The sequence below is a fragment of the Pseudomonas sp. FGI182 genome (genome assembly GCF_000511325.1).
GTDB lineage: Bacteria > Pseudomonadota > Gammaproteobacteria > Pseudomonadales > Pseudomonadaceae > Aquipseudomonas > Aquipseudomonas putida_Z.
Genome location: NZ_CP007012.1, coordinates 920,557 through 1,149,334 on the forward strand (window position 1 = coordinate 920,557; position 228,778 = coordinate 1,149,334).

General features: G+C 63.7%; 211 protein-coding genes, 1 tRNA gene and 1 pseudogene (2 of these 213 running past the window's edge). 127 read left to right on the forward strand and 86 right to left on the reverse strand.

What is annotated here, in order from left to right; all coding sequences use genetic code 11:
- The 4 genes and pseudogenes from C163_RS27020 to C163_RS27025 all read left to right on the forward strand — a co-directional run.
- Positions 1-1,142 (forward strand): IS3 family transposase gene (locus C163_RS27020; protein WP_371257950.1). Its coding sequence is split into 2 segments (ribosomal slippage): positions 1-262 and positions 262-1,142, totalling 1,353 coding nucleotides; it begins 210 nt to the left of the window's first position; the frame shifts between segments, so codons are not numbered across the junction.
- Between the two features lie 388 nt (positions 1,143-1,530).
- The gene (locus C163_RS04155) at positions 1,531-2,094 is read left to right on the forward strand and encodes a GNAT family N-acetyltransferase (protein WP_025337752.1); all 564 of its coding nucleotides are present in this window, start codon (positions 1,531-1,533) and stop codon (positions 2,092-2,094) included.
- Positions 2,095-2,106: 12 nt separating this feature from the next.
- A complete protein-coding gene (locus C163_RS04160) occupies positions 2,107-2,646 on the forward strand; it encodes a hypothetical protein (RefSeq protein WP_025337753.1) in 540 nt (179 codons plus the stop codon).
- 31 nt (positions 2,647-2,677) lie between these two features.
- Positions 2,678-2,823 (forward strand): annotated as a pseudogene (locus tag C163_RS27025) (lysozyme inhibitor LprI family protein); the annotation flags it as partial.
- 170 nt (positions 2,824-2,993) lie between these two features.
- On the opposite strand, the gene mnmH reads toward C163_RS27025, so the two are convergent.
- Positions 2,994-4,106, reverse strand: coding sequence for a tRNA 2-selenouridine(34) synthase MnmH (gene mnmH, locus C163_RS04165; RefSeq protein ID WP_025337754.1), 1,113 nt, complete (start codon positions 4,104-4,106; stop codon positions 2,994-2,996).
- Positions 4,106-5,140, reverse strand: a complete 1,035-nt coding sequence (gene selD, locus C163_RS04170) for a selenide, water dikinase SelD (protein ID WP_025337755.1) — start codon at positions 5,138-5,140, stop codon at positions 4,106-4,108. Before selD ends, mnmH begins: the two co-directional genes overlap by 1 nt.
- Before the next feature lie 125 nt (positions 5,141-5,265).
- On the opposite strand from selD, the gene C163_RS04175 reads away from it, so the two are divergent.
- From C163_RS04175 to phnE, 4 genes are read left to right on the forward strand one after another with little or no spacing between them, the layout of a single operon-like run.
- Positions 5,266-6,120, forward strand: coding sequence for a putative selenate ABC transporter substrate-binding protein (locus tag C163_RS04175; protein ID WP_025337756.1), 855 nt, complete (start codon positions 5,266-5,268; stop codon positions 6,118-6,120).
- A gap of 20 nt (positions 6,121-6,140) precedes the next feature.
- Positions 6,141-6,935, forward strand: a complete 795-nt coding sequence (locus C163_RS04180) for a phosphonate ABC transporter ATP-binding protein (protein ID WP_025337757.1) — start codon at positions 6,141-6,143, stop codon at positions 6,933-6,935.
- A complete protein-coding gene (locus tag C163_RS04185) occupies positions 6,929-7,756 on the forward strand; it encodes an ABC transporter permease (protein ID WP_025337758.1) in 828 nt (275 codons plus the stop codon). The genes C163_RS04180 and C163_RS04185 overlap by 7 nt, the downstream gene beginning before the upstream one ends.
- A complete protein-coding gene (gene phnE, locus C163_RS04190) occupies positions 7,753-8,520 on the forward strand; it encodes a phosphonate ABC transporter, permease protein PhnE (protein WP_025337759.1) in 768 nt (255 codons plus the stop codon). Before C163_RS04185 ends, phnE begins: the two co-directional genes overlap by 4 nt.
- Positions 8,521-8,658: 138 nt before the next feature.
- On the opposite strand, the gene C163_RS04195 is transcribed toward phnE, so the two are convergent.
- The 3 genes from C163_RS04195 to C163_RS04205 all read right to left on the reverse strand — a co-directional run bounded on the left by C163_RS04195 (position 8,659) and on the right by C163_RS04205 (position 11,955).
- A complete protein-coding gene (locus tag C163_RS04195; protein WP_025337760.1) occupies positions 8,659-9,552 on the reverse strand; it encodes a bestrophin family protein in 894 nt (297 codons plus the stop codon).
- A gap of 201 nt (positions 9,553-9,753) precedes the next feature.
- On the reverse strand, positions 9,754-10,656 hold the full coding sequence (locus C163_RS04200; protein WP_025337761.1) for a transporter substrate-binding domain-containing protein: 903 nt from the start codon (positions 10,654-10,656) through the stop codon (positions 9,754-9,756).
- A 27-nt stretch (positions 10,657-10,683) separates the two neighbouring features.
- Positions 10,684-11,955, reverse strand: a complete 1,272-nt coding sequence (locus tag C163_RS04205; RefSeq protein ID WP_025337762.1) for a D-amino acid dehydrogenase — start codon at positions 11,953-11,955, stop codon at positions 10,684-10,686.
- Between the two features lie 107 nt (positions 11,956-12,062).
- On the opposite strand from C163_RS04205, the gene C163_RS04210 reads away from it, so the two are divergent.
- Positions 12,063-12,968 (forward strand): LysR family transcriptional regulator, encoded by a 906-nt coding sequence (locus tag C163_RS04210; protein WP_025337763.1) that lies wholly within the window; start codon positions 12,063-12,065, stop codon positions 12,966-12,968.
- A gap of 308 nt (positions 12,969-13,276) precedes the next feature.
- Here the strand turns inward: C163_RS04210 and C163_RS27445 are convergent, their stop codons facing one another.
- The 3 genes from C163_RS27445 to C163_RS04220 form a co-directional block, all read right to left on the reverse strand.
- Positions 13,277-13,402, reverse strand: a complete 126-nt coding sequence (locus tag C163_RS27445; protein WP_256220387.1) for a hypothetical protein — start codon at positions 13,400-13,402, stop codon at positions 13,277-13,279.
- Positions 13,389-13,946, reverse strand: coding sequence for a type IV toxin-antitoxin system AbiEi family antitoxin (gene abiEi / locus C163_RS04215; RefSeq protein ID WP_038408291.1), 558 nt, complete (start codon positions 13,944-13,946; stop codon positions 13,389-13,391). Before abiEi ends, C163_RS27445 begins: the two co-directional genes overlap by 14 nt.
- A 423-nt stretch (positions 13,947-14,369) precedes the next feature.
- Positions 14,370-14,454: transfer RNA gene (locus C163_RS04220), tRNA-Leu, on the reverse strand.
- Between the two features lie 107 nt (positions 14,455-14,561).
- Here C163_RS04220 and queA point away from each other — a divergent pair.
- From queA to C163_RS04250, 6 genes are all read left to right on the forward strand, one after another.
- A complete protein-coding gene (gene queA, locus C163_RS04225) occupies positions 14,562-15,611 on the forward strand; it encodes a tRNA preQ1(34) S-adenosylmethionine ribosyltransferase-isomerase QueA (RefSeq protein ID WP_025337765.1) in 1,050 nt (349 codons plus the stop codon).
- Positions 15,612-15,625: 14 nt separating this feature from the next.
- Positions 15,626-16,741, forward strand: coding sequence for a tRNA guanosine(34) transglycosylase Tgt (gene tgt, locus C163_RS04230; RefSeq protein ID WP_013971009.1), 1,116 nt, complete (start codon positions 15,626-15,628; stop codon positions 16,739-16,741).
- 42 nt (positions 16,742-16,783) lie between these two features.
- Positions 16,784-17,119 carry a preprotein translocase subunit YajC gene (yajC, locus tag C163_RS04235; protein WP_003259111.1) on the forward strand — a complete coding sequence of 112 codons (336 nt, stop codon included), beginning with the start codon at positions 16,784-16,786 and terminating at the stop codon, positions 17,117-17,119.
- Between the two features lie 63 nt (positions 17,120-17,182).
- Entirely contained in the window at positions 17,183-19,045 is a 1,863-nt protein-coding gene (gene secD / locus C163_RS04240; protein WP_025337767.1) for a protein translocase subunit SecD, read from the forward strand.
- A 10-nt stretch (positions 19,046-19,055) separates the two neighbouring features.
- Positions 19,056-19,964 (forward strand): protein translocase subunit SecF, encoded by a 909-nt coding sequence (secF, locus tag C163_RS04245; protein WP_025337768.1) that lies wholly within the window; start codon positions 19,056-19,058, stop codon positions 19,962-19,964.
- Between the two features lie 119 nt (positions 19,965-20,083).
- Positions 20,084-20,626 carry a glycine zipper 2TM domain-containing protein gene (locus C163_RS04250; protein WP_013971012.1) on the forward strand — a complete coding sequence of 181 codons (543 nt, stop codon included), beginning with the start codon at positions 20,084-20,086 and terminating at the stop codon, positions 20,624-20,626.
- Positions 20,627-20,846: 220 nt separating this feature from the next.
- Here C163_RS04250 and suhB read toward each other — a convergent pair whose 3' ends face one another.
- A complete protein-coding gene (suhB, locus tag C163_RS04255; protein WP_025337769.1) occupies positions 20,847-21,665 on the reverse strand; it encodes an inositol-phosphate phosphatase in 819 nt (272 codons plus the stop codon).
- Positions 21,666-21,816: 151 nt separating this feature from the next.
- Between suhB and trmJ the strand changes: the two genes are divergently transcribed.
- The 21 genes from trmJ (at position 21,817) to C163_RS04360 (ending at position 40,558) form a co-directional block, all read left to right on the forward strand.
- Positions 21,817-22,572, forward strand: coding sequence for a tRNA (cytosine(32)/uridine(32)-2'-O)-methyltransferase TrmJ (gene trmJ / locus C163_RS04260; RefSeq protein ID WP_025337770.1), 756 nt, complete (start codon positions 21,817-21,819; stop codon positions 22,570-22,572).
- Between the two features lie 3 nt (positions 22,573-22,575).
- Positions 22,576-23,361 carry a serine O-acetyltransferase gene (cysE, locus tag C163_RS04265; protein WP_025337771.1) on the forward strand — a complete coding sequence of 262 codons (786 nt, stop codon included), beginning with the start codon at positions 22,576-22,578 and terminating at the stop codon, positions 23,359-23,361.
- A 179-nt stretch (positions 23,362-23,540) separates the two neighbouring features.
- Positions 23,541-24,032 (forward strand): Fe-S cluster assembly transcriptional regulator IscR, encoded by a 492-nt coding sequence (gene iscR, locus C163_RS04270; RefSeq protein ID WP_008092572.1) that lies wholly within the window; start codon positions 23,541-23,543, stop codon positions 24,030-24,032.
- 46 nt (positions 24,033-24,078) lie between these two features.
- Positions 24,079-25,293, forward strand: coding sequence for an IscS subfamily cysteine desulfurase (locus tag C163_RS04275; RefSeq protein WP_013971017.1), 1,215 nt, complete (start codon positions 24,079-24,081; stop codon positions 25,291-25,293).
- A 46-nt stretch (positions 25,294-25,339) separates the two neighbouring features.
- Positions 25,340-25,726 carry a Fe-S cluster assembly scaffold IscU gene (gene iscU / locus C163_RS04280; protein ID WP_003248539.1) on the forward strand — a complete coding sequence of 129 codons (387 nt, stop codon included), beginning with the start codon at positions 25,340-25,342 and terminating at the stop codon, positions 25,724-25,726.
- 28 nt (positions 25,727-25,754) lie between these two features.
- A complete protein-coding gene (gene iscA / locus C163_RS04285) occupies positions 25,755-26,078 on the forward strand; it encodes an iron-sulfur cluster assembly protein IscA (RefSeq protein ID WP_003257854.1) in 324 nt (107 codons plus the stop codon).
- An 8-nt stretch (positions 26,079-26,086) separates the two neighbouring features.
- Positions 26,087-26,608 (forward strand): co-chaperone HscB, encoded by a 522-nt coding sequence (hscB, locus tag C163_RS04290; RefSeq protein ID WP_015269012.1) that lies wholly within the window; start codon positions 26,087-26,089, stop codon positions 26,606-26,608.
- Between the two features lie 42 nt (positions 26,609-26,650).
- The gene (gene hscA, locus C163_RS04295; RefSeq protein WP_025337772.1) at positions 26,651-28,513 is read left to right on the forward strand and encodes a Fe-S protein assembly chaperone HscA; all 1,863 of its coding nucleotides are present in this window, start codon (positions 26,651-26,653) and stop codon (positions 28,511-28,513) included.
- Positions 28,514-28,516: 3 nt separating this feature from the next.
- Positions 28,517-28,858 (forward strand): ISC system 2Fe-2S type ferredoxin, encoded by a 342-nt coding sequence (gene fdx, locus C163_RS04300; RefSeq protein ID WP_025337773.1) that lies wholly within the window; start codon positions 28,517-28,519, stop codon positions 28,856-28,858.
- A gap of 10 nt (positions 28,859-28,868) precedes the next feature.
- Positions 28,869-29,069 carry a Fe-S cluster assembly protein IscX gene (gene iscX, locus C163_RS04305; protein ID WP_025337774.1) on the forward strand — a complete coding sequence of 67 codons (201 nt, stop codon included), beginning with the start codon at positions 28,869-28,871 and terminating at the stop codon, positions 29,067-29,069.
- An 88-nt stretch (positions 29,070-29,157) separates the two neighbouring features.
- On the forward strand, positions 29,158-29,583 hold the full coding sequence (gene ndk / locus C163_RS04310; protein WP_011532343.1) for a nucleoside-diphosphate kinase: 426 nt from the start codon (positions 29,158-29,160) through the stop codon (positions 29,581-29,583).
- Positions 29,584-29,611: 28 nt separating this feature from the next.
- Positions 29,612-30,757, forward strand: a complete 1,146-nt coding sequence (gene rlmN / locus C163_RS04315) for a 23S rRNA (adenine(2503)-C(2))-methyltransferase RlmN (protein ID WP_025337775.1) — start codon at positions 29,612-29,614, stop codon at positions 30,755-30,757.
- A 14-nt stretch (positions 30,758-30,771) separates the two neighbouring features.
- Complete coding sequence (gene pilW / locus C163_RS04320; RefSeq protein ID WP_025337776.1) at positions 30,772-31,533, forward strand: type IV pilus biogenesis/stability protein PilW; 762 nt, start codon at positions 30,772-30,774, stop codon at positions 31,531-31,533.
- A complete protein-coding gene (locus C163_RS04325) occupies positions 31,530-32,591 on the forward strand; it encodes a RodZ domain-containing protein (protein ID WP_025337777.1) in 1,062 nt (353 codons plus the stop codon). The genes pilW and C163_RS04325 overlap by 4 nt, the downstream gene beginning before the upstream one ends.
- A 2-nt stretch (positions 32,592-32,593) precedes the next feature.
- Positions 32,594-33,703 (forward strand): flavodoxin-dependent (E)-4-hydroxy-3-methylbut-2-enyl-diphosphate synthase, encoded by a 1,110-nt coding sequence (ispG, locus tag C163_RS04330; RefSeq protein ID WP_003257869.1) that lies wholly within the window; start codon positions 32,594-32,596, stop codon positions 33,701-33,703.
- 25 nt (positions 33,704-33,728) lie between these two features.
- Positions 33,729-35,018 (forward strand): histidine--tRNA ligase, encoded by a 1,290-nt coding sequence (gene hisS, locus C163_RS04335; RefSeq protein WP_025337778.1) that lies wholly within the window; start codon positions 33,729-33,731, stop codon positions 35,016-35,018.
- Between the two features lie 39 nt (positions 35,019-35,057).
- A complete protein-coding gene (locus C163_RS04340; protein ID WP_015269019.1) occupies positions 35,058-35,696 on the forward strand; it encodes a tetratricopeptide repeat protein in 639 nt (212 codons plus the stop codon).
- Positions 35,697-36,839: an outer membrane protein assembly factor BamB gene (bamB, locus tag C163_RS04345; RefSeq protein ID WP_025337779.1), complete on the forward strand. Its 1,143-nt coding sequence runs from the start codon at positions 35,697-35,699 to the stop codon at positions 36,837-36,839.
- 117 nt (positions 36,840-36,956) lie between these two features.
- The gene (gene der / locus C163_RS04350; RefSeq protein ID WP_025337780.1) at positions 36,957-38,420 is read left to right on the forward strand and encodes a ribosome biogenesis GTPase Der; all 1,464 of its coding nucleotides are present in this window, start codon (positions 36,957-36,959) and stop codon (positions 38,418-38,420) included.
- A gap of 210 nt (positions 38,421-38,630) precedes the next feature.
- Entirely contained in the window at positions 38,631-39,779 is a 1,149-nt protein-coding gene (locus C163_RS04355) for a pyridoxal phosphate-dependent aminotransferase (protein WP_025337781.1), read from the forward strand.
- Positions 39,767-40,558: an amidohydrolase gene (locus C163_RS04360; protein ID WP_025337782.1), complete on the forward strand. Its 792-nt coding sequence runs from the start codon at positions 39,767-39,769 to the stop codon at positions 40,556-40,558. The genes C163_RS04355 and C163_RS04360 overlap by 13 nt, the downstream gene beginning before the upstream one ends.
- A gap of 176 nt (positions 40,559-40,734) precedes the next feature.
- On the opposite strand, the gene C163_RS04365 is transcribed toward C163_RS04360, so the two are convergent.
- Together C163_RS04365 and C163_RS04370 are read right to left on the reverse strand one after the other, a co-directional pair.
- Positions 40,735-43,290 (reverse strand): sulfite reductase flavoprotein subunit alpha, encoded by a 2,556-nt coding sequence (locus C163_RS04365; protein WP_025337783.1) that lies wholly within the window; start codon positions 43,288-43,290, stop codon positions 40,735-40,737.
- A 262-nt stretch (positions 43,291-43,552) separates the two neighbouring features.
- The gene (locus C163_RS04370; protein ID WP_025337784.1) at positions 43,553-45,826 is read right to left on the reverse strand and encodes a TonB-dependent siderophore receptor; all 2,274 of its coding nucleotides are present in this window, start codon (positions 45,824-45,826) and stop codon (positions 43,553-43,555) included.
- Between the two features lie 222 nt (positions 45,827-46,048).
- Here C163_RS04370 and C163_RS04375 point away from each other — a divergent pair, with 222 nt between their 5' ends.
- On the forward strand, positions 46,049-46,729 hold the full coding sequence (locus tag C163_RS04375; RefSeq protein WP_025337785.1) for a Fe2+-dependent dioxygenase: 681 nt from the start codon (positions 46,049-46,051) through the stop codon (positions 46,727-46,729).
- A gap of 3 nt (positions 46,730-46,732) precedes the next feature.
- Entirely contained in the window at positions 46,733-47,482 is a 750-nt protein-coding gene (locus C163_RS04380) for a tetratricopeptide repeat protein (protein ID WP_025337786.1), read from the forward strand.
- Between the two features lie 183 nt (positions 47,483-47,665).
- Here the strand turns inward: C163_RS04380 and C163_RS04385 are convergent, their stop codons facing one another.
- Positions 47,666-48,829 (reverse strand): type III PLP-dependent enzyme, encoded by a 1,164-nt coding sequence (locus C163_RS04385; RefSeq protein ID WP_025337787.1) that lies wholly within the window; start codon positions 48,827-48,829, stop codon positions 47,666-47,668.
- Positions 48,830-49,323: 494 nt separating this feature from the next.
- Here C163_RS04385 and C163_RS04390 point away from each other — a divergent pair, with 494 nt between their 5' ends.
- The 3 genes from C163_RS04390 (at position 49,324) to C163_RS04400 (ending at position 53,342) form a co-directional block, all read left to right on the forward strand.
- Positions 49,324-49,821: a sigma-70 family RNA polymerase sigma factor gene (locus C163_RS04390; protein WP_025337788.1), complete on the forward strand. Its 498-nt coding sequence runs from the start codon at positions 49,324-49,326 to the stop codon at positions 49,819-49,821.
- Between the two features lie 20 nt (positions 49,822-49,841).
- Positions 49,842-50,804, forward strand: coding sequence for a FecR family protein (locus tag C163_RS04395; protein ID WP_025337789.1), 963 nt, complete (start codon positions 49,842-49,844; stop codon positions 50,802-50,804).
- A 108-nt stretch (positions 50,805-50,912) separates the two neighbouring features.
- The gene (locus C163_RS04400; RefSeq protein ID WP_025337790.1) at positions 50,913-53,342 is read left to right on the forward strand and encodes a TonB-dependent siderophore receptor; all 2,430 of its coding nucleotides are present in this window, start codon (positions 50,913-50,915) and stop codon (positions 53,340-53,342) included.
- A 253-nt stretch (positions 53,343-53,595) separates the two neighbouring features.
- Here the strand turns inward: C163_RS04400 and C163_RS04405 are convergent, their stop codons facing one another.
- Genes C163_RS04405 through C163_RS04420 form a run of 4 tightly spaced genes read right to left on the reverse strand, consistent with a single transcriptional unit; the run spans position 53,596 to position 57,041 of the window.
- Complete coding sequence (locus C163_RS04405; RefSeq protein ID WP_025337791.1) at positions 53,596-54,753, reverse strand: betaine/proline/choline family ABC transporter ATP-binding protein; 1,158 nt, start codon at positions 54,751-54,753, stop codon at positions 53,596-53,598.
- On the reverse strand, positions 54,750-55,403 hold the full coding sequence (locus tag C163_RS04410) for an ABC transporter permease (RefSeq protein ID WP_025337792.1): 654 nt from the start codon (positions 55,401-55,403) through the stop codon (positions 54,750-54,752). Before C163_RS04410 ends, C163_RS04405 begins: the two co-directional genes overlap by 4 nt.
- Entirely contained in the window at positions 55,400-56,314 is a 915-nt protein-coding gene (locus C163_RS04415) for a glycine betaine ABC transporter substrate-binding protein (protein WP_025337793.1), read from the reverse strand. The genes C163_RS04410 and C163_RS04415 overlap by 4 nt, the downstream gene beginning before the upstream one ends.
- Positions 56,315-56,327: 13 nt before the next feature.
- On the reverse strand, positions 56,328-57,041 hold the full coding sequence (locus C163_RS04420) for an ABC transporter permease (protein ID WP_025337794.1): 714 nt from the start codon (positions 57,039-57,041) through the stop codon (positions 56,328-56,330).
- Positions 57,042-57,599: 558 nt separating this feature from the next.
- Here C163_RS04420 and C163_RS04425 point away from each other — a divergent pair.
- Entirely contained in the window at positions 57,600-59,183 is a 1,584-nt protein-coding gene (locus C163_RS04425) for a peptide chain release factor 3 (protein ID WP_003257876.1), read from the forward strand.
- A 117-nt stretch (positions 59,184-59,300) separates the two neighbouring features.
- Here the strand turns inward: C163_RS04425 and C163_RS04430 are convergent, their stop codons facing one another.
- From C163_RS04430 to C163_RS04490, 13 genes are all read right to left on the reverse strand, one after another.
- The gene (locus tag C163_RS04430) at positions 59,301-60,380 is read right to left on the reverse strand and encodes a polyamine ABC transporter substrate-binding protein (protein WP_025337795.1); all 1,080 of its coding nucleotides are present in this window, start codon (positions 60,378-60,380) and stop codon (positions 59,301-59,303) included.
- A gap of 52 nt (positions 60,381-60,432) precedes the next feature.
- Positions 60,433-60,774, reverse strand: coding sequence for a cupin domain-containing protein (locus tag C163_RS04435; RefSeq protein WP_025337796.1), 342 nt, complete (start codon positions 60,772-60,774; stop codon positions 60,433-60,435).
- A gap of 32 nt (positions 60,775-60,806) precedes the next feature.
- Complete coding sequence (locus C163_RS04440; RefSeq protein ID WP_025337797.1) at positions 60,807-62,213, reverse strand: FAD-binding oxidoreductase; 1,407 nt, start codon at positions 62,211-62,213, stop codon at positions 60,807-60,809.
- Positions 62,214-62,274: 61 nt separating this feature from the next.
- Positions 62,275-63,084 carry a nuclear transport factor 2 family protein gene (locus C163_RS04445; protein WP_025337798.1) on the reverse strand — a complete coding sequence of 270 codons (810 nt, stop codon included), beginning with the start codon at positions 63,082-63,084 and terminating at the stop codon, positions 62,275-62,277.
- Between the two features lie 371 nt (positions 63,085-63,455).
- On the reverse strand, positions 63,456-64,424 hold the full coding sequence (locus C163_RS04450) for a peptide ABC transporter ATP-binding protein (protein ID WP_024086321.1): 969 nt from the start codon (positions 64,422-64,424) through the stop codon (positions 63,456-63,458).
- On the reverse strand, positions 64,424-65,392 hold the full coding sequence (locus C163_RS04455) for an ABC transporter ATP-binding protein (RefSeq protein ID WP_003257886.1): 969 nt from the start codon (positions 65,390-65,392) through the stop codon (positions 64,424-64,426). Before C163_RS04455 ends, C163_RS04450 begins: the two co-directional genes overlap by 1 nt.
- Positions 65,393-65,402: 10 nt before the next feature.
- Complete coding sequence (locus tag C163_RS04460; protein ID WP_025337799.1) at positions 65,403-66,329, reverse strand: ABC transporter permease subunit; 927 nt, start codon at positions 66,327-66,329, stop codon at positions 65,403-65,405.
- 10 nt (positions 66,330-66,339) lie between these two features.
- Positions 66,340-67,350, reverse strand: coding sequence for an ABC transporter permease subunit (locus tag C163_RS04465; protein ID WP_025337800.1), 1,011 nt, complete (start codon positions 67,348-67,350; stop codon positions 66,340-66,342).
- 90 nt (positions 67,351-67,440) lie between these two features.
- Positions 67,441-69,051, reverse strand: a complete 1,611-nt coding sequence (locus tag C163_RS04470) for an ABC transporter substrate-binding protein (protein ID WP_025337801.1) — start codon at positions 69,049-69,051, stop codon at positions 67,441-67,443.
- 75 nt (positions 69,052-69,126) lie between these two features.
- A complete protein-coding gene (locus C163_RS04475) occupies positions 69,127-70,506 on the reverse strand; it encodes an OprD family porin (protein WP_025337802.1) in 1,380 nt (459 codons plus the stop codon).
- Positions 70,507-70,730: 224 nt separating this feature from the next.
- Entirely contained in the window at positions 70,731-72,323 is a 1,593-nt protein-coding gene (locus C163_RS04480; RefSeq protein ID WP_025337803.1) for an ABC transporter substrate-binding protein, read from the reverse strand.
- A gap of 146 nt (positions 72,324-72,469) precedes the next feature.
- Complete coding sequence (locus tag C163_RS04485; protein ID WP_025337804.1) at positions 72,470-74,095, reverse strand: ABC transporter substrate-binding protein; 1,626 nt, start codon at positions 74,093-74,095, stop codon at positions 72,470-72,472.
- A 385-nt stretch (positions 74,096-74,480) separates the two neighbouring features.
- Complete coding sequence (locus tag C163_RS04490) at positions 74,481-75,197, reverse strand: SIMPL domain-containing protein (protein WP_015269044.1); 717 nt, start codon at positions 75,195-75,197, stop codon at positions 74,481-74,483.
- A gap of 202 nt (positions 75,198-75,399) precedes the next feature.
- Between C163_RS04490 and C163_RS04495 the strand changes: the two genes are divergently transcribed.
- The 5 genes from C163_RS04495 (at position 75,400) to C163_RS04515 (ending at position 81,144) form a co-directional block, all read left to right on the forward strand.
- Positions 75,400-76,656, forward strand: a complete 1,257-nt coding sequence (locus C163_RS04495; RefSeq protein WP_025337805.1) for an ATP-binding protein — start codon at positions 75,400-75,402, stop codon at positions 76,654-76,656.
- Entirely contained in the window at positions 76,656-77,216 is a 561-nt protein-coding gene (locus tag C163_RS04500; protein WP_025337806.1) for a response regulator transcription factor, read from the forward strand. Before C163_RS04495 ends, C163_RS04500 begins: the two co-directional genes overlap by 1 nt.
- 159 nt (positions 77,217-77,375) lie before the next feature.
- Positions 77,376-78,407, forward strand: coding sequence for an IS110 family transposase (locus C163_RS04505; protein ID WP_025337750.1), 1,032 nt, complete (start codon positions 77,376-77,378; stop codon positions 78,405-78,407).
- A 377-nt stretch (positions 78,408-78,784) separates the two neighbouring features.
- Positions 78,785-79,726: an AEC family transporter gene (locus C163_RS04510; RefSeq protein WP_025337807.1), complete on the forward strand. Its 942-nt coding sequence runs from the start codon at positions 78,785-78,787 to the stop codon at positions 79,724-79,726.
- A gap of 56 nt (positions 79,727-79,782) precedes the next feature.
- On the forward strand, positions 79,783-81,144 hold the full coding sequence (locus C163_RS04515; protein ID WP_025337808.1) for an amino acid permease: 1,362 nt from the start codon (positions 79,783-79,785) through the stop codon (positions 81,142-81,144).
- Between the two features lie 314 nt (positions 81,145-81,458).
- Here C163_RS04515 and C163_RS04520 read toward each other — a convergent pair whose 3' ends face one another.
- The 5 genes from C163_RS04520 to gatC all read right to left on the reverse strand — a co-directional run bounded on the left by C163_RS04520 (position 81,459) and on the right by gatC (position 86,298).
- On the reverse strand, positions 81,459-82,502 hold the full coding sequence (locus C163_RS04520; protein ID WP_025337809.1) for a calcium/sodium antiporter: 1,044 nt from the start codon (positions 82,500-82,502) through the stop codon (positions 81,459-81,461).
- Positions 82,503-82,562: 60 nt separating this feature from the next.
- Complete coding sequence (locus C163_RS04525; RefSeq protein ID WP_025337810.1) at positions 82,563-82,943, reverse strand: septal ring lytic transglycosylase RlpA family protein; 381 nt, start codon at positions 82,941-82,943, stop codon at positions 82,563-82,565.
- 143 nt (positions 82,944-83,086) lie between these two features.
- A complete protein-coding gene (gene gatB / locus C163_RS04530) occupies positions 83,087-84,532 on the reverse strand; it encodes an Asp-tRNA(Asn)/Glu-tRNA(Gln) amidotransferase subunit GatB (RefSeq protein WP_013971062.1) in 1,446 nt (481 codons plus the stop codon).
- An 11-nt stretch (positions 84,533-84,543) separates the two neighbouring features.
- On the reverse strand, positions 84,544-85,995 hold the full coding sequence (gatA, locus tag C163_RS04535; RefSeq protein ID WP_025337811.1) for an Asp-tRNA(Asn)/Glu-tRNA(Gln) amidotransferase subunit GatA: 1,452 nt from the start codon (positions 85,993-85,995) through the stop codon (positions 84,544-84,546).
- Positions 85,996-86,010: 15 nt separating this feature from the next.
- The gene (gene gatC / locus C163_RS04540) at positions 86,011-86,298 is read right to left on the reverse strand and encodes an Asp-tRNA(Asn)/Glu-tRNA(Gln) amidotransferase subunit GatC (protein WP_003255165.1); all 288 of its coding nucleotides are present in this window, start codon (positions 86,296-86,298) and stop codon (positions 86,011-86,013) included.
- 205 nt (positions 86,299-86,503) lie between these two features.
- On the opposite strand from gatC, the gene mreB reads away from it, so the two are divergent.
- The 8 genes from mreB (at position 86,504) to tldD (ending at position 97,766) form a co-directional block, all read left to right on the forward strand.
- On the forward strand, positions 86,504-87,541 hold the full coding sequence (gene mreB, locus C163_RS04545) for a rod shape-determining protein MreB (RefSeq protein WP_003255163.1): 1,038 nt from the start codon (positions 86,504-86,506) through the stop codon (positions 87,539-87,541).
- Between the two features lie 225 nt (positions 87,542-87,766).
- Complete coding sequence (gene mreC, locus C163_RS04550) at positions 87,767-88,783, forward strand: rod shape-determining protein MreC (RefSeq protein ID WP_025337812.1); 1,017 nt, start codon at positions 87,767-87,769, stop codon at positions 88,781-88,783.
- Positions 88,783-89,271 carry a rod shape-determining protein MreD gene (mreD, locus tag C163_RS04555; protein ID WP_015269051.1) on the forward strand — a complete coding sequence of 163 codons (489 nt, stop codon included), beginning with the start codon at positions 88,783-88,785 and terminating at the stop codon, positions 89,269-89,271. The genes mreC and mreD overlap by 1 nt, the downstream gene beginning before the upstream one ends.
- A gap of 33 nt (positions 89,272-89,304) precedes the next feature.
- The gene (locus C163_RS04560) at positions 89,305-90,036 is read left to right on the forward strand and encodes a nucleoside triphosphate pyrophosphatase (protein ID WP_025337813.1); all 732 of its coding nucleotides are present in this window, start codon (positions 89,305-89,307) and stop codon (positions 90,034-90,036) included.
- A gap of 54 nt (positions 90,037-90,090) precedes the next feature.
- Complete coding sequence (gene rng, locus C163_RS04565) at positions 90,091-91,548, forward strand: ribonuclease G (protein ID WP_013971067.1); 1,458 nt, start codon at positions 90,091-90,093, stop codon at positions 91,546-91,548.
- Positions 91,549-91,630: 82 nt separating this feature from the next.
- Positions 91,631-95,464 carry a YhdP family protein gene (locus C163_RS04570; RefSeq protein WP_038407934.1) on the forward strand — a complete coding sequence of 1,278 codons (3,834 nt, stop codon included), beginning with the start codon at positions 91,631-91,633 and terminating at the stop codon, positions 95,462-95,464.
- Between the two features lie 8 nt (positions 95,465-95,472).
- Positions 95,473-96,324: a carbon-nitrogen hydrolase family protein gene (locus C163_RS04575; protein ID WP_025337815.1), complete on the forward strand. Its 852-nt coding sequence runs from the start codon at positions 95,473-95,475 to the stop codon at positions 96,322-96,324.
- 2 nt (positions 96,325-96,326) lie between these two features.
- Positions 96,327-97,766: a metalloprotease TldD gene (tldD, locus tag C163_RS04580; RefSeq protein WP_025337816.1), complete on the forward strand. Its 1,440-nt coding sequence runs from the start codon at positions 96,327-96,329 to the stop codon at positions 97,764-97,766.
- 129 nt (positions 97,767-97,895) lie between these two features.
- Here tldD and yjgA read toward each other — a convergent pair whose 3' ends face one another.
- Entirely contained in the window at positions 97,896-98,417 is a 522-nt protein-coding gene (gene yjgA, locus C163_RS04585) for a ribosome biogenesis factor YjgA (RefSeq protein ID WP_025337817.1), read from the reverse strand.
- A 108-nt stretch (positions 98,418-98,525) separates the two neighbouring features.
- Between yjgA and pmbA the strand changes: the two genes are divergently transcribed.
- The 5 genes from pmbA (at position 98,526) to C163_RS04610 (ending at position 103,476) form a co-directional block, all read left to right on the forward strand.
- Positions 98,526-99,872, forward strand: coding sequence for a metalloprotease PmbA (pmbA, locus tag C163_RS04590; protein WP_025337818.1), 1,347 nt, complete (start codon positions 98,526-98,528; stop codon positions 99,870-99,872).
- 241 nt (positions 99,873-100,113) lie between these two features.
- Positions 100,114-100,515, forward strand: coding sequence for a hypothetical protein (locus C163_RS04595; protein WP_025337819.1), 402 nt, complete (start codon positions 100,114-100,116; stop codon positions 100,513-100,515).
- The gene (locus C163_RS04600; protein ID WP_025337820.1) at positions 100,508-101,884 is read left to right on the forward strand and encodes a lyase family protein; all 1,377 of its coding nucleotides are present in this window, start codon (positions 100,508-100,510) and stop codon (positions 101,882-101,884) included. Before C163_RS04595 ends, C163_RS04600 begins: the two co-directional genes overlap by 8 nt.
- A gap of 75 nt (positions 101,885-101,959) precedes the next feature.
- Positions 101,960-102,571 (forward strand): superoxide dismutase, encoded by a 612-nt coding sequence (locus C163_RS04605; RefSeq protein WP_025337821.1) that lies wholly within the window; start codon positions 101,960-101,962, stop codon positions 102,569-102,571.
- 11 nt (positions 102,572-102,582) lie between these two features.
- On the forward strand, positions 102,583-103,476 hold the full coding sequence (locus tag C163_RS04610) for a ZIP family metal transporter (RefSeq protein WP_025337822.1): 894 nt from the start codon (positions 102,583-102,585) through the stop codon (positions 103,474-103,476).
- 157 nt (positions 103,477-103,633) lie between these two features.
- On the opposite strand, the gene C163_RS04615 is transcribed toward C163_RS04610, so the two are convergent.
- The 10 genes from C163_RS04615 to C163_RS04660 form a co-directional block, all read right to left on the reverse strand.
- The gene (locus C163_RS04615; protein WP_023660775.1) at positions 103,634-103,906 is read right to left on the reverse strand and encodes an HPr family phosphocarrier protein; all 273 of its coding nucleotides are present in this window, start codon (positions 103,904-103,906) and stop codon (positions 103,634-103,636) included.
- Between the two features lie 19 nt (positions 103,907-103,925).
- Positions 103,926-104,780, reverse strand: a complete 855-nt coding sequence (gene rapZ, locus C163_RS04620; protein ID WP_025337823.1) for an RNase adapter RapZ — start codon at positions 104,778-104,780, stop codon at positions 103,926-103,928.
- 2 nt (positions 104,781-104,782) lie between these two features.
- The gene (ptsN, locus tag C163_RS04625; RefSeq protein WP_015269060.1) at positions 104,783-105,247 is read right to left on the reverse strand and encodes a PTS IIA-like nitrogen regulatory protein PtsN; all 465 of its coding nucleotides are present in this window, start codon (positions 105,245-105,247) and stop codon (positions 104,783-104,785) included.
- A gap of 12 nt (positions 105,248-105,259) precedes the next feature.
- Positions 105,260-105,568, reverse strand: coding sequence for a ribosome hibernation-promoting factor, HPF/YfiA family (gene hpf / locus C163_RS04630; RefSeq protein WP_003255135.1), 309 nt, complete (start codon positions 105,566-105,568; stop codon positions 105,260-105,262).
- A gap of 79 nt (positions 105,569-105,647) precedes the next feature.
- On the reverse strand, positions 105,648-107,141 hold the full coding sequence (locus tag C163_RS04635) for an RNA polymerase factor sigma-54 (protein WP_015269061.1): 1,494 nt from the start codon (positions 107,139-107,141) through the stop codon (positions 105,648-105,650).
- A 175-nt stretch (positions 107,142-107,316) separates the two neighbouring features.
- Positions 107,317-108,042 carry an LPS export ABC transporter ATP-binding protein gene (gene lptB, locus C163_RS04640; protein ID WP_015269062.1) on the reverse strand — a complete coding sequence of 242 codons (726 nt, stop codon included), beginning with the start codon at positions 108,040-108,042 and terminating at the stop codon, positions 107,317-107,319.
- A complete protein-coding gene (lptA, locus tag C163_RS04645; protein ID WP_015269063.1) occupies positions 108,043-108,567 on the reverse strand; it encodes a lipopolysaccharide transport periplasmic protein LptA in 525 nt (174 codons plus the stop codon).
- Positions 108,554-109,126, reverse strand: coding sequence for an LPS export ABC transporter periplasmic protein LptC (gene lptC, locus C163_RS04650; RefSeq protein WP_025337824.1), 573 nt, complete (start codon positions 109,124-109,126; stop codon positions 108,554-108,556). The genes lptA and lptC overlap by 14 nt, the downstream gene beginning before the upstream one ends.
- A gap of 8 nt (positions 109,127-109,134) precedes the next feature.
- Positions 109,135-109,659, reverse strand: coding sequence for an HAD family hydrolase (locus C163_RS04655; protein ID WP_024086339.1), 525 nt, complete (start codon positions 109,657-109,659; stop codon positions 109,135-109,137).
- Between the two features lie 12 nt (positions 109,660-109,671).
- Positions 109,672-110,646 (reverse strand): SIS domain-containing protein, encoded by a 975-nt coding sequence (locus tag C163_RS04660; protein ID WP_003257920.1) that lies wholly within the window; start codon positions 110,644-110,646, stop codon positions 109,672-109,674.
- 248 nt (positions 110,647-110,894) lie between these two features.
- Between C163_RS04660 and C163_RS04665 the strand changes: the two genes are divergently transcribed.
- The 14 genes from C163_RS04665 (at position 110,895) to C163_RS04730 (ending at position 123,045) form a co-directional block, all read left to right on the forward strand.
- Positions 110,895-111,704, forward strand: coding sequence for an ATP-binding cassette domain-containing protein (locus C163_RS04665; protein ID WP_012270662.1), 810 nt, complete (start codon positions 110,895-110,897; stop codon positions 111,702-111,704).
- Positions 111,704-112,501: a lipid asymmetry maintenance ABC transporter permease subunit MlaE gene (mlaE, locus tag C163_RS04670; protein ID WP_025337825.1), complete on the forward strand. Its 798-nt coding sequence runs from the start codon at positions 111,704-111,706 to the stop codon at positions 112,499-112,501. Before C163_RS04665 ends, mlaE begins: the two co-directional genes overlap by 1 nt.
- Positions 112,501-112,986 (forward strand): outer membrane lipid asymmetry maintenance protein MlaD, encoded by a 486-nt coding sequence (gene mlaD, locus C163_RS04675; protein WP_003257921.1) that lies wholly within the window; start codon positions 112,501-112,503, stop codon positions 112,984-112,986. The genes mlaE and mlaD overlap by 1 nt, the downstream gene beginning before the upstream one ends.
- Before the next feature lie 9 nt (positions 112,987-112,995).
- Complete coding sequence (locus C163_RS04680) at positions 112,996-113,643, forward strand: phospholipid-binding protein MlaC (protein ID WP_025337826.1); 648 nt, start codon at positions 112,996-112,998, stop codon at positions 113,641-113,643.
- Positions 113,640-113,942 carry a lipid asymmetry maintenance protein MlaB gene (locus C163_RS04685; RefSeq protein WP_025337827.1) on the forward strand — a complete coding sequence of 101 codons (303 nt, stop codon included), beginning with the start codon at positions 113,640-113,642 and terminating at the stop codon, positions 113,940-113,942. The genes C163_RS04680 and C163_RS04685 overlap by 4 nt, the downstream gene beginning before the upstream one ends.
- A 117-nt stretch (positions 113,943-114,059) precedes the next feature.
- On the forward strand, positions 114,060-114,299 hold the full coding sequence (locus tag C163_RS04690; RefSeq protein WP_003255121.1) for a BolA family protein: 240 nt from the start codon (positions 114,060-114,062) through the stop codon (positions 114,297-114,299).
- 23 nt (positions 114,300-114,322) lie between these two features.
- The gene (gene murA, locus C163_RS04695; RefSeq protein ID WP_025337828.1) at positions 114,323-115,588 is read left to right on the forward strand and encodes a UDP-N-acetylglucosamine 1-carboxyvinyltransferase; all 1,266 of its coding nucleotides are present in this window, start codon (positions 114,323-114,325) and stop codon (positions 115,586-115,588) included.
- Between the two features lie 167 nt (positions 115,589-115,755).
- Entirely contained in the window at positions 115,756-116,391 is a 636-nt protein-coding gene (gene hisG / locus C163_RS04700; protein WP_003257924.1) for an ATP phosphoribosyltransferase, read from the forward strand.
- A gap of 134 nt (positions 116,392-116,525) precedes the next feature.
- Positions 116,526-117,851, forward strand: coding sequence for a histidinol dehydrogenase (hisD, locus tag C163_RS04705; RefSeq protein WP_025337829.1), 1,326 nt, complete (start codon positions 116,526-116,528; stop codon positions 117,849-117,851).
- Positions 117,852-117,853: 2 nt separating this feature from the next.
- Entirely contained in the window at positions 117,854-118,900 is a 1,047-nt protein-coding gene (gene hisC, locus C163_RS04710) for a histidinol-phosphate transaminase (protein WP_025337830.1), read from the forward strand.
- Between the two features lie 349 nt (positions 118,901-119,249).
- Entirely contained in the window at positions 119,250-120,200 is a 951-nt protein-coding gene (locus C163_RS04715; protein WP_025337292.1) for an IS110 family transposase, read from the forward strand.
- A 252-nt stretch (positions 120,201-120,452) separates the two neighbouring features.
- Positions 120,453-121,103 (forward strand): FadR/GntR family transcriptional regulator, encoded by a 651-nt coding sequence (locus C163_RS04720; protein WP_025337831.1) that lies wholly within the window; start codon positions 120,453-120,455, stop codon positions 121,101-121,103.
- A 13-nt stretch (positions 121,104-121,116) separates the two neighbouring features.
- Positions 121,117-122,397: an MFS transporter gene (locus C163_RS04725; RefSeq protein ID WP_025337832.1), complete on the forward strand. Its 1,281-nt coding sequence runs from the start codon at positions 121,117-121,119 to the stop codon at positions 122,395-122,397.
- Between the two features lie 162 nt (positions 122,398-122,559).
- A complete protein-coding gene (locus C163_RS04730; protein WP_025337833.1) occupies positions 122,560-123,045 on the forward strand; it encodes a nuclear transport factor 2 family protein in 486 nt (161 codons plus the stop codon).
- Here the strand turns inward: C163_RS04730 and C163_RS04735 are convergent.
- Positions 123,024-123,896 (reverse strand): hypothetical protein, encoded by an 873-nt coding sequence (locus C163_RS04735; RefSeq protein ID WP_025337834.1) that lies wholly within the window; start codon positions 123,894-123,896, stop codon positions 123,024-123,026. The two genes, C163_RS04730 and C163_RS04735, sit on opposite strands and share 22 nt — an antisense overlap.
- A 37-nt stretch (positions 123,897-123,933) precedes the next feature.
- On the opposite strand from C163_RS04735, the gene C163_RS04740 reads away from it, so the two are divergent.
- Positions 123,934-124,242, forward strand: coding sequence for a GIY-YIG nuclease family protein (locus C163_RS04740; RefSeq protein WP_137164766.1), 309 nt, complete (start codon positions 123,934-123,936; stop codon positions 124,240-124,242).
- A gap of 113 nt (positions 124,243-124,355) precedes the next feature.
- Here C163_RS04740 and yejK read toward each other — a convergent pair whose 3' ends face one another.
- On the reverse strand, positions 124,356-125,363 hold the full coding sequence (yejK, locus tag C163_RS04745; RefSeq protein ID WP_025337836.1) for a nucleoid-associated protein YejK: 1,008 nt from the start codon (positions 125,361-125,363) through the stop codon (positions 124,356-124,358).
- A gap of 370 nt (positions 125,364-125,733) precedes the next feature.
- Between yejK and C163_RS04750 the strand changes: the two genes are divergently transcribed.
- Positions 125,734-126,015: an HU family DNA-binding protein gene (locus C163_RS04750; RefSeq protein ID WP_003257928.1), complete on the forward strand. Its 282-nt coding sequence runs from the start codon at positions 125,734-125,736 to the stop codon at positions 126,013-126,015.
- Between the two features lie 50 nt (positions 126,016-126,065).
- Here C163_RS04750 and rlmF read toward each other — a convergent pair whose 3' ends face one another.
- The 5 genes from rlmF to C163_RS04775 form a co-directional block, all read right to left on the reverse strand.
- Positions 126,066-127,019, reverse strand: coding sequence for a 23S rRNA (adenine(1618)-N(6))-methyltransferase RlmF (gene rlmF, locus C163_RS04755; protein ID WP_025337837.1), 954 nt, complete (start codon positions 127,017-127,019; stop codon positions 126,066-126,068).
- A gap of 180 nt (positions 127,020-127,199) precedes the next feature.
- Entirely contained in the window at positions 127,200-130,046 is a 2,847-nt protein-coding gene (locus tag C163_RS04760; RefSeq protein ID WP_013971095.1) for a valine--tRNA ligase, read from the reverse strand.
- Between the two features lie 209 nt (positions 130,047-130,255).
- On the reverse strand, positions 130,256-130,621 hold the full coding sequence (locus tag C163_RS04765; RefSeq protein ID WP_013971096.1) for a hypothetical protein: 366 nt from the start codon (positions 130,619-130,621) through the stop codon (positions 130,256-130,258).
- Positions 130,622-130,626: 5 nt separating this feature from the next.
- Complete coding sequence (locus C163_RS04770; RefSeq protein WP_025337838.1) at positions 130,627-131,058, reverse strand: DNA polymerase III subunit chi; 432 nt, start codon at positions 131,056-131,058, stop codon at positions 130,627-130,629.
- Between the two features lie 49 nt (positions 131,059-131,107).
- The gene (locus tag C163_RS04775) at positions 131,108-132,601 is read right to left on the reverse strand and encodes a leucyl aminopeptidase (protein ID WP_025337839.1); all 1,494 of its coding nucleotides are present in this window, start codon (positions 132,599-132,601) and stop codon (positions 131,108-131,110) included.
- A gap of 301 nt (positions 132,602-132,902) precedes the next feature.
- Between C163_RS04775 and lptF the strand changes: the two genes are divergently transcribed.
- Positions 132,903-134,018: an LPS export ABC transporter permease LptF gene (gene lptF / locus C163_RS04785; protein ID WP_025337841.1), complete on the forward strand. Its 1,116-nt coding sequence runs from the start codon at positions 132,903-132,905 to the stop codon at positions 134,016-134,018.
- Positions 134,011-135,072 carry an LPS export ABC transporter permease LptG gene (gene lptG / locus C163_RS04790; RefSeq protein ID WP_025337842.1) on the forward strand — a complete coding sequence of 354 codons (1,062 nt, stop codon included), beginning with the start codon at positions 134,011-134,013 and terminating at the stop codon, positions 135,070-135,072. Before lptF ends, lptG begins: the two co-directional genes overlap by 8 nt.
- 182 nt (positions 135,073-135,254) lie before the next feature.
- Here lptG and C163_RS04795 read toward each other — a convergent pair whose 3' ends face one another.
- The 6 genes from C163_RS04795 to gcvH form a co-directional block, all read right to left on the reverse strand.
- Complete coding sequence (locus C163_RS04795; RefSeq protein ID WP_025337843.1) at positions 135,255-135,743, reverse strand: RDD family protein; 489 nt, start codon at positions 135,741-135,743, stop codon at positions 135,255-135,257.
- Between the two features lie 91 nt (positions 135,744-135,834).
- Positions 135,835-136,047: a cold-shock protein gene (locus tag C163_RS04800; protein ID WP_003257941.1), complete on the reverse strand. Its 213-nt coding sequence runs from the start codon at positions 136,045-136,047 to the stop codon at positions 135,835-135,837.
- Positions 136,048-136,403: 356 nt separating this feature from the next.
- Positions 136,404-137,525, reverse strand: coding sequence for a glycine cleavage system aminomethyltransferase GcvT (gene gcvT, locus C163_RS04805; protein ID WP_025337844.1), 1,122 nt, complete (start codon positions 137,523-137,525; stop codon positions 136,404-136,406).
- Between the two features lie 27 nt (positions 137,526-137,552).
- Complete coding sequence (locus tag C163_RS04810) at positions 137,553-138,929, reverse strand: L-serine ammonia-lyase (RefSeq protein ID WP_025337845.1); 1,377 nt, start codon at positions 138,927-138,929, stop codon at positions 137,553-137,555.
- Positions 138,930-139,081: 152 nt separating this feature from the next.
- The gene (gene gcvP, locus C163_RS04815) at positions 139,082-141,937 is read right to left on the reverse strand and encodes an aminomethyl-transferring glycine dehydrogenase (RefSeq protein ID WP_025337846.1); all 2,856 of its coding nucleotides are present in this window, start codon (positions 141,935-141,937) and stop codon (positions 139,082-139,084) included.
- 11 nt (positions 141,938-141,948) lie between these two features.
- On the reverse strand, positions 141,949-142,332 hold the full coding sequence (gene gcvH / locus C163_RS04820; RefSeq protein WP_003257943.1) for a glycine cleavage system protein GcvH: 384 nt from the start codon (positions 142,330-142,332) through the stop codon (positions 141,949-141,951).
- A gap of 473 nt (positions 142,333-142,805) precedes the next feature.
- On the opposite strand from gcvH, the gene C163_RS04825 reads away from it, so the two are divergent.
- From C163_RS04825 to C163_RS04840, 4 genes are all read left to right on the forward strand, one after another.
- A complete protein-coding gene (locus tag C163_RS04825; protein WP_025337847.1) occupies positions 142,806-144,863 on the forward strand; it encodes a carbon starvation CstA family protein in 2,058 nt (685 codons plus the stop codon).
- 13 nt (positions 144,864-144,876) lie between these two features.
- Complete coding sequence (locus tag C163_RS04830) at positions 144,877-145,080, forward strand: YbdD/YjiX family protein (protein ID WP_003257949.1); 204 nt, start codon at positions 144,877-144,879, stop codon at positions 145,078-145,080.
- A gap of 108 nt (positions 145,081-145,188) precedes the next feature.
- Positions 145,189-146,535 carry a cache domain-containing protein gene (locus C163_RS04835; RefSeq protein ID WP_025337848.1) on the forward strand — a complete coding sequence of 449 codons (1,347 nt, stop codon included), beginning with the start codon at positions 145,189-145,191 and terminating at the stop codon, positions 146,533-146,535.
- Between the two features lie 32 nt (positions 146,536-146,567).
- Positions 146,568-147,200, forward strand: coding sequence for a response regulator transcription factor (locus C163_RS04840; protein WP_025337849.1), 633 nt, complete (start codon positions 146,568-146,570; stop codon positions 147,198-147,200).
- Here the strand turns inward: C163_RS04840 and gltS are convergent.
- The 7 genes from gltS to arcD (C163_RS04875) form a co-directional block, all read right to left on the reverse strand.
- The gene (gltS, locus tag C163_RS04845) at positions 147,197-148,396 is read right to left on the reverse strand and encodes a sodium/glutamate symporter (protein WP_025337850.1); all 1,200 of its coding nucleotides are present in this window, start codon (positions 148,394-148,396) and stop codon (positions 147,197-147,199) included. The genes C163_RS04840 and gltS overlap by 4 nt on opposite strands.
- Positions 148,397-148,620: 224 nt before the next feature.
- Positions 148,621-150,129, reverse strand: coding sequence for a sigma-54-dependent transcriptional regulator (locus C163_RS04850; protein WP_025337851.1), 1,509 nt, complete (start codon positions 150,127-150,129; stop codon positions 148,621-148,623).
- 185 nt (positions 150,130-150,314) lie between these two features.
- Complete coding sequence (locus C163_RS04855) at positions 150,315-150,683, reverse strand: DUF5064 family protein (RefSeq protein ID WP_025337852.1); 369 nt, start codon at positions 150,681-150,683, stop codon at positions 150,315-150,317.
- Positions 150,684-150,738: 55 nt separating this feature from the next.
- A complete protein-coding gene (arcC, locus tag C163_RS04860) occupies positions 150,739-151,668 on the reverse strand; it encodes a carbamate kinase (protein ID WP_003257953.1) in 930 nt (309 codons plus the stop codon).
- 180 nt (positions 151,669-151,848) lie between these two features.
- A complete protein-coding gene (locus C163_RS04865) occupies positions 151,849-152,859 on the reverse strand; it encodes an ornithine carbamoyltransferase (RefSeq protein WP_025337853.1) in 1,011 nt (336 codons plus the stop codon).
- A gap of 69 nt (positions 152,860-152,928) precedes the next feature.
- Positions 152,929-154,182: an arginine deiminase gene (arcA, locus tag C163_RS04870; protein ID WP_025337854.1), complete on the reverse strand. Its 1,254-nt coding sequence runs from the start codon at positions 154,180-154,182 to the stop codon at positions 152,929-152,931.
- A 33-nt stretch (positions 154,183-154,215) separates the two neighbouring features.
- Positions 154,216-155,643 (reverse strand): arginine-ornithine antiporter, encoded by a 1,428-nt coding sequence (gene arcD, locus C163_RS04875; protein ID WP_025337855.1) that lies wholly within the window; start codon positions 155,641-155,643, stop codon positions 154,216-154,218.
- A gap of 435 nt (positions 155,644-156,078) precedes the next feature.
- Between arcD (C163_RS04875) and arcD (C163_RS04880) the strand changes: the two genes are divergently transcribed.
- On the forward strand, positions 156,079-157,506 hold the full coding sequence (gene arcD / locus C163_RS04880; RefSeq protein WP_025337856.1) for an arginine-ornithine antiporter: 1,428 nt from the start codon (positions 156,079-156,081) through the stop codon (positions 157,504-157,506).
- Here the strand turns inward: arcD (C163_RS04880) and C163_RS04885 are convergent.
- From C163_RS04885 to gap, 6 genes are all read right to left on the reverse strand, one after another.
- A complete protein-coding gene (locus C163_RS04885; RefSeq protein ID WP_025337857.1) occupies positions 157,486-157,902 on the reverse strand; it encodes a YbaN family protein in 417 nt (138 codons plus the stop codon). The genes arcD (C163_RS04880) and C163_RS04885 overlap by 21 nt on opposite strands.
- A 54-nt stretch (positions 157,903-157,956) precedes the next feature.
- Positions 157,957-158,550 (reverse strand): biliverdin-producing heme oxygenase, encoded by a 594-nt coding sequence (locus C163_RS04890; RefSeq protein WP_025337858.1) that lies wholly within the window; start codon positions 158,548-158,550, stop codon positions 157,957-157,959.
- A 201-nt stretch (positions 158,551-158,751) separates the two neighbouring features.
- Complete coding sequence (locus C163_RS04895) at positions 158,752-161,355, reverse strand: TonB-dependent receptor (protein WP_025337859.1); 2,604 nt, start codon at positions 161,353-161,355, stop codon at positions 158,752-158,754.
- A 267-nt stretch (positions 161,356-161,622) separates the two neighbouring features.
- Complete coding sequence (locus tag C163_RS04900) at positions 161,623-162,582, reverse strand: FecR domain-containing protein (RefSeq protein WP_025337860.1); 960 nt, start codon at positions 162,580-162,582, stop codon at positions 161,623-161,625.
- A 71-nt stretch (positions 162,583-162,653) separates the two neighbouring features.
- Positions 162,654-163,166 carry an RNA polymerase sigma factor gene (locus C163_RS04905; protein ID WP_025337861.1) on the reverse strand — a complete coding sequence of 171 codons (513 nt, stop codon included), beginning with the start codon at positions 163,164-163,166 and terminating at the stop codon, positions 162,654-162,656.
- Positions 163,167-163,411: 245 nt separating this feature from the next.
- Positions 163,412-164,413, reverse strand: coding sequence for a type I glyceraldehyde-3-phosphate dehydrogenase (gap, locus tag C163_RS04910; RefSeq protein WP_003257961.1), 1,002 nt, complete (start codon positions 164,411-164,413; stop codon positions 163,412-163,414).
- A 265-nt stretch (positions 164,414-164,678) separates the two neighbouring features.
- Here gap and edd point away from each other — a divergent pair, with 265 nt between their 5' ends.
- From edd to C163_RS04965, 11 genes are all read left to right on the forward strand, one after another.
- On the forward strand, positions 164,679-166,505 hold the full coding sequence (edd, locus tag C163_RS04915) for a phosphogluconate dehydratase (RefSeq protein WP_025337862.1): 1,827 nt from the start codon (positions 164,679-164,681) through the stop codon (positions 166,503-166,505).
- Positions 166,502-167,464: a glucokinase gene (locus C163_RS04920; protein WP_025337863.1), complete on the forward strand. Its 963-nt coding sequence runs from the start codon at positions 166,502-166,504 to the stop codon at positions 167,462-167,464. Before edd ends, C163_RS04920 begins: the two co-directional genes overlap by 4 nt.
- A gap of 168 nt (positions 167,465-167,632) precedes the next feature.
- Positions 167,633-168,358, forward strand: a complete 726-nt coding sequence (gene gltR, locus C163_RS04925; protein ID WP_025337864.1) for a two-component system response regulator GltR — start codon at positions 167,633-167,635, stop codon at positions 168,356-168,358.
- Positions 168,339-169,793 (forward strand): ATP-binding protein, encoded by a 1,455-nt coding sequence (locus tag C163_RS04930; RefSeq protein WP_025337865.1) that lies wholly within the window; start codon positions 168,339-168,341, stop codon positions 169,791-169,793. The genes gltR and C163_RS04930 overlap by 20 nt, the downstream gene beginning before the upstream one ends.
- A gap of 239 nt (positions 169,794-170,032) precedes the next feature.
- On the forward strand, positions 170,033-171,283 hold the full coding sequence (locus C163_RS04935; protein ID WP_025337866.1) for an AGE family epimerase/isomerase: 1,251 nt from the start codon (positions 170,033-170,035) through the stop codon (positions 171,281-171,283).
- A gap of 104 nt (positions 171,284-171,387) precedes the next feature.
- On the forward strand, positions 171,388-172,674 hold the full coding sequence (locus tag C163_RS04940) for an ABC transporter substrate-binding protein (RefSeq protein ID WP_025337867.1): 1,287 nt from the start codon (positions 171,388-171,390) through the stop codon (positions 172,672-172,674).
- 181 nt (positions 172,675-172,855) lie between these two features.
- Positions 172,856-173,764, forward strand: a complete 909-nt coding sequence (locus tag C163_RS04945) for a carbohydrate ABC transporter permease (protein WP_025337868.1) — start codon at positions 172,856-172,858, stop codon at positions 173,762-173,764.
- Positions 173,757-174,602 (forward strand): carbohydrate ABC transporter permease, encoded by an 846-nt coding sequence (locus C163_RS04950; protein WP_025337869.1) that lies wholly within the window; start codon positions 173,757-173,759, stop codon positions 174,600-174,602. The genes C163_RS04945 and C163_RS04950 overlap by 8 nt, the downstream gene beginning before the upstream one ends.
- A 3-nt stretch (positions 174,603-174,605) precedes the next feature.
- Positions 174,606-175,760: an ABC transporter ATP-binding protein gene (locus C163_RS04955; protein ID WP_025337870.1), complete on the forward strand. Its 1,155-nt coding sequence runs from the start codon at positions 174,606-174,608 to the stop codon at positions 175,758-175,760.
- 101 nt (positions 175,761-175,861) lie between these two features.
- Positions 175,862-177,154, forward strand: coding sequence for a carbohydrate porin (locus C163_RS04960; protein WP_238067667.1), 1,293 nt, complete (start codon positions 175,862-175,864; stop codon positions 177,152-177,154).
- A 116-nt stretch (positions 177,155-177,270) separates the two neighbouring features.
- The gene (locus C163_RS04965; protein ID WP_013971129.1) at positions 177,271-178,125 is read left to right on the forward strand and encodes a D-hexose-6-phosphate mutarotase; all 855 of its coding nucleotides are present in this window, start codon (positions 177,271-177,273) and stop codon (positions 178,123-178,125) included.
- Here C163_RS04965 and hexR read toward each other — a convergent pair.
- A complete protein-coding gene (hexR, locus tag C163_RS04970; protein WP_169774905.1) occupies positions 178,118-178,981 on the reverse strand; it encodes a DNA-binding transcriptional regulator HexR in 864 nt (287 codons plus the stop codon). The two genes, C163_RS04965 and hexR, sit on opposite strands and share 8 nt — an antisense overlap.
- 211 nt (positions 178,982-179,192) lie before the next feature.
- Between hexR and zwf the strand changes: the two genes are divergently transcribed.
- From zwf to C163_RS04985, 3 genes are read left to right on the forward strand one after another with little or no spacing between them, the layout of a single operon-like run.
- Positions 179,193-180,662, forward strand: a complete 1,470-nt coding sequence (gene zwf / locus C163_RS04975; protein ID WP_025337872.1) for a glucose-6-phosphate dehydrogenase — start codon at positions 179,193-179,195, stop codon at positions 180,660-180,662.
- Positions 180,649-181,362 carry a 6-phosphogluconolactonase gene (gene pgl / locus C163_RS04980; RefSeq protein ID WP_025337873.1) on the forward strand — a complete coding sequence of 238 codons (714 nt, stop codon included), beginning with the start codon at positions 180,649-180,651 and terminating at the stop codon, positions 181,360-181,362. The genes zwf and pgl overlap by 14 nt, the downstream gene beginning before the upstream one ends.
- Before the next feature lie 17 nt (positions 181,363-181,379).
- Entirely contained in the window at positions 181,380-182,060 is a 681-nt protein-coding gene (locus C163_RS04985; protein WP_025337874.1) for a bifunctional 4-hydroxy-2-oxoglutarate aldolase/2-dehydro-3-deoxy-phosphogluconate aldolase, read from the forward strand.
- A 237-nt stretch (positions 182,061-182,297) separates the two neighbouring features.
- On the opposite strand, the gene leuA is transcribed toward C163_RS04985, so the two are convergent.
- The 4 genes from leuA to C163_RS05005 all read right to left on the reverse strand — a co-directional run bounded on the left by leuA (position 182,298) and on the right by C163_RS05005 (position 187,629).
- Complete coding sequence (leuA, locus tag C163_RS04990) at positions 182,298-183,971, reverse strand: 2-isopropylmalate synthase (RefSeq protein WP_025337875.1); 1,674 nt, start codon at positions 183,969-183,971, stop codon at positions 182,298-182,300.
- 432 nt (positions 183,972-184,403) lie between these two features.
- A complete protein-coding gene (locus C163_RS04995) occupies positions 184,404-185,231 on the reverse strand; it encodes a M23 family metallopeptidase (RefSeq protein WP_025337876.1) in 828 nt (275 codons plus the stop codon).
- A gap of 3 nt (positions 185,232-185,234) precedes the next feature.
- Entirely contained in the window at positions 185,235-186,614 is a 1,380-nt protein-coding gene (gene xseA, locus C163_RS05000) for an exodeoxyribonuclease VII large subunit (RefSeq protein WP_038407944.1), read from the reverse strand.
- Between the two features lie 136 nt (positions 186,615-186,750).
- Positions 186,751-187,629 carry a LysR family transcriptional regulator gene (locus tag C163_RS05005; RefSeq protein ID WP_025337878.1) on the reverse strand — a complete coding sequence of 293 codons (879 nt, stop codon included), beginning with the start codon at positions 187,627-187,629 and terminating at the stop codon, positions 186,751-186,753.
- 97 nt (positions 187,630-187,726) lie between these two features.
- Here C163_RS05005 and C163_RS05010 point away from each other — a divergent pair, with 97 nt between their 5' ends.
- From C163_RS05010 to guaA, 4 genes are all read left to right on the forward strand, one after another.
- Positions 187,727-188,482: a sulfite exporter TauE/SafE family protein gene (locus tag C163_RS05010; RefSeq protein WP_025337879.1), complete on the forward strand. Its 756-nt coding sequence runs from the start codon at positions 187,727-187,729 to the stop codon at positions 188,480-188,482.
- Between the two features lie 51 nt (positions 188,483-188,533).
- The gene (locus C163_RS05015) at positions 188,534-189,091 is read left to right on the forward strand and encodes a hypothetical protein (protein ID WP_025337880.1); all 558 of its coding nucleotides are present in this window, start codon (positions 188,534-188,536) and stop codon (positions 189,089-189,091) included.
- 86 nt (positions 189,092-189,177) lie between these two features.
- Positions 189,178-190,647 carry an IMP dehydrogenase gene (guaB, locus tag C163_RS05020; RefSeq protein ID WP_013971138.1) on the forward strand — a complete coding sequence of 490 codons (1,470 nt, stop codon included), beginning with the start codon at positions 189,178-189,180 and terminating at the stop codon, positions 190,645-190,647.
- Between the two features lie 78 nt (positions 190,648-190,725).
- Positions 190,726-192,303, forward strand: coding sequence for a glutamine-hydrolyzing GMP synthase (gene guaA, locus C163_RS05025; RefSeq protein ID WP_013971139.1), 1,578 nt, complete (start codon positions 190,726-190,728; stop codon positions 192,301-192,303).
- A gap of 321 nt (positions 192,304-192,624) precedes the next feature.
- On the opposite strand, the gene C163_RS05030 is transcribed toward guaA, so the two are convergent.
- Entirely contained in the window at positions 192,625-193,677 is a 1,053-nt protein-coding gene (locus C163_RS05030; protein WP_256220388.1) for a type IV toxin-antitoxin system AbiEi family antitoxin, read from the reverse strand.
- A gap of 139 nt (positions 193,678-193,816) precedes the next feature.
- Positions 193,817-194,761, reverse strand: coding sequence for a helix-turn-helix transcriptional regulator (locus C163_RS05035; RefSeq protein ID WP_025337882.1), 945 nt, complete (start codon positions 194,759-194,761; stop codon positions 193,817-193,819).
- Positions 194,762-194,938: 177 nt separating this feature from the next.
- Here C163_RS05035 and C163_RS05040 point away from each other — a divergent pair, with 177 nt between their 5' ends.
- From C163_RS05040 to tadA, 6 genes are all read left to right on the forward strand, one after another.
- On the forward strand, positions 194,939-195,385 hold the full coding sequence (locus C163_RS05040; protein ID WP_025337883.1) for a hypothetical protein: 447 nt from the start codon (positions 194,939-194,941) through the stop codon (positions 195,383-195,385).
- Complete coding sequence (locus tag C163_RS05045) at positions 195,382-196,047, forward strand: hypothetical protein (protein ID WP_025337884.1); 666 nt, start codon at positions 195,382-195,384, stop codon at positions 196,045-196,047. The genes C163_RS05040 and C163_RS05045 overlap by 4 nt, the downstream gene beginning before the upstream one ends.
- Positions 196,007-196,705 carry a hypothetical protein gene (locus C163_RS05050; protein WP_038408294.1) on the forward strand — a complete coding sequence of 233 codons (699 nt, stop codon included), beginning with the start codon at positions 196,007-196,009 and terminating at the stop codon, positions 196,703-196,705. The genes C163_RS05045 and C163_RS05050 overlap by 41 nt, the downstream gene beginning before the upstream one ends.
- A gap of 31 nt (positions 196,706-196,736) precedes the next feature.
- On the forward strand, positions 196,737-198,209 hold the full coding sequence (locus C163_RS05055; protein WP_025337886.1) for a M48 family metallopeptidase: 1,473 nt from the start codon (positions 196,737-196,739) through the stop codon (positions 198,207-198,209).
- 89 nt (positions 198,210-198,298) lie between these two features.
- On the forward strand, positions 198,299-199,681 hold the full coding sequence (locus C163_RS05060; RefSeq protein WP_025337887.1) for a multicopper oxidase family protein: 1,383 nt from the start codon (positions 198,299-198,301) through the stop codon (positions 199,679-199,681).
- Positions 199,681-200,160: a tRNA adenosine(34) deaminase TadA gene (gene tadA, locus C163_RS05065; RefSeq protein WP_025337888.1), complete on the forward strand. Its 480-nt coding sequence runs from the start codon at positions 199,681-199,683 to the stop codon at positions 200,158-200,160. The genes C163_RS05060 and tadA overlap by 1 nt, the downstream gene beginning before the upstream one ends.
- Before the next feature lie 110 nt (positions 200,161-200,270).
- Here tadA and mltF read toward each other — a convergent pair whose 3' ends face one another.
- Complete coding sequence (gene mltF, locus C163_RS05070; protein WP_013971158.1) at positions 200,271-201,728, reverse strand: membrane-bound lytic murein transglycosylase MltF; 1,458 nt, start codon at positions 201,726-201,728, stop codon at positions 200,271-200,273.
- A 355-nt stretch (positions 201,729-202,083) separates the two neighbouring features.
- Here mltF and purL point away from each other — a divergent pair, with 355 nt between their 5' ends.
- On the forward strand, positions 202,084-205,983 hold the full coding sequence (gene purL / locus C163_RS05075; protein WP_025337889.1) for a phosphoribosylformylglycinamidine synthase: 3,900 nt from the start codon (positions 202,084-202,086) through the stop codon (positions 205,981-205,983).
- 3 nt (positions 205,984-205,986) lie between these two features.
- On the forward strand, positions 205,987-206,298 hold the full coding sequence (locus tag C163_RS05080) for a hypothetical protein (protein ID WP_015269114.1): 312 nt from the start codon (positions 205,987-205,989) through the stop codon (positions 206,296-206,298).
- Between the two features lie 103 nt (positions 206,299-206,401).
- On the opposite strand, the gene tatC is transcribed toward C163_RS05080, so the two are convergent.
- The 3 genes from tatC to tatA are packed head-to-tail and all read right to left on the reverse strand — an operon-like array spanning position 206,402 to position 207,698.
- Positions 206,402-207,163 (reverse strand): twin-arginine translocase subunit TatC, encoded by a 762-nt coding sequence (tatC, locus tag C163_RS05085; protein ID WP_025337890.1) that lies wholly within the window; start codon positions 207,161-207,163, stop codon positions 206,402-206,404.
- Positions 207,160-207,465: a Sec-independent protein translocase protein TatB gene (tatB, locus tag C163_RS05090; protein ID WP_025337891.1), complete on the reverse strand. Its 306-nt coding sequence runs from the start codon at positions 207,463-207,465 to the stop codon at positions 207,160-207,162. The genes tatC and tatB overlap by 4 nt, the downstream gene beginning before the upstream one ends.
- Entirely contained in the window at positions 207,465-207,698 is a 234-nt protein-coding gene (tatA, locus tag C163_RS05095; RefSeq protein WP_025337892.1) for a twin-arginine translocase TatA/TatE family subunit, read from the reverse strand. The genes tatB and tatA overlap by 1 nt, the downstream gene beginning before the upstream one ends.
- 145 nt (positions 207,699-207,843) lie before the next feature.
- On the opposite strand from tatA, the gene gspK reads away from it, so the two are divergent.
- Positions 207,844-208,809: a type II secretion system minor pseudopilin GspK gene (gene gspK, locus C163_RS05100; RefSeq protein ID WP_025337893.1), complete on the forward strand. Its 966-nt coding sequence runs from the start codon at positions 207,844-207,846 to the stop codon at positions 208,807-208,809.
- A gap of 319 nt (positions 208,810-209,128) precedes the next feature.
- Here the strand turns inward: gspK and C163_RS05105 are convergent, their stop codons facing one another.
- Complete coding sequence (locus C163_RS05105; protein WP_025337894.1) at positions 209,129-211,204, reverse strand: PhoX family phosphatase; 2,076 nt, start codon at positions 211,202-211,204, stop codon at positions 209,129-209,131.
- Positions 211,205-211,428: 224 nt separating this feature from the next.
- Here C163_RS05105 and C163_RS05110 point away from each other — a divergent pair, with 224 nt between their 5' ends.
- From C163_RS05110 to C163_RS05165, 12 genes are all read left to right on the forward strand, one after another.
- Positions 211,429-213,069: a hypothetical protein gene (locus tag C163_RS05110; protein ID WP_025337895.1), complete on the forward strand. Its 1,641-nt coding sequence runs from the start codon at positions 211,429-211,431 to the stop codon at positions 213,067-213,069.
- Positions 213,069-213,491, forward strand: coding sequence for a pilus assembly protein PilZ (locus C163_RS05115; RefSeq protein WP_038407947.1), 423 nt, complete (start codon positions 213,069-213,071; stop codon positions 213,489-213,491). The genes C163_RS05110 and C163_RS05115 overlap by 1 nt, the downstream gene beginning before the upstream one ends.
- A 3-nt stretch (positions 213,492-213,494) precedes the next feature.
- Entirely contained in the window at positions 213,495-215,258 is a 1,764-nt protein-coding gene (gspD, locus tag C163_RS05120) for a type II secretion system secretin GspD (protein WP_075043924.1), read from the forward strand.
- Positions 215,258-216,706, forward strand: a complete 1,449-nt coding sequence (locus C163_RS05125; protein ID WP_025337898.1) for a GspE/PulE family protein — start codon at positions 215,258-215,260, stop codon at positions 216,704-216,706. Before gspD ends, C163_RS05125 begins: the two co-directional genes overlap by 1 nt.
- 3 nt (positions 216,707-216,709) lie before the next feature.
- A complete protein-coding gene (gspF, locus tag C163_RS05130) occupies positions 216,710-217,912 on the forward strand; it encodes a type II secretion system inner membrane protein GspF (RefSeq protein WP_025337899.1) in 1,203 nt (400 codons plus the stop codon).
- A 17-nt stretch (positions 217,913-217,929) separates the two neighbouring features.
- Positions 217,930-218,364 carry a type II secretion system major pseudopilin GspG gene (gene gspG / locus C163_RS05135; protein WP_013971171.1) on the forward strand — a complete coding sequence of 145 codons (435 nt, stop codon included), beginning with the start codon at positions 217,930-217,932 and terminating at the stop codon, positions 218,362-218,364.
- A 3-nt stretch (positions 218,365-218,367) separates the two neighbouring features.
- Entirely contained in the window at positions 218,368-218,805 is a 438-nt protein-coding gene (gene gspH / locus C163_RS05140) for a type II secretion system minor pseudopilin GspH (protein WP_025337900.1), read from the forward strand.
- Positions 218,802-219,170: a type II secretion system protein GspI gene (locus C163_RS05145; protein WP_025337901.1), complete on the forward strand. Its 369-nt coding sequence runs from the start codon at positions 218,802-218,804 to the stop codon at positions 219,168-219,170. Before gspH ends, C163_RS05145 begins: the two co-directional genes overlap by 4 nt.
- A gap of 772 nt (positions 219,171-219,942) precedes the next feature.
- Complete coding sequence (locus tag C163_RS05150; RefSeq protein ID WP_025337902.1) at positions 219,943-220,614, forward strand: type II secretion system protein; 672 nt, start codon at positions 219,943-219,945, stop codon at positions 220,612-220,614.
- Positions 220,611-221,687, forward strand: coding sequence for a type II secretion system protein GspL (gspL, locus tag C163_RS05155; protein ID WP_025337903.1), 1,077 nt, complete (start codon positions 220,611-220,613; stop codon positions 221,685-221,687). Before C163_RS05150 ends, gspL begins: the two co-directional genes overlap by 4 nt.
- Positions 221,684-222,070, forward strand: a complete 387-nt coding sequence (gene gspM / locus C163_RS05160) for a type II secretion system protein GspM (protein WP_025337904.1) — start codon at positions 221,684-221,686, stop codon at positions 222,068-222,070. Before gspL ends, gspM begins: the two co-directional genes overlap by 4 nt.
- Positions 222,067-222,726 (forward strand): general secretion pathway protein GspN, encoded by a 660-nt coding sequence (locus C163_RS05165; protein WP_025337905.1) that lies wholly within the window; start codon positions 222,067-222,069, stop codon positions 222,724-222,726. The genes gspM and C163_RS05165 overlap by 4 nt, the downstream gene beginning before the upstream one ends.
- A 126-nt stretch (positions 222,727-222,852) precedes the next feature.
- Here C163_RS05165 and C163_RS05170 read toward each other — a convergent pair whose 3' ends face one another.
- A complete protein-coding gene (locus C163_RS05170) occupies positions 222,853-223,407 on the reverse strand; it encodes a murein L,D-transpeptidase family protein (RefSeq protein WP_025337906.1) in 555 nt (184 codons plus the stop codon).
- Between the two features lie 22 nt (positions 223,408-223,429).
- Positions 223,430-223,981: an NUDIX hydrolase gene (locus C163_RS05175; protein ID WP_025337907.1), complete on the reverse strand. Its 552-nt coding sequence runs from the start codon at positions 223,979-223,981 to the stop codon at positions 223,430-223,432.
- A gap of 125 nt (positions 223,982-224,106) precedes the next feature.
- Here C163_RS05175 and C163_RS05180 point away from each other — a divergent pair, with 125 nt between their 5' ends.
- The 5 genes from C163_RS05180 (at position 224,107) to purT (ending at position 227,402) form a co-directional block, all read left to right on the forward strand.
- Positions 224,107-224,706 (forward strand): CoA pyrophosphatase, encoded by a 600-nt coding sequence (locus C163_RS05180; protein WP_003252125.1) that lies wholly within the window; start codon positions 224,107-224,109, stop codon positions 224,704-224,706.
- Between the two features lie 44 nt (positions 224,707-224,750).
- A complete protein-coding gene (locus tag C163_RS05185) occupies positions 224,751-225,275 on the forward strand; it encodes a gamma carbonic anhydrase family protein (RefSeq protein WP_015269134.1) in 525 nt (174 codons plus the stop codon).
- On the forward strand, positions 225,268-225,468 hold the full coding sequence (locus C163_RS05190) for a DUF1289 domain-containing protein (RefSeq protein ID WP_025337908.1): 201 nt from the start codon (positions 225,268-225,270) through the stop codon (positions 225,466-225,468). Before C163_RS05185 ends, C163_RS05190 begins: the two co-directional genes overlap by 8 nt.
- Before the next feature lie 208 nt (positions 225,469-225,676).
- Complete coding sequence (locus C163_RS05195; RefSeq protein ID WP_003252131.1) at positions 225,677-226,144, forward strand: VUT family protein; 468 nt, start codon at positions 225,677-225,679, stop codon at positions 226,142-226,144.
- Between the two features lie 76 nt (positions 226,145-226,220).
- Complete coding sequence (gene purT / locus C163_RS05200; protein WP_025337909.1) at positions 226,221-227,402, forward strand: formate-dependent phosphoribosylglycinamide formyltransferase; 1,182 nt, start codon at positions 226,221-226,223, stop codon at positions 227,400-227,402.
- Between the two features lie 140 nt (positions 227,403-227,542).
- On the opposite strand, the gene C163_RS05205 is transcribed toward purT, so the two are convergent.
- On the reverse strand, positions 227,543-228,778 hold the 3' portion of the coding sequence (locus tag C163_RS05205) for an MFS transporter (protein ID WP_025337910.1). It continues 66 nt past the right edge of the window; only the last 1,236 of its 1,302 coding nucleotides appear in the window; its start codon lies beyond the right edge, outside the window; its stop codon occupies positions 227,543-227,545.

The following is a 228,778-nucleotide window of genomic DNA, read 5'->3' on the forward strand; positions in this document are numbered from 1 at the left end:
ATGCTTGAGCATCGCCTGTCCCTGCGCCAAACAGCGGCGCACTTTGACCTTGGACAGTCCTCACAGATAGGCATTTGGCTGCGGCAGCACTACAGTGGCAGTCCTGTAGCCACTCTCGCCAAACAAAGAAAATCAGCCGTGCCGAAGAAAATTAAGCCCATCAAGCCGACAGACACCAATGACGCAGAGAAATCTCGTGAGCAGTTGTTGAGCGAGCTCGAGTATCTGCGCATGGAGAATGATGTCCTAAAGGAGTTAAAGGCTCTGCGAGAGGAGAAGGAGCGAACACGGACGAAAAAGCCCTGATCGTCTGCAAATTCAGACATAAATATCCGCTGCCTGACCTCTTGCAGATGGTGGGGTTGCCACGCAGTACCTTTTATTACCAGGTCAAGTGCCAGCAAAAGCCGGACAGGCACGCCTCGCTCAAGGAGTTGGTGCAGCGTGTCTATCACGAGGAGAAAGGGCTGTATGGCTACCGCCGCATTGCCCTTGCCATCAGGAATCAGGGGACCTTGGTCAACAAGAAGGTCATTGAACGGTTGATGGCTGAGCTTGGTTTGCAGTCCGTTGTACGCCCGAAGAAGTATCGATCCTATCGCGGCATTGTCGGCAAGGTGGCCATGAATTTGCTTGAGCGTAATTTCGTCGCGCAACGCCCCAACCAGAAGTGGGTGACCGATGTCACTGAGTTCAAAGTGGCCCAACAAAAGCTCTACCTGTCGCCCGTGATGGACTTGTACAACGGTGAGATCATCGCCTATGAAACAGCTTGCCGGCCTACCTATGGCTTGGTCGGGAACATGCTGGAAAAGGCGCTCGATGGGTTGGGTGAAAAGCCCAAGCTAGTGATCCACTCAGACCAGGGATGGCATTACCAGCAGCCCCAATACCGCCATAAGCTCGCAGCGCGCGGTGTGAAGCAGAGCATGTCTCGCAAGGGCAATTGTCTGGATAATGCAGCGATGGAAAGCTTCTTCGGCACACTGAAGTCAGAGTTCTTCTACCTGAAGCGCTTTGAAAGCGTCGAACAGCTGAAGGCGGGCCTGGAAGAGTACATCCATTACTACAACCATGACCGCATCAGGCTGAAACTCAATGGCCTGAGCCCTGTCAGCTACAGGACTCAGGCCACTGGCTAAAACTGTCCAACTTTTCGGGGGCAGTCCATTTGTTGCAACGTGCCGAACCTGTCAGGCCATGGTTGCCAGCTCTTGGTGGGGTGACTGGATTTCTGAGTTGGCATTGCTGCCGCATCACCTGTCTCAAGCCCTGCACCCAGGCTGACAACGCCTCTTTCACAGGCATGGCCACGTTGCAACAAATGTGGGAGCGGGCTTGTCCCGCGAAGCGCCGCGCGGGCGGCGCTCGATTTCCGCACCACCACCAAACCCAAGGCAGGCACCTCTCAAATACAACCCCAAACCCAAGGCAGGCCCCCTCAAACACACCCCAAAACCCAAGACATGCCCCACCCACCCCACATGAAGTTAAACTGTCATCTCCTCAGCAATGGACAGGAGATCCGGCGTGACCCCACCCCGCAGTTTCCCCAGTGACCTCTGCCTCGACAGCCCGCGTCTGCAATTGCGCCCCATGCGCCATGCCGATGCCGCGCAATGGCTGGCGATCATGGCCGACCCCGAGGTCATGCGCTATTGGCACCATGCACCTTGGCAAAACCTGGCCGAAGCCGAAAGCGCCCTGGCCGCCGACCGCGAAGCCTATACCAATGGCGACCAGCTCAAGCTTGGCATGTACCGCCGTGACAACGGCGAACTGATCGGCATGGTCCAGCTGTTCAACATCGACGATGTATCCCGCCGTGGTGAAATCGGCTACTGCCTCGCCAGCGCGGTGCAGGGCAGGGGCTACATGGACGAAGCACTGACCTGCTTCATCGACTACCTTGCCCACACCCTGCACATGCGCCGCCTGGAAGGCGAGATAGACCCGCGCAACCAAGGTTCGGCACGCACGCTGGAGCGCCAGGGCTTCGTGCTGGAAGGCACATTGCGTGCGCGTTGGTGCGTTGCCGGCGAGTTGTCCGATTCGGGTATTTATGGCCTTCTGCTAGAGCCCCCGGTTGCATAGGAAGTAGATCTCTTGCCAGCTTTTTACCTGAGCGCCAGCCTGCTGCTGTACCTGCTCGCACTGTTCTTCGATGGCGCGCTGATGAGTGGCGACCGCCACATGCCGGCCCTGCAGATGCTGTTGTATGGGCCCTGGGGCATGCCCTTCGGTCTGTACCAGTGGTTTGCCAACCCGCTGCTGGCCCTGGCGGTCCTTGCTCATCGACGCTTTCGCCGGCTGGCATTGCTGGTCGGGCTGGTGGCTGTGTATCTGGCGGCCAGCAGCTTTGGAATTGACCGCCTGCCGGACAATCAGAGCTATGAATTTCATGACCTGACCGGTTTTGGTGCCGGTTTCTACCTGTGGCTGGCGGCGATGGTGGTGTTTTGCGTGGGCCAGGCCTGGCATTGCTGGAGGGCACGTAGCGCCGACGACATGCCGGGCTGGAGCTGGCTGGATGTGGTGTTGATCGCGGCGCTTGGCGTGGCGTTGTATGCGGCAACGCAGATGCCGTCGCTGCGCTTCGAACCGGGCAAGGTACTGATGCCGCCGGAACAGCCACAGACGCTGTGATACCCACAAGCAGGGTTTATGAGCAAGTATTTGGCTTGCCTACCGCGATGGCAATTGCGGGTTCCATGTGAGGCCAGTGGCGGGACCATGGCGCAGCTGGAAGGTGGGACCTGTGTGATGGACATGACCCGCGACCGGGTGGCGGAGCTGGAGCGGGTGCTCAGCCCTGGGCAGTGAGGTCATGTCAGGAATGACTGGCCCCCTTGTAGGAGCGGCCTTGTGTCGCGAAAGGGCCGCAACGCGGCCCCAGGATATCTGCATCACAGCAGAACTGCTGGGGCTGCTGCGCAGCCCTTTCGCGACACAAGGCCGCTCCTACAGGTATTGCACTGCTCTTGGGAGCAGCTTTAGCTGCGCGGTTCGCGCAGCGCCCGGGCCTTGAGGTACTCGCGCACTTCCACCGCATCCCCGGCAAACTCGATACGCTCTGCCTTCGCTGCACGCTGGTAGGCATACATCGGGTCGTAATACTCGCTCAGCAAGCTTTCGATGAAGACCCGGTGCAACTCCACCGAACCACTGCGCTGCTGCTCGTCCAGCGCCTGGCGCAGGATTTCCGACAGCCGCTGATGGCGCTCGCCGCCGAGGCGCTTGTGAATCCTGCCCATGCTCTGCAGAAGCGTTTCGGCAAACAGTCGAAGGCCATCCTCTTCACCATGCAGGCTGACGAACTCGGCGCTCAGGTCGATCACGTAGTCGCGCAGGATACGCTCCACGCGGTTGGCCAAACTGTCTTCCAGCCACACCAGCGGGTATTGCTGCATGCCCTGGTACAACTCCAGCGGTACGGTGCAGCTGCCCACGATTCGGCCTTCGTCTTCCAGCACGAACTGCTCGATACCCCGGGCGCGTTTTTTCAACACGTCTATGGCCAGTCTGTTCTCGAAGTCGATCTGCGCTGGCTGTGCAGTGGCGCGCTTGCCAAAGCTGGAACCGCGATGGTTGGCGTAGCCCTCCAGGTCCAGCTCGTTGTCCAGCAGGTGCAGCACGTCGGTCTTGCCGGTGCCGGTCAGGCCGCCCACGAGCACGAAATCACATTGCGCGACCGCCTGTTGGGTAGTCTCCAGCAGGAAGTGGCGCATGGCCTTGTAGCCGCCCTCGACGAGGGGGTAGTGGATGCCCTTCTCATCGCGCAGCACTTTCTGCACAAGATGCGAGCGCAGGCCGCCACGGAAGCAGTACAGGTAGCCTTCCGGGTGATCCTCGGCGAACTTTGCCCAGGCCTCCAGACGTGCCTGCTTGATCTCGCCGCTGACCAGCTTGTGGCCCAGAACGATGGCTTCAGCCTGGCCCTTCTGCTTGTAGCAGGTGCCGACCTTTTGCCGCTCCTGGTCATTCATCAGCGGCAGGTTTACGGCACCGGGGAAGGCGCCCTTGGCAAATTCGACAGGTGCACGCATGTCCATCATCGGCACGTCGTCGAGGAACAACTGGCGGAAGTCGGTGCAGTCGGGGCGCATCAGATCACCTCGACCGCGTGGCTCTGTCGCTCGACCAGCTTGCCGATCGGCGCCAGCTGCAGGCCCAGTTCGGCGGCCACCGCCAGGAACTCGGCTTCACCTTCCGGGGTAACCGCCACCAGGAGGCCACCGCTGGTCTGCGGGTCGCACAGCAGGTGCTTCTGTTCGTCGCTCAGGGCGCCGATCTTGTGGCCGTAGCTGTCAAAGTTGCGCAGGGTACCGCCGGGGATGCAGCCCTCGGCCAGGTAGTGGTCGACGCTGGGCAGGCGCGGGACGGCGGCATAGTCCAGATGTGCGGTAAGGCCACTGCCTTCGGCCAGTTCCACCAGGTGGCCGAGCAGGCCGAAACCGGTGACGTCGGTCATGGCCTTGACCCCGTCAAGCTTGCCGAAGCGGCTGCCGGGGGTATTGAGGGTGCACATCCAGTCGCGCGCCAGGCCCTGATCCTGGGTGCGCAGCTTGGCCTTTTTCTCGGCGGTGGTGAGGATGCCGATACCCAGCGGCTTGGTGAGGTACAGGTGGCAGCCTGCGCTGGCGGTGTCGTTGCGCTTGAGGTGACGCTTGCTGACCACGCCGGTGACGGCCAGGCCGAAGATCGGCTCGGGCGCGTCGATGGAGTGGCCACCGGCCAGCGGGATGCCGGCTTCGGCGCACACCGCTCGGCCACCGCGGATCACTTCGCGGGCCACTTCCGGCGGCAGCACGTTGACTGGCCAGCCGAGGATGGCAATGGCCATCAGCGGGTCGCCGCCCATGGCGTAGATGTCGCTGATGGCGTTGGTGGCGGCGATGCGGCCGAAGTCATACGGGTCATCGACGATCGGCATGAAGAAGTCGGTGGTCGAGACCACGCCGCGCTCGTCATCCAGCGCGTACACGGCAGCGTCGTCGCGCGAGGCGTTGCCCACCCACAGTTTCGGGTCCAGGGCCTGGGCGCCGCTTTCAGCGAGGATCACATCCAGCACCTTGGGGGATATCTTGCAGCCACAGCCGGCACCATGGCTGTACTGGGTCAGGCGAATCGGCTCGCTCATGTGCACCTCAGGAGGTCAATTTGATGCGCGATTGTAGCAAAGCTGGCCTTTGCGCCTGCGCCTCTTATAATTCCATCGTCGGCGCATAGGCCGGCCTTTCCCCGCTATTGAACCGGAGAACACCCATGCTCAAACGCCCTCTGGCGCTCGCCGCCGGCCTCGTGCTGTCTTGCTGTGCCGTTGTCGCCCAGGCTGCCGACACCCTGCGGGTCAGCGCCATCCCTGACGAAGCACCGACCGAACTGCAGCGCAAGTTCAAGCCTTTGGGCGAGTACCTGGCCAAGCAGCTGGGCATGGAGGTGAAGTTCGTGCCGGTGGCTGATTACCCGGCGGTAGTCGAATCGTTGGCTTCCAACCGCCTGGACCTGGCCTGGCTGGGGGGCTTCACTTTCGTGCAGGTGCACCTGAAGGACCCTGCCGCCACGCCGCTGGTGCAGCGTGAACAGGATGCGCAGTTCACTTCCAAGTTCATCACCGCCAACCCTGATGTGAAGAGCCTGGCCGACCTCAAGGGCAAGTCGTTTGCCTTCGGTTCCATCTCGTCTACCTCGGGCAGCCTGATGCCGCGTTACTTCATGCTCAAGCAGGACAACATCAAGCCTGAAGACTACTTCGGCCGCGTCGCCTACTCCGGCGCCCACGATGCCACCGTGGCCTGGGTGCAGGCCGGCAAGGTCGATGGCGGCGTGCTCAACGCCAGCGTGTGGCAGAAGCTGGTGGATGCCGGCAAGGTCGATACCGCCAAGGTGAAGGTGTTCGCCACCACCCCGACCTACTTCGACTACAACTGGACCGTGCGCGGCAACATGGACCCGGCGCTGAAAGAGAAGATCAAGAAGGCCTTCCTCGGCCTCGACCCGGCCAACCCGGAGCACAAGGCGATCCTCGACCTGCAGGCCGCCAGCCGCTTCATCGAGACCAAACCTGAGAACTACGTGGGCACCGAACAGGCAGCACGCGAGGCCGGCCTGCTCAAGTGACATCGACAGTGGCTTCCAACGTGGCTATTCATCTGCACGGGGCCGGGCTGCGCCATGGCCAGGTGCGTGCGCTTGATGCCGTGAGCCTGAGCATCGGCCAGGGCGAGCGCGTCGCCATCATCGGGCCTTCGGGCGCGGGCAAGTCCAGCTTGCTGCACCTGATGGCGACCGCCGTCCAGCCCAGCAGCGGGCGCCTGGAGCTGCTCGGCGAACAGCCCTGGGCGCTGTCCGCCAGAGCCCGCCAGCGCCTGCGTGCGCGGGTAGGCCTGGTGCACCAGGCACCGCCCTTGCCACCGCGCCAGCGGGTGGTGACGGCGGTGCTGGCCGGCCGCCTGGGGCAGTGGAGTGTGCTGCGCGGCCTGCTCAACCTGCTGTACCCCAGTGATGTGCCGGGGGCGCGCCAAGCCCTGGCCGAGCTGGGCCTGGCCGACAAACTGTTCGTGCAGTGCGGGCAATTGTCCGGTGGCCAGTTGCAGCGGGTGGGTATTGCCCGGGCGCTGTACCAGCGGCCGCAGGTGTTGCTGACTGACGAGCCGGTGTCGGCCATGGACCCGGTGCTGGCCGACCACAGCCTGGCCTTGCTCAACCGCCACGCCCAGGCCAATGGCGTGACCCTGGTGGCGAGCCTGCATGCCGTGGACCTGGCGCTGGCGCACTTCCCGCGGGTGATTGGTATCCGCGAAGGGCAGGTGGCGTTCGACTGCCCGGCGCAAGCGGTGACCGAGCAGTTGCTGGATGCGCTGTACGCCAACGAACAACTGGCTTCACCGCCAAGCCAGGGGCCGACCCTGACCGTGCAGATTCCGCGATGCTGAAGCTTGATGCCCGCGACCCGGCGCTGCTGCCGCGGTTGCTGCTGACCCTGCTGGCGGTGGCGGTGCTATGGCCTGGCATCCGGTTGAGCGAACTGAACCCCGGGGTGCTGCTGCAGGCAGAGAACCGCCAGCAGATCGCCAGTTTCACCAGTGCCTTCTGGCCACCGGCACACGATGCCGACTTCCTTTCGCTGCTGTATGAAGCCACCCTGCAGACCCTGGCCGTGGCCACGGCCGGCATCGCGTTGGCGTTGCTGCTGGCGGTCCCTGCCGGGTTGCTGGCCAGCCGTGCCCTGTCGCTGCGCGCAGCCTCCCGTGGCGGTCGCGCCGGGTTATGGTCGCGGTTGCTGCGCCTGCCGGTGCGCTGGTTGCTGATTTTCCTGCGCAGTGTGCCGGAAATCGTCTGGGCGTTGCTGTTCGTGCGGGCCGTGGGGCTGGGACCGACGGCGGGCGTACTGGCCATTGCCATCACCTACAGTGGCATGCTCGGCAAGGTCTATGCCGAGATCTTCGAGTCGGTCGACCAGCGCCCGGCCCATGCCTTGCTGCAGGCGGGTAGTGGCCGCCTGGCTGCGTTTTTCTACGGCATCCTGCCCAGTGCGGTGTCCGAAGTGGTGTCCTACACCGTGTACCGCTGGGAGTGCGCCGTACGCGCCTCGGTGGTGATGGGCTTTGTCGGTGCTGGCGGGCTGGGGCAGCAGATCGACCTGTCGATGCGCATGTTCGCGGGTGCGGAAGTGGCGAGCATGCTGCTGACGTTCCTGGTCCTCGTCATGCTGGCCGACCTGCTCAGCCGCTTCCTGCGCTGGAGGCTGGCATGAACCGGGTGATCAACTTGCTGGTGCTAGGCGCCATCGTTGCTGCTGTGATGGCCTCGTTCGCCTACCTGGAGCTGGACTTGCAGGCGCTGGTCGGCAACGGCGGGCTGGGGCAGATGGGCGAATATGCCGGGCGTTTCCTGCACCCGGACCTGTCTGCCGGGCACCTGCGCGCGGTTGCGCACGGGGCGCTGGAAACCCTGGCCATGTCGGGCTTGGGCACCTTGTTGGCCATGCTGCTGGGCATGCTGTTGGCGCTGCCGGCTGCTGGCCGGTTCGGTTGGCCGTTGCAGGCCTGCGCACGGCTGCTGCTGAATGCCCTGCGGGCCATCCCGGAACTGGTGTGGGCCGCGCTGACGGTGCTGGCAGCCGGGCTTGGGCCGAATGCCGGTACCCTGGCCTTGGCGCTGCATACCGCTGGCGTGCTGGGGCGGTTGTTTGCCGAAGCGCTGGAGAACGCACCGCTGGAGCCGGCGGCGGCCATCCGCTTGCAGGGCGGCAGCCAGGTAGCGGCATTCTGCTTTGGCACCTTGCCCAATCTGTGGCCGCAGTTGCTGGCTTATAGCCTGTATCGGTGGGAGAACAATATCCGCATGGCCAGCGTGCTGGGGTTTGTCGGTGCGGGTGGGTTGGGGCAGATGCTGTACACCACTTTGAGCCTGTTCCAGGAGGCCCAGGCCAGCACGGTGATCATGGGAATGCTGGTGCTGGTGTTACTGGTGGATGCGTTGAGTGATGTGTTGCGCCAGCGCTATGTGCGGGCCTGATGGATAGCTGGGGCCGCGTTGCGGCCCATCGCGACACAAGGCCGCTCCTACAGGCAAAGTGCCGCCTTTGATGCTTGCGCGGTCCCTTGTAGGAGAGGCCTTGTGTCGCGATGGGCTGCAACGCAGCTCCAAAATCCCTCAGGCGCCCACAACTCCGGCACACTGCGCCTCCCGCTGCATCGACTCCAGGTTCCGCTCGATCGTCTCGCAAATGCTGTCCATCTGGATCTGGTGTTCACTGAACCTGAACGGGCTCTGCAAGTCCGTCCCGATCCGCTCGATGGCCAGCAGCATGAAGCCCACCACCGTCGAAGCCAGCGGCGTGAACCAGCCCAGCGATTCCACCAGCCCCACCGGTACGATCAGGCAGAACAGGGTGATGAACAGCCGCGGAAAGTACACGTAAGGGTAGGGCAGCGGCGTATTGGCGATCCGTTCCATGCCACCTTGGGCATTGGACAGGTCCACCAGCGTCGACTCCAGCCTTGCCAGGCGAATGCTGTCCAGCCGCCCGGCCTGGTATTCCCGCGCCAGCAACGCAGCAGAACCGCTCAGGATGTCGTTGGCGAAATTGTTCGAACGGTTGCGCCGCTCGAATTCCGCAGGCGGGATGAACGCCATCAGTTCATCCGGGCAGCGCTCACCCTTCAAGTGTGCCGCCAGGCAGTTCACATAGGCGATATGCCGGCGCAGCAAGGTAGCCTTTATCGGGTTCAGGCCATCATCCGGGTCGTCGATCAGGGTCAGCGCCTGCCGCGCGAAGCTGCGTGAACTGTTCACCAACGCCCCCCACAATGTGCGCGCCTCCCACCAGCGGTTGTAGGCGCTGCTGTTGCGAAAGCTCACCAGCACCACCAGCGCCGAGCCCAGCAAGGTCAACGGGATCAGTGGCAGGGTGAACTTGCTGTTGAAGAACAGCATGAAATCGATGGTGACCAGCACATCCCAGATCAGCAGCCAGAACAGCGACCAGCCGATGTAGCCGACGGTCTTCACGACCAGGCGGTACTTGCGGGTGATGATGTCTTTCACGCGGGGTACCTCGAAACGCGGGTGATGCAGGATCGGACGTCGAGGGATGGGCATGGTTCGGTGTGGTTCGTCAGGGGTTGTTACCAGACGTGTTCACAGAAAGCCCGAGCGTGCGGCGCTAACCCAGTAGCGACGTCTGGCAGTGACGCTTGCAGGTCACTGCCGCCGTGATCCAATACGGAGGTGGACGCCGAGCAGAAACTATTGCACCGGATCACTCACCGGCTTGGCAAAGATGGCCTTGAGTTCGCTGGTCATCGGGAACTCCAGGTTCAGGCCTTTAGGCGGTATCGGCTGTTCGAACCAGCGCTGGTAGATCCCGTTGATTTCCCCTGATTTGTACAGTTCGCCCAGCGATGCATTCACCAGCGCGAGGAACTGCGGGTCATCCTTGCGCACCATGCAGCTGTAGATTTCCCGCGACTGCTCTTCCCCGACCACCACCCAGTTGTGCGGGTCGCGGGCCTTGGCGCGTTCGCCGTAAAGCAGCGCATCGTCCATGTAGAACGCCGCCGCCCGACCGGACTGCAACATCTGGAAGGCCTCACCGTGGTCCTTGGCGCTGATCACGTACATGTCCATCTTGTTATCGACGTTGTAGCTTTTCAGATAGCGTTCGTTGGTGGTGCCGGCGGTGGTCACCACATTCTTGCCGCGCAGGTCGGCGAAACTCTTGATCCCGCTGTCTTTGGCCGTCAGCAACTGGCCTTTGACATAGATGAACCCATAGGAAAACGCCACCTGTTTCTGGCGCTCTGCGGTGACGCCGGTCGAGCCGCACTCCAGATCAACGGTACCGTTCTGCACCAGCGGAATGCGGGTTTGCGATGTCACCAGGTTGTATTTCACCTTGAGCTGGGGCAATGCCAGCTTCTGCTGTACCCGCTCGACGATCTTGTTCGCCAGGTCTACCGAGTAGCCCATGGGTTGCCCCGAATGGTCGCCCACATAAGAGAACGGTACCGAAGCATCGCGATAGCCCAAGGTAATGCTGTTGGCTCTGGCAATCTTGCTCAGGGTAGGCCCCAGCGCTGCTTCGTCAGCATGGGCCTGGGTGCCTAGCAACAGGCCAAGGGTGCAGCCGATCAACGTGATTTTTCGCATTGTTATTCTCCGTTGTAGGTGAGGGGATCAGAGACATGCTGCAGTACGGTTATTTCCACCAGCCGCACGGGCGGTGAAACCCTGCAGGTCGATGGAGGGGCGGCGCTGGCCGATCAGTTCACTCAGCAGACGTGCGCTGGCGCAGGCCAGGGTAAAGCCCAGCGCACCATGGCCAAGGTTCAGCCACAGGTTGCGATACGCCGTTGCGCCCAGCAGCGGCACGCCGCTAGGCGTGGCCGGACGCATGCCGGCCCATTCGATGGCGTAGTCATAATTACCGGCATTGGCGAAGGTCTCGCGGGCCTGGCGCTTGAGCAAGGCTAGGCGCTTGGGGTCCAGCGACGGATCGAAACCGACAATGTCGACCATCGCCGCCACGCGCAACTGTTCACCGATCCGGGCGTAGACGATCTTGCGGTCGTAATCGGTGATGCTCAGGTCCGGCGCCCGGTGCTGGGCGCCAATCGGTACTGTCAGGCTATAACCCTTCAGCGGATACAGCGGCAGGTCGATGCCCGGCAGTGCCAGCAACGCACTGCGATGGCCGGCCGCAACGACCAAGTGCTCCACCGGCAGCACTTCGTTGTCCAGTTCAATCGCATTCACCACGCCATGCGCATGGCGAATTCCGGACACCGCCTGGCCCAGGCGGAACTTGCAGCGTCCCGACGCCTGCAGGCGCGCCGCCAGTTGCTGGCAAAAGCTGTGGCAATCGCCGACTTCTTCATCCGGGGTATAGATGGCGCCGACAAAGGGCGCCTCCGCCAGCGCTGGGTCCAGACGGGCACAGTCGGTTTGCGACAGCACCTGTTGTTGCTGGGGTGCGGCAAGGTTCTTGCGCGCATGCTCGAAGCTGCTGGCCTTGCGGAAGGTGACCAGCTTGCCGTTGCGTCGCCAGTTGAAACCACCCAGGCCGTCCTCCTCACGCCAGGCTTGCAAGGTCGACTGGCTCAGCAGTGCCAGGCGCAGCAGATGGCCGGCGTTGGCGCGGTTGACCGAGGAGCGGCAAGCCCCCAGGAATGCTGCCATCCAGCGCCACTGCGCACGATCGAAGCGCGGGCGCAATCGCAGCGGCGATTCACCGCGCAGCATCCAGCCAAGTGCCTGCAATGGCACACCGGCGTCGGCCAGGGGCGCCACGTAGCGATAGGACAGCTGGCCGCCGTTGGCGAAGCTGGTTTCACTGCCCAACGAATCGCGAGCCTCGATCAGCGTCACGTCAAAGCCGTCGCGTACCAGTGCGTAAGCGGTTGACAGGCCAATGACGCCACCGCCGATGATGCATACATGCTGAGCCATGTCAGTCCTTGTTCTTTGTTGGAACGAGGCTGAGGTTAGGGCCAGGTGACAGGTGGCGAAAAATGAATAAAGATCGCTGAGCCATAAACAAAGGTTATGGACTTGCCATGCGCCTTCGCCATATCGAGATTTTCCAGGCCATCCGCCAAACCGGCTCGGTCAGCGGTGCCGCACAGTTGCTGCACGTTTCCCAACCTGCCGTGACCAAGGTGCTGCAGCACGCCGAGCAGCAACTGGGCTTCCCGTTGTTCCTGCGGGTGCGCGGCAAGCTGCAGCCCACGCCCGAAGCGCTGGAACTGGAGCGTGAGGTCGACAAGGTTACGGAGAGCCTGCAAGGGGTGCGACGCCTGGCGCAAAGCCTGCGTCGCGCGCCAGGCCACAGCCTGCGGATCGGAGCGACCCCGGCACTGGCCCTGTCACTGCTGCCGCCGGCCATTCATGAGTGGACCCAGCGGTATCCGGACATCGCCTGCGAGCTGTCCAGCGCCCACAGTCGCGAACTGGTGCAGAACCTGTTGATGCGGGAGATCGATGTCGCCCTGACCTTGCAACAGCCAGATCACCCTGCGCTCAAGGCTCAGGCGCTGGCCAGCGGGGTTTTGGTGGCATTGGCACCGGCAGGTTATTGGTCGCTGGAAGATGAAGGCAAGCCGCTGCCGTTGGCGGCACTGGCCGGTGCGCCCATGATCGGGCTGTCCAGCGCCGACCCGCTGTCGGTGCGCCTCGAAAGCTACCTCAAGGCGGTGGAGCCGCCGCCGCGGGTGAGCATCGCGGTGCAAACCTATTCCCTGGCCAGGGCGATGGTCGAATCCGGTGCTGGGCTGGCGGTGATCGATCCCTTCACCGCACTTGGCGCGGCGCCTGGGGCGACCGCGATCAGGCCGCTGGCCCCGGCGCTGCCGATTACCTTGTATGCGGTGACCCGCACTGCCGAACCGTCACCGCATACATTGAGCGAGCTGCTGACGATTTTCAGCAGCCGTGCCCAAGGGCAGCTGGATCGCTGGCGCTGACCGGACGGGCAAAAAAACGACCATAAGGTCGGTTTTTCTGAAATATGTTCAGCGACATATAACGCCGAACCACCGTTTCTCTTGGTATCTCGACTCTGACACCTTGCACTCTGAACCTCCACTGTTCAAACCTAGCATGGGTAGAGGAATCCTGGTCCGCCTCGTTGCGTCTCGTCAAGGAAAACCAAAATCAAAACGAGTGCCTAGGATCGCTTACCCCCTCTCGGCGGCCCGCTTTTCATCTCAATAAAGTGCAAAGGGGGAGAGAGCCATTGAACACAGCCCCTGAATATGAATCTCCAGAAAATTCACATCAGGAATGTCAAGTCGCCTCCATCGCGATGCAGCAGTTCCTTTTCCACGACCACCTGCAACGGGGCCAGGTCGGGCGTGTTGGTGAGGGCCTGCTGGACGAGCTGGTCAAACAAGTTCATTGGCTATTTCCCAATCAATCAGGTCCAGGCTGCGCTTGGCGCGTTTCATGTCTGCGAGGGCAAGGGTAGGCTTGGCGCGCCACAGCCGGCAGCGCTCGTCATAGTCAACCTGGCCCTGAAGGTCGGTGGCCTTGCGCCTGGTGTGGATGAACTCAAGTGTGCCGAATGTTCCGCAACGTATGGTCTGAGTGCGTCCGGATGACATGAGGGTTAGCCAATTCAGGGGGACCTGCGAGATCACGCCGGCGTCGCTGAGGGCGGACTCCAGGCTGATGTAGTTCAGGTTGTTCGCTCGCAGGCGTGCGGCAGCGTGGTACAGGACCAGCCCTTGGTTGGGTTTGGCCGGGGTGTAGAGGTAAAGGCCACGGCAGAGTCGGATCAAGGTGCTGTCGTTGGCGGCACGGCTCAGTACGGTGCGGTAGGCACTGTCGGAGAGGTCTGGTAGCAGGGCCCGCATATCGGCGGGGGTGAACAGGTAGCGTTGCGCAGTAGCTAGCTGCTGCAGACCCCTATGGAGGCGACGTAAGGGTTGGAGATCGCGCATGGTGGTAGTTCTACAAAAAGTCACGGTTATTGAAATAAAGTGTAGAACCATAAATTGTTCGATGCACAGAAAGTTGCACATTGTGAAACTTTCTGTTGAGTCTTTAGTGATCTGCGCTCTAGTGATGGGGGTTACAGGATCGCCTGTCAAAGCCGGTCCTTGAAATGGCAACGACAGGCCGAGACTAGGATGCGATCCAGAGCACCGCAATGGCTTGGAAGGGGTAGGGAGTATGTTTGGGAAATGGACTACGGGGAGGAGGGGAAATCTTAAAGATTTGCTGCGGAATTGAGGTGATTGTCAGGACCTTGGGGGCGCTGGCGGGCCCTTCGCGACACAAGGCCGCTTCTACAGGGAGTGCCGCTGCTTGAGGAAATCGCAGGCACAAAAAAACCGACCATAAGGTCGGTTTTTTCCGGATCTTGGTGCCCCGAGGGAGACTCGAACTCCCACTCCTTTCGAAAACGGATTTTGAATCCGCCGCGTCTACCAATTCCGCCATCAGGGCATGTGGCGCGCAGTATAGAGAGCCACCGCTGGTCGGTCAATCGGCTTTCATGGTCAATTTTCACACATTGGGCTAAACTTCCCGGCCCTGCCGAACCGAACATCATCATGCGCGTCGCCGATTTTTCCTTCGAACTCCCCGATTCCCTGATCGCCCGCCACCCGCTGGCCGAGCGCCATGGCAGCCGTCTGCTGGTCCTCGATGGACCGAGCGGCGCGCTGGCGCACCGGCAATTCCCCGATCTGCTCGAGTACCTGCGCCCCGGCGACCTGATGGTGTTCAACAACACCCGGGTCATCCCGGCGCGGTTGTTCGGCCAGAAAGCTTCCGGCGGCAAGCTGGAAGTGCTGGTCGAGCGCGTACTCGACAGCCATCGGGTGCTGGCCCATGTGCGCGCCAGCAAGGCGCCCAAGGTAGGCGCGGTCATCCTCATCGATGGCGGCGGCGAGGCCGAAATGGTCGCGCGCCATGACACGCTGTTCGAGCTGCGCTTCACCGAAGAGGTGCTGCCGCTGCTCGACCGCGTCGGCCACATGCCGCTGCCGCCCTACATCGACCGCCCGGACGAGGGTGCTGACCGTGAGCGCTACCAGACTGTGTACGCCGAACGAGCCGGTGCAGTCGCCGCACCGACCGCAGGCTTGCACTTCGATGAGGCGTTGCTGGAGAAGATTGCCGCCAAGGGTGTAGAGCGTGCCTTCGTCACCTTGCACGTGGGCGCGGGCACCTTCCAGCCGGTGCGGGTCGACAAGATCGAAGACCACCACATGCATAAAGAGTGGCTTGAAGTGAGCCAGGAGGTGGTCGATGCCATCGAGGCTTGCCGCGCCCGTGGTGGCCGGGTAATCGCAGTCGGCACCACCAGCGTGCGTTCGCTGGAGAGCGCCGCGCGCGATGGCGTGCTCAAGGCCTTCAGCGGCGACACCGACATCTTCATCTACCCGGGCCGGCCGTTCCATGTGGTCGACGCGCTGGTCACCAATTTCCACCTGCCGGAGTCCACGCTGCTGATGCTGGTCTCGGCCTTCGCCGGCTACCCCGAGACCATGGCCGCCTACGCGGCGGCGGTCGAGCAGGGGTACCGCTTCTTCAGTTACGGTGATGCCATGTTCATCACCCGCAATCCGGCGCCACGCGGGCCCGAGGATCAAGCATGAGTCGCACCTGTCGAATGTCCTTCGAACTGCTGGCCACCGACGGCAAGGCCCGTCGTGGCCGCATCACCTTCCCACGCGGCACCGTGGAAACCCCGGCGTTCATGCCGGTGGGCACCTATGGCACGGTCAAGGGCATGCTGCCGCGCGACATCGAGGCCATCGGCGCCGAGATGATCCTGGGCAACACCTTCCACCTGTGGCTGCGCCCGGGCACCGAGGTGATCAAGAAGCACAACGGCCTGCACGACTTCATGCAGTGGAAAGGCCCGATCCTCACCGACTCCGGTGGCTTCCAGGTGTTCAGCCTGGGCGCCATGCGCAAGATCAAGGAAGAGGGCGTGACCTTCGCCTCGCCGGTCGATGGCGCCAAGGTGTTCATGGGCCCGGAAGAGTCGATGCAGGTGCAGCGTGACCTAGGCTCGGACGTGGTGATGATCTTCGACGAGTGCACCCCGTACCCGGCCGAGCACGATGTGGCGCGCGCGTCCATGGAGCTGTCGCTGCGCTGGGCCCAGCGCTCGAAGAACGCCCACGCCGACAACACCGCAGCGCTGTTCGGTATCGTCCAGGGTGGCATGTACCAGGACCTGCGCATGCGCTCGCTGGAAGGCCTGGAAAACATCGGCTTCGACGGCCTGGCCATCGGTGGCCTGTCGGTGGGCGAGCCCAAGCACGAAATGATCAAGGTGCTGGATTACCTGCCGGGCCAGATGCCTGCTGACAAACCTCGTTACCTTATGGGGGTAGGCAAACCGGAAGATCTCGTTGAGGGTGTGCGCCGCGGCGTCGACATGTTCGACTGCGTGATGCCGACGCGTAACGCGCGCAACGGTCATCTGTTCGTCGATACAGGGGTGATCAAGATCCGCAATGCGTTCCATCGCCACGATGATTCGCCGCTGGATCCGACCTGTGACTGCTACACCTGCACCAACTTCTCCCGCGCCTATCTCCATCACCTGGACAAGTGCGGCGAAATGCTGAGCAGCATGCTGAATACCATCCACAACTTGCGCCATTACCAGCGCTTGATGGCCGGTTTACGCGAGGCTATTCAACAGGGTAAATTGGCCGCCTTTGTCGACGCCTTCTACGCCAAGCGCGGGCTTCCTGTGCCGCCTTTGGACTGACTGTCCGCATCCATTATTAGAAAATTACATTAGGAGTGCCCAATGAGCTTCTTGATCCCCGCCGCATACGCGGACGCCGCAGCACCCGCCGCCGGCCCAGCCGGTACCGGCTTCGAGTGGATTTTCCTGGTCGGTTTCCTGGTCATCTTCTACCTGATGATCTGGCGCCCGCAGGCCAAGCGTGCAAAAGAGCAGAAGAACCTGCTGAGCAACTTGCAGAAGGGTGACGAAGTTGTCACCAATGGCGGCATCGCCGGCAAGATCGTCAAGGTTTCCGATGATTTCGTGGTACTGGAAGTTTCCGACAACGTCGAGCTGAAGTTCCAGAAGGGTGCCATCGCGGCCACCCTGCCAAAAGGTACGCTCAAGGCTATCTGAGTTACCGGTTTTTCTTTCCAGTCGGGGCGCGCAACGCGCCCCGCGTCTTGAACGGGCGGCGTGATGCTGAACAAATACCCTCTGTGGAAATATGCACTGATCGTGCTGGTACTGGTGGTCGGTTTCATTTATTCCGCTCCCAACCTCTACCCGGATGATCCGGCGGTACAGATCAGTGGTGCCAGCTCGGCGCTGCAGGTGAACCAGGCCGACCTCGACCGCGTCAGCAAGGCGCTGGGCGATGCCAAGATCGCCGTCAAGGGCGCTAGCCTGGGTGAGAAGGGCAGCGGGCTGATCCGCCTGACCAATCAGGAAGACCAGCTGCCAGCCAAGGATGTAGTGCGCAAGGCACTGGGCGATGATTACGTCGTGGCCCTGAACCTGGCCCAGACTACCCCGCAATGGCTGCGCAACCTGGGCGCAAGCCCGATGAAGCTGGGCCTGGACCTGTCCGGTGGTGTGCACTTCCTGCTGGAAGTGGACATGGACAAGGCCATGAACGCCCGCATGAAAGTCTACGAAGGCGAGGTCAAGACCTTGCTGCGCAAAGAGCGCGTCCGCTACCGCAGCCTGCCTCAGCAGGATGGCGGCATCATGCTGGGCTTCGCTGACGATGCCACCCGCGAACAGGCTCGTGCCCTGATCCGCAAGAATTTCAATGACTTCGACCTGACCACCACCGAGCGCAACGAGCTCGCCGTGCTGCGTCTGGCGCTGACCCAGGCGAAAGTCGCCGAAATCCGCGAATACTCGATCAAGCAGAACCTCACCACCGTCCGCAACCGGGTCAACGAGCTGGGTGTGGCCGAGCCGCTGGTACAGCGCCAGGGCGCCAACCGCATCGTGGTCGAGCTGCCAGGCGTGCAGGACACTGCCGAAGCCAAGCGTATCCTGGGTAAAACCGCCAACCTGGAGTTCCGCTTCGGTGCCGAGCCGGGCGCTTCCAAGGCCACTACCGAGGTGTTCGAGTTCCGTGAGGGCGGCCGTTCCGCCGCGGTCGAGCGCGGCCTGATCATCACCGGTGACCAGGTAACCGACGCCCAGGCCAGCTTCGACGAACAAGGTCGCCCGCAGGTGAACATCCGCCTGGATGGTCACGGTGGCGAGCTGATGACCCGCGCTACCCGCAGCAACGTCGGCCGCAGCATGGCGGTGATCTTCATCGAGCAGAAGCCGGTCACCCGCTACGTCAAGCAGACCGTCGACGGCGTCGAGAAGGACGTTGCCGTACAGAGCTTCCAGGAAGAGAAGAAGATCATCAGCCTGGCGACCATCCAGTCGCCGCTGGGCAGCCAGTTCCGCATCACCGGCCTGAACGGCCAGGGCGAATCGTCCGAACTGGCCCTGCTGCTGCGTGCCGGTGGCCTGGCTGCGCCGATGTACTTCGCTGAAGAACGTACCATCGGCCCAAGCCTGGGTGCCGACAACATCACCAAGGGTATCGATGCATCGCTGTGGGGCATGCTGTTCGTCTCGCTGTTCATCATCGCCATCTATCGCGCCTTCGGTGTGATCGCCACCATCGCCCTGGCGGGCAACATGGTCCTGCTGCTGGCGCTGATGTCGCTGCTGGGCGCGACCCTGACCCTGCCGGGTATTGCCGGTATCGTGTTGACCATGGGTATGGCGGTGGACGCCAACGTGCTGATCTTCTCGCGTATCCGCGAAGAGCTGAACGCCGGCATGTCGGTGCAGCGCGCCATTCATGAAGGCTTCAACCGCGCCTACACCGCGATCATCGACGCCAACCTGACCAGCCTGCTGGTCGGCGGCATCCTGTTCGCCATGGGTACCGGCCCGGTCAAGGGCTTTGCGGTGACCATGTCCCTCGGGATTTTCACCTCGATGTTCACCGCCGTCATGGTGACCCGTGCAATGGTCAACCTGACCTGCGGCGGGCGTGACATCAAGAAGCTGTGGGTTTGAGGGAGCTGCGATGAAAACCATCAACTTCATGGGCGTGCGCAATGTCGCGTTCGCCATTACCGTGCTCCTCACCGTGCTGGCGCTGTTCAGCTGGTGGCAGAAGGGCCTGAACTTCGGCCTGGACTTCACCGGCGGTACGCTGATCGAGCTGACCTACGAGCGCCCGGCCGACCTCAAGGCGGTGCGTGCCGAGCTGGTCAATTCCGGCTTCCACGAGGCGGTGGTGCAGAGCTTCGGCGCCACCACCGACCTGCTGGTGCGCATGCCGGGCGATGACCCGCAGCTGGGCAACAAGGTTGCTGAAGCCCTGCAGAAGGCCGGTGGCGACAACCCGGCCAAGGTCAAGCGTGTCGAGTTCGTAGGCCCGCAGGTGGGTGAGGAGCTGCGCGACCAGGGTGGCATGGGCATGCTCCTGGCACTAGGCGGCATCCTCATCTACCTGGCCTTCCGCTTCCAGTGGAAGTTCGCCGTGGGCGCGATCGTCTCGCTGATCCACGACGTGGTGGTGACCCTGGGTATCCTGTCGTTCTTCCAGATCACCTTCGACCTGACGGTGCTGGCGGCGGTACTGGCGATCATCGGCTACTCGCTGAACGACACCATCGTCGTGTTCGACCGGGTGCGCGAGAACTTCCGCGTCATGCGCAAGGCCTCGCTGATCGAGAACATCAACGTTTCCACTACCCAGACCCTGTTGCGGACCATCGCCACCTCGGTTTCGACCTTGCTGGCCATTGCCGCGCTGCTGTTCTTCGGTGGCGACAACCTGTTCGGCTTCTCGCTGGCCCTGTTCATCGGCGTCATGGCCGGTACCTATTCGTCGATCTATATCGCCAACGTGGTGCTGATCTGGCTGAACCTGAGCAGTGAAGACCTGATCCCGCCGGCCAAAACCGACGGTGTGGACGACCGTCCGTAAGGCGTGCTCCACGCCGTTTGGCGGCCAAAAAGGCGCGAGTGTTGAACTCGCGCCTTTTTTTTTACTCCAAGGCTGGGAGAAGGCGGGTCGGACCCGCGGGTTATGATCAGGAGGTTCATGTGAACAAATCAATGCTTGTGGGTGCGGTACTGGGTGCTGTCGGTGTGACTGCCGGAGGTGCTGTCGCGACCTACAGCTTGGTCAACAAGGGGCCTGAGTATGCGCAGGTCACCGACGTGCAACCGATCAAACAACAGGTAAAAACCCCCCGTGAGGTCTGCAAGGACGTCGCCGTGACGCGGCAGGCGCCGGTCAAGGACCAACACCAGATCGCAGGTACCGTGGTGGGCGCCATTGCCGGTGGCCTGCTGGGTAACCAGATTGGTGGTGGTAGCGGCAAGAAGATCGCCACCGTGGCCGGTGCGGTCGGTGGTGGTTATGCCGGTAACAAGGTGCAGGAAGGCATGCAGGAACGTGACACCTACACCACCACGCAAACCCGCTGCAATACGGTCAACGACATCAGTGAGAAAGTGGTGGGCTACAACGTGAAGTACACCATTGGCGACAAGGTGGGGCAGGTGAAGATGGATCACGAGCCCGGGTCGACCATTCCGCTGGACAAGAATGGCAAGCTGATCCTGAGCGAAGCAGGGCAGTAAGGCCCGGCGCGGTCTGCTCTTTGTAGGAGCGGCCTTGTGTCGCGAAAGGGGTGCGTAGCGCCCCCGGGATCTGTGACATATCAGAGATTGTCGGGGCTGCTTCGCACCCCTTTCGCGACACAAGGCCGCTCCTACAGGGATCGCGAAAGCCCTGGGATATGGTTACAGGCACAAAAAAAGCACCCTGAGGGGTGCTTTTTTGTTTGCCGGCAATCCGCGCTTAGCGCTTCATGTTCTCTGGCAGGTGCGGCTGGATAGCAGTCAGCACGGCCTTGAAGCACTTGATGTTGCCCGCAACGATATGGCCCTTGTCGAGGAAGTCGTGGCCACCGTTGAAGTCGCTCACCAGGCCGCCCGCTTCCTGGATCAGCAGCACGCCGGCAGCCATGTCCCATTCGGACAGGCCCGACTCCCAGAAGGCGTCGAAACGGCCGGCGGCCACGTAGGCCAGGTCCAGGCTGGCGGAGCCGGCGCGGCGGATGCCGGCGGTCTGGCCAGTCAGGGCGCGGAACATGCCCAGGTAGTTGTCCAGGTCAGCCATCTGGCTGTCACGGAACGGGAAGCCGGTACCCAGCAGGGCGCCTTCCAGGCTGGTGCGCGAGCTGACACGCAGGCGGCGACCGTTGAGCTGGGCGCCACGGCCACGGCTGGCGGTGAATTCTTCCTGGCGAACCGGGTCGACGATCACGGCGTGCTCAAGGCGGCCACGGTATTTGCAGGCGATGCTGACCGCGAAGTGCGGGATGCCACGCAGGAAGTTGGTGGTGCCATCCAGCGGGTCGATGATCCACAGGTAATCCTTGCCTTCTTCGCCGCTACCCGCATGCAGGCCTGTTTCCTCGCCCTGGATGGAGTGGTTCGGGTAGGCCTTGCGCAGGGCGTTGACGATGCTCTGCTCGGCGGCGCGATCGACTTCGGAGACGTAGTCCTTGGCCTCTTTCTCATCGACCTTGATGCTATCCAGGCGTTCGATGGAGCGGAAAATCAGTTCACTGGCGCTGCGAGCGGCGCGCAGGGCGATATTCAGCATAGGCTGCATGGGCGGGTCACCTGGAGATGTTAAAGAAGAAAGCCGATCATTCTAGCAGAAAACTTTGGCGGCAGAAGTGTCACATTTGCTTTCATGGCGTTACGTCTGTCGGTTCTGTAAGATCGAAGGCCCTGATTCCTGCATCTGTGAGCACAACACCTTGCTGCAAAATATTCGTGTTGTTCTGGTCAATACCAGCCACCCCGGCAACATCGGCGGCGCTGCACGTGCCATGAAAAACATGGGCTTGTCGCGTCTGGTGCTGGTGCAGCCGAAAGAGTTCCCCGCCGTGGATGCCAGCGCCCGAGCCTCGGGTGCCGACGATGTGCTGGACAACGCCCAGGTGGTCGACAGCCTCGAGCAGGCGCTGGTCGGCTGCAACCTGGTGATGGGCACCAGCGCCCGCGAGCGGAGCATCCCCTGGCCGCTGATCGGCCCGCGCGAGTGCGGGGCCAAGGCGGTGGAGCATGCCAACGGTGGCGAGGAAATCGCCCTGGTGTTCGGGCGTGAACACGCCGGCCTGACCAACGAAGAACTGCAGCGATGTCACTTCCACGTGCACATTCCCTCCAACCCCGACTTCAGCTCGCTGAACCTGGCCGCCGCTGTCCAGGTGCTCTCCTACGAGGTGCGCATGGCCTGGCTGGCCGCCGTTGCAGCGCCGGGCAAGGTCGAGAAGGTTGACGCCAGCGAGCTGGCGACCATGGACGAAATGGAGCTGTTCTACGACCACCTGGAAAAGACCCTGGTCGGTATCGGCTTTCTCGACCCCGAAAAGCCCAAGCACCTGATGCCGCGCCTGCGCCGGCTGTATGGGCGGGTGGCGGTCGAACGTTCGGAAATGAGCATTTTGCGCGGCATCCTCACCGAGACCCAGAAAGTGGTCCGGGGCGAGCCGCATAAACGGAAGGACTGACAGATGTTCGAACGCCTGCGTGAAGATATTCAAAGCGTATTCCACCGTGACCCGGCTGCACGCAACGCCTTCGAGGTGCTGACCTGCTACCCGGGCATGCACGCCATCTGGCTGCACCGCCTGGGCAATGCCCTGTGGAAGCGTGATTTCAAGTGGCTGGCCCGCCTGGTATCGAACTTCGGCCGCTGGCTGACCGGCATCGAGATCCACCCCGGCGCCACCATCGGCCGGCGCTTCTTCATCGATCACGGCATGGGCATCGTCATCGGCGAAACCGCCGAGATCGGCGACGATGTCACCCTTTACCAGGGCGTGACCCTGGGCGGCACCAGCTGGAACAAGGGCAAGCGCCACCCCACCCTGGAAAACGGCGTGGTGGTAGGGGCGGGGGCCAAGGTGCTGGGCCCGTTCACCGTCGGTGCCGGGGCCAAGATCGGTTCCAATGCGGTGGTGACCAAGGCAGTGCCGCCCGGCGCCACGGCGGTCGGCATCCCTGGGCGAATCATTGTCAAGAGCGAAGACAATGAGGTCGAGGCCAAGCGCAAGGCCATGGCCGAGAAGATCGGCTTCGATGCCTATGGTGTCAGTGGCGACATGCCCGACCCGGTGGCCCGTGCCATCGGCCAGATGCTCGACCACCTGCAGGCAGTCGACGAGCGGCTGGAGGGCATGTGCGGCGCCTTGACCAAGATGGGCAGCGATTACTGCGCCAAGGAACTGCCAGCCCTGCCGGAAGATGACTTCACGGAAGTTGCCCAGGTGGCTCAGCGCGACACTCAGTCGCATTGATTGCGCCGCGCTGAAATCATGGTGACATACGGGGCGTGTGCTCACGCCCCCTGTCTGCTACAATCGCGCCCGCCTCCCCGATGCAAACCCGACTAAAGCACTAGGTCTAATAGTTGACTTAAATGCTCGGGAATCGCATACTCGCTCACATCCTGTAACTCCCGTGGTACCCAATAGCCATGCGACTGACTACCAAAGGCCGATACGCCGTGACCGCCATGCTCGACCTGGCGTTGCACGCGCAGCATGGGCCGGTGTCTTTGGCCGACATTTCCGAGCGCCAGGGCATTTCCCTCTCTTATCTGGAACAGCTGTTCGCCAAGCTGCGCCGCAGCAGCCTGGTCTCCAGCGTGCGTGGTCCAGGCGGTGGCTACCAGCTGTCGCGGGGCATGGAAACCATCCAGGTGGCCCAGGTCATCGATGCGGTCAACGAATCGGTCGATGCCACCCGTTGCCAGGGCCTCGGGGACTGCCATGCCGGTGACACCTGCCTGACCCACCACCTGTGGTGCGACCTCAGCCAGCAGATCCATGAATTCCTCAGCGGTATAAGCCTGGCTGACCTCGTCATGCGCCGTGAGGTGCAGGAAGTCGCCCAGCGCCAGGACCTGCGTCGTGTCGCAGGCCGAACCGCCCAGCTGGACAAGATTGAGACGTCCGCCGTCGATTGATCCCACCGGGACGACGAGCGACGCCACCGCCTGATAGGAGAGACAAATGAAGTTGCCGATCTACCTCGATTACTCCGCGACCACTCCGGTCGACCCACGCGTGGCCCAGAAGATGGCCGACTGCCTGCTGGTCGACGGGAACTTCGGTAACCCGGCTTCGCGCTCCCACGTCTTTGGCTGGAAAGCCGAGGAAGCGGTCGAGAACGGTCGTCGCCAGGTTGCCGAACTGATCAACGCCGATCCGCGCGAAATCGTCTGGACCAGCGGTGCCACCGAGTCCGACAACCTCGCACTCAAGGGCGTCGCGCACTTCTATCAGACCAAGGGCAAGCACATCATCACCTCCAAGATCGAGCACAAGGCGGTCCTGGACACCGCTCGCCAGCTGGAGCGTGAAGGTTTCGAAGTCACCTACCTCGAGCCAGGCGAAGACGGCATCGTCACCCCGGCCATGGTCGAGGCGGCGCTGCGCGACGACACCATCCTGGTTTCGCTGATGCACGTGAACAACGAAGTCGGCTCGATCAACGATATCGCTGCCATCGGTGAACTGACCCGCTCGCGCGGCGTGCTGTTCCACGTTGACGCCGCGCAGTCGGCCGGCAAGGTCGAAATCGACCTGCAAAAGCTGAAGGTCGACCTGATGTCGTTCTCGGCGCATAAGGTCTACGGCCCGAAAGGCATCGGCGCGCTGTACGTCAGCCGCAAGCCGCGCGTACGCCTGGAAGCCATCATTCACGGCGGTGGCCATGAGCGCGGCATGCGTTCGGGCACCCTGCCGACCCACCAGATCGTCGGCATGGGCGAAGCCTTCGCCATCGCCAAGCAGGAAATGGCCGCGGAAAACGTACGCATCAAGGCCCTGAGCGACCGCTTCTTCAAGCAGGTCTCGGACCTCGAAGAACTGTACGTCAACGGCAGCAAGACTGCCCGCGTACCACACAACCTGAACCTGAGCTTCAACTACGTCGAAGGCGAATCGCTGCTGATGTCGCTGAAGGACATCGCCGTATCGTCCGGTTCGGCCTGCACCTCCGCGTCGCTCGAGCCGTCCTACGTATTGCGCGCCCTGGGCCGCAACGACGAGCTGGCGCACAGCTCGATCCGCTTCTCCTTCGGCCGCTTCACCACCGAAGAAGAAGTCGACTACGCCGCGCAGAAAGTCTGCGAGGCGGTGAACAAACTGCGTGAGCTGTCGCCGCTGTGGGACATGTACAAAGACGGCGTTGACATCTCCAAGATCGAGTGGGCCGCCCACTAAGCAGTCGCCGGCAAGAGCGGCTCCCTGATGAGGAAGGAATTGCACCATGGCATACAGTGAAAAGGTCATCGACCACTACGAAAACCCGCGCAACGTCGGCAAGATGAACGCCGAAGACCCGGACGTCGGTACCGGCATGGTCGGCGCGCCGGCCTGCGGTGACGTGATGCGCCTGCAGATCAAGGTCAACGAGCAGGGCGTGATCGAAGACGCCAAGTTCAAGACCTACGGCTGCGGTTCGGCCATCGCTTCCAGCTCCCTCGCCACCGAGTGGATGAAGGGCAAGACCCTGGACGAAGCCGAAACCATCAAGAACACCCAGCTGGCTGAAGAACTGGCGTTGCCGCCGGTCAAGATCCACTGCTCGGTACTCGCCGAAGATGCCATCAAGGCAGCCGTACGCGATTACAAGCAGAAGAAAGGCTTGATCTAAGTCGCCTGTTGCGAGGTAAGGAGTCCTGATGGCTATCAGCATGACAGAAGCCGCCGCCAACCACGTGCGGCGTTCCCTGGAAGGGCGCGGCAAGGGCGAAGGCATTCGCCTGGGCGTGCGCACCACCGGTTGCTCGGGCCTGGCCTACGTGCTGGAGTTCGTCGACGAGCTGGCGGACGAAGACCAGGTGTTCGAGAACCATGGCGTCAAGGTGATCATCGATCCCAAGAGCCTGGTCTACCTCGATGGCACCGAACTGGACTTCGTCAAGGAAGGGTTGAACGAAGGCTTCAAGTTCAACAACCCCAACGTGCGCGGTGAGTGTGGCTGCGGCGAAAGCTTCAACGTTTGAGGCTGGCTGTGGGTACTCCTTGTCATTTCGCATTGTTTGACCTCCAGCCAAGCTTCCGCCTGGATCTCGACAAGCTGGCCACTCGCTATCGCGAGCTGGCCCGCGAAGTCCATCCCGACCGCTTTGCCGACGCCTCCGAGCGCGAGCAGCGCGTGGCGCTGGAAAAGTCCGCGGCCCTCAACGACGCCTACCAGACACTGCGCAGTGCGCCGCGTCGCGCCCGCTACCTGCTGGCCATCGGCGGCCACGAAGTGCCTCAGGAAGTCACGGTCCACGACCCTGACTTCCTGTTGCAGCAGATGCAGTGGCGTGAAGAGCTCGAAGAACTGCAGGACGAAGCCGACCTCGATGGCGTGGCCGTGTTCAAGAAGCGCCTGAAGGTCGCCCAGGACACGCTGAACGAGGACTTTGCCGCCTGCTGGGACGCCCCAGGCGAGCGCGACAAGGCCGAACGCCTGATGCGCCGCATGCAGTTCCTCGACAAGCTCGCCCAAGAAGTGCGCCAACTGGAAGAGCGCCTCGACGATTAACCCGGTGCTGCCCGTGATGGCACCTAAGGTATTCAGATAAGCATGGCCCTACTGCAGATTGCCGAACCCGGTCAAAGCCCTCAGCCGCATCAGCGCCGCCTGGCGGTGGGGATCGACCTGGGTACCACCAACTCCCTGGTCGCCGCACTGCGCAGCGGCCGTAGCGAGCCCCTGCCCGACGCGCAGGGCAATGTCATTCTGCCGTCCGCGGTGCGCTACCTCGAAGGGCGCAACGAAGTGGGGCAGGCTGCACGCGATGCCGCTTCCAGCGACCCGCTGAACACCGTGCTGTCGGTCAAGCGTCTGATGGGGCGCGGCCTGGCCGACGTCAAGCAACTGGGCGAGCAGCTGCCGTACCGCTTCGTTGGCGGTGAGTCGCACATGCCGTTCATCGACACCGTGCAGGGGCCGAAAAGCCCGGTGGAAGTGTCCGCCGATATCCTCAAGGTGCTGCGCGAGCGTGCCGAAGCCACCCTCGGTGGTGAGCTGGTGGGCGCGGTGATCACCGTGCCGGCCTATTTCGACGATGCCCAGCGCCAGGCCACCAAGGACGCTGCGCGCCTGGCCGGCCTGAACGTGCTGCGCCTGCTCAACGAGCCGACCGCCGCTGCCGTGGCCTATGGCCTGGACCAGAACGCCGAAGGCGTGGTGGCCATCTATGACTTGGGCGGCGGTACCTTCGACATTTCCATTTTGCGCCTGACTGCCGGCGTATTCGAAGTGCTGGCCACCGGTGGCGATACCGCCCTGGGTGGTGACGACTTCGACCACGCCATCGCTGGCTGGATCATCGAGCAGGCCGGGCTGTCGTCCGACCTGGACCCGGCCACCCAGCGCGCGCTGTTGCAGGCCGCCTGTGCCGCCAAGGAAGCCCTGACCGACGCCGACGTGGTCAGCGTCAGCCATGGCGCCTGGCAGGGCGAGCTGAGCCGCGCCGGCTTCGAAGCCATGATCGAGCCCATGGTTGCCCGCAGCCTCAAGGCCTGCCGTCGCGCCGTGCGTGACAGCGGTATCGAGCTGGAAGAAGTCAGCGCCGTGGTCATGGTCGGTGGTTCGACCCGCGTACCGCGTGTGCGTGAAGCCGTCGGAGCACTGTTCGGCCGCACCCCGCTGACCTCGATCGACCCTGACCAGGTGGTGGCCATCGGTGCCGCCATCCAGGCCGATACCTTGGCCGGCAACCGCCGCGAAGGTGGCGAACTGCTGCTGTTGGATGTCATCCCGCTGTCGCTTGGCCTCGAGACCATGGGCGGGCTGATGGAGAAGGTGATCCCGCGCAACACCACCATCCCGGTGGCGCGTGCCCAGGAGTTCACCACCTATAAAGATGGCCAGTCGGCCATGATGATCCATGTGCTGCAGGGCGAGCGCGAGCTGATCAGCGACTGCCGCTCGCTGGCGCGCTTCGAGCTGCGGGGCATCCCGGCCATGGTCGCCGGTGCGGCAAAAATCCGCGTTACCTTCCAGGTCGACGCCGACGGCCTGCTCAGCGTCGCCGCCCGCGAGCTGGGTTCGGGCGTGGAAGCCAGCATCCAGGTCAAGCCGTCCTACGGCCTGACCGACGGCGAAATCGCCCGCATGCTCAAGGATTCCTTCGAACACGCAGGTTCCGACAAGCAGGCCCGCCAGCTGCGCGAGCACCAGGTGGACGGCGAGCGCCTGCTCGAAGCGGTACAGGGCGCCCTGGACGCCGACGGTGAGCGTCTGCTCAGCAGTGACGAGCGCGACGCCATCGAATTCCAGATGCAAGAACTACGTGATTTGCTGGCCGGCACCGATGGCGCAGCCATCGAGCAACAGACCAAGCGTCTGTCGCAGGTGACCGACGCATTTGCCGCCCGTCGCCTTGATTCGACGGTCAAAGCCGCACTGGCCGGGCGCAACCTGAATGAGATCGAGGAGTAACCGATGCCGCTGGTGACATTCCTGCCGCACGAGAAGTTCTGCCCCGAAGGGCTGACCGTGGAAGTCGAGCCCGGGACCAACATCCTGGAGCTGGCCCACGACCATCACATCGAGATGGAAAGCGCCTGCGGCGGCGTCAAGGCCTGCACCACTTGCCACTGCATCGTGCGCAAGGGCTTCGACTCGCTCGAAGAAGCCGACGAGCTGGAAGAGGACATGCTGGACAAGGCCTGGGGCCTGGAGGCTCAATCGCGCCTCGGCTGCCAGGTGGTCGTCGCTGACCAGGACCTGGTCATCGAGATCCCCAAGTATTCGCTCAACCACGCCGCCGAAGCGCCGCACTGAGGTTTGCCCCATGAGCCTGAAATGGATTGATGTACTTGAGATCGCCATCCAGCTTGCAGAAAGCAAGCCGGAAGTCGATCCTCGTTATGTGAATTTCGTCGACCTGCACAGCTGGGTGCTGGCATTGCCAGAATTCAGCGACGATCCGTCACGCGGCGGTGAGAAAGTGCTCGAGGCAATCCAGGCCGCCTGGATCGACGAAGCCGACTAAGCGTCATCTGCAGGTTAGGCAATCCCCCGGAACCCGCGTATAATTCGCGGGTTTAATTTTTCGTAACACTCATATTCTGGAGTTTTCCATGGCTGTTCAACGTACTTTCTCGATCATCAAGCCTGACGCCGTTGCCAAAAACGTCATCGGCAAGATCACCACTCGCTTCGAAGAAGCCGGCCTGAAAATCGTTGCCTCGAAAATCAAGCAACTGTCCAAAGCCGAAGCCGAAGGCTTCTACGCCGAGCACAGCGCTCGTGGCTTCTTCGGTGACCTGGTTGCCTTCATGACTTCCGGCCCGGTCGTTGTTCAGGTTCTGGAAGGCGAAAACGCCATCGCTCTGAACCGTGAGCTGATGGGCGCTACCAACCCTAAAGAAGCTGCTCCAGGCACCATCCGTGCTGACTTCGCCGAGTCGATCGACGCCAACGCCGTTCACGGTTCGGACTCCGAAGCTGCTGCTGCTCGCGAAATCGCTTACTTCTTCGCTGCTACCGAGGTAACCACTCGCTAAGCGAAAGCTTACGGGTGAGGGTGAATCCATGACGACATCTACTGGCAAAATCAACCTGCTGGGTCTGACCCTGCCGGAAATGGAACAATTCTTCGACTCTATCGGGGAGAAGCGCTTCCGCGCCGGTCAGGTGATGAAATGGATTCACCATTTTGGCGTCGATGATTTCGCCGCCATGACGAACGTCGGCAAGGCCTTGCGCGAAAAGCTCGAGGCCGTTGCCGAAATTCGGGGCCCGGAAGTGGTCAGTGAAGACATTTCCGCCGACGGTACCCGCAAGTGGGTGGTCCGCGTTGCCTCCGGCAGCTGCGTCGAGACCGTCTACATCCCCACCGACGATCGCGGCACCCTGTGCGTGTCGTCGCAAGCCGGCTGTGCCCTGGACTGCAGCTTCTGCTCCACCGGCAAGCAAGGCTTCAACAGCAACCTCACCGCCGCCGAAGTGATCGGCCAGGTGTGGCTTGCCAACAAATCCTTCGGGACCGTTCCGGCCAAGATCGACCGCGCCATTACCAACGTGGTCATGATGGGCATGGGCGAACCCCTGCTGAATTTCGACAATGTCATCGCCGCCATGAAGATCATGATGGAAGATCTGGGCTATGGCATTTCCAAGCGTCGCGTCACCCTGTCCACCTCGGGCGTGGTGCCGATGATCGACGAGCTGGCCAAGCACATCGACGTGTCGCTGGCCCTGTCGCTGCACGCACCGAACGACGAACTGCGCAACAAGCTGGTACCGATCAACAAGAAGTACCCGCTGAAGATGCTGCTGGAATCGTGCATGGGCTACATGTCCACCCTGGGTGGCAAGCGCGTGCTGACCATCGAGTACACCCTGCTCAAGGATGTGAACGACCAGCCGGAGCATGCTGCGCAAATGATCGAGCTGCTGCGCGACGTGCCATGCAAGATCAACCTGATCCCGTTCAACCCGTTCCCGCACTCCGGCTACGAGCGGCCGAGCAACAACGCCATCCGCCGCTTCCAGGACCTGTTGCACCACGGTGGCTTCAACGTCACCACCCGCACCACCCGTGGTGATGACATCGACGCTGCCTGTGGTCAGCTGGTCGGCCAGGTCAACGACCGCACCCGCCGCAGCGAGCGCTACATCGCTGTGCGCCAGCTGTCCGCGGACGCCGAGCTGCAAGACAGCCCCGCCAGCCACTGACCGGGACCTTGCCCATGAGCCTGCGCGCCGCGCTGTCGATCCTTGCGCTTTCGCTGCTGGCCGGCTGCGTGTCCGGCGGCGCGAGCGACCCCCTGGCCAGCCGCCAGGGCAGGGCAGAGGCGGGGCGGGCCTATGTGCAGCTTGGGCTGGGTTATTTGCAACAGGGTTTGACCGAGCAGGCCAAGGCGCCGCTGGGCAAGGCCCTGGCCCTGGATGGCGGTGATGCCGACGCGCACGCCGCCCTGGCGCTGGTCTTCCAGGCCGAAGGCGAGCCGGCGCTGGCCGAAACGCACTTTCGCAAGGCGCTGCAGGCACGCACGGGCGACACGCGAATTCGCAACAATTACGGCAGTTTCCTTTATGCTCAGGGGCGATTTGCCGAGGCCGAGCAGATGTTTCGCCTGGCCAGCGCCGATACCCTGTATCCTGAGCGCTCACGCGTGTACGAGAACCTGGGCTTGACGGCTCTGAAGCTCGAGCGCCGCGACCAGGCGCATGCGTATCTGCTGAAAGCTTTGCAACTCAACCAGCGGCAACCGAAAGCGTTGCTGGAAATGGCTGAGTTGTCCTACGAAAACAGGCATTATGTGCCGGCCCGGGACTACTACGATCGTTTCAGCCAGTTGAGCGACCACGATGCCCGTAGCCTGCTGCTGGGCAGCCGCCTTGCCAGGGTATTCGATGAGCAGGGCACACTGGCCGAGCTGGGCCAGCAATTACAACGACTTTATCCCGGTACGCCGGAATACCAGCAATACCTGTCGGAGCAACGATGAAAGCCGCGCATCCCGAAGTAGCAGTAGCGCCTGGCCAGAACCCCGGTGAGCTTTTGCGTCAGGCCCGTGAGAACCGGGACTGGTCACAAGCCGAGGTGGCCCGCAAGCTCAACCTCACTGTCAGTTCGTTGAACCACGTGGAAACCGGCGCCTTCGACAAGCTGCCGGGGCATACCTTCGCCCGTGGTTATATCCGCGCCTATGCCAAGCTGATGGACCTGGACCAGGCTGCCCTGGTGGAGGCCTTCGACCGTTACACCGGCACCCACGCCAAAGGCAGCGACGTGCACTCGCTGGGCCGTATCGAAGAGCCGGTGCGCCTGTCGCACAATATCCTGCGCGGCGTCAGCCTGCTGCTGCTGGTGGCTGTGGTCGGTGGCGGCTTCGTCTGGTGGCAGGACCAGGGCAGCCTGCGTGGCAAGGACCTGGCCAAGATCGCCCTGGAGCACGTCGAAGTCGAAAGCGCCGACGGTACCACCCAGATTCACCCGCTCGATGAGCCTGAAGACCAGGCTGTTTCCGCTGGGCAGCAGCCTGAGAGCGCGCCGCTGCCGCTGGAGCAGGGCGCTGCCGAGCAGCCTGCCGCCGCCGAACAGGCACCGGCAAGCCCGGCACCTGCCGCTACTGCTACCGCTGCCGCAGTGCCGGCACCGGCCCAGCAGGCGCCCGTGCCACCGGTCGCCGCCGCCCCTGCTGCCGCGCCTGCGCCGGTAGCACCGGTTGCCCCGGCTCCGGCCCCGGCGGCTGTTGCACCTGCTACGCCGGTCGCGGCCGTGGCCGCTGGCGAGCCTGCCGCCCCCGCCGCAGTGCCGGCTGGCAGCGCCAAGGTCGCCATCCAGTTCGTCGCCGATTGCTGGACCCAGGTCACCGACGGCAACGGCAAGGTGCTGTTCAGCGCCATCAAGCGCAAGGGGGACAACCTCGAGCTGACCGGCAAGCCGCCATTCTCGGTACGCCTGGGCTTTGCCCGTGGCGCCCAGGTCAGCTACAACGGCCAGGCCGTCGATGTTGCCCCGTTCACCAGTGGCGAGACCGCTCGCCTGAAGTTGGGACAGTAATCATGCACGGCGAATCTCCGATCAAACGTCGCGAATCCCGCAAAATCTGGGTCGGCAATGTGCCGGTGGGTGGTGATGCCCCCATCGCGGTGCAGAGCATGACCAACACCGACACCAACGATGTGGCCGCCACCGTGGCGCAAATCCAGCGCCTGGTCGATGCCGGCGTGGACATCGTACGCGTCTCGGTGCCGGACATGGACGCCGCCGAGGCGTTCGGCCGCATCAAGCAGCAGGTCAGCGTGCCGCTGGTTGCCGACATCCACTTCGACTACAAGATCGCCCTGCGCGTAGCCGAACTGGGCGTGGACTGCCTGCGTATCAACCCGGGCAACATCGGCCGTGAAGACCGTGTGCGCGCGGTGGTCGATGCCGCCCGCGACCGCGGCATCCCGATCCGTATCGGCGTCAATGCCGGCTCCCTGGAAAAGGACCTGCAGAAGAAGTACGGCGAACCGACCCCGGCGGCGCTGGTCGAGTCGGCCCTGCGCCACGTCGAGCACCTCGACCGCCTGGACTTCCAGGACTTCAAGGTCAGCGTCAAGGCCTCCGATGTGTTCATGGCCGTCGAAGCCTACCGCCTGCTGGCCAAGCAGATCGTGCAGCCGCTGCACCTGGGCATCACCGAAGCCGGGGGCCTGCGTTCGGGGACGGTGAAATCCGCTGTCGGCCTCGGTATGCTGCTGGCCGAAGGCATTGGCGATACCATCCGTATCTCGCTGGCGGCCGACCCGGTCGAAGAAGTGAAAGTCGGCTACGACATTCTCAAGTCGCTGCACCTGCGCTCGCGTGGCATCAACTTCATCGCCTGCCCGAGCTGCTCGCGGCAGAACTTCGATGTGGTCAAGACCATGAACGAGCTGGAAGGGCGCCTGGAAGACCTGCTGGTGCCGCTGGACGTGGCGGTGATCGGTTGCGTGGTCAACGGCCCGGGCGAAGCCAAGGAGGCCCATGTGGGGCTGACCGGCGGCACGCCGAACCTGATCTACATCGACGGCAAGCCGGCGCAGAAGCTGACCAACGACAACCTGGTCGATGAGCTGGAAAAACTCATCCGCCAGAAAGCGGCCGAAAAGGCCGAAGCCGACGCGGCGCTGATCGTCCGTGGCTGACACACAGAATTCGTAAGGACTTTTCGTGAGCAAATCGCTGCAAGCCATCCGTGGCATGAACGACATCCTGCCAGAACAGTCGCCGCTGTGGCGCTACTTCGAAGGCACCGTGGCCGGCCTGCTGGACACCTACGGGTACAGCCAGATCCGCACGCCGATCGTCGAGTTCACCGAGCTGTTCAAGCGCTCCATCGGTGAAGTCACCGACATCGTCGAAAAAGAGATGTACACCTTCGAGGACCGCAACGGCGATTCGCTGACCCTGCGCCCCGAAGGCACCGCCGCCTGCGTGCGTGCCGTGCTCGAGCACGGCATCACCGGCAACGGCCAGGTGCAGAAACTGTGGTACATCGGCCAGATGTTCCGCCACGAGCGCCCGCAGAAGGGCCGCTACCGCCAGTTCCACCAGATCGGCGTGGAAGTGTTCAACCTGGACGGCCCGGACATCGACGCCGAGCTGATCATGCTGACCTGGCGCCTGTGGGGCCTGCTGGGTATCCAGGACGCGGTCAAGCTGGAACTCAACAGCCTGGGCACCAGCGAAGCCCGTGCACGCTACCGCGATGCGCTGGTCGAGTTCCTCTTGGCGCGCCTGGAGCAACTGGACGAAGACAGCCAGCGCCGTCTGAAGAGCAACCCGCTGCGCATCCTCGACAGCAAGGACCAGAACACCCAGGCGGTGCTGGTAGGTGCGCCGAAGCTGGAAGACTACCTGGACGAAGAGTCGCGCGTGCACTTCGAGGGCCTCAAGGCCCGCCTGGACGCTGCCGGCATTCCGTTCGTGATCAACACCAAGCTGGTGCGTGGCCTGGACTACTACAGCAAGACCGTGTTCGAGTGGGTAACCGACAAGCTCGGCGCCCAGGGCACCGTCTGCGCCGGCGGCCGTTATGACGGCCTGGTCGAACAGATGGGCGGCAAGCCGACCCCGGGCGTCGGTTTCGCCATGGGCATCGAGCGCCTGATCCTGCTGCTGGAAACCCTGGGCAAGGTGCCCGAGTCCATCAGCCGCCAGATCGACGTCTACCTGTGCGCCTTTGGCGAACAGGCGGAACTGGCCGGCCTGCGCCTGTCCGAAGGCCTGCGCGACCGCCTGCCGGGCCTGCGCCTGGCAGTCAACGCCGGCGGTGGCAGCTTCAAGAGCCAGTTCAAGAAAGCCGACAAGAGCGGCGCGCTGTTCGCCCTGATCCTCGGCGACGACGAACTGGCCAAGCAAGAGATCGGCTTCAAGCCCCTGCGTGGTCAGGGCGAACAACAGAACATTGCCTGGGATGCTCTGGCTGAGCACCTGGAAACCGCGATCGCTCAGGCGTAACGCGGTTCAACAAGCGAATAGGCGAAAAGGAGTATTGGGGTGTCGAGTACCGATGATGAACTGGCAGGGGTCAAGGACTGGTGGAACCGCAACGGCAAGCCGCTGCTGACCGGTGCCCTGTTGGCTGGCGTGGTGGTGTTGGGCTGGAATACCTGGCACAAGTACCAGAACAATCAGTCGCAAGGTGCCTCGCAGCTGTACCAGGCCTTGCTGGAGACCAGCCTGACGCCGACTGGCCAGCCTGACGCGACCAAGGTCGCGGAACTGGCCGGCAAGCTCAAGAGCGAGTTCGGCGGTACCGCCTACGCCCAGTACGGCAGCCTGTTCGTGGCCAAGGTCGCGGTCGAGACCGGCAAGCTCGACGACGCTGCTGCCGAGCTGAAGAGCGTGCTGGACAAGCCGGCCGATGCCACCCTGGGCGAAATTTCGCGTCAGCGCCTGGCTCGTGTGCTGGCCGCCCAGAACAAGGCCGAGGACGCCCTCAAGCTGCTCGACGGCGACGCCGACAAAGCCTTCCTGGCCAGCCGCGAAGAGTTGAAAGGTGACCTGCTGGTGCAACTGGGTCGCGCCGATGACGCGCACAGCGCTTACGAGAAAGCCAAGGCTGCGCTGTCCGATGAGGCGGCGGTCGGTGGCCTGCAATTGAAGCTGGATGACTTGGCCAAAGGGGACGCGTAAGTGATCGGTTGGAAACATGCAGCAGTGCTGACCCTGGCCGTACTGGCCGCAGGTTGCAGCAGCAACAGCAAGAAGGAACTGCCTCCGGCCGAGCTGACCAAGTTCACCGAGGAAGTGGTGCTGAAGAAGCAGTGGAGCCGTTCGATCGGTGACGGCCAGGGCGAGACCTACAACACCCTGGTACCCGCCATCGAGAACGACCGTATCTACGCCTCCGACGTCAACGGCGAAGTCTTCGCCCTCGACCGCATCACCGGCGACGTGGTGTGGAAGAAGGACCTCGAGCTGCCGGTTTCCGGCGCTGTCGGCGTGGGCTACGGCCTGGTCATGATCGGTACCCTCAAGGGTGAAGTCATCGCCCTGGACTCCAGCACCGGTGAGGAGCGCTGGCGCTCCCGCGTGACCAGCGAAGTGCTGGCCCCGCCTGCCAACAACGGTGAGGTGGTGGTGGTGCAGACCCAGGACGATCGCCTGATCGGCCTGGATGCCGCCACTGGCGACCGTCGCTGGATCTACGAAAACACCCCGGCCGTGCTGACCCTGCGTGGCACCGGCGCGCCGATCGCCACCAACCGCCTGGCCGTCGCCGGCCTGTCCACCGGCAAGGTGGTGGCGGTGGACATCAACAACGGCGTGCCGGTGTGGGAAAGCCGTGTGGCGATTCCGCAGGGCCGTTCCGAGCTGGACCGTGTGGTCGATATCGACGGCGGCCTGCTGCTGTCGGGTGGTACCCTGTACGTCAGCACCTACCAGGGCCGCGTCGCGGGCCTGGACCTGGAAAGCGGCCGCGTGCTGTGGCAGCGTGATGCCTCCAGCTACGTGGGTGTCGCCCAGGGCTACGGTAACGTCTATGTCAGCGAAGCTTCCGGTACTGTCGAAAGCGTCGACGAGCGCTCGTCCAGCGCCCTGTGGACCAACGACACCATGGCTCGCCGCCAGCTGACTGCGCCTGAAGTGTTCTCCAGCTACGTGGCGGTGGGCGACTTCGAGGGTTACCTGCACCTGCTGAGCCAGGTCGATGGCCGCTTCGTCGGCCGTGAGCGTATCGACAGTGATGGCCTGCGTGCCCGCCCACTTGTGGTCGGCGACACCATCTACGTCTTCGGCAACAGCGGCAAGCTCGAGGCACTGACCATCCGCTGAAGCTATGCTTGAAGCCTTGGCGGGCTTCAAGCCGCGGCGTAGGACACGCCGCCCGAACTCCGGCCGCTGCCTTGCAGCGGCCTTTGCATTTTCAAGAATTCAAGAGTGGAGAGCCGAATGGTTCCCGTAATCGCCCTGGTGGGCCGCCCGAACGTCGGCAAATCCACCATGTTCAACCGCCTGACCAAGACCCGCGATGCCATCGTCGGTGACCTGTCGGGCCTGACCCGTGACCGCCAGTATGGTGATGCCAGCTGGCAGGGTCGCTCCTTCATCCTGATCGACACCGGCGGTATCACCGGTGACGAAGTGGGCATGGACGAGAAGATGGCCGAGCAGTCGCTCATGGCCATCGAAGAAGCCGACTATGTGCTGTTCCTGGTCGATGCCCGTGCCGGCATGACCGCTGCCGACCAGATGATCGCCGAGCACCTGCGCAAGCGGAACAAGGAAGCGATCCTGGTTGCCAACAAGATCGACAACATCGATGCCGATGTGGCTCGCGCCGAGTTCTCGCCGCTGGGCATGGGCAACGCCATCCCGGTGGCCGGCTCCCAGGGCCGCGGCATCAATGCGCTGATGGAGGCCGTGCTCGGCCACCTGCCACGCGACCAGGTCGAGGAAGCGCTGGACGCCGAAGTCGCCGAAGGCGAGGAAGCGGTGCGCATCCCGGGCCCGAGCGAGAAGGATGGCATCAAGATCGCCATCATCGGCCGCCCCAACGTCGGCAAGTCGACCCTGGTCAACCGCATGCTCGGCGAAGAGCGCGTGGTGGTGTACGACCAGCCGGGCACCACCCGCGACAGTATCTACATCCCGTTCGAGCGCGATGACGAGAAGTACACCTTCATCGACACCGCCGGCGTGCGCAAGCGCGGCAAGATCCACGAGGAAGTCGAGAAGTTCTCGGTGGTGAAGACGCTGCAGGCGATCAAGGACGCCAACGTGGTGATCTTCGTCATGGACGCCCGCGAAGGCGTGGTTGACCACGACCTGAACCTGCTGGGCTTTGCCCTGGAAGCCGGCCGTGCCATCGTCATCGCCCTGAACAAGTGGGACGGCATGGAGCCGGGCGAGCGTGACTACGTGAAGACCGAGCTGGAGCGCCGGCTGTTCTTCGTCGATTTCGCCGACATCCACTTCATCTCCGCCTTGCACGGCACCGGCGTGGGCCACCTGTACAAGTCGGTGCAGGCCGCGTTCAAGTCGGCGGTAACCCGTTGGCCGACCAGCCGCCTGACGCAGATCCTCGAAGATGCCGTGAGCGAGCACCAGCCGCCGCTGGTCAACGGCCGCCGCATCAAGCTGCGCTATGCCCACCTTGGTGGTGCCAACCCGCCGCTGATTGTGATCCACGGCAACCAGACCGACAAGATTCCGAAGTCGTACTCGCGTTACCTGGAGAACACCTACCGGCGTGTGCTGAAGCTGGTCGGTACGCCGATCCGCATCGAGTACAAGGGCGGTGAGAACCCGTACGAGGGCAAGAAGAACACCCTCACCGACCGCCAGGTCAACAAGAAGCGCCGCCTGATGTCGCACCACAAGAAGGCCGAGAAGAAGCGCCGCGACAAGCGCTGATTCCGCGTCGACTTCTTCGCGGGTAAACCCGCTCCTACAGGACCCACAGTTTTCGAAATCTGTGCAGTACCTGTGGGAGCGGGTTTACCCGCGAAGAGGCCCTTTGATCCAGCGCAAATCCCCCTATTGTTTCAACCTTTTTCCTGACCGCTCGATCCGCTATGCTCGGACTCCACCCCGTGCCGGATACACCCCAGGAAAGAGGGCTCCATGATCCGCAGCAAACTGCCGAATGTCGGCACGACCATCTTCACCACCATGTCCCAGCTCGCCGTGCAGACGGGCGCGCTCAACCTGTCGCAAGGCTTTCCCGACTTCAATGGCCCGCAGGCTCTGCTCGATGCAGTCGGCCGGCATGTGGCCGCCGGGCATAACCAGTATTCGCCGATGACCGGCTTGCCGGCCCTGCGCCAGCAGGTGGCGGCCAAGGTCGCGCGGCTGTATGGCGCGCAGGTGGATGCCGACCAGGAAGTGACCATCACCCCTGGCGCCACCGAGGCGATCTTCTGCGCCATCCAGGCTGTGGTGCATGCCGGTGACGAGGTAATCGTCTTCGACCCTTGCTACGACAGCTACGAGCCGTCCGTGGAACTGGCTGGTGGGCGCTGCGTGCATGTACAGCTGAGCGATGGCGATTTCCGCATCGACTGGCAGAAGTTCAGCGATGCCCTCAGCCCGCGCACGCGCATGGTCATTCTCAATTCGCCGCACAACCCCAGCGGTGCGCTGATTACCCAAGAAGACCTGGACCAACTGGCCCGGCTTATCGCTGACCGCGATATCTACCTGGTCAGCGACGAGGTCTACGAGCACCTGGTCTATGACGGTGTACGCCATGCCAGCGTGTTGGCCCACGAGCAACTGTACCAGCGCGCCTTCGTGGTCAGCTCGTTCGGCAAGACTTATCACGTCACCGGCTGGAAGACCGGCTACGTGGTCGCCCCGCCAGCGCTGAGTGCCGAGCTGCGCAAGGTGCACCAGTACGTCAACTTCTGCGGTGTGACCCCGCTGCAGTGCGCCTTGGCCGATTTCATGGCCGAGCACCCCGAGCATATCGATGAACTGCCGGCCTTCTACCAGGCCAAGCGAGACCTGTTCTGCGGCTTGCTGGAGGGCTCGCGGTTCCGCTTCACCCGCACGGCGGGTACCTATTTCCAGCTGGTGGACTATTCGCAGATCCGCCCGGACCTGAACGATGTCGACATGTCGCTGTGGCTGACCCGTGAGCACGGCGTGGCGACCATCCCGGTGTCGGTGTTCTACCAGCAACCCATCCCCGAGCAACGCCTGGTCCGCCTGTGCTTTGCCAAACGAGAGGAGACGCTGCGTCAGGCAGCGGAAAAACTATGCGCGATCTGAGTACACTGCCGAATCTGAAAGTCGCCCTGGTGCAGACCACTCTGGCCTGGCACGACCGCGAGGCCAACTATGCGCACTTCGAAGTGCTGCTGGAGCAGGTGGGTGAAGTGGACCTGGTGATCCTGCCGGAAATGTTCACTACCGGTTTTTCCATGCAATCGGAAAGCCTGTGCGAGCCGGAAAACGGCCCGACCTGCAAATGGCTGAAGGCCCAGGCGAAGAAGTACAACACGGTAATTACCGGCAGCGTGATCATCCAGGCCGCCGATGGCAGCCACCGCAACCGCCTGCTGTGGGCCCGGCCGGATGGCGAGATCCTGCACTACGACAAGCGCCACCTGTTCCGCATGGCCGGTGAGCACAAGCATTACACCCCGGGTGAGCGCCAGGTGCAGTTCGAGCTCAAGGGCTGGCGGATCCGCCCGCTGATCTGCTACGACCTGCGCTTCCCGGTGTGGAGCCGTGATGCCCAGGACACCGACCTGTTGCTGTACACCGCCAACTGGCCGGCTGCGCGCCGCCAGCACTGGAACCGCCTGTTGCCGGCGCGGGGTATCGAGAACCTGTGCTATGTGGCGGCGGTGAACCGGGTGGGCACCGACGGCAAGGGCTTTGCCTATTCCGGCGACAGCCAGGTGCTGGACTTCCAGGGCGAGAGCCTGCTCAGTGCCGGGGAGGCCGACGGGGTGTTCACCGTGGTGTTGAGCGCGGCGGAGCTGGCGGCCTACCGGGCCAAGTTCCCGGCCAACCTGGATGCCGATACCTTCGAGCTGCACTGAAGCCGGAGCTGTATGGCTTGAATTGGCACGCTGTAGGAGCGGCCTTGTGTCGCGAAAGGGCCGCAGAGCGGCCCCAGGATCCTGGCAGCGATGCATGAATTGCTGGGGCTGCTATGCAGCCCTTTCGCGACACAAGGCCGCTCCTACAGGTACTGTGTTGCTAGCTCAGGCCAGTATCAATAAACATCCCGCCGATACCGCCCATCCTCGATCAGCTGATGCACTACCGCTTCCCCGAGGATGCCGTTGAGCGCCGCATCCACCCCGGCAGCCATGCCTTGCAGGCTGCCGCATACATACACACAGGCACCATCCGCGATCCAGCGCTTGAACTCTTCAGCCTGCTGCAGCAACACATCCTGCACATACACCTTGTCGGCCTGATCCCGCGAAAATGCGAGGTCCAGGCGTGCCAGGTCGCCGTTGTCCAGCCAGCCTTGCAGCTCGTTGCCGCACAGCAGGTCATGCGCACGGTTACGCTCGCCGAACAGCAGCCAGTTGCGCTGCTCGCCAGCATTCACCCGCGCGCGGAGCAGGCTGCGCAAGCCGGCCAGGCCGGTGCCGTTGCCAATCAACACCAGCGGCGCAGCCGTTTCCGGCAGGTGGAAGCTGCTGTTGCGCCGCAAACGCAGGCTCAGCGTACCGTCAAGCGGCAGGTACTCGGTCAGCCAGCCGGAACCCAGGCCCAGGTTGCCATCGGCATGGCGTTCCTGGCGCACGATCAGCTCCAGCACGCCATCGCTGGCGATCGAGGCAATCGAGTATTCGCGGCTGCCGATCGGCACCAGTGCGTCGACCAGTGCTTGCGGCTGTAGGCCGATCAGGTGATCGCGACGGGTCGGCAACTGGCGGCCGGCCAGGGCCTGGGCGAGGGTTTCGCCCAGGCCATTCACTTGCACCTTGGCCCCGGCGTCCAGCGCCATGCCATCGAGGAAGGCGTCGATCCTCGGCTGGCCGTTGAGCGGCAGGATCTCCACCAGGTCGCCAGCATCCCAGTTGGCGGGCTGTTCCGGTCGCAGGCCCAGCAGGTACACCGGCTGGCCCTGGCTGCCCGGGTTGAGCAGTTCGCGGCGCACCAGCGACCAGTTGCCGAAGCTCGGCGGCTGCCAGGCGGCCACTGGCTGGGCGCCGGTCAGTTGCGCCAGTTCCTGCTGCCACTGCTGCAGCGCGGCCTGGTCGGCGTTGTCCACTTCCACCGGGCTGAACGCACTGCTGGCACCGCGTTCACCCAGCCATGCCTGCAGGCGGCGGGCGAAGCCGCAGAAGTGCGGATACTGGCGGTCACCGAGGGCGAGCAGGGCATAGCTGAGGTTGTCCAGCGCCCAAGGCTGGCCGAGCACCTTGCGCTCGAAGGCGCGGGCGCTGTCGGGGGCTTCGCCGTCGCCGAAGGTGCTGACCACGAACAGCGCACGGCGGGCCTGGCGCAGGTCGAGTTCACCCAGTTCTGCCAGGGCGCGTACCTGTACTGGCAGGCCGGCGGCCTGAAGCTGCCCGGCGCTCTGCCAGGCCAGTTGTTCGGCAAGCCCGCTCTGGCTGGCAAAGCCGATCAGCCAGCTGTCGCCGCTGGCAGTGTTGCTGGTGACGTTGCCACGGGCGGCACGTACCTGGCGCTTCTTGCGACGGCGGTCGAGGTACAGCAGCCAGCCGGTGACGAAGAACAGCGGCATGGTCAGGCTGGCGATGGTGACGATGATGCGCCCCGGCAGGCCGAAGTATTCGCCCACGTGCAGGGCGTAGACGCTCTGCAGCAACTGGGCCTTGAAGGACTTGTCGGTGTAGCGGTCATGTCTTTTCACCTGGCCGCTGGCCGGGTCCAGTGCCAGGGTGTTGAAGGCACGTGGGTGGTCGGCGTTGTCCAGCAGGTAGAACAGGTTGGCCGGCTGACCGCCTACCGGTGGCAGACGCAGGTTGTACATGGCCAGGCCCGGGCCGGCAGCGTCCTTGAGGTTGGCCCAGATTGCGTCGTAGTCGACCACCAGCGGCGGGGCGTTCTTGTCGATTTTCTGCGGCCCGTGGCGGCCCCGGCCTTCGCCGCGCTTTTGCTGCTGGCCGGCGGCCGGCGCGTCGGCCAGCAGCTTGTTCAGGCCCTCGCGGTACCACTCGTAGGACCAGAACAGCCCGGTCAGGGCGAACAGCAGGTAGAACAGCAGGCACCAGGTGCCGGCCACCGCATGCAGGTCCCAGTTGAAGGCGCGGCCTTTCTTGGCCCAGTCGAAGGTCAGCCAGGTGCGCCAGTCCAGCGCCTTGCGCGGCCAGCGCAGGTACAGGCCGGAGAGGCAGAAGAACACCAGCATCAGGGTGCAGGCACCGGTGATCTGCCGGCCGCTGTCGCCCATGGCCAGGAAGCGGTGCAGGTTGAGCATGAGGTTGAAGAAGCCTTGCCCGGCCACTTCTCCCTTGAGTTCGCCGGTGTACGGGTCGGCATAGCGCAGCTGGCCACGGCGCTCGCCTGGTGGTGGGGTGAAGAAGACGCGTGCGGCGTTGCCTTCGCGTACATCGACCCACAGCATCGCCACCTTGTCGTGCTGCTGGGCCTCGACCCGCTGGACCAGTTCGGCCGGGGGCAGCACGCCCTCCGGGCGCACCTGGACCTTCAGGACATCGGCATTCAGCGCGCGCAGCAGTTCTTCCTGAAACGAGTACAAGGCCCCGGTGATACCCATCAAGGCCAGCACCAGGCCAGCGGTGATGCCAAAGAACCAGTGCAATTGGAACAGCGTCTTCTTCACCACATGATCACCTTGTGTTTCTGCCGCACACTGCGCGGCGTGCATTATGCCTTGATACGCAAAAGCCCCGCTCACGGGAATGAACGGGGCAGGGTGGGCTCGTCAGTCAGGCTTGTGTTGTCTGTACCGGCCTCTTCGCGGGTGAACCCGCTCCCACAGGTACTGCACTGACCTCAGGTCCAGTGATATCTCTGTGGGAGCGGGTTCACCCGCGAAAGGGTCGGCACAGGCGCAGCCCATTCAACAGATCAACCCCATCCCGGCATCAGAAGTGGAAGCTGGTGGTCAACAGCGCAGTCCGCCCGGCGGCCTGGTTGGCATAGTGCCCACTGTAGGCCTTGTCGTAGTAGACCTCGTTGGTGAGGTTCTGCACGTTCAACTGCAGGTCGACGTGCTTGGTCAGCTTGTAGCTGGCCATGGCGTCGTAGCGCCAGTACGAGTCGACCATCACGCTGTTGGTGGTGTTGCCGAACACTTCATCGACGTAGAAGGCACCACCACCAATGGTCAGCTTCGGTGTGACGTTGTAGGTGGTCCACAGGGTCAGGCTGTTGTTCGGTGTGTTAGGCAGTTGGTTGCCATCGTTGTAACCATCGATGAACACCGTGCCGACCCGCTGCGCGCCGCCGTCGACGAGCTTGGCATCCAGGTAGGTGTAGCCGGCGAATACTTGCCAGGCGTCGGTCAGCTTGCCGCTGGCGCTGAGCTCCAGGCCATCGACACGGGTCTTGCCGATGTTCTGGTAGGTGTTGTTATCCACCAGCACACGAGCGTCTTCCTTCTCGGTGCGGAAAATGGCTGCGGTCAACGCCAGGCGTTCGTCGAGCAGATCCCACTTGGTACCGATTTCGTAGTTGGTGGTTTTTTCCGGTTTCAACTCGCTGGTGGTGGTGGCCGTGACCAGCGCGTTGCCGTCGGAACCTTCGCCGAGCGAGGCGCCAGGCGGGGTGGCGGAGGTGGCATAGGACACATAGATGCTGCCGTTCTCGGCAGGCTTCCAGGTCAGGCCCAGTTGGCCAGTGACGAACTCACTGGTGTCTTCGGTCTTGAAGCTGGTAGAACCGTTGGCCGCTTTGGTCTTGACCTTGGTGTCGAAGTGGTCGTAACGCAGGCCCATGGTCAGCAACCAGGCCGGGTCGAGCTCCAGCGTGTCGGTGAAGTAGATGGCGCGCGTGTTGCCAGAAGTATCGGCACCGGCTTCGGTGCGGCTGATGGTGCCGTCCCACTCTTCATGCGGATTGGGGTTCGGGAACGAGGTACAGACACCGGAGATCTGGCCTGTTGCGCTCGAGCAGCTGCCAGCGCCGAAACCGGTGACGTCATAGCCCGATTTCACCGATGTTTCCCGGCTGAGTTCGATACCGGTGGAGAAGCTGTTCTTCATGCCACCAACGTAGAAATCGCCATACAGGTCGGTCTGGTTGGTGGTCGTGCGGGTGTTGGCGACACGGTTGTTCGGGCGACGCCAGACTTCACCGTTGAGGATGTTGCCTTTGCTGTCGTCTGGCTGGCTGTAGATGTAGTCCTGCAGCGTGTTGCCATGGCGCAAGGTGTTCTTGATGGTCAGCGAGTCGCTTAGGTCGTGCTCGATGCTGATGGTCGAGATATCTGCACGGCTCTTGGAGAAATCGCGACCGACCAGGCCGTAGTAGTTGCTGCTGCTGCCACCGCCGTGGGTCGGTTTGTCCGGGTTGGCCGAGGTGCGAGCGGCCGAGCTGCCGGAGCGCAGGCTGTAGGGAATACCCGAATCTGGCAGGTCGTCGCTTTCCACGTGGTAGTAGTCAAGGCTCACGCGGGTATCGGTGCCCAGACCGAACACCAGCGAGGGTGCCACGCCCCAGCGGTCGTAGTTGACCTCATCGCGGCCGGCGACGTTGCTTTTGTGGGTCATCAGGTTCAGGCGGCCAGCGACGCTGTCGCTGAACTGATAGTTGCCATCCAGGGTGTAGCGCTGGGTCTGATCGCTGCCCCAGGTCCAGGCGCCGTCGAGCGAGTTGCCCAGGTGCGCACGCTTGCTGACCATGTTGATGGTGCCACCAGCAGCACCGCGACCAGCGATCGAGGAGTTCGGGCCCTTGGCCACTTCCACCGACTCGATGGCGAAGATTTCGCGGGTTTGCGAACCGGTATCGCGCACGCCGTCCAGGTACATCGAGCTTTGGCTGTCGAAGCCGCGAATGAATGGGCGATCGCCGGAGGGGTTGCCGCCTTCGCCGGCACCCATGGTGATGCCCGGCACAGTGCGCAGTGCATCCTGCAGGGTCAGGGCGCTGGTGTCCTTGATCACTTGCTGCGGGATCACGGTGATCGAGCGCGGGGTATCTACCAGCGGCGCGGTGTACTTCTGCGAAGAGGCCTTGTCGACCTTGTAATCGGTGCTGGCCTGTTCAGCCTTGCCGTTGACGCTGGTGGCGTCGAGGGTGATAGCGCTGCTGGCGGCCGGGTCGGCGGCATAGGCCGACGAAGCGCTGAGGGCGACGCCGATGGCAGACACGATCAGGCGTGGTGAACTCACTGCAGATGGTACGTACTGGCGCATTGCTAAGGACCTTCCCCAAGGTGTTAAGGCCGCGGATCTTAATGTAAGCAATTGTGACTCACAATTGAGAGTCGTTACCATTCGTGAAGAATTTACAATCTTTACAATTTGCCTTTACGGTTTCATCAAGCTGAAACGTCTTAGGCGGCGAATGGGGCTTGTGAAGCGCAAAAGGGAATCAATATCATTGGCGCCTTTACATTTTCCAACGGTGCTGCCGCCATGCTGCTTCACATCCCCGGCCTGTTTCACGCCGATGAACTGGCCCGTATCCGCGAGGCGCTGGAGCAGGCCGACTGGGCCGACGGCAAGGTCACGGCCGGCTACCAGTCGGCCAAGGCCAAGCACAACCTGCAACTGCCGGAAGGCCACCCGCTGGCCAAGGAGATCGGCAGTGCGCTGATCGACCGCCTGTGGCAGACCCCGCGCTTCATGTCTGCAGCCTTGCCGCACAAGGTGTTCCCGCCGCTGATCAACTGCTACCGCGAAGGTGGCAATTTCGGCTTCCACATCGACAACGCCCTGCGCCAGCCCAAGGGCAGCCCGGAGCGGGTGCGCACCGACCTGTCTTCCACGCTGTTCCTCAGCGATCCAGACAGCTATGACGGCGGCGAGCTGGTGATCCAGGACACCTATGGCGTGCAGCAGGTCAAGCTGGCCGCCGGTGACCTGGTGCTGTACCCCGGCACCAGCCTGCACAAGGTCAACCCGGTTACCCGTGGCCAGCGTTACGCCGCGTTCTTCTGGACCCAGAGCCTGGTGCGCGAGGACAGCCAGCGGGCGTTGCTGTTCGAGATGGACAATGCCATCCAGCAACTGACTGCCGATGTGCCGGACCATCCATCACTGCTACAGCTGACCGGCACCTACCACAACCTGCTGCGCCGCTGGGCCGAGGTCTGAGCCGTGTCCTATCAGTTGCGGCGTGAGGAAGTGGTGGATGTGGCCGGTTTGCAGGCCATGCTGGAAGAAAGCCCTGGCAAGGCCGCCCAGGCGATCCTGGCGGCGGCCGGGCAGGGCGCGGTGGAGGCACAGTTGCTGCTGGGGCAGATCCTGCTCGACGGGCGCGGCATTCAGGCGGATGCCGCCGTGGCCAGGCGCTGGTTCGGCATCGCCGCGCAGGGCGGCAGTGCCATGGCGCACAACATGCTGGGGCGTTGCCTGGAGCATGGCTGGGGCGGTGAGCCAAGCCAGGCGCAGGCGGCCATCCACTATGCGCGTGCGGCCGATGCAGGGCTGGACTGGGGGCTGTACAACCTGGGTAACCTGCTGGCCACCGGGCGCGGAATACCGGCCAACCAGGCGCAGGCGCTGATGTGCTACGAGAAGGCCGCGCACATGGGGCATGCCAAGTCGATGAACCTGTACGGGCGTTACCTGGAACAAGGCATCGCCACGGTGCCCAACCCGGCACGGGCGGTGCGCTGGTATCGGCGTTCGGCCGAGGCGGGGGACTTTCGTGGCATGTTCAGCCTGGGGCTGGTGCTGGTCGAGCGTGGGCAGGTGGCGGAAGCCGGGCCCTGGCTGGAGCGGGCGCGGGTCGAGGGGAACATGAATTTCCTGCGCAGCGCGCTGGTGACCTTGCAGGGGGCCGGGCCGGTGTTGATGGCCTTTGCGGCGCGGTATGCCGAGGAGATCGAACGGCGCGAAGCTTGAGGTTCCCTCAAGGCCCGCAGTACCTGTAGGAGCAGCCTTGTGCTGCGAAGAGGCCGGCATGACAAAAGATGGCCTTTGGCATTTATGGCCTCTTCGCAGCACAAGGCTGCTCCTACAGGGAATTGCACAGGCCTGAAGGCGGAAAGCACAAATGAAAACGGGGCCTTGCGGCCCCGTCTTGCGTTACAGGTAGTAAGCCTTCAGCGGCGGAAAGCCGTTGAATTCCACTGCGCTGTAGCTGGTGGTGTAGGCACCGGTCGACAACCAGTACAGACGGTCGCCGATGGCCAGGTTCAGCGGCAGGCCGTACTTGTAGTTTTCGTACATGATGTCGGCGCTGTCGCAGGTCGGGCCGGCGATGACCACTTCTTCGGCCTCGCCTTTCTTCTCGGTCCAGATCGGGAACTTGATGGCTTCGTCCATGGTTTCGATCAGGCCGGAGAACTTGCCCACATCGGTGTAGATCCAGCGCTCGACGGCGGTGCGCGACTTGCGTGCAACCAGTACCACTTCGCTGACCAGGATGCCGGCGTTGGCAATCAGCGAACGGCCCGGCTCGAGGATGATTTCCGGCAGGTCGTCACCGAAGTCTTCCTTCAGGAAGCGGATGATCTCTTCGGCGTAGGTTTCGAGGCTGTTGGTCCGGGTGATGTAGTTGGCCGGGAAGCCGCCACCCATGTTGATCAGCTTCAGCTCGATGCCGTCTTCTTCCTTCAGGCGCTCGAAGATCACCTTGACCTTGGCGATGGCTGCATCCCACACGCTGATGTCGCGCTGCTGCGAGCCGACATGGAAGGAAATGCCGTAAGGCACCAGGCCCAGGTCGCGGGCGAGGATCAGCAGGTCCATGGCCATGTCGGTCTGGCAGCCGAACTTGCGCGACAGCGGCCAGTCGGCAGTGGTCGAGCCTTCGGTGAGAATACGTACGTACACTTTCGAACCCGGTGCGGCCTTGGCGATGTTGCGCAGGTCGGCTTCCGAGTCGGTGGCATACAGGCGCACGCCCTTCTCGTAGAAGTAGCGGATGTCCTTGGACTTCTTGATGGTGTTGCCGTAGCTGATACGGTCGGCGCTGACGCCGCGGCCCAGCACCTTGTCCAGCTCGTAGATCGAGGCGATGTCGAAGCTCGAACCTTTCTCTTTGAGCAGGTCGATGATTTCCACGGCCGGGTTGGCCTTGACCGCGTAGTACACCTTGGCGAATTCGAAACCAGCACGCAGGTCGTCGTAGGCCTGGCTGATCATCTGGGTGTCGATGAGTACGAACGGGGTTTCCTGCTTGTCGGCGAACGCCTTCATTTTCTGGAAGGTGTCACGCGCGAAATAGTCTTCGACCTGGATCGACATGCTCAGGGACTCCATGGGCAAACTGAAAATTTAAGTGGCTGCAAACTGAACGTCCTCCGTATCCCCACTTTGGTTCGCCTACTCAGTACTTGAGCCGGATGGATCGTTTCCAGCATGGACGTTCGGCGCGCACTTTAGGGCGTGAAGAATGCAGAATCAACAGGCAATCCGGGCGTGATCGACGCGGATCGACGACCTGCCATTTGAATAACCGACCCATGTGACCGGCTGATGTTCCCCGGAGTGTTTCAAGCGTAAAAAATAGTGGAATGGAGCGCGTTGGCTCCTTCGCGGGCACGCCCGCTCCCACAGGCATCTCGCGGTTCCTGTGGGAGCGGGCGTGCCCGCGAAAGGGCCTCAGGTGTTCATATTTATGGCCACATTTCCCTGGCACCGCCGTGCATGAAAAAGACGATAAATTTTTTGTTACCGACTGGCGGAATTGCCGTGTTTGATGAGAAACATTACTATTCGCACCCTTGTCTGCCTCCCTGATGACCCCGACCGTGTCCGGACCCAAAGGCTTCCTCGACCACTACCATGAGCTGATCGGCACCTGGACGCGCAAGTTGCGCAGTCGACAGCAGGCCGAGGACCTCACCCACGATGCCTTTGTCCGGGTACTGGAAAACCCGCGCGAGCAGGTCGAGCAGCCACGCGCCTACCTGCACCAGACCGCACGCAATATTGCCGTGGATGGTTTCCGGCGCGAGGACCGCCGCCAGGCCCTGGAGCTGGAAGCCTTCGACGAAGGCGTGGCCGCCAGTGGCGACCCCGAGGCCTACGTGCATGCGCTGGAGCTGGCCGACAGTGTCGAGCGGGCGCTGGCCGAACTACCGCTCAATTGCCGGCAGGTGTTCATCTGGCAGAAGCTCGAAGGCCTGACCCAGGCCGAGATTGCCGAGCGCATGGGGTTGAGCAAGAACATGGTCGAAAAGTATATGATCCGCACGCTCCGGCATCTGCGTGAGCACCTGGATGTGTCGGCATGATGAGTCAGGAGACCTTTTCGATGAAACAGCACGGTACCGATACCGTCCGCGAGCAGGCGGCCGCGTGGTTCGCCCGGGTGCAGGATGCGCCTCGCGATGCCGGGCTGCAGGCGCAGCTGCACGCCTGGCTGGAAGGCGATGCACGGCACCGTGATGAGTACCAGCAGCTCGCCCGTCTGTGGCAGGCCACCGACTTCATCCCGCGCCAGCGCCTGGAAGCGCTGTGCCAGCCGGCACCGGTACGCCAGTTGCCACGTCGGCGCTTCGTGCGCCAGGCCTTGGCCGCCAGCGTGGCCGCACTGGCGTTGGGCCTGGGCTGGGGCGGCTGGCACTACCAGCAACTGAATCACCAGGGCAGCTTGCAGACCGCCTTCAATGAACGCCGCCAGATCGAACTGCCGGATGGTTCGCACCTTGAACTCAACGGCAGCACGCAAGTGCAGGTCGCTTTCAGCGCCGGCCAGCGGCATGTCCGGCTGATGGCGGGTGAGGTGATGTTCACCGTCGCCCACGACAGTGGCAGGCCGTTCGTGGTCGACACCGCCCAGGGCAGCGTGACTGTCACCGGTACCCGTTTCGACGTCCGCCTGGACCCGGCCAGCACCCGCGTGGCGGTGGAGCAGGGCTCGGTGCGTGTGCAGGGCAAGGGCGCCTCGCTGGCGCAGCTCACGGCGGGCCAGGGCTCGCATATAGATGCACAAGGCCAGGTGGCGGCGCCCTATGCGGTGAATACCGGCGCCCTGACTGCCTGGCGCCAAGGCAGGCTGGTGTTCGACAACGCCACCCTGGCCGAGGTGGTGGCCGAAGCCTCGCGCTACCGCAGCCAGCCGCTGCGGGTCGCCCCCGGCAAAGTCGCCCAGCTGCGGCTGTCCAGCACCTTCAGCACCGACGACACCGATGCGCTGCTGCGTGCCTTGCCGAGCATCCTGCCGGTGGCCATCAAGGCCCATGAAGATGGCTCGCGCGAAATAATCGCGAAATAGATTCAGGTTTTTTTCCGCTCGTTCGTCTTCCCCGCCAGCTGCAACTGCCAAGCATTTCCATTTGCATGCGGTTGGCGTTTATTCCGTATTCCAGGAAGTTTCGACGACGTGAACAACAACAAGCCCTTCCCACGCTTCCGCGCCCTGGCGCTGGCCCTGGCGGTCAGCGCCGTGGCCGTCAACAGCCAGGCCGCAGAGGCCGGCAGCACCATCCAGATCCAGGCCCAACCCTTGGCTTCGGCGCTGAACCAGCTGGGCCAGCAGACCAACCTGCAGCTGTTCTTCAGCCCCGAGCTGGTGGCCGGCAAGCAGGCCCCGGCGGTGTCCGGCCAGCTGGCGCCCGAGCAGGCGCTGCAGCAGTTGCTGCAAGGCAGCGGCCTGACCTACGAGATGTCCCAGGGCACCGTGGTGGTCAAGCCGGCCCAGGCCGATGGCACCCTCACCACCGGCAGCCTGGAGCTGGCGCCCACCGACATCAAGGTGGTGGGTGACTGGCTGGGCGATGCCCAGCAGAGCGTGGTGCAGAACCACCCTGGCGCGCGCACCGTGGTACGCCGCGAAGCGATGGTGGAAAAGGGCGCAATGAACGTGCGCGACGTGCTGCGCGGTATCCCGGGCGTGCAGGTGCAGGACTCCAACGGCACCGGCGGCAGCGACCTGTCGCTGAACGTGGGTGTTCGCGGCCTGACTTCGCGCTTGTCGCCACGCTCCACGGTGCTGATCGACGGCATCCCGGCCGCCTTCGCGCCCTATGGCCAGCCGCAGCTGTCGATGGCGCCGATTTCCTCGGGCAACCTCGACAGCATCGACGTGGTGCGTGGCGCCGGTTCCGTGCGTTATGGCCCGCAGAACGTCGGTGGGGTGATCAACTTCGTTACCCGGGCGATCCCGGAGAAGGCCTCGGCCGAGCTGTCCACCACCCTGGAAACCTCCCAGCATGGTGGCTGGAAACACACCGAGTCGGCCTTCGTCGGCGGCACCGCGGACAACGGCATGGGCGTGGCGCTGCTGTACACCGGGGTGAATGGCAACGGCTACCGTGAAAGCAACAACGGCAACGACATCGACGACGTCATCCTCAAGACCCACTGGGCGCCGACCGACGTTGACGAGTTCTGGCTCAACTTCCACTACTACGACGGCCGTGCCGACATGCCTGGCGGCCTGACCCAGGCGCAGTACGACAGCAACCCGTACCAGTCGCTGCGCGACTACGACTACTTCGCCGGCCGGCGCAAGGACGTGTCGTTCAAGTGGCAGCGGCAGCTCGACGACGCCACCCAGTTCGAAGTGCTGACCTACTACACCGACAGCTTCCGCGGCAGCGCCATTGCCTCGCGCGACATGAAGACCCTGTCGTCGTACCCGCGCAACTACCACACCTTTGCCATCGAACCACGGCTGTCGCGGATCTTCTTCGCCGGCCCGACCACCCAGGAAGTCAGCGTGGGCTACCGCTACCTGAAGGAAGCGATGCGTGAGCAGTCGACCCGCCTGGCGCTGATCGACAACGTGCCGACGCCCGCCCCGGGCTCCGACGGCCATGTGTTCCAGGACCGCAGCGGTGGTACCGAGGCCAGTGCCTACTACATCGACGACAAGATCGACGTGGGTAACTGGACCATCACCCCAGGTATCCGCTTCGAGCATATCAACACCGACTGGCGCGACCGCCCGGTGCTCGGTGCCAACGGCCAGCCGGTGCCGGAGAAGAAGCGCAGCATCACCAGCAACGAGCCACTGCCGGCGCTGAGCGTGATGTACCACATCTCCGATGCGTGGAAGGTGTTCGCCAACTACGAGACCTCGTTCGGCAGCCTGCAGTACTTCCAGCTGGGCCAGGGTGGTACTGGCAACAGCACGGCCAATGGCCTGGAGCCGGAAAAGGCCAAGACCTACGAGATCGGTACCCGCTATGACAATGGCGGCTTTGCCGGTGAGCTGACGGCGTTCTACATCGATTTCGATGACGAACTGCAGTACATCAGCAACGACGTGGGCTGGACCAACCTCGGCGCGACCAAGCACCAGGGTATCGAGGCCTCGGTGCGCTATGACCTGGACGGGCTGGACCCGCGCCTGGAAGGGTTGTCGGTGAGCGGTGGCTATACCTATACCCGCGCTACTTATGAAGGGGACATTCCTGGCTTCAAGGGCCGTGACCTGCCGTTCTATTCACGCCAGGTGGCCACTGCCGGGGTGCGTTACGCGGTCAACCACTGGACCTGGAACCTGGATGCCTACGCCCAATCCAAGCAGCGCGCGCCGGGTACCGGGATCAATGCCGATGGCAGCTTCAACGGTGACTACATCACCGAGCCGAGTGCGGATGGGCAGTTTGGTGATATCCCGGGTTACGTGACCTGGCATGCCCGTGGCGGGTATGAGTTCGGGCCCCAGATGTCCAACCTGAAGCTGGCGGCGGGGGTGAAGAACCTGTTCGACAAGCAGTACTTCACCCGCTCCAGCGACAACAATGCCGGCATCTATGTGGGTGAGCCGCGGACCTTCTATGTGCAGGCCAGTGTAGGGTTCTGACATCGCGTCGCCTGCTTCGCGGGTGAACCCGCTCCCACAGGTACCGCGCAGGTCTTTAGCCTTGCACCGACCCTGTGGGAGCGGGTTTACCCGCGAAGAGGCCGGCACAAGCAATCCATTACCTGGGTTTTGAGCCTAGATTGCCGGGGCCGCTTTGCGGCCCATCGCGACACAAGGCCGCTCCTACACAGGAACGCGATCTGCTGTAGGAGCGGCCTTGTGTCGCGAAAGGGGCGCAGCGCGCCCCCGGCGATTACGAAACCACCGCCTCGGCCGGCGAGACAATGCTGGTCTTGGCCCCCCGCGAGCGTCCCGAACTCAAATAAGCCGCAATCGACTCCTGCGTCACCTCGCCCAAGAACACCTGCTCGGCATCCAGCACCGGCAGCCACGCCCGGTTGAACTCGTACATCCGCGACAACAGGATGCGCAAATGCTCATCATGCGACGCCGTGGCATTGAACGGCCGCAGGAAGTCGCCACAAGTCCCTTGCTGGCGATGCATGTCACGCCGGCGCACGTAGCCCAGTGCCTTGTTCTGCGCATCGGTCACCACCACGTAGCGGCGGTCGTGCTCGTCCAGCAGCTCCAGCGCATCGCTCACCGGCGTCTGCGGGCTTACCGATGGCGCGTTGTCTGCCGCATCCTCCGCACGTACCAGCAACAGGCGCTTGAGGGTACTGTCCTGGCCGACGAAGTTGCTGACGAACTCGTCCGCCGGGTGCGCCAGCAAGGTGTCCGGGTGGTCCAGCTGCAACAGCTTGCCGACGCGGAAGATGGCGATCTTGTCGCCCAGCTTGATCGCTTCGTCGATGTCATGGCTGACCATGATCACGGTCTTGTTCAAGGCCCGCTGCATCTCGAAGAACTCGTTCTGGATCATCTCGCGGTTGATCGGGTCGACCGCGCCGAACGGCTCGTCCATCAGCAGCACCGGCGCTTCCGCCGCCAAGGCGCGGATCACGCCGATACGCTGCTGCTGGCCGCCGGACAGCTCGCGCGGGTAGCGCTGCAGGTACTGCTTGGGCTCCAGCTTGATCATGTGCATCAGTTCGCGGGCGCGTTCATGGCACTTCTGTTTGTCCCAGCCGAGCAGGCGCGGCACCACGGTGATGTTCTCCTCGATGGTCATGTTGGGGAACAGGCCGATCTGCTGGATCACATAGCCGATGTGCCGGCGCAGGGTGACCTCGTCCAGCCCGGTGGTGTCTTCGCCATTGATGAACACCTGGCCGGAAGTGGGCGTGATCAGGCGGTTGATCATTTTCAGGGTAGTGCTCTTGCCGCAGCCCGAGGGGCCGAGGAACACGCAGATTTCCCCTTCGTTGACGGTGAGGCTTACCGAGTCGACGGCTTTCACGTCCTTGCCGTTGACGTTGAAGGTTTTGCTGAGGTTCTTCAGTTCGATCATGAGCGCAGTCCTTCTGGAGTCAGGGCACGTTGCAGGGTTTGCAGGAGCAGGTCGGCGATGATTGCCAGCAGGCTGACCAGCACGGCGCCGACCAGCAGCATCGACATGTCGCTGCGGCTGATGGAGGTGAGGATGAGTACACCAAGGCCGCCGGCGCCGATGGTGGCGGCGATGGTCATCACGCCGATGTTCATCACCACGGCGGTGCGCACGCCGGCGAGGATCACCGGCACGGCGATGGGCAGTTCGACCATGCGCAGGCGCTGGCCGAAGGTCATGCCGATGCCGCGCGCGGCTTCACGGATGCCGGGCTCGACGTTGGTCAGGGCCAGGTAGGTGTTGCGCATGATCGGTAGCAGTGAGTAGAGAAACACCGCAGTGATCGCCGGCAGCGGCCCGAGGCCCTGGCCGAACTTGGAGTAGAACGGCAGAAGCAGGCCGAACAGGGCGATCGAGGGGATGGTCAGCAGTACCGTGGCGCTGGCCTGCAATGGGCCGGCGACGGCCGGGAAGCGGGTCATGAGGATGCCCAGCGGTACGCCGACGATGATCGCCAGGCCCACGGCGACGCCGACCAGCATGATGTGCTGCCAGGTCAGTTGCAGCACCTGGGCCCAGTCCAGGTGGTTGAAGGTATCGATCAGGTTCATGGCTGGCCCTCGCTGTTCAGTGGGTGCTCACGCAGGAAGGTGGCGGCCACGGCAGTCGGGTTCTGGTGCTCGACATCGACCTTGGCGTTGAGCTGGCGCATGGTTGCGTCATCCAGCTGTTCGGCCAGTGGCTTGAGCAGGCCGGCCAGCTGCGGGTTGGCGTCGAGCACGGCTTTGCGCACCACCGGCGCGGCGGTGTAGTCGGGGAAGTAGTGCTTGTCGTCCTCCAGCAGCTTGAGGTCGAAGGCGTTCAGGCGGCCGTCGGTGGTGTACACCAGCCCGGCGAACACCTGGTTGTTGCGCATCGCGGTGTACACCAGGCCGCCGTCCATCTGGCGGATGTTGCGGCGGTCCAGCGGCAGGCCGTACATCTCGCGCAGGCCGACCAGGCCATCGGGGCGGTTGGCGAACTCGGTGTCCAGCGCCACCAGGTGGTTGCGGTGGCTTTCGTCACGCAGTACCTGGTTGAGGTCGCTGATGGTGTTGACCTGCGGATAGGCCTCGGCCACCTGCTTGGGCAGGCCCAGGGCGTAGGTGTTGCTGAACTTCGACGGGGTCAGCCAGATCAGGTCCTTCTTGGCATCCAGCGCCTTGACCCTGGCGAAGGTTGCCTCGGCACTGGGCATGCGCTCGTCGATATGGTTGTACGACACCAGCGACACGCCGGTGTATTCCCACATCAGGTCGAGCTGGCCGGTTTCCTGGGCCTGGCGCGCGATATTGCTGCCAAGGCCGGTGGTGACGCGCACGTCATAGCCGTTGGCGCGCAGGTATTGCGCGGTGATTTCGGCGAGTACGGTCTGTTCGGTGAACACCCGCGCGCCGATGCGGATCAGTGGTTTGTCCGCCGCCTGGGCAAATCCTGCGAACAGCAGGGCCGCGCCCAGCAGCAAGGCGATTCTCTTGTTCATACGTTCCCTATCTTTATTGGGCCAGGCCACGTTCCAGCCAGCGCTTGCTGGAGAAACTCACCGCCGCGTCCAGCGCCAGCGCCAGCAGTGCAGTGCAGGCAGCCCCCAGCAGCAGCTGTGGCTGGTTGTTCAGGGCGATGCCGGGGAAGATCAGGCTGCCCAGGCTGTTGGCGCCAATCAGGAACGCCAGCGGTGCGGTGCCGACGTTCAGCGCCAGGGCCACGCGCACACCGCCAACGATGATCGGCACGGCGTTGGGCAGCTCCACCTGCCAGAGTTGCTGGCGCGGAGTCATGCCGATGCCGGTGGCGGCTTCCTTGAGCGAGGCGGGGACGTTTTTCAGGCCCTCGTAGGTGTTGCGCACGATGGGCAGGAGGGAGGCGAGGAACAGCGCGAAGATCGCGGGCCCGGCGCCGATGCCCAGGATACTCAGGGCGATGGCCAGAACGGCCAGGGGAGGGATGGTGTTACCAACGTTGAAGAACTGCATGAAGCGCTCGGCTTTGTCGACCCGGTGCGGTCGACTTAACGCAATGCCGGCGGGGATGCCCACGGCCAGCGCCGCCGCCATCGAAGCCAGCACCAGTACCAGGTGCGCTTGCAGGTAGAACCCAAGATCGTCGCGATACCGCGCGATCGTGTCGATGCCGATCCAGTGGACCAGCAGGGCCAGGATGACGAGCACGGCGGCCCATCCCAACAGCCCTTTTCCGTAGCGTTCAGCCACAGGCGGACTCCTTGTGTAGTCGGCGAGCACACTTCTTGGTTGCCGGCCAGTCCTGGCGGCGGGTGGTGTGTTCGCGAGTAGCAGCGTGACGCACGCCGAAGGCTGCGATCAGGCCATGAGCCGAACCCCGTCGGGCCCGAAAATGCTGATGAAACCAGCTCCCCAACCGAAGCGGGTTGCAGGGGAGTGGACGTCTCCGTGGGCGTAAAGGTTCCCATCTGGGGCGGCATTTGGCCAGCGTTAATCACTGGTTGGTTGGAAAATTGACGAGAAAAAGCAGCGGGTTAGTGCGCTGTAGGCGTTGAAATAACTGCTCTTGGGCCATTTGTCGTGATAAGTGGCTAGTTGTTGAATTTGTGGTGGCAGTGCCGGCCCTTTCGCGGGCTCGCCCGCTCCCACAGGGATCTCCACTGCTGTTCAGGCCTGTGCAGTGCCTGTGGGAGCGGGCGTGCCCGCGAAAGGGCCGGAACAGGCACCGCCGGTTCAGCAAGTTTTGGTCCCGGCCCAACTTCAGGTATGATATCGCCCCTTTTAAATCCCCCAGTCAGGCGATTTCCCATGACCAACCAGGCCGCCGAAGTCGCGAAGCGCCGCACTTTCGCAATCATTTCCCACCCCGACGCCGGTAAGACCACCATCACCGAGAAGCTGCTGCTGATGGGCAAGGCCATTGCCGTCGCCGGTACCGTGAAGTCGCGCAAGTCCGACCGCCACGCCACCTCCGACTGGATGGAAATGGAGAAGCAGCGCGGCATCTCCATCACCACCTCGGTGATGCAGTTCCCGTACCGCGAGCACATGATCAACCTGCTCGACACCCCCGGCCACGAAGACTTCTCGGAAGACACCTACCGCACCCTGACCGCGGTGGACTCGGCGCTGATGGTGCTCGACGGCGGTAAAGGTGTAGAGCCACGTACCATCGCCCTGATGGACGTGTGCCGCCTGCGCGACACGCCGATCGTCAGCTTCATCAACAAACTCGACCGCGACATCCGCGACCCGATCGAGCTGCTGGACGAGATCGAAGCCGTGCTGAAGATCAAGGCCGCGCCGATCACCTGGCCGATCGGTTGCTACCGCGACTTCAAGGGCGTGTACCACCTGACCGGTGACTACATCGTGGTGTACACCCCGGGCCACGGCCACGAGCGCACCGAAGCCAAGATCATCCAGAAGCTGGACTCGGACGAAGCCCGTGCCCACCTGGGCGACCAGTACGATTCGTTCGTCGAACAGCTGGAGCTGGTGCAGGGCGCCTGCCACGAGTTCAACCAGGAAGAGTTCATCAACGGCCAGCTGACCCCGGTGTTCTTCGGTACCGCGCTGGGCAACTTCGGTGTCGACCATGTGCTTGACGCCGTCGTCGACTGGGCGCCGCGCCCGCTGGGCCGTGTGGCTCACGAGCGCACCGTGGAGCCTGTGGAAGAGAAGTTCACCGGCTTCGTGTTCAAGATCCAGGCGAACATGGACCCGAAACACCGCGACCGCATCGCCTTCATGCGTATCTGCTCGGGCAAGTACGAGAAGGGCATGAAGATGCGCCACGTGCGGATCAACAAGGACCTGCGTATCGGCGATGCGCTGACCTTCTTCTCCTCCGAGCGCGAGCAGCTGGAAGAGGCCTATGCCGGCGACATCATCGGCCTGCACAACCACGGCACCATCCAGATCGGCGACACCTTCACCGAAGGCGAGGCGCTGGGCTTCACCGGTATCCCGCACTTCGCCCCGGAGCTGTTCCGCCGCGTGCGCCTGAAGGACCCACTGAAATCCAAGCAGCTGCGCCAGGGCCTGCAACAGCTGGCCGAAGAAGGTGCTACCCAGGTGTTCTTCCCAGAGCGCAGCAACGACATCATCCTCGGTGCAGTCGGTGTGCTGCAGTTCGACGTGGTCGCCAGCCGCCTGAAGGAAGAGTACAAGGTCGAGTGCGCCTACGAGCCGATCACCGTATGGTCGGCCCGCTGGATCGGCTGTGACGACAAGAAGAAGCTCGAGGAATTCCAGAACAAGGCCATGGAGAACCTGGCCATCGACGGTGGCGGGCACCTGACCTACCTGGCGCCGACCCGGGTCAACCTGTCGCTGATGGAAGAGCGCTGGCCGGACATCAAGTTCCGCGCTACCCGCGAGCACCACTGATTCGGAAAGCTTGCATCTGACCCCTGTGGGAGCGGGTTTACCCGCGAATGCGTCGGTGAATTCAACATCGCATTCGCGGGTAAACCCGCTCCCACAGTGACCGCGTTACGGCCGCACTCAGTTTCCTGCCTTGATACTGGTCCAGATCCTCGTCCGAATACGGTCGATCTTCGCCGGCATTGCCTCCAGCGCATACAGCTTGCCCATCACTTCCTCGCTCGGGTAAACCATCGTATTACCCTTCATCGCCGGATCCACCAGCCCGTCCGCCTCAAGGTTGCCGTTGGCGTACTGCACATGGTTGCTGATGTTGGCCATCACCTCCGGCTGCAGCAGGTAGTTCATGTAGGCATACCCGGCCTTCTCATCCGGTGCATCGGCCGGCATGGCAACCATGTCGAACCACATCGGTGCGCCTTCCCTGGGTATCGAATACCCCACGTTCACCCCGTTCTTCGCCTCCTCGGCACGATTCTTCGCCTGCAGCACATCCCCCGAGAAACCGACCACCACGCAGATATCGCCGTTGGCCAGGTCGCCGGTGTACTTCGATGAGTGGAAGTAGCTGATGTATGGCCGCACCTGCATCAGCAGCGCCTTGGCCTTGTCGTAGTCCGCCGGGTTCTGGCTGTGGTGCGGCAGGCCCAGGTAGTGCAGGGCGATCGGTAACAGCTCAGGGCCGTTGTCCAGCACGGCGACGCCGCAGCTTTTCAGCTTGCTCATGTACTCAGGCTTGAAGATCAGGTCCCACGAGTTTATTGGCGCGCTGTCGCCGAGCACCGCCTTGACCTTGTCGACGTTGTAGCCGATGCCGGTGCTGCCCCACAGATACGGGAAGCCGTATTGGTTACCCGGGTCATTGACCTCTAGTGCCTTGAGCAACACCGGGTTGAGGTTGTGCCAGTTGGGCAGCTGCGACTTGTCCAGCTGCTTCAGGGCTTTGCCCTGGATTTGACGGGCCATGAAGTGGTTGGACGGGAACACCACGTCGTAGCCGGAGTTGCCGGTCATCAGCTTGCCGTCGAGGGTTTCGTTGCTGTCGTAAACGTCGTAGGTGGGCACGATACCGCTGGCTTGCTGGAAGTTCTTCAGTGTGTCGGGGGCAACGTAGCTGGACCAGTTGTAGATCTTCACCGTTTCGGCGGCACCGGCCACGCTGGCGGCCAGTATCAGGGGGGCGAGAAGGAGCGTGCGCATGTCGGGGTTACCTTGCTTTGTGTGTTGTTATCGAAGGCAGGCGATCAGCGGATCAGAAAATAAGGACGTAGGTCTTGCGCACGGTCTCCTGGATGTCCCAGGTGCCTGTGCTGTTGGCCGGTAGCATCAGTGCGTCTCCGGCTTCTATGAACAGGGGCTCGCCACCGTCAGGGGTGAAGGTGCAGCGGCCCTTGGTGAAATGGCAGAACTCCTGCTGCACGATCTGCCGCCGCCAGCGCCCGGGGGTGCACTCCCAGATGCCGGTTTCGACGCCGTCGCTGCGCTCCACACAGGTGACCGACGTTACCGCCACGGGCTCGCCGAGTGGTACCGCAACGGGGTTGGAGCTATCGAGCACGGCGCTGTCGGTGTTCTTGAAATGGGTGATGCTCATGACCGGTAAATCCTGTGTCGGGGAAAGGGAAGTCAGTGCATGAAGCCTTCCATGAAGTCTGCAAGATTGCTGGCCAGGCGCCGCCTCCAAGGCGCGCTGGCGGGGTTGGCGAGGGTCCGGTCCTCGTGGACGAAGCTCTGGATGATCGCGTTGTAGCCCAGCCAGCGGCAGGGCTCGGGTGGCCAACTGGCCAGGCTTGAAAGCGGGCGGTTGTCGAGTACCCAGGGTTGCGCGGTCAGTTCGTTGTGCTGGTTGAGGATCAGCGCCGCCAGGGTGCGCCCGCCCAGGTTGGTGGCGCCGACGCCTTCGCCGCCGTAGCCGCCCGCCAGGGCGATGCCGCGCTGGCGGTCGCAGAGCATGTGCGGGCGGAAGCGCCGAGCCATGCCCAGGTTGCCGCCCCAGGAATGGGTGATACGCACGTGCTTCAGCTGCGGGAACAACTCGCTGAACAGGTAGCGGCGCAGCTCGATTTCCTGTTCGTCCAGGTTGAAGTTTTCGCGCAGGCGGCCACCGAAGCGGTAGCCGCCACGGGCGCCGAATACCAGCCGGTTGTCGGCGGTGCGCTGGCCGTAGGTGACCTGGCGGCTGCTTTCGCTGAACGCCTGGCCCTGGTTCAGGCCGATCTGTTGCCAGGTGGCCTCCGGCAGTGGTTCGGTGGCCACCAACAGGCTCTGTACCGGCAGCTGATGTTTGCCCAATGGCGGCAGGCTGGCGGCGTAGCCCTCCACGGCGGGTACCATCCATTGGCAACGGATGCGCGCCAACGGGGTACGCACCTCACCCGGCTGCCAGTCGATGGCTGGGGTGTTTTCGTAGATGGGTACGCCCAGCGCCTCTACCGCCCGGGCCAGGCCACGCGCCAGCTTGGCGGGTTGGATGGTTGCGGTGTGCGGGTTGTAGATGGCGCCATAGGCGTTGCTGACCCGCAACTGAGCGTCAAGCTGTTCGGGGCGCAGCCAGCGGTAGTCGTCCTCGGTCATGCCTTGGCGATAAAGATCGTCGAGGTAGGCGCGCAGGCTGCGCTCCTGTTCCGGGTAGCGCGCGGCGCAGTACAGCACGCCGCCTTTGCGGTAGTCGCAGTCGATGCTCTCGCGATGCAGCACGCGGTGTACTTCATCGGGGATGCCATGCAGCAGATCGATGCTGGCGCGGCGCTGTTGCGGCGACAGGGTGGCCAGCAGGCGGTCTTCGCCGAGCAGGTTGCCCATCAGCCAGCCGCCGTTGCGCCCCGAGGCGCCGAAGCCGGCGATGTTGGCGTCGATTACCGCGATGTTCAACTGTGGCGCCTGGCGCTTGAGGTAGTAGGCGGTCCACAGGCCGGTGTAGCCAGCGCCGATGATGCATACATCCGCGTCCAGGTCCTCGCGCAGGGCCGGGCGGGCGCACAACGGCTCGTCGAGCTGGTCCATCCACAGGCTGAGCGTGCGCAGGGGTTGCATCGGGTTCGGCTCCACATCCAAGGTCTGTGGGCGATCCTAGTGGTGTCGGCGGGCGGCTGTCCTACGTGCGTGCACGCAGGGAAATTTGCTTCAGGTACGCCTTGGGCGTAAGCCCGGTGTGTTCGCGAAAACACTTGTAGAACGCCGACAACGAGTTGAAACCGGCATTGAACGCCAGCTCGTCGATCGTGGCTTCGATGCTGTCGTCGTCGAGGCTGGCCATCAAGTGCTGCAGGCGGGCCTGGTTGACGTAGCGGTAGAAGCTTTGCCCGAGCACCTGGTTGAGCAGGTAGGAGATCTGGTTGCGGCTGTAGCCGCTGGCGTCGGCCACCTGCTGCAGGTCCAGCTCCGGGTCCAGGTAGGGGCGCTGGCGCTGGAAGTAGTGTTCCAGGTCCTGGGCCATGGTCGACAGCTGTCGGGGTGACAGGCCCAGGCGGCTGGTGGCCGGGCGCGGGCCGCTGCTGGCATGGCCACTGCTGCTCCGGCGGACCAGCGTGGCGTATTCGTTGACCTGCCAGATCAGGCCGTCCTTCACGGTAATCGCCTCGCTGGACTGGAACGCCACCAGGCCGTCACCGCCCTGGACCGTGACCTGGTACTGGATGAACGCGGTACAGCCGTCGACGCGGATGCGGTCGCTGTGCACGATATCTTCACCGGCTTCATGGGGCAGGCAGGCGCGTACGTAGTCACGCAGTTCCTGGAAGCCGAGCACGCGGTTCTGGAAGAAGTCGTGGTACTGGATGTCGGGGTGGTAGAGCGCCATGACGCCGTCGAGATCGCGGTGCTTCCAGCACAGGTGGTAGCGCAGCACGGTGTCGGCGGTGAGCGGGGTCTGCTCGGGGCCGTCGGGGAGGGTGGTGGCGGTCATGAGCCTGATAGTGCATTGCAGAACACCCAGCCGCAAGGGTGCGGATCCGGCATATTGCACGGTTTTGCCAAGCGGCTTGGGCAGTAAGCCGTTGATTCGGTTGAGAGTGTTTTTTTGACAGGGATGGCATGGCGAGTGCACCGGTCTGTTCAACATCGAACAAGGAGAAAGGCCATGCGCTCGATACTGCTCTGGATGATTGGGGTGCCGATTCCGGTGATTATCCTGATCTGGTTCTTCATGCATTGAGATTTTTGGGGCCGCTTTGCGGCCCATCGCGACACAAGGCCGCTCCTACAGGAGATCGCGGTCCCTTGTAGGAGCGGCCTTGTGTCGCGATGGGCTGCAAAGCAGCCCCGGCTATCTAAAGGCTAGAGAAACTGCTCGGCATAGTGACAAGCCACCTGCCGTGTACTCACCTGCCTGAGCGCCGGCACTTCCTTGGCACACCGCTCGGTCGCATACGGGCAACGCTTGTGAAACGCACACCCATCCGGTGGGTTCAGCGGGTTGGGCAACTCCCCGGCAATGCGGATCTTCGGCTTCAAAGGGTCCGGGTGAATCGCCGGCGTCGCTGACAGCAGGGCCTGGGTATACGGGTGCAACGGCCTTTCGTAGATATCTTCTTTCGGCCCCATCTCCGCCGGCCGGCCGAGGTACATCACCAGCACCTGATCGGCCACATGCCGCACCACCGCCAGGTTGTGCGAGATGAACACGTAGGCGGTGTTGAACTCCTTCTGCAAATCCATGAACAGGTTCAGCACCTGGGCCTGGATCGACACGTCCAGCGCCGAGGTCGGTTCGTCCGCCACCAGCACCTTGGGCTGCAGCATCATTGCCCGGGCCAGGGCGATACGCTGGCGCTGGCCGCCGGAGAACATGTGCGGGTAGCGCTGGTAATGCTCGGGGCGCAGGCCGACCTGTTCCATCATCTTCTGCACCTTTTCTCGCCGCTCGGCCTTGCTCAGCGAGGTGTTGATCAGCAACGGCTCGGCCAGCTGGTCACCAATCTTCTGCCGTGGGTTGAGCGAGGCGTAGGGGCTCTGGAACACCATCTGTACGTCGCGGCGCAGTTGCTTGCGCTCGCTCTTGCTGGCGCCTTTCACTTCGGTGCCGGCAATTTGCAGCGAGCCGGACGACGGCTCTTCGATCAGGGTCAGTGCGCGGGCCAGGGTCGACTTGCCACAGCCGGACTCACCGACCACGGCCAGGGTCTTGCCGGCCTCCAGTTCGAACGACACGCCATTCAGCGCGCGGACCAGGGCGTGGCCCTTGAACAGCCCGCGGGAGACTTCGTAATGCCGGGTCAGCTCCCGGGCGGATAGAACGACGGCCATCACGCCACCTCCTGGTTCAGCGGGTAGAAGCAACGCACCAGGCCATGGGCCTGGGGATCGAGGGGCGGGCGCTGGCGCCGGCAGTTGTCTTGCACGTACGGGCAGCGCGGTGACAGCAGGCAACCCACGGGGCGGTCGTAGCGGCCGGGGACGATGCCGGGCAGGGTGGCCAGGCGTTCGGCACCGATGCTGTGCTCGGGGATCGCCGCCAGCAACGCTTCGCTGTAGGGGTGGGCGGGTACGTCGAACAGCTCCGGCACCTGGCCCACTTCAACGGCCTGGCCGGCGTACATCACGCACACCCGCCTGGCCGTTTCGGCGACCACGGCGAGGTCGTGGGTGATCAGGATGAGCGCCATGTTGCGCTCCTTCTGCAGGTTGACCAGCAGCTCCATGATCTGCGCCTGGATGGTCACGTCCAGCGCAGTGGTGGGTTCGTCGGCAATCAGCAGCTTGGGCTCGCCGGCAATCGCCATGGCAATCGCCACGCGCTGGCTCATGCCGCCGGACAGCTGGTGCGGGTAGGCGTCCAGGCGGCTTTCCGCAGCCGGGATCTCGACCTTTTTCAGCAGCTCCAGGGCACGCTGGCGCGCGGCCTTGCCCTTCAGGCCCAGGTGCTGGCGCAGCACTTCCTCGATCTGGTAGCCCACGGTGTAGCTGGGGTTGAGCGCGGTCATCGGGTCCTGGAAGACCATGGCGATGTCCTTGCCCACCACCTTGCGTCGCTGGCGGCCGCTGAGCTTGAGCATGTCGGTGCCGTCGAAGGTGAGCGAGTCGGCGGTGATGCGCCCGGGGGCGTCGATCAGGCCCATCAGGGCCATCATGGTCACGGACTTGCCCGAGCCGGATTCGCCGACAATGGCCAGGATCTCGCCGGCCTCCACCGTCAGGTCCAGGCCATCGACCACCGGTACCGCATTGGCGTCGCCGAAGCGCACGTTCAGGTTGTTGATCTGCAACAGTGACATGGCGTTCTCCTCAGGCGGCGTTCTTGAGTTTCGGGTCCAGCGCATCGCGCAGGCCGTCGCCCATCAGGTTGATTGCCAGCACACTGAGCAGAATGGTCAGGCCGGGCAGGCTCACCACCCACCAGGCGCGCTCGATGTAGTCACGGGCCGAAGCCAGCATGGTGCCCCACTCCGGGGTCGGCGGCTGTACGCCAAGGCCAAGGAAGCCCAGGGCGGCGGCGTCGAGGATGGCCGAGGAGAAGCTGAGGGTGGCCTGCACGATCAGCGGTGCCATGCAGTTGGGCAGCACAGTGACGAACATCAGCCGTGGCAGCCCGGCACCAGCCAGGCGTGCGGCGGTGACGTAGTCGCGGTTCAGCTCGCCCATCACGGCGGCGCGGGTCAGGCGCACGTAGGATGGCAACGACACGATGGCAATGGCGATCACGGTGTTGATCAGGCCTGGGCCGAGGATGGCGACGATGGCCACTGCCAGCAGCAGCGAGGGCAGGGCCAGCATCACGTCCATCAGGCGCATGATCGACGGGCCGAGCAGTTGCGGGAAGAAACCGGCCAGCAGGCCCAGCAGGATGCCAGGGATCAGCGACATCACCACCGACGACAGGCCGATCAGCAGCGACAGCCGCGCGCCCTGGATCAGCCGCGAAAGCAGGTCGCGGCCCAGCTCGTCGGTGCCGAGGATGAACTGCCAGCTGCCACCTTCGAGCCACACCGGTGGGGTCAGCAGGAATTCGCGGTACTGCTCGCTCGGGTCGTGCGGGGCGACCCACGGCGCGAACAGCGCGCAGAACACCACCAGGCACATGAAGGCCAGGCCCATCACCGCGCCTTTGTTGCGGGCGAAGGCTTGCCAGAATTCTTTGTATGGCGAGGGGTAGAGCAGGCTCTGGTCCACCGGGCTGACCGGTGTGACGGATTTCGGAATCGGGCTAGTCATGGCGAAGGTCTCAGCGCTGATGACGGATGCGTGGGTTGGCCAGGCCGTAGAGGATATCCACGACGAAGTTGACCAGGATCACCAGGCAGGCGATCAACAGGATGCCGTTCTGGACCACGGGGTAGTCACGGGCACCGATGGCTTCGATCAGCCACTTGCCGATGCCCGGCCAGGAAAAGATGGTTTCGGTCAGCACCGCACCGGCCAGCAACGTGCCGACCTGCAGGCCGAATATGGTCAGTACCGGGATCAGCGCGTTGCGCAGGCCGTGCACGAACACCACGCGGGCCGGCGACAGGCCTTTAGCGCGGGCGGTGCGGATGTAGTCCTCGCGCAGCACTTCGAGCATCGACGAGCGGGTCATGCGGGCAATCACCGCCAGCGGGATGGTGCCGAGCACGATGGCCGGCAGGATCAGGTGCATCACCGCGTCCTTGAATGCACCTTCCTCGTCGCTGAGCAGGGTGTCGATGAGCATGAAGCCGGTCTTCGGCTCGATGTCGTAGAGCAGGTCGATGCGCCCGGACACCGGGGTCCAGCCCAGGCTTACCGAGAAGAACATGATCAGGATCAGGCCCCACCAGAAGATCGGCATCGAGTAACCGGCCAGGGAAATGCCCATCACCCCGTGGTCGAACAGCGATCCGCGCTTGAGCGCGGCGATCACGCCGGCCAGCAGGCCGACGATGCCGGCGAACAACAGGGCGGCAAAGGCCAGTTCCAGGGTGGCCGGGAACAGGGTGAGGAACTCGCTCCACACGCTCTCGCGGGTGCGCAGCGATTCACCGAGGTCACCCTGGGCCAGCTTGCCGACGTAGTCCAGGTACTGGACCGGCAGCGGCTTGTTCAGGCCCAGGCGCTCCATGGCCTGGGCATGCATTTCGGGGTCGACCCTGCGCTCGCCCATCATCACTTCCACCGGGTCGCCGGGGATCAGGCGTATGAGCGCGAAGGTCAGCAAGGTGATACCGAAAAAGGTCGGTATCAGCAGGCCAAGGCGCCGGGCAATAAAGCTCAACATTGTCGGGGTTACCTCATCAGGCCGTGCGGCTAGCAGCACGCTACGGGGTGCCGCCGGTCCCCGTGTGGGTTGCCGGCGGTCGTTGTTGTTCTACTTCACCTTGGTGGTGGCGAAGTTGTTGTTGGCCAGAGGGCTGATTACGTAGCCCTCCACGTTGTCACGCATGGCGGCGAACACCTTGGGGTGGGCCATGCTGATCCAGGGTTGGTCGTCATCGTACACCCTTAAAGCCTCGGCATAGACCCATCGGCGCTCATTGTCATCCGTCATCTGCCGTGCACGCGTGATGAGTTCCTGGAACTGCGGATTGCACCAGCGGGCGTAGTTCTCGCCGTTCTTGGCGGCCTCGCAGCTCAGCAGCGGGGTGAGGAAGTTGTCCGGGTCACCGTTGTCGCCTGCCCAGCCGGTGGAGACCAGGTCGGCTTCGCCGTTCTTGGCACGACGCAGCATTTCGGCCCATTCCATCACGCGGATATCCAGCTTCAGGCCGACCTGTTTCAGGTCGGCCTGCAGCATCTCGGCGGACAGGCGGGGGTTGGGGTTGGTCATGCCGCCGCCGTTGCGGGTGAACAGGGTGATCACGGTACCTTCCGGTACGCCAGCTTCCTTGAGCAGGGCACGGGCCTTGGCCAGGTCCCGAGGCGGGTTCTGGTTGGTGGTGTTGTAACCGAGCATGGTCGGCGGGTATGGGTTCACGCCCACCAGCGCGTTGTTCTTGCCAAACAGCTGGTCGACGTGTGTCTGGCGGTCGAAGGCCATGTTGATGGCTTTGCGCACGCGCACATCGCTGAGGTACTTGTGCTGGGTGTTCATGGCGATATAGCCGGTAACCAGCGCTTCGGTCTCGGCGACCTTGAGCTTGGGGTCGGCCTTGATCGTCGGCACGTCCTCCGGTTTGGGGTACAGCGCCACCTGGCATTCGTTGGCGCGCAGCTTTTGCAGGCGCACGTTGCTGTCGGTGGCGATGGCGAATATCAGGGCGTCGGCCGGGGGCTTGCCGCGGAAGTAGTCCGGGTTGGGTTTGAAGCGGACCTGGGCGTCCTTGCTGTAACGCTGGAAGATGAACGGGCCGGTGCCGATCGGCTTGCTGTTCAGCTCGGCGGTCTTGCCGGCCTTGAGCAACTGGTCGCCGTATTCGGCGGAGTAGATCGAGGTGAAGCCCATGGCCATGTCCCGCAGGAACGGTGCTTCCGGGCGGGTGAGGGTGATCACCACGGTGTGGTCATCGGTCTTGTCCACCGACTTGAGCAGGCTTTTGAAGGACATGCTTTCGAAGTACGGGTAGCCGACGCTGGTCTTGTCGTGCCACGGGTGCGCCGGGTCGAGCTGACGGCGCAGGCTCCACAGCACGTCATCGGCATTGAATTCGCGAGTGGGCGTGAAGTAGTCGGTCTTGTGGAACTTCACCCCTTGGCGCAGGTGGAAGGTGTAGGTCAGGCCGTCCGGTGCGATGTCCCAGCGTTCGGCCAGGGCCGGCTGGACGTCGGTGGTGCCAGGCTTGAAGTCGACCAGGCGGTTGAACAGCGCTTCGGAGGTGGCATCGAAGGTGACCCCCGTAGTGTACTGGACAACGTCGAACCCTTCCGGGCTGGCCTCGGAGCACACTACCAGCGGCTTGGCCGCCAGCTGCGTGGCGCTGCCCAGTACCAGCGCTGCCAGGGCGAGGCGTAGCGGTAGCGATTTCATGAAAGCTCTCTGCATGGGTGGACTCCCTGCTTGCATTGATTCCAGCGTAGCCGCCACGGCCCGCAGCGAAGCAGGCCGTGGCGCCGGCGGTCAGAGAATGTTGAATGGAATGGTGGTAACCACCCGGAACTCATCCAGGCTGCCATCGCCCTGGGCCTTGCTGGCGCGGTGCGCGGTGTAGGTGGCGCGGATGCTGGTGTCTTTCAGCGGCCCGCTCTGTACCGCGTAGCTGGTGCCGAAGCCCCACTCGTAGTGGGTTTCGCCATCCAGGCCGTTCACGTCGTAGGCGGTACCGCGGTAATGGGTACCATCGATGCCCCAGCCGCGGGCGTTGTACAGGTTGAACTTCAGGCCCGGCACGCCGTACGGCGCCATGTTCAGCACGTAGGAAATCTGCAGCGATTTTTCGTTGGGGCCGTTGAAGTCCGACAGCAGCGAGTTGGCCAGGTAGATGCCGTTGGTTTCGTGCAGGTAGTCGAAGTACTCGTTGCCGTTGACCTGCTGCCAGGAGGCGCTGAGGGTGTGGGCCTGGTGCGTCAGGCCGAACGACAGGCTGTAGGTGTCGTTGTCGATCTCGCCCATCTTCTTGCTGCCGGCGTCGACGGTCTTGTAGTAGTTCAGGCCGGTGCTCAGGCTGAGCACTGCGCTGTCGCCGAGCACGTGGTTGGCGCCGAAGTAGTACTGGTTCCAGAAGTCGTCGACCTTGGTGGCGTACAGGCTGGTGCTCAGGCTCTTGAACGGCTGGTAGTTGATGCCGGCGGTGCTGGCGCGGTCGGTTTCCACGCCAGTGGCACTGTACTCGGTGCGGAACTTGCTGAGGCTCTGTTCGGTACGTGGCGAGACGCGGTCGAAGGTGCCCAGGTCGAAGCTCAGGTTGTCGAATTCGGCGCTGTGCAGGAACGCGCCCTGGAAGCTCGAGGGCAGGGCGCGGTTGCCGATGTAGGCGATCATCGGCGTGTCCACCGATTGGCGGCCGACGGTGAGGGTGGTGTTGGACACCCGCGCCTTGACGTTGGCCAGGCCCATCTTGCTCCACTGGCCGACCGGGTCGCCGTCGCTGTGGGTCAGGGTGCGGTTGTTGGGGCCGGCGACGTCCTCGCGGTTCTGCAGCAGGGCGATGGCATTGTAGCCGGCGGCTTCGACGGCGAAGCCGACGGTGCCCTGGGTGAAGCCGGAGCTGTAGTTGAGGATGGTGCCCTGCACCCAGTTCTCGCGGCTATGGGTGTCGTGGCGGGTGCCGTCGCTCTTGTAGTACTTCCACAGCGGGGCGCGTGCGGCGCGCTCGCGGGCGTACCAGTTGCGGGTGCTGCCGGACAGGCTCTGGCCGTCGACGAAGCCGCTGGCCTGCTCCTGCTCGCTGCTGCCTTTGAGAGTGATGGGCACGTATTCCTGGCTTTGCGGGTCGGCCTGGGTCACGGTGGATAAGGCACTGATGGATAACGCCAGTGCGGTCAAGGTGAATAGTCTCAAGGTTAAAGCTCCCTTTCTGTTCTTCTAGTTATTGCCTGGCCTTGTGGGCCGGGCTTCTTGCTGCGGTGTTGCCAGGGTTGCCCGGGGTCACCGGGCAGAATCGGGGCGTTGTGTTGGCTGTGCCGGCCTCTTCGCGGGCGCGCCCGCTCCCACAGGTTTCGTGAACCTGAGGAGAACCCTGTGGGAGCGGGTTTACCCGCGAAGAGGCCGGTACCGGCTAATGCTCAATCAACACTCACACCGGAAAAGTCGTTGCGCCCGAACGGGCTGACCTTGAACTCGGAAACCTTGACGCTGAGCGGTTGGTTGACCGTGGAATGCGCCACCGGGGTAATCGGCACCTGTTGCTTGAGCCGCTGCTGGGCCTGCTGGTACAGGGCGGTGCGCTGTGTGCGGTCGGTGACCTGCTTGGCCTGCTTGACCAGGCTGTCGTACTGCGGATCGCACCACAGCGAGTAGTTGTTGCTGCCGATGGCATCGCAGTTGTAGAGGGTGCCCAGCCAGTTGTCCGGGTCACCGTTGTCCCCGGTCCAGCCGATCAGGGCGATATCGTGCTCGCCGCTTTTCATGCGCTTGAGGTACTCGCCCCATTCGTAGCTGACAATGCGCACCTTGAAGCCGAGCTTGCTCCAGTCGGCCTGGAGCATTTCCGCCATCAGCTTGGCGTTGGGGTTGTACGGGCGCTGCACCGGCATGGCCCACAGGGTGATCTCGGTGCCCGGCTTGACCCCGGCCTGCTGCAGTAGCTGCTTGGCCTTTTCCGGGTCGAAGGGCGCGTCCTTGATGCTGTCGTCATAGGACCACTGGGTCGGCGGCATGGCGTTGACTGCCAGCTGGCCGGAATCCTGGTACACGGCCTGGATGATCGCCTGCTTGTTCACTGCCATGTCCATGGCCTGGCGCACTTCCAGGCGGTCGAACGGTGGGTGCTGGGTGTTGTAGGCGATATAGCCAAGGTTGAAGCCAGGTTGCTGCAGCACCTGCAGTTTGCTGTCGGCCTTGAGCGCCGGCAGGTCGGCGGGCCGCGGGTGCAGGGTGACCTGGCATTCGTTGCGGCGCAGCTTCTGGATGCGCACCGAAGGGTCGATGTTGATCGAGAACACCAGGTTGTCGATCTTCACGTCCTGCGGTGACCAATAGGCCTTGTTGCCCTTGTAGCGGATCTGCGAATCCTTCTGATAACGCTGGAACACGAACGGGCCGGTGCCGATCGGTTGCTGGTTGATGTCGCTGGGGCGCCCGCTGGCCATCAGCTGTTCGGCGTATTCGGCAGACAGGATGGAAGCGAAGCTCATGGCCAGGTTCTGGATGAACGCGGCATCGACGCTGTTCAGGGTGAACACCACGGTCAGTGGGTCGGTCTTTTCGACACGGGCGATGTTCTTGTCCAGGCCCATGCTGATGAAATAGGGGAACTCGGTCGGGTAGGCCTGGCGGAACGGGTGGTTCTTGTCGAGCATGCGGTTGAAGGTGAACAGCACGTCGTCGGCGTTGAAGTCGCGGCTTGGTGCAAAGGCCTTGTTGCTGTGGAATTTCACCCCTTCGCGCAGGTGGAAGGTGTAGCGCAGGCCGTCCTCGGAGACCTCCCAGCGGGTCGCCAGGGCAGGGTGCACGGCAGTGCCGCCGCGTTCGAACTCGACCAGGCGGTTGTAGAGCGGTTCGGCGGCATCGTTGTCGGTGGCGCTGGTGTACTGGGCGGTGTCGAAGCCGGCCGGGCTGCCTTCGGAGCAGAACACCAGGTTGTTGGCCAGCAGGGCCGGCGATTGGCTGATCAGGCCCAGGGCCAGCAGGGCGGAAAGGCAGGTGGTATGGCGCATGGAAAGTCCTTTTACGTCTGTTTGCGCCGCCTCGGGGTACGAATGGCGGCAACAGGTCGCCGACCCCGCTGCGGATGGCGGCGGGACGACATGAAAGGGTACGAGGATGGCGGGGCACCCGCCGCTCGGCGGGTGCCTTGGCTAGCCTATTTGTCCACGCTGACGCCGTAGAAGGAGTTCAGCGCGAACGGGCTGATCTTGAAGTCCTTCACCTTGGCGCTCATGGGCTGGTACACGGTGGAGTGGGCGATCGGGGTGATCGGCACCTGCTCCTTGAGGATGTGCTGTGCCTGCTGGTACAGCTCGGTGCGCTTGGCCTGGTCGGAGGTGGCCTTGGCCTGTTTGATCAGGTCGTCGTAGGGCTTGTAGCACCACTTGGAGAAGTTGTTGCCGCTCATGGCGTCGCAGCCGTACAGGGTGCCCAGCCAGTTGTCCGGGTCACCATTGTCACCGCTCCAGCCGATCAGCATGGCGCCTTGTTCGCCGCCTTTGGAGCGCTTGATGTACTCGCCCCATTCATAGCTGACGATCTTCGCCTTGATGCCGACCTTGGCCCAGTCGGATTGCAGCATCTCGGCCATCAGCTTGGCATTGGGGTTGTACGGGCGTTGCACGGGCATCGCCCACAGGGTGATTTCGGTGCCTTCCTTGATGCCGGCTTCCTTGAGCAGCTGCTTGGCTTTCTCAGGGTCGAACGAGGCGTCCTTGATGCTGTCGTCATAGGACCACTGGGTCGGCGGCATGGCGTTGACCGCCAGTTGGCCGGCGCCCTGGTAGACCGACTCGATGATCTTTTTCTTGTCCACGGCCATGTCCAGCGCTTCGCGGACTTTCAGCTGGGCCAGCGGGTTGGCCTCGTTGCTGCCCTTGACCTTGTCCATCACGTTGTAGGCGATGTAGCCGAGGTTGAAGCCGGCTTGTTGCGGCATCTGCAGCTTGGGGTCCTGCTTCAGCGGCTGGATGTCGGCCGGCCGCGGGAACAGGGTGACCTGGCACTCGTTCTTCTTCAGCTTCTGCATGCGCACCGAGGCGTCGGTGGTGATGGCGAAGATCAGGTTGTCGATCTTCACGTCATCGGGTTGCCAGTAGTCCTTGTTGCCCTTGAAGCGGATCTGCGCGTCCTTCTGGTACTTGCTGAACACGAACGGGCCGGTGCCGATCGGCTTCTGGTTGATATCTGCGGCCTTGCCGTCCTTGAGCAGCTGGTCGGCGTATTCGGCGGACTGGATCGAGGCGAAGCTCATGGCCAGGTTCTGGATGAATGCGGCGTCGACTTCGTTGAGGGTGAACTTGACCGTGTGCTCGTCGAGCTTCTCCAGCTTGGCGATGTTCTTGTCCATGCCCATGTCGGTGAAGTACGGGAACTCGGTGGGGTAGGCCTTGCGGAACGGGTGGTTCTTGTCGAGCATGCGGTTGAAGGTGAACAGCACGTCGTCGGCGTTGAAGTTGCGGGTGGGTTTGAAGTAGTCGGTGGTGTGGAACTTGACCCCTTCGCGCAGGTGGAAGGTGTAGGTCTTTCCGTCGTCGGAGACTTCCCACTTGGTCGCCAGACCCGGGATGACTGCAGTGCCGCCACGTTCGAACTGGGTCAGGCGGTTGAACACGGTCTCGGCCGAGGCGTCGAAGTCAGTCCCTGTGGTGTATTGGCCTGGGTCGAAGCCGGCCGGGCTGCCTTCGGAACAGAACACCAGGTTGGACGCGGCGAGGGCCGACGGTGCGCCGGAGAGCAAGCCTGCGCCTAGCAGGAACGGAATGACTGCGTGTTTGAGCATGGTGGCCTCATTGTTGTCATTTTTCGATTGAGGTGGCCTCGTGAGCCGACCTGCGGATACTTATGCAGGGGCTGTTCCCAATGCAATATGCAGAGGGATAGTTGACGCCAGAAAAGTGGTACGTTCGTACATGGATGTCGCATTGATATAACTTTCGAAGAAGTTAAACGTTTGCGCAGGCGAAATGATGGCTTTTTGCGGGATGTTACGAGGCGGGGTTAATGTAGGAAGCACCTATTTGGTGCGTAGGAAACTTCCGAAAATCCTAATTTGACGCGATTCCTGTGGGAGCGGGCATGCCCGCGAACACGGGCGAAGCCCGTGCCATCCATCGCGGTGTCTGTTTCGCGGGCAAGCCCGCTCCCACAGGTGTTTCGTGGATCCTTTAAGGCATCTGCACTTCGATCAGGCCATCGGCATTCATGCTTACTTCACTGGTCCCGGCCTCGATATCCGGCGCCGGTGCCGACTCATCAGCCCCCATGGCCTTCATCGCCATTGGTGCACTGCGCAGGTACGGGCGTGGGTAACCGCTGCTGTTGAGGTTCAGGCTGACCACTTTGTAGCCCTTGCCACCCAGCGCCTCGGTAGCCAATTGCGCGCGCGCCTTGAAGGCATCCACCGCATCCTTGAGCAGTGCATCCTCGCTGGCCTTGCGCGTGGCCGGGGCGATGGAGAAGTCCATGCCACCCATCTTCAGCTCTTGCAGCAGGTCGGCGGTCAGCTGCGACAGGGCCGGGAAGTTGGCGCTTTCCAGGCGCAACTCGGCGCGCTCGCGCCAGCCGGTGATCTTCTGGCCCTTGCTGTCATATACCGGGTAGCTGTTGCGGCTGCCCTGGCTGATCTTCACGTCCTTGACCTGGCGCGACTGCTGTACGGCCTTGTTCATGGTTTCGGTGATCTGCTTGGCGAGCTTGCCCGGGTCGGTGTTCTGCGCTTCGCTGTACAGGGTAACGACCATCAGGTCACGCGCCACTTCCTTGCTGACTTCGGCACGCAGCGAGACCTGGTTGTAGCGCGGCTCATCGGCAGCCAGCGCCGGCAGGCTGGCGAGCAGGCCGCAGGACAGGATCAGGGCGGTGCCGCGACGTGGGATTTGCATGTGGTACTCCTTGGCAATATAAGGCGTGGGTTGTGGTCATCCATTCCACGCATGGCCCATCAGACCGGCAACAGTGTAGTGGGTTCAAAAGTGCCATCATCAACCTGTGACAAAGTGTGGCGCTTTGCCGCATCGCTGCAGCGAGGCGCCTGGCTTCGGTATACTCCAGCCGATTTTTCTGGAGCACTCATCAGGAGAGCTCATGCTCGCCGCCGTACAACCGCTGTCCGCTACTCGCCAGAACCTCTGGCGCCTGACCGTCATTCGGGTCCTGGTCCTGGCTGCCCAGGCCGGCTCCGTGGGCGTCGCCTACTGGACCGAACTGCTGCCCTTGCCCTGGCTGTCGCTGGCCGGCACCTTGGCCTTGTCTTCGCTGCTGTGCGCCTTCACGGCCCTGCGCCTGCGCCTGTCGTTGCCGGTCACCGAGCTGGAGTACGCCCTGCAACTGGCCTGCGACCTGCTGATCCACAGTGCCTTGCTGTATTACTCCGGCGGCTCGACCAACCCGTTCGTGTCGTATTACCTGGTGCCGCTGGCGATCGCCGCGGTGACCTTGCCGTGGTTGTATTCGCTGATTCTCTCGGGCATTGCCCTGACCGCATACAGCCTGCTGCTGGTGCAGTTCTACCCGCTCGAAGGCCTGCCAATGGCGCGGGACAAGATGCAGGTGTACGGCATGTGGTTGAGCATTGCCCTGGCCGCCGCAGTGATCACCTTCTTTGCCGCGCGCATGGCCGAAGAGCTGCGCCGCCAGGAGCAGCTGCGTTCCGAGCGGCGTGAAGAAAGCCTGCGCGACGAGCAGCTGCTGGCCGTGGCTACCCAGGCCGCCGGTGCCGCCCATGAGCTGGGCACGCCGTTGGCGACCATGAGCGTGCTGCTGAATGAGATGCGTCAGGACCACGCCGACCCGCTGCTGCAGGAAGACCTGCAGATCCTTCAGGACCAGGTGAAGCTGTGCAAGGAAACCCTGCAACAGCTGGTACGCGCCGCCGAAGCCAACCGCCGCCTGGCCGTGGTGGAGCAGGACGTGACGGCCTGGCTGGACGAGGCGCTCAACCGTTGGCACCTGATGCGCCCGGAAGCCAGCTACCGCTTCCAGCGCCTGCGCGACGGCCAAGTGCCGCGCCTGACCCCGCCGCCGGATCTGACCCAGGCGCTGTTGAACCTGTTGAACAATGCCGCCGATGCCTGCCCCGATGACCTTGAAGTGCGCCTGGACTGGGACGCCCATGACATCGTCATCAGCATCCGTGACCATGGCCCCGGCGTGCCGCCGGCCATCGCCGAAGCCATCGGCAAACCCTTCATTACCACCAAAGGCAAAGGCTTCGGCCTGGGCCTGTTCTTGAGCAAGGCCAGCGTGACCCGTGCGGGCGGTTCGGTGAAACTCTATAGTCATGAACAGGGTGGCACCCTGACCGAACTGCGCCTGCCCTATGGCAAGCGAGGAGATGAATGATGAGCGAAGAAAACCAGGTCGAAGGCGAAGAGCTGCCGCACCTGCTGCTGGTGGATGACGATGCCACCTTCACCCGGGTCATGGCCCGTGCCATGAGCCGCCGCGGTTTCCGCGTGAGCACCGCCAGCTCTGCCGAAGAAGGGTTGATCCTGGCCCAGCAGGACCTGCCGGACTACGCCACGCTGGACCTGAAGATGGACGGTGACTCCGGGCTGGTGCTGTTGCCCAAGCTGCTGGAGCTGGACCCGGAAATGCGCGTGGTGATCCTGACCGGTTACTCGAGCATTGCCACCGCGGTGGAGGCGGTCAAGCGCGGTGCCTGCAACTACCTGTGCAAGCCGGCCGATGCCGATGATGTGCTGGCGGCGCTGCTGTCGGAGCACACCGACCTGGACACCCTGGTGCCGGAAAACCCGATGTCGGTCGACCGCCTGCAGTGGGAACACATCCAGCGCGTGCTGAACGAGCACGAAGGCAATATCTCGGCCACCGCCCGGGCGCTGGGCATGCACCGGCGGACCTTGCAGCGCAAACTGCAGAAGCGCCCGGTTCGGCGCTGATTCCTGCTGGGCTTGTACCGGCCCTTTCGCGGGCTTGCCCGCTCCCACAGGTACTGCACAGGTCTTGCGGCTTGTGTAATACCTAATGAAATGGTCCTCCCAGGACTCCCCAGTGAAAGCCTAAGCTTTCACTGGGGGATCTAACTGGAGATCGCCGTTATGAATACTCAGAATCTTGCTCTTACCAGCTTGGATCTAGGCAAAAATTGTTTCCATTTCCACGGCCAGGATAGCCGTGGCCAGTACCTGTTCCGTAGCAAAATTTCTCGCAGCAAGGTTTTTTCCTACATCGCTCAACTACCACCCTGCACCTTGGCCATGGAGGCCTGTGGAGGCGCTCATTTCATGGCTCGATTCGCAGCCAGCTGTGGTCATCAACCCAAATTGATTGCCGCGCAGCATGTACGACCTTATGTCAAAAGTAACAAAAACGACTACACCGACGCCGAGGCCATTGGTGAAGCAGCCAGTCGTTCGGCAATGCGATTTGTTGCAATCAAAAGCGAAGCCCAGCAAGCGCTGAGCATGCTCAACATGACCCGTGAAGCTTTCATTCGGGACCGCACAGCGACGGTCAATCGAATCCATGCTTTCCTGCTTGAGTGGGGCGTTAGCCTGGCGCCAACCTTCAAGTCGGTCAGAGAGTTACCGGAAACGTTGGAAAAACTTCATGCTCCTGGCTCGGTAATTCGCCTTTTCCAACAGTTTCATGCGCACTTCAACTACCTTGACGAACAGGTCAAGGTACTCACCAAAGAGCTGGAGAGCCAGGTCGCTGGAGATGATCTGGCAACCCGTTTGATGACCATACCGTGTATTGGACCGATCACCTCCAGCGCCCTGGCTGCAGAATTAGGTGACGGTAAGCAGTTCAAACGAGGACGTGACTATTCGGCCTCGATAGGCCTGGTGCCCAAGCAGCTGACCACCGGCGGGAAACCGCGCTTGCTGGGTATCAGCAAACGCGGTGATCGCAATCAGCGACGGCTACTGGTGCAGTGCAGCCATACCTTCATCAACCACCTGGATAAGCAATCTGGGCGATTGGCTGATTGGGTGAGAGTGTTGCTGACTCGCCATCACCCGAATGTGGTTGTGTGCGCCTTGGCGAACCGGCTAGCACGGATAGCTTGGGCAATCGCACACAGCCATGGCATTTATGAAGCAGGGCCAAGCGCACAGAACGCTTGACCCTGCGCTACCAAGCACCACCCAACGGTTTTTGCGATGCTGGATAACAGATGACGTAAACGGCCAACCGACCTGACGAAAAACCTGGGCTCCCACGCGGCTCTAAAGCCGATTTACCTAATCAGGATCGTCAGGCGCGACTTTCATCAAGGCGCGAACCTTAACCCTTCGACGCCGAATAGATTGCGGCAAGCCAACTACGCATCCAGATTCAGTATTGCAGAAACTGGGAGGACCATAGATGTGGGAGCGGGCAAGCCCGCGAAGAGGCCGGTACTGACAGAAATTTCTCTGTAATACCCCGCGATCCCCGCAACTCCCGGCCGTTGGCGTATCATTAGCCCCCTAACGGCAACCCCCTCCAGGATCGCTTGCGCATGCTCGCCCTTCTTATCCAGACACTGAACATCACGGCCCCGGTCTTCGCCATGCTGTTCATGGGCGTGCTGCTCAAACGTATCCGCCTGATCGACGACAATTTCAACCGCGTCGCCTCGCAGCTGGTGTTCAACGTGTGCATGCCGGCGCTGCTGTTCCTCGGCATCTATCACGCCGACCTGGCCACGGCGGTCAAACCCGGCGTCCTTCTCTATTTCGTCGTCGCCACCCTGGCCGGCTTCGCCATTGCCTGGGGCCTGGCCATCTGGCGCAGCCCGCTGGCCGACCGGGGCATCTATACCCAAGGCGCATTCCGCGGCAACAACGGCGTGATCGGCCTGGCCCTGGCCGCCAGTCTCTATGGCGACTACGGCATCTCTCTGGGGGCGGTGCTCGCCGGCCTGGTCATCCTCATGTACAACTCGCTGTCGGCAGTGGTGCTGGCGGTGTACAGCCCGGACCTGAAGTCCGACCCGTGGAGCATCTGCAAGAGCATCCTCAGCAACCCGCTGATCATCAGCGTGCTGGTGGCCACGCCCATGGCGTACGGCCAGGTGCCGCTGCCCAACTGGCTGCTGACCTCGGGCGACTATCTGGCGCAGATGACCTTGCCGCTGGCGCTGATCTGCATCGGTGGCACGCTGTCGCTGGCGGCACTGCGCGACAGTGGCAGGCTGGCCATCGACGCCAGCCTGGTGAAGATGGTCTGGCTACCGCTGCTCGGCACCCTCGGCGCCTGGCTATGCGGCTTCCGCGGGGCCGAGCTGGGCATCCTGTTCCTGTACATCGGCAGCCCGACCGCAGCGGCCAGCTACGTCATGGCGCGGGCGGCCAACGGCAACCATGAGCTGGCGGCGTCGATCATCGTGATTACCACGCTAATGGCGGCGATCACCACCAACATTGGTATTTTCATCTTGCAGTGGGGCGGATGGATCTAGATCCTTGACTGCAAACAACACAAAAAACACAGCCTCACTGAGCTAAAGGACACTTCATGCAAGACCAGAGCACGCCCGAGCGGTTACAGCGCGGGCTGAAGAATCGCCATATCCAGCTGATCGCGCTGGGCGGGGCCATTGGTACCGGGTTGTTCCTGGGCATCGCCCAAACCATCCAGCTGGCCGGCCCTTCCGTCCTGCTGGGCTACGCCATTGCCGGCCTGATGGCCTTCCTGATCATGCGCCAGCTCGGCGAAATGGTGGTGGAAGAGCCGGTGGCCGGCAGCTTCAGCCACTTCGCCCACCAGTACTGGAGCGAGTTCGCCGGCTTCGTCTCGGGCTGGAACTACTGGGTGGTGTATGTACTGGTCGGCATGGCCGAACTGACAGCGGTGGGTATCTACGTGCAGTACTGGTGGCCCGGCTTCCCCACCTGGGCCACGGCGGCTATCTTCTTCGTGGTGATCAACCTGATCAACCTGACCCAGGTGAAGGTCTACGGCGAGATGGAGTTCTGGTTCGCCCTGGTCAAGGTGGTGGCCATCGTCAGCATGATCGGCTTCGGCGCCTGGCTGCTGACCAGCGGCCATGGCGGCCCGGACGCCAGCGTGGCCAACCTCTGGCAGTACGGCGGCTTCTTCCCCAACGGCGTCACCGGCCTGGTGATGGCACTGGCAGTGATCATGTTTTCGTTCGGTGGCCTGGAGCTGGTAGGCATCACCGCCGCCGAAGCCGACAACCCGCGTCAGAGCATCCCCAAGGCCACCAACCAGGTGGTGTACCGCATCCTCATCTTCTATATCGGTGCCCTGGCGGTGCTGCTGTCGCTGTACCCGTGGCAGAAGGTGGTGCAGGGTGGCAGCCCGTTCGTGATGATCTTCCACGAACTGGACAGTGACCTGGTGGCGACCATCCTCAATATCGTGGTGCTGACGGCGGCGCTGTCGGTGTACAACAGTTGCGTGTACGCCAACAGCCGCATGCTGTTCGGCCTGGCCAGCCAGGGCGACGCACCGCGTCAGTTGCTGAAGGTAAGCCGTAGCGGCGTGCCGCTGACCGCATTGGGTGTGTCGGCTTTCGCCACCGGGCTGTGCGTACTGATCAACTACCTGATGCCGGGTGAAGCCTTTGGTTTGCTGATGGCCCTGGCGGTGTCGGCGCTGGTGATCAACTGGGCGAGCATCAGCATCACTCACCTGAAGTTCCGCAAGGCCAAGCTGGCGGCCGGGATTACCCCGTTCTACAAAAGCTGGGGGCACCCGGTCACCAACTACCTGTGCCTGGCGTTCATCGTGCTGATCCTGGTGGTGATGTACCTGACCCCGCCGATTCGCATCTCGGTGATGCTGATTCCGGGGTGGATCCTGGTGCTGTGGGTGGCCTTCAAGATGAAGAAGGCTCGCCAGGTTCGCCGTTAGATTTTCAGCGCCGGTGAGATCGAGCGCCGCCCGCGCGGCGCTTCGCGGGGCAAGCCCGCTCCCACATTTGTTGCAACGTGCCGAACCTGTCAGGCCATGGTTGCCCGCCTTGTTGGCTCGACTCTATTTCGAGGTGGACACATCCGCAGCCCCACCTGTCTGAAGACATGCGCCAAGGCTGACAGCGTCTCTTTCACAGGCATGGCCACGTTGCAACAAATGTGGGAGCGGGCTTGCCCCGCGAAGCGCCGCGCGGGCGGCGCTCGATCTCACAGGCGATGCAAAGCTAAAGGCATGAGCAGCCCCACATCTCCTTAATGCTGCCGCCGCCAGGCTCGTGCGGTGGTGTACAGCAACACCATGGCCAGCACCGGCAGTACGTAGAACAGCATCAACCGCTCCAGGCGGCCGGCCAGTGGCATGCCCATGGTGAACGCCGCCACGTGCAGCCCATAGGCCAGGTACAGGCAGAGGAACACCAGGCCTTCGGCGCGGGTGATGCGGTAACCGGAATAGAACACCGGCAGGCTCAGCGCAGCAACACCCAGCATTACTGGCAGGTCGAAGGCCAAGGCGTTGGGCGAGATCGACAGCGGCTCGGGAGTGACCAGTGCGGTCAGGCCCAGCACCGCCAGCAGGTTGAACAGGTTGCTGCCTATCACCGTGCCCACGGCGATTTCCCGTTCACCGCGCAGGGCGGCGATCAGCGCAGCGGCCAGTTCCGGCAGGGAAGTGCAGATGGCAACGACGGTCAGACCGATGATACGCTCGGACAGCCCCAGGTCGGTGGCCACCTCCACGGCGGCTTCCAGCAACAAGTGACCCGCCAGGCTCAGCAGGCCCAGGCCGGCCAGCACCTGCAGCAGCGTGCCCGACCAGAAGCGCCCGGTGCTGCTGGTGACGGTGGCCGGAGCGGGGTAGGTGCGGGCGTAGTGGCGCGACTGGTGCCAAAGCATAGCCAGGTAGCCGACCAGCCCGGTCAGCAACAACACCCCTTCGACCCGGCCCAGGTGGCCGTTGGCGGATAACGCGTAGACCAGGCCGCTGGCGATGATCATCAGTGGGATGTCCAGGCGCACCAGTTGCCGCGAAACGCGCAGCGGGATGATCAGTGCGGCCAGGCCGAGAATGACCAGTACGTTGAAGATGTTGCTGCCGATCACGCTGCCCACCGCCACATCCGGTGCGCCTTGGTAGGCGGCCTGCAGGCTCACGGTCATTTGCGGGGCAGTGCTGCCGAAGGCCACCAGGCTCAGGCCGATGATCAGCGGGCGTACGTGCAGGCGCTGGGCCAGGCGCAGGGCTGCGCGTACCAGCAGTTCGGCACCGCCGACCAGCAACAGCAGGGCGATGCCCAGTTGCAGGAGGCTGGAGGTGGGAAGGGTAGCCAGGTCGAAAATGGTCGGACTCCTGTCGCGTCAGTCGCTAAGCCCTTGTACTCGCACGCGCGCGGTTCCGCTACGGATCATGCCGATTTTTTCTGCGGCGGCACGTGAAAGATCGATCAGGCGGCCACGGGTATGTGGGCCGCGGTCGTTGATGCGCACCACGACGCTGCGCTGGTTGGCCAGGTTGGTCACCCGTACCCGGGTGCCGAAGGGCAGGCTGCGGTGGGCGGCGGTGAGGCCATGCTGGTTGAACGGCTCGCCGCTGGCGGTGCGTTTGCCGTGGTGGCGCGCGCCGTAATAGGAAGCGGTGCCGGTCTTGTCGTAACCGTCGGGGTCGACGTCGATGTCCTGGCTGGCGCAGCCGGCCAGCAGGGAGAAGAGGGCGAGGGTGCTCAGGGATCGCTTTAGCAATTCGAATGCTCCGGTGCGGCCATTCGCGGCTAAAGCCGCTCCCACAGGTACGGCGCTGCACTGGCGAGCGGCGCTGTACCTGTGGGAGCGGCTTTAGCCGCGAACGAGGGCGAAGCCCTCGCAGGACTACAGGGGTAAAACAATCACCCTTCGAGCTTGGCCTTGAGCAATTGGTTCACTTGCCCCGGGTTGGCCTTGCCTTTGGAGGCTTTCATCGCCTGGCCGACGAAGAAGCCGAACATCTTGCCACGCTTGGCCTCGTCGGCTGCGCGGTACTGTTCGACCTGCTCGGCGTTGGCCGCCAGCACTTCGTCGAGCATCTTGTCGATCGCACCGGTATCGGTGACCTGCTTCAGGCCTTTGCTTTCGATGATGCTGTCAGCATCGCCTTCGCCGGCGGCCATGGCCTCGAACACGGTCTTGGCGATCTTGCCGCTGATGGTGTTGTCGCGGATACGCAGCAGCATGCCGCCCAGCTGTGCGGCGCTGACCGGCGCCTGGTCGATCTCGATGCCCAGCTTGTTCAGCAGGCTGCCCAGCTCGACCATGACCCAGTTGGCTGCCAGCTTGGCATCGCCACCGATCTTCACCACTTCCTCGAAGTAGTCCGCCTGTTCGCGGCTGGAAGCCAGCACGTTGGCGTCGTAGGCCGACAGGCCGTACTGGTTCTGGAAGCGCTCGACCTTCTGCGTCGGCAGTTCCGGCAAGCCGGCGCGGACGGTTTCGAGGAAGCTGTCCTCGATCACCACCGGCAGCAGGTCCGGGTCGGGGAAGTAACGGTAGTCGTTGGCTTCCTCCTTGCTGCGCATGGAGCGGGTCTCGTCCTTGTTCGGGTCGTACAGGCGGGTTTCCTGTACCACCTTGCCGCCGTCCTCGATCAGGTCGATCTGGCGCTGGATCTCGCTGTTGATCGCGCGCTCGATGAAGCGGAACGAGTTGACGTTCTTGATCTCGCAGCGGGTGCCGAACTCGGCCTGGCCTTTCGGGCGGATCGACACGTTGCAGTCGCAACGCAGCGAGCCTTCGGCCATGTTGCCGTCGCAGATGCCCAGGTAACGCACCAGCGCGTGGATCGCCTTGACGTAGGCCACGGCTTCCTTGGCGCTGCGCATGTCAGGCTCGGAGACGATTTCCAGCAGCGGGGTGCCGGCACGGTTCAGGTCGATGCCGGTGGAGCCGCTGAAGTCTTCGTGCAGGCTCTTGCCGGCGTCTTCTTCCAGGTGCGCGCGGGTTACCCCGATGCGCTTGATGGTGCCGTCTTCCAGGGCGATGTCCAGGTGGCCCTTGCCGACGATCGGCAGGTCCATCTGGCTGATCTGGTAGCCCTTGGGCAGGTCCGGATAGAAGTAGTTCTTGCGCGCGAACACGTTGCGCTTGCCGATCTCGGCATCGATGGCCAGGCCGAACATGCACGCCATGCGCACGGCTTCCTGGTTCAGCACCGGCAGTACGCCAGGCATGCCCAGGTCAACCAGGCTGGCCTGGGTGTTCGGCTCGGAACCGAAGGTGGTGGCGCTGCCGGAGAAGATCTTCGACTGGGTGGCGAGCTGAGTGTGGATTTCCAGCCCGATCACAACTTCCCATTGCATGTGTGAATTCCTCAGAAGCCGTTGGGGGCGCGGGTGTGCCAGTCGGTCACTTGCTGGTAGCGGTGCGCGACGTTGAGCAGGCGGCCTTCCTGGAAGTATGGCGCCAGCAGCTGCACGCCGACCGGCAGGCCATCGGCGAAGCCGGCCGGCATCGACAGGCCCGGCAGGCCCGCCAGGTTGGCGGTGATGGTGTAGACGTCTTCCAGGTAGGCGGCGACCGGGTCGCTGCTCTTGGCGCCGAGCTTCCAGGCCGGGTTTGGCGTGGTCGGGCCGAGGATCAGGTCGACGTCGTTGAAGGCGGCCATGAAGTCGTTCTTGATCAGGCGGCGGATCTGCTGCGCCTTCACGTAGTAGGCGTCGTAGTAGCCGGCCGACAGGGCGTAGGTGCCGACCATGATGCGGCGCTGCACTTCGACACCGAAGCCTTCGCCACGCGAACGCTTGTACAGGTCGGTGAGGTCTTTCGGGTTTTCGCAGCGGTAGCCGAAGCGCACGCCGTCGAAACGCGACAGGTTGGACGAGGCTTCAGCGGGGGCGATCACGTAGTAGGCCGGGATGGCGTGCTGCATGTTCGGCAGGCTGATTTCCTTGACCACCGCGCCGAGCTTTTCCAGCTCCTTGACGCTGGCCTGGACCAGGTCGGCGATGCGTGGGTCGAGGCCGGCACCGAAGTACTCCTTCGGCAGGCCGATGCGCAGGCCCTGCAGCGAAGCATTCAGGTTGGCGCTGTAGTCCGGCACCGGCTCTTCGATGCTGGTGGAGTCCTTGGCGTCGAAACCGGCCATGCCTTGCAGCAGCAGGGCGCAGTCTTCGGCGGTACGGGCCAGCGGGCCACCCTGGTCGAGGCTGGAGGCGTAGGCAATCATGCCCCAGCGCGACACGCGGCCGTAGGTCGGCTTGAGGCCGGTGAGGTTGGTCAGTGCCGCCGGTTGGCGGATCGAGCCGCCGGTGTCGGTGCCGGTGGTGGCTGGCAGCAGGCGCGCAGCAACTGCCGCGGCCGAACCGCCCGACGAGCCGCCCGGGACGTGCTCGAGGTTCCATGGGTTCTTCACCGCGCCGTAGTGGCTGGATTCGTTGGCCGAACCCATGGCGAATTCGTCCATGTTGGTCTTGCCCAGGGTGACCATGCCGGCTTCGGCCAGCTTGGCAACCACGGTGGCGTCATACGGCGCCTTGAAGTTGTCGAGCATCTTCGAGCCGCAGCTGGTGCGTACGCCGTTGGTGCAGAACAGGTCCTTGTGGGCGATCGGGGCACCCAGCAGCGCGCCGGTTTCGCCGGCGGCGCGACGGGCGTCGGCGGCACGCGCCTGGCCCAGGGCCAGGTCTTCGGTGACGCTGATGAAGCTGTTGATCTGCGGGTCGAGCTGCTTGATGCGCGCCAGCAGGGCGCCGGTCAGCTCTTCGGAGGAAAACGACTTGTCGGCGAGTCCGCGGGCGATCTCGGCCAGGGTCAATTGATGCATGGCAGGCTCTATCCCTTACTCGATGACTTTGGGAACCAGGTACAGACCGCTTTCGGTCGACGGCGCGATGGCCTGGTAGGCGTCGCGCTGGTTGCTTTCGGTGACCTGGTCGGGACGCAGGCGCTGGCTGGCCTCCAGGGGGTGGGCCAGTGGCTCGATGCCGGTAGTGTCGACCGCTTGCATCTGGTCGACCAGCCCGAGAATGCTGTTCAGTGCGTCAGTAATGCGTGGCAGTTCGCCATCATTCAGGCCCAGACGGGCCAGATGGGCGATCTTTTCCACGTCGCAGCGTTCAAGCGCCATGGGGATCTCCAGGGGAAACAAAGACCGGAATTTGGGTCCGCAGTGAGGAACATGTCAGCTTTCTGGCGGTCTAACGGCCGCGAAATTCTGCTGGCGTGCTCGGAAAAACAGCCAATTTAACATATTGGCTCCTTGCCCAAAATCCCTGCCATTGTTAGAGTTTGCCGCACTTTTTTACCCACGCTTTCCCCAGGGTCACTTTCCCATGTTCAAGAAACTGCGTGGCATGTTTTCCAGCGATCTGTCCATCGACCTGGGTACTGCCAACACCCTTATTTACGTGCGTGAGCGCGGTATCGTCCTGAATGAGCCCTCGGTTGTTGCCATCCGTACCCATGGCAACCAGAAAAGCGTCGTCGCCGTCGGTACCGAAGCCAAGCGCATGCTGGGCCGTACGCCTGGCAACATTGCTGCCATTCGTCCGATGAAGGACGGCGTCATCGCCGACTTCAGCGTTTGCGAAAAAATGTTGCAATATTTTATCAACAAGGTTCACGAGAACAGCTTCCTGCAGCCGAGCCCGCGCGTGCTGATCTGCGTGCCGTGCAAGTCGACCCAGGTAGAGCGCCGCGCCATTCGCGAATCGGCGCTGGGTGCCGGTGCCCGTGAAGTGTTCCTGATCGAAGAGCCGATGGCCGCCGCCATCGGTGCCGGCCTGCCGGTCGAAGAAGCCCGCGGTTCGATGGTCGTCGATATCGGTGGTGGTACCACTGAAATCGCACTGATCTCCCTGAACGGCGTGGTCTATGCCGAGTCCGTCCGCGTTGGCGGCGACCGCTTCGATGAAGCCATCGTCACCTACGTGCGCCGCAACTACGGCAGCCTGATCGGCGAGTCCACCGCCGAGCGCATCAAGCAGGAAATCGGTACCGCCTACCCGGGCGGCGAAGTACGCGAAGTCGATGTGCGCGGCCGCAACCTGGCCGAGGGCGTACCGCGTGCCTTCACCCTGAACTCCAACGAAGTGCTCGAAGCGCTGCAGGAGTCCCTGGCGACCATCGTCCAGGCGGTCAAGAGTGCCCTGGAGCAATCGCCGCCCGAGCTGGCCTCGGACATCGCCGAGCGTGGCCTGGTGCTGACCGGTGGTGGCGCCCTGCTGCGTGACCTGGACAAGCTGCTGGCCCAGGAAACCGGCCTGCCGGTGATCGTCGCCGAAGACCCGCTGACCTGTGTCGCCCGTGGCGGTGGTCGCGCCCTGGAGATGATGGACAAGCACGCGATGGACCTGCTCTCCAGCGAGTGATTCCGCTCGCTGTTCACGAGCCCCGGTTTACAGGTAGTACGCACAGTGCTACCTGTATGTGCTGGGCTGGCGCCCGTTCGGGGCGCCGTATCCGTCAACCCGCAACCAGGCTGGTGCGTTGTCCCATGTCCAATGACCTCCTGAGTCGTCCACGAGGAACGGCCCATTAAACCGCTTTTCTCCAAGGGCCCTTCGCTGGGCGTTCGCCTGCTCGTCCTGGTGGTGATGTCGGTCGCGTTGATGGTTGTCGACGCGCGCTTCGACGTGCTCAAACCAGTGCGCAGCCAGATGGGCCTGGTACTCATGGAGTCGTACTGGATCACCGACCTGCCGCAGCGTGCGTGGCAAGGTGTGGCCGGCCAGTTCGGCAGCCGCACCGAACTGATCGCCGAAAACGAGAAGCTCAAGACCGAAGCCCTGCTGCTGCAGGGGCGCCTGCAGAAGCTGGCGGCCCTGACCGAGCAGAACGTGCGCCTGCGCGAACTGCTCAACTCCTCGGCGCTGGTCAACGAAAAGGTCGAAGTGGCCGAGCTGATCGGTGTCGACCCCAACCCGTTCACCCACCGCATCCTGATCAACAAGGGCGAGCGTGATGGCGTGTTCCTTGGCCAGCCGGTGCTCGATGCCCGTGGCCTGATGGGCCAGGTGGTCGAGCTGATGCCCTACACCTCGCGGGTACTGTTGCTGACCGATACCACCCATAGCATCCCGGTGCAGGTCAACCGCAACGGCCTGCGCGCCATCGCCAGCGGCACCGGCAACCCGGAGCGCCTGGAGCTGCGCCATGTGGCCGATACCGCCGACATCAAGGAAGGCGACCTGCTGGTCAGTTCCGGCATGGGGCAACGGTTCCCGGCCGGCTACCCGGTGGCCACGGTCAACGAAGTGATCCACGATTCCGGCCAGCCGTTCGCCATCGTTCGTGCCATCCCCACCGCCGCGCTCAACCGTAGCCGCTACATGCTGCTGGTGTTCAGCGACCGGCGCAGCCCGGAACAGCGCGCCACCGATGCCGCCATTGCCCAGGAAGAGGCTGACCGCAAGGGCTCCTCGGCCGCAGGCCTGCCGGCCACGACGGGTGAGCAGGGCGCACCAGCTGGCAGCGCCCCTGCCACGCCGGCCACACCAGCGGCCACACCAGCAGCCCCGACAGCCCCGGCTGCGCAGCCTGCAGCTCCGGCGGCCGCACCTGCCACGCCGGCTGCCGCGCCTGCCGCACCCGCTCACACCCGGAGGCAATGATGGCTGCATCACGCCGCAACAACGGCTGGGTCATCTGGCTGACTTTCGCCATCGGCCTGCTGCTCAGCGTCTCGCCCATGCCGCAGTTCATGGAAGTGTTCCGGCCCATGTGGCTGGCCTTGCTGGTGTCGTTCTGGACCCTCGCCGTACCGAACAAGGTCGGCATGACCACCGCGTTCGTGCTGGGCCTGGCCGAGGACGTGCTGTACGGCACCCTGCTGGGGCAGAACGCGCTGATCCTTACCCTCATCACCTTCCTGGTGCTGTCGTTGCAGCAGCGCCTGCGCATGTTCCCCATGTGGCAGCAGAGCCTGGTGATCCTGGTGATCTTCGGCATTGCCCAGCTGATCCAGCTGTGGCTCAGCGCGCTGACCGGCAACCGCCTGCCCACCCTGGCGTTGGTCTGGTCGGCGGTGATCAGTGCCTTGCTCTGGCCGTGGATCAGCTTCGCCCTGCGCGACCTGCGCCGACGTTTGCATATCAATTGACGGCGCCGCCGCGACTGACAGGGAGATGTCTGCATGAACCCGCTATACCTGGCCTCCGGCTCGCCCCGTCGTCGTGAACTGCTGGCCCAGATCGGTGTGCCGTTCAGCGTCGTCAGTGCCCCCATCGATGAAACCCCATTGCCTGATGAAAGCGCCCCGGCCTACGTCGAGCGCCTGGCCCGGGCCAAGGCTGCCGCTGGCCTGGCCAGCCTGGAACATCCAGTGCAGGCCATTCGCGGGCATGCCCGCTCCCACAGGTCCGATGATGGCCTGGAGGGCAGTGCCGTCCCTGTGGGAGCGGGCGCGCCCGCGAATAGCCACACCGCGGCCTTGGAAAATCGGGCTGTGGTGCTGGGCGCAGACACTGCCGTGGTGCTCGATGGTCGTATTCTCGGCAAACCGGAAAACCGCGAAGATGCCCTGGCCATGCTGGCCGACCTTTCGGGCCGCGAGCACCAGGTTTTGACCGCGGTCGCCCTGAGCGATGGCCGGCGCGTGCACAGCCTGTGCGTCACCAGCAAGGTGCGCTTCCGTGCGATCAGTGCCGAGGAAGCGCAACGCTACTGGGCCAGCGGCGAGCCCGCGGACAAGGCCGGCGGCTATGCCATCCAGGGCTTGGGCGCGGTGTTCGTCACCGGCCTTTCCGGCAGCTACTCGGCGGTGGTCGGCTTGCCCCTCAGTGAAACGGCCGAAATGCTTGGCCAATTCGGCATTGCCTGCTGGCAATCGCCCGCGCATACGCCAGAGGTAACAAACCCGCGGTAGCCAGCACTGCATACGCCATCCATCATTATCCAAGACCTTTGACGAGAGCCTGCCATGAGTGAAGAGATCCTGATCAACATCACCCCGATGGAGTCGCGCGTGGCGGTGGTGGAAAACGGGGTGCTGCAGGAAGTGCATGTCGAGCGCACCCAGCGCCGGGGCATCGTCGGCAATATCTACAAAGGCAAGGTGGTGCGTGTGCTGCCGGGCATGCAGGCGGCCTTCGTCGACATCGGCCTGGAGCGCGCGGCATTCATCCATGCCTCGGAAATATCCCAGCGCGAAGGCTCGGCGGTAGAGAACATCACCGCCCTGGTGCACGAGGGCCAGGCCCTGGTGGTGCAGGTAACCAAGGACCCGATCGGCACCAAGGGCGCGCGCCTGACCACCCAGCTGTCGATCCCGTCGCGCTACCTGGTGTACATGCCGCGCAGCAGCCATGTCGGCATTTCCCTGAAGATCGAAGACGAAGCCGAGCGCGAGCGCCTCAAGCAGGTGGTCAGCGACTGCATGGAAAGCGAGAACATCAAGGACGCCGGTGGCTTCATCCTGCGTACCGCCGCCGAAGGCGCACGCGCTGAAGAGATCCTGCAGGACATTCGCTACCTGCGCCGCCTGTGGGAGCAGATCGGCACCCAGATCAAGACCTGCGGCGCGCCCACGGTCATCTACGAGGACCTGGGCCTGGCCCTGCGTACCTTGCGCGACCTGGTCAACCCGAAGATCGAGAAGATCCGCATCGACTCGCGGGAAACCTTCCAGAAGACCACGCAGTTCGTTGGCGAGCTGATGCCGGAAATCGCCGACCGCCTCGAGCACTACCCGGGCGAACGGCCGATTTTCGACCTGTACGGCGTCGAGGACGAGATCCAGCGCGCACTGGAGCGCAAGGTACCGCTGAAGTCCGGCGGCTATCTGGTGGTCGACCCCGCTGAAGCGATGACCACCATCGATGTGAACACCGGCGCCTTCGTCGGTCATCGCAACCTAGAAGAGACCATCTTCAAGACCAACCTCGAGGCCGCCACAGCCATCGCCCGGCAACTGCGCCTGCGCAATATCGGCGGCATCATCATCATCGACTTCATCGACATGGAAGATGAGGAGCACCAGCGCCAGGTGCTGCGCACCCTGGAAAAGCAGCTGGAGCGCGATCACGCCAAGACCAATATCATCGGCATCACCGAGCTGGGCCTGGTGCAGATGACCCGCAAGCGCACACGGGAAAGCCTGGAACAGGTGCTGTGCGAGCCCTGCCTGGCCTGTCAGGGCCGTGGCAAGCTGAAAACTCCCGAGACCATCTGTTACGAAATCTTCCGCGAGATCCTGCGCGAGGCCCGTGCCTACCAGGCCGAAGGCTACCGCGTGCTGGCCAACCAGAAGGTGGTCGACCGGTTGCTGGATGAAGAGTCCGGTAACGTCGCGGAACTGGAGGCCTTCATCGGCCGAACCATTCGTTTCCAGGTGGAGTCGATGTATTCGCAGGAACAATACGATGTGGTGCTGCTCTGAGGCCTTCTGAAACGCGCCGCGGGTGGCCCGGGCTGGCAAAACCGGGACGACGGGCCATCATGGATAAACGACCTGGAGGGCCATGGCCATGGGACGTCTGACCCGCGTTCTTGTCGCCTTGACCCGCTGGGGGCTGGGCGTTTGCGCCCTGCTGGCGGTACTGGTGGCGCTGTATGTCAGCCTCGGCCGCGAACTGGTGCCGTTGGTGGCCGAGTACCGCGCCGATGTGGAAAGCAAGGCTGAACAGGCTTTGGGCCTGCCCGTGCACGTCGGTGCCCTGGAAGGCCGCTGGAGCGGCCTGGCACCGGTGCTGCGGGTGCGCGACCTGCAACTGGGCGAGGGGGCCACGGCCCTGCGCCTGGACGACGTCAAGGTGGTGCCCGATGTCTGGGCCAGCCTCACCGCCCGCGAGGTACGCCTGGCACGCATTCAGTTGGGCGGCCTGCAACTGATCCTGCGCGAGAACGAGCAGGGCGCCTGGAGCCTCGAAGGCCTGCCGAAGAAGGACGATGCGCCGCTCGACCCTGCCGAGTTGTTGCAGCGCCTGCGCCAGTTGGGCCGCATCGATGTGTTCGACAGCCAGGTCACCCTGCACCCCTGGCAGCGCGACCCGTTGACCCTGACTTATGTGAGCGTCGGCCTGCAGGCCGGAGCTTCGCGCCATGCCCTGGACTTGCGCGCGACCCTGCCCGATGGCCAGCCCCTGTCGCTGAACCTGCGCAGTCGTGCCTCGGCCAACGCCTGGCGCGACGGCCGGGTCGAAGCCTACCTGAGCCTGCCACAGAGTGATTGGGCGCGTTGGCTGCCGCCACGCTTGCTGGGCCAGTGGCATGCCGACGCCTTGCGGGCGGGCGGCGAGTTCTGGGTCGACTGGCGCGAGGGGCAGTTGCAGCAGGCCGTCGTACGCCTCAATGCACCGGAGCTGCAGGGCGCCTATGCCGGGCGCAAGGCGGCCAAGCTGAACAACCTGGCCCTGGGCGCCTGGTTCCAGCGCCGGGAGCAAGGCTTCGATGTGGTGGTCGACTCCCTGGCCATGGATGTCGGCAAGACCCGTTGGGAGTCGCACCTGCAATTGCAGCAGCGTCCAGGCGAGGACGCTGCCGCGGAAAGCTGGCAAGTGCAGGCCGACCGCCTTGACCTCACGCCGTTGACCCCGCTGATCGATGCCCTGGCGCCGCTGCCGGACAAGGTCATGGCCGTGGTCGATGGCCTGAAGGTGACCGGCGCGCTGCGCAATGTGCGCCTGGAGGCCCGGCCCAAGGCCGAGGGTGACCAGCGCCTGCAGTTCGAAGCCAACCTGGAGAAGGTCGGCTTCGATGCCTATCACAATGCCCCGGCAGCCGGTAACGTCAGCGGCAGCATCAGCGGTGACCTTGGCCATGGCGAACTGCGCCTTGATACCGATGCGTTCATGCTGCATCTGTACCCGATCTTCGCCAAACCCTGGCATTACCAGAAGGCCAATGCGCGCCTGACCTGGGCCTTGGACAAGGAAGGTTTCACCCTGGTCGCGCCTTACCTCAAGGTGCTCGGCGAGGAGGGCAAGATCGCCGGTGACTTCCTCATTCGCCTGTTGTTCGAAGAGGGCCGCGAGGACTACATGGACCTGCGTGTCGGCCTGACCGAAGGCGATGGCCGCTACACCGCCAAGTACCTGCCCGAGGTGCTCAGCCCAGCCCTTGACGAATGGCTGCGCAGTGCGATCGTCAAAGGCACGGTGGACGAAGGCTACTTCCAGTACCAGGGCTCGCTGAACCATGGCGTCGCGCCGGAAGCCCGCAGCATCAGCCTGTTCTTCAAGGTGCGTGATGCGGCCCTGGACTTCCAGCCGGGCTGGCCGCAGGTTCAGCATGTGGATGGCGATGTGTTCATCGAGGACAGCGGTGTGCGCATCAAGGCCCAGCGTGGTGTGCTGCTCGACACCAAGGTCAGTGATGTGAGCGTCGATATCCCGCATGTCGACCAGGGCCAGCAAAGCCACCTGTACCTCGATGGCGACTTCGACGGCAGCCTGGGCGATGGCCTGAAGATCCTCAAGGAAGCGCCAATCGGCACTGGCGAGATCTTCGCTGGCTGGGAGGGCGAAGGGCCGCTCAAGGGCAAGGTCAAGCTCGACATTCCGCTGGCCCACGGGCAGCGGCCGAAAGTGCAGGTGGACTTTGCCACCGACGACGCACGGTTGAAGGTAGCGCCGCCGAGCCTGGAGTTGAGCCGCCTGAAGGGTGACTTCAGTTTTGATTTGGACAAGGGCCTGAGCGGCAAGGGCATCAGCCTGCAGGCCTTCGGCAAGCCGGTAACGGCGCAAATCACCGCCGAAGGCCAGCCCGGGCAGATGCAGACACGCGTCAACGCCAGCGGCCAGGTGTCGCTCAAGGCACTGACCGACTGGCTGCAGTTCAACCAGGCCTTGCCGGCTTCCGGCGACCTGCCGTACCAGTTGCAGGTCAGCCTGGGTAGCCGGGACAACCGCCTGAGCATCAATTCCAGCCTCAAGGGCCTGGCCATCGACCTGCCAGCCCCGTTCGGCAAGGCAGCGTCCGATACCCGTGACACCCGTTTCAGCATGACCCTGCAGGGGCCGGAGCGGCGCTTCGATGTCGCCTACACCGACCTTGCCCGCTTTGCCTACGCCGCGCCGGCCGAGAAGCTGGGGCAGGGCCGTGGCGAGTTGCTGCTGGGCGCCGGTGACGCCCAGGTACCTTCCGGCCAGGGTCTGCGAGTGCGCGGGCACCTGGAGGCGCTGGACCTGGGGCCTTGGCAGGAACAGGCGGCGCGCCTGGCCGGTAACGACCCGGGTGGTAGCGCGCGGCAGAACCTGCAAGGCGTCGACCTGAGCATCGGCCAGCTGAAAGCCTTTGGCCTGGACCTGAACCAGGCCGTGGTGCGCCTGGCCCGTGGTGGCCCCGCCTGGGATTTGCGCCTCGACAGCAAAGAAATCATTGGCAACGCCCGGGTGCCGGATGCCAAGGGCGCGCCCATGGTCGTGCGCATGCAGACCTTGCGCCTGCCCGCCGCCAGCGCTGCTGAAAAGCAGGCCGAGGCACAGGCCGAGGAGGGCCCGGACCCGCTGGCCTCGTTCGACCCGCGCAAGGTGCCGGCGCTGGACCTGAGCATCGACAAGCTCTATCGCGGTGACGACCTGTTCGGCAGTGCGTCGCTCAAGCTGCGGCCGACCGCGCGTGGCGTGATCGCCAGCGACATCGACCTCGACTTCAAAGGCCTGCGTATCGATGGTGGCGGCGGCTGGGAAGGCGAACCGGGCAGCACCAGCAGTTGGTACAAAGGGCGCCTGGACGGCAAGAACCTGGCGGATGTGCTCAAGGCCTGGGGCTTTGCCCCGACCGTGACCAGCCGCGACTTCCGCCTGGATGTGGATGGCCGATGGCCGGGTTCGCCGGCCTCGGTGAGCCTCAAGCGCTTCTCTGGCAGCATGGACGCAGCGCTGCGCACTGGCCAGTTCGTCGAGGTCGAAGGCAGTGCCCAGGCGCTGCGGGTGTTCGGCCTGTTGAACTTCAACTCCATCGGCCGGCGCTTGCGCCTGGACTTCTCCGACCTGTTCGACAAGGGCCTGGCCTACGACCGGGTCAAAGGCTTGCTGGTGGCCAGTAACGGAGTCTATGTGACCCGCGAGCCAATCGCCGTGACTGGCCCGTCGAGCAACTTCGAGCTGGACGGTACCCTGGACCTGGTACGCGACCGGGTCGATGCCAACCTGCAGGTGAGCCTGCCAGTGACCAACAACCTGCCGCTGGCGGCCCTGATTGTCGGCGCGCCGGCCGTGGGCGGGGCGCTGTTCCTGGTCGACCGGCTGATCGGCGACCGCGTGTCGCGCTTCGCCAGCGTGCACTACCGTGTCGAAGGTCCGGTGAAAGAGCCTAGAATCACATTTGTGAAACCTTTCGAGAAATCCCGCTAGGAGTGCCCATGAAGGCAGCTGTAATCCAGATGGTCAGCCAGGACGATGTGCTGGCCAACCTGCAGCGCGCAGGTGCCCTGCTGGAGCAGGCCGCCTTTGGCGGTGCACAACTGGCCGTGCTGCCGGAAAACTTCGCCGCCATGGGCCGCAAGGACGCCGCTGCCATCGGCCGCGCCGAAGCGTTGGGCGAAGGGCCGATCCTGCCATGGTTGAAACGTACCGCCCGCGACCTCAAGTTATGGATTGTCGCCGGTACCTTGCCATTGCCGCCGGTCGGCCAGCCCGAAGCCAAGGCGCATGCCTGCTCGCTGCTGATCGACGAACACGGTGAGGTGGCGGCACGCTATGACAAGCTGCACCTGTTCGATGTGGACGTTGCCGACAACCGTGGCCGTTACCGCGAGTCTGACGACTATGCCCACGGCGCCCAGGTAGTGGTGGCTGATACGCCGGTGGGGCGGCTGGGGCTGAGCGTGTGCTACGACCTGCGCTTCCCCGAACTGTACAGCGCACTGCGCGCCGCTGGTGCGGAACTGATCACTGCGCCGGCCGCCTTCACTGCGGTAACGGGCGCGGCGCACTGGGAAGTGCTGGTGCGCGCCCGGGCCATCGAGACCCAGTGCTACCTGCTGGCTGCGGCACAGGGCGGCACTCACCCGGGGCCACGGGAAACCCATGGCCATGCGGCGATCGTCGACCCCTGGGGGCGCATCGTCGCGGAACAGGCGCAAGGTGAAGCGGTACTGCTCGCCGAGCGCGACATTGACGAACAAGCGTCCATCCGGGCGCGCATGCCGGTGGTATCGCACCGGCGCTTTTTCTCGCAGGGCGCGTTGCGGCCTGCGCACACCTCGGAGTGACTATGAGCCAGATGTTATCCACCGTCAGCGAGCAGCTCCTGGCCCCAGGCGGCTTGACCCTGGACAGCCTGCAGAGCGTGCTGGGTGAGTTGGCCGGCCCCGGCATCGATGCCGCCGACCTGTATTTCCAGGGCCAGATCTCGGAAACCTGGGCGCTGGAAGACGGCATCGTCAAAGAGGGCAGTTTCAACCTCGACCAGGGCGTGGGCGTGCGTGCCCAGTCCGGTGAAAAGACCGGCTTTGCCTACAGCAACGCAATCAACCTCGAAGCGCTGACCTCGGCCGCCCGTGCCGCCCGTTCGATCTCCCGTGCCGGGCAGAACGGTAAGGTGCAGGCCTTCCGCAGCCAGGACGTGACTGCCCTTTATCCGGCGGACAACCCGCTGGATGTGCTCAGCCGTGCTGAAAAGGTCGACCTGCTCAAGCGTGTCGACGCCGCCACCCGTGCCCTGGACCCGCGTATCCAGCAGGTCAGTGTAAGCATGGCCGGGGTCTGGGAACGCATCCTGATCGCTGCGGCCGATGGCAGCCTGGCCGCCGACGTGCGCCCGCTGGTGCGCTTCAACGTCAGCGTAATCGTCGAGCAGAATGGCCGCCGCGAGCGTGGCGGACAGGGCGGTGGCGGGCGTACCGACTACCGCTTCTTCACCGAAGAGCGGGTCATGGGCTATGCCCGCGAAGCGCTGCGCCAGGCCCTGGTGAACCTGGAGGCGATCCCGGCACCGGCTGGTACCCTGCCGGTGGTGCTGGGTTCGGGCTGGTCGGGCGTGCTGCTGCACGAGGCTGTCGGCCATGGCCTGGAAGGTGACTTCAACCGCAAGGGCAGTTCGGCGTTCAGCGGCCGCATTGGCGAGAAAGTGGCATCGAGCCTGTGCACCATCGTCGACGACGGCACCCTCGAAGGCCGCCGTGGTTCGCTGAGCGTGGATGACGAAGGCACCCCGACCGAGTGCACCACGCTGATCGAGAACGGTGTGCTCAAAGGCTACATGCAGGACAAGCTGAACGCGCGCCTGATGGGCATGGCGGTGACCGGCAACGGCCGCCGCGAATCCTACGCGCACCTGCCGATGCCGCGCATGACCAACACCTACATGCGTGCCGGCGAAAGCGACCCGCAGGAAATCATCGCTTCGGTGAAGAAGGGCATCTACTGCGCCAATCTCGGCGGTGGCCAGGTGGACATCACCAGCGGCAAGTTCGTGTTCTCGACCAGTGAGGCCTACCTGATCGAAGACGGCAAGATTACCGCGCCGGTGAAGGGGGCGACCCTGATCGGCAATGGCCCGGAGGCGATGAGCCGGGTGTCGATGGTCGGTAACGACCTGGCGCTGGACAGCGGGGTAGGGACTTGCGGCAAGGACGGGCAGTCGGTGCCGGTGGGGGTCGGGCAGCCGACCTTGAAGCTGGATGCGATTACCGTGGGCGGTACCGGCGCGTGATGGCTTCAGGGACCGTTGTGGGAGCGGGCGTGCCCGCGAAGCAGGCGACGCGGTGCATGGCACCGGCTTCGCCGGTGTTCGCGGCGGTTCGACGCCTCGACTTGCCCGCTCCCACAGGGGCCCAACCTGTCAGCGCAAGCCGCGCTGCAGCTCGTCGAGGTCGCGGATGTACTTGAACACCTTGCGCGCGGCGGCAGGCGGTTTGTTCCGCGCCTTCTCGTGCTGGGCATGGCGCACCAGCGAGCGCAGTTGCTGGCGATCGGTGTCGGGGTATTCGCTGACGAAGCGCTCGAGGTCTTCGTCGTTACCGTCGATCAACCGGTCGCGCCAGCGCTCCAGGCCGTGGAAGCGCTCGTTGTACTGGCGGGTCGAGCTGTCCATCTGTTCGAGCAAGGCGTGGATGGCATCCAGGTCCTGCACGCGCATCAGCTTGCCGACAAACGACATGTGGCGTTTGCGGGCACCGTGAGCGGTGTGCTTGCTGGCTTCGGCCAGGGCCTTGCGCAGCTCGTCGGTCAACGGCAGGCGAGCCAGGGTATCGGCCTTGAGCGTGGTAAGGCGCTCGCCGAGTTCGACCAGCGCATGCAGCTCGCGCTTGATCTGGGTTTTGCTTTTTTCGCCGTCGAAGGCGTCGTCGTTTGAATCAACCATGGTGGCAGTCCGCTAGAAATCGCCGCCATGATAACCAGTCGGGGGCCGCTTGTCCGGCCCGGTCGTAGAATGACCCTCGCCGAACGCAGAATTTGAGTGGAGAGAACCATGAGTGCAGTCCAGAGCGTAGGTCCGAAGGACCTGCCAGCATTGCAGGAGCAGGTCGAGGCGATCATCGCCGAAGCGCGCCGCCAGGGGGCCAGTGCCTGCGAAGTGGCGGTGTCGCTGGAGCAGGGCCTGTCCACCACGGTACGCCAGCGAGAGGTCGAAACGGTCGAGTTCAACCGCGACCAGGGCTTTGGCATCACCCTCTATGTGGGCCAGCGCAAAGGCTCGGCCAGCACCTCGGCCAGTGGCCCGGAAGCGATCCGCGAAACCGTCGCCGCGGCCTTGGCGATTGCCAAGCATACCTCCGAAGACGAATGTTCCGGCCTGGCCGACGCAGCGTTGATGGCCCGCGAGATCCCGGACCTGGACCTGTACCACGACTGGAACCTCGAGCCGGAGAAGGCCATCGAGATGGCCCTGGCCTGCGAGGCGGCGGCGTTCGACGCCGACCCGCGTATCCTCAACGCCGACGGCACCACCCTCAATACCCACCAGGGCTGCCGCGTGTATGGCAACAGCCATGGTTTCATCGGTGGCTACGCCTCGACCCGGCACAGCCTGAGCTGCGTGATGATCGCCGAAGGCGACGGCCAGATGCAGCGTGACTACTGGTACGACGTGAACCGCCAGGGCAACCTGCTGGCAGACCCGCGTAGCATCGGCGTGCGCGCTGCCCAGCGTGCTGCCAGCCGCCTGGGTGCGCGACCGGTGCCGACCTGCGAGGTGCCGGTGCTGTTCTCGGCCGAGCTGGCCGGTGGCCTGTTCGGCAGCTTCCTGTCGGCCATCTCCGGCGGCAACCTGTATCGCAAGTCGTCGTTCCTGGAGGGGACCATCGGCCAGCGCCTGTTCCCTACCTGGCTGACCCTCGACGAGCGCCCGCACATTCCGCGGGCACTGGGCAGTGCCGCATTCGACGGCGATGGCCTGGCTACCTATGCCAAGCCGTTCGTCGACAAGGGTGAGCTGGTGTCGTACCTGCTGGGTACCTATTCCGGGCGCAAGCTGGGTTTGCCAAGCACGGCCAATGCCGGCGGCGTGCACAACCTGTTCGTCAGCCATGGTGTCGAAGACCAGGCGGCGCTGATCCGGCGCATGGGCCGCGGGCTGCTGGTGACCGAGTTGATGGGGCATGGCCTGAACATGGTGACGGGGGATTATTCCCGTGGCGCGGCAGGGTTCTGGGTCGAGAATGGCGAGATTCAGCACGCGGTGCAGGAAGTGACCATTGCCGGGAACATGAAAGACATGTTCCAGCAGATTGTCGCGATTGGCAGCGATCTTGAGACCCGCAGCAACATTCACACCGGCTCGGTGCTGATCGAGCGGATGACTGTGGCGGGTAGCTGATCCACAGCCTGTACCGGCCTCTTCGCGGGCTTGCCCGCTCCCACAGATACTGCACAAGCTTGAAACCTGTGCGATCCCTGTGGGAGCGGGCAAGCCCGCGAAGAGGCCGGTGCAGGCTATAGAGAATTTTCAATGAAACCGAAGACCCGGCCCCACGCCGGGTTTTTTGTTTCATCACCTTTCTCTTGAAGTGATTCTGGTTATCACTTAATAATGAATATCATTATCCAGTAACCCGGCGATGATGTTCATGAAACCCGTCCTCCGCGAACTGCCCTACCTGGAAAACTGGCGCTGGCTCAGCCGACGCATCCGCTGTGCGCTCGAGCCCGACGAGCCGCGCTTGATCGAGCATTACCTGGCTGAAGGCCGTTACCTGGTGTGCTGCACCGAGACCTCGCCATGGACGGTGGCGCTGACCTCCTTCCGCCTGCTGCTGGATACCGCCTGCGACCGCATGCTGCCCTGGCATTGGCGCTGCCTGTGCCTGGACCAGGCCTGGCGCCCGCTGCTGGACCTGCGCAACCTCGACCGCGAGGCACAGAACCAGCGCTGGCAGCCCTACGCCCTGCAGTTGGCCAATTGCCGCTTGCTGCCGTCGATTTCTCCCGATGAACTGATGCAAGGATTTGATGATGAGTGATACCCGTATCGAGCGTGACAGCATGGGCGAACTGCAGGTGCCGGCCCAGGCCCTGTACGGTGCCCAGACCCAGCGCGCGGTCGACAACTTCCCGATCAGCGGCCAGCGCATGCCGGCCCAGTTCATTCGTGCGCTGCTGCTGGCCAAGGCTGCCGCGGCCAAGGCCAACGTCGAACTGGAACAGCTGTCGACCGCGCAGGGCCAGGCCATCGTAACGGCAGTCGAGCAACTGCTGGCGGGTGACTTCATCCAGCATTTCCCGGTGGATGTGTTCCAGACCGGCTCCGGCACCAGCTCGAACATGAACGCCAACGAGGTGATCGCGACTCTGGCCAGCCGCGTGCTGGGTGAGGCCGTCAACGCCAACGACCACGTCAACTGCGGCCAGAGCAGCAACGACATCATCCCGACCACCATTCACGTCAGCGCCGCCCTGGCCCTGCACGAGCAACTGCTGCCAGCCCTGGCGCACCTGGTACAGGTGATCGAGGCCAAGTCGGCACAGGTGCATCAGCACGTGAAGACCGGCCGCACCCACCTGATGGACGCCATGCCAGTGCGCATGAGCCAGGTGCTGGATGGCTGGGCGGCGCAGATCAATGGCGCCAAGGCACACATCGAAGCGACCCTGCCGAGCCTGCAGGCGCTGGCCCAGGGTGGCACCGCCGTGGGCACCGGCATCAACGCTCACCCACAGTTCGCTGCCGGTTTCGCCAGCCAGCTCAGCGGCCTGACCCAGGTCGAGTTCACCCCCGGGCAGAACCTGTTCGCCCTGATCGGCTCGCAGGACACCGCGGTGGCCCTGTCCGGCCAGCTCAAGACTGCCGCCGTGGCGCTGATGAAGATCGCCAACGACCTGCGCTGGATGAACTCTGGCCCGCTGGCCGGGCTGGGCGAAATCGAGCTGCAAGGCCTGCAGCCGGGCTCTTCGATCATGCCGGGCAAGGTCAACCCGGTGATTCCGGAGGCCACCGCCATGGTCGCCGCCCAGGTGATCGGCAATGACGCCACCATCGCCATCGCCGGTCAGTCCGGCAACTTCGAACTGAACGTGATGCTGCCGGTGATCGCCCGCAACCTGCTGGAGAGCATCGAGCTGATGGCCAACGTCAGCCGCCTGCTGGCCGACAAGGCCATCGCCAGCTTCAAGGTCAACGAAAGCAAGCTCAAGGAAGCCCTGGCACGCAACCCGATTCTGGTCACGGCGCTGAACCCGATCATCGGCTACCTCAAGGCCGCTGAAATCGCCAAGACCGCCTACAAGCAGGGCCGTCCGATCATCGACGTGGCGCTGGAGCACACCGACCTGTCGCGTGACCAGCTGGAAGCGCTGCTGGACCCGGAGAAGCTCACCGCCGGTGGTATCTGACACTGAGTCACGGCCCAAGCGCCAGCGGTGGCCGCATTGGTCATCGCCCAACCCATGCCTACGGAATGCACTGATATGCCCCATACCTTGCCTGCACTGCCTTACGCCTACGCTGCGCTGGAACCGCACATCGACGCGCAGACCATGGAAATCCACCACACCAAGCACCACCAGACCTACGTCAATGGCCTCAACGCCGCCATCGAAGGCACCGAGTGGGCTGGGTGGCCGGTGGAAAAACTGCTCGGCGCGGTCGGGCAACTGCCGGAAAACCTGCGTGGTGCGGTGACCAACCATGGCGGCGGCCACGCCAACCACAGCCTGTTCTGGACCGTGATGTCACCGCAGGGCGGGGGAGAGCCGCAGGGCGCTCTGGCGCAGGCCATCGACGCCCAACTGGGCGGCTTCGATGCCTTCAAGGAGGCCTTCACCAAGGCTGCGCTGACCCGCTTCGGCAGTGGCTGGGCCTGGCTCAGCGTGACCCCGCAGAAAACCCTGGTAGTGGAAAGCAGCGGCAACCAGGACAGCCCGCTGATGCACGGCAACACGCCAATCCTCGGCCTGGACGTGTGGGAGCATGCCTACTACCTGAAGTACCAGAACCGTCGTCCGGAATACATCGGTGCTTTCTACAACGTCATTGACTGGGCGCAGGTACAACACCGTTACCTCGAAGCCCTGAAGTGAGCCGCACCGGCATGCGCTCCGAGGTGATGTCTGTCAGCAGTGTGCGCCTGTTCCGCCTGGCGCTCGGGAGCTTGCTGATGCTGGCCGGCACCGCGCTGCTGGTTGCGCGCGGCCTCGCCTGGCTGGACCTGGAGCCGCGCATGCTGCGGGCCCTGGAGGGCGGAGCATTGTGCGCACTGGGTACGGCGCTGGGCGCGGTACCGGTGCTGGTCATTCGCAACATGCCAGTGGCATTGGCCGACACGTTGCTGGGCTTCGGTGCCGGGGTGATGCTGGCGGCCACCGCGTTCTCCCTGATCATTCCGGGGTTGGGCGCAGCCCAGGCCATCGGTTTCAGCCCTTGGGGGGCGGGTGGCCTGATCAGCTTTGGGGTGATGTTCGGTGCCCTGTGCCTGTTCCTGGTCGACCTGAGGGTTTCCGGCGCCTCGCCGGAAGCGCTGGTCGGCACGGAACGCCAGCCGGTGATTGCTGCACGTATCTGGCTGTTCGTGATCGCCATCATTGCCCACAACATCCCCGAGGGCATGGCCATTGGCGTATCGGCTGGTGGCGGCATGGCCGACGCCGATAGCCTGGCCATGGGCATTGCCTTGCAGGATGTGCCCGAGGGGCTGGTGATTGCACTGGTGCTGGCCGGGGCGGGCATGCCGCGCTTCAAGGCGTTCCTGATCGGCGCAGCTTCAGGGCTGGTCGAGCCGCTGGCTGCGGTGATTTGTGCCTGGCTGGTGAACATTGCCGAACTGCTGCTGCCGCTGGGCCTGGCCTGCGCGGCGGGGGCGATGCTGCTGGTGGTCACCCAGGAAATCATCCCCGAATCGCGCAGCAACGGCCATCACCGCCTGGCCAGCCTGGGGCTGTGCATCGGCTTCTGCCTGATGATGGTGATGGATACGGCGATGTCCTGACTCATCATCAGGTTCACTCGGCCCTTGTAGGAGCGGCCTTGTGTCGCGATGGGGGCGCGCAGCGGCCCCAGGATCTCGGCAACACTGCAGAAATTGCTGGGGCCGCTTTGCGGCCCTATCGCGACACAAGGCCGCTCCTACACGGACTGTGCAGCTTTTACTCGCCTTCGTCGAAGAAGTTGTTGATCAGCTCGACCAGCGCATCCATGGCATCAACGTCCTGCTCGCCTTCGGTATGCAGATGCACCTGGGTGCCTTTGCCGGCCGCCAGCATCATCACCGCCATGATGCTCTTGCCATCCACCAGCTTGTCCGGCGCACGGCCAACCCTGACCTGGCAGGGGAAGCGGCCGGCAACGCCGACGAACTTGGCTGCCGCCCGGGCATGCAGACCCAGCTTGTTGATGATGGTGATTTCACGGGCGGGCATCGTGGGGCGGATCCTTGGGCTAGAGGTCGCGGTGGCGGACCTGGACGTTTTTCAGGGATTGCTGCAGCAGCTGGCCAAGGCGTTCGGTAATGTACACCGAGCGGTGGTGGCCGCCCGTGCAGCCAATGGCAATGGTGACGTAGGCACGGTTGCTGGCGGCGAAGCGGGGCAGCCACTTGAGCAGGTAGCTGGAAATGTCGTTGAACATCTCTTCGACATCCGGCTGTGCGGCCAGGTAGTCGATTACCGGTTGGTCGAGGCCGGAATGCTCACGCAGCTCGGGTTTCCAGTAGGGGTTGGGCAGGCAGCGCACATCGAACACCAGGTCGGCATCGACCGGCATTCCGCGCTTGAAACCGAACGACTCGACCAAGAACGCGGTGCCAGGCTCGGGCTGGTTGAGCAGGCGCAGCTTGATCGAATCACGCAGCTGGTACAGGTTCAGGCTGGTGGTATCGATCTTCAGGTCGGCCAGGTCTGCAATCGGCCCCAGCAATTCGCTTTCCACCCGAATCGCTTCCGCAAGCGAGCGGTCGGCGTTGGTCAGCGGGTGGCGTCGGCGGGTTTCCGAGAAGCGCTTGAGCAGTACGTCTTCGTCGGCATCCAGGTACAGCACGTCGCACTGGATATGCCGGGCGCGGGCTTCTTCGAGCAACTCGGGGAAACGCGTCAGGTGGCTGGGCAGGTTGCGCGCGTCGATCGACACGGCGACCTTGGGTTGCAGCAACTCGGTATTGATCAGCGCATTTTCCGCCAGCTGTGGCAGCAGCCCGGCGGGCAGGTTGTCAATGCAGTAGAAACCGTTGTCTTCCAGGACATCGAGGGCGGTGCTCTTGCCGGAGCCGGACCGGCCGCTGACGATGATCAGGCGCATGTTCAGTGCTCGTTCTGTACGTCCAGGACAACCTGGAACAGGGCCTCGCTGCTGGTGGCCGCACGCAGGCGATCACGGACCTCCTTGCGATCGAGCATGCTGGCAATCTGGCGCAGCAATTCCAGATGGGCATCGGTGGCGGCTTCAGGCACCAGCAGGACGAACAGCAGGTCCACCGGCGCGCCATCGATGGCGTCGTAGTCGATAGGGGCTTCCAGGTGCAGCAGGGCGCTGACCGGAGCGGAACATCCTTCAAGCCGGCAGTGCGGGATGGCGATGCCGTTGCCGAAACCGGTCGAACCGAGTTTTTCCCGGGCGACCAGTTTTTCGAAGACGTCTTGCATCTCCAGTTCGGGCACTTGTTCGGCGATGACGGTGGCGACCTTTTCCAGGGCGCGCTTCTTGCTGCCGCCCGGCACGTTCACGAGGGAACGGCCGGGGGTCAGGATGGTTTCAAGTCGGATCATGGATGAGGGGGATCAGCGGGCAGCTGCACCTTGCAGCAGGCTTTGCTGTTTTTCCTTGTGTTTTTTCAGTTGGCGGTCGAGCTTGTCGGCCAAAGCGTCGATCGCTGCATACATGTCTTCGTGTTCGGCGTTGGCAACCACTTCGCCGCCGGGAATCTGCAAGGTCGCCTCGACCTTCTGCTGCAGCTTCTCGACTTTCATGATGACCTGCACGTTGGTGATCTTGTCGAAGTGACTTTCCACGCGAGCGAGCTTTTCAAGCACATAATCGCGCAGTGGCTGGGTGACTTCTACATGCTGTCCACTGATATTGACTTGCATACAGCTTCTCCTTTGTTGCCCGTGCATAAAGAGGCAGGTCTTGCACCTGCCCCACAAACGCTGTGGCACATCTCAGGGGCTACATCAGTCGCTTGCGCTCGCTCGACGGTGCGATGCCGAGGGACTCGCGGTACTTGGCGACGGTGCGACGGGCTACCTGGATGCCTTGTGCCTCCAGTAAACCAGCGATCTTGCTGTCACTCAATGGCTTTTTCTGATTTTCCGCCGCAACCAGTTTCTTGATGATCGCGCGGATCGCCGTAGACGAGCATTCTCCGCCTTCGGAGGTGCTGACGTGGCTGGAGAAAAAGTATTTCAGTTCGTAGATGCCACGCGGGGTGTGCATGTATTTCTGCGTGGTTACCCGCGAAATGGTCGACTCGTGCATGCCCACCGCTTCGGCGATGTCATGCAGTACCAACGGCTTCATCGCTTCGTCGCCGTGGTCGAGGAAGCCGCGCTGGTGCTCGACGATCTGCGTGGCCACCTTCATCAGGGTTTCGTTGCGGCTTTGCAGGCTCTTGATGAACCAGCGCGCTTCCTGCAGCTGGTTGCGCATGAAGGTGTTGTCGGCGCTGGTGTCGGCCCGGCGCACAAAGCCGGCGTACTGCGGGTTGACGCGCAGGCGCGGAATGGCCTCCTGGTTCAGCTCCACCAGCCAGCGGTCGCTGTCCTTGCGCACGATGACGTCGGGCACCACGTACTCGGGCTCGCTGGACTCGATCTGCGAGCCGGGGCGCGGGTTGAGGCTTTGTACCAGCTCGATGACCTGGCGCAGCTCGTCTTCCTTGATTTTCATGCGACGCATCAGCTGGCTGTAGTCACGGCTGCCGAGCAGGTCGATGAAGTCGGTGACCAGGCGCTTGGCTTCCGCCATCCACGGGGTGCTGGCAGGCAGCTGGCGCAGTTGCAGCAACAGGCATTCGCCCAGGGTGCGGGCGGCAACGCCGGCTGGCTCGAACTGCTGGATGCGGTGCAGCACCGCTTCGACCTCGTCCAGCTCGATATCCAGCTCCGGGTCGAAACCGGCGCAGATTTCCTCAAGGGTGTCTTCCAGATAGCCCTGGCCGTTGATGCTGTCGATCAGGGTGACGGCGATCAGGCGGTCGGTGTCGGACATCGGGGCCAGGTTCAGTTGCCACAGCAGGTGGCTTTGCAGGCTTTCGCCGGCCGATGTGCGGGTGGTGAAGTCCCACTCGTCGTCGTCGTTGCTCGGCAGGCTGCTGGCACTGGTCTGGTAGATGTCTTCCCAGGCGGTGTCGACCGGCAGTTCGTTGGGGATGCGCTCGCTCCACTCGCCGTCTTCCAGGGTGTCGGCACTGGTGGTGCTTTCCTGGAAGCTGTTGTCCTGGACTTCGGCGGCCGGCTTGTTCTCGGCGTTGTCCGCCATCGGGTCGCTGTTGTCGAAGTCGTCGCCGTCTTCCTGACGTTCGAGCATCGGGTTCGACTCCAGCGCTTCCTGGATTTCCTGTTGGAGGTCCAGGGTGGAGAGCTGGAGCAGGCGGATGGCCTGTTGCAACTGCGGTGTCATCGTCAGTTGCTGGCCCATTTTTAGGACGAGCGATGGTTTCATGGCTGGGGCTTAATACCTTGTTCGCCGGCGCGCATGCGCCATCCACTACACGAGGGCGCCGGGGCGCCAGATCAAGCAAGTTTTATGCCTTAAATTGTAGCGTTTGCCTAGAGCACCGTAACACTTTACCCCGGGTTTCAGGGCGATTTGCCAGTACTCCAGGCGCGTGCCAGGCTCAGAGCCGGAACTCGTGGCCCAGGTAAACCTCTTTGACCAGGTCGTTGGCCAGGATGGTTTCGGCGTCGCCTTCGGCGATCAGCCGGCCATCGTTGACGATATAGGCGGTTTCGCAGATATCCAGGGTCTCACGCACGTTGTGGTCGGTGATCAGTACACCGATACCCTTGGCCTTGAGGTGATGGATGATCTGCTTGATGTCGCCGACCGAAATCGGGTCGACACCGGCAAACGGTTCGTCCAGCAGGATGAACTTGGGTGCGGTCGCCAGCGCGCGGGCAATTTCCACGCGGCGGCGCTCACCACCGGACAGGCTCATGCCGAGGTTGTCGCGAATGTGGCTGATGTGGAACTCCTGCAGCAGGCTTTCCAGCTCTTTGCGCCGGCCGTCGCGATCGAGTTCCTTGCGGGTCTCGAGGATGGCCATGATGTTGTCGGCCACCGACAGCTTGCGGAAGATCGAGGCTTCCTGCGGCAGGTAGCCGATGCCGGCGCGGGCGCGACCGTGCATGGGCTGGTGGCTGACATCGAGGTTGTCGATCAGCACGCGCCCCTGATCGGCCTGGACCAGGCCGACGATCATGTAGAAGCAGGTGGTCTTGCCGGCGCCGTTGGGGCCGAGCAGGCCGACGATCTGGCCGCTGTCGATCGACAGGCTGACGTCACGTACGACTTGCCGCCCCTTGTAGCTCTTGGCCAGGTGCTGGGCTTTGAGGGTTGCCATTTACTCGGCCTTCTTCTTGGGCTGGATCACCATGTCGATACGCTGACGCGGCGAGGTCACGTTGCCACCGCGACCGGCGGTTGCCACCTGGGTCTGGGTGTTGTAGACGATCTTCTCGCCTTCGGTGGTGTTGCCTTCGTTCTCGACCTTGGCGCGGTCGGTGAGGATCACCATGTCCTTCTGCGACTGGTACTGGATGGTCACCGCCCAGCCTTTCATCTTGTCCGGTTTGGCTGCGCTCTGCTGCTGCTCGAAGTAGGCCAGGTTGCCCACCGAGGTCACCACGTCGATGTCGCCGGAGGCGGAGCGGGTGATGGTCACGGTGTTGCCTTTGATCATCATCGAACCCTGGGTGATGATCACGTCGCCGGTGTAGGTGGCCACGCCCTGCTTGTCGTCCAGGTGGGCGTTGTCGGCCTGGATGCGGATAGGCTGGTCACGGTCGTTCGGCAGGGCGAGGGCGCTCGCGCTTCCCAGTGCTGCGCTCAGGCTGAGCAAAAGGGGGAGGGTTTTAACGAGCCTCATACTGTCCTCTTACGTTAGAGAGCAAGTCCATCTTGCCTTCTTTCAAATACGCTTTCATTCCTTTGCCCGTAGTTGTGCCACCGGCGCCGTCGATTCTAACGGCTTGCTCGGTCTGCGCATATTGCTTCTGCGGGAACACGGTCATGCGTGAGCTGGTAATGATCATTTCGCGCTGCTTTTCGTCGGTGCGGGCGACCCGTACGTTGTCGATCAGTTCGACTTCGCTGCCGTCCGGGTTGACTTCGGCGCGGGTGCTCTGCACGTGCCACGGGTATTCGGTACCGCGGTACAGGTGCAGGTCCGGCGTGGTCAGCAGGGTGATTTCGCTGGCCTTGAGGTGTTCGACCTTGTCGGCGGTCATTTCGTACTGCAGCTTGCCGTCGGGCAGGAACTGCACACTGTGGGCGTTGACCGCATAGTAGTCGATGGCGCTTTCGTCGACCTGGGTCACCGGCTTGTCGAGGAAGCTTTCCGGGCTGACATTCCAGTAGCCGATCGCCACCAGCAGGGCGGCGATCACCGCGAGCAGCGCAATGTTGCGGGCTTTCTTGCTGAACATGGGCAGCCTTACAGGTAGTTGGCGTTGGCAGCGTCCAGGGTGCCCTGGGCCTGCATGATCAGTTCGCAGAATTCACGGGCCGCGCCTTCGCCGCCACGTGCCTGGGTCACGCCATGGGCGTGCTGGCGAACGAACGGCGCGGCGTTGGCCACTGCCATGCCCAGGGCGACCCGGCGGATTACCGGCAGGTCGGGCAGGTCGTCGCCCAGGTAGGCCACTTGAGCATAGCTCAGGCCCAGTTCGGCGAGCAGGCCGTCCAGCACCACCAGTTTGTCCTCGCGGCCCTGGTACAGGTGCGGGATGCCGAGGTTCTTCGCCCGGCGCTCGACCACCGGGGTCTTGCGCCCGCTGATGATCGCGGTGGTCACGCCCGAGGCCATGAGCATCTTGATGCCCTGGCCGTCGAGGGTGTTGAAGGTCTTGAACTCGCTGCCGTCCTCGAGGAAGTACAGGCGCCCGTCGGTGAGCACGCCGTCCACGTCGAACACTGCCAGCTTGATGTTCTTGCCGCGTTGCATGAGGTCCTGGTTCATTCCATCGCTCCTTTACATCACGCCGGCGCGCAGCAGGTCGTGCATGTTCAGGGCGCCGGTGGGGCGGTCCTCGCGGTCCACCACCACCAGGGCGCCGATCTTGTGGTCTTCCATGATCTTCAGGGCCTCGGCCGCGAGCATTTCGGCGCGGGCCGTCTTGCCGTGCACGGTCATTACCTGGTCGATCAGGGTGGTGTGGACGTCGATGTTGCGGTCCAGGCTGCGGCGCAGGTCGCCGTCGGTGAAGATCCCTGCCAGCTTGCCATCGGCTTCGACGATCACGGTCATGCCCAGGCCTTTGCGGGACATTTCAAGGAGTGCGTCCTTGAGCAGGGTACCGCGGGGCACCTGGGGCAGTTCGTCGCCGGCGTGCATCACGTTCTCCACCTTGAGCAGCAGGCGGCGGCCCAGTGCACCACCCGGGTGCGAGAAGGCAAAGTCCTCGGCGGTGAAGCCGCGGGCTTCGAGCAGGGCGATGGCCAGCGCGTCGCCCAGCACCAGCGATGCGGTGGTGGAGGAGGTGGGGGCCAGGTTCAGCGGGCAGGCCTCTTGCTCGACGCGGGCGTCGAGGTTGACCTCGGCAGCCTGGGCCAGGGGCGAGTCCGGGTTGCCGGTCAGGCTGATCAGCTTGATGCCCAGGCGCTTGATCAGCGGCAGCAGGGTGACGATTTCGGCGGTGCTGCCGGAATTCGACAGGGCAAGGATGACATCATCGCGGGTGATCATGCCCATGTCACCATGGCTGGCTTCGGCCGGGTGCACGAAAAACGCCGGCGTGCCGGTGCTGGCCAGGGTGGCGGCGATCTTGTTGCCGATGTGCCCGGACTTGCCCATGCCGACCACGACGACCCGGCCCTTGCTGGCCAGGATCAGTTCGCAGGCCTTGACGAAATTGTCGTCGATGCGCGCCAGCAGGGCCTCTACGGCCTCGAGTTCCAGGCGCAGGGTGCGTTGGGCGGATTGGATCAGCTCGCTGGATTGGCTCATGTCGAAAAAGCAATGCCTGATGAAAAGGCGGCGATTATAGCTGCAATGAAAGAAACCCTCACGCTTTCGATTGCCGTGGTGAATGTCTCGCCAGCCTGTCGCAGGGCTGAACGACTCGTTAGCCGACCTTGGGGCGGCGCTGTCAGCGGTGCTATAGTTCGCCGCTATTCGGCCTGCCAGGGGCGCTTGTGCCTTCCAGATGGAGGCCGACGTCCATTAGGACGAGGCTGCACTAGCAAGGAGTCTAGATGAGTGTGGATAGCGCCTACGCGGTCGAGTTGAAGGGGGTTACCTTCAAACGCGGTTCGCGCAGCATTTTCAGCAACGTCGACATTCGCATCCCGCGCGGCAAGGTCACCGGTATCATGGGGCCATCGGGTTGCGGCAAGACCACGTTGCTCCGCCTGATGGGCGCGCAGTTGCGCCCCTCCAGCGGTGAGGTCTGGGTTGCCGGGCAAAACCTGCCGACGCTGTCGCGCAGCGACCTGTTCGACGCCCGCAAGCAAATGGGGGTGCTGTTCCAGAGCGGCGCGCTGTTCACCGATCTCGATGTGTTCGAGAACGTCGCGTTCCCGCTGCGCGTGCACACCCAGCTGTCGGACGAGATGATCCGCGATATCGTGCTGATGAAGCTGCAGGCCGTGGGGCTGCGCGGTGCCATCGACCTGATGCCCGACGAGCTGTCCGGTGGCATGAAACGCCGTGTGGCGTTGGCCCGGGCGATTGCCCTGGACCCGCAGATCCTCATGTACGATGAACCGTTCGTCGGCCAGGACCCGATCGCCATGGGTGTATTGGTGCGTCTGATCCGCCTGCTCAACGACGCCCTGGGTATCACCAGCATCGTCGTTTCCCATGACCTGGCGGAAACCGCCAGCATCGCCGACTACATCTATGTGGTAGGTGACGGCCAAGTGCTGGGTCAGGGGACGCCTGACGAGCTGATGGGCTCGGACAACCCGCGCATTCGCCAGTTCATGAAGGGCGACCCGGACGGCCCGGTGCCTTTCCATTTCCCTGCGCCTGACTACCGCGCCGACCTGCTGGGAGCGCGTTGATGCGCAGAAAATCCTTACTCGAACGTGTCCGCCTGCTGGGGCGCTCGGCCATCGACGTGCTGGCGGTGCTGGGGCGCTCCTGTCTGTTCCTGTTCCATGCGCTGATCGGCCGTGGCGGCATCGGTGGCGGCTTCCAGCTGCTGGTCAAGCAGCTGTATTCGGTGGGCGTGCTGTCGCTGGCGATCATCGTCGTGTCCGGCGTGTTCATCGGCATGGTGCTGGCGCTGCAGGGCTTCAGCATCCTTACCAAGTACGGCTCGGAGCAGGCGGTTGGGCAGATGGTCGCCCTGACCCTGCTGCGTGAGCTCGGCCCGGTGGTGACGGCATTGCTGTTCGCCGGCCGTGCCGGTTCGGCGCTGACCGCAGAAATCGGCAACATGAAGTCCACCGAGCAGTTGTCGAGCCTTGAAATGATCGGCGTCGACCCGCTCAAGTACATCGTCGCGCCGCGCCTGTGGGCCGGTTTCATCTCGCTGCCGTTGCTGGCGCTGATCTTCAGCGTGGTCGGCATCTGGGGTGGCTCGTGGGTGGCGGTGGACTGGCTGGGCGTCTACGAGGGCTCGTTCTGGGCCAACATGCAGAACAGTGTTTCGTTCACCGACGACGTGCTCAACGGGCTGATCAAGAGCCTGGTATTTGCCTTCGTCACGACCTGGATCGCCGTATTCCAGGGGTACGACTGTGAGCCCACCTCAGAAGGGATCAGCCGTGCCACCACCAAGACCGTGGTCTATGCCTCGTTGGCAGTGCTGGGTCTGGACTTTATTCTGACCGCCTTGATGTTTGGAGATTTCTGATGCAAAACCGCACCCTGGAAATCGGTGTCGGCCTGTTCCTCCTGGCCGGGATCCTGGCGCTGCTGCTGCTCGCCCTGCGTGTCAGCGGGCTGTCGGCCAGCCCGAGCAGCGATACCTATAAAGTTTATGCCTACTTCGACAATATCGCCGGTTTGACGGTCAGAGCTAAAGTGACCATGGCCGGTGTGACCATCGGCAAGGTTACCGCCATCGATCTGGACCGTGATTCGTACACCGGTCGGGTGACTCTGCAGCTGGACAAGTCGGTGGACAACCTGCCGACCGACTCCACTGCTTCGATCCTGACCGCCGGGTTGCTTGGCGAGAAGTACATCGGCATCAGCGTGGGCGGTGAGGACCAGGTGCTCAAGGACGGCGGGACCATCCACGACACCCAGTCGGCGCTGGTGCTGGAAGATCTGATTGGCAAGTTCCTGCTCAACTCCGTTGGCAAGGAACCGAAAGAAGCGCAACCGGCTAATTAAGGAGTTTCCATGATTTCCATCCTGCGACGTGGCCTGCTGGTCCTGCTGGCGGCCTTCCCCCTGCTGACCATGGCTGCGCAGACGCCTCACGATGTGGTTCAGGGCACCACCACTGAACTGCTGGGCGACCTCAAGGCCAACAAGGAACAGTACAAGTCCAACCCCAACGCCTTCTACGATGCGCTGAACCGCATCCTCGGCCCGGTGGTGGACGCTGACGGTATTTCCAGAAGCATCATGACCGTCAAGTACTCGCGCAAGGCTACCCCCGAGCAGATGCAGCGCTTCCAGGAAAACTTCAAGCGCAGCCTGATGCAGTTCTATGGCAATGCCCTGCTCGAGTACAACAACCAGGGCATCACCGTCGACCCGGCCAAGGCTGATGACGGCAAGCGCGCCAGCGTTGGCATGAAGGTCACCGGCAACAACGGTGCCGTGTATCCGGTGCAGTACACCCTGGAAAACATCGGCGGCGAGTGGAAGGTGCGTAACGTGATCGTCAACGGCATCAACATCGGCAAGCTGTTCCGCGACCAGTTCGCCGACGCCATGCAGCGCAATGGCAACGACCTGGACAAGACCATCGACGGCTGGGCCGGCGAAGTGGCCAAGGCCAAGCAGGCTGCCGACAACTCGCCAGAGAAGACCGTCAAATGAGTGAGGCCGGTGTAAGCATGGCCGAGCCGGGCGTGCTGCGCCTGGCCGGCGTGCTGGACTACCGCAGCGGGCCGGCCCTGCGCAAGCAGGGCAAGGCGCTGATCGCGGCCTGCCGCGAGGCGCAGCTGGTGCTCGATTGCTCGGCAGTGCAGCGCTCCACCAGTGTCGGCCTGTCGTTGCTGCTGGCATTCATGCGTGATGCCCAGGCCGCCGGCAAGGGTTGCCAGGTGCGCAGCATGCCCGACGACATGCGGGAAATTGCCGAGGTTTATGACCTCGATGAAGTGCTGGCAACCTGATGGCCAGGCACGGATGATGGCCCCTCGGTCAGCGAAGCCCTCGTTGGGCTTCGCAGGCGAGGGGCTTTTTTGTATGATGGCCGACCCGTGCGCATCGGGCGCCGATTGAGGTTGAGCATGCAGGCCGTAGAAGTTAAAAGCTTCCTTGAAGAGAAATTGCCGGGTTCCCGGGTCGAAGTTGAAGGCGAAGGCTGCAACTTCCAGTTGAACGTGATCAGCGACGAGTTGGCTGGCCTGAGCCCGGTCAAACGCCAGCAGGCGATCTATGCTCACCTGAATCCGTGGATCGCCAATGGCAGCATCCATGCGGTAACCATGAAATTTTTCAGCAGCGCAGCCTGGGCTGAGCGCACCTGAGCCAACGTGGCGGCGAGATTCCAATGGACAAACTGATTATTACTGGCGGCGCTCGCCTTGATGGCGAGATCCGCATTTCGGGCGCGAAGAACGCAGCCCTGCCGATTCTGGCGGCGACCCTGCTGGCCGACGGCCCGGTCACCGTGGGCAACCTGCCGCACCTGCACGACATCACCACCATGATCGAGCTGTTCGGCCGCATGGGCATCGAGCCGGTGATCGACGAAAAGCTGGCGGTCGAGATCGACCCTCGCACCATCAAGACCCTGGTTGCGCCTTACGAGTTGGTCAAGACCATGCGCGCCTCGATCCTGGTGCTGGGCCCGATGGTCGCCCGTTTCGGCGAGGCCGAAGTGGCCCTGCCTGGCGGTTGCGCCATTGGTTCGCGCCCGGTCGACCTGCACATCCGTGGCCTCGAGGCCATGGGCGCGAAGATCGAAGTCGAAGGCGGCTACATCAAGGCCAAGGCGCCTGAGGGTGGCCTGCGCGGTGCGCACTTCTTCTTCGACACCGTGAGCGTGACCGGTACCGAGAACATCATGATGGCCGCTGCCCTGGCCAAGGGCCGCAGCGTGCTGCAGAACGCCGCGCGCGAGCCGGAAGTGGTCGACCTGGCCAACTTCATCAACGCCATGGGCGGCAAGGTCCAGGGCGCTGGTACCGACACCATCGTCATCGATGGCGTCGAGCGCCTGCACTCGGCCAACTACCGCGTGATGCCGGACCGTATCGAGACCGGTACCTACCTGGTTGCCGCTGCCGTGACCGGCGGCCGCGTCAAGGTCAAGGACACCGATCCGACCATCCTTGAAGCCGTACTGGAAAAACTCAAGGAAGCCGGCGCCGACATCAACTCTGGCGAAGACTGGATCGAGCTGGACATGCACGGCAAACGGCCGAAAGCCGTCAACCTGCGTACCGCCCCGTACCCGGCGTTCCCGACCGACATGCAGGCGCAGTTCATCTCGCTCAACGCCATTGCCGAAGGCACCGGTGCAGTGATCGAGACGATCTTCGAAAACCGCTTCATGCACGTCTACGAAATGCACCGCATGGGCGCGCAGATCCAGGTCGAAGGCAACACTGCCATCGTCACTGGCGTCAAGGCGCTGAAGGGGGCCCCGGTAATGGCCACCGACCTGCGTGCTTCCGCCAGCCTGGTGCTGTCGGCGCTGGTAGCCGAAGGCGATACCCTGATCGATCGCATCTACCACATCGACCGTGGTTACGAGTGCATCGAAGAAAAACTGCAGATGCTGGGCGCGAAGATCCGTCGCGTACCGGGCTAGTAGCCCGTCGGCATACCGTGTGGGAGCGGGCTTGCCCGCGAATACCGGCAGAGCCGGTGCCATGCACCGCGGTGGTTGCTTTGCGGGCAAGCCCGCTCCCACAATGAATCAAATGCGGTCGGGCTCGACGCCCGGCCGGCAGTAGCCGCTTAAGGACCGACGTTCCAATGTTGACCATCGCGCTTTCCAAAGGCCGTATTCTCGACGATACCCTGCCGTTGCTGGCCGAGGCCGGTATCGTGCCGACCGAGAACCCGGACAAGAGCCGCAAACTGATCATTCCCACCACGCAGGACGATGTGCGCCTGCTGATCGTGCGTGCCACCGACGTGCCGACCTATGTCGAGCATGGTGCCGCCGACCTGGGTGTGGCCGGCAAGGATGTGCTGATGGAGTACGGCGGCCAGGGCCTTTACGAGCCCCTGGACCTGCAGATTGCCCGTTGCAAACTGATGACCGCTGGCGTGGTCGGCGCACCCGAGCCCAAGGGCCGTCTGCGCGTGGCTACCAAGTTCGTCAACGTAGCCAAGCGCTACTACGCCGAACAGGGCCGCCAGGTCGACATCATCAAGCTGTACGGCTCGATGGAACTGGCTCCGCTGATCAACCTGGCCGACAAGATCATCGACGTGGTCGACACCGGCAACACCCTGCGTGCCAACGGCCTGGAGCCCCAGGAACTGATCGCCACGATCAGCTCGCGCCTGGTGGTCAACAAGGCCTCCATGAAAATGCAGCACGCCCGTATCCAGAGCCTGATCGACACGCTGCGCGGTGCGGTCGAATCGCGACACCGCGGCTGACTCTCTACCGACTGCGCGCGGCCTTCGCTGCCGCGCCCGTCTATCCGCGTCATAGCCATTTTTCTCGGGTGCCCGCGCGGATGGACTGGTAGCCTAGGGCGCCTGAGCATTCGCCAATAATCGAGGCCCTCGCCATGACCGTGTCCACTGCAATTGCCCGTCTCAACGCTGCTGATCCGGATTTCGCCCGACATCTGGATCATCTGCTGAGCTGGGAAAGTGTGTCCGATGACGCGGTCAACCAGCGCGTGCTCGACATCATCAAGGCCGTGCGCGAGCGTGGCGATGCGGCATTGGTGGAATTCACCCAGCGTTTCGATGGTGTCGATGCCAAGTCCATCGATGACCTGATCCTCGGTCGCGAGCGCCTGGAACTGGCCCTGACCCGCATTACCCCGGTCCAGCGCGAAGCCCTGGAAAAGGCTGCCAACCGTGTGCGCATGTACCACGAGCGGCAGAAGCAGGACTCCTGGCAGTACACCGAGGCCGACGGCACCGTGCTTGGCCAGAAGGTCACCCCGCTGGACCGCGCCGGCCTGTATGTGCCGGGTGGCAAGGCGTCGTACCCGTCGTCGGTGCTGATGAACGCCATCCCGGCCAAGGTCGCCGGTGTGGCCGAAGTAGTGATGGTGGTGCCGACCCCGCGTGGCGAGGTCAACGAGCTTGTGCTGGCGGCTGCCTGCATCGCCGGTGTCGACCGTGTGTTCACCGTCGGTGGCGCCCAGGCTGTCGCTGCCCTGGCCTACGGTACCGAAAGCGTGCCGCAGGTGGACAAGATCGTCGGCCCGGGCAACATCTACGTTGCCACCGCCAAGCGCCATGTGTTCGGCCAGGTGGGTATCGACATGATCGCCGGCCCGTCGGAAATCCTCGTGGTGTGCGACGGCCAGACCGACCCGGACTGGATCGCCATGGACCTGTTCTCCCAGGCCGAGCACGACGAAGATGCCCAGGCCATCCTGGTCAGCCCGGACGCCGCCTTCCTCGACCGCGTTGCCGCCAGCATCGACAAGCTGCTGCCGACCATGGAGCGTGCCGAGATCATCGAGAAGTCGATCAATGGCCGTGGTGCGTTGATCCAGGTGCGTGACATGCAGCAGGCCATGGAAGTGGCCAACCGCATCGCACCCGAGCACCTGGAACTGTCGGTGGCCGACCCGCAGGCCTGGCTGCCGCACATCCGCCACGCTGGCGCGATCTTCATGGGGCGTCACACCAGCGAAGCGCTGGGCGACTACTGCGCAGGGCCCAACCACGTGCTGCCGACCTCCGGCACCGCGCGTTTCTCGTCGCCGCTGGGTGTGTATGACTTCCAGAAGCGTTCGTCGATCATTTTCTGCTCCGAGCAGGGCGCGTCCGAGCTGGGCCACACCGCCTCGGTCCTGGCACGTGGCGAGTCGCTGACCGCCCACGCCCGCAGCGCCGAATACCGCATCCTGACCCAAGAGAAGGGGAACTGAGCATGAGTCGATTCTGGAGCCCCTTCGTCAAGGACCTGGTGCCTTACGTGCCGGGCGAGCAGCCCAAGCTAGCCCGCCTGGTCAAGCTGAACACCAACGAAAACCCCTACGGCCCGTCGCCCAGGGCGCTGGAGGCCATGCGCGGCGAGCTGAACGACAACCTGCGCCTGTACCCGGACCCGAACGGTGACCGGCTGAAGCAGGCGGTGGCCGAGTACTACGGCGTGACGCCGGCACAAGTGTTCGTCGGCAACGGCTCGGACGAGGTGCTGGCGCACATCTTCCACGGCCTGTTCCAGCACGACGCACCGCTGCTGTTCCCTGACATCAGCTACAGCTTCTACCCGGTCTACTGCGGCCTGTACGGTATCGCCTTCGAGCAGGTGGCGCTGGACGAGCAGTTCCAGATCCGCATCGAGGACTACAACAAGCCCAATGCCGGCATCATCTTCCCCAACCCCAACGCGCCGACCGGTTGCCTGATGCCGCTGCAAGCGGTGGAGCAGTTGCTGCAGGCCAACCGTGATTCGGTGGTGGTGGTCGATGAAGCCTACATCGACTTCGGTGGCGAAACGGCGATCAGCCTGGTGGACCGCTACGACAACCTGCTGGTCACCCAGACCCTGTCGAAGTCGCGTTCGCTGGCCGGGCTGCGGGTTGGCCTGGCGGTGGGGCACCCGGACTTGATCGAGGCGCTGGAGCGGATCAAGAACAGCTTCAACTCCTACCCGCTGGACCGTGCCGCGATCGTCGGCGCGGCGGTGGCGTTCGAGGACCGCGAGTACTTCGAGGAAACCTGCCGCAAGGTGATCGACAGCCGCGAGGTGTTGGTCGGGCAGCTGCAGGCCAAGGGCTTCGAAGTGCTGCCGTCGGCGGCCAACTTCATCTTCGCCCGCCATCCGCAACAAGATGCCGGTGAGCTGGCTGCACGCCTGCGCGAGCAGGGCGTGATCGTGCGCCACTTCAAGCAGCCGCGCATTGCCCAGTTCCTGCGCATCACCATCGGTACGCCAGAGATGAACCAGGCGCTGCTCGATGCGTTGACCTGACGCCATCCACTGCCCTGCGCGGTCCTTGTAGGAGCGGCCTTGTGTCGCGAAAGGGCCGCAAAGCGGCCCCAGCAGTTTTTGCATCTGCGCTGAAATCCAGGGGCCGCTTTGCGGCCCTATCGCGACACAAGGCCGCTTGTGTCTTGATGGGGGATTAGAATTTGGAGTGAGAGCGGTGAATGGCAAGCTGAATGCCGTAGGTGCCTTGAGCACGTGTGGGAGCAAAAGCTGCCATTCACCGTTCCACTTTGGCGAGAGCCCGAACAGTTGGATGCGGCTCTGATCTCGAATCACAAGCGTGGGCCAAGCCAAAGTCCTCTCACTGTGTTGAGTTTAGGAGGTTTTGGTGATGGCTTCCTTCTTGGGTATCGATGTTTCCAGTCTCTCCCTTGATGCTGCGGTGCGGCCACAGGGCATCAAAATGCATTTAAGCAATGATCCAACAGGGTTTGAGGCGCTACTGGAGAGCCTTCGCAAGCTCAGTATCAAGCGCGTCCTGTTAGAGGCGACGGGTGGCTACGAGCGAGATGTCATGTGTTTTCTACAGGACGCTGGCTACAAGGTCATACGCGTCAATCCCAGGCGAGCCAGGTCATTCGCTGACTCTTTAGGCATCAAGGCCAAGACTGACGCCATCGACGCCGAGGTTCTGGCGCACTATGCCGAAGTCATTCCAGATCAACCCTCTCTGCGAGTCAGCCCCGAACGAGCGCTTCTGCGAGAGTTGCTTCAGCAACGTGATCGGATGGTTCAACAGCGAGATGACGACCTGCGGCGCCTGAAGCAGGTGCAATCGACTGCAGTTGCTAACTACCTGAATGCCAACCTGAAACACTTCAAGGCGCAGATCAAACGGGTTGAGTGTGAGATCGAACAGCAAATCGCGATGCTGAACGACGAACGGGTTGCCCAGCTGATCAAAGTGAAAGGCATTGGGATGGTGACAGCGGGCAAACTAATAGCGCTGCTGCCGGAGCTAGGTCGGGTTGAGTCCAGAGAAATTGCCTCCCTGGTTGGGGTGGCGCCCTTCAACCACGACAGCGGGAAATTCATGGGCAAGCGCTCTATCTCTGGCGGGCGATTTGCGGTCAGGCGATCGCTGTACATGGCATGCCTTGTGGCGATGAAATACAACCCAGCACTCAAGGCTCGTTATCAGTCACTGCGGGAGCGCGGAAAACTTCCCAAAGTCGCTATCGTGGCCTGCATGAGAACGTTCATCGTGCGGTTAAATGCCATGCTCAGAACGGGTACATCATGGCTCGATCTAGTGCTACCGCAGCCTGAAGGTACAACGTAAATCCAGAACGCAGCGTGAGCCGCCTGGAAGCGGGCTTGCCCGCGAAGCCAACACCGTGGTGGATGGCACGGGCTTCGCCCGTGTTCGCGGGCAAGCCCGCTCCCACAGGGATCGCGCCAGCTTTTTGAAATTGAGCAAGACAGTTGCTCCCACAAAAAATCGCGTCAGGTTTCTAATCGCTGCTCTCTTCAATGACAAACACTTTGCCCACCGGTATGCTGCGCCAATTCATCGGATGATTGGTTGAGTTGCATGAGTACCGAATTGACCAAGCGCTCCCTAGTCGAACTGGCCGTCGAGCGCATGCGCGAACGCATCGTGCTGGGCGACTGGCAGGTTGGCCAGCGTTTGCCGACCGAGCCGGAACTGGCCCTGCAGTTGGGCATAAGCCGCAACACCGTACGCGAGGCCATGCGTGTGCTGGCGTTCAGTGGCCTGGTGGAGATCCGCCAGGGCGACGGCAGCTACCTGCGCACGGCCCAGGACCCGCTGCAGGCGGTGCAGGCGATGTCACGCTGCACGCCCGAGCAGGCCCGTGAAACCCGGCACATCCTCGAAGCCGAGGCCATCGGCCTGGCCGCGCTGCGCCGAACCGACGCCGACCTGCAAGCGCTGCGTGATGCCCTGGCCAACAGTGCCGGGCATTTTCACGGTGATATCGATGCTTATGTGGCCTGCGACCTGGTGTTTCACCAGCGGCTGGTCGATGCCGCCCATAACCCGGCCTTGAGTGAGCTGTACCGGTACTTTTCCGGGGTGGTGGCTGCCGCGCTGCAGCACAACATGGCGACCGTGCCGCGCTGCCAGGCCACGTTCGACCTGCATGGGCAGATCCTTGCCGCCATCGAGCAACGCGATGCGGAGCAGGCCAAGCGCCTGAGCCGTACCCTTATCGAATCCTGACTCCGAGAAGGCCATGGCTGATTCCATCACCCGTAACACCCCACCGAGCGAGCGGGACCTCGAAGAGTTGCTGATCGACGCCGAGGCTGACGACGAACAGGTCCAACAGCAGCCGGTACAGGTACAGCGGCCTTGGCTGTTGTTGCTCGGCCTGGTGCTGGTGGCTTTGAACCTGCGACCGGCATTGTCGAGCATGGCGCCAGTGCTGGGCCAGGTGTCCGAAGGCCTGGGGCTGAACGCCTCGCAGGCCGGTTTGCTGACTACCTTGCCAGTGCTGTGCCTGGGCCTGTTCGCCCCTTTGGCGCCGGTGCTGGCGCGGCGCTTTGGCAGCGAGCGGGTGATCCTCGGCATTCTCGCTACCCTGGCGCTTGGCATTGTCGTGCGCAGTAGCCTGGGGGCCACCGGGGTGTTCCTCGGCAGCCTCATGGCGGGGGCCAGCATCGGCATCATTGGCGTGCTGTTGCCGGGCATCGTCAAGCGCGATTTCCCGCAGCACGCTGGCACGCTGACCGGCGTGTACACCATGGCGTTGTGTCTGGGCGCCGCCATGGCGGCTGGCGCCACGGTGCCCCTGGCCCAGCATTTCGATGGCAACTGGGCGCTGGGGCTTGGCTTCTGGATGTTGCCGGCCCTGCTGGCCATGCTGGTATGGCTGCCGCAGGCCCGCCAAGGTCATGGCCTGCACAAGGTCGCCTATCGCGTGCGTGGGCTGTGGCGTGATCCGCTGGCCTGGCAGGTGACCCTGTACATGGGCCTGCAGTCGTCACTGGCCTACATCGTCTTTGGCTGGTTGCCATCGATCCTGATCGGTCGCGGCCTGAGCCCGACCGAGGCGGGGCTGGTGCTGTCGGGGTCGGTGATCGTGCAGTTGGTCAGTTCGCTCAGTGCGCCCTGGCTGGCCACTCGCGGCAAGGACCAGCGCCTGGCGATCGTGCTGGTCATGCTGATTACCCTGGCCGGCCTGTTCGGTTGCCTGTATGCGCCGCTTTCCGGGCTGTGGGGCTGGGCGGTTGTGCTGGGCCTGGGGCAGGGCGGTACCTTTGCCCTGGCGCTGACCTTGATCGTGCTGCGCTCGAAGGATGCCCATGTGGCGGCGAACCTGTCGAGCATGGCGCAGGGGGTGGGTTATACCCTGGCGTCGATGGGGCCGTTTGCGGTGGGGCTGGTGCATGACCTGACCGGGGGCTGGGCGGCAGTGGGGTGGATCTTTGCCGTGCTGGGGGTGGGGGCCATCGTGTTCGGCCTGGGCGCCGGGCGGGCTTTGCATGTGCAGGTGAGCAGCGAGAAAGTCTGAAGGGGCCTCTTCGCGGGCACGCCCGCTCCCACAGGAGAGCCACAGGTTCGAAGCGTGTGTAGATCCTGTGGGAGCGGGCGCGCCCGCGAAGAGGCCGGTACTGGCATAAGCAACCGGGGCAGATTATCGTGCTGCTTTCATCCCAGGACGGACCAGCCCCCCATGAGCGACGCCAACCGCGACCTGATCACCCGCTTCTACCAGGCCTTCCAGCGCCTGGACGCCGAGGCCATGGTCGCCTGCTACAGCGACGATATCGTCTTCAGCGACCCGGTATTCGGCACCTTGCGTGGCAAGGATGCAGGCGACATGTGGCGAATGCTCACCAGCCGGGCCAAGGACTTCACCCTGACCTTCGACAACGTCCGCGCCGATGAACGCACAGGCGCCGCACATTGGGTGGCCACCTACCTGTTCAGCCAGACCGGCCGCATCGTGATCAACGATATCCAGGCGCGTTTCGTGATCCGTGACGGGCTGATCTGCCAGCACGATGACCACTTCGACTTGTGGCGCTGGTCGCGGCAGGCGCTGGGTGTGCCCGGCATGCTGCTGGGCTGGTCGCCGCTGGTGCAGAACAAGGTACGCCAGCAGGCGTTCAAAGGCCTGCGGGCATACCAGCATGCTCAAGGCAGCGCTACCGCCTGATCACTTTCGTGGTAGCTGAAGGTAGCGCGTTCATCGAGGTCGTTCGGTAGACGAATACGAATGACAGGTATGAATGTGCCGTTGGTCCTGTGCCAATCCTGCTGATCGGCCTGAGCTTGTTGCAATGCGCCGTAAGCGCCTTCGATATGGAAGAACGACTGGATTGGCAGCTTGCTGGATTGCTTTTCGTCCCACGCACCGATCACCACCTCGTTCCACGGGAACGGTAGTTCAGGCGCAAACAACTGTTTGGCGCGTATGCTCTGGTAGAAGGCTTCAGCTCGCTCGGGAACCCGCGCCCGGCGGATATCGAATGCGCATTGGGCCTTGTAGTCGCCGCTTTGCCGGAACCGCTCCATCCACTGCTCGGCAGTGAGTATTCCCTGTTCATGGCAGGCCGCTTCGGTTGCGGCCGTCTGCCGATTGTCGCCGCAACCTCGGTTGTCACGCTCCCAGGTATCACCGTCAGTGGGCCATGCGCATAGCATTTCATAGCGCAAGCTATCTTTTGGGCGTTGCAGCATCGGGTACAGGGTAAAACCGCTACGGCCGTCGGCAGCCAGCTGCGGGGTGGGAATGTCGCTGCGCAGGTATGAAAACGATACGCCGCCTTTGTCCTTGCTGTTCTGGCTATGATGCCAGGAATGATAACGCGGTGAAGGTTTGGTCGACCTTAGCAAGACGCCCGAACAGGCGTGGGCAGGTACCGCGTTGCCCGGGCAATGCGCGGGCGTGGAGTCGTAGTTTTTCTGCAACTGCTCGGCGGTCCGGGCGCCGATGGAGGCCTGGGCGGTGGATACGCCGGCCAATAGGGCAGCGGCAAGCAAGGTGCGGGATACTGAAGTGAGCATGATGAAGCCCTTCTGGGGTGGGCTCACCAAATTAATGATGGAAAGAGCAGGCGTCGTGAGTGAAAAAGTGCCGGATCAGGCAGTAAAACCCTGGTATGTCTACTTGGTAAGGGCTGCCAATGGATCGCTGTATTGCGGTATCAGCGATGACCCGCAGCGGCGCTTTCTGGCGCACCAGAAAGGGCAGGGCGCGCGTTACTTCAAGACCAGCCCGGCCCAGGCGCTGGTGTATGTGGAGCAATGGCCGGACAAGGGCGAGGCGTTACGCCAGGAGCGGCTGGTGAAGCGGCTGCGCAAGTCGGCGAAGGAGGCGTTGGTGGCCTCGTATCTGGTCGGTTCGGCATAAGATTGCGGGGCCCTTGTGGGAGCGGGTTTACCCGCGAAGAATTCGACGCGGTGCATGGCACCGGCTTCGCCGGTGTTCGCGGGTGAACCCGCTCCCACAGGGCCCCGGGGCCATCAGTCCTTGCGCCGCTTCAACTGATCCACCAAGGTGGTCGGAAGGCCTTTGATGATCAAGGTCCCTGCCTCCTCGTCATACTCGACCTTGTCCCCCAGCAGGTGCGCTTCGAAGCTGATCGACAACCCCTCGGCACGCCCGGTGAAACGGCGGAACTGGTTGAGGGTGCGCTTGTCTGCGGGGATTTCCGGCGACAGGCCGTAGTCCTTGTTGCGGATGTGGTCGTAGAACGCCTTGGGCCGGTCCTCGTCGATCAGGCTGGACAGCTCTTCCAGCGTGACCGGCTCGCCCAGTTTGGTCTGGGTTGTGGCGTACTCGACCAGGGTCTGGGTTTTTTCGCGGGCAGACTCTTCCGGCAGGTCTTCGCTCTCGACGAAGTCACTGAAGGCTTTGAGCAGGGTGCGGGTTTCGCCCGGGCCGTCGACGCCCTCCTGGCAGCCGATGAAGTCGCGGAAGTAGTCCGAGACCTTCTTGCCGTTCTTGCCCTTGATGAACGAAATGTACTGTTTGGAGTTCTGGTTGTTCTTCCACTCCGACAGGTTGATGCGCGCTGCCAGGTGCAACTGACCAAGGTCGAGGTGGCGCGAAGGCATCACGTCGAGCTCGGCGTTCACCGCCACGCCTTCGCTGTGGTGCAGCAGGGCGATCGCCAGGTATTCGGTCATGCCTTGCTGGTAGTGGGCAAACAGGATGTGGCCGCCGGTGGACAGGTTGGACTCTTCCATCAGCTTCTGCAGGTGCTCCACGGCCACGCGGCTGAAGGCGGTAAAGTCCTTTTCTTCGTCCAGGTACTGCTTCAGCCAGCCGCTCAGCGGGTAGGCCCCGGACTCACCGTGGAAAAAGCCCCAGGCCTTGCCTTGCTTGGCGTTGTAGCTGTCATTGAGGTCGGCCAGCAGGTTTTCGATGGCGTCGGAGGCGGCCAGTTCGCGATCGCGGGCATGCAGCACGGCGGGGCTGCCATCGGGCTTTTTGTCGATCAGGTGAACGATGCAATGACGGATTGGCATGGAATTCTCGGCGAGCTGCAAAAGTCGTCCAGTTTACCCTAGACACAAGGTGGTGCAGTGGCCGGATGTTGGCGGAAATGCCGGTTGTTCGTTTTTTGTTCAAATTTGTGCGTTTTAGGCTAAAACCCCCGAAAAACCTGCATTAAATCGAAGCGCGCAGCGGATATTTATCCGTTCCTGTGGTAGCTTTGCGCGGTCTTGCGCCCCTTGTGTGGCGCATTGCTGGCAGCGTGCTGTCGTCGTGTCGAACCAAACGTCGATTTGCGTATCTACATACGCGATTGGCGCGGCCCTCCACTTTCAGGGGCTGGCCCGATAACGTCGTAGTCCGCTGCATAACCATCGAATTTGATAGGGAAGGAACACCACCATGGCATTGACCAAAGACCAACTGATTGCCGACATCGCCGAATCGATCGCCGCGCCAAAAGCCACCGCCAAGAACGCTCTGGAGCAACTGGGCCAGATCGTTGCCGACCAGCTGGAAAACGGCGCTGAAATCACTCTGCCAGGCATCGGCAAGCTGAAAGTCGCTGAGCGTCCTGCCCGTACCGGCCGCAACCCTTCGACTGGCGCTGCCATCGAAATCGCTGCCAAGAAAGTCGTCAAGTTCGTTCCAGCCAAAGTGCTGACCGACGCCATCAACAAGTAATTGTTGAAGCTTTGACGAAACCGCGCCCGGCTTGCCCGGGCGCGGTTTTTTCATGCCTGGGTTTTACGCCCGGCGTGCCAGGCCTGGCGCGCGGCGTCGTCGTGGAAGCTCCAGGCGACCATGCGGCTCTGCTTCTGCCCTTGGCCCATTTCACTGATGCGCACGGCCTTGGCGCCCGCTTTCCTGAGCGCAGCCTCGATCCCCGGCAGGTTGCTGGCCTTGGACACCAGGCTGGTGAACCACAGTACCCGCTCGGCGTACTGCACGCTTTCGCTGACCAGTTGGCTGACAAAGCGGATTTCGCCGCCTTCGCACCACAGTTCGTTGTTCTGGCCGCCGAAGTTGAGCACCGGCAGCTTGCGCTTGGGGTCCTGCTTGCCGAGGTTCTTCCACTTGCGCTGGCTGCCGCGGGTGGCTTCGTCGCGTGAGGAATGGAAGGGCGGGTTGCACAGGGTGAGGTCGAAGCGTTCGCCCTCCTGCAGCAGGCCGCTGAGGATGTGTGCACGGTTGGCCTGCTGGCGCAGGGTGATGGCCTTGCCCAGGCCGTTGGCCTGGACGATGGCCTTGGCCGAAGCCAGGGCCACGGGGTCGATGTCCGAGCCGAGGAAGCGCCAGCGGTAGTCGCTGTGGCCCAGCAGCGGGTAGATGCAGTTGGCCCCCACGCCTATGTCCAGCGCACGCACCTGGGCGCCCTTGGGGATCTCGCCGGCATTGTCGTCGGCCAGCAGGTCGGCGGCCACGTGAATATAGTCGGCGCGGCCGGGAATCGGCGGGCACAGGTAGTCGGCGGGGATATCCCAGTGCTGGATGCCGTACTGGGCCTTCAGCAGGGCACGGTTGAACACCCGCACGGCCTCGGGGTTGGCGAAGTCGATGCTGGGTTTGCCGTGTGGGTTGGTGATGGTGAAGCGCGCCAGGTCAGGGTGGGCCTTGATCAGGCTGGGGAAGTCGTAGCGGCCCTGGTGGCGGTTGCGCGGGTGCAGGGTGGGTTTGTTCGGGGTCATGGCAGTGTCCAGCCCTATACGAGCGGTGGCTGATAGAGCCTGGGGCTGCTTTGCAGCCCTTTCGCGACACAAGGCCGCTCCTACAGGATAGCGGCGCCCTTCAGACCGGCGCCGTCCCTGTAGGAGCGGCCTTGTGTCGCGAAAGGGCCGCAAAGCGGCCCCAGCTTTTTCTCTAGTGATTTAAAGCGCTGCAATCCGCGCATGCTGCTCGGTGAAGTTGGCCAGCGCCTGTTCGGACTCGGCCAGCTTGGCGCGCTCCTTCTCGATCACGGCAGGTGGTGCCTTGTCGACGAAGGCGGCGTTGGACAGCTTGCCACCCACGCGAGCCACTTCACCCTGCAGGCGCTGGATTTCCTTGTTCAGGCGCGCCAGCTCGGCATCCTTGTCGATCAGGCCGGCCATCGGCACCAGCACTTGCAGGTCACCGACCAGGGCCGTGGCCGACAGCGGCGCTTCGTCGGCATCGCCCAGTACGGTGAACGATTCGACCTTGGCCAGCTTCTTCAGCAGGGCTTCGTTTTCCTGCAGGCGACGCTGGTCGTCGGCGTTGGCGTTCTTCAGGAACAGCGGCAGCGGCTTGCCCGGGCCGATGTTCATTTCGGCGCGGATGTTGCGCAGGCCGACCATCAGCTCCTTGAGCCACTCGATGTCGCCTTCGGCGGCAGCATCGATGCGGCTTTCATTGGCCACCGGCCATGGCTGCAGCATGATGGTCTTGCCTTCGATGCCGGCCAGCGGTGCGATGCGCTGCCAGATTTCTTCGGTGATGAACGGCATGAACGGGTGCGCCAGGCGCAGCGCCACTTCCAGCACGCGCACCAGGGTGCGGCGAGTGCCACGGGCGCGCTCGACCGGGGCGTTCTCGTCCCACAGCACCGGCTTGGACAGCTCCAGGTACCAGTCGCAGTACTGGTTCCAGATGAACTCGTACAGCGCCTGGCTGGCCAGGTCGAAGCGGAACTGCTCCAGCTGGCGGGTCACTTCGGCTTCGGTGCGCTGCAGCTGCGAGATGATCCAGCGGTCGGCCAGCGACAGCTCGTAGGCTTCGCCGTTCTGGCCGCAGTCCTCGCCCTTGTCCAGCACGTAGCGGGCGGCGTTCCAGATCTTGTTGCAGAAGTTGCGGTAGCCTTCGACGCGGCCCATGTCGAACTTGATGTCGCGGCCGGTGGAGGCCAGCGAGCAGAAGGTGAAGCGCAGGGCGTCGGTGCCGTAGCTGGCGATACCTTCGGGGAACTCGGCCTTGGTCTGCTTGGCGATCTTCTCGGCAAGCTTGGGCTGCATCATGCCGCTGGTGCGTTTTTCCAGCAGGGCGTCGAGGGTGATGCCGTCGACGATGTCCAGCGGGTCCAGCACGTTGCCCTTGGACTTGGACATCTTCTGGCCCTGGCCGTCACGTACCAGGCCGTGCACGTACACGGTCTTGAACGGTACCTGCGGGGTGCCATCCTCGTTCTTGATCAGGTGCATGGTCAGCATGATCATGCGCGCAACCCAGAAGAAGATGATGTCGAAGCCGGTCACCAGCACGTCGGTGGAGTGGAACTTCTTGAGGAACTCGGTCTGTTCCGGCCAGCCCAGGGTGGAGAAGGTCCACAGGCCCGAACTGAACCAGGTGTCGAGTACGTCGTCGTCCTGGCGCAGGACCACGTCGGCGCCCAGGTTGTGCTTGGCGCGCACTTCTTCCTCGTTGCGGCCGACATAGACCTGGCCGGCCTCGTCGTACCATGCCGGGATGCGGTGGCCCCACCACAGCTGGCGGCTGATGCACCAGTCCTGGATGTCACGCATCCAGGAGAAGTACATGTTCTCGTACTGCTTGGGCACGAACTGGATGCGGCCATCTTCCACGGCGGCGATGGCAGGTTCTGCCAGCGGCTTGGTGGAAACGTACCACTGGTCGGTCAGCCACGGCTCGATGACGGTGCCCGAACGGTCGCCTTTCGGCACTTTCAGCGCGTGGTCGTCGATGCTCACCAGCAGGCCCTGGGCATCCAGGTCGGCGACGATCTGCTTGCGCGCGACGAAGCGGTCGAGGTTGGCGTATTGGGCCGGCAGGCGGGTGTCCACCTGCTCGTTGACGCTGCCGTCGAGGTTGAAGGCCTGCGCGCTGGCCAGCACGAAGGCGTTCTTGTCGAAGATGTTCAGCAGCGGCAGGTTGTGGCGCTTGCCGACTTCGTAGTCGTTGAAGTCGTGGGCCGGGGTGATCTTCACGCAGCCGGTACCGAACTCGGGGTCGCAGTAGTCGTCGGCGATGATCGGGATGCGGCGGCCGACCAGCGGCAGTTCGACGAACTTGCCGATCAGTGCCTGGTAGCGCTCGTCGTTCGGGTTGACCGCCACGGCGGCGTCACCCAGCAGGGTTTCCGGACGGGTGGTGGCGACTACCAGGTAGTCCTTGCCTTCGGCGGTCTTGGCGCCGTCGGCCAGTGGGTAGCGCAGGTTCCACAGGTGGCCCTTCTCGTCGTGGTTTTCCACTTCGAGGTCGGAGATGGCCGTGTGCAGCTTGGTGTCCCAGTTGACCAGGCGCTTGCCACGGTAGATCAGGCCGTCTTCATGCAGGCGCACGAAGGCTTCCTTGACCGCTTCGGACAGGCCGTCGTCCATGGTGAAGCGCTCGCGGCTCCAGTCGACCGACGAGCCCAGGCGGCGGATCTGACGACTGATGTTGCCACCGGACTGGTCCTTCCATTCCCAGACCTTTTCCAGGAACTTTTCGCGGCCCAGGTCATGCCGGTTCTGGCCCTTGGCCTCGAGCTGGCGCTCGACCAGCATCTGGGTGGCGATACCGGCGTGGTCGGTGCCTGGCTGCCACAGGGTATCGCGGCCTTGCATGCGGCGGAAACGGATCAGGGCGTCCATGATCGCGTTGTTGAACCCGTGGCCCATGTGCAGGCTGCCGGTCACGTTCGGCGGCGGGATCATGATGGTGTAGGACTCGCCTGCACCTTGTGGGGCGAAATAGTTCTCGGACTCCCAGGTGTTGTACCAGGAAGTTTCGATGGCGTGCGGCTGGTAGGTCTTATCCATGCGCGGCGGGACCCTGTGCATTTATTCGGGAAAGCCGGGAAGTATAACCAAGCTGGGGGCCGCAGGCGACAAGCTGCTGCTATCTGGCAGGCAGGGACGGCCTATTCGCGGGTAAACCCGCTCCCACAGGAGCTGCGCAAGCTTTGAGACTTGCGCCGGTCCTGTGGGAGCGGGTTTACCCGCGAAGAAGGCATCGCCGAATTTCGGTTTTACTCGGAACGCTTGATCAACCGCTCGATCCGCGCATCCAGCCGGCGCTTGATCTCGTTCTCGATGTGCGGGGTGAAGTCGTTGATCACGTCCTGCATGATCATCTGCGCCGCCGCACGCAATTCGCTTTCCAGGTGCAGCAGGGTGTCCTGGCGACGAGTCTGCGGGTCATCTTCGGGTTCGGCAGCTACCGGTTCGGCCGCAGGCACATGATTGCCGGGCGCTTCTTCCAGCAGCAACGGGATCTGCTCCACCGTCTCGGTCAGCAGCGGCGGTTGCAGGTCGGCGTCGCCAAGCAACTGGCGTATCGACTCGAGGTCATCGAGCAGATGAGCGGAATCGGGCAGGGGGGAGGGCTTGTCCATCGTCGTCAAAGTCGCTGTAAGCGGTGGTCTTGCAGAGCATAGCCCTGTTCACGGTAGAAACGGAATCGTTCACGGGCCGATTGGCGGATGCCAGGCTCTTCAACGACTATTTCGGCCACCCGTTCGAACTGGCCGACGAAGGCCGGTACGCCGGCGCCCAGGTTGATCAACAGGTCGTGGTGATCGCCTGCACTGTCGGCGGCCAGGCCCAATGCCACGCTGGCATCGGCATGTACCTCCGCGAGGTCGTGGGGCACGAAGGCCTCGCCCTTGAAGCGCCACAGGCGTTGGTCCAGCTCGCTGCGCTGCTCGGCGTCCTGGCAATGCAGGTAGACCCGGTGGCCAAGGCGCCAGGCCTTTTCGCACAGCTTGCAGGCGAAATCGAGCCGCGCCGACAGCGAGTCGGTGGGCAGGATGTAGAAATCGACTTTGCTCATGGTGGTATCGCCGGCCGGTAGCGCGCGGGGCGCCACCGGCTTCATGGCGTCAGGCGCCAGCGCGGTCCAGCAGGTACTGGGTCAGCAGGGGCACAGGGCGGCCAGTGGCGCCCTTGTCCTTGCCACCGCTGACCCAGGCGGTGCCGGCGATGTCCATGTGCGCCCAGTCGTAGGCCTTGGCAAAGCGCGACAGGAAGCAGCCGGCGGTGATGGTGCCGGCCTTCGGCCCGCCGATGTTGCCCATGTCGGCGAACGGGCTGTCCAGTTGCTCCTGGTACTCATCGAACAGCGGCAGCTGCCAGGCACGGTCGTCGGCGCGCTTGCCGGCGTCGAGCAACTGGCCGACCAGGTCGTCGTTGTTGCCCATCAGGCCGGTGGTGTGGCTGCCCAGGGCGACGATGCAGGCACCGGTCAGGGTGGCGATGTCGATGACTGCCTGCGGCTTGAAGCGCTCGGCGTAGGTCAGGGTGTCGCACAGCACCAGGCGGCCTTCGGCGTCGGTGTTGAGGATTTCCACGGTCTGCCCGCTCATGGTGGTGACGATGTCACCCGGGCGGGTGGCGCCGCCGCTCGGCATGTTCTCGGCGCAGGCCAGCAGGCACACCAGGTTGACTGGCAGCTGCAACTCGAGCACTGCACGCAGGGTGCCGAGCACGCTGGCGGCACCGCACATGTCGTACTTCATTTCGTCCATGCCGGCACCAGGCTTGAGGCTGATGCCGCCGGTGTCGAAGGTAATGCCCTTGCCCACCAGCACGAACGGCTTGTCCGCCTTCTTGCCGCCCTGGTAGTTGAGCACGATCAGGCGTGGTGGCTGGTCGCTGCCCTGGCCGACGGCGTAGAACGCGCCCATGCCCAGGTCCTTGATCTTCTTCTCGTCCAGCACTTCGACTTTCAGCGCCTTGTGCGCCTTGCCCAGGTCCTTGGCCTGTTCGGCCAGGAAGCTTGGGTGGCACAGGTTGGGCGGCAGGTTGCCCAGGTCGCGGGTGAAAGCCATGCCGGTGGCGATGGCGCTGGCATGCTTGACGGCACGCTCGACCTCGGCCTGGCCGGCCTTGTCGGCCAGCAGGGTGACCTTCTTCAGGGCGCGCGGCTCGGCCTTCTGGCTCTTGAAGCGATCGAACACGTATTCGCCGTCGAGCAGGGTTTCGGCCAGCAGGCGGTACTTGCCATAGTGGGCATCGCGGTTGCTGACCGCGATGTCGTCCAGGGCCAGCACTGCGTCAGCGCCGTTCAGGCCCTTGAGCACGCCAGCGACGCTGGCGACCAGTTTGCGCCAGGCGCGGTCGCCCAGGGCTTCGTCCTTGCCGCTGCCCACCAGCAGTACGCGCTCGGCCTTCAGGCCCGCGAGGTTCTGCAGGAGCAGGGTCTGGCCCGGCTTGCCGGCCAGGTCGCCACGCTTGAGCACGGCACTGATGGCGCCCTCGCTGGCCTGGTCGACGGCCTTGGCCACGGCGCCGAGCTTGCGGTTTTCACCTACCGGGAGGACCAGGGTGGCGGTTTTTACGGATGCAGCAGCTACGCTTTTTACAACCAGTTCCATGTCAGGATCCCCGAATGATCGATACAGTCGGCGCTGTGTGTTCCAGCGCTCTGGACGGGCCTGGCCGCGTCGTCGCGCGCCAGCGGAAAAGCTGCCAGTTTGAGCCTGCGGCAAGCGTGCTGACAACCCCGTTGTGCGCCTTCATGCGCGGCGAAGTGACAGGGGCGGTCAATCACAGGATAATGCGCGCACTTTACATGGAGGTTCGCCTTTGGCGAACCGGCATTGGTCTTGGCTGTACTAAGTCATTGTCTGGCGCCATTGATTGGCAGTCCGCCCTGACAACCCAGGAGTGTCTGGTTTGATCGTCTTTCGTTATCTGTCCCGCGAGGTCCTGGTGACCTTGAGCGCCGTCAGCGCCGTGCTGCTGGTGATCATCATGAGTGGGCGCTTCATCAAGTACCTGGCCCAGGCTGCCCAGGGTGTGCTCGACCCGAGCGTGCTGTTCCTGATCATGGGCTTCCGTCTGCCGGGCTTCCTGCAGCTGATCCTGCCTCTGGGGCTGTTCCTCGGCATTCTCCTGGCGTACGGGCGCCTGTACCTGGAAAGCGAGATGACCGTGCTGTCAGCCACCGGCATGAGCCAGCAGCGCCTGCTGGGCCTGACCATGGCACCGGCCGCCCTGGTCGCCCTGCTGGTGGCCTGGCTTAGCCTGAGCCTGGCGCCGCTGGGTGTTGCCCAGGTGCAGCAGATCATCAGCCAGCAGGATGCCCTGACCGAGTTCGACACCCTGGTGCCGGGCCGCTTCCAGACCCTGCGCGACGGCTCGCGGGTGACCTACACCGAAGAGCTGTCGGACGACCGCATCAACCTGGCCGGGGTGTTCATTTCCGAGAAGCGCTTCAACCAGGACAAGACCAAGGACCGCGCCCCGTCGGTGCTGGTTGCCGAAAAAGGCCACCAGGAAATCCAGGCCGACGGCAACCGCTATCTGGTGCTGGAAAACGGTTACCGTTACGACGGCAACCCGGGCCAGGCCGATTACCGTGCAATCAAGTACGACACCTACGGCGTGCTGCTGCCCAAGCCGGAAGTCGCCGAGGAAGTGACCGATCGCGAAGCCATCCCCACTTCCGAGCTGATCGGCAAGAAAGGCCTGCGTGAGCGCGCCGAGCTGCAATGGCGGCTGTCGCTGCCGATCCTGGTGTTCATCGTCACCATGCTGGCGGTGCCGCTGTCCCGGGTCAACCCGCGCCAGGGCCGCTTCCTCAAGCTGCTGCCGGCAATTCTTCTGTACATGGCCTACCTGACAATGCTGATTTCCGTACGTGGCGCCCTCGAGAAGGGCAAACTGCCGATCGCCCTGGGCATGTGGTGGGTCCACGGCCTGTTCCTGCTGATCGGCCTGGGCCTGATGTACTGGGAGCCGCTGCGTCTCAAGCGCGCCGCCCGTCGTGCGGAGGTGGCCCATGGGTAAGCTCGACCGCTACATCGGCCAGAGCGTGCTGCTGGCCATCCTCGCCGTGCTGGGGATCATCCTCGGCCTGGCTTCGCTGTTTGCCTTCATCGACGAGATGAGCGACCTGAGTGACACCTACACGGTGATGGAGGCGGGCAACTTCGTCCTGCTGACCGCACCGCGGCGCCTGTACGAAATGCTGCCGATGGCTGCCTTGATCGGCTGCCTGATCGGCCTGGGCAGCCTGGCCAGCAGCAGCGAACTGACCATCATGCGTGCTGCCGGGGTTTCCATCGGGCGCATCGTCTGGGCGGTGATGAAGCCGATGCTGGTACTGATGCTGGTCGGCCTGCTGATCGGCGAGTACGTGGCGCCGGTGACCGAGAACAAGGCCCAGGCCGACCGTTCCCTGGCCCAGGGTGGTGGTGATGCGCAAAGCTCCAAGCGCGGCATGTGGCACCGCCAGGGCGAGGAGTACGTGCACATCAACGCCGTGCAGCCTAACGGCCTGCTGCTGGGTGTGACCCGTTACCGCTTCGACAGCGAGCGCAAGATCGTCACCTCGAGCTTCGCCCGCCGTGCACAGTACCAGGACGACCACTGGATGCTCAGCGACGTGCGCACCACCTTCTTCCGTGGCGACCACACCGAAGTGGTGACCGCGCCGCAGGAGCGCTGGGACGTTTCGCTCACGCCGCAACTGCTCAATACCGTGATCCTGGCGCCGGAGTCGCTGTCCATCACCGGGCTGTGGGACTACATCCACTACCTGTCCGACCAGGGCCTGAACAATGCCCGTTACTGGCTGGCGTTCTGGACCAAGGTGTTGCAGCCGATGGTGACCGCGGCGCTGGTGCTGATGGCCATTTCCTTCATCTTCGGCCCACTGCGTTCGGTAACCCTTGGCCAGCGCGTGTTCACTGGTGTACTGGTGGGCTTCGTGTTCCGCATCGCCCAGGACTTGTTGGGGCCTTCGAGCCAGGTGTTCGGCTTCCCGCCGCTGCTGGCGGTGGTGATCCCGGCAGGCATCTGCGCGCTGGCCGGTGTGTGGTTGTTGCGCCGGGCAGGTTGATGGCCTGAGCTGTACAAAAAAGCCGACCTCAGGGTCGGCTTTTTCATGGGTGTTCGCCTGTGCTGGCCCCTTCGCGGGTAAACCCGCTCCCACAGGAATCGCACCGGTCGTGATGCCTGTGCTGTACCTGTGGGAGCGGGTTTACCCGCGAAGAGGCCAGCACAGGCAATACAGGTCTCAGTTCATTTCTTCTGCTTCGGCACCCGCACCAGCTGGCTTTCCGAATAGATGTCATGCCAGCCCCGCTGGCGCTTGTCGATAAACACCCAGAAAAACCCCAGCCCCAAGCACAGCCACGAGGCAATCGACACCACGAAGCGCAGCAGCGCCTGCCACAGGCTGATGGCTGTGCCATCGGCGTTCTGCACCCGCACGCCCCACACCTGCATGCCCAGGGTCTGCCCGCCATGGGTCCAGAACTTGGCAAAGAAACCGAACAGGACGAACAGCAACACGGTGGACAACAGCGGGTCGCCGTCCAGTGCGCCAGCCTCGGTCAGCTCACGCATGCGGGCTTCGCCGATGATCGCCATCTGGATCATCTTGTAGGCACCGGCGGTCACGATCAGCAGCGCCGTGCACAGCAGGAAGTCGTAGAACATCGCCGCCAGGCGCCGGCCCAGGCCGACCGGCGGAAAATCACCCTGGGGTGTGAGCAGAGGCTTGGACATGCAAAACGGCTCCAGAAGACGAAGCCGCTATTCTACGGGCAAAAAAAAGCCCCTGCACTTGGCAGGGGCTTTTCTCGAAGTCGGGTTCGGCTTAGCCGGCGACCTGAACTTTGTCAGCCTGCATGCCTTTCTGGCCCTGGACTGCTTCGAAGGTGACCTTCTGGCCTTCTTTCAGGCTCTTGAAGCCGTTACCTTCGATAGCGCGGAAGTGCACGAACAGATCCGGACCGCTTTCTGGGGTGATGAAGCCGTAACCTTTTTCGTCATTGAACCACTTGACGGTACCGTTCTGACGCTCAGCCATTGTCTTATTTCCTATGAAGCTTGAATTTTGATGACAGTTTCTTTTGCAATAAAGGAAGCAAAAGATTACTGGGCTGGGTTGCAGGAAAGTAAGAGACGTCGAACGGGTTGTAGCAGATTGCGGCTACTGGCCCAGGTCACGAACTGTTGCGACCCATGCAAACACAGTGCAGTGACTCTACGCCAACTCCCGAGCGAAAAACAAGCCCTTGGTCGTATGGAAAATCGGCCGTTTGCCGATAACCGACCGATTTGTCGGAAACGGCATGGCGCCTGGCCTGGCGCCATGTTCAAAAGTTATTGGACAGGTTCGAAAACGAATATGTCGAACCTGCCCGCAACCTTCACAAAGCGGCTTCAGCCCCGGTAGTAACGTTGTGCCACGAAAGGCATTTTGCTGACTTTCAAGGCAACCTTCTTGCCGCGCACCAGGGCAAACAGTGAGGTGTCGATAGCGCTATGTTCACTATCGATATAACCCATTGCTACAGGTGCACCGAGTGTCGGGCCAAAGCCGCCGCTGCACACTTTGCCTACAGGTTTATCGTTTGTATCGACAATATCCGCGCCTTCACGTACTGGGGTACGCTCCTGCGGCAACAGGCCCACACGTTTGCGCGCCACACCATCGCGCTGATGAGCGAAGATGGCCTCGGCACCCGGGAAACCAGCGGCACGCGCGCCATCGGCACGGCGAACCTTGGAAATGGCCCACAGCAGGCTGGCTTCCACCGGCGTGGTTTCGGTATTCATGTCGTGGCCATACAGGCACAGGCCGGCTTCCAGGCGCAGCGAGTCACGCGCACCCAGGCCGATCGGCTGTACTTCGGGCTCGGCCAGCAGGCGGCGGGCCAGGGCTTCGGCGGCATGTACCGGTACCGAGATTTCGTAGCCGTCTTCGCCGGTGTAGCCCGAGCGGCTGACGAAGCAGTCTTCACCCAGCAGTTTCACCGGGCGGAACTGCATGAAGGTCATGCCGGCCACTTCAGGGGCCAGGCGCTCCAGCACCTTGACCGCCGCCGGGCCTTGCAGGGCCAGCAGAGCGCGCTGCTCGAACAGCGGCTGCACCTCGCAACGGCTACCGATGTGCGCTTGCAGGTGGGCCAGGTCCTGGTCCTTGCAGGCGGCGTTGACCACCAGGAACAGCGTGTCGTCGCCCAGGTTGGCGACCATCAGGTCGTCGAGGATGCCGCCTTGCTCATTGGTGAACATGGCATAGCGCTGCATGCCCACCGGCAGGTCGATGATATCCACCGGCACCAGGCTTTCCAGGGCCTTGGCGGCATCGCTGCCGCGCAGGGTGATCTGGCCCATGTGCGAGACATCGAACAGGCCGGCCTGCTCGCGGGTGTGCAAGTGTTCCTTGAGCACGCCCAACGGGTACTGCACCGGCATGTCATAGCCGGCGAACGGCACCATGCGCGCACCCAGTTCCAGGTGCAGGGCGTGCAGTGGGGTCTTGAGCAGTGTTTCGGACATCGGTGACTCCTTGCTGTTGTTGTCGGGTCAACATTCGATGATGTTGACGGCCAGGCCGCCACGGGCGGTCTCTTTGTATTTGCTTTTCATGTCGGCGCCGGTCTGGCGCATGGTGCGGATGACCTTGTCGAGCGACACGTAGTGCTGCCCGTCGCCGCGCAAGGCCATGCGCACCGCGTTGATCGCCTTCACCGAGCCCATGGCGTTGCGCTCGATGCAAGGCACCTGGACCAGCCCGCCAATCGGGTCGCAGGTCAGGCCCAGGTTGTGTTCCATGCCGATTTCGGCAGCGTTTTCCACCTGTTGGACGGTGCCACCCATCACCTCGCACAGCGCCCCGGCGGCCATCGAGCAGGCCACGCCGACCTCGCCCTGGCAGCCAACTTCGGCGCCGGAGATGGAGGCGTTTTCCTTGTACAGGATGCCGATGGCCGCGGCGGTGAGCAGAAACCGCACCACCCCGTCCTCGTTGGCTCCCGGTACGAAGCGCATGTAGTAATGCAGCACCGCCGGGACAATGCCCGCCGCGCCGTTGGTCGGCGCGGTGACCACACGCCCGCCATAGGCGTTTTCCTCGTTCACTGCCAGGGCATAGAGGTTGACCCAGTCGAGTACCGACAGGGCATCGCGCAGGCTGGCCTCCGGGTTGCGGCTCAGTTGGCGGTACAACGCCGGCGCCCGGCGCTTGACCTTGAGCCCGCCCGGCAGGATGCCTTCATGCTGGCAACCGGCTTCGACGCAGTCCTGCATCACTTGCCAGATGCGCAGCAGCCCGGCACGGGTTTCCGCCTCGGGGCGCCAGGCCGCCTCGTTGGCCAGCATTACCTGGCTGATCGACAGGTTTTGCCCGGTGCAATGGCCGAGCAGCTCCTTGGCGGTCTTGAACGGGTAGGTCAGCGGTGTGCTGTCCTCGACGATGCGGTCGCGGCCGGCAGCGTCCTGGTCGACCACGAAACCGCCGCCCACCGAGTAGTACTCGCGGCTGCGGATTTGCAGGCCGGCCTCGTCGAAGGCGCGGAAGATCATGCCGTTGGGGTGGTAGTCCAGCGGCTTGCGGATCATCGCCAGGTGCTGCTTTTCGATGAACGCGATGCTGTGCTCACCGAGCAGGTTCAACCGACCGCTGTCGCGGATGGCCTGCAGGCGGGCAGGGATGGTGTCGGTGTCGATGACATCGGGGTGTTCGCCTTCAAGGCCCAGCAGCACGGCCTTGTCGCTGCCGTGGCCCTTGCCGGTGGCGCCGAGCGAGCCGTACAGCTCGGCCTTGACGCTGACCGTGCGGGCAAGCAGGCCATCACGGCGCAGCCCTTCGGCGAAGCGCGCGGCGGCGCGCATCGGGCCGACCGTGTGCGAGCTGGAGGGACCGATGCCGATCTTGAACAGGTCGAAGACGCTCAAAGACATGGTGGACCTCCAGCCAGGATATTGGGCAAACGGTGAACTCTGTGGGAGCGGGCGTGCCCGCGAATGCGTGGTTGAAGCCAACATCGCATTCGCGGGCACGCCCGCTCCCACAGCGGACCACACCTTGAGTCAGGTGGCGGGCCCGAGGGCTATCAGGCGTCCTGATAGCTCTCGATCGACGGGCAGGCGCACACCAGGTTGCGGTCGCCGAACACGTTGTCGACCCGGCCGACCGGTGGCCAGTACTTGCCTTCCACCAGGCTCGGCAGCGGGTACACCGCCTGCTCGCGGCTGTAGCCATGGGTCCATTCGCCAACCAGCTCGGCCGCAGTGTGCGGGGCGTTCTTCAGCGGGTTGTCGTCCTTGTCCAGGCTACCGTTCTCGACCGCGCGAATTTCTTCGCGGATCTGGATCATCGCGTCGCAGAAGCGGTCCAGTTCTTCCTTGGACTCGCTTTCGGTCGGTTCGATCATCAGCGTGCCCGCCACCGGGAAGGACATGGTCGGGGCGTGGAAGCCGAAGTCGATCAGGCGCTTGGCCACGTCGTCGACGCTGATGCCGCTGGTGTCCTTCAGTGGGCGCAGGTCGAGGATGCACTCGTGGGCCACCAGGCCATTGCCGCCGGTATACAGAACAGGATAGTGCTCTTCGAGGCGACGGGCGATGTAGTTGGCGTTGAGGATCGCCATCTGCGAGGCACGCTTGAGGCCGGCACCGCCCATCATGCGGATGTACATCCAGGTGATCGGCAGGATGCTGGCGCTGCCGAACGGCGCGGCACAAACCGCGCCCTCGGTGTTTTCCAGCTGCGCGTGGCCGGGCAGGAACGGCGCCAGGTGCGACTTGACACCGATCGGGCCGACGCCCGGGCCGCCACCGCCGTGCGGGATGCAGAAGGTCTTGTGCAGGTTCAGGTGGGAAACGTCGCCGCCGAACTTGCCCGGGGCGCACAGGCCGACCATGGCGTTCATGTTGGCGCCGTCGATGTACACCTGGCCACCGTTGTCGTGGATGAGCGCGCAGATTTCGCCGATCGCTTCCTCGAACACGCCGTGGGTCGACGGGTAGGTGATCATGATCGCGGCCAGGCGCTCGCGGTGCTCGATGGCCTTGGCGCGCAGGTCCTCGACATCGACGTTGCCGCGGGCATCACAGGCGGTGACCACCACGCGCATGCCGGCCATGTGCGCGGTTGCCGGGTTGGTGCCGTGGGCCGACGACGGGATCAGGCAGATGTCGCGGTGGCCTTCGCCACGGCTGCGGTGGTAGGCGCGGATGGCCAGCAGGCCTGCGTACTCGCCCTGGGAACCGGCGTTGGGCTGCAGCGACACGGCGTCGTAGCCGGTGGCGGCGCAGAGCATGGCTTCCAGCTCGGTGGTCATCTGCAGGTAGCCCTGGCTCTGCTCGGCCGGGGCGAACGGGTGCAGGTTGCCGAACTCGGCCCAGGTGACCGGGATCATTTCGCTGGCGGCGTTCAGCTTCATGGTGCACGAGCCCAGCGGGATCATGCTGCGATCCAGCGCCAGGTCCTTGTCGGCAAGGCGGCGCAGGTAGCGCATCAGCTCGGTTTCGCTGTGGTAGCGGTTGAATACCGGGTGCGAGAGGATGGCCGACTGGCGCAGCAGGGCGGCAGGCAGCAGCGAGCCGGTGCTGGCGGCCAGCGCGTTGAAGTCCGGCTGGGCCTGGTCGCCACCGATCAGCTGCCACAGGGCCTCGACATCGGCCTGGCTACTGGTTTCGTCCAGCGACAGGCCCACGTGGGCAGCGTCGATCTGGCGCAGGTTGATGCCCAGGTCGCGGGCCTTGTCATGCAGGCTGGCAGTGGCGCTGCCGGTGGCCAGGGTCAGGGTGTCGAAGGCGCTGGCGCCCACTACCTGCACGCCCAGCGTCTTCAGGCCGGCGGCCAGGATCGCGGTCAGGGCATGGGTACGTTCGGCGATGCGCTTGAGGCCAGCCGGGCCGTGGTATACGGCGAACATGCTGGCGATGTTGGCCAGCAGCACCTGGGCGGTGCAGATGTTGCTGGTGGCCTTTTCGCGGCGGATGTGCTGCTCGCGGGTCTGCATGGCCAGGCGCAGGGCGGTCTTGCCGAAGCGGTCGATCGACACGCCGACCAGGCGGCCCGGCATGTCGCGCTTGAACGCGTCACGGGTGGAGAAGTAGGCCGCGTGCGGGCCACCGAAGCCCAGTGGCACGCCGAAGCGCTGGGCGCTGCCGATGGCCACGTCGGCGCCGAACTCGCCCGGCGGGGTCAGCAGGGTCAGGGCCAGCAGGTCGGCGGCCACGGCGACCAGGGCGTTGGCGGCGTGGAAGCGCTCGACCACTTCGCGGTAGTCGAACACTTCACCGTTGCTGGCCGGGTACTGCAGCAGGGCGCCGAAGAAGGCGCTGACATCGCCCAGCTCGCGCTCGTCGCCGACCACGATCTCGATGCCCAGCGGCTCGGCACGGGTGCGCAGCACGTCGAGGGTTTGCGGGTGGCAGTGCACGGAGGCGAAGAAGGCGTGGCTGGCCTTGTTCTTCGACAGGCGCTTGCAGAAGGTCATGGCCTCGGCCGCAGCGGTGGCTTCGTCGAGCAGGGAGGCGTTGGCGATCGGCAGGCCGGTCAGGTCGCTGATCAGGGTCTGGAAGTTCAGCAGCGCTTCCAGGCGGCCCTGGGAGATTTCTGGCTGGTACGGGGTATAGGCGGTGTACCAGGCCGGGTTTTCCAGCAGGTTGCGCAGGATCGGTGCCGGGGTGTGGGTGTTGTAGTAGCCCTGGCCGATGTAGCTCTTGAACAGCTGGTTCTTGCCGGCGATGGCCTTGAGCGCGGCGAGCGCGTCGGCTTCGCTCTGGCCGTCGTGCGAACCGAGCACGCTGGTGCCCTTGATGCTGTCGGGAATGACCGCGGCGGTCATGGCTTCCAGCGAATCGAAGCCGAGGGCGGCCAGCATGGCCTGCTCGTCAGCGGCGCGCGGGCCGATGTGGCGGGCGATGAATTCGTTGGCGGTGCCGAGGTTGATGGTCATGGCGGGGTTCCTCAGGCGTCGTCGTTGGCTTTGATCAGGCGGTCGTAGGCGTCCTGGTCGAGCAGGGCGGCCACGGCGCTGGCGTCGGCGGGAATGAAGCGGAAGAACCAGCCTTCGCCCATCGGGTCTTCGTTGACCAGTTCCGGGCTGTCTTCGAGTTGGTCGTTGATCTGGACCACTTCGCCGGTGAGGGGCATGTACACACCGCTGGCGGCCTTGACCGATTCGACGGTGGACGCTTCGCTGCCTTTCTCATACTGCTGCAACTCTGGCAGTTGCACGAAAACCACATCGCCAAGGGCGTTCTGGGCGTAGGCGGTGATGCCCACGGTGACGCTGCCATCGGCTTCGACGCGCAGCCATTCGTGATCTTCAGTGAAACGCAACTCGCTCATGGGGAATCCTCGGGAAGCAGGGCGTTAGGCGCAGTGGCTCCGCGCTCTTGGGGTTGGGATTCCCTTAGCAAAAATGCGGCCAATCGTTAAAAAACGTTATAAATCAATATGTTAATTATTTTGCGTATTCAGTTTGTCATACTTGTGGAATGAAAACGCTACAGCGGGAGGGGGATGAAAAAGGGTTTGGGGATCAAACCCTTGCACAGCCGTATCCGAATGGATGTGTATTGATTTGAATACGGCGTATTGAAATCGATACGGACCTGCCTGCAGGGCGCGAGTTACAGCCGCCAGCCCTTCAGGCAGTCCTTTTTGCGATGCCCGGTCTACGTAGTTCTACGTAGATCGCGCCCGTAGTACTGCGAATTTTCTTGTGGACCCGGGATGGCGAAAGTGTCGCCGTCCTTATCCGGACACATACAACAACAAAAGCCGTCGCAGGTTTACCACCCGCGACAGGAGAAAATTCGATGACCACACTGGCTACCCGAATTGCCTGGTTTGCCGTTGCCTTGCTTGGTGCATTTGCGCTGGGCACGCTTGCCCTGCGCAGGGGCGAAGCCATCAACGCCCTCTGGATCGTGACCGCAGCAGTTGCCATCTACCTCATTGCCTACCGTTACTACAGCCTGTTCATCGCCAACAAGGTGATGCAACTGGACGCCGCACGCGCCACGCCCGCCGTGCTCAACAACGACGGCCTGGACTACGTACCGACCAACAAGCACATTCTCTTCGGGCACCACTTTGCTGCCATTGCCGGCGCGGGCCCTTTGGTTGGCCCGGTGCTCGCCGCACAAATGGGCTACCTGCCCGGCACGCTCTGGCTGATCGCCGGTGTGGTCCTGGCGGGTGCTGTCCAGGACTTCATGGTGCTGTTCATCTCCACCCGTCGCAACGGTCGCTCCCTGGGCGAACTGGTACGCGAAGAGATGGGCTCCATCCCTGGTACCATCGCCTTGTTCGGTGCCTTCCTGATCATGATCATCATCCTCGCGGTGTTGTCGCTGATCGTGGTCAAGGCGCTGGCGGAGAGCCCCTGGGGCATGTTCACGGTAATGGCCACGTTGCCGATTGCAGTGTTCATGGGCGTCTACATGCGCTACCTGCGCCCAGGGCGTATCGGTGAGATCTCCGTGATCGGCGTGGTCCTGCTGCTGGCGTCCATCTGGTGCGGTGGCCTGGTCGCCGCCGACCCAGTCTGGGGGCCTGCCTTCACCTTCACCGGGTTGCAGATTACCTGGATGCTCATCGGCTATGGCTTCGTTGCCGCGGTACTGCCCGTATGGCTGATCCTGGCGCCACGGGACTACCTTTCGACCTTCCTCAAGATCGGGACCATCGTCGCCCTGGCAATCGGCATCCTGGTCATCGCCCCCGACCTGAAAATGCCAGCCGTTACCCACTTCATCGATGGCACGGGCCCGGTCTGGAAGGGCGCCCTGTTCCCCTTCCTGTTCATTACCGTGGCTTGCGGCGCGGTGTCTGGCTTCCACGCGTTGATCAGCTCGGGTACCACACCCAAGCTGTTGGCCAATGAAAGTCATGCCCGTTACATCGGCTACGGCGCGATGCTGATGGAGTCCTTTGTCGCGATCATGGCCATTGTCGCGGCATCGGTCATCGAACCTGGGATCTACTTCGCCATGAACAGCCCGGCCGCCGTGGTGGGTGGCGATGTCGCGACCGTGGCGGCTACCGTGAGCAGCTGGGGCTTCACCATAACGCCGGAAATCCTGCAACAGACTGCCGCCGACATTGGCGAGCACACCATCCTGGCTCGCGCCGGTGGAGCGCCGACCTTGGCCGTGGGGATTGCCCAGATCCTGCACCAGGCGCTGCCAGGCGAGAACACCATGGCGTTCTGGTACCACTTTGCAATTCTCTTCGAGGCACTGTTCATCCTCACTGCCGTCGATGCCGGCACCCGTGCGGGACGCTTCATGCTGCAGGACCTGCTCGGCAATTTCGTGCCGGCTCTGAAGAAGACCGACTCCTGGACAGCGAACCTCATCGCTACCGCAGGTTGCGTGGCCATGTGGGGCTGGCTGCTGTACCAAGGGGTGATCGACCCGCTGGGTGGCATCAATACCCTCTGGCCGCTGTTCGGCATCTCCAACCAGATGCTGGCCGGGATCGCGCTCATGCTCGGCTGTGTGGTGCTTATCCGCATGAAGCGTCAGCGATACGTCTGGGTTACCTTGATTCCAGCCGTCTGGCTGCTGATCTGCACCACTACGGCCGGTCTTATCAAGCTGCTGGACAAGGACCCCTCGATGGGCTTCCTGGCGCTTGCCAAGAAGTACAGTGATGCTGCCGCCGCAGGCCAGGTACTGGCGCCTGCGAAGGATCTGATGCAAATGCAGCACGTTGTGTTCAATGCCTATACCAACGCGACGCTGACAGCACTGTTCCTGTTGGTGGTCCTGAGCATTCTTTGTTTTGCCGTGAAGGTTGGGCGCCGTGCCTGGGTAATGCCCGAGCGCACCGACAAGGAATCACCGTTCCAGCCACAGCCGGACGCCTGAGAGGGCGCCCGGAATGTTCAATGACCTGAGCAAGATGGGTAAGTACCTGGGGCAAGCCGCCCGGATGCTGGTCGGCATGCCAGACTACGACGCCTATGTGGAGCACATGCAGCTCAAGCACCCGGAAAAGCCGCTGATGTCCTACGAGGCGTTTTTCCGGGAGCGACAGGAGGCACGTTACGGTGGTGGGAAGGGACGCCCTGTTCGTTGCTGCTGAGCGCTGACAAGCCCCGGCAGGCGCAACGTTCATCGTGGTGCTCTCGCATTGGAAGGCCGGCAGCAGGCATAGTGCTGTTGCCGGCCCGCTCCTGCATTGGAAATGACCATGCAACTCAAGCACAAGATCGTCACCCTCAGTGTGCTTCCACTCGTCCTTTCGGTCCTGTTCATCTGTGTCCTCGTGTTTGCCCAGAGCCGCAAGCTGGAGGAGGAACAGGCACGCCTGGTTGAAAGCAGCATCATGGCAGCAAAGAAGGCCGAGTTGAAAAACTACCTGGGCCTGGCGATGAGCCTCATCGCGCCGTTGTATGAAGGCAGCACCGATGATGAAGCAACTCGGCAGCGTGCACTGGAGATCCTGTCCCAAGCCAACTTCGGCCTCGACGGCTACTTCTTCGTGTACGACCAGCAGGGCAAGAACCTGATGCACCCGAGGCAGTCCGAGCTGGTTGGCAAGCAACTCATTACGCTGACCGACAAGAACGGGCTACCGGTCATCCAGGCGCTACTCAAGAGCGCCAGGGAGGGCGATGGATACCAGCTGTACGACTGGCAGAAGCCTTCTTCCGGGCAGATTACCGGGAAACTGTCATATGTCGTGATGCTGGACCGCTGGGGCTGGATGCTTGGCACAGGCATATACATCGACGATGTGGAGGTGGCGACCCGCAAGTCTCGGCAAGAAGTCGCTACCGGGGTACTGACCACGGTTCTGGCGATCGCCTCGTTTTCGTTGATTGCCGTACTGGTGATTTTTACCGGTGGCCTGATGCTGAACGTCAGTGAACATCGCCTGGCGGACCGTAAGCTTTCCACACTCAACCAGCGGATCGTGAACCTGCAGGAGGAGGAGCGCTCGCGGGTTTCGCGTGAACTGCATGACGGGATCAGCCAGGAGCTGGTGTCGATCAAGTTCCAGTATGAGCTGGCCGCCATCGAACTGGCCAACGGCCGAAGCGAGGGCCTGGAAAACCTGCGCAAAGGTACTTGCAGACTTGGCGCGGCGATCGGTGAGATACGCCGTATTTCCCATGATCTGCGCCCCTCGCTTCTGGACACGTTGGGGTTGTCGCCGGCCATCGAGCAACATGTCAGTGAGTTCGAGCAACGTACTTCGATTCACACTCAGTATGAATGTGAAATGGATGCGGCGGACATCGATACCAGCCTCAGGTTGACGCTGTTCCGCATCATTCAAGAGGCCCTGGCGAACGTGGAGCGTCATGCCAAGGCCACTGCAGCGATCGTTTCCGTCACGCAACAGCAGGGCATGATCGTGTTGCGTGTCGAGGACAACGGGGTAGGGTTCGATACCCGCGCAGCAGACGAATGCCACGGTATCGGCCTGAGGAACATTCGCGAACGAGTGGAGCACCACTCGGGTAGCGTCAACATCGCATCCTCTTACGGCCGTACCGAACTACAAGTGCAGATACCGGTTACGATCAGCTGAGCAGCTTTGCCACTCCAACCCTCGAGGCCCCCATGAGCGTAACCCATCCGGTCAGAATCGCCCTGGTCGACGACCATGTCCTTGTGCGTGATGGCGTCAAGGCCCTGCTGTGCGCGATCCCGCATTTCGAGGTGGTCGGCCAGGCCGAGTCAGCGGCCCAGGCAATCGAGCTGGTAGCGAGTACCGAACTGGACATCCTCCTGGTCGATGTAGGGCTTCAGGACATGAATGGGTTGGAGCTCACGCGCAGGCTGCGCGAACTCTACCCGGATATCAGGATCCTCATGCTGAGCATGTACGACAACCAGGAGTACGTGCGCACCTCAATCAGTTCCGGAGCGCTAGGTTACGTGCTGAAGAATGCGCCCTCCGCAGAGCTTATCGCGGCCATCGAGGCCATTGCTGCGGGAGGACGCTTCTACAGCTCGGAAATCACTCGCAAGCTCGCCGGGAGCAACCGGGACGAGCACGAACTGACACCCCGTGAACTACAAGTGCTGTCAATGATCGCCAAGGGGCACAACAACAAGAAAATGGCCCGAGAGCTGGATATCAGTGTCCGAACAGTTGAAACCTACCGGCTGAGCATCAGGCGCAAGCTCAACATCGATACGCCTGCGGCACTGGTGAAATACGCCCTGGAACATGGCCTGATCTCGATCTAGGCAAACCAGGGCAGCGCCAGATACAGCTTGATGACGATGACATTGATGATGTCGATGAAGAACGCCCCCACCATCGGCACCACCAGGAAGGCAATGCGCGAGGCTCCGTAGCGCTGGGTCACCGCTTGCATGTTGGCGATTGCCGTTGGCGTTGCGCCCAGGCCGAAACCACAGTGCCCGGCAGCCAGTACCGCTGCATCATAGTTGCGGCCCATGACCCGGAACGTGACGAATATCGCGAACAGTGCCATGACCAATGTCTGTGCGGCGAGCAATGCAAAGAACGGTAATGCCAACGCTGAAAGGTCCCACAACTTGAGCGACATCAAGGCAATGGCCAGGAATAACGACAAGCTCACATTGCCCAATACCGACACTTCCCGTTCGAAAACTTGATAAAAGCCGAGCGCCGAAAGGCCGTTTCGCAACACCACGCCCACGAACAGCACGCAAACGAACGTTGGCAGTTCAAATGCAGTGCCTTTCAGCAAGCCGTTAAGTAACGAGCCTGCGAGCAAACTGACAGCGATCAGCGCCAGTGTTTCGATAAATGAAAACGGTGTAATCAGGCGCTCTTTGTCCGGTTGTTCGAAACCTTTGGGCAGTTGTGGTGCTGCTTCTTCGATACCAGGTGTCGTTACCCGCTTGATCAGCAACCGGGCGACCGGGCCACCAATCAGGCCACCCAGTACCAGGCCGAAGGTAGCTGATGCCATTGCCAGTTCGGAGGCCGAGGCCAGGCCAAACTTTTCGGTGAAAGTGGCCCCCCAAGCAGCACCAGTGCCGTGGCCGCCGGACAAGGTGATGGAGCCAGCCAGCAGGCCCATCAGCGGGTCGAGCCCCAGTGCCGTTGCCAGGCCGATGCCCATGGCGTTCTGGACCAGCAGCAAACCGGTTACCACCAGCAGGAACACGGTAACCACGCGGCCACCTTTTTTCAGGCTGGCGAAGTCTGCACTCAAACCAATGGTGGCGAAGAACGCCAGCATCAGAGGGGTTTGCAGTGAAGTATCGAATTGCACGTGGATATCGAAACTGCGCAACGCCAAGAGCGCCAAGGCCACTACCAGGCCGCCAGCGACAGGTTCCGGAATATTGTAAGTGCGCAGGAAACCAATACGCGCGACCAGGCTGCGCCCCAATAACAGTACCAAAGAGGCGGCTACAAGCGTCCCGTAAAAATCGAGTTCAAACATCAGGTGCTCTCGTTATATCCAGTAGCGGACCACTTCCCGCTATGGGGCGGACAAGTGGGGTGACAGGTGGGAATACACTGTCACCATTCTACGAGGCATCCGTGGGAGAGTATCTTTCACTGGCGTAGGAAAAGCCTGAATAACAACCGGATTATTACAATAACTATCAGGGGCCGCTTTGCGGCCCATCGCAGGCAAGCCCCGTTGACGCTATCTGACAGGTATCAGGCTTTGCCCGGTATTCCATATTTGCGCAGGCGCTGCGCAATGGCGGTATGTGAAGTTTGCAAGCGCCCGGCCAGTTGCCGCGTCGATGGGTAGCTGGCGTACAGGCGTTGCAGCAGCTCGCGCTCGAAATCGCCCACGGCCTGTTCCAGGCTGGCCACTTCGCCGTCCTGGCCACGGGCCACCGAGGTGCCGGCGATGTCCAGGTCACCGATATCCACCAGGTTGCCCTCGCAGATGGCTGCGGCGCGGAATATCACGTTCTGCAGCTGGCGCACATTGCCCGGCCAAGGGTTGGCCAGCAGTGCCGAATGGGTGGCCGGGGTCAGCCGGCAGGGTGGGCGCTGGATCTGCGTGCAGGCCTGCTGCATGAAGAAATGCGCCAGCATCAGGATGTCCTGGCCACGGTCGCGCAGCGGCGGCACTTGCAGGTTGAGCACGTTCAGGCGGTAGAACAGGTCTTCGCGGAAGCTGCCTTCGGCGACCATGCGCTCCAGGTCGCGGTGGGTGGCGCTGATGATGCGTACATCCACCTTCACTTCGCGGTCGCCACCCACCCGGCGGAAGCTGCCATCGCTGAGAAAACGCAGCAGCTTGGCCTGCAGGTATGGCGACATCTCGCCGATTTCATCGAGAAATACCGTGCCCTGGTTGGCCAGCTCCATCAGCCCGGGCTTGCCGCCCCGTTGCGCGCCGGTGAAGGCGCCGGGGGCGTAGCCGAACAGTTCGCTCTCGGCCAGGCTCTCGGGCAGCGCGGCGCAGTTCAGGGCCAGGAATGGCGCCGCATGGCGGCTGCTGATGGCGTGGCAGGCGCGGGCTACCAGCTCTTTGCCGGTGCCGGTTTCGCCATGCACCAGCAGCGGTGCATCGAGCGCCGCCACGCGCAAGGCGCGGGCCTTGAGGGTGCGGATGGCCGGTGACTCGCCGAGCAGGGCATCGAAGCCTTCGGCATGGTCGTGGTGCATGGCCGACAGGCGTTCGCCCATGCGCGTGGGTGGGTACAGCGTCAGCAGGCCACCGGCGTTGGTGATCGGCATGGCATCCAGCAGCAGGCTCTGGCCGTTGAGCTGCATCTCGCGCATGGGCAGGTGGAAGTTGTTGTCCAGCAGGGCCTGCAGCAGCGCCGGGTCGCCGAACAGTTCACCCACCGAGCGCCCGGCCGATTCGCGGCCGCACAGCTCGATCAGCGCCGGGTTGGCCAGCAGCACCTTGCCGGCACTGTCCACGGCCAGCACCGGGTCGCTCATCGCCGCCAGCAGGGCATCGAGCTGCAGGTGCCGGCGTTGGCCAGGGAGGATGTCGACCACGTCCACCGATTGCACGCCATGTACCTCGAACAGCGCGTCGTGCAGTTCTTCGAGCACGGCGGGGCTGAGGGTAGGGGCGTCGATGTAGACGTTCGGCGGGACCATCTCCACGGCGTCCAGGTTGAGGTTGCGGGCACCGAGCAGGGCGAGGACTTCCTGGGTGATGCCGACGCGGTCGATGAAGCTGACGTGGATGCGCATGGGGACGGTGCGGTTGTGGCTGGGGGAGGGCGGTAGTATGCCTCAACATTGTCGGGGCCGCTTTGCGGCCCATCGCGACACAAGGCCGCTCCTACAGGTACAGCGCCACGCCCGAAATTGGCGCGATCCCTGTAGGAGCGGCCTTGTGTCGCGAAGGGCTGCAAAGCAGCCCCCGGTTCTTGAAATCACTCCAGATGTTCAGGCTTGATCGGATCGCCCGATTTCACATCCAGCTTTTCGCGAATGTCCGCGAACATATGGTCATAAAGCTTGTGCGGCGAACCCAGGCTCTCGAATTTCTTCGGTGGCTTCAGGTACGACTGCGCCCTTCGGCTTAGCTGCATGAGGAAGCTGGGCAACACCTGGTCCTTGGCCAGGAAGAACTTTTCTTCCACTGGCTTGCCTTCGATGCTGCCATGCATCTTGAACTGGATGCCTCTGCCTTCCTTGGGGTCCGACACTGCCTCGTATTCGATGTTCAGGTCATAGCTGTGGTCGTTCTGGTTCAGCGCGGTGCGCTCGATGTGTACATGACCGGGCTGGTACTGGGCCATGGCAAGCTCCTTTGGAAGGTCGAAAATGGCGGGCGCTGGCGCCCGCCTACTGCATTCAACGGTAGCTGATCCCCGGCTTCGCGGTGGAAACCCGCGTGCCGGCGGTGCCTTTGACGATGTCTTCGATGTTCTCCAGCGAACTGATCACTGCCACTTTGCCGGTGTTGCGGGCAAAGTCGCAGGCCGCCTGCACCTTCGGCCCCATGGAGCCGGCGGCGAAGCCGAGGCGTTCGAGCTCGTCGGGGTGGGCCTGGGCAATGGCCTTTTGCGTGGGCTTGCCCCAGTCAACATAGGCCGCATCGACGTCGGTGGCGATTATCAGAAGGTCGGCGTCCAGCTGCTCTGCCAGCAGGGCCGAGCACAGGTCCTTGTCGATCACCGCCTCGATGCCCTTGAGCTTGCGGTTCTCGTCGTACATGGTGGGGATGCCGCCGCCGCCGGCGCAGATCACGATGCTGCTCTTTTCCAGCAGCCACTTGATCGGGCGAATCTCGAAGATGCGCTTGGGTTTCGGGCTGGCCACCACACGGCGGTACTTGTCGCCGTCGGCCTTGACCACCCAACCCTTTTCCTTGGCCAGGCGCTCGGCCTCTTCCTTGCCATAGACCGGGCCGATGAACTTGGTCGGGTCCTTGAAGGCGGGGTCGTTGGCGTCCACTTCGACCTGGGTCAGCAAGGTGGCGAACGGCACTTCGAAGGCCAGCAGGTTGCCCAGTTCCTGTTCGATCATGTAGCCGATCATGCCCTCGGTCTCGGCACCCAGCACGTCCAGCGGGTAGGCCTCGTCGGGCTTGTAGGACAGGCCCTGCAGCGACAGCAGGCCAACTTGCGGGCCGTTGCCGTGGGCGATGACCAGCTCGTTGCCTGGGTGGATCTTGGCGATCTGTTCGGTGGCGGTGCGGATATTGGCGCGCTGGTTGTCAGCGGTCATGGGCTCGCCGCGACGCAGCAGGGCGTTGCCGCCCAATGCAACAACGATACGCATGGGGAATGTCCTTTAACGAAAGAAGGGAGCGCTGCTCTCGACCGGTATCGCCGCCCCCTTGTGGGAGCGGGTTTACCCGCGAAAGCGTCAGCCCATGCAACACGGCTGGTGCTACTGACGCATTCGCGGGTAAACCCGCTCCCACAGGGATTCGGGTTGCCCGGCTTGCCGAGTCAGCCTTTACAGGTCAGCCAGTGTCGACACCAGGATCGCCTTGATCGTGTGCATGCGGTTTTCCGCCTGCTCGAAGGCGATGCAGGCCGGCGACTCGAAGACGTCGTCGGTCACTTCGATACCGTTGGCCAGGTCCGGGTACTGTTCGGCGATCTGCTTGCCTACCTTGGTTTCGGAGTTGTGGAACGCCGGCAGGCAGTGCATGAACTTGGTCCGCGGGTTGCCGGTGGACTTCATCAGCTGTGCATTCACCTGATACGGCTTGAGCAGCTTGATGCGCTCACCCCAGGCTTCGATCGGCTCACCCATCGATACCCACACGTCGGTGTGCACGAAGTCCACACCCTTGACCGCGGCAACCGGGTCTTCGGTGAGGGTGATGCGCGCGCCGCTTTCCTCGGCGTACTTGCGGCAACGCTCGACCAGGTCGTCATGCGGCCACAGCGCCTTGGGCGCGGCGATGCGCACGTCCATGCCGAGCTTGGCGCCAATCAGCAGCAGCGAGTTGCCCATGTTGTTGCGGGCGTCGCCCAGATAGGCGTAGCTGATGTCGTGCAGCGGCTTGTCGCTGTGCTCACGCATGGTCAGCACGTCGGCGATCATCTGGGTGGGGTGGTATTCGTCGGTCAGGCCGTTGAACACCGGAACGCCGGCGAACTTGGCCAGCTCTTCGACGATTTCCTGCTTGAAGCCACGGTACTCGATGGCGTCGTACATGCGCCCGAGCACGCGGGCGGTGTCCTTCATGCTTTCCTTGTGGCCGATCTGCGAGGAGGTCGGGTCGATGTAGGTGACATTGGCGCCCTGGTCATAGGCGGCCACTTCGAAGGCGCAGCGGGTACGGGTAGAGGTTTTTTCGAAGATCAGCGCGATGTTGTTGCCTTTCAGGTGCTGCTGCTCGGTGCCGGTGTACTTGGCACGCTTGAGGTCGCGGGACAGGTCCAGCAGGTAGCGCAGCTCGCGGGTGCTGTGGTGTTCCAGGCTGAGCAGGTTGCGGTTGTGAATATTGAACGCCATGACTTTTCTCCTTGAGTTTGGTGAGCACACCGGCCGCCGCTTTGTGAGGGCGGCCGGGGGTAATGGTCGTTAGTAGTCGATCGGGTCGCGCACGATCGGGCAGGTCATGCAGTGGCCGCCGCCCCGGCCCCGGCCCAGTTCGCCGGCACTGATGGTGATGACCTCGATCCCGGCCTTGCGCAGCAGGGTATTGGTGTAGGTGTTGCGGTCGTAGCCAATGACCACGCCCGGCTCGATGGCCACCACGTTGTTGCCGTCATCCCACTGTTCGCGCTCGGCGGCGAAGCTGTTGCCACCGGTTTCGACCACGCGCAGCTTGACCCCAAGCTGCTCGCCCACCACCTCGATGAACGACTTGTTCTCGCGGCGCACGTCCATGCCGTAAGGCTTGCTTTCGTCCGGGCGGATGATGAACGGCACGATCTCTTTCACCACTTCCGGGAAGACCGTGACCAGGTCGCGGTCGCAGAAGCTGAACACAGTGTCCAGGTGCATGGCGGCACGGGATTTCGGCAGGCCGGCGACGATGACTTTTTCCACCGCGCCCTTGGCGAACAGGTTTTGCGCCAACTGGCCGATGGCCTGGCGCGAGGTGCGCTCGCCCATGCCGATCAGCACGATGCCTTTGCCGATCGGCATCACGTCACCGCCCTCGAGGGTGGCGTTGCCGTGGTCCTTGTCCGGGTCGCCGTACCACACCTGGAAGTCGGCGCCGGTGAACTCCTTGTGGAACTTGTAGATGGCGGTGGTCAACAGGGTTTCCTGGCGGCGCGCCGGCCAGTACATCGGGTTGAGCGTGACGCCGCCATAGATCCAGCAGGTGGTGTCGCGGGTGAACTGGGTGTTGGGCAGCGGTGGCAGGATGAAGCTGGAATGGCCCAGGTAGTCGTTGTACATCTTGACCACGCTGGCGCCTTCGCTTTCCGGCAAGTCCTGGCCTGCCACGCCGCCGATCAGGAACTCGGCCAGGTGGCGTGGCTCGAGGCCTTCGAGCCAGCTACGCACTTCGTTGGTCAGGCCGACACCGACGGTGTCGGAGGTGATCTTGCGATCGAGGATCCACTTCAGTGCCTCGGGTTGCTGGACGATGTCGGTCAGCAGGTTGTGCATCTCCAGCACATCCACGCCACGTTCGCGCATCTTGGTGACAAAGTCGAAATGGTCACGTTTGGCCTGGTCGACCCAGATCACGTCGTCGAACAGCAGCTCGTCACAGTTGCTCGGCGTCAGGCGCTTGTGCGCCAGGCCCGGCGAGCAAACCATCACTTTGCGCAGTTTGCCGGCTTCGGAGTGGACACCGTACTTCTGTTTTTCAGCGGACATGATTTCATTCCTCCAGTTGAACGAAGACGTGGGTCAAAGAGTCAGGAAGCCGTCGTACAGGCCAAAGGCTGCCACCAAGGCGCCGATGACCACGGCTGCGAAGATCAGTTTTTCCACGTTGGTGAAGACAGGTTGGCCGACCTCACGCTTGGCCTTGGCGAACAGGATCGCGCCAGGTGCGTAGAGCAGGGCCGAGAGCAGCAGGTATTTCACGCCACCGGCGTACAGCAGCCAGACGGCGTACAACAGGGCGATACCACCGATCACCAGGTCCTTCTGCCGTTCGGCCAGGGCCTGCTCGTAGGTTTCGCTACGCACTGCCAGCAGCACGGCATAGGCTGCCGACCACAGGTAGGGCACCAGGATCATCGATGTGGCCAGGTAGATCAGCGACAGGTAGGTGCTGTTGGAGAACAGCGTGATCACCAGGAAGATCTGCACCATGGCGTTGGTCAGCCACAGGGCGTTGGCCGGTACCTGATTGGCGTTCTCGCGGCGCAGGAACTCCGGCATGGTGTGGTCCTTGGCGGCGGCGAACATGATCTCGGCGCACAGCAGCACCCACGACAGCAGGGCCCCGAGCAGCGAGATGATCAGGCCGACGCTGATCAGCACCGCGCCCCAGTGGCCGACCACATGCTCCAGCACGGCAGCCATCGACGGGTTCTGCAGCTTGGCCAGTTCCGGTTGGGTCATGATGCCCAGCGACAGTACGTTGACCAGCACCAGGAACAGCAGCACGGTGACGAAGCCGATGACCGTGGCCTTGCCCACGTCAGAGCGTTTTTCCGCCCGCGACGAGAAGATGCTCGCACCCTCGATGCCGATGAACACCCACACGGTGACCAGCATCATGTTGCGCACCTGGTTCATCACGCTGCCAAGTTCTGGTGTGCCCAAGGCCCAGATGTCGGCGGTGAAGATGTCGAGCTTGAAGGCGAACAGGCAGATCAGGGCGAACAGCAGCAGTGGCACCACCTTGGCCACGGTGGTGACCAGGTTGATGAACGCCGCTTCCTTGATACCGCGCAGTACCAGGAAGTGCACGGCCCACAGCAGCACCGACGCGCCGATGATGGCGGCCGGGGTGTTGCCTTCGCCGAAGATCGGGAAGAAGTATCCCAAGGTACTGAACAGCAACACGAAGTAGCCGACGTTGCCCAGCCAGGCACTGATCCAGTAGCCCCAGGCCGAGGAGAAGCCCATGTAGTCGCCAAAACCGGCCTTGGCGTAGGCATACACCCCGCCATCCAGGTCAGGCTTGCGGTTGGCCAGGGTCTGGAACACGAACGCCAGGGTCAGCATGCCGACCGCGGTGATCGCCCAGCCGATCAGTACAGCGCCAACCCCTGCACTGGCAGCCATGTTTTGCGGCAGCGAGAAGATCCCGCCACCAATCATCGAACCGACCACAAGTGCAACTAACGCGCCGAGCTTTAGTTTTCCGGATGTATCAGACATTTAACAACTCCTGCCAGGAGAAAGTTGACGACAGAGTAAATCCGACGCCGCTGCCATTCGCTGACTTGGGTCAGTTCATGGCGACGTGAAGTAGGAAAATTCCTTCACGAAGCTCCTGGAGAGTGCCGACAACTTCTGCTGCAGGCCTTGCACGCTGGCACCTCCATGTCCTTCTAGAGCAAACGCTCTGTTCAGCCTGCGATGCTTGACGCTAGCCGTTTTTGCCGCTTTCGCAAATTTTTCACAAGAATTTCGAGTTTTATCGGATTCTTTTCTAGTTGCTCGGGAGCTGCTAGTTTTTAGTCAAAGGGTGGCATAGACAAAGCAGTTATTAGTGCTATAGCTTCATTGATCAGGATCATTATAAGTAACACCATTTATATAGCCCGCATGGCTGTTTCAAGCCCATGACAGCGCGCAAAAAAAGGAAGGCTCATGAGCGAACCGGGACAGAAGCTGCGCCTGGGCGCGCTGATCGCGTTGGTGGTCGGCTCGATGATTGGTGGCGGGATCTTCTCGCTGCCGCAGAACATGGCGGCGCGTGCCGATGTGGGGGCGGTGTTGATCGGCTGGGGTATAACCGCGGTCGGCATGCTGGCCCTGGCGTTCGTGTTCCAGACCCTGGCCAACCGCAAGCCGGAGCTGGACTCGGGGGTGTACGCCTACGCCAAGGCCGGCTTTGGCGAATACATGGGTTTTTCCTCGGCCTGGGGCTACTGGATCAGTGCCTGGCTGGGCAACGTCGGCTACTTCGTGCTGCTGTTCAGCACCCTGGGCTTCTACTTCCCGGTGTTCGGCGAGGGCAACACGCCAATCGCCATCGGCTGCGCTTCGCTGCTGCTCTGGGCGGTGCATTTCCTGGTGCTGCGCGGCATCAAGGAAGCGGCGTTCATCAACCAGGTGACCACCGTGGCCAAGGTGGTGCCGTTGCTGATTTTCGTGGTGATCGCCGCGTTCGCCTTCCGCGCCGATATCTTCACACGTGACATCTGGGGCCTGAGCAACCCGCAGTTCGGCAGCGTGCTGGAGCAGGTACGCAACATGATGCTGGTCACCGTGTTCGTGTTCATCGGCATCGAGGGCGCCAGCGTGTATTCCGGGCGCGCCCAGCGCCGCTCGGATGTGGGCAAGGCCACCGTGATCGGTTTCCTGGGGGTACTGGCGCTGCTGGTGCTGGTCAACGTGCTGTCGCTGGGGGTGATGACCCAGCCGGAACTGGCCGGGCTGCAGAACCCGTCACTGGCCTCGGTGCTGGAGCATATCGTCGGGCCCTGGGGCGCCTTGCTGATCAGTATCGGCCTGGCGATTTCGCTGCTTGGCGCGCTGCTGTCGTGGGCGTTGCTGTGCGCCGAGATCCTCTTTGCCACGGCGCGAGACAAGACCATGCCGCGCTTCCTGGCCAAGGAAAACGCCAATCACGTGCCGGCCAACGCCCTGTGGCTGACCAACTGCATGATCCAGGGCTTCCTGCTGATCACACTGTTTTCCGCCGGTACCTATACCAGCCTGATCTATCTGGCCTCGTCGATGATCCTGGTGCCCTACCTGTGGTCGGCGGCCTACGCCGTGCTGCTGGCGGTGCGTGCAGAAACCTACGCCGGGCAGCCGGCCCTGCGCCGCAAGGACCTGCTGGTGGCGCTGGTTGCCCTGGTGTATGCCGTGTGGCTGTTGTACGCCGGCGGGCTCAAGTACCTGTTGTTGTCGGCGCTGCTGTACGCGCCGGGCGTGATCCTGTTCGCCAGGGCCAAGCATGAGCAGGGAAAAACCTTGTTCACCACCTGGGAAAAGCTGATCTTCGCCGCCGTGCTGGCAGGTGCCGCGCTGGCGGCCTATGCCCTGTACTCAGGGCTGCTGAGCTTGTGACGGGGTAGGGCAGGGGGCGTGCTCCGGGCGTGACCAGATCCACAGGTTGCCCAGGGTCATGCCGGCAATGGCCAGGAACACCGGCCAGCGGTGTTCCAGGAACGTCAGCATCAGGCCCGCGCACAGCAGCATGCTGAGGGTCGCGCTGACCTTGGCCCGGCGCTGGATCACCTTGCCATTGCGCCAGTTGTGCAGGATCGGCCCGAACAGCCGGTGGTTTTCCAGCCAGGCAGACAGGCGCGGCGAACTGCGCGTGGCCGCCCAGGCGGCCAGCAGGATGAATTCGGTGGTCGGCAGGCCGGGAATGACGATCGCGACCAGGCCCACGCCCAGGCTCACGTAAGCCAGGAGCGCATACAGCAGGCGGGCGAGTTTCGAGCGGGCGGGTCGGGTCATGGTCTCACTGCATAAAACGGTTCGGCCACCGGTAGGGTGGCCGGCTACGGCGTGTCAAACCAGCGCGGCATCCGCGGCGTAGGCGTGCTTGAGCAGCTCGGTGAAGCGCTCGAAGGCAGCAACTGCGCCGCGTTCGGCAGCGGCTTCCTCTTCGGCCGACAGGGCCAGGCCATCAAGAATGCGGGTGAACTGCTTCCAGCCTTCGGCACGGCCACCGGCCGGTTCGCCCAGGTGTCGGGCACCGAAGCTGTCGGACAGTTCCAGGGCCACGGCACGCTTGATCAGAAACGCAGCGCCCAGTTTGGAGCCTTCGGAGACGAAGATCCAGCCCATTGCCTCGCCCAGGCTCGGGTTGCGCAGGGCCCCCGGCACGGCTGGCGGTACTTCGGTGTCGAGGTCGGCGAGGTCCAGGCGGGCCTGTTCGGCGCGGCAGCGCTCCGCCAGGTCGGGGACGATGGCGATCAGTTGCGGGTCGTTGTACAGGGCCTGCAGCTCGGCCTGGAACAGGTACTGAGCGACCACGAAGCGGGCGAAGCTTTCGCGGCTGTCGAAGGGCGCGTGGGCTTTGACCAGGGCATCCAGTTCGGCGTGGGGGGCGTGGGTGATCTGGTTGAGGCGCTGGGAGCGCAGGGCTGGGCGGTCGGTCATGGGGCAGTCCTTGGAAAGGGGGCGTCTAGAGACAAGACGAAACAGCGGGGGTGGGACAGTAAAAAAATCGGGATTTCGTGTTGCCTGCACTGGCCTCTTCGCGGGCATGCCCGCTCCCACAGGTCCAGCGCAGGCCCAAGGCTTGCGCAGTATCTGTGGGAGCGGGCGAGCCCGCGAAGAGGCCGGTACAGGCGCAAGAGGTCAGATATCCCAAACCACATTGATGCCGAAGTTGCGCCCCGGCATGGTCAGGCGGTCGATGTTGGCCGGCTGGGTCACGGCCGCTTCACCCTGGCCGTCGTAGCTGCGTACCGAATCCCACTGCCAGTACTTCTTGTCGGTGAGGTTGTACAGGCCGGCGTTGATGGTCACGTCGTCGGTGACCTTGTAGTAACCGGTCAGGTCCAGCACCCCGTAGCCGGGGGTACGGAACTTGGAGCTCGAGCCGTCGGGCGAGTAGAAGGTGCTGTCGTCGACGCGGGTCTTGCGCTTGACCAGTGTCCAGCTCAGCAGGCCGCCGTAGTGCTGTTGTTCGTAACCCAGGCCGAACACGCCCTTGAGCGGGTTGACGCTGTTCAGTGGCTCGCCGGTGTCATCGTTGCGGCCATAGGTGTAGGCGATCGAGCCCTGGGTATACAGGCCCTGCGGCGCACCGAAGTGGTCGAGGTTCAGGCGGCCCTTGACCTCGGCACCCTTGATGGTGGCGTGCTTGATGTTGTTGGCCTTGAAGGTCTGCTCCAGGTTGGCGCTTTTTACGGCGTCCTCGTCGATGAAGTCGCGGTACTTGTTGTAGAACACCGCCACGTCGAAGTTGCCAGCATCGAAGTTGCCACGCAGGCCGGTTTCATAGCTTTTGCTCTTTTCAGGCTCCAGGCCCGGGTTGCCTTCTACCCGGTAGCCTTGCTCGATGTTCTGAAACTTGCCGTACATGGATTTGGCAGTCGGGGTGCGGAAACCTTCGGCGTACTGGCCATACCAGGTGTAGTTGTCGTTGAAGGCATAGGTCAGGCCGAATTTGGGCGAGACGCGGTGCCACTTCTTGTCCGAGTCGTCCTGAGAGGTAGGCGCGGTACCGGTGGACTCCAGGCCACGCAGGAATTCCTTGGTGAACCTGGGCTCCATGCGCGTGTAGTCGTAACGAGCGCCAGGCATGAAGGTCCAGTTGTTCCAGCGGATTTCATCCTGCACGAACAGGCTGTAGGTGTTCACGGTCGGGTCCGGGAAGTCGCTGACCAGGGCCTGGCCGTCTGCCGGACGCTCGGCGCCAGCGGCAGAACAGCCTGAACCAACGGCCAGGCAGGTACCGGTGCCGCTGCGGGAGCCGGTGACCTTTTCGTGCTTGAGGGTGGTGCCGTAGGTCAACAGGTGGTCGGTGGCGCCGAGGCTGAAGGCCTTGTCCAGCTGGGCGTCGAATACCCACTGGCGATCCTTGTAGAGGGTGTCGCGGGTACGCAGCACCTGACGGCCAGGTGGTGCGTAGACTTCTTCGGTGTGCTGGTCGGTCTTGGCGATCTGATAGTTCAGGCTCCACTTCACATGGTCGGCCACCAGCGAATCCAGGCCGAACTCATGGTTGATGCCAAAGCGTTCGCGGGTGATGGTGTCGTTGCCAGTGCGCGCCTTGTAGTAACCCGAGGCACCAAAGCCAGGAATGAACGGCCCGCCCACCGCACTGAGGATGTTCTGGTCGCGGTCATCCTTGTAGCGTTCGTAGGTGAAACCCAGGCGCGCGTCGTCGGCGTAGTTCCAGCCCAGCTTGGCCAGCACGTTTGTGGTACGCACGTCCATCGGGTTGGCTTCGGTACGGGCCAGGCCGTCACCGCTGTGGCCGCCGTGGGTCTCGGTTTCGTGGCCGTTGCGCTGGCTCAGGTGCAACAGGCCGTCGAAGTCGCCCTGGCGGCCGGCGACGGTGGCGGAGGTCAGCCAGCTTTCGTCGGCCGAGCTGTAGCCGGTCTTCAGGCGGGCGCCTGCGTCCTTGCCGGGCTTGATGATGTCGTCCGGGTCGAGGGTGAAGTAGCTTACCGCGCCGCCGATGGCGTTGCTGCCGTAAAGCACCGAAGCCGGGCCGCGGAGGATTTCCACACGCTTGACGATCTCCGGGTCCACGTAGTTGCGCTGGGTCTGGGCGTAGGGGCCGAAGAAGAAGCTGTCGGGGATCGACACCCCATCGACCTGGGTGAGGATGCGCTCGCCGTCGATGCCACGGATGTTGTAGCCGTTCAGGCCGCTGCGCTGGCCGGTGCCGGCTACCGACACGCCCGGTTCGTAGCGCACCAGGTCCTGGATGTTGTTGACGTTCTGCCGGTCCAGTTGCTCGCGGGTCTGCACGCTGACGGTGCTCGGCACCTGGCTGACGTCCTGGGCGCTGCGGGTGGCGCTGACGGTCACCTGCTGCAGGGCAATCACATTGGCGCTGGCCTGGCGTTCGAGCACCACATTGCCGTTGCTGATCTTGCGAAAGCCCAGGCCGGTGCCGTGCAGCAGGCGCTTGAGTGCGGCTTCCGGCGGTAGCGAACCCTGCACCCCTGGCGATGCCACGCCGTCGGCCAGTTCGGCGCTGAAGCCGACCTGCCAGCCGGTGACCTGGCTGAAAGCATTGATGGCCGAAACCAGCGGCTGCTGGCCGATGCTGAAGCGGTAGTCGCCCATGCGCGGGCTGCTGGCCTGTGCCGGCTCGGCGGCCAGTGCCGGCAGGCTGATGGCGCCGCTGGCGAGCAGGGCGAGGCTCAGTAGGGAAAGGCTCAGGAGGGGCAGTTGCCCTCCATGGCGAGGAAGAGTGGAGGGGCGGGTAGGACCTGTGGACATCGGAAGCGCTCCCTGACGCGCGGACTGTTATAGGTGATGGCTGTCCTCGCTTTCAAACGAGAATCAGTTGCATTGGCTATAACGAGACGGGCGGGGTAGCGTGACTGCGTAAAAAAAGTTGGATTGCGGTCTGGAGATCGGTATCGCGATTTCTGTGGGAGCGGGCATGCCCGCGAAACAGGCACCGCGGTGGATGGCACGGGCGTTGCCCGTGTTCGCGGGCACGCCCGCTCCCACAGGGACCGTGTCGGGTTTCAGATTTGCGGATCAGTTCAGGATGACCAGCGCCGGGAACTCATGCAGCTGTGCCGAGGTGATGTGGGCCAGCGCGCGCAGGGTTTCCAGCGGCTGGTCGAGGCGGTAGTTGCCGGTGACCGCCATGTCTTCCAGCTGTGCATTGCGGTTGATGATCCAGCCCGGGTAGTAGCGTTGCACCTCGGCCAGCACCTGGCTCAGCGGGCAGTTCTCGAACACCAGGCGGCCGTCGACCCAGGCCAGGTCCTTGTGCATGTCGGGGCGCTGGCGCTGGCCGAACCCTTGGGGGCCGACGCTGATGCTGTCGCCGGCACTCAGGCGGATGCGCTGGTCGCGGGCCCCCTGCAGGTCGACATCGCCGCGCTGCACCCGCACCTGTGCCTCGCCGTCGAGGTAGCGCACGGCAAAGTCGGTGTCGCGCACCTGCGCGCGCAACGGCCCGGCCTGCACTTCCAGTGGCAGCAGCGCGCCCTCGGGGACCTGGAAATAGGCCTCGCCTTGTAGCAGGCGGGCGATCTGGCGGCCGTCACGCTGCTCGCTGGCAAATGCCGAATTGGTGTTGAGCAGCACTTTCGCGCCGTCTTCCAGCTGCAGGCGCTGGCGCTCGCCCACCACCGTCAGGTGGTCGGCCTGCAGGCGCATGGGCAGGTTGCCGAGGGTGAACAGCCCGACCAGCAGCAGCGCCGCCGTGGCCAGGGGTTTCCAGTGGCTGCGCAGGCGCCGGCGCCACGAGCGGCGCTGTTGCTGATGCATCTGCACGGCCACCTGGTGCAGCGGTGCGCCGTTCCACAATGCTTCTGCCTCGACATAGGCCTCGGCATTTTCCGGCGCTGCGCTGAGCCAGGCTTCGAAGGCCTGGGTGTCCTCGGCGTCGGCGCATTGCAGGCGCACCAGCCAGTCCAGCGCCTCGTCCATGGCACGAGCACGGGCGCTGGGCCCGGCGGGTGACGGGCGAGGGAGGCTGTCGGTCACGGTGAATCCTTGAATGGTTTTTTGCGAATGATCAAGGCTGAGGCGGGGCGTGGCAAGGGCTTTGCGTGGCCTCACTTGAGACGGTCGGCGACACCCATGCAGATCGCCATGATCAGTTTCAGTTCCTTCTGTACCGTGCTGGGCGAAACATTCAGTTGTTCGGCGATTTCCAGGTAGGTGGCGCCATGCAGGCGGCTGAGGATGAAGATGCGCTGCTGGCGTTCGCTCAATTGGTTGAGGCTGATGCTCAGGTGCTTGAGCAACTGCTCGGCATGGGCCGCATCCTCGCTGCTGGTGGCCGGCGCGGCCACGCTGTGCAGGACCTCGTCGGGCACGTCATCGACCAGCATGCGCGATTGCACCCGGCGCGCGCGCAGGTGGTCGAGGGCCAGGTTGCGCGCGGTCTGGAACACGAACGGTTCGATGTGTTCGATGGGCCGCTCACCGAGGGCGCGGGACACCCGCAGGTAGGTTTCCTGCAACAGGTCCTCGGCCGTGTTGGGGTTGCCCACCATGCGCTGCAAGGTGCGCAGCAGGGTAAGGCGCTGGACGAGGAAGACAGAGTTGAACCGGGACTGACTCACTGGGGGACCTGGCCGACGAAAGGTTAATGATAATGCTTATCATCTATCACGAAGGTCAAGCCTGGAAATGTTAGGAAAAGGTAAAGATTGTGAGTCCCAGCCTTGCGCGGCCCCATGTAGGAGCGGCCTTGTGTCGCGATGGGCTGCGCAGCAGCCCCAGGATTTTTGCCTTGGCACAGATTGCAGGGGGCTGCGGCGCAGCCCATCGCGACACAAGGCCGCTCCTACAGGGAGCGTGCCGAAGCTCAGCCGGCGCGGCACAACGCCAGGCAGTTATCCAGCATGCGGTTGGAGAACCCCCACTCGTTGTCATACCAGGCCAGCACCTTGAGCATGCGCCCGTTGGCCCGAGTATGGTTGGCATCGAAGATCGACGACAGCGGGTTGTGGTTGAAATCGCAGGAAACCAGCGGCAAGGCGTTGTAGCCCAATACCCTGGAATGCTTGCTGGCCTCGAGGAACAGCTGGTTGACCTGCTCGGCCGTGGCCTCGCGCTTGAGGTTGACGGTGAGGTCCACCAGCGACACGTTGATCACCGGCACCCGTACCGCCATGCCGGTAAGCTTGCCGGCCAGCTCCGGCAGCACCAGGCCCACCGCCTCGGCAGCGCCGGTCTTGCTCGGGATCATCGACTGGGTCGCCGAGCGCGCACGGTACGGGTCGCCGTGGTACACATCGGTCAGCACCTGGTCGTTGGTATAGGCATGGATGGTGGTCATCAGGCCCTGTTCGATGCCGAACTCGCGGTGCAGCACCTGGGCAATCGGTGCCAGGCAGTTGGTGGTGCAGGAGGCATTGGAAATGATCTGGTGCGAGGCCCGCAGGATGTCATGGTTGACCCCGTACACCACGGTGGCATCGGCGCCTTTGGCCGGTGCCGAGACAATCACCTTGCCAGCTCCCGCAGCCAGGTGTGCGGCGGCCTTGGCGCGCTCGGTGAACAGCCCGGTGCATTCGAACACCACGTCGATCGCCTCGGCCTTCCAGGGCAGTTCGGCCGGGTTGCGGATGGCGCTGACCGCGATACGGTCACCATTGACCGTGAGGCTTTCGTGGTCGGCCTCGACGCTGGCGTCGAAGGTGCCGTGCACGCTGTCGTACTTGAGCAGGTGGGCATTCATGGCGCTGTCGCCCAAGTCGTTGATGGCGACGACCTGCAGGTCCTGGCGGTAGCCTTGGGTATACAGTGCGCGCAGGACGTTGCGCCCGATGCGGCCGAATCCATTGATGGCGATGCGTAGGGTCATGGCAGTACCTCTGGCAGTCCGAGTGAAACCTGTGGCACAAAGGAGCTTCACTGAAACGGTTTTGTTGTTGGAATTACAAGATTATTCACCTGCCGATAGAAAACAAGCCTTTTTAGTGGCAGTATTTTGTTTAAACATACAACGAGTGGTTGGGCGACGTGCCTCCACCGATGCAGCGGGCTCCTCTACCTTGAGCCTAGGCCGCAATCGTTTGGAGGGGAAATGCCCGGTAAACCGCCCTTACAATTAGCCTGGAGTCCAGTACATGCATCCGCGCATCCTTGAGGTCACCCAGCGGCTGGTCGAACGTAGCCGTGCCACCCGCGAACGCTACCTGCAACTGATTCGCGGCGCGGCCAGTGACGGCCCCATGCGTGCCAGCCTGCAGTGCGCCAACTTCGCCCATGGCGTGGCCGGTTGCGGCAGCGACGACAAGCAGACCCTGCGCCTGATGAACGCGGCCAACGTGGCCATCGTCTCGGCCTACAACGACATGCTTTCGGCGCACCAGCCGTACCAGCACTTCCCCGAGCAGATCAAGCAGGCCCTGCGCGAGGTCGGCTCGGTCGGCCAGTTCGCCGGTGGCGTGCCGGCCATGTGCGATGGCGTGACTCAGGGCGAGCCGGGCATGGAGCTGGCCATCGCCAGCCGCGAAGTGATCGCCATGTCCACCGCCGTGGCCCTGTCGCACAACATGTTCGACGCCGCGCTGATGCTGGGCATCTGCGACAAGATCGTCCCCGGCCTGATGATGGGGGCGCTGCGCTTCGGCCACCTGCCGACCATCTTCGTTCCGGGCGGGCCGATGGTCTCTGGCATTTCCAACAAGCAGAAGGCCGACGTGCGCCAGCGCTATGCCGAAGGCAAGGCCAGCCGCGAAGAGCTGCTGGAGTCGGAGATGAAGTCCTACCACAGCCCTGGCACCTGTACCTTCTACGGCACTGCCAACACCAACCAGCTGGTGATGGAAGTGATGGGCCTGCACCTGCCGGGCGCCTCGTTCGTCAACCCGTACACACCGCTGCGCGACGCGCTCACCGCCGAGGCCGCGCAGCAGGTCACGCGCATGACCAAGGCCAGCGGCAGCTTCATGCCGCTGGGTGAAATCGTCGACGAGAAGGCGCTGGTCAACTCCATCGTCGCCCTGCACGCCACCGGCGGCTCGACCAACCATACCCTGCACATCCCGGCGATTGCCCAGGCCGCGGGTATCCAGCTGACCTGGCAGGACATGGCCGACCTGTCCGAGGTGGTACCGACCCTGTCCCACGTCTACCCCAACGGCAAGGCCGACATCAACCACTTCCAGGCCGCGGGCGGCATGGCCTTCCTGATCCGCGAGCTGCTCGATGCCGGGCTGCTGCACGAAGACGTCAACACCGTGGCCGGCCATGGCCTGCGCCGCTACACCCAGGAGCCGTTCCTCGACAACGGCAAGCTGGTGTGGCGCGAAGGGCCGCAGCACAGCCTGGACGAAAGCATCCTGCGCCCGGTGGTGCGGCCGTTCTCGGCCGAAGGCGGCCTGCGGGTGATGGAGGGCAACCTTGGCCGCGGCGTGATGAAGGTGTCCGCTGTCGCCCCTGAGCACCAGGTGGTCGAGGCTCCGGCACGGGTGTTCCACGACCAGCAGTCGCTGGCCGATGCGTTCAAGGCCGGCGAGCTGGAGCGTGACTTCGTCGCCGTGGTGCGCTTCCAGGGCCCTCGCTGCAACGGCATGCCCGAGCTGCACAAGCTCACACCGTTCCTCGGCGTGCTGCAGGACCGTGGCTTCAAGGTGGCGCTGGTGACCGACGGGCGCATGTCCGGTGCCTCGGGCAAGATCCCGGCGGCCATTCACGTTTGCCCCGAGGCTTATGACGGCGGCCCGCTGGCACGGGTGCGCGATGGTGATATGGTGCGGGTCGATGGTGTCGAAGGCACGCTGCGGGTAATGGTGTCGGCCGAAGAATTGGCCAGCCGCGACCTGCCGCCAGCGCCACAGGGCAACGACCTGGGCTGCGGGCGCGAGCTGTTCGGCTTCATGCGCATGGCGTTCAGCCCGGCAGAGCAGGGCGCCAGTGCGTTCACCTCGGCCCTGGAGAACCTCAAATGAAGGACCTGCTGGTTGGCGACATCGGCGGCACCAATGCCCGTTTTGCGTTGTGGCGTGACAACCAGCTGCACGAAGTGAAGGTCTTCGCCACCGAGGACTACACCAGCCCGGAACAGGCCATCGAGGCTTACCTTGAAGGCTTGGGCATTACCCGCGGCGGCGTGACTGCTGCCTGCCTGGCGGTGGCCGGGCCGGTCGATGGCGATGAGTTCCGCTTCACCAACAACCACTGGCGCCTCAGCCGCGTGGCCTTCTGCCAGACATTGCAGGTCGAGCGGCTGCTGCTGATCAACGATTTTACCGCCATGGCGCTGGGCATGACCCGCCTGCGCCCCGGCGAGTTCCGCGAAGTGTGCCCAGGCCAGGCGGACCTGTCGCGGCCGGCCCTGGTCATCGGCCCGGGTACCGGGCTGGGCGTGGGCGCGCTGTTGCGCCTGGGCGAACAGCACTGGCATGCCCTGCCGGGGGAGGGCGGGCATGTCGACCTGCCGGTGGGCAATGCCCGCGAAGCGGCGATTCACCAACAGATTCACGGGCAGATCGGCCATGTCAGCGCCGAAACCGTGCTCAGTGGCGGTGGCCTGCTGCGCCTGTACCAGGCAATCTGCGCGCTGGACGGCGACACACCCCGACACGAGACCCCGGCACAGATCACCGATGCCGCGCTCGGCGGCGAGCCGCGGGCGCTGGCGGTGATCGAGCAGTTCTGCCGGTTCCTCGGCCGAGTCGCTGGTAACAATGTTCTGACGCTGGGCGCGCGGGGTGGGGTCTATATTGTCGGCGGCGTGATCCCGCGCTTTGCCGAGCTGTTCGTGCGCAGCGGGTTTGCCGCGAGTTTTTCCGACAAGGGCTGCATGAGTGGCTATTTCGCTGGCGTACCGGTTTGGCTGGTGACGGCGGAGTTTTCCGGGTTGCTGGGTGCCGGGGTGGCATTGCAGCAGGCGCTGGATAACCGATAGGTAGCAGGGGGCCGCTGTGCGGCCCATCGCGACACAAGGCCGCTCCTACACGGGGCCGCGCCATTCTGTAGGAGCGGCCTTGTGTCGCGATGGGCTGCAAGGCAGCCCCCGAAGGCAACACCCGACAGCAGGCAAGAAGACCTGCAATCAACAAGAGGACGGACCACCTTGAGCACTGCCGGCAAATCGATCCTGATGGTCGACGACGACCAGGAAATCCGCGAACTGCTGCAAACCTACCTGAGCCGCTCCGGCTTCCAGGTGCATGCCGAGGCCGACGGCAAGGGCTTTCGCCGCGCGCTGGAATCCACCCCCTGCGACCTGGTCATCCTCGATGTCATGCTGCCCGACGAAGACGGCTTCAGCCTGTGCCGCTGGGTACGCCAGCACCCGCGCCAGGCACGGGTACCGATCATCATGCTCACCGCCAGCTCCGACGAAACCGACCGGGTCATCGGCTTGGAGCTGGGTGCCGACGACTACCTGGGCAAGCCGTTCAGCCCCCGCGAACTGCAAGCGCGGATCAAGGCCCTGTTGCGCCGCGCCGAGTTCGGCCAGGCGGCGCCGGGCAGTGCGGTGCTGGCCTTCGACGACTGGCGCCTGGACACGGTCAGCCACCGCCTGTTCCATCGTGACGGTGAGGAGGTGATTCTCTCCGGCGCCGACTTCGCCCTGCTCAAGCTGTTCCTCGACCACCCACAGCAGATCCTCGACCGCGACACCATCGGCAACGCCACCCGTGGCCGCGAGCCGATGCCGCTGGACCGCATCGTCGACATGGCGGTCAGCCGCCTGCGCCAGCGCCTGCGCGATACCGACAAACCACCTCGGCTGATCCGCACCGTACGCGGCAGCGGCTACCTGTTGGCTGCCCATGTCTGCAATGCGCCCTGAACGGCGCTGGCGGCTGCTGCCGCGCTCGCTACTGGGGCGCATGCTGCTGCTGACCCTGCTGGTAGTGCTGCTGGCCCAGGGGTTGTCGAGCATCATCTGGGTTGCCCAATTGCGCGCCAGCCAGTTGCAGGGCCTGCGTGCCAGCGCCAGCAGCCTGGCTCATTCGATGAGTGCCAGTGTCAGCTACTTCCGCTCGTTGCCGGTGGCCTACCGGCCGATGGTCCTGGACCAGCTGCGCAGCATGGGCGGTACGCGCTTTTTCGTGTCGCTCAACGCCAAGCCGCTGGACATGCCGCTACTGCCGGTTACCCCGCGTAAGCAGGCGGTGATCGATGTGTTCCAGCAAGTGCTGCATGAGCGCCTGGGTTCGCAGATGGAAATTTCCGTGGAGTTCGTCGGGCCGGACGACCTGCGTATCTTCAACAGCGGCCTGAAGCTCGACGAACTGCCACGCTCCTGGGCGCATTACTCGCTGACCCTGGAGCCACTCAACCCGCCGGTGCTGGTCACCCAGATCCGCCTGGGCGAGGGTGAGTGGCTGTACATCGCCTCGCTGCTGCCCGAGCCCTACACCAGCCTGGAAGCCGAGCGTCTGCCGCGTCAGCAGATCGGCTTCATCGTGCTGACCACGGCCTTGCTGCTGTTGTTCATCGGCTTGCTGGTGCACTGGCAAAGCTGGCCGCTCAAGCGCCTGGCCCGGGCTGCGCGGGAAATGTCGCTGGGCGCCGATGTGGCGCCGGTGGCCGAAGGTGGCGGCAGCGAGGTGGTCGAGGTAGGGCGTGCGTTCAACAGCATGCGCGAGCGCATCAGCCGCTACCTGACCGAGCGCAGCCAGCTGTTCAGTGCCATTTCCCACGACCTGCGCACGCCGATCACCCGCTTGCGCCTGCGCGTCGAGCTGCTGGAGGACGAGCGCCTGCAGGCCAAGTTCAGCCAGGACCTGGACGAGCTGGAGCTGCTGGTCAAAGGCGCGTTGCAGTGCGTGAAGGACACCGACATCCACGAGAATATCGAGCCGGTCGATCTCAATCAGGTGCTGGAAATCCTGGCCGAGCCTTACCTGGGCGATGGCCGCATCACGCTCGAAGGCCGGGCGCTGGCGCCGTACCCGGGCAAGCCGCTGGCGCTGCGGCGCTGCATCGGCAACCTGATCGACAACGCCATCAAGTACGGCGAACGGGCGCGGCTGCGCATCATCGACAGTGCCGAGGGGTTCGTGCTGCAGGTGGATGACCAGGGGCCGGGGGTGCCGCAGCAGCAGCTGGAGCAAGTGTTCGAGCCGCACTTCCGTCTGGCCGGGCAGCAGCAGGGGTACGGGCTGGGGTTGGGGATTGCCCGCAACATTGCCCATAGCCATGGCGGGGAGGTGAGCTTGCTGAACCTGCGTGAGGGCGGGTTGCGGGTGACCTTGTATCTGCCGCGGGGCATGGACTGAAGGGGTGTGTTGCCTGTACCGGCCCCTTCGCGGGTAAACCCGCTCCCACAGGTTTTTGCATTAGCCTCGGAGTCTGGTGGACCTATGAGGACTTTGTGGGAGCGGGTTTACCCGCGAAGAGGCCGGTACAAGCAACACAAATGTCACTGGCTGGTGACAAATCCACCTTCCTTGGTGACATTCCCTTCCAGGCCAGCTCACTAGAATTCGCAGACGACTGGCAAGGATCAAGCTGGCCCATGAGCACCTCCAACCTGGCTTCCACCCGCTGGCTCGACGCCCCGGCCCACAACGCCTGGCGCATGGCAGAAGGGCAACGCCTGCTGGCCTTCGCCACGGCTTCGAAACTGCCCGATGGCTTCGGCAGCCTCGACGCCGCAGGCCTGCTTGCCCCCGGTGCCCGCGCCGAAACCCTGATCACCGCCCGCATGACCCACTGTTTCGCCCTGGCCCACCTGCAAGGCGTGCCCGGCTACCTGGCCTATGCCGAACACGGTGTGGCCGCCCTGCGTGGCGCGCTGCAGGATGCCACCTACGGCGGCTGGTTCGCCCACCCCGGTGGCCATGACGACAGCGGCAAGGCGGCTTACCTGCATGCCTTTGTCGCCCTGGCCGCCAGCTCGGCGGTGATGGCAGGTGCTGGCGGTGCACCAGCCCTGCTGGCAGACGCGGTTCAGGTGCTCGAAGCGCATTTCTGGAGCGAAGAGGAGGGTGCCCTGCGGGAAGCCTTCTCCCGTGCCTGGCAGTTGCCCGAGCAGTACCGTGGCGCCAACAGCAACATGCATGCGGTCGAGGCCTTCCTGGCCCTGGCAGACGTCACTGGCGACAGCCTGTGGCTGCAACGCGCCTTGCGCATCGCCGAACGCATCATCCATACCCATGCCGCCGCCAACGGCTACCGGGTCATCGAGCATTTCGACGCCCTCTGGCAGCCACTGCCGCACTACAACCAGGCGCACCCGGCCGACCACTTCCGGCCTTATGGTTCCACGCCCGGGCATGCCCTGGAGTGGGCGCGGTTGCTGCTGCATCTGGAAGCCAGCCTGGAACGGGCCCGCCTGCATGCCCCGCAGTGGTTGCCAGACTGTGCCCGCGCGTTGTTCGATACAGCCTGCCAGCAAGCCTGGAACGTCGATGGCGCACCCGGTTTCGTCTACACCCTGGACTGGGACGATCGCCCGGTGGTGCGCGCACGCCTGCACTGGGTGCATGCCGAAGCCTGCGCCGCCGCCGCGGCCCTGTTGCAGCGCACGGGCGAGGCGCACTACGAGCAGTGGTACCGCCGTTGCTGGGACTTCATCGCCAACCATTTCATCGACCACGGCGCTGGCAGCTGGCACCACGAACTCGATGCGCACAACCAGCCGGCCGCGACCATCTGGCCAGGCAAGCCCGACCTCTACCATGCCTACCAGGCGCTGCTGCTGCCAGGCTTGCCACTGGCACCCAGCCTGGCCAGCAGCTTGGCCGGCAATGTAACCAAACGATGACATTCACGCATCGCTTCGTTACCTGGCGAGGCGAGCACGCTGTTTAGACTTCATGCAACGCAAGCGATCGACTTGCACGGCATAACAACAAGAAAGGTGCTTCGATGAATTCCACGCTCCGTCTCGCTGCCGCAATCTCACTGGCCTCCTTGTTCCCGCTGAGTGCCTTGGCTGCCGATGCCAAAGGCAGTGTCGAGGTGGTGCACTGGTGGACCTCCGGTGGTGAAAAAGCGGCGGTCGATGTGCTCAAGGCCCAGGTCGAAAAAGATGGCTTCACCTGGAAGGACGGCGCCGTCGCCGGTGGTGGTGGTGCCACCGCCATGACCGTGCTCAAGAGCCGCGCCGTGGCCGGCAACCCGCCGGGTGTCGCGCAGATCAAGGGCCCGGACATCCAGGACTGGGCAGCCACCGGCCTGCTCGATGCCGATGTGCTCAAGGATGTGGCCAAGGACGAAAAGTGGGACTCCCTGCTCGACAAGAAGGTCGCGGACACCGTGAAGTACGACGGTGACTATGTCGCCGTGCCGGTGAACATCCACCGCATCAACTGGCTGTGGATCAACCCCGACGTCTTCAAGAAGGCTGGCATCGACAAGGCGCCAGCCACCCTCGACGAATTCTACGCCGCCGCCGACAAGCTCAAGGCCGCCGGCTTCATCCCGCTCGCCCATGGCGGCCAGCCGTGGCAGGACAGCACCGTGTTCGAAAGCGTGGTGCTGGCGGTGATGGGGGCCGATGGCTACAAGAAGGCCATGGTCGACCTCGATAGTGCGGCCCTGACCGGCCCGCAGATGGTCAAGGCGCTGACCGAACTGAAGAAGGTCGCCACCTACATGGACCCGGACGGCAAAGGCCAGGACTGGAACCTGGAAGCGGCCAAGGTCATCAACGGCAAGGCCGGCATGCAGATCATGGGCGACTGGGCCAAGAGCGAATGGACCCTGGCGAAGAAAACCGCCGGCAAGGACTACCAGTGCGTGCCATTCCCCGGCACCGACAAGGCGTTCCTGTACAACATCGACTCGCTGGTGGTGTTCAAGCAGAACGACGCCGGTACGTCTGCCGGCCAGCAGGATATTGCCCGCAAGGTGCTGGGTGAGGACTTCCAGAAGGTCTTCAGCAGCAACAAGGGGTCGATTCCGGTGCGCAACGACATGCTGGCCGACATGGGCAAGTATGGCTTCGACGCCTGCGCGCAAACCTCCGCCAAGGACTTCCTGGCCGATGCCAAGAATGGCGGCCTGCAGCCGAGCATGGCGCACAACATGGCCACCACGCTGGCCGTGCAAGGCGCGTTCTTCGATGTGGTGACCAACTACATCAACGACCCCAAGGCCGACCCGGCCGATGCGGCGAAGAAGCTGGCGGCGGCGATCAAGGCTGCCCAGTAAAGCTGACGCGATTCCGTTGTAGGAGCGGCCTTGTGTCGCGATGGGCTGCGCAGCAGCCCCATAACCTGCGCACTCGATCTTTAAGGTAGGTAATCGACCTTGAGTCCTTTGGGGCTGCTGCGCAGCCCATCGCGACACAAGGCCGCTCCTACAGGGGAGTGCGGCGCCTTTGAGGTGAACCATGACCACAGCAACCGCCCAACTGCGGGCCTCACCCCTGGACGCGCTACAGCGCTGGCTGCCCAAGCTGGTGCTGGCGCCGAGCATGTTCATCGTCCTGGTGGGCTTCTACGGCTACATCCTCTGGACCTTCGTCCTGTCCTTCACCACCTCGACCTTCCTGCCGACCTACAAATGGGCCGGCCTGGCGCAGTATGCCCGGCTGTTCGACAACGACCGCTGGTGGGTGGCAAGCAAGAACCTGCTGCTGTTCGGCGGCCTGTTCATCGCCATCAGCCTGGTCATCGGCGTAGTGCTGGCGGTCTTGCTGGACCAGCGCATCCGTCGCGAAGGTTTCATCCGCACTATCTACCTGTACCCCATGGCGCTGTCGATGATCGTCACCGGCACCGCCTGGAAGTGGCTGCTCAACCCCGGCATGGGCCTGGACAAGCTGCTGCGTGACTGGGGCTGGGAGGGCTTTCGCCTGGACTGGCTGATCGATCCCGACCGGGTGGTGTACTGCCTGGTGATCGCCGCCGTGTGGCAGGCCTCGGGCTTCATCATGGCAATGTTCCTCGCCGGCCTGCGTGGCGTCGACCCGTCGATCATCCGTGCCGCGCAGATCGACGGCGCCAGCCTGCCGCGCATCTACTGGCGCGTGGTACTGCCCAGCCTGCGCCCGGTGTTCTTCAGCTCGCTGATGATCCTCGCGCACATTGCCATCAAGAGCTTCGACCTGGTGGCGGCGATGACTGCCGGCGGCCCAGGCTACTCGTCCGACCTGCCGGCGATGTTCATGTACTCGTTCACCTTCAGCCGCGGCCAGATGGGCATGGGCTCGGCCAGCGCCATCCTGATGCTCGGGGCGATCCTGGCGATCCTCGTGCCTTACCTGTACTCGGAGCTGCGGAGCAAACGCCATGCATAGCCCTCTCGACAAAGCGGTGCCGAGCCCGAGCCGCATCGCCATCCACGCGGTGCTGTTGCTGGCGGTGCTGCTGTACCTGGTGCCGCTGGTGGTGATGCTGCTGACCAGCTTCAAGACCCCGGACGACATCAGCACCGGCAACCTGCTGAGCTGGCCGGTGGCAATTACCGGCATCGGCTGGGTCAAGGCCTGGAGCACGGTCAGCGGTTACTTCTGGAACTCGATCATGATCACCGTGCCAGCGGTGCTGATCTCCACCGCCATCGGCGCGCTGAACGGCTATGTGCTGTCGATGTGGCGCTTCCGCGGTTCGCAGCTGTTCTTCGGCCTGCTGCTGTTCGGCTGCTTCCTGCCGTTCCAGACCGTACTGCTGCCGGCCTCGTTCACCCTCGGCAAGCTCGGCCTGGCCAGCACCACCACCGGCCTGGTGCTGGTGCACGTGGTCTACGGCCTGGCCTTCACCACCCTGTTCTTCCGCAACTTCTACGTGAGCATCCCCGATGCGCTGGTCAAGGCCGCGCGCCTGGACGGTGCCGGGTTCTTCACCATCTTCCGCCGCATCATCCTGCCGATGTCCACGCCGATCATCATGGTCTGCCTGATCTGGCAGTTCACCCAGATCTGGAACGACTTCCTGTTCGGCGTGGTGTTCTCCAGCGGCGATTCGCAACCGATTACCGTGGCCCTGAACAACCTGGTCAACACCAGCACCGGGGCCAAGGAATACAACGTCGACATGGCGGCGGCGATGATCGCCGGCCTGCCAACCCTGCTGGTCTACGTGGTGGCAGGCAAATATTTCGTCCGCGGGCTGACTGCTGGCGCGGTAAAGGGGTAAGTCATGGCAACGCTCGAACTTCGCAATGTGAACAAGACCTACGGCAGCGGCTTGCCGGACACCCTCAAGGACATCCAGCTGTCGATCAAGGATGGCGAATTCCTGATCCTGGTCGGCCCGTCGGGTTGTGGCAAGTCGACCTTGATGAACTGTATCGCCGGGCTGGAGCAGATCACCGGCGGCGCGATACTCATCGACCAGCAGGACGTCAGCGGCATGAGCCCCAAGGACCGCGACATCGCCATGGTGTTCCAGTCCTACGCGCTGTACCCGACCATGAGCGTGCGCGAGAACATCGAGTTCGGCCTGAAGATCCGCAAGCTGCCCCAGGCCGCCATCGACGAGGAAGTGGCGCGGGTGGCCAAGCTGTTGCAGATCGAGCACCTGCTGGCGCGCAAGCCGGCGCAGCTGTCCGGTGGCCAGCAGCAGCGCGTGGCCATGGGCCGGGCGCTGGCGCGGCGGCCGAAGATCTACCTGTTCGATGAACCGCTGTCCAACCTCGATGCCAAGCTGCGCGTCGAGATGCGTACCGAAATGAAACTGATGCACCAGCGCCTGAAGACCACCACCGTGTACGTCACCCATGACCAGATCGAGGCCATGACCCTGGGCGACAAGGTGGCGGTGATGAAGGACGGCATCATCCAGCAGTTCGGCACCCCGCAGCAGATCTACAACGATCCGGCCAACCAGTTCGTCGCCAGCTTCATCGGTTCGCCGCCGATGAACTTCATCCCGGTGCGCCTCACGCAACAGGACGGGCGCCTGCTGGCCGTGCTCGACAGCGGCCAGGCGCGTTGCGAACTGCCTCTGGGGGTGGCTGCAGACGAGCTGGAGGGCCGCGAGATCATCCTGGGCATCCGCCCCGAGCAGATAGCCCTGGGTGCAGCCGAGGGCAATGGCCTGCCCGGCATTCGCGCCGAGGTGCAGGTGACCGAGCCCACCGGGCCAGACCTGCTGGTGTTCGTCACCCTCAACCAGACCAAGGTCTGCTGCCGCCTGGCGCCGGATGTGCCGTGCCGGGTCGGCGACAGCCTGAACCTGCAATTCGACCCGGCCCGGGTGCTGCTGTTCGACGCCGCCAGCGGCGAGCGCCTGCACCTGGCCACTACTGCCGCAACCATGAAAGACAATGTGGCGCACTTCAAAGGCCGATAACTCGTCTACACCGTCAATAAGAACAAAGAGGACGCAAAGGGATGGAACAGCGCAAACGCATCAGGACATTAGGTTCGCTCGCCTTGCTCGCACCGCTGGCGATGGCCGCTGGCAGCGGCGCGCAGGCTGCCGAGGCTTTTTCCAGCGAATCGAAGTGGATGACCGGCGACTGGGGCGGCACCCGCACCGAGCTGCTGGAAAAGGGCTATGACTTCACCCTCGATTATGTCGGTGAGGTTGCCGGTAACCTGCACGGTGGTTACAACGACGACAAGACCGCGCGCTATAGCGACCAGTTCGCCCTGGGCGCGCACCTGGACCTGCAAAAAATCTTTGGCTGGCATGACGCCGAGTTCAAACTGGCGATCACCGAGCGCAGCGGCCGCAACCTGTCCAACGACCGCATCAGCGATCCGCGCGCCGGGCAGTTCAGCTCGGTGCAGGAAGTGTGGGGCCGCGGCCAGACCTGGCGCCTGACCCAGATGTGGGTCAAGCAGAAGTACTTCGACGGCGCACTGGACGTCAAATTTGGCCGCTTTGGCGAGGGCGAGGACTTCAACAGCTTCCCCTGCGATTTCCAGAACCTGGCCTTCTGCGGCTCACAGGTGGGCAACTGGGTCGGCGGCATCTGGTACAACTGGCCGGTCAGCCAGTGGGCGCTGCGGGTGAAATACAACATCACCCCGGAATTCTTCGTCCAGGTCGGCGCCTTCGAGCAAAACCCTTCCAACCTGGAAACCGGCAACGGCTTCAAGCTCAGTGGCAGCGGCACCAAGGGCGCGATCCTGCCGGTGGAAGCAGTGTGGTCACCCAAGGTCAACGGCCTGCCGGGCGAGTACCGCCTGGGTTACTACTACAGCACGGCCAAGGCCGACGATGTGTTCGATGACGTCAACGGCAACCCGCAGGCGCTGACGGGCGAAGCCTTCAAGTCGCACTCCAGCAAGCATGGCTGGTGGGTGGTGGCGCAGCAGCAGGTCACTGCACATGGCGGCGACGTCAACCGCGGCCTGAGTCTGTTCGCCAACTTCACCGTGCACGACCAGGCCACCAACGTGGTCGACAACTACCAGCAGCTGGGGTTGGTCTACAAAGGCGCATTCGACGCCCGGCCCAAGGACGATATCGGCTTCGGCGTGGCGCGCATTCATGTGAATGACGACGTGAAGAAGCGCGCCGAACTGCTCAACGCCCAGAGCGGCATCAGCGATTACGACAACCCAGGCTTCGTGCCGCTGCAGCGTACCGAGTACAACGCCGAGCTCTACTACGGCTTCCACGTCACCAACTGGCTGACCGTGCGGCCCAACCTGCAGTACATCAAGAGCCCCGGCGGGGTGGATGAGGTGGACAACGCGCTGGTCGCGGGTTTGAAGATTCAGTCGTCATTCTGAGAGCAATTGTTGTAAATTTACGCCAATCCACTTCGGTACCCGGCAGCCACTGGCCTTCAGTGGTTGTCGGGGATAGGCCGAGACAGCGCTATCTCAAACAACAAGAGCTCTGAACCATGCCCGAACATCCGCTCCATCGCTTCTTTACCTCGCAGCGGCCCCGGCCGACATTCGAGTGGGAGCGTTACCAGCAGCGCGATGTGCTGATCATCGACCATCCCCGTTGCCAGGCGGTGTTCAGCCGCCAGGGTGCGCAACTGTTGCATTTTCAACCAGCGGGTGAACGGCCCTGGCTGTGGTGCGCCGAGCAGTGGCCGCAGGTGGGGGCGATCCGCGGTGGTGTGCCGGTGTGCTGGCCATGGTATGGCCGCCACCCCAGCGAGGACTTGTGGCCGGCCCATGGCTGGGCGCGCCTGCTCGACTGGAAGCTGGTGGACAGCCGCGAGGACGAGGAGGGGGTAACCCTGAAATGGCGGCTGGACCTGTGCGACTGGCAGGTCGACCTGCATGCCCGGCTGGGTAGCCGCATGGAGCTCAGCCTGAGCACCGAGCACCAGGACAGCGAACCCTGCCAGCTGAGCCATGCCCTGCTGGCCTACTGGCGCATCAGTGACGTGTCCGAGATAGCGCTGTCCGGGCTGGAGGATATCGAAGGCTACGACCGCCTGAACCGCCAGGCCTGCCGTGAAGATGGCGCGCTGAAGCTCAAGGGCGGCTGCCAGAAGGTCTACCCCGGCACGCCGCGGGTGCAACTGCAGGACCCGGCCTGGCAGCGCGAGCTGTGCATCGATACCGGTGACAGCGACGATACGGTGGTCTGGCACCCGGGCAACCGCCCGCTGATGGGCGTGACCGGGCGTGAGTGCCAGCGCTTCGTCTGTGTCGAGGCCGCCAGCGGCAGTGGCGAGGGCCTGAGCCTGGCGCCGGGGCAGCGTGCCCACCTGCGCCTGCAGGCACACCGGCTCAGTTGAGCTCGTCGTCCTCGATCGGGTAGCGGCTGGCGTTGAGGCTTTCCTTGATCTTGCGCAGGTGCGGCTGGAAGTCCACGCCGCGACGCAGGGTCATGCCGGTGGCCAGCACATCGAGCACGGTCAGCTGGATGATCCGCGAGGTCATCGGCATGTAGATGTCGGTGTCCTCCGGCAGCGGAATGTGCAGGCTCAGGCTGCAGGCATTGGCCAGTGGCGAACCGGCAGCGGTCAGGCCCAGCACCGAGGCGCCGTTTTCCCGGGCCAGGCGGGCCACCTCGACCAGTTCGCGGGTGCGCCCGGTGTAGGAGATGATCACGAACAGGTCGCCGGTGTGCGCCACCGAGGCCAGCATGCGCTGCATCAGCACGTCGGCGTGGGCCGATACTGCCAGGTTGAAGCGGAAGAACTTGTGCTGGGCGTCCAGCGCCACCGGGGCCGAGGCGCCCAGGCCGAAGAAGTGGATCTGCCGGGCCTGGATCATCATGTCCACGGCACGGCTGACCTGCTGCGGGTCGAGCTGCTGGCAGGCGCTGTCGAGCGAGGCGATGGCACTGGCGAAGATCTTCTGGGTGTAGGCGGCCGGGTCATCGTCAGCCTCCACCGCGCGGCTGACGTAGGCGGCGCCGCTGGCCAGGCTCTGCGCCAGCTGCAGCTTGAGCTCGGGGTAGCCGCTGACGCCGAACGAGCGGCAGAAGCGGTTGACGGTAGGTTCGCTGACCTTGGCCGCCTGGGCCAGCGCAGCAATGCTGAAACGGGTGGCTTGTTGCGGGTTGAGCAGGATGACTTCGGCGACTTTGCGTTCGGCCTTGTTCAGCTCGTCGAGGCGGCCCTGGATCTGTTCCAGGAGGTTTCGCACGCGGTCCATGGGTGTGTCCTTGGGTCGGGAAGACAGCCGGCTGTGGGAGCAGCAGGCTTTTTGCACGGTCGTCTATCGTACTGTCGGCGCGGTTGACGTACCACTTGTCTGTAACACTTGTGTGTAATGTTGTGGTTTTTACTACATTATCCCTTGAAAACCGTATGTGAAAGCGGTATTCCTAGACCAACTTTAGGAAAGAACCAACATCATGGCTGCGATCAGTGTCGAACCTTGCACCTTTGCCCTGTTTGGCGCCCTCGGCGACCTGGCATTGCGCAAGCTGTTTCCTGCGCTCTACCAGCTCGACCGGGCCAACCTGTTGCACCCGGAAACCCGCCTGCTGGCGCTGGCCCGCGAGGCCGGTAGCGCGCAGGGCCACCTGGACAGCATCGAAGCGCACCTGCGCCGGCATGTGCCCGAGGCCGATATCGAGTCCGCCGCGCTGGGCCGTTTCCTCGCCAGGCTGAGCTACCAGCACCTGGACTTCCTCCAGCCCGAGGGCTACCAGGCCCTGGCCGAGCAGTTGCCGGGCGAGCTGCCGCTGATCGCCTACTTCGCCACCGCTGCGGCGGTGTACGGGGCCATCTGCGAAAACCTCGACAAGGCCGGGCTGGCCGAACGCACCCGGGTGGTGCTGGAGAAGCCCATTGGCCACGACCTGGAGTCGTCGCGCCGGGTCAACGATGCCGTGGCGCGGTTCTTCCCAGAGAGCCGGGTCTACCGCATCGACCACTACCTGGGCAAGGAAACGGTGCAGAACCTGATCGCCCTGCGTTTCGCCAACAGCCTGTTCGAAACCCAGTGGAACCAGAATTCCATCTCCCATGTGGAGATCACAGTCGCCGAGAAGGTCGGTATCGAAGGCCGCTGGGGCTACTTCGACAAGGCCGGCCAGCTGCGCGACATGATCCAGAACCACCTGCTGCAGCTGCTGTGCCTGATCGCCATGGACCCGCCCAGCGAACTGTCGGCCGATGCCATCCGTGACGAGAAGGTCAAGGTACTCAAGGCCCTGGCACCGATCACCGGCGAAGGGCTGAGCACCCGTGTGGTGCGCGGCCAGTACATCGCCGGCTACAGCGATGGCAAGCCGGTGCCTGGTTACCTGGAAGAAGACAACGCCAACGCCCAGAGCGACACCGAAACCTTCGTCGCCCTGCGTGCCGACATCCGCAACTGGCGCTGGTCGGGGGTGCCGTTCTACCTGCGTACCGGCAAGCGCATGCCGCAGAAGCTGTCGCAGATCGTCATCCATTTCAAGGAAACGCCGCACTACATCTTCGCCCCGGAACAGCGTTTGCAGATCGGTAACAAGCTGATCATCCGCCTGCAACCGGACGAAGGCATCTCTTTACGGGTGATGACCAAGGAGCAGGGCCTGGACAAAGGCATGCAACTGCGCAGCGGCCCGTTGCAGCTGAATTTTTCCGATACCTGGCGCAGTGCACGGATTCCGGATGCCTACGAGCGCCTGTTGCTCGAAGTGATGCGCGGTAACCAGAACCTGTTCGTGCGCAAGGACGAAATCGAGTATGCCTGGAAGTGGTGCGACCAGCTGATCGCCGGCTGGCGTAACGCGGGCGATGCGCCCAAGCCATACGCGGCAGGCTCCTGGGGGCCGATGAGCTCGATTGCACTGATCACACGCGATGGGAGGGCGTGGTATGGGGATATCTGAACTGAAACTGCCAGCGGCTGTGAAGGTACACGAGCTGGCGGATGCCAAAGCTCTGGCCGCAGCCCAGGCCCATGACGTGGTCGAGCGCCTGCGCGCAGCCATTGCCGCCAAGGGCCAGGCCTGCGTGGTGCTGTCCGGTGGCCGCAGCCCGGTGCCGTTCCTCGAGCAGCTGGCCAGCGAAAACCTCGACTGGGCCAAGGTCACCGTCAGCCTGGCCGATGAGCGCTGGGTGCCGGTGGAGCACGCCGACAGCAACGCCGGCCTGCTGGCCCGCCACCTGTTCAAGGGCGCGGCGGCCAAGGCCCGCTTCGTTGGCCTTTACCAGCAGGCGGAGAACCTTGATGCCGCCGCGGGCAAGGCCGATCAGGCCCTGGCCGAGCTGCCGCCGATCGACGTACTGGTGCTGGGCATGGGGGATGATGGCCATACCGCTTCGCTGTTCCCCGCCAGCCCCAACCTGGAGGCAGGCCTCGACCTGGCCAACCCACGCCGCTGCCTGCCCTTGCTGGCACCGAGCGTGCCGCGCCAGCGCCTGTCGATGACCCGCTCGCTGCTGGCCAGTTCCGCCTTTACCGCGCTGTCCGTACAAGGGCAGGGCAAGCTCGCTACCCTGCGCGCCGCGCTGGCTGGCACCGACCTTACCGAAATGCCGATTCGCGCTTTTCTTCACGACCCCCTGGACATCTACTGGTGCCCATGAGCCAAGGATCCACAGTCATGACCACCCTCGAACGCCCACAGCCCAAGCTCTCGATGGCCGACAAAGCCGCACGGATCGACGCCATTTGCGAAAAGGCGCGCATCCTGCCGGTGATCACCATCGCCCGTGAGGAAGACATCCTGCCGCTGGCTGACGCCCTGGCCGCCGGCGGTATCCGTACCCTGGAAGTGACCTTGCGCTCGCAATATGGCCTGAAGGCCATCCAGGTGTTGCGCGAGCAGCGCCCGGAGCTTTGTGTCGGCGCCGGCACCGTGCTCGATCGCGGCATGTTCGCCGCCGTTGAGGCTGCGGGTGCACAATTCGTCGTTACCCCAGGCATTACCCAGGACATTCTCGAAGCTGGTGTGGACAGCGAGATCCCGCTGCTGCCAGGCATCAGCACACCGTCAGAAATCATGATGGGCTACGCCCTGGGCTACCGCCGCTTCAAGCTGTTCCCGGCCGAGATCAGCGGCGGCGTGGCGGCGATCAAGGCCTTTGGTGGCCCGTTCGGCGATATTCGTTTCTGCCCTACGGGCGGGGTGAACCCGGCCAACGTGCGCAATTACATGGCGCTGCCCAATGTGATGTGCGTGGGTGGTACCTGGATGCTCGACAGCAGCTGGATCAAGAACGGCGACTGGGCGCGGATCGAAGCGTGCAGCGCGGAGGCGATGGCGCTGCTGGACGCCAACTGAATTTGTTGTGTGCTTTACGGCTTGTGGGGCGCTTGGTCGGCGCCCCTTTTTTTGCCTGCAGTTTTTGCATTGCCTGTGCGGGCCCTTTCGCGGGCTCGCCCGCTCCCACAGGATTGCGCCGCTCTCGGGAGCTGTGCAGTACCTGTGGGAGCGGGCAAGCCCGCGAAGAGGGCGGCACAGGCCAACAAAAAAGCCCGCATCAAACGATGCGGGCTTTCTCATTCATTGCGGTAAGGTTCAGGCCGCCTTGGCTTCCTGCAGGCTCAGCGAGCGGTTCAGCGCGCTGAACAGTGCCTTGAAGCTGGCCGTGGTGATGTTTTCATCGATACCCACACCATGCACCGGGCGGCCACCGGCCACGCGCAGTTCGATATAGGCCGCGGCCTTGGCATTGGTACCGGCGCCAATGGCATGCTCGTTGTAGTCCATGATCTCCACGGCAATCGGCAGGCCGGCCACCAGTGCTTCCAGTGCGCCGTTGCCCTTGCCGCGCCAGTGCAGGGTGGTTTCGCCTTCACCGGCGACTTCCACTTCCACGGCGCTGTGGCCGTTCTCTTCCTGCAGGCGGTGGCTGACCAGCGCGTACGGGGCGTTGGCCTGGAGGTATTCCTTGTGCAGCAGGCTGTAGATCTGCTGGGCGGTCATTTCCAGGCCCAGGCGGTCGGTTTCACCCTGTACTACCTGGCTGAACTCGATCTGCATGCGGCGCGGCAGGCTGATGCCGTATTCCTGCTCGAGCAGGTAGGTGATGCCGCCTTTGCCCGACTGGCTGTTGACGCGGATTACCGCCTCGTAGCTGCGGCCGATGTCGGCCGGGTCGATCGGCAAGTAAGGCACTTCCCACAGCTCGCCTTCCTGCTGCTTGGCGAAGCCCTTGCGGATGGCATCCTGGTGCGAGCCGGAGAACGCGGTGTGGACCAGGTCGCCCACGTACGGGTGGCGTGGGTGCACCGGCAGCTGGTTGCACTCTTCGACCACCTTGCGCACGCCGTCGATGTCGGAGAAGTCCAGCAGCGGGTCGATGCCCTGGGTGTAGAGGTTCAACGCCAGGGTCACCAGGTCGACGTTACCGGTACGCTCGCCGTTGCCGAACAGGCAGCCTTCGGCGCGATCGGCACCGGCCATCAGGCCCAGTTCGGTGGCGGCAATGCCGGTGCCACGGTCGTTGTGGCAGTGCAGGCTGATGATCACGCTGTCGCGACGGCTGACATTACGGCAGAACCATTCGATCTGGTCGGCGTAGATGTTCGGGGTGGACACTTCCACGGTGGCCGGCAGGTTGAGGATGATCTTGTGCTCGGGGGTCGGGTTCCACACCTCGATGACCGCGTCGCAGACTTCCTTGGCGAACTCCAGCTCGGTGGCGCTGAAGGTTTCCGGCGAGTACTGGAAGGTCCACTGGGTTTCCGGCTGCTGGGCGGCGTACTTGACGAACAGCTTGGCCGCGTTCACCGCGATGTCCTTCACGCCTTGCTTGTCCTGGTTGAAGACGATGCGGCGGAACGACGGGCTGGTGGCGTTGTACAGGTGGACGATGGCCTTCTTCGCCCCGCGCAGCGACTCGAAGGTGCGGGCGATGAGGTCTTCACGGGCCTGGGTGAGCACCTGGATGGTGGTGTCGTCCGGGATGTGGCCGTCTTCGATCAGCATGCGCACGAAGTCGAAATCGGTCTGCGAAGCGGACGGGAACGAGGCTTCGATTTCCTTCACGCCAACCTGCACCAGGGTCTTCCAGAAGCGCAGTTTCTTCTCCGAATCCATTGGCTCGATCAGCGACTGGTTGCCATCACGCAGGTCGGAGCTGCACCAGATTGGCGCGGCGGTGATGGTCTTCGACGGCCAGGTACGGTCAGGCAGGTCGATGGTCGGGAAAGCGCGGTATTTCTTCGAAGGGTCTTTGAGCATGGTCATGGAAGCAATCCTTTTGTGTGCGGCCGAGATCGGGCCTGCCGAGCGATAACGAGATGAAAAGGCGAGGCGACGCGATTCAGCCTGGTAGTCGGGCGCTGACCAGGCAGAGGCTGCGATGTTGTCGGAGCAGGATGAGGGTGCTGAAGGTTTTCATGCCTTCAACCCTAACCAGTGGGGTGGGGGATGGCAAGCGTTCAGGAAAAATTGAGAGGAATGCTTAAAAAAAGCTGAAAGGCGAGATTTTATCGCTGTAATTTTCTGAGTGCTTCTCGATTTTTGCGCAGTATTTTTCGATGGCGCAACACCTTGGAAGCGAGTTGACCTGCTCTGGCCTAATCGCCGGCAAGCCAGCTCCCACAGGATTACCACAGGCCTCGAATCCTGCGCGGGACCTGTAGGAGCTGGCTTGCCGGCGATGCGGACGCCGCGATCTCAGGGCTGGAACGCGCCAATGAAAATCGCCGGATCCACCCGCGCATCGTTCAGGCTGACGTTCCAGTGCATGTGCGGCCCGGTAGCCCGCCCGGTCGAGCCCACACGCCCCACCACCTCGCCCCGGCGCAGCTGCTGCCCCACCTGCACATCGATCTTCGACATATGGCAAAACATGCTGATAAAGCCCTGCCCGTGGTCGACGAACACCGTACGGCCATTGAAGAAGTAATCGCCCACCAGAATCACCTTGCCATTGGCCGGGGTCTTGATCGGCGTGCCGGCCGGCACCGCGAAGTCCAGCCCGGCATGCGGGTTGCGTTCTTCGCCGTTGAAGAAGCGGCGCACGCCGAACTTGCTCGACAGCGGGCCACTGACCGGCTTGTCGAGGATCAGGTTGCTCGGCAGGGTCGGGCTGAAGCTGCGATAGGCCTTGATCTGCTCGGCCAGCTCACGGTCGATGCGCTTGAGGTCGGCCGGGTTCGGGTTGACCTGACGTGTGTTCTTCAGGGTGATGCGCTGCTCGGGGTATTTCTTGCTACCGACCGTGAAGGGCAGGGTACGGCCGCCCTGGCTCAGCACTGCGGTGCCGGGCTTCTGGGTCAGCGGGATGCCAACGATGGCCAGCCAGTTGTCCTGCTCTTTCACCACCAGCACCGGCTTGCCGTCGAAGCGGGCGCTGGGCGCGCTGGCGGCGGGGCCGAGGTCGACCACCGCCACGCCGCCGGGTACCGGTTTGTTCAGCGTGCGGGTGATGTAGCTGGCCTGGGCGCCGCCGGCCAGCAGCAGGAGGGAAAGGGCAAGCAGGGGCGCGAGCAGGCGGGGCATGTGTCAGTCCAGAAGTGAGAGGGTGACCGGGGTCAGGTGGTTGTCTTCGACCCGCACCAACAGCTCGCCTTCGTTCAGGCGGGCAGTCAGGCGTTGGCCATTGCGGGTCTGTTCGGCGCTGCGGATGGCCTGGCCCTGTTCGTCCAGCAGGATGCTGTAGCCGCGAGCGAGGGTGGCCAGCGGGCTGACCACCTGCAGCGTCTGCAACTGGGCCTGGAAGCGCTGGCGGCGGTCCTTGAGCACCTCGCGCATGGCCCGTGGCAGGCGCTCGGCCAGGCTGTCCAGGCGTTGGCCCAGCAGTTTCAGGGTGCGCCCCGGGTGCTGCGCGGAGAGGCGGGTGTCCAGGCGTGCCAGGCGCTCGTGGCGCTGGTTGAGGTTGAGCATGAACGCGCGGCGCAGGCGCATGTCCAGGTCGTCCAGGCGTTGGGCCTGCTGGCGCAGGCGCTCGCCCGGGTGGCGCAGGCGCCGGGTCAGCGACTCCAGGCGCAGGCGGTCGTGGGTCAAGCGGTTCTGCATGCGCAACAGCAGGCGCCGTTGCAGGCCATCCAGGCGTTGCTGCAGGCCACTGTTGTCGGGGGCCAGCAGCTCGGCAGCGGCAGAGGGTGTGGGCGCGCGCACGTCGGCGACAAAGTCGCTGATCGAGACATCGGTCTCATGGCCCACGGCGCTGACAATCGGCGTGACACAAGCGGCCACGGCCCGCGCCACGGCTTCTTCGTTGAAGCACCACAGGTCTTCCAGCGAGCCGCCGCCCCGGGCCAGGATCAGCGCATCGAACCCGAGGCTGTCGGCCAGGCGGATGGCGCGCACGATCTGTGCAATGGCTTCGCGGCCCTGCACTGCGGTGGGGATCAGGTTCAGCTCCACCTGCGGGGCGCGGCGACCGAACACACTGATGATGTCGCGGATCACTGCACCGGTGGGCGAGGTAATGATGCCGATGCGCTGCGGGTGGGCTGGCAGCGGCTGCTTGCGTTCGGCGCTGAACAGCCCCTCGGCACCGAGCTTTTCCTTCAGTGCTTCGAAGGCCAGGCGCAAGGCGCCATCACCGGCCGGCTCGACGGTGTCGAGAATCAGCTGATAGTCGCCACGCCCTTCGAACAGCGAAACCTTGCCGCGTACCCGCACCGCCAGGCCGTCGCGCAGGGCCTGGCGCACCCGCGTGGCGTTCTGCCGGAACAGCGCGCAACGCACCTGTGCGCCGCTGTCCTTGAGGGTGAAGTACATGTGGCCGGACGCCGGGCGGGCGAGGTTGGAAATCTCGCCTTCCACCCACACGCTGCGGAACACGTCTTCCAGCAGCACGCGGGCGCGGCCGTTGAGTTGGCTGACGGTGAGGACCTCGCGGTCCAGGCCGAGTCGTTCGAAAGGGTCTCTGATCATGGCGGGCATCATAAAGGACATCGGCCCCGGTTGTCTGTCCCGGCCCTATCGCCGGCAAGCCGGCTCCCACAGGTATCGCGCTGGCTTGGGCTCCATGCTGTCCCTGTGGGAGCCGGCTTGCCGGCGATGGGGCCCTTCAGGCCTGCATCGCCGTCACGAACTGGCGCACCATCGAGCCTGCGTCACGCCTGCAAGCCATCGCCACAGTACTCTCACACCCTCCTTCCAGCGCCACGAAGCTGACTGAGGCTGGCGCAATCTCACGCATGCATTCCGGCAACAACGCCACCCCAAACCCCGCCTGAATCAGCTGCAACTGGGTGGTCTTGCGCGACAGCACCTGCGCCGCGCGCGGGAAAAAGCCTGCCTCCATGCACATCGAGGCCGACAGGTAGCTCAGCCCGCCACGGTCCCGGTGCGGAATGGAAATGAAGCGCTCTTCCCGCAGTTGTTCCAGTTTCACCTGTGGCGCGCTGGCCAAGGGATGCGCGGCGGCGACCGCCAGCAGCAGGGGTTCGCTGAACAGTTCATGCAGCACCACCCCTTCATGCTGGCGCAGCACCGGCAAGCGCAGCAGGCCGATATCCAACCGCCCGGCAGCGATATCCTCCAGTTGCGCCTCCGACGACTGCTGGGCAATTTCCAGCGAAACCCCTGGGTTGTCGCGCAAGTAGCCGCCCAGGCGAGCCAGCAACGGGCCGGTCAGCGGTACGGTACTGGAGTGGTTCAGGCGCAGGCTGCCCTGCAACCCTTCGCCAATATCGCGGGTAACCCTCTCGGCCTGCGCCAGGTCGGCCAGCAAGCGCCGCGCCCGTTCCAGGAAGGCCTGGCCAGCCAGTGTCAGGCGCGGCAGGCGCGCGGTGCGTTCGAACAGCGGCGTGCCCAGATGCTGCTCCAGTTCCTTGATCTGCCGGCTCAGCGCCGACTGGGCGATGTACAGCCGCTCGGCGGCAGCGCTGAAGCTGCCGCATTCGGCGATTTCCACGAAGTAACGCAATTGGCGGATCGACGTCATGTCATGCCTTTTCGAGATGGGTGTGGCGACAAAGGCATATTAGTCGGCATGGCTCATGGCTGGCTAACCTTTGCCTGTCTTCCCAGGAACTGCTGCCATGCTCGCCCAACTGTCGTTTTCCGGCCTTGACTGGCTGCCCATCCTGCTTGGTGTCGGCGCTGCCTACATCGTCTTCGGCATCGCCGGTTTCGGCACCGCGCTGGTGGCCGGCCCAGTGCTGATCCACTTCATGCCGCTGTCGCGGATCATCCCGCTGCTGGTGCTGCTGGACTTCGTCGCCGCCTTCGGCAACCTGTTGCCCTCGCGCCGCGATGTCGTGCGCGGCGAACTGCTGCGGCTGCTGCCGTTCATGGCCATTGGCTGCACGCTGGGCGTGGTATTCCTGCTACAGCTGAAGTCCGACCTGTTGCTGCTGCTGATGGGCCTGTTCGTCACGGCCTATGCCTTGTACGGGCTGGCGGTGAAGGTGCGGCCGGCAAGTTTGTCGGGTTTCTGGGCAATGCCGATGGGCACGGCAGGCGGGCTGTTCGGTGCCTTGTTCGGCAGCGGCGGCTTCCTTTATGCGCTGTACCTGAGCGCGCGACTGGAGGTAAAGGAGCAGGTGCGCGCTACCCAGAGCGCGCTGATCAGTTGCAGTACGGTGGTGCGGCTGACACTGTTCCTGATCGCAGGTGTCTATGCCGACCAGAACCTGCTGCTGCTCGCCGCCTGCCTGTTGCCGGTCATGCTCGTCGGCCTCTGGGTAGGGCGCAGGCTCACCCACCGGCTGTCCCGCGAAGCTTTCGTGCGCCTGGTCACCTGGCTGGTGCTGGCCAGCGGCCTGGCGCTGATCGGTCGCTACCTGAGCGCCTGAGCAGGCGGTAGAATTGCGCCAATACCGCAGTTTTTCAGGCTTGTCCCGTTCATGAACACCCAGAGCATCATCGTTCCCAAGCTGTCTACCGTCCCGGTGCATGAAGCCCGGGCCCGCGCCATCCTGCGCTGGCTGGTGCGCGAGAAAGTCGTCGAGGAACAGCTGACCACCTGTGGCCGCACCGGCAATCGCATGGGCCATGCCCTGGCCGAAGGTGCCCGCAAAGTCGCCCTGCACCCGCAGAAACTGCCCTTCGGCGAGCAGGTCAACGGCCTGGAGGTGATGCTCAAGCGCTGCATCTATACCCCTACCGAAGGTTTCCTCGAAGAGGCCGGTTGCCCCGAGTGCCGGGGCGAGGTGGGTGAGCCGCTGTTCGAAAGCCTGGAAGAATGGATGCCGGCGGTGAGCGACAACTTCACCTGCCCGTTGTGCGGCTTCGAAGATGACATCAATGGCTTCATTTACCTGCAGCCATGTGCCTTTTCCAACCTGGGGTTCATCTTCAACAACTGGGGCGAGGCCGGGTTCACCCAGGCCTTTCTCGACAGCTTCGCCGACTGGCTCGACCAGCCGGTGACCGTGGTACAGGTAAAACTGCCACAAGGCTGACCGAAGGCCCTTATTTTGCATTGAGCGGCGCGCCGTGCATGAGTATAATGGCGCGCTTCCATTTTTCCCGCCCGGGAGCCCCCGCGATGCTGCGTATCAGCCAAGAAGCCCTGACCTTCGACGATATCCTCCTTGTACCTGGCTATTCCGAGGTACTGCCCAATGAAGTCAGTCTCAAGACCCGTTTGACCCGCGGCATCGAGCTGAACATTCCGCTGGTTTCCGCCGCCATGGATACCGTGACCGAAGCGCGCCTGGCCATTGCCATGGCCCAGGAAGGCGGCATCGGCATCATCCACAAGAACATGACCATCGAACAGCAGGCCAGCGAAGTCCGCAAGGTCAAGAAGTTCGAGGCTGGCGTGGTCAAGGACCCGATCACCATCGACGCCGACGCCACCGTGCGCGACCTGTTCGACCTGACCCGCCTGAACAACATCTCCGGCGTTCCGGTGCTGGCGAACGGCGACCTGGTCGGCATCGTCACCTCCCGTGACGTGCGCTTCGAAAGCCGCCTGGACGCCAAGGTCCGCGACGTGATGACCCCGAAAGAGCGTCTGGTCACCGTCCGCGAAGGCGCCGACAAGAACGAAGTCCGTGAGCTGCTGCACAAGCACCGCCTGGAAAAAGTCCTGATCGTTGACGACAAGTTCAACCTCAAGGGCATGATGACCGTCAAGGACATCGAAAAGGCCAAGGCCTACCCGCTGGCCAGCAAGGACGACCAGGGTCGCCTGCGCGTCGGCGCCGCGGTCGGCACCGGCAAGGACACCGGCGAGCGCGTTGCCGCCCTGGTGGCTGCTGGCGTTGACGTGGTGGTGGTCGACACCGCCCACGGTCACTCCAAAGGTGTGATCGACCGCGTTCGCTGGGTCAAGGAAACCTACCCGCAAGTGCAGGTGATCGGCGGCAACATCGCCACCGGCGCTGCCGCCAAGGCTCTGGCCGAAGCTGGCGCTGACGCGGTCAAGGTCGGTATCGGCCCGGGCTCGATCTGCACCACCCGTATCGTTGCCGGTGTCGGCGTGCCGCAAATCAGCGCCATCGCCAACGTTGCCGCTGCACTGGAAGGCACTGGCGTGCCGCTGATCGCCGACGGCGGCATCCGCTTCTCGGGTGACCTGTCCAAGGCCATCGTCGCCGGCGCTTCCTGCGTGATGATGGGTTCGATGTTCGCCGGTACCGAAGAGGCTCCGGGTGAAGTCGAACTGTTCCAGGGCCGTTCCTACAAGGCCTACCGCGGCATGGGCTCGCTGGGTGCCATGGCACAGGCGCAAGGCTCGTCCGACCGCTACTTCCAGGACTCCTCGGCCGGCGCCGAGAAGCTGGTACCGGAAGGCATCGAAGGCCGTGTTCCCTACAAGGGCGCCCTGGCCGCGATCATCCACCAGCTGATGGGCGGCCTGCGTTCGTCCATGGGCTACACCGGCAGCGCAACCATCGAAGAGATGCGCACCAAGCCGGAATTCGTGCGCATCACCGGTGCCGGCATGGCCGAGTCCCACGTGCATGACGTGCAGATCACCAAAGAAGCCCCTAACTACCGCGTAGGCTGAGGCTTCAAGCAATACAAGCATGCGGGGCTGTCATGACAGCCCCGCGTCGTTTCCGATTTCCACTGACGAGATTGAGTCATGGCCCTCGACATTCACGCTCACCGCATCCTGATCCTCGATTTCGGTTCCCAGTACACCCAGCTGATCGCCCGCCGCGTGCGCGAAATCGGCGTGTACTGCGAGCTGCATCCGTTCGACATGGACGATGAAGCGATCCGCGAATTCAACCCGCGCGGCATCATCCTCGCCGGCGGCCCCGAGTCGGTCCACGAAGCCAACAGCCCGCGCGCCCCGCAGGCGGTGTTCGACCTGAACGTACCCGTGCTGGGCATCTGCTACGGCATGCAGACCATGGCCGAGCAGATGGGCGGCAAGGTCGAAGGTTCCGACCTGCGTGAATTCGGTTATGCCCGCGTGGACGTGGTCGGCAAGAGCCGCCTGCTCGACGGCATCGAAGACCACATCGACGCCGACGGCGTACTGGGCCTGGACGTGTGGATGAGCCACGGCGACAAGGTCACCCAGATGCCGGGCAACTTCCACGTACTGGCCAGCACCCCGAGCTGCCCGATCGCCGGCATGTTCGACGACGCGCGCGGCTACTACGGCGTGCAGTTCCACCCGGAAGTGACCCACACCAAGCAGGGCGGTCGCATCCTGTCCCGCTTCGTGCAGGACATCTGCGGCTGTGAAGCCCTGTGGACTCCGTCCAACATCGTCGAAGACGCCATTGCCCAGGTGCGTGAGCAGGTTGGTTCGGCCAACGTCCTGCTGGGCCTGTCCGGCGGCGTCGACAGCTCCGTCGTTGCCGCACTGCTGCACCGCGCCATCGGCGACCAACTGACTTGCGTATTCGTCGACAACGGCCTGCTGCGCCTGCACGAAGGCGACCAGGTGATGGCCATGTTCAAGGAGAACATGGGCGTCAAGGTCATCCGCGCCGACGCTGAAAAGCAGTTCCTCGACAACTTGGCCGGCGAAGCCGACCCGGAGAAGAAGCGCAAGATCATCGGCCGCACCTTCATCGACGTGTTCGATGCCGAAGCCAGCAAGCTGGAAAACATCCAGTTCCTCGCCCAGGGCACCATCTACCCGGACGTGATCGAATCGGCTGGCGCCAAGAGCGGCAAGGCCCACGTGATCAAGTCGCACCACAACGTCGGTGGCCTGCCTGAGGAAATGAACCTCAAGCTGGTCGAGCCGCTGCGTGAACTGTTCAAGGACGAAGTGCGCAAGATCGGCCTGGAGCTGGGCCTGCCGTACGACATGGTCTACCGCCACCCGTTCCCGGGCCCGGGCCTGGGCGTGCGTATCCTCGGTGAAGTGAAGAAGGAATACGCCGACATCCTGCGTCGTGCCGACCACATCTTCATCGAAGAGCTGCGCAAGGCCGACTGGTACCACAAGACCAGCCAGGCATTCGTGGTGTTCCAGCCGGTCAAGTCGGTTGGCGTCGTTGGCGACGGCCGTCGCTACGCCTGGGTCGTGGCCCTGCGTGCCGTCGAGACCGTGGACTTCATGACCGCGCGCTGGGCACACCTGCCGTACGAGCTGCTGGAAACCGTCAGCGGCCGTATCATCAACGAAATCGACGGTATCTCGCGCGTTACCTACGACGTGTCGAGCAAGCCGCCGGCCACTATCGAGTGGGAATGATCCCGCGTCCGGCATAAACCGGCAGCGACTTGCGTACAAAGTCCAGAAGCCCGCTTGATTGCGGGCTTCTGGTTTTAGCAGTCTGACAATTTGGCAGGCTGGCTCCGGTCGGAACCTTTTTCTGGTCCTTGTTCGCTATCGAATACCCAAAGCCCGAAGCCACGCATCGACCTGCCCAAACGCATCTAGCTGCCACTGTTCTGGGGTGCGATCGCCCAAGATCTGTGTTTCTTCAACAAAGCCGCGTACACAAGTGGGGCCAAAGCCCTCTACGCAGTCGAACTTTTTGGCGATAAATGTATAGCCGGCCTTTCCACTGGCTCATTTCGACCATTTCAGTTTCTCTTGTCGAAGAAAATCAGCCGCCTCGCGTCCTCGCTCTCCCGATTTGGAGAGATCAAGGTAGGTCTGCACAGGGCTGGTGCAAATGACTCCGGGGGCGGGCTCCACGATGTCGTCTAATAATCCTTGATCATCAAGCAGATAAACGATCACGTTCTCCCCTTTGTTACTGGGAGATAGTTTCAGAGTCGAGCGCAGTTTTTCCATCCCCTGCAAATCGGCGTAGAAGTAGTGGGTTCCAGTGCGTCCATACGGTGCCAGCCACATTGCTGCGGTAAACGAAGCCATTGCTGCAGTTACTTTCCCGTCTTGCTGTGGATGAAGCGTACGGATAGCTTCGTCAAACAATGCGCCATGCAGCGTCGTGTAAAAGCCTATTCGTTTGTGTGGGGGCGGTTCGTAATCCTCGCGCCAGGCATCGAGTAAAGCATCAGGATCAGACAGGAATATCCCTTGCTCTGAGCGTTCGGCCCACTCACGGTCCAGCAGCCCTGAGCGAACGTTGCTCACCAGGCCGAGACTGACACCAGCTGCTTCCGCCAGCTCAGCAACTCGCCATGGGTGCGCAGGCTCACGCAGAAGGCGCCGTAATACCTGAGCTGACTTTGGCTTGAACAAGGAGCGCAGTTCACGTCGTTCGGCTGTTGGTTTGCTGGCGACCTGACGAGAAATGAAGAACGTGCCAAAGGCAAACCGGGCATTCCCCTCCAGGTCGAGATACGCGACGTTGTACTGCCTGCACAATGCTTGAGCTTCGACTGACAAATAGGGCGCGATCAGTACAGGGACTACCGACTCAGGCTGGCGCCGTACATAGTCCTGTAGATGGAGTAGCGCAGCGCGAACATGACGAGGTTGCGCATTTGATTTCACCTCAGCTACCAGTGTGTGCCGTTCGCCGAATACCTCGAGTTGGGCGACCAGGTCTATTTCGTCGTTTCGCTTGGCTAAGCTGACTTCCAGCCGCTCGGCAGCCGGGACCTCGGCCAGGATGCTGCGGAGTGCATCGGCAGACCGCTCTTCAATTTTCATTGGATCTGCTAATTTCATCATCCGTTGAAAATAGGGCTTTTAATGAAAATCTGTCAAGTTTTTCAGTCGAATCACCAATTTCAGCGCTTGTTGAAAACATCTTTTTGACTGAAATTCGAGATACAGGGAGCCTGGAACCCTACTCGGCCCCGGGAGAATGCCCGAAATACGCCTTGTAGGCATGGCAGAAATTGGCAGGGTTGGCGTAGCCGACATGGTAGGCAACCTGCGATACCTGCCATCGACGCTCCAGCAGAAGGGCGCGGGCCAGTTCCATTCTTTGTTGCCGAACGTATTGCAGGAGCGACCGGCCGTATTCGTGGCTGAACGCGCGGCGCATGGTGGTTTCGCTCACCCCCAATTGGCGAGCGAGGGCTGCAGCAGTGGGCGGGGCGTTCAGGTTTTCGTCGAGCTGGCGGCGCGTTTCAACGGCCAGATCGCGGCGCCCCCGGTCCTGAATCTTCTCGGCAGACCTGTGCCCGATCAGGTGGTTGGCCAGCTCCAGCACGATGGCCAGGCTCAGGCTCTCGCAATGCAGGCGCCTGAGCCCGCCGGTGTAGGGCGACAGATAGAGCTGCTGGAACAGGCGGCTCACCGCTGGGCACTGTGGCAACTGGTCGAAGCGCATGCCATCGGCGACCAGCGCCAGCAGAGGCTTCAGCTGCGCGTCGTCCCGGGCCAGCTCGTGCAGGTAATCGCCAGCAATACGTACCCCGGCCATACGGGCGTGACTGTTGGCGGGCAATTGGTCCTGCGCCTCCAGGCTTTCACCAAGGCCCAGTATGTGCAATTCGCCAGGGGCATAACTGTTGAGCCTTCCGTCCACCGTGTGCTGCCACGCCCCGTCGAACACCTGCACGATGCACAGGCTTTGCGGCAGCACTTTGTCGATCTTCAGCGGCTCCGGAAATTGCAGGTTGCAATCGAAGTACTGCAACCCGTCGTGTACCGTCTGCGCCCGATAGTGGCCGGACGCGCTGCCCATCACCCGCGCGCTGTTCGCGTCCAGCACACCGGCCTCGGCGAGTGACCCGGGGCTATCGAATGAAAAGTCGGTGTCGAGGTAGGGGCTGATCGATCGCATGTGCGCTAGGCATCCTTGGCTGAGGGCGGCATGGCCGGAAATGGTAACGCGTGCACATTGTCAGCGACAGCCATTGTGCGCACGGCGCTGTCTGTTGTGCGAACCGGTCAGCGGGGTTGGCTAGACGGGCCAGGCTTATTTCAATGGGCGTTTGTTCCGATTCAGGATGGAAAAGACATGCTCGCTTATCGCAAATGGACTGCCCTTCTGGTGGCTGCGCTCAGCCTGTGGCTGGGCCAGGTTCACGCTGAAGAACGGCCGGAAGTGGCTGACCAGGTAATTGCCTACACGGGGACGCAAGGTGCCAAGGTGTGGACGCTGCGCATCGGTGAACGCGCCGCCAACGAAGCGCTGGTACAAATCGAGGGCGTCGATCACGACTGGAACATGCGCATCCAGAAAATGCAGGTGGAGAAAACCAGCAGGGATACCCGTTACTCCACCACCGTGGATGGCAAGAAATACGTTGTGCTGATCATCCAGGGCAACCGGGGCGGCGAACTGTATCTGCCGGGTGAGGCTCAGGCAATGCAGGTCGGCTATTCGGAAGGGCTGTCGCATCAGGGCAATGCCCAGGCATTCCTTACCGATTACCTGGCAGCACAGAACACGGAGGCGCAATGACCATGGGCGAGTTCAACGACCCGCTGTCCGAACTGTCTGGCTCGCTCGGCCAGGACTATGAGCAAAGCCGTGCCGCCCAGCGCGACCGAGTGATCGCTGAGCTCAAGCAAGTGATCGAGCGCGTGCCCGAGCAGAGCGAGTTCACCAACTCCCGGCGTTACCGGGTCTGGGGGCCAATATTGTTGCTGGGTTCCCTGATCATCACGGCCGTGACATTCAACCCTGAACGCTTGGGGGCGGTTGCAGCTGGTGTCTTCATCACCTTGATTGCAGCAGCGGTGACCTGGCAACACCGTAATGCCGGTACCCAGGTATTCATGCGCCTGACCCGCCGGCAATTGTTTGTCGATACGCTGGATGCACCGGTAGACCTGGCGGAAGTGGAAGACGTTTCGGTCAAGGATGAAGGGCTGGTCATGGTGCAGACGCTGGAAATGAGCAGCGAAGCCGTCCTGCCAAAGCATCATGTGGTGAAACTGCAGTTCTTCGGTAACCAGGCCATGGTGTTGAAGAAACCGCGACCGCAGATCCGCATCATGTCCGCAGGCCTGGCGAGCAACGGACGCAAGCTGGGGAACGAGGAAGTGCTCGCGCTGCTGGCGGCCTACCGCGATGCGGCACATGCGCAACGGCAACTGGATCTGTTGCAGACCGATGGATAACGGCGAACGCGAAGCCCACCTCGCGTACCTGCAGGAGCAGGCTGATGGCCCCACCGACAGCTTTGTACTGCTGGAGCGCTCGCTCGGCAAGGCGCTGGCCTGCGCTGTGATTGGCCTGCTGTTCGGTGCACTGGGGATATGGCTGACCGCTCTGGCGGTGCAGTTCAGTCCCGGTGCCAGCAGCGGTGTCCTCTGGCTGATGTCTGGTTTCGGTCTCGGCCTGGCCGGCGTCGGGGTGGCGGGGCTAGCCTGCGCCGTCGTGCTATACCGCCGGCACGGCAAGCGAGTGCTGAGCGTAACGCCAGATACCCTGTGCTTCGCCAACGCGCAGGCGCCGACCCCACTGCATTCCTTCGACGGTTTCGAGGTCGAGCAGGGTTACTTCACCACCCGGCTGATCTTTACCGTGTCGGCGTTCAGCCATGCACCAGCGCTGGCACCGGCCTGTTTCAGGGCGCTGGCCTCGCCTGACGCGGTAGTTGTCGCGGGCGGCTTGCGCGTCAGGCTGTGGTTGTGCACGCCCGTCGTGGCCGGGCGACGCCTTGGCCTGCAGGAACTGGTGGATCTGCTTTATGCCTATGTGCAAGCGGCCCAGGCCAGGCGTACGTTGGCGCAGTTGTTTCCGGGCGTGGCGCGTCTGGGTGATGCGGCCAGATGAGCCTGATCGTGACCATTGGCGCTATGGGGCAATGAGGCGCTTCGGTTGGGGCCTGATCCTGCTGCTGCTGCCTCTGGTGCTGTTCGGCTGGGGTAAAGTGCAGTACTGGCGGGCTGACACGGCACAGGATCAGGCCCGGACCATACGGCAATGGCTGGCTGCCCCCAGTGAGACGTTGCTACGGCAATTGCCATGGGAAGCCCGCAAGCAGCTTGCCAGGCATGTCGATCCGCGACAGGCCCTGCAGCGCCATCTGGACCTGCTCGATGCGGATCGCCACTGGGTAAGCGTACGCAAGATGATGGCCAGTGTGAGCTGCTGGCTGGCGGTGGCCGCTTTGCTGGCAGGTCTCTGGGCCTGGCTCAAGCTGAAGTTGGACGCCTGGCGGGCGCTGCGTTCTGCGGCCTACCTGCATGAGCGCATGATGGCCAGCTGGCAGGGCCTGGGCTGTTGCTTGAGCATTTACCTGGTCATGCTTGCCGGTTCGCTTTGCCTGTCGTTGCTCTACGAGGCCAGTTCCGGAGCGAGCCGCGCAGCGCAGGGCGGCATGACGGTGCTGATCGTGGTGCTGCCGCTGGCCTCTGTTCTTGTTGTGTGTGTTCGCCAGGTCTGGCGAATGCGTCGGCAGTGGCCGCAGATGCAGTCTCCGACCGCCAGTTTTCTGGCCCGCCCGCTCGGCAGGCAGGCGACCCCAGCGGTGTGGCAGTGGATCGAGACCTTGGCAGCGCAACTGCACGCGCCGGCCCCGGACCATATCGTGGTCGGGCTTGACCAAGGGTTTTTCGTCACCAGCGTCCCGATCCTGCTGCAGCCCGACGGGCAGGTCCTCAGGGGGCGCACATTGTATCTGCCTCTACCTTGCCTGGCCGCCTTGAGCCAGGCCGAGGCGGCCTCGATCATCGGTCACGAACTGGGCCATTTCAGGCGCCGTGATACGGAGCGGGGCAGCGAAACCAGTGCGCGATTCAGCCTGATGTGCGCGCATTATTCGGCCATGGTCGGCGACGAGGATGCTCCGCGCTGGGTGGTTCGGCCCACCTTGTGGCTGGCCGGGCAGTTCTTGCACCATTTCCAGCTTGCGGTTCATCACTGGGGGCGTGCACAGGAATTGCTGGCTGATCGGGCAGGTGCCGAGGTCGCTGGCCCGAAGCTGTTCGTACAGGCGCTGTTACGGGTGATTGCCCTGGGTCAGGTGATCGACGGCTTGTTGGTCGCACACGGTGGCAGCAACCTTTTGCAGGCGCTGGCGGCGCACCTGCAAGGCACGCCGTTGCAACTGGGCGAGGAAGTGCTGGGGCTGGCCACTACCCATCCGTTCGATACGCACCCCGACCTCGCCACGCGCCTGAACAACCTGGACATCCTGCTCGACCCGCAATTGCTGCAGGCGGCCTTGCGCGTGCCGTCCGTTGGGGACCAGCAATGGTTCAACGACCTTTGTCTGGCCCCCGACAGCACGTGCGATAGCAAGGCTGCTGTTAGCATCCAAAGAGACTTCACTTAATATTTCCCATTTGCAGGTGTATCGTATTCGCCCTTCATCGCCAGCCATGCTGGCAGCTTGATTGCGCAGAACACGAGGTACCCGCACCGATGTCCTTCACCCGTCGACAAATGCTCAAGGGCCTGACCGGCCTGGTTGTGGTTGGCCTGGGCGCCGGTGGCGCGGCGCGTTACTGGCTGGGCAAGGTCGAAGACGACAATGCCGGCCATGACTACGAGCTGATCGCAGCGCCCTTGGACATCGAACTGGTGCCTGGGCACAAGACCGAGGCCTGGGCCTTCGGCCCGTCGGCACCGGGTACCGAACTGCGCGTGCGCCAGGGTACCTGGCTGCGGGTGCGCTTCATCAACCACCTGCCGGTCGAAACCACCATCCATTGGCACGGTATCCGCCTGCCGCTGGAAATGGACGGCGTGCCCTATGTGTCGCAACTGCCGGTCAAGCCCGGCGAGTATTTCGACTACAAGTTCCGTGTGCCGGATGCCGGCAGCTACTGGTACCACCCGCACGTCAGCAGCTCCGAGGAGCTGGGCCGTGGCCTGGTCGGCCCGCTGATCGTCGAGGAGCGCGAGCCGACCGGCTTCCAGCATGAGCGCACGCTCAGCCTGAAGAACTGGCACGTGGACGAGCAGGGCGCCTGGTTGCCGTTCAGCATCCCGCGTGAGGCGGCGCGCAACGGCACCGCCGGGCGCCTGATCACCATCAATGGCCAGGCCGATTCGGTCACCGAGCTGCCAGCCGGCCAGGTTGTGCGGGTGCGTCTGCTTAACCTGGACAACACCTGGACCTACCGCATCAACCTCAAGGGCAACTGCGAGGCAAGAATCTATGCTCTGGACGGCAACCCGGTAACCCCGCGCCCATTGGACGATGACTACTGGCTCGGCCCAGGCATGCGTATCTGCCTGGCTATCCGTATTCCCGAGGCGGGGGAGGAGATCTCCCTGCGCGACGGTTTCGTGCGCCTGGGCACCCTGCGTTCGGTAGCCAGTAACGACGCGCCGAGCGACTGGCCGCCAGCGCTACCGCCCAACCCGATCGCCGAGCCGGACCTGGAGAATGCCGAAAAGCTCAACTTCAATTTCGAGTGGGCGGCGAAAGTCTCGGTCACTACGGACCAGGATAGGCCGTCGAGCATGTGGCAGATCAACGGCCAGGCCTGGGACATCACCGACAAGACCTGCGCCGAGCGGCCGATTGCCACGCTGAAGAAGGGCAAGAGCTACATCTTCGAGCTGAAGAACATGACCCAGTACCAGCACCCGATCCACCTGCACGGCATGAGCTTCAAGGTGATCGGCTCCAACCGCCACGACATCAAGGAGCCGTGGTTCACCGATACCTACCTGCTGGGCAAGAACGAGCGCGCCCAGGTGGCGCTGGTGGCGGATAACCCGGGCACCTGGATGTTCCACTGCCACGTCATCGACCACATGGAAACCGGCCTGATGGCCGCGATCGCGGTGGTCTGATGCGCCCGCAGATCATCGATCGCAGCCGCGATCAGGAATTCATGCGCCTGGCCCTGGACCTGGCCGCCGAAGGCGCGGCCATGGGCGAGGTGCCGGTGGGCGCGGTACTGGTGCAGCATGGGCAGGTGATCGGGCAGGGCTTCAACCGGCCGATCATCGACAGTGACCCCAGTGCGCACGCCGAGATGGTAGCCATTCGCGCGGCGGCGAAATCCGCCAGCAACTACCGGCTGCCCGGCAGCACCCTGTATGTGACCCTGGAACCGTGCAGCATGTGTGCGGGGTTGATCGTGCATTCGCGGGTCATGCGGGTGGTGTACGGCGCGCTGGAACCCAAGGCGGGGATAGTGCAGAGCCAGGGGCAGTTCTTCGGGCAGGGCTTCCTGAACCACCGGGTGATGGTGGAGGGCGGGGTGCTGGCGGAGGAGTGCGGGCAGATCCTCAGTGACTTCTTCAAGGCCCGCCGGGCCAAGTCTTGACCTGTTCCGGCCCCTTCGCGGGCACGCCCGCTCCCACAGGTACACCGCAGGCCTGAGGAGATTGATATTCCTGTGGGAGCGGGCGTGCCCGCGAAGAGGCCGGTGCAGGCCTACATCGGCGGCGACTGCTCCGCCGGCTTGTCCTTGTTCACCCCGGGCACATGCAGGCTGCCCTCGGCCACCTGGCCTTCGAGCTGCGGCTGGGTCACCCAGGTGAGGATGTCGTAGTAGCGACGGATGTTGGCCACGAAATGCACCGGCTCGCCGCCACGTGCATAACCGTATTTGGTCTGCCGATACCACTGCTTCTGCGAAAGCCGTGGCAGCATCTTCTTCACGTCCAGCCACTTGTTCGGGTTGAGCTTTTCGCGCTTGGCCAGGGTGCGGGCGTCTTCCAGGTGGCCGGTGCCGACGTTGTAGGCGGCCAGGGCGAACCAGGTGCGGTCCGGTTCCTGGATGCTGTCGTCGAGCTCTTCCTTGATCTTCATGAAGTACTTGGCGCCGCCCTGGATGCTCTGCTTCGGGTCCAGGCGGTTGGATACGCCCATCGCCTGGGCGGTGCGCTGGGTCAGCATCATCAGGCCGCGCACGCCGGTCTTGGAGGTGACCTCGGGCTGCCACATCGATTCCTGGTAGCCGATGGCGGCCAGCAGGCGCCAGTCCACCTGCTCGACCTTGGCGTAGCTCTTGAAGTGCTTCTCGTACTTGGGCAGGCGCTGCTGCAGGTGCTGGGCGAAGGTGTAGGCACCCACATAGCCCAGTACGTCGACATGGCCGTAGTAGCGGTCCTTCAGGCGTTGCAGGGTGCCGTTCTTCTGTGCCTTGTCGAGGAACTCGTTGACCTCGTTGAGCAGGCTGTTGTCTTCACCGGCCGCCACCGCCCAGCGCTGGTCGCGGGTGTCGCCCAGGTCGAAGGCAACCCGCACGTTGGGGAAGTACACCTGGTTCATCGCCAGCTCGTTGGAGTCGACCAGGGTCAGGTCGATCTGGCCTTCATCGACCATGCGCAGCAGGTCGACCACCTCGACGGCGTCGGATTCTTCGTATTCCAGGCCCGGGTACTGCTTTTTCAGCTCGGCCAGCTGGTCGGCGTGGCTGCTGCCCTTGAGCACCATGATCTTCTTGCCGACCAGGCCCTTGGCGTTGGTGGGGCGCGTGCGGCCGTTGCGGTAGATGACCTGTGGGGTCACTTCCAGGTAAGGGTGGGAGTACCTGACCTGGGCCTTGCGCCGTTCGCTGGTGACCAGGCCGGCCGCTGCCAGCACCGGGCCGGAGGGCTTGCCGAGGCTGTCATACAGCTCGTCGAGGTTGTCGGCGGTCTCGATCTGCAGCTTCACGCCGAGATCCTCGGCGAAATGCTGGACCAGCTCGTACTCGAAGCCGGTTTCGCCGTTGCGGTCCTGGAAGTAGGTGGCCGGGCTGTTGCGGGTGATCACGCGCAGCACGCCATCCTCCTTCACGCGCTCGAGGGTGCTGGGTTTTTCAACGCAGGCACCGAGCAGCAGAAAGAGTCCGGTTGCGAAAAGCCATCTGGCGCAACGCTGGCGCAAAGCAGTGTGGGCGAACATAGGTTGCAGTATACGCAAAGGACTGGCCCAACCATATCTCGACAACTGTTAGCTTGTCTGGTAGCGCTTTATGTGCAATGGCGGCCTGGTCCCCTTGTAGGAGCGGCCTTGTGTCGCGATGGGGCGCGCAGCGGCCCCGGGATATTTGCGGCGGAGCTGAAAATCCGGGGCCGTTGCGCGCCCCATCGCGACACAAGGCCGCTCCTACAGGGCGAGCGAAGCAGGTGTATTTTTTTGACCCGCAAGTCCGGTTCCGCCGCCCGGCAGCCGTGGCTTAGAGCGGGTGCCGAAACCCTTCGAATTAGGCTAGAATGCACGGCCTCTAAGCACACCCCTTCCTGAGGCTGTCCCGACGATGTTGATCCTGCGCGGCGCTCCTGCCCTTTCTGCCTTTCGCCACGGTAAATTACTCGAGCAACTGAGCCAGAAAGTCCCCGCTGTTACTGGTTTGTATGCCGAATTTGCCCACTTCGCCGATGTCGACGGCGAGCTGACCGCCGACCAGCAGCAGGTGCTGGGGCGTCTGCTCAAGTACGGCCCGAGCGTGCCGGTACAGGAGCCGAGCGGCCGCCTGTTCCTGGTCGTGCCGCGCCTGGGCACCATTTCGCCGTGGGCCAGCAAGGCCAGCGACATCGCCCACAACTGCGGCCTGCAGTCGATCCAGCGCCTGGAGCGCGGTATCGCCTACTACGTTGCCGGCAACCTGAGCGAAGCCGACGCCGAACTGATCGCCGCCGAGCTGCACGACCGCATGACCCAGCGCGTGCTCGGCCAGCTGGAGCAGGCCGCTGACCTGTTCAGCCATGCCCAGCCCAAGCCGATGACCTCGGTGGACATCCTCGCCGGTGGCCGTGACGCCCTGGCCAAGGCCAACATCGACCTGGGCCTGGCCCTGGCCGAAGACGAGATCGACTACCTGGTCAACGCCTTCCAGGGCCTCAAGCGCAACCCGAACGACATCGAACTGATGATGTTCGCCCAGGCCAACTCCGAGCACTGCCGCCACAAGATCTTCAACGCCAGTTGGGACATCGACGGCCAGGCTCAGGAAAAGAGCCTGTTCGGCATGATCAAGAACACCTACCAGATGCACAACGAAGGTGTGCTGTCTGCGTACAAGGACAACGCCTCGGTGATCGTCGGCAACGTTGCCGGCCGTTTCTTCCCGAACCCTGAAACCCGCCAGTACGGCGCGGTGCAGGAGCCGGTGCACATCCTGATGAAGGTCGAGACGCACAACCACCCGACCGCCATCGCCCCGTTCTCCGGCGCCTCCACCGGCTCCGGCGGTGAAATCCGCGACGAAGGCGCGACCGGCCGTGGCGCCAAGCCCAAGGCTGGCCTGACCGGCTTCACCGTGTCCAACCTGCGTATCCCGGGCTTCGAACAGCCGTGGGAGCAGGCCTACGGCAAGCCTGAGCGCATCGTCGACGCCCTCGACATCATGATCGAAGGCCCACTGGGTGGCGCTGCGTTCAACAACGAATTCGGTCGCCCGGCGCTGACCGGCTACTTCCGTACCTTCGAGCAGGCCATCAACACCCCGCACGGTGAAGAAGTGCGCGGCTACCACAAGCCGATCATGCTGGCCGGTGGTATGGGCAACATCCGTGAAGACCACGTGCAGAAGGGCGAGATCACTGTCGGCGCCAAGCTGATCGTGCTCGGTGGCCCGGCCATGCTGATCGGCCTGGGCGGCGGCGCCGCTTCGTCGGTGGCTACCGGTGCCAGCTCGGCTGACCTGGACTTCGCTTCGGTACAGCGCGAAAACCCGGAAATGGAGCGCCGTTGCCAAGAGGTCATCGACCGCTGCTGGCAGCTGGGCGACAACAACCCGATCGCCTTCATCCACGACGTTGGCGCCGGCGGTATCTCCAACGCCTTCCCTGAGCTGGTCAACGACGGTGGCCGTGGTGGCCGCTTCGAACTGCGCAACGTGCCCAACGACGAGCCGGGCATGGCCCCGCACGAAATCTGGAGCAACGAATCGCAGGAGCGTTACGTGCTGGCCGTCAGCGCCGTCGACTTCGAGCGCTTCAAGGCAATCTGCGAGCGTGAGCGTTGCCCGTTTGCCGTAGTGGGTGAAGCGACTGAAGAGCAACACCTGACCGTAAGCGATAGCCACTTCGGCAACACGCCGGTAGACATGCCGCTCGACGTGCTGCTGGGCAAGCCGCCACGCATGCACCGTTCGGTTACCCGCGAAGCCGAGCTGGGCGATGACTTCGACCCGAGCAAGCTGGACCTGGACAATGCCGTTCAGCGCGTCCTCAGCCACCCGGCCGTGGCCAGCAAGAGCTTCCTGATCACCATCGGCGACCGCACCATCACCGGCCTGGTAGCTCGTGACCAGATGGTCGGCCCGTGGCAGGTACCGGTGGCCGACTGCGCCGTCACCGCCACCAGCTTCGACGTCTACACCGGTGAAGCCATGGCCATGGGCGAGCGTACCCCGCTGGCTCTGCTGGATGCCCCGGCGTCCGGCCGCATGGCAATTGGCGAGACACTGACCAACCTGGCTGCCTCGCGCATCGAGAAGCTGTCTGACATCAAACTGTCGGCCAACTGGATGTCTGCCGCCGGCCACCCAGGTGAAGACGCCCGCCTGTACGACACCGTCAAGGCTGTCGGCATGGAGCTGTGCCCGGAACTGGGTATTACCATTCCGGTCGGCAAAGACTCGATGTCGATGAAGACCAAGTGGAGCGACGAGGGCGTCGAGAAGAGCGTTACCTCGCCAATGTCGCTGATCATCACCGGCTTCGCCCCGGTCACCGACATCCGCAAGACCCTGACCCCGCAACTGCGCATGGACAAGGGCGAGACCGACCTGATCCTGATCGACCTGGGCCGCGGCAAGAACCGCATGGGCGCCTCGATCCTGGCACAGACCTACGGCAAGATCGCTGCCCAGGCACCGGACGTCGACGACGCCGAAGACCTGAAGGCGTTCTTCGCCGTGATCCAGGGCCTGAACGAAGATGGCCACCTGCTGGCCTACCACGACCGCTCCGACGGCGGCCTGGTCACCACCGTGCTGGAAATGGCCTTCGCCGGCCACTGCGGCCTCGACCTGCACCTCGACCCGCTGACCGACAGCCAGGGCGACGTGCCGGCCATCCTCTTCAACGAAGAGCTGGGCGCGGTCATCCAGGTTCGCCAGGATGCCACCCCCGACGTACTGGCACAGTTCAGCGCCGCTGGCCTGGGTGAAGGCTGCGTCGCGGTGATCGGCAAGCCGGTCAACAACGGTGAAGTGTCCATCAGCCTGAACGGCGAAGTGCTGTTCGACGACGACCGCCGCATGCTGCAGCGCCAGTGGGCCGAGACCAGCTACCAGATCCAGCGCCTGCGCGACAACGCCGACTGCGCTGACCAGGAATTCGACCTGCTGCTCGAGGAAGACAACCCGGGCCTGTCGGTCAAGCTGGGCTTCGATGTCAACGACGACATCGCCGCGCCGTACATCAAGAAGGGCGTGCGCCCGCAAGTGGCCATCCTGCGCGAGCAGGGCGTCAACGGCCAGGTCGAGATGGCAGCCGCCTTCGACCGTGCCGGCTTCGCCGCCATCGACGTGCACATGAGCGACATCCTCGCTGGCCGTGTCGACTTCGAAGCCTTCAAGGGCCTGGTCGCCTGCGGTGGCTTCTCCTACGGCGATGTGCTGGGTGCCGGTGAAGGCTGGGCCAAGTCGGCGCTGTTCAACAGCCGCGCCCGTGACGCCTTCCAGGCCTTCTTCGAGCGTACCGACAGCTTCGCCCTGGGCGTGTGCAACGGTTGCCAGATGATGTCCAACCTGCACGAGCTGATCCCGGGCACCGAGCACTGGCCGCACTTCGTGCGCAACCGCTCGGAGCAGTTCGAAGCGCGTGTGGCCATGGTCGAAGTGCAGAAGTCCAACTCGATCTTCCTGCAGGGCATGGCCGGTTCGCGCATGCCGATCGCCATCGCCCACGGTGAAGGCCATGCCGAGTTCGCCAGCGAAGAAGCACTGCTGGCAGCCGATCTGTCCGGTTGCGTGGCCCTGCGCTACGTCGACAACCACGGCAAGGTCACCGAAGCCTACCCGGCCAACCCGAACGGCTCGCCGCGTGGTATCACCGGCCTCACCAGCCGCGACGGCCGCGTGACCATCATGATGCCGCACCCGGAGCGTGTGTTCCGTGCCGTGCAGAACTCCTGGCGCCCGGATGAGTGGCAGGAAGATGCCGCACTGATGCGTATGTTCCGTAACGCACGGGTGTGGGTGAACTAAGGCGTGTACAAGCTCGCCTTTTTCGTCCCCGCCAGCCACGTCGAAGTGGTCAAGGCCGCTGTGTTCGCCGCGGGTGGCGGGCGCATCGGCGACTATGATCACTGCGCCTGGCAGACGCTGGGCCAGGGCCAGTTCCGCCCGCTGGACGGCAGCCAGCCGTTCCTCGGGCAAACCGGCCAGGTCGAGGTGGTGGAAGAGTGGAAGGTGGAGCTGGTGGTGGCTGACGACCTGATTGCCCAGGTCGTCGCTGCACTCAAGCAGAGCCACCCGTACGAGACGCCAGCCTACGAAGTCTGGCGGCTCGCCGAGTTCTAAACCGCATCAAGGCTATTCGCGGGTAAACCCGCTCCCACAGGGATCGCACAACCCTCGGATATTGTGCGATCCCTGTGGGAGCGGGTTTACCCGCGAAGAGGCCCTACAACCCAGCCACAATCTCCTTGCCCTGCCCAGGCCGCTTCAACCACCCACAAGCCAGCAACCCCACCTCGAACAGCACCCACATCGGCACCGCCAGCATCGTCTGCGAAAACACATCCGGCGGCGTCAGTATCATCCCCACCACAAAGCAGCCGACTATCACGTAGGGCCTGCTGCGTCGCAACGTAGCCACATCGGCCAACCCCACCCAAACCACGATAAACGTCGCTACCGGGATCTCGAACGCCAGCCCGAACGCCAGAAACAGCGCCAGGATAAAGTCCAGGTACTGGCTGATATCGGTCATCATCGCCACGCCCTCCGGTGTAACGCTTGCAAAGAAGCCGAACATCATCGGGAACACCAGGAAGAATGCGAAGGCCATGCCGGCATAGAACAGCACGATGCTCGACACCAGCAACGGCAGGGCAACGCGCCGTTCACGGCGGTACAGCCCCGGCGCCAGAAAGCCCCAGGCCTGGTGCAGCAGCAGCGGCATGGCGACGAACACTGCGCACATCGCGGTCAGCTTGAACGGTGTCAGGAACGGCGAAGTGACGCTGGTGGCGATCATGCTCGCGCCTTCCGGCAAGAAGCGCCGCAGCGGTTCGGAGATCAGCGTGTACAGCGTCTGGGCGAAGGGGAACAGCCCGGCGAACACCAGCGCCACCAGCGCCAGGCAACGCACCAGGCGTTTGCGCAGGTCGCGCAGGTGTTCGGTCAGCGGCATGCTCGCCGCCGGGTCCATGGCAATGCTCATGAAAGGTTTTCCTTGGGGGGAGCGACCGTGGCCGCATCATTGGCCGGCTCCGCGTTCAGGCTGATGCCTTGGCGGATCTCCTGTTCCAGGCGCTGCAAAGGCGCACTGTCGAGAGTGGGTAGCTCGACAGCGGGCAGTTCGATCTCCCGCTCCACCTGCGTGCGCAGGGCGTGCATGGCCCTGCGTGCCTGGCCCAGGCCGCGCCCGAGGGTGCGTGCCGCCACCGGCAGGCGCTCCGGGCCTAAAACCAACAGCGCGACGATGCCGACCAGCAGCAACTCGCTGAAGCCTACCTCGAACATCAGGGCTGACGGTCCGGTTGAGGCTGTTGTGTGGCCTGGCCAGTCAGCGGTGCCTGTTGCTGCACCTGCGCCTGGCCAGGGGCGTTGGCGTCATTGTCGCCGCCCATGGACTTGCGAAAACCCTGGATCGCCTCGCCCACATCGCTGCCCAGGCCCTTGAGGCGCTTGGTACCAAACAGCAGGAATACGATCAGCAGTACGATCACCAGTTGCCAGATTCCAATGCCACCCATTGCGACCACTCCTGTAAGGTCATGAAAAGGAAAGACAATCCTGCCTCGCGCAGATGACGTACACATGACGAACGGCCACTGCCATCTACCTGCAACACCGGGCGTGTTGACTGGCGTCTTTATTCGGCGACAGAGGCAGGCAAGGATGGGTGGCAGGCAACAGCAGGGCGCGGCCCTGCTGATGGTGATGGTGGTGCTGGCGATGCTGGCGGCGGGCATGGCCTGGCTGGTGGAAGATGGCCGACGCCAGGTCGATGATGTGCGCCTGTTGCACCAGCGGGTGCAGGCGCGAGCGATGGAACAGGCCGGCCTGGCCTATGCCGAGCAGGCCCTGCGTGACCCCAGCTGGCGGCTTAGCCCGCTGTTCTGGCAAGCCTTGCGCGGGCAGCCGTTGAACTACGATTTTGGCGCCGGCCAGGCGCAGTTGCGGGTGCGCGACCAGCACACCTGTTTCAACGTCAATGCGCTGCTTGGCGCTGACGGCGAGCGTGCTGCGCGCCAGTTGCGTTACCTGCTGGGCGACGACATGGCTGCCGAGCGCCTGGTCGATGCCCTGGCCGACTGGCTGGATGCCGACAGCGATGCCCGCCTGCAGGGCGCCGAGAGCGCCCAGTACCTGCGCCAGCAACCACCGCGCCTGGCAGCCAACCAGCCGATGCTCGATACCAGCGAGCTGAACCTGCTACTGGAACCGGATACCAGCCGCCAAAGCCGTTACCCGATGCTGTGCGCCTTGCCGCAGACCACCGGCTGGCGGCTGAATGCCAATGCCCTTGGGCTGGAGCATCTGCCATTGCTGGAGGCGCTGTATGAAGGGCGCTATCCGCGCTCGTTGCTCAGCCGCATCATCAGCGGCCGGCCGGCGTCGGGGTATGTGGATGCAACTGCGCTACGCCAGGCCCTGGGGGCGGTGGATGACGAAACCTTCGAGCGCTTGAGCGAAGGGCTGCTGCTGAACAGCGGGTACTTCCTGTTGCAGCTGTCGTTCGCGGAGGAGGGGCGGGTGATACGCAGCGAGTTCCAGGTGGAGGCGCTGGGGGTGGTGCAATGGCATGCCCGGGTGCCGGCGCAGCAAGTGCGGGTGCGTAGCCGTGAGCCGATGGTGTGGTAGGGCTTGAGATTGCCGGGGCTGCTTTGCAGCCCATCGCGACACAAGGCCGCTCCTACAGGGGAATGCGATCCCTTCGAACGGTTGAGCGCAGCGAGTTCCAGGTGGAGGCGCTGGGGGGGGCAATGGCATGCCCGGGTGCCGGCGCAGCAAGTTCGGGTGCGTAGCCGCGAGCCGATGGTGTGGTAAGGCTTGAGATTGCCGGGGCTGCTTTGCAGCCCTATCGCGACACAAGGCCGCTCCTACAGGGGGAATGCGATCCCTTGTAGGAGCGGCCTTGTGTCGCGATAGGGCCGCAAAGCGGCCCCCGTGCACAGCTCGATCAGGCGGTGCCAATCTCCCCGCCATCGATACGCTGGATCACCACCGTCGCAGCCCGCGGCCTTACCGTGGCACCTGCCGGGGTGGCATCGGTGGCCTTGTCGGTATACGGCCAGTTCTCCGGGTGCTGGATGTTGACGAACAGCGTCTTGTTGTCCGGGGTAAAGGTAATCCCGGTCACTTCGCAGCCATTCGGCCCGACGAAGAAGCGGCGCAGGTCCACCTGGTTCTGTGCGTTCACCGGCACCTGCTTGCCGCTGGCATCCACCAGGTTGGTGGGGATCACTGCCAGCAGCTGGTCGTTGGTGTAGTCGGTCACGGTGCTCTCGCCGTTGTCGGTCTCGAACCACAGCACGCCACGGCTATCGAAGCTCATGCCGTCCGGGCTGGCGAACTGGTTCAGTTCGGTCAGGCCGGAGCGGTTGATGTCGGCGGTGCCGGCGGCGTTGGCGCCGAACACGAAGATGTCCCAGGTGAAGCTCAGCTGGTCGTCGCTGTCGTGCCAGCGGATGATGTGGCCGTGACGGTTCGGGCCGCGCGGGTTGGCTGCATCGACCTTTTCCGGGGTGCGCGCGCTGTTGTTGGTCAGGGTCAGGTACACGTCGCCGTTGAGCGGGTTGACCGTGGTCCATTCCGGGCGGTCCATCGGCGTTGCGCCCACGGCATCGGCAGCACCGCGGGTGTTGAGGATGATGCCCGGCAGGTCGCCATACAGTGCGCCCAGGGTACTGCCGCCAGTGGTGGCGGTGCCTACGTCCAGCAGCAGCCATACACCGGTGCCGTCGGCATTGAAGCGGGCGACGTAGAGCTTGCCCTGGTCGAGGTACTTGGCGCCGGTGGCCAGGCGGTCGGCCGGGTTGGCGTCGGCGGCGTCCCACACTGCGGTGGACACCCACTTGTACAGGTACTCGTTGTTCGAGTCGTCACCCATGTACCACACCAGCGGCTTGCCGGCGACGGGCAGGCCCGGGGCGCAGCCTTCGTGGCGGAAGCGGCCCAGCGCCGTGCGCTTGGTGGCCAGGGTGTTGCTGTTGTACGGGTCGATTTCGACGATATAGCCGTAGGTGCTGGCTTCGTTGCGGTAGTCGTCGGTGGCGCTGGCGCCTTTGACGGTGACGTCGAAACGGGCGAATTCGTCGGCCACTTCGCTGCTGTCACCGGCCGCGGTTTCCCACTTGTATTGGCCGCTGGAGGTGCCCACGCCAATGCGGCGCTGGTCTTCGGGGCGGGTGCCCTTGTTGACGAAGATGCCTGGCCAGTTCTCTTCACAGGTCAGGTAGGTGCCCCACGGGGTATAGCCGTTGCCGCAGTTGTTGTTGGTACCGCGGCAGTGGGTGCCGGCGGTGGAGTACTTGGTCTTGACGTGCTCGGTACCCCGTAGCGGGCCGGTGATTTCCATGCGCGAGGCGGTAGTGAAGCGGCGGTTGAGCGGGTCGTTGTCGACCACCTGCCAGCGGCCGCCGATTTTCTGCAGGCGCACCACGCCGGCGCCGTGGGCGTTGATTTCCTTGCGCACTTCCTCGACCGGGCGCTTGCCGTTCACATCGGTGGTCGGGCCGGCAGGGTGCAGGGCGGCGGTGTCGATGTACTCGAAGTTGATCGCCAGCAGGCCGTCTTCGGAGCTGCCATTGATGGGGAAGAAGTGCATGCCGTCATGGTGCATGCCCATGGCGTTGGCCTGGTCGGTCGAGGTGTTGCTGCCGTCGGACTTCCACGGGTTGCCGTTGCTGTTGATCGGCGTGCCCCAGGGCGCCAGCACGTAGGCGCTGTAGCCGGCGGCAACCACGCAGGCGTCGGTGCGCGAGCCCGGGATGGACTGGAAGCCCAGTGCCAGTTTCGGCACTTCCGGCTCAGTCACGGGTGGCTCGGTGACCGGCGGCTCGGTGACCGGATCATCGTGATCGGAACCACCACCGTCGAAGCAGCCTGTCAGGCCGGTACCGGCAATCATGGCGATGGCGGCGCCCAGGCTGCCGCGCATCACGCTGCGGCGGCTCAGGTAGGCGTCCATGACGCTGGCCATCGGCAGGTTGCCGCTTTGGTTCCGGTCCAGGTTGTCGCCGGTATCTCGACTCATCAGGGTGTCCTTATGTTGGCTGAGTTAGAGGAAACCGCGACTTTAGTGCGCAAATATGATGATTCATTGGCAGAAATGTTAAGGGGGTTTTAAAACAACTTGCTCTTAGAAGCGTGCTGTACAGATCACTTTGGAATGGCTGTCGGATTTCTGCCATCAAACTGTAATGCCAACGCCGCAACATCCGGGGCCCTGAATGAACATGGATAAGGATGGCGGGTTCGATGGCAAGCAGTGTGCACAGGCGCGAAGTGATCGGCTGGATGGGTATCGGTGCTTTGGCTCCGTTGCTCGGCGCCTGCTCCGCCTTCCCTGGGCAGCAGGGCGGCAACGCCAGCCTCGACCTGCTGTATGTGGCCGATACCCTCGATGCCCGCCAGCCTGGCCAGGCGGTGGTGCCGGCCACCCGCCTGGGGCCGGTCAGCCACCTGGGCCGCGCCCCATGGATGACCGGCAGCAGTGCCAGCATCGCCTACCCGAAACTGGCGCCGCTGCTCGATGCCAGCCAGGCTGCATCTGCCCAGCTGGGCGGCTACGCGGTGCTGGCGGCGTTGCTCGAGCAGCTGCGCGGCGAGGCTGGGGCGGGCAACAGCCTGACCCTGGAAAACGGCCAGGGCTGGAATGGCAGTGGCCTGGCCTACCTGACCCAAGGCGAAAGCGGCCTGCAGGGCAGCCAGCTGCTGGGCAGCGAAGCGCGGGTCAGCAGCGACGAGCGCGTGCTGTGGCCACAGCGCAGCCCGGCGCTGTATCGCCAGGCTGGCGCCGTTACCCTGGGCGCCGGGCTGGCAGACACGCAACGCCTGGCGTTGGGCCTGGAAGCCTTGCACGTCTTCGAACGCGGCGGTGCACGTATTGCCGTGGTCGGCGTGACCGACCCCTACGCCCAGGACCAGAAAGCCTCCCTTAAACAGTGGTACCAGTCATTGCAGCCGGTGTTCGAACAAGCCCGGCGCGAGGCCGACCTGGTGGTGGCCATGGCCGATGTCGGTACCGGGCCGGGTCTGTGGCTGGCCGAGCGGGTGGCGCAGATCGACGTGCTGCTGTGTGCCCGCGGCCAGGACCTGTGGCCGGCGCCGGTCGAGGTGAGCCAGGCCAGCGGCCGCCGCGTGCCGGTGCTGTTCGCCGGTTGCCGGGGCAGCGGCGCCTTCCGCCTGCGCTGCCAGCGCGTGGCCGGGCTGTGGCAGTTCGACGGGCGTTTCTTCCCGGCCTTTGAGCAACAGCTGGCACCCGCCGCGCAGCAGCGTGTCGGGGCATTACAGGCAGAATTGCGCCAGCAGCGCGCCGGCCACGCGGCCTGGCTCGATCAACCGCTGGCCCGCGCGCCCCAGGCGCTGTGGCGCCGCGATACCCGAGGCGGCAGCTGGGACCGCCTGCTGCATCAGGCCCTGGCCGACGACAGCAGCATGCCGGTGTTGCTGCCGGGCCTGCGTTACGACTACCCGCTGCCCGCCGGGGCGGCCATTACCCGCGAACACCTGATCAGCCTCACCGGTGGCTACCCGGCACCGGTGGTCGAAGCGCCGGCCCGGCAGGTCGAGCAAGTTTTGGAAAACGCCGCGGAGCAACTGTTCGGCGACCCGCTGCTGCTGGACAACAGCCAGGACCTGCCGCGCTGGCAGGGCCAGGCCTGGCGTGTCAGCTACAGCCCGCAAGGCAAGCGCATCAGTGGCCTGGAACCGGTGCAGGGCCTGTGCCGCACCTTTGGCCTGCAATTCGAAACCCAGGCCGGCGAGCCGCTGTGGCAACGGGTCGAAGCCTGGCTCGCCCGCCAGGCGAGCGACTGGCAACTGGCGCCGCTGCAACTGCCCGAAGTGCGCTATGTGCAGGGGCACCCGGGCTGGCACCCAAGGCAACTGGCCTCGTGATGCTCGCCCCGCGCCTGCTGACTGGCGCTGGCCTGACCCTGGCCGGCTGGCTGGCCGCCCAGTGCGTGCTGCTACTGGGCCGCCAGCCGCAACCGGCCACTGCGCCTGCCGCGCCCGACAAGCCGCTGCCTGGCTTGATGGTTGGCCATTGGCAGGTACCCGTCGACGACGGTGCCATCGCCATCACCCGCCTGCCGTTGCAATACCTGGGTGGCCTCAAGGCCCAGCCGCTGACCTCCAGCGTGGTGGTGCTGCGCTATGGCGAGCAGGTGCGCACCTTGGCCCGCGGCCAGCGCCTGGCACCAGGGATCGTGCTGCAGGACATCGACAGCGATGGCCTGATTTTCAACAACCAGGGGCGGCGTGAACGCCTGCCCTGGCCGCCACGCTCCGCCGTGACCGGCTTCAAGCGGCAAGGATGAACGATGCCTGTTAGATATTGCGTGGCGGCCGCGCTGAGCCTGGCCCTGTCCATGGCCTGTGCTGAAGAGCCGGTGTTCGACGACAACGGTACGCCGATGTACGAGGTGAACTTCGTCGACACCGAACTGGGCGAGTTCATCGACAGCGTGTCGCGCATCACCGGCACCACCTTCATCGTCGACCCCCGGGTCAAGGGCAAGGTCACCGTGCGCACCGTCGACCTGCACGACGCCGATGCCATCTACGACATCTTCCTGGCCCAGCTGCGCGCCCAGGGCTACGCCACTGTCGACCTGCCCAACGGCAGCGTGAAGATCGTTCCCGACCAGGCCGCTCGCCTGGAGCCGGTGCCGGTGGAGGCGGGAGGGCAGCAGGGGGAAGGCAGCGACAGCGTGGCCACGCGGGTATTCAATGTGCGCAACGCCGCCAGCGAGCAGGTGCTGGGCATTCTCAAGCCCCTGATCGACCCACGGGTCGGTGTGATCACACCTTATCCGGCGGCGCACCAGTTGGTAGTTACCGACTGGCGCAGCAACCTGGAACGTATCGCCAGCTTGCTGCGCCAGCTTGACCGCCCCCAGGACGCACCAGGCAGCGGCAGTACCCAGGTCATCTACCTGCGCCATGCCAATGCGGGCGAAGTGGTCAAGGTGTTGCGCGGGCTCAGCCAGGAAGGCATGGCACCCTCTGAAGGTGCGGGCGAAGCAGAGGGCAAGGACAGGCCCGTAGTGCCTGTCGCCGGAGGCTCGGGCATCCGCCTGGAGTACGAAGAAGGCACCAACGCCGTGGTCATGGTCGGCCCCGATAGCGAGCTGGCCGCCTACCGCGCCATTGTCGAGCAGCTGGACATCCGCCGTGCCCAGGTAGTGGTGGAAGCGATCATCGCCGAGGTGTCCGACAGCAGCGCCCAGGAACTGGGCGTGCAGTGGCTGTTCGCTGACGAGAAGTTCGGTGCCGGTATCGTCAATTTCGGCAGCAACGGGGTAAACATCGCCAGCATCGCCGGGGCCGCTGCCAGTGGCGACAACGAGGCCCTTGGCGACCTGCTGTCCAGCACCACCGGCGCCATGGCGGGTATCGGCCATTTCGGCGGCGGCTTCAACTTCGCCATGCTGGTCAACGCGCTGAAGGGCAAGAGCGGCTTCAACCTGCTGTCCACGCCCACCCTGCTGACCCTGGACAACGCCGAGGCGTCGATCCTGGTCGGCCAGGAAGTGCCCTTCGTCACAGGATCGGTGACGCAGAACAATGCCAACCCGTACCAGACCATCGAGCGCAAGGAAGTCGGGGTGAAGCTGCGCATCAAGCCGCAGATCAACGTCGACAACAGCGTGCGCCTGGACATCGTCCAGGAAGTGTCGTCGATTGCCGACACTACGGCTGCCAGCGACGTGATCACCAACAAGCGCGAGATCAAGACCAAGGTCATGGTCGAGGACAACGGCCTGGTGATCCTCGGCGGCCTGATCAGCGACGAACTGAGCACCAGCGACCAGCGCGTGCCGCTGCTTGGCGATATCCCTTACCTGGGCCGGCTGTTCCGCTCCGACGCCACCAAGAACACCAAGCAGAACCTGATGGTGTTCATCCGCCCGCGCATCCTGCGTGACGGGCCGAGCCTGGCCGGGCTCAGCGAAGACAAGTACCGCACCTTGCAGCAGACCACACCGCTGCAGTTGCCCGACCTTGCGGATGCGCAAGACGCTACGCCGTTGCTGCAGGTGTTCCCCTCCAGCCGTGCACGGCTGGAAGGCGGTGACTGGTGATGCTGCCTTATCGCCAGGCACGGCAGAGCGGGGTGGCCATGGCCCCTGCGGAGCAGGGCTGGCAGCTATGGTTGCGGCACGACGCCGACAGCGCCCAATTGCAGGAGCTGCTGCGCGTGCACGGCCAGCCCAGCCTGCTCGAATACCTGGAGCCTGCACTGTTCGACGAACGCCTCGGCCAGCTGTACCAGGCCGGCGATGCTGCCACCGAGGCGCTGATCGAAGGCATCGGCGACCAGGTCGACCTGGACAGCCTGATGAGCGAAATGCCGCGCATCGAGGACCTGCTGGAAAGCGACGACGAAGCCCCGGTGATCCGCCTGATCAACGGCCTGTTCGGCCAGGCCCTGCGCCTGCGCGCTTCGGACATTCATATAGAAACCTTCGAGCAGAGCCTGGTGGTGCGCCTGCGGGTCGATGGCCACCTGCGCGAAGTGTTGCGCCCACCGCGTGCGCTGTCGGCCATGCTGGTGTCGCGGATCAAGGTCATGGCCCGTCTGGACATCGCCGAAAAGCGCCAGCCCCAGGATGGCCGTATCACCCTGCGTGCGGCGGGGCGCGAAGTGGATGTGCGGGTCTCGACACTGCCCGGCATCCACGGTGAACGGGTGGTGATGCGCGTGCTCGACAAGCAGGCCAGCCTGCTGGCGCTGGGCAACCTGGGCATGCCAGCGGCGGTGTTGCAGGGCCTGCGCAGTTGCCTGGCACGGCCCAACGGCATCGTGCTGTCCACGGGGCCGACCGGTTCGGGCAAGACCACTACCCTGTATGCCAGCCTCAACAGCCTCAACGACGGCAGCCGCAACATCCTCACTGTCGAGGACCCGGTGGAATACGCTATCGCCGGCATCGGCCAGACCGCTATCAACCCGCGTGCCGGGCTGACCTTTGCCAGCGGCCTGCGCGCCATCCTGCGCCAGGACCCGGACGTGATCATGCTCGGCGAAATCCGTGACCAGGAGACCGCGCAGATCGCCGTGCAAGCCAGCCTCACCGGCCACCTGGTGTTGTCCACGCTGCACACCAACAGTGCGGTGGGCGCGGTGACCCGCCTGCGCGACATGGGCATCGAACCGTTCCTGATCGCCTCGTGCCTGCGCGGCGTACTGGCCCAGCGCCTGGTGCGGCGCCTTTGCAGTTGCGCCGTCGCGCACCCGCTGCAGCCGGCGGAACGCGACCTGTGGCCCGAACTGGCGGCGCTGGGCAGCAGCTACCACGCGGTGGGCTGCGAGCAATGCCAGGGCAGCGGGTATATCGGGCGCCTGGGCCTGTATGAATTCATCGAGCTGGATGCCGGGCTGATCGGCCTGTTGTACGACGGCGCCAGTGAACTGGCCATGCAGGACTACCTGGCCGAGCGCCGGCAGAGCCTGGTGGCGATGGCCAGCGACTGCCTGGCCCGTGGCGAGACCAGCCTGGCCGAAGTACTGCGCGTGGTGCAGGGCTGAGCCATGCCGACCTATCGCTACCAGGCCGTCGACCTAGCCGGCAAGACCCACAAGGCCAGCTTGCAGGCCGACAGCGAACGCCACGCCCGCCAGTTGTTGCGTGAGCAGGGCCTGTTTGCCCGCCGCTTGCAGCGTCACGAAGCCGGCACCCGGCAACCCCGGCGCCAGCGCCTGAGCCGCGCCCAGCTGTGCGAACTGACTCGTCAGCTGGCCACCCTGACCGGTGCCGGCATCCCTCTGGTCGACGCCCTGGCAACCCTGGAACGGCAACTGCGCCAGCCCGCCCTGCACGGTGTGCTGGTGGCCTTGCGCGGCTCGTTGGCCGAAGGCCTGGGCCTGGCTCGCAGCCTGGCACGTCAGGGGGCACCGTTTACCGGCCTGTACTGCGCGCTGGTCGAGGCCGGCGAGCGGTCCGGCCGCCTGGCCCAGGTGCTGACCCGCCTCGCCGACCACCTGGAGCAGGTTCAACGACAGCAGCACAAGGCACGTACCGCGCTGATCTACCCCGCCGTGTTGATGGGGGTGTCGCTTGCCGTGGTGGTAGGCCTGATGACCTTCGTCGTACCCAAGCTCACCGAACAATTCGCCCATGCCGGGCAAAGCCTGCCGCTCATTACATCGCTGCTGATCGGCCTGAGCCAAGGGCTGGTGCAGGCCGGACCCTGGCTTTTGGGGCTGGCCCTGTTGCTCGGCGCGCTCGGCGGCTGGTTGCTGCGCAAGCCGCACTGGTGCCTGCGCCGCGACCAGTTGCTGCTACGCCTGCCACATATCGGCAGCCTGCTGCAGGTGCTGGAAAGCGCGCGCCTGGCACGCAGCCTGGCAATCCTCAGCGGCAGCGGCGTGGCCCTGCTCGAAGCCCTGCAAGTGGCCACCGAAACCGTCGGCAACCGGCGTATCCGCCTGGCCATGGAGCAGGTGCGCCAGCAGGTGCAGGGCGGCACCAGCCTGCATCGCGCGCTGGATGCCAGCCAGCAGTTCCCGCCGCTGCTGGTGAACATGGTCGGCAGCGGCGAGGCCAGCGGCACTTTGGCCGACATGCTCGAGCGCGTGGCCGACGACCAGGAGCGCGGCTTCGCCCGCCAGGTCGATACCGCCATGGCGCTGTTCGAACCCCTGATGATCCTGGTGATGGGCGCCGTGGTGCTGTTCATCGTGCTGGCGGTGCTGTTGCCGATCATGCAACTCAACCAGGGCCTGCAACTGTGACGACAAGGAGTACTGCCATGCAGCATCGACGTAACCGCCAGCGCGGTTTCACCCTCATGGAAATCATGGTGGTGATCTTCATCATCGGCCTGCTGATCGCCGTGGTCGCGCCCAGCGTGCTGGGCAACCAGGACAAGGCCATGAAGCAGAAAGTGATGGCCGACCTGGCCACCCTGGAGCAGGCGCTGGACATGTACCGCCTGGACAACCTGCGCTTCCCCAGTAGCGAGCAGGGCCTGGCCGCGCTGGTGAAAAAGCCGGCCCAGGAACCGCTGCCACGGGCCTGGCGCAGCGACGGCTACGTGCGCCGCCTGCCGGAAGACCCGTGGGGCACCCCGTACCAGTACCGCATGCCCGGCGAGCATGGCCGGGTCGACGTGTACTCGCTGGGCGCCGACGGCCTGCCGGGCGGCGAAGGCCAGGATGCCGACCTGGGTAACTGGGAGCTGTAACGGGTGCGTCGTCAGCGGGGCTTCAGCCTGATCGAATTGCTGGTGGTGCTGGCCATCGCCGGGCTGATGACCGGATTGGCGGTGGCCGGGTTCGGCAACAGCCAGGCCAGTGTCGACCAGGCGCTGCAACGGCTGGCGAGCGAGACCCGGGCGCAGGCCGCGCTGGCCCGGCATGCCGGGCAGCTGCGCGGGCTGCGCTGGAATGGCCAGCGCCCGGAGTTCGTCCGGCGCGAGGGTAATGGCTGGGAGGTCGAAGCTGTCGCCCTTGGTGACTGGCCCAAGGGCCTGCGCCCGGACTGGCCGGCCAGCCCACAGCCGCGCCTGTTGTTCACCCCGCATGGCTGGGCGCAACCGGGCAACGTGCGCTGGCGCTGGGCCGATGGCAGCGAGCAATGGGCCTGGAGCCGCGATGGCCGCTTGCAGGTGGTGGTCGCCCCATGAAGCGGCATCAGCGTGGTTTCACCCTGCTTGAGGTGACCGTGGCCCTGGCGATTGCCGCGGTGCTGGCAGTGATCACCAGCCAGGTTTTGCGCCAGCGCCTGGCGGTGCAGGACAACCTGCAGCAACACCGCCTTGGCCTGCTATGCGCGCGAGAACTGCAAACCCGCTTTGCCGTCGAGCAGTACTGGCCGGCGGCAAACCAGGTTGGAGGTGAACTGAGCCAGGGCGGCCAGCGCTGCCACTGGCAACTGCAGCTGCGCCGCACCGGCGTACGTGACCTGCGCCGTGGCGAGCTGCTGTTGTTCGCCGACCGCGACCAGCGCCTGCCGCTAGGCCAGTACACCGTGTTCCTGGAGCGGCCATGAGTTACAGAAACCGTGAAGCTTGCGCGGCCCCTGTGGGAGCGGGCATGCCCGCGAAGCAGGCGACTCGGTGTATGGCACCGGCTTCGCCGGTGTTCGCGGGCGCGCCCGCTCCCACAGAGACCCAGTTCCACCCCGCGCAGGTGCCTGCCCCTGGATCAGCCGTGAGTGACAGAGATCGTGAAGCTTGTGCTCGCCCCGTGTCGGGACGACGGGCACTCGCCCGGGCGAAGGCGAGGCGACTCGGTGGAGTGGCACCGGCTTCGCCGGTGTTCGCGGGCGCGCCCGCTCCCACAGAGGCCCAGTACCACCCCGCGCAGGTGCCTGCCCCTGGATCAGCCGTGAGTGACAGAGATCGTGAAGCTTGTGCTGCCCCTGTGGGAGCGGGTTTACCCGCGAAGCAGGCACCGCGGTGTATGGCACCGGCTTCGCCGGTGTTCGCGGGTGAACCCGCTCCCACAGGGAGGGCGTATACCCGTCAGCCCAGCATCCAGCGTGTGAAGCAGCGACAGGCCGGCCTGCCCCTGGAGCGGCCATGAGTTACAGAGATCGTAAAGCTTGCGCGGTTCTTGTGGGAGCGGGTTTACCCGCGAAGCAGGCGACTCGGTGGATGGCACCGGCTTCGCCGGTGTTCGCGGGCGCGCCCGCTCCCACAGAGGCCCAGTACCACCCCGCGCAGGTGCCTGCCCCTGGATCAGCCGTGAGTGACAGAGATCGTGAAGCTTGTGCTGCCCCTGTGGGAGCGGGTTTACCCGCGAAGCAGGCACCGCGGTGCATGGCACCGGCTGCGCCGGTGTTCGCGGGCGCGCCCGCTCCCACAGGGAGGGCGTATACCCGTCAGCCTTGGACCCAGCCGAGCAAGCACCGCCAGGCCGGCCTTACCCTGATCGAGCTGATGGTCGCCCTGGCACTCACTGCTGTGCTCGGCATCATGCTCGCCGCCCTGGTCAACGGCTGGCTCAAGGTTCGCGAGCGCCTGCAGGTCACCGCGCAGGAAACCTCGGTGCTGGACTTCTGCCTGGCTCTGGAGCGTCGCTTCGATAGCCCGGTAATGCGCCGGGTCTACGACCAGCGCCTGCCCTTGGCAAGCCGCTGGCTGGACTGGCAACCGGCAAGCAACCAGTTGCTCTGGGTCGCCAGCACCGGCATGCCGGAAGCCGAGGGCGGCTCGCGCCTGCAGCGCCAGCGCCTGCGCTTCGAGGCCCGCGAGCAGCGCCTGCTGCTGGAAAGCTCGGCCGATCTCTATGCCGCCGCCGCCCCACGCTGGGTCCAGCGCGAGCGGCTCGACCAGGTCAGCGCCATGAATGTTCTCTATTACCAGGGCGGCCGCTGGCTGGCCTGGCCTTCCGACCAACCTGCGCACCCCGGCCGTGGCGTGCGTCTGGAACTGCAGCGTGACGGAGCACCCTATGTCTGCACCTTCGCCCTCCCGTGGGGGCGCTCATGAAGTTTGAATGGCGGCGGCGCAGCCCGGCCCAGCCGTGGTTGTTGCTGCGACCGGGCGTTGTCTGGCACTGGGCGCTGGCCGAGGGCGGCCTTGTGCAACGCCAAGGGCAGGGCGAGCCCCCGGCGAACCTGCAGGCCCGTGTGGCGTTGATCCTGCCTGCCGAGGCCTGCAGCTACTTCCGCGTGCCGGCACCGCCGGGGCTCAAGCGTGAAGAATGGCCGCTGTTGCTCGAAGACCGCTTGCTGCAGGCCATTGACGAGGTGACATGCGCCTGCCTGGCCCGCGAGCCCGGCCATCTTCGGTTACTGGTAGTGGCTCGTCAGCAACTGGAGGACTGGCGCGGGCAGTGCGCCGAATGGGGCTTGCAGGTGGCACGTTGCTGGGCAGAACTACAGCTGCTGCCGCCGCCCGAGTCGGGACATGCCTGGCAATGGCAGCGCACACCCGGCATGTATTTGTACAAAGGGCTGGCCGAAGACAGGCAGGAGCACTGGCTGGCCTGGCCGGATGCATTGGGCGAGGTGCCACGGCAACCGTGGGCGGAGCTGCAAAAGGTTCCGCTGAGCGGTGACTGGCCCAGTACGCTGGCACCGCTCGATTCATTGCCCGGCCTGTTCGAGCGTACCCGCAAGGTGCGCTCGCTGCCAGTGGTGTCCCGGCCGCAGCAACGGCTGCTCGCGGCCTGTCTGGTACTGGCTGCCGTCTGGGGCGGGCTGTGGTTGAGCAAGCAGTGGGCCCAGGCGCAACTCTGGCGCAGCCAGGTCGTCGCCGTGACCGGTGAGCAGGCCAGCCCCCGGCAAGCCGCGCAGGCCCTCAAGCGCCTGCGCGAAAATGAATTGCAACAGCAACTGCGCACGCGCCAGCTCGAAGACCTGCAGACGGCGTTGCAGGCCTGGCTGCGTGACCACTCCGGCTGGCGTCTGCAAGCGGTGCACTTCGATGGCCAGCGTTGGCACTTGCGGCTGGAGGGCGAGGGCAGTGCGCCGCCATGGAGCGAGATGGCGACAGCTGCCGGGGCCTCGGTCCAGGTGCAGGACGGCCAAGTGGTGTTCGACCTGGGAGCAGCCTCATGAACCGGGACTGGGTACAGCGTCATCGTTTGAAGTTTGCTTGGGCGCTGATTGCCCTGTTGCTGACCTTCCTGACCCTGCGCGCAGGCCTTGCGCAATGGCGCGAGCTCAGCCAGTGGCGCGGGCTGGCCGAACAGGCCGTCAGCCTGCAAGGCGGCCCGGGGCTGAACCTGGAGCGGCTCCGACAGTCGGCCCAGGCGCGGCAGATCGAACTGGCCGAGGTCGATGCGCAGGGCAAGACCTGGCAACTGCGTGGGCAGGTGGCAGACGAGCGCGTACTGCAAGGCTGGTTGCAAAGCCTGCGTGCAGAAGGTGCACAGCTACTGCAATGGGGGCTGGAGCAGGATGGCAAGGGCCTGCGCTTCAACCTGGTGATGCAGCCATGAGCCGCAAGGGCATGGCGTGGGTTGTGCTGGTGTTCGTGGTGTCGGTATTGGTTGAGCTTCCGGCCAATTGGGTGGTGCGTGCATTCGGCCTGCCAATGCGTGACGCCAGTGGCAGCCTGTGGCAAGGCCAGGCCCAACAGTTGGGCCCCGTCGGGCCTTTGCACTGGACGGTCCAGCCTTGGCGCTTGCAGGCGAATGCGCAGCTGGGCTTTCAGGGCCAGGCCTGGCAGTTGCGCGCCGAAGGCTGGCCGTGGCGCTGGCGGCTCGACGCCTCTGCGGTGGGCGCCCAGGCGACCGTTCCGACGGATTACCGCCTGGCGGGACAGTGGCAGGGGGCATTGCGAATTCAGGGGGCAGGGCGCCAATGCCGTGCCAGCGAAGGCCGCATGACGGTAACTGACCTTGCCCTGAGCGAGCCCTGGTCGCTCGGCCTGGGGCAGGGCTGGTTGGAAATGGGCTGCCAAAGCGGCTGGCGCCTGCGCGGGCAGTTGGTGCAGCAGGGGCAGCATCAACTGGCCGTGGATGCCGACCTGCGAGGGCGCCGGGCGCAGGTAGTGTTCGAGTTGCAGTCGGAGGCGGCGCTAACGCCTTTGTTGCGTGGGGTGCAGTGGCTTGGGCCGCAGGCATTGGCAGGGCAGCGAGACTTGCGTTGGTAAGGGGAAATGCGTGGAGATTGCATGAAGGCTGGGAGGTGATCGGTTTGAGTCTTGAGTGGGGGCGCATATCGAGCGCCGCGCGGGCGGCACTCGATCGGGCAGACGCCTGAAATGCCCCGACAAACCTCAGGGCCGAATTTCGATCAACGTGCCATCCCGCACCAGGTCCCACACTTCCTGCATGTCGCGGTTACGCATGGCAATACACCCATCCGTCCAGTCCAGGGTGTGGAAGTACCACTCCGGGTACTCGTCGTTGATTGGCGTGCCATGGATCATGATCATGCTGCCGGCGCTCACCCCTTCGCGGGTGGCACGGGCGGCATCGGTGATGTTCGGGTAGTTGATGTGCATGGCCAGGTTGAAGCGGTCGCTCTGCTTGCGCCAATCCAGCCAGTACAGGCCCTCGGGGGTTTTCTTGTCGCCTTCGCGCTCCTTGGCGCCCTTTGGCTGCTTGCCCAGCGAGATACGGTAGGTTTTCAGCGGTTCGCCACGGCTGATCAGCTGCAGGCGGCGCTCGGACTTGATCACCAGTACCTTGTCGATCAGCGGTTGCATGGCCTGCTGCGAAGGCGATGGGGTTTGCGCTGCCGGCTGGGGCTTGCGGATGATGGTCTCGGTGAAAGCCGCCTGGGACACCGAGGTAACGCAAAGGCAGAAAAGGGCAAGCAACCAGCGCATGTAACGGTATCCCTGAAGGCTTCTAGGTAATGGGCGAGACGTTCATCGGCGGCAGGTATTCATGGCCTATGGGGTAGTGCTGCCCGATGCGATCGCGATAGTAGCATTCTAGTGTGCGAGTGACGGTGCGGAAAGCCAGCTCGCCCCACGGTATCTCATGTTCCTCGAACAGCCGCACCTCCAGGCTTTCGACACCGACCGCGAAATCAAGGTCCGCCAGTTCGGCGCGGAAGAACACGTGCACCTGGTTGATGTGTGGCAGGTCGAACAGCTGGTACAGGCTCATGCTGCCGACCCGGGCGCAGGCCTCCTCGACGGTTTCGCGACGGGCGGCCTGGTCCAGGGTTTCGCCGTTTTCCATGAAACCGGCAGGCAAGGTCCAGAAACCGCGGCGTGGCTCGATGGCGCGCCGGCACAGCAGCACCTGGCTGCCCCAGGTCGGCAACACGCCGGCTACGATGTTGGGGTTCTGGTAATGGATGGTCTGACAAGACTCGCAGACATACCGCAGGCGGCTGTCGCCATCGGGGATCCGCTGAGTGACCGGCTGGCCGCACGCGCTGCAGAATTTCATGTGTCGTTCCTTTTTGCTCTGGGCTATCTTGGCGCGCCGGCCGTGCTGCCGCAAGCGCACGGGGCTTGGGTGCTTCGCGCCTTTGGTGCATCATGCAAGGCAGGCCTTGGATACGAGCGTGCGCAATGCTGGACGAGCTACTTCGCCGAATGAGCAACCACCAACCCGCATCACTGGAAACCGACCGGCGGTTCCCCGAAGCGGCGGTCCTCTTGCCCATTACCCGCAGCGAAGCGCCCGAACTGGTCCTGACCCTGCGCGCCAAGGGCCTGTCCACCCACGGCGGCGAAGTGGCTTTTCCTGGTGGCCGCCGCGACCCGGAAGACCCGGACCTGGTGTTTACCGCGCTGCGTGAAGCCGAAGAAGAAATCGGCCTGCCACCAGGCCTGGTGGAAGTGATCGGCCCACTCAGCCCGCTGATTTCGCTGCACGGCCTGAAAGTGACGCCATTCGTCGGGCTTATCCCCGATTTTGTCGAATACCGTGCCAATGATGCCGAGATCGCGGCAGTATTCACCGTGCCGCTGGAATTCTTCCGCCAGGACCCGCGCGACCATACCCACCGTATCGATTACCAGGGGCGCAGTTGGTATGTGCCCAGCTATCGCTATGGCGAATACAAGATCTGGGGGTTGTCGGCGATCATGATCGTCGAACTGGTCAACCTGCTGTTCGATGCCGGCATCAGCCTGCACCAGCCCCCTGAGCGTTACATCGAAAACTGAGCGGGGCCAACCCCGTCGTCTGCGTTGCAGCCTGAGGAGCAAGCATGAAATACCGCCTGGGCGACCTGCGGGTCGAGAGCCACCCCACCAGTTGGGCCGCACCCAACGCCACGCTGATCGGCAAGGTGCGCCTGCAGGCCGATGCCAGCGTGTGGTTTGGCGCGGTGCTGCGCGGGGACAACGAGCTGATCGACATTGGCGAGGGCAGCAACGTGCAGGATGGCACGGTGATGCACACCGACATGGGCTCGCCGCTGACCCTGGGCAAGGGCGTGACCGTTGGCCACAACGCCATGCTGCATGGTTGCACGGTGGGCGACTACAGCCTGGTCGGTATCAACGCGGTCATCCTCAATGGCGCGCGCATCGGCAAGCATTGCATCATCGGCGCCAATGCGCTGATTGCAGAAGGCAAGGAGATCCCCGACGGTTCGCTGGTGATGGGCTCGCCGGGCAAGGTGGTGCGCGAGCTGACCGAACAGCAGAAGCGCATGCTCGAAGCCAGTGCCGCGCATTACGTGCACAATGCCCAGCGTTATGCACGGGAGTTGGTGGTTGACGATGAGTGATGTGGTAGAGCGGCCGGTGGCCTCGCCGTGCGTGAGTATCTGTGCGCTGGACGAGCAGGATATCTGCACAGGTTGCCAGCGAACCGTGGCCGAGATCGGCCGCTGGGGGCGGATGGACAACGACGAGCGCAGGGCGGTGCTGAAGCTGTGCCATGAGCGGGCAGTAGCTGCTGGCCTGATTATCGGTCGCTAAATACCTTGTCGGCTTCATCGCCGACCATGTAGGAGCGGCCTTGTGTCGCGATGGGCTGCAAAGCAGCCCCAGTAATTTGTGCATCAGCGCTGAAATCCAGGGGCTGCTTTGCAGCCCATCGCGACACAAGGCCGCTCCTACAGGGAGTACCGTTGCCTGCCGATGAAGCCAGCGGTAATCTGTGCGGCTTGCCCACAGACTACCCGCCATGTTCTATCTGATTGCCTACATCAGCAGCGTAGTGCTGATCAACTACGCCTTCTCCAGCGCGCCACACCTGGACATCATCTGGTCCGCCTGGGGCGGTCTGGTGTTCATCCTGCGCGACATGGTGCAAACCCGCTTCGGCCATGGCGCCCTGGTCGCCATGCTGGCGGCGCTGGTGCTGTCCTATGTCACTTCGGAACCGGCCATCGCCCTGGCCAGCGCCACCGCGTTCTTCATTTCCGAACTGATCGACTGGCTGGTGTTCAGCATCACCCGCCGGCCGCTGCGCGACCGCTTGTGGCTGAGCTCGGCGCTGAGCATCCCGGTGGACACCTTCATCTTCTTCGGCATGATCGGCGCCCTGACCCCAGCCGTGATCGGCACCGCCATGGCCTCGAAATTCGCCGGTGTCACCGCCGTGTGGCTGGCCATGGCATTTCGCGCCCGGCGGGCCGCCGTGGCGGGTTGATGGTGTAGAATAGCGGTCCTTTTTCAGCGGGCGGCGCCAAGCCTGGTGCGGCCCCGGACGCCTTCGAGGACCTGAAATGACCCGTATCGGAACCCCCTTGTCGCCCACCGCGACCCGTGTACTGCTCTGCGGCTGTGGCGAGCTGGGCAAGGAAGTGGTGATCGAGCTGCAGCGCCTGGGCGTCGAAGTGATCGCCGTCGACCGCTACGCCAATGCCCCGGCAATGCAGGTGGCGCACCGCAGCCACGTGGTCAACATGCTCGATGGCGTGGCCCTGCGCGCGGTGATCGAGGCCGAGAAGCCGCACTACATCGTCCCTGAAATCGAAGCCATCGCCACCGCCACCTTGGTCGAGCTGGAAAACGAAGGCTTCAACGTGGTGCCGACCGCCCGCGCCACCCAGCTCACCATGAACCGTGAAGGCATCCGCCGCCTGGCCGCCGAAGAACTGGACCTGCCAACCTCGCCGTACCATTTCGCCGACACCTACGAAGACTACGCCAAGGCCGTGGCCGATGTTGGCTACCCATGCGTGGTCAAACCGGTGATGAGCTCGTCGGGCAAGGGCCAGAGCCTGCTGCGCAGCGATGCCGACCTGCAGAAGTCGTGGGACTACGCCCAGGAAGGCGGCCGCGCCGGCAAAGGCCGGGTCATCGTCGAGGGCTTCATCGACTTCGAATACGAAATTACCCTGCTGACCGTGCGCCACGTTGGCGGCACCACCTTCCTCGAGCCTGTCGGCCACCGCCAGGAGAAGGGCGACTACCAGGAATCGTGGCAGCCGCAGGCCATGAGCCCGAAGGCGCTGGCCGAGTCGCAGCGGGTGGCCAAGGCGGTCACCGATGCCCTGGGCGGTCGTGGCCTGTTTGGCGTGGAACTGTTCGTGAAGGGCGACCAGGTGTGGTTCAGCGAAGTCTCGCCACGCCCGCATGACACCGGCCTGGTGACCCTGATTTCCCAGGACCTGTCGCAGTTTGCCCTGCATGCCCGGGCCATTCTTGGCCTGCCGATTCCGGTAGTGCGCCAGTTCGGCCCTTCGGCTTCGGCGGTGATCTTGCCCGAGGGGCAGTCGCAGCAGACCAGCTTTGCCAACCTGGGCGCGGCGCTGAGCGAGCCGGATACCGCCATTCGCCTGTTCGGCAAGCCGGAAATCAACGGTACCCGCCGCATGGGCGTGTGCCTGGCGCGTGACGAGTCGGTCGAAGCGGCGCGTGCCAAGGCGACCCGTGCTTCGCAGGCGGTCAAGGTCGAGTTCTGATTTGAGTCCGTATGGGGCCGCTTTGCGGCCCTATCGCGACACAAGGCCGCTCCTACAGGGACCGCGCAAGCCGAAGCTGATGCGATCTCTGTAGGAGCGGCCTTGTGTCGCGAAAGGGCTGCAAAGCAGCCCCTGCTTTCTCAAAGTTCGGTATTGCGGGTCTCTTTCAGGCACAGCACGGCAATCAAGCTGATCACCGCCGCCACCGACACATAGCCCCCCACCCAGCTCAACCCACCCATGCTCACCAGCTTCTGGGCAAAGAACGGTGCCGCCGATGCGCCGACGATGCCGCCCAGGTTGTATGCCGCCGAAGCGCCGGTATAGCGCACGTGGGTCGGGAACAGTTCAGGCAGCAGTGCCCCCATCGGCGCAAAGGTCACGCCCATCAGGAACAGTTCGATGGCCAGGAACAGCGCCACACCTGCGGTCGACCCCGAAGTCAGCAGCGGCTCCATGGTAAAGCCCGAGGCCACTGCCAGCAGGCCGCCGACGATCAGCACCGGTTTGCGCCCGTAGCGGTCGCTGAGCCAGGCCGACAGTGGTGTGGCCAGGGCCATGAACACCACCGCGAAGCACAGCAGGCCAAGGAATGTCTCGCGGCTGTAGCCCAGCGTGGTCACGCCATAGCTCAGCGAGAACACCGTGGAGATGTAGAACAGCGCGTAGCACACCACCATCGCCGCTGCGCCCAGCAGGGTCGGCAGCCAGTATCTGGAAAACAGGTCGACCACCGGCATTTTCACCCGCTCGTGGCGGGCGACGGCCTTGGCGAACACCGGGCTTTCTTCAAGCTTCAGGCGCACATACAGGCCCACCAGTACCAGCGCGGCGCTGAGCAGGAACGGAATGCGCCAGCCCCACTCGCGGAACTGCTCGTCGCTGAGTACCAGGGCCAGGGTCAGGAACAGGCCGTTGGCGGCCAAAAAGCCGATCGACGGGCCCAACTGCGGGAACATGCCGAACCAGGCGCGCTTGCCTTCGGGCGCGTTCTCGGTGGCCAGCAAGGCCGCGCCACCCCATTCGCCACCCAGGCCCAGGCCTTGGCCAAAGCGCAGCAGGCAGAGGATGATCGGCGCCCATACACCAATGCTGTCGTAGCCTGGCAGCACGCCGATGGCCGTGGTGGACACGCCCATCAGCAGCAGCGAGGCGACCAGGGTCGACTTGCGGCCGATACGGTCGCCAAAGTGGCCGAACAGTGCCGAGCCCAGCGGGCGCGCCAGGAAGGCGATACCGAAGGTGAGGAAGGCCGCCAGCATCTGCGCGGTGCCCGACCCGGACGGGAAGAACACCGGGCCGATCACCAGGGCGGCGGCAGTGGCGTAGACGTAGAAATCGTAGAACTCGATGGCGGTGCCGATGAAGCTGGCGGT

Coding starts and splice junctions, on each gene's coding strand:
- guaA (WP_013971139.1), top strand. CDS start 190,726: ATGGCCCTCGACATTCACGCTCACCGCATCCTGATCCTCGATTTCGGT.
- C163_RS04655 (WP_024086339.1), bottom strand. CDS start 109,659: ATGAACCAGGACCTCATGCAACGCGGCAAGAACATCAAGCTGGCAGTG.
- C163_RS05190 (WP_025337908.1), top strand. CDS start 225,268: ATGAGTGATGTGGTAGAGCGGCCGGTGGCCTCGCCGTGCGTGAGTATC.
- C163_RS04515 (WP_025337808.1), top strand. CDS start 79,783: ATGCAAGACCAGAGCACGCCCGAGCGGTTACAGCGCGGGCTGAAGAAT.
- C163_RS05195 (WP_003252131.1), top strand. CDS start 225,677: ATGTTCTATCTGATTGCCTACATCAGCAGCGTAGTGCTGATCAACTAC.
- C163_RS05015 (WP_025337880.1), top strand. CDS start 188,534: ATGAACACCCAGAGCATCATCGTTCCCAAGCTGTCTACCGTCCCGGTG.
- yjgA (WP_025337817.1), bottom strand. CDS start 98,417: ATGGTTGATTCAAACGACGACGCCTTCGACGGCGAAAAAAGCAAAACC.
- C163_RS04635 (WP_015269061.1), bottom strand. CDS start 107,141: ATGAAACCATCGCTCGTCCTAAAAATGGGCCAGCAACTGACGATGACA.
- C163_RS04480 (WP_025337803.1), bottom strand. CDS start 72,323: ATGCGCCATACCACCTGCCTTTCCGCCCTGCTGGCCCTGGGCCTGATC.
- C163_RS05185 (WP_015269134.1), top strand. CDS start 224,751: ATGAAATACCGCCTGGGCGACCTGCGGGTCGAGAGCCACCCCACCAGT.
- mltF (WP_013971158.1), bottom strand. CDS start 201,728: ATGTTCGCCCACACTGCTTTGCGCCAGCGTTGCGCCAGATGGCTTTTC.
- C163_RS05005 (WP_025337878.1), bottom strand. CDS start 187,629: ATGACGTCGATCCGCCAATTGCGTTACTTCGTGGAAATCGCCGAATGC.
- C163_RS04840 (WP_025337849.1), top strand. CDS start 146,568: ATGAGCGTAACCCATCCGGTCAGAATCGCCCTGGTCGACGACCATGTC.
- arcD (WP_025337856.1), top strand. CDS start 156,079: ATGAGCGAACCGGGACAGAAGCTGCGCCTGGGCGCGCTGATCGCGTTG.
- C163_RS04855 (WP_025337852.1), bottom strand. CDS start 150,683: ATGGCCCAGTACCAGCCCGGTCATGTACACATCGAGCGCACCGCGCTG.
- rng (WP_013971067.1), top strand. CDS start 90,091: ATGAGTGAAGAGATCCTGATCAACATCACCCCGATGGAGTCGCGCGTG.
- rlmF (WP_025337837.1), bottom strand. CDS start 127,019: ATGACCCCGAACAAACCCACCCTGCACCCGCGCAACCGCCACCAGGGC.
- mlaE (WP_025337825.1), top strand. CDS start 111,704: ATGCGCAGAAAATCCTTACTCGAACGTGTCCGCCTGCTGGGGCGCTCG.
- mlaD (WP_003257921.1), top strand. CDS start 112,501: ATGCAAAACCGCACCCTGGAAATCGGTGTCGGCCTGTTCCTCCTGGCC.
- C163_RS04490 (WP_015269044.1), bottom strand. CDS start 75,197: ATGCAAATCCCACGTCGCGGCACCGCCCTGATCCTGTCCTGCGGCCTG.
- guaB (WP_013971138.1), top strand. CDS start 189,178: ATGCTGCGTATCAGCCAAGAAGCCCTGACCTTCGACGATATCCTCCTT.
- der (WP_025337780.1), top strand. CDS start 36,957: ATGGTTCCCGTAATCGCCCTGGTGGGCCGCCCGAACGTCGGCAAATCC.
- C163_RS05170 (WP_025337906.1), bottom strand. CDS start 223,407: ATGCGCTGGTTGCTTGCCCTTTTCTGCCTTTGCGTTACCTCGGTGTCC.
- C163_RS04665 (WP_012270662.1), top strand. CDS start 110,895: ATGAGTGTGGATAGCGCCTACGCGGTCGAGTTGAAGGGGGTTACCTTC.
- C163_RS04775 (WP_025337839.1), bottom strand. CDS start 132,601: ATGGAACTGGTTGTAAAAAGCGTAGCTGCTGCATCCGTAAAAACCGCC.
- gspM (WP_025337904.1), top strand. CDS start 221,684: ATGAACCGGGACTGGGTACAGCGTCATCGTTTGAAGTTTGCTTGGGCG.
- fdx (WP_025337773.1), top strand. CDS start 28,517: ATGCCGCTGGTGACATTCCTGCCGCACGAGAAGTTCTGCCCCGAAGGG.
- queA (WP_025337765.1), top strand. CDS start 14,562: ATGCGCGTCGCCGATTTTTCCTTCGAACTCCCCGATTCCCTGATCGCC.
- C163_RS04600 (WP_025337820.1), top strand. CDS start 100,508: ATGAGTGATACCCGTATCGAGCGTGACAGCATGGGCGAACTGCAGGTG.
- C163_RS04210 (WP_025337763.1), top strand. CDS start 12,063: ATGCGCCTTCGCCATATCGAGATTTTCCAGGCCATCCGCCAAACCGGC.
- C163_RS04510 (WP_025337807.1), top strand. CDS start 78,785: ATGCTCGCCCTTCTTATCCAGACACTGAACATCACGGCCCCGGTCTTC.
- abiEi (WP_038408291.1), bottom strand. CDS start 13,946: ATGCGCGATCTCCAACCCTTACGTCGCCTCCATAGGGGTCTGCAGCAG.
- gltS (WP_025337850.1), bottom strand. CDS start 148,396: ATGTTTGAACTCGATTTTTACGGGACGCTTGTAGCCGCCTCTTTGGTA.
- C163_RS04660 (WP_003257920.1), bottom strand. CDS start 110,646: ATGAGCCAATCCAGCGAGCTGATCCAATCCGCCCAACGCACCCTGCGC.
- C163_RS04500 (WP_025337806.1), top strand. CDS start 76,656: ATGAGCGAAGAAAACCAGGTCGAAGGCGAAGAGCTGCCGCACCTGCTG.
- rlmN (WP_025337775.1), top strand. CDS start 29,612: ATGACGACATCTACTGGCAAAATCAACCTGCTGGGTCTGACCCTGCCG.
- phnE (WP_025337759.1), top strand. CDS start 7,753: ATGAACCGGGTGATCAACTTGCTGGTGCTAGGCGCCATCGTTGCTGCT.
- C163_RS05035 (WP_025337882.1), bottom strand. CDS start 194,761: ATGCGATCGATCAGCCCCTACCTCGACACCGACTTTTCATTCGATAGC.
- C163_RS05150 (WP_025337902.1), top strand. CDS start 219,943: ATGGCACCGGCTGCGCCGGTGTTCGCGGGCGCGCCCGCTCCCACAGGG.
- leuA (WP_025337875.1), bottom strand. CDS start 183,971: ATGACCATGCTCAAAGACCCTTCGAAGAAATACCGCGCTTTCCCGACC.
- C163_RS05110 (WP_025337895.1), top strand. CDS start 211,429: ATGGCAAGCAGTGTGCACAGGCGCGAAGTGATCGGCTGGATGGGTATC.
- C163_RS04865 (WP_025337853.1), bottom strand. CDS start 152,859: ATGGCGTTCAATATTCACAACCGCAACCTGCTCAGCCTGGAACACCAC.
- C163_RS04800 (WP_003257941.1), bottom strand. CDS start 136,047: ATGGCTGAGCGTCAGAACGGTACCGTCAAGTGGTTCAATGACGAAAAA.
- C163_RS05055 (WP_025337886.1), top strand. CDS start 196,737: ATGAGGCGCTTCGGTTGGGGCCTGATCCTGCTGCTGCTGCCTCTGGTG.
- C163_RS05040 (WP_025337883.1), top strand. CDS start 194,939: ATGCTCGCTTATCGCAAATGGACTGCCCTTCTGGTGGCTGCGCTCAGC.
- rapZ (WP_025337823.1), bottom strand. CDS start 104,780: ATGCGCCTGATCATCGTCAGCGGCCGGTCCGGCTCCGGCAAGAGCACC.
- yejK (WP_025337836.1), bottom strand. CDS start 125,363: ATGCCAATCCGTCATTGCATCGTTCACCTGATCGACAAAAAGCCCGAT.
- iscU (WP_003248539.1), top strand. CDS start 25,340: ATGGCATACAGTGAAAAGGTCATCGACCACTACGAAAACCCGCGCAAC.
- C163_RS04200 (WP_025337761.1), bottom strand. CDS start 10,656: ATGCGAAAAATCACGTTGATCGGCTGCACCCTTGGCCTGTTGCTAGGC.
- C163_RS04405 (WP_025337791.1), bottom strand. CDS start 54,753: ATGATCGAACTGAAGAACCTCAGCAAAACCTTCAACGTCAACGGCAAG.
- edd (WP_025337862.1), top strand. CDS start 164,679: ATGCATCCGCGCATCCTTGAGGTCACCCAGCGGCTGGTCGAACGTAGC.
- C163_RS04390 (WP_025337788.1), top strand. CDS start 49,324: ATGACCCCGACCGTGTCCGGACCCAAAGGCTTCCTCGACCACTACCAT.
- C163_RS04175 (WP_025337756.1), top strand. CDS start 5,266: ATGCTCAAACGCCCTCTGGCGCTCGCCGCCGGCCTCGTGCTGTCTTGC.
- C163_RS04725 (WP_025337832.1), top strand. CDS start 121,117: ATGGCTGATTCCATCACCCGTAACACCCCACCGAGCGAGCGGGACCTC.
- hisG (WP_003257924.1), top strand. CDS start 115,756: ATGTTGACCATCGCGCTTTCCAAAGGCCGTATTCTCGACGATACCCTG.
- C163_RS05105 (WP_025337894.1), bottom strand. CDS start 211,204: ATGAGTCGAGATACCGGCGACAACCTGGACCGGAACCAAAGCGGCAAC.
- C163_RS04690 (WP_003255121.1), top strand. CDS start 114,060: ATGCAGGCCGTAGAAGTTAAAAGCTTCCTTGAAGAGAAATTGCCGGGT.
- mreB (WP_003255163.1), top strand. CDS start 86,504: ATGTTCAAGAAACTGCGTGGCATGTTTTCCAGCGATCTGTCCATCGAC.
- selD (WP_025337755.1), bottom strand. CDS start 5,140: ATGAGCGAGCCGATTCGCCTGACCCAGTACAGCCATGGTGCCGGCTGT.
- C163_RS05145 (WP_025337901.1), top strand. CDS start 218,802: ATGAAGCGGCATCAGCGTGGTTTCACCCTGCTTGAGGTGACCGTGGCC.
- C163_RS04770 (WP_025337838.1), bottom strand. CDS start 131,058: ATGAGCAAAGTCGATTTCTACATCCTGCCCACCGACTCGCTGTCGGCG.
- zwf (WP_025337872.1), top strand. CDS start 179,193: ATGGCTGCGATCAGTGTCGAACCTTGCACCTTTGCCCTGTTTGGCGCC.
- C163_RS04455 (WP_003257886.1), bottom strand. CDS start 65,392: ATGTCACTGTTGCAGATCAACAACCTGAACGTGCGCTTCGGCGACGCC.
- cysE (WP_025337771.1), top strand. CDS start 22,576: ATGTTCGAACGCCTGCGTGAAGATATTCAAAGCGTATTCCACCGTGAC.
- C163_RS04965 (WP_013971129.1), top strand. CDS start 177,271: ATGCCCGAACATCCGCTCCATCGCTTCTTTACCTCGCAGCGGCCCCGG.
- secF (WP_025337768.1), top strand. CDS start 19,056: ATGAAAACCATCAACTTCATGGGCGTGCGCAATGTCGCGTTCGCCATT.
- purT (WP_025337909.1), top strand. CDS start 226,221: ATGACCCGTATCGGAACCCCCTTGTCGCCCACCGCGACCCGTGTACTG.
- C163_RS04460 (WP_025337799.1), bottom strand. CDS start 66,329: ATGACTAGCCCGATTCCGAAATCCGTCACACCGGTCAGCCCGGTGGAC.
- C163_RS05175 (WP_025337907.1), bottom strand. CDS start 223,981: ATGAAATTCTGCAGCGCGTGCGGCCAGCCGGTCACTCAGCGGATCCCC.
- C163_RS04955 (WP_025337870.1), top strand. CDS start 174,606: ATGGCAACGCTCGAACTTCGCAATGTGAACAAGACCTACGGCAGCGGC.
- gatA (WP_025337811.1), bottom strand. CDS start 85,995: ATGCATCAATTGACCCTGGCCGAGATCGCCCGCGGACTCGCCGACAAG.
- C163_RS04750 (WP_003257928.1), top strand. CDS start 125,734: ATGGCATTGACCAAAGACCAACTGATTGCCGACATCGCCGAATCGATC.
- C163_RS05030 (WP_256220388.1), bottom strand. CDS start 193,677: ATGAAAATTGAAGAGCGGTCTGCCGATGCACTCCGCAGCATCCTGGCC.
- tadA (WP_025337888.1), top strand. CDS start 199,681: ATGCGCCCGCAGATCATCGATCGCAGCCGCGATCAGGAATTCATGCGC.
- C163_RS04850 (WP_025337851.1), bottom strand. CDS start 150,129: ATGCGCATCCACGTCAGCTTCATCGACCGCGTCGGCATCACCCAGGAA.
- C163_RS04375 (WP_025337785.1), top strand. CDS start 46,049: ATGCTGCTTCACATCCCCGGCCTGTTTCACGCCGATGAACTGGCCCGT.
- C163_RS04415 (WP_025337793.1), bottom strand. CDS start 56,314: ATGAACAAGAGAATCGCCTTGCTGCTGGGCGCGGCCCTGCTGTTCGCA.
- C163_RS04205 (WP_025337762.1), bottom strand. CDS start 11,955: ATGGCTCAGCATGTATGCATCATCGGCGGTGGCGTCATTGGCCTGTCA.
- C163_RS04930 (WP_025337865.1), top strand. CDS start 168,339: ATGTCTGCAATGCGCCCTGAACGGCGCTGGCGGCTGCTGCCGCGCTCG.
- gcvT (WP_025337844.1), bottom strand. CDS start 137,525: ATGTCCGAAACACTGCTCAAGACCCCACTGCACGCCCTGCACCTGGAA.
- C163_RS04680 (WP_025337826.1), top strand. CDS start 112,996: ATGATTTCCATCCTGCGACGTGGCCTGCTGGTCCTGCTGGCGGCCTTC.
- lptC (WP_025337824.1), bottom strand. CDS start 109,126: ATGTTCAGCAAGAAAGCCCGCAACATTGCGCTGCTCGCGGTGATCGCC.
- C163_RS04735 (WP_025337834.1), bottom strand. CDS start 123,896: ATGCTCACTTCAGTATCCCGCACCTTGCTTGCCGCTGCCCTATTGGCC.
- mnmH (WP_025337754.1), bottom strand. CDS start 4,106: ATGCGCCCCGACTGCACCGACTTCCGCCAGTTGTTCCTCGACGACGTG.
- tatC (WP_025337890.1), bottom strand. CDS start 207,163: ATGAGCATTGCCATGGACCCGGCGGCGAGCATGCCGCTGACCGAACAC.
- xseA (WP_038407944.1), bottom strand. CDS start 186,614: ATGATCAGAGACCCTTTCGAACGACTCGGCCTGGACCGCGAGGTCCTC.
- iscX (WP_025337774.1), top strand. CDS start 28,869: ATGAGCCTGAAATGGATTGATGTACTTGAGATCGCCATCCAGCTTGCA.
- tldD (WP_025337816.1), top strand. CDS start 96,327: ATGAGCCAGATGTTATCCACCGTCAGCGAGCAGCTCCTGGCCCCAGGC.
- gatC (WP_003255165.1), bottom strand. CDS start 86,298: ATGGCGCTTGAACGCTGCGACGTGGAAAAGATCGCCCATCTGGCCCGT.
- purL (WP_025337889.1), top strand. CDS start 202,084: ATGTTGATCCTGCGCGGCGCTCCTGCCCTTTCTGCCTTTCGCCACGGT.
- C163_RS04825 (WP_025337847.1), top strand. CDS start 142,806: ATGACCACACTGGCTACCCGAATTGCCTGGTTTGCCGTTGCCTTGCTT.
- C163_RS04595 (WP_025337819.1), top strand. CDS start 100,114: ATGATGTTCATGAAACCCGTCCTCCGCGAACTGCCCTACCTGGAAAAC.
- C163_RS04505 (WP_025337750.1), top strand. CDS start 77,376: ATGAATACTCAGAATCTTGCTCTTACCAGCTTGGATCTAGGCAAAAAT.
- C163_RS05045 (WP_025337884.1), top strand. CDS start 195,382: ATGACCATGGGCGAGTTCAACGACCCGCTGTCCGAACTGTCTGGCTCG.
- C163_RS04895 (WP_025337859.1), bottom strand. CDS start 161,355: ATGTCCACAGGTCCTACCCGCCCCTCCACTCTTCCTCGCCATGGAGGG.
- C163_RS04435 (WP_025337796.1), bottom strand. CDS start 60,774: ATGAGCATCACCCATTTCAAGAACACCGACAGCGCCGTGCTCGATAGC.
- C163_RS04740 (WP_137164766.1), top strand. CDS start 123,934: ATGGAAAGAGCAGGCGTCGTGAGTGAAAAAGTGCCGGATCAGGCAGTA.
- C163_RS04425 (WP_003257876.1), top strand. CDS start 57,600: ATGACCAACCAGGCCGCCGAAGTCGCGAAGCGCCGCACTTTCGCAATC.
- murA (WP_025337828.1), top strand. CDS start 114,323: ATGGACAAACTGATTATTACTGGCGGCGCTCGCCTTGATGGCGAGATC.
- C163_RS04185 (WP_025337758.1), top strand. CDS start 6,929: ATGCTGAAGCTTGATGCCCGCGACCCGGCGCTGCTGCCGCGGTTGCTG.
- secD (WP_025337767.1), top strand. CDS start 17,183: ATGCTGAACAAATACCCTCTGTGGAAATATGCACTGATCGTGCTGGTA.
- ndk (WP_011532343.1), top strand. CDS start 29,158: ATGGCTGTTCAACGTACTTTCTCGATCATCAAGCCTGACGCCGTTGCC.
- C163_RS04605 (WP_025337821.1), top strand. CDS start 101,960: ATGCCCCATACCTTGCCTGCACTGCCTTACGCCTACGCTGCGCTGGAA.
- hscA (WP_025337772.1), top strand. CDS start 26,651: ATGGCCCTACTGCAGATTGCCGAACCCGGTCAAAGCCCTCAGCCGCAT.
- C163_RS04795 (WP_025337843.1), bottom strand. CDS start 135,743: ATGTCCAAGCCTCTGCTCACACCCCAGGGTGATTTTCCGCCGGTCGGC.
- C163_RS04760 (WP_013971095.1), bottom strand. CDS start 130,046: ATGGATAAGACCTACCAGCCGCACGCCATCGAAACTTCCTGGTACAAC.
- C163_RS04715 (WP_025337292.1), top strand. CDS start 119,250: ATGGCTTCCTTCTTGGGTATCGATGTTTCCAGTCTCTCCCTTGATGCT.
- C163_RS04470 (WP_025337801.1), bottom strand. CDS start 69,051: ATGCAGAGAGCTTTCATGAAATCGCTACCGCTACGCCTCGCCCTGGCA.
- C163_RS04615 (WP_023660775.1), bottom strand. CDS start 103,906: ATGCCCGCCCGTGAAATCACCATCATCAACAAGCTGGGTCTGCATGCC.
- C163_RS04890 (WP_025337858.1), bottom strand. CDS start 158,550: ATGACCGACCGCCCAGCCCTGCGCTCCCAGCGCCTCAACCAGATCACC.
- hisC (WP_025337830.1), top strand. CDS start 117,854: ATGAGTCGATTCTGGAGCCCCTTCGTCAAGGACCTGGTGCCTTACGTG.
- C163_RS04765 (WP_013971096.1), bottom strand. CDS start 130,621: ATGGACAAGCCCTCCCCCCTGCCCGATTCCGCTCATCTGCTCGATGAC.
- iscA (WP_003257854.1), top strand. CDS start 25,755: ATGGCTATCAGCATGACAGAAGCCGCCGCCAACCACGTGCGGCGTTCC.
- gspD (WP_075043924.1), top strand. CDS start 213,495: ATGCCTGTTAGATATTGCGTGGCGGCCGCGCTGAGCCTGGCCCTGTCC.
- C163_RS04395 (WP_025337789.1), top strand. CDS start 49,842: ATGAAACAGCACGGTACCGATACCGTCCGCGAGCAGGCGGCCGCGTGG.
- lptA (WP_015269063.1), bottom strand. CDS start 108,567: ATGAGGCTCGTTAAAACCCTCCCCCTTTTGCTCAGCCTGAGCGCAGCA.
- C163_RS05115 (WP_038407947.1), top strand. CDS start 213,069: ATGCTCGCCCCGCGCCTGCTGACTGGCGCTGGCCTGACCCTGGCCGGC.
- C163_RS04370 (WP_025337784.1), bottom strand. CDS start 45,826: ATGCGCCAGTACGTACCATCTGCAGTGAGTTCACCACGCCTGATCGTG.
- C163_RS04430 (WP_025337795.1), bottom strand. CDS start 60,380: ATGCGCACGCTCCTTCTCGCCCCCCTGATACTGGCCGCCAGCGTGGCC.
- C163_RS04360 (WP_025337782.1), top strand. CDS start 39,767: ATGCGCGATCTGAGTACACTGCCGAATCTGAAAGTCGCCCTGGTGCAG.
- C163_RS04385 (WP_025337787.1), bottom strand. CDS start 48,829: ATGTCGATCCAGGTCGAAGACTATTTCGCGCGTGACACCTTCCAGAAA.
- C163_RS04445 (WP_025337798.1), bottom strand. CDS start 63,084: ATGACCGCCACCACCCTCCCCGACGGCCCCGAGCAGACCCCGCTCACC.
- pgl (WP_025337873.1), top strand. CDS start 180,649: ATGGGGATATCTGAACTGAAACTGCCAGCGGCTGTGAAGGTACACGAG.
- C163_RS27445 (WP_256220387.1), bottom strand. CDS start 13,402: ATGAACTTGTTTGACCAGCTCGTCCAGCAGGCCCTCACCAACACGCCC.
- C163_RS04950 (WP_025337869.1), top strand. CDS start 173,757: ATGCATAGCCCTCTCGACAAAGCGGTGCCGAGCCCGAGCCGCATCGCC.
- C163_RS04440 (WP_025337797.1), bottom strand. CDS start 62,213: ATGCAACCCCTGCGCACGCTCAGCCTGTGGATGGACCAGCTCGACGAG.
- tatB (WP_025337891.1), bottom strand. CDS start 207,465: ATGTTCGAGGTAGGCTTCAGCGAGTTGCTGCTGGTCGGCATCGTCGCG.
- ptsN (WP_015269060.1), bottom strand. CDS start 105,247: ATGATCCGACTTGAAACCATCCTGACCCCCGGCCGTTCCCTCGTGAAC.
- mreD (WP_015269051.1), top strand. CDS start 88,783: ATGGCTGCATCACGCCGCAACAACGGCTGGGTCATCTGGCTGACTTTC.
- C163_RS04810 (WP_025337845.1), bottom strand. CDS start 138,929: ATGTCTTTGAGCGTCTTCGACCTGTTCAAGATCGGCATCGGTCCCTCC.
- C163_RS04945 (WP_025337868.1), top strand. CDS start 172,856: ATGACCACAGCAACCGCCCAACTGCGGGCCTCACCCCTGGACGCGCTA.
- hisD (WP_025337829.1), top strand. CDS start 116,526: ATGACCGTGTCCACTGCAATTGCCCGTCTCAACGCTGCTGATCCGGAT.
- C163_RS04575 (WP_025337815.1), top strand. CDS start 95,473: ATGAAGGCAGCTGTAATCCAGATGGTCAGCCAGGACGATGTGCTGGCC.
- ispG (WP_003257869.1), top strand. CDS start 32,594: ATGCACGGCGAATCTCCGATCAAACGTCGCGAATCCCGCAAAATCTGG.
- C163_RS04570 (WP_038407934.1), top strand. CDS start 91,631: ATGGCCATGGGACGTCTGACCCGCGTTCTTGTCGCCTTGACCCGCTGG.
- gatB (WP_013971062.1), bottom strand. CDS start 84,532: ATGCAATGGGAAGTTGTGATCGGGCTGGAAATCCACACTCAGCTCGCC.
- hpf (WP_003255135.1), bottom strand. CDS start 105,568: ATGCAAGTCAATATCAGTGGACAGCATGTAGAAGTCACCCAGCCACTG.
- C163_RS04830 (WP_003257949.1), top strand. CDS start 144,877: ATGTTCAATGACCTGAGCAAGATGGGTAAGTACCTGGGGCAAGCCGCC.
- C163_RS04485 (WP_025337804.1), bottom strand. CDS start 74,095: ATGCTCAAACACGCAGTCATTCCGTTCCTGCTAGGCGCAGGCTTGCTC.
- C163_RS04885 (WP_025337857.1), bottom strand. CDS start 157,902: ATGACCCGACCCGCCCGCTCGAAACTCGCCCGCCTGCTGTATGCGCTC.
- C163_RS04560 (WP_025337813.1), top strand. CDS start 89,305: ATGAACCCGCTATACCTGGCCTCCGGCTCGCCCCGTCGTCGTGAACTG.
- C163_RS04465 (WP_025337800.1), bottom strand. CDS start 67,350: ATGTTGAGCTTTATTGCCCGGCGCCTTGGCCTGCTGATACCGACCTTT.
- C163_RS04960 (WP_238067667.1), top strand. CDS start 175,862: ATGGCCGCTGGCAGCGGCGCGCAGGCTGCCGAGGCTTTTTCCAGCGAA.
- pmbA (WP_025337818.1), top strand. CDS start 98,526: ATGAGTGCAGTCCAGAGCGTAGGTCCGAAGGACCTGCCAGCATTGCAG.
- iscR (WP_008092572.1), top strand. CDS start 23,541: ATGCGACTGACTACCAAAGGCCGATACGCCGTGACCGCCATGCTCGAC.
- C163_RS04325 (WP_025337777.1), top strand. CDS start 31,530: ATGAAAGCCGCGCATCCCGAAGTAGCAGTAGCGCCTGGCCAGAACCCC.
- C163_RS04495 (WP_025337805.1), top strand. CDS start 75,400: ATGCTCGCCGCCGTACAACCGCTGTCCGCTACTCGCCAGAACCTCTGG.
- C163_RS04730 (WP_025337833.1), top strand. CDS start 122,560: ATGAGCGACGCCAACCGCGACCTGATCACCCGCTTCTACCAGGCCTTC.
- C163_RS05060 (WP_025337887.1), top strand. CDS start 198,299: ATGTCCTTCACCCGTCGACAAATGCTCAAGGGCCTGACCGGCCTGGTT.
- C163_RS04450 (WP_024086321.1), bottom strand. CDS start 64,424: ATGGCCGTCGTTCTATCCGCCCGGGAGCTGACCCGGCATTACGAAGTC.
- lptG (WP_025337842.1), top strand. CDS start 134,011: ATGGGTAAGCTCGACCGCTACATCGGCCAGAGCGTGCTGCTGGCCATC.
- C163_RS04985 (WP_025337874.1), top strand. CDS start 181,380: ATGACCACCCTCGAACGCCCACAGCCCAAGCTCTCGATGGCCGACAAA.
- C163_RS05010 (WP_025337879.1), top strand. CDS start 187,727: ATGCTCGCCCAACTGTCGTTTTCCGGCCTTGACTGGCTGCCCATCCTG.
- gspF (WP_025337899.1), top strand. CDS start 216,710: ATGCCGACCTATCGCTACCAGGCCGTCGACCTAGCCGGCAAGACCCAC.
- lptB (WP_015269062.1), bottom strand. CDS start 108,042: ATGGCAACCCTCAAAGCCCAGCACCTGGCCAAGAGCTACAAGGGGCGG.
- arcC (WP_003257953.1), bottom strand. CDS start 151,668: ATGCGTATCGTTGTTGCATTGGGCGGCAACGCCCTGCTGCGTCGCGGC.
- arcA (WP_025337854.1), bottom strand. CDS start 154,182: ATGTCCGCTGAAAAACAGAAGTACGGTGTCCACTCCGAAGCCGGCAAA.
- gspL (WP_025337903.1), top strand. CDS start 220,611: ATGAAGTTTGAATGGCGGCGGCGCAGCCCGGCCCAGCCGTGGTTGTTG.
- C163_RS04920 (WP_025337863.1), top strand. CDS start 166,502: ATGAAGGACCTGCTGGTTGGCGACATCGGCGGCACCAATGCCCGTTTT.
- yajC (WP_003259111.1), top strand. CDS start 16,784: ATGAGCTTCTTGATCCCCGCCGCATACGCGGACGCCGCAGCACCCGCC.
- C163_RS04720 (WP_025337831.1), top strand. CDS start 120,453: ATGAGTACCGAATTGACCAAGCGCTCCCTAGTCGAACTGGCCGTCGAG.
- tatA (WP_025337892.1), bottom strand. CDS start 207,698: ATGGGTGGCATTGGAATCTGGCAACTGGTGATCGTACTGCTGATCGTA.
- gspK (WP_025337893.1), top strand. CDS start 207,844: ATGGGTGGCAGGCAACAGCAGGGCGCGGCCCTGCTGATGGTGATGGTG.
- mreC (WP_025337812.1), top strand. CDS start 87,767: ATGTCGGTCGCGTTGATGGTTGTCGACGCGCGCTTCGACGTGCTCAAA.
- C163_RS04275 (WP_013971017.1), top strand. CDS start 24,079: ATGAAGTTGCCGATCTACCTCGATTACTCCGCGACCACTCCGGTCGAC.
- gap (WP_003257961.1), bottom strand. CDS start 164,413: ATGACCCTACGCATCGCCATCAATGGATTCGGCCGCATCGGGCGCAAC.
- C163_RS05125 (WP_025337898.1), top strand. CDS start 215,258: ATGCTGCCTTATCGCCAGGCACGGCAGAGCGGGGTGGCCATGGCCCCT.
- pilW (WP_025337776.1), top strand. CDS start 30,772: ATGAGCCTGCGCGCCGCGCTGTCGATCCTTGCGCTTTCGCTGCTGGCC.
- C163_RS04685 (WP_025337827.1), top strand. CDS start 113,640: ATGAGTGAGGCCGGTGTAAGCATGGCCGAGCCGGGCGTGCTGCGCCTG.
- C163_RS05180 (WP_003252125.1), top strand. CDS start 224,107: ATGCTGGACGAGCTACTTCGCCGAATGAGCAACCACCAACCCGCATCA.
- C163_RS04995 (WP_025337876.1), bottom strand. CDS start 185,231: ATGCCCCGCCTGCTCGCGCCCCTGCTTGCCCTTTCCCTCCTGCTGCTG.
- C163_RS04940 (WP_025337867.1), top strand. CDS start 171,388: ATGAATTCCACGCTCCGTCTCGCTGCCGCAATCTCACTGGCCTCCTTG.
- C163_RS05165 (WP_025337905.1), top strand. CDS start 222,067: ATGAGCCGCAAGGGCATGGCGTGGGTTGTGCTGGTGTTCGTGGTGTCG.
- arcD (WP_025337855.1), bottom strand. CDS start 155,643: ATGTCTGATACATCCGGAAAACTAAAGCTCGGCGCGTTAGTTGCACTT.
- C163_RS04610 (WP_025337822.1), top strand. CDS start 102,583: ATGCGCTCCGAGGTGATGTCTGTCAGCAGTGTGCGCCTGTTCCGCCTG.
- C163_RS04410 (WP_025337792.1), bottom strand. CDS start 55,403: ATGAACCTGATCGATACCTTCAACCACCTGGACTGGGCCCAGGTGCTG.
- tgt (WP_013971009.1), top strand. CDS start 15,626: ATGTCCTTCGAACTGCTGGCCACCGACGGCAAGGCCCGTCGTGGCCGC.
- gcvH (WP_003257943.1), bottom strand. CDS start 142,332: ATGAGCGAGTTGCGTTTCACTGAAGATCACGAATGGCTGCGCGTCGAA.
- C163_RS04835 (WP_025337848.1), top strand. CDS start 145,189: ATGCAACTCAAGCACAAGATCGTCACCCTCAGTGTGCTTCCACTCGTC.
- C163_RS04355 (WP_025337781.1), top strand. CDS start 38,631: ATGATCCGCAGCAAACTGCCGAATGTCGGCACGACCATCTTCACCACC.
- gspG (WP_013971171.1), top strand. CDS start 217,930: ATGCAGCATCGACGTAACCGCCAGCGCGGTTTCACCCTCATGGAAATC.
- gcvP (WP_025337846.1), bottom strand. CDS start 141,937: ATGACCATCAACCTCGGCACCGCCAACGAATTCATCGCCCGCCACATC.
- C163_RS04935 (WP_025337866.1), top strand. CDS start 170,033: ATGAGCACCTCCAACCTGGCTTCCACCCGCTGGCTCGACGCCCCGGCC.
- suhB (WP_025337769.1), bottom strand. CDS start 21,665: ATGCAGCCTATGCTGAATATCGCCCTGCGCGCCGCTCGCAGCGCCAGT.
- C163_RS05050 (WP_038408294.1), top strand. CDS start 196,007: ATGCGCAACGGCAACTGGATCTGTTGCAGACCGATGGATAACGGCGAA.